At 45.7% G+C, this 185,734-nt stretch carries 158 protein-coding genes and 4 tRNA genes (1 of these 162 running past the window's edge); 68 read left to right on the plus strand and 94 right to left on the minus strand.

Translation table 11 applies throughout. From position 1 onward, the window contains the following. The 4 genes from H8K36_RS02505 to H8K36_RS02520 form a co-directional block, all read right to left on the minus strand. On the minus strand, positions 1-383 hold the start of the coding sequence (locus tag H8K36_RS02505) for an ATP-binding protein (RefSeq protein WP_186915238.1). Its footprint begins 1,909 nt before the window's first position; the window shows 383 of its 2,292 coding nt (coding positions 1-383); its start codon is at positions 381-383; its stop codon lies off the left edge, out of view. Between the two features lie 919 nt (positions 384-1,302). Further along, positions 1,303-3,633, minus strand: a complete 2,331-nt coding sequence (locus H8K36_RS02510) for a methyl-accepting chemotaxis protein (protein ID WP_186915237.1) — start codon at positions 3,631-3,633, stop codon at positions 1,303-1,305. A 117-nt stretch (positions 3,634-3,750) separates the two neighbouring features. Next, positions 3,751-4,104, minus strand: coding sequence for a CZB domain-containing protein (locus H8K36_RS02515; protein WP_186915236.1), 354 nt, complete (start codon positions 4,102-4,104; stop codon positions 3,751-3,753). 72 nt (positions 4,105-4,176) lie between these two features. Further along, the gene (locus H8K36_RS02520) at positions 4,177-5,820 is read right to left on the minus strand and encodes a sensor domain-containing diguanylate cyclase (protein ID WP_186915235.1); all 1,644 of its coding nucleotides are present in this window, start codon (positions 5,818-5,820) and stop codon (positions 4,177-4,179) included. A gap of 405 nt (positions 5,821-6,225) precedes the next feature. Here H8K36_RS02520 and H8K36_RS02525 point away from each other — a divergent pair, with 405 nt between their 5' ends. Continuing rightward, positions 6,226-7,083: a fused MFS/spermidine synthase gene (locus tag H8K36_RS02525; protein WP_186915234.1), complete on the plus strand. Its 858-nt coding sequence runs from the start codon at positions 6,226-6,228 to the stop codon at positions 7,081-7,083. Positions 7,084-7,648: 565 nt separating this feature from the next. Here H8K36_RS02525 and H8K36_RS02530 read toward each other — a convergent pair. After that, entirely contained in the window at positions 7,649-10,015 is a 2,367-nt protein-coding gene (locus tag H8K36_RS02530; RefSeq protein WP_186915233.1) for a cache domain-containing protein, read from the minus strand. A 433-nt stretch (positions 10,016-10,448) separates the two neighbouring features. Between H8K36_RS02530 and hemP the strand changes: the two genes are divergently transcribed. The 4 genes from hemP (at position 10,449) to H8K36_RS02550 (ending at position 12,659) form a co-directional block, all read left to right on the plus strand. Further along, positions 10,449-10,634 carry a hemin uptake protein HemP gene (hemP, locus tag H8K36_RS19565; RefSeq protein ID WP_186915232.1) on the plus strand — a complete coding sequence of 62 codons (186 nt, stop codon included), beginning with the start codon at positions 10,449-10,451 and terminating at the stop codon, positions 10,632-10,634. Between the two features lie 50 nt (positions 10,635-10,684). After that, positions 10,685-10,921 carry a hypothetical protein gene (locus H8K36_RS02540; protein WP_186915231.1) on the plus strand — a complete coding sequence of 79 codons (237 nt, stop codon included), beginning with the start codon at positions 10,685-10,687 and terminating at the stop codon, positions 10,919-10,921. 25 nt (positions 10,922-10,946) lie between these two features. After that, positions 10,947-12,197 (plus strand): DUF2325 domain-containing protein, encoded by a 1,251-nt coding sequence (locus H8K36_RS02545; protein ID WP_186915230.1) that lies wholly within the window; start codon positions 10,947-10,949, stop codon positions 12,195-12,197. A 174-nt stretch (positions 12,198-12,371) separates the two neighbouring features. After that, entirely contained in the window at positions 12,372-12,659 is a 288-nt protein-coding gene (locus tag H8K36_RS02550; protein WP_186915229.1) for a hypothetical protein, read from the plus strand. 276 nt (positions 12,660-12,935) lie between these two features. Here H8K36_RS02550 and H8K36_RS02555 read toward each other — a convergent pair whose 3' ends face one another. Beyond that, entirely contained in the window at positions 12,936-14,045 is a 1,110-nt protein-coding gene (locus H8K36_RS02555; protein WP_230404273.1) for an agmatine deiminase family protein, read from the minus strand. Positions 14,046-14,243: 198 nt separating this feature from the next. Here H8K36_RS02555 and H8K36_RS02560 point away from each other — a divergent pair, with 198 nt between their 5' ends. From H8K36_RS02560 to H8K36_RS02580, 5 genes are all read left to right on the plus strand, one after another. Further along, positions 14,244-15,131, plus strand: coding sequence for a LysR family transcriptional regulator (locus H8K36_RS02560; protein ID WP_186915227.1), 888 nt, complete (start codon positions 14,244-14,246; stop codon positions 15,129-15,131). Positions 15,132-15,245: 114 nt separating this feature from the next. Further along, complete coding sequence (locus tag H8K36_RS02565; protein ID WP_186915226.1) at positions 15,246-15,617, plus strand: hypothetical protein; 372 nt, start codon at positions 15,246-15,248, stop codon at positions 15,615-15,617. A gap of 136 nt (positions 15,618-15,753) precedes the next feature. Continuing rightward, positions 15,754-16,713, plus strand: a complete 960-nt coding sequence (locus H8K36_RS02570) for a DUF932 domain-containing protein (RefSeq protein ID WP_186915225.1) — start codon at positions 15,754-15,756, stop codon at positions 16,711-16,713. A gap of 139 nt (positions 16,714-16,852) precedes the next feature. Continuing rightward, positions 16,853-17,863 carry a YqaJ viral recombinase family nuclease gene (locus tag H8K36_RS02575; protein WP_186915224.1) on the plus strand — a complete coding sequence of 337 codons (1,011 nt, stop codon included), beginning with the start codon at positions 16,853-16,855 and terminating at the stop codon, positions 17,861-17,863. 69 nt (positions 17,864-17,932) lie between these two features. Then, positions 17,933-18,874 carry a recombination directionality factor gene (locus H8K36_RS02580; RefSeq protein WP_186915223.1) on the plus strand — a complete coding sequence of 314 codons (942 nt, stop codon included), beginning with the start codon at positions 17,933-17,935 and terminating at the stop codon, positions 18,872-18,874. Here the strand turns inward: H8K36_RS02580 and H8K36_RS02585 are convergent. Further along, positions 18,871-19,116 carry a helix-turn-helix domain-containing protein gene (locus H8K36_RS02585; RefSeq protein ID WP_186915222.1) on the minus strand — a complete coding sequence of 82 codons (246 nt, stop codon included), beginning with the start codon at positions 19,114-19,116 and terminating at the stop codon, positions 18,871-18,873. The genes H8K36_RS02580 and H8K36_RS02585 overlap by 4 nt on opposite strands. A gap of 155 nt (positions 19,117-19,271) precedes the next feature. Here H8K36_RS02585 and H8K36_RS02590 point away from each other — a divergent pair, with 155 nt between their 5' ends. Beyond that, positions 19,272-19,448 (plus strand): hypothetical protein, encoded by a 177-nt coding sequence (locus H8K36_RS02590; RefSeq protein WP_186915221.1) that lies wholly within the window; start codon positions 19,272-19,274, stop codon positions 19,446-19,448. A gap of 76 nt (positions 19,449-19,524) precedes the next feature. Then, positions 19,525-19,743 (plus strand): hypothetical protein, encoded by a 219-nt coding sequence (locus H8K36_RS02595; RefSeq protein WP_186915220.1) that lies wholly within the window; start codon positions 19,525-19,527, stop codon positions 19,741-19,743. A gap of 775 nt (positions 19,744-20,518) precedes the next feature. Here the strand turns inward: H8K36_RS02595 and H8K36_RS02600 are convergent. After that, positions 20,519-21,631 carry a YagK/YfjJ domain-containing protein gene (locus tag H8K36_RS02600; RefSeq protein WP_186915219.1) on the minus strand — a complete coding sequence of 371 codons (1,113 nt, stop codon included), beginning with the start codon at positions 21,629-21,631 and terminating at the stop codon, positions 20,519-20,521. 436 nt (positions 21,632-22,067) lie between these two features. Next, positions 22,068-22,298, minus strand: a complete 231-nt coding sequence (locus H8K36_RS02605; RefSeq protein ID WP_186915218.1) for a helix-turn-helix transcriptional regulator — start codon at positions 22,296-22,298, stop codon at positions 22,068-22,070. 396 nt (positions 22,299-22,694) lie between these two features. Between H8K36_RS02605 and H8K36_RS02610 the strand changes: the two genes are divergently transcribed. Then, positions 22,695-23,675, plus strand: coding sequence for an Arm DNA-binding domain-containing protein (locus H8K36_RS02610; protein ID WP_186915217.1), 981 nt, complete (start codon positions 22,695-22,697; stop codon positions 23,673-23,675). 195 nt (positions 23,676-23,870) lie between these two features. Here the strand turns inward: H8K36_RS02610 and H8K36_RS02615 are convergent. From H8K36_RS02615 to H8K36_RS02635, 5 genes are all read right to left on the minus strand, one after another. Further along, positions 23,871-23,962, minus strand: a tRNA-Ser gene (locus tag H8K36_RS02615). A 99-nt stretch (positions 23,963-24,061) separates the two neighbouring features. Next, positions 24,062-25,312: an aspartate kinase gene (locus tag H8K36_RS02620; protein ID WP_186915216.1), complete on the minus strand. Its 1,251-nt coding sequence runs from the start codon at positions 25,310-25,312 to the stop codon at positions 24,062-24,064. A gap of 588 nt (positions 25,313-25,900) precedes the next feature. Continuing rightward, positions 25,901-26,452 carry a DUF1415 domain-containing protein gene (locus H8K36_RS02625; protein ID WP_186915215.1) on the minus strand — a complete coding sequence of 184 codons (552 nt, stop codon included), beginning with the start codon at positions 26,450-26,452 and terminating at the stop codon, positions 25,901-25,903. A 48-nt stretch (positions 26,453-26,500) separates the two neighbouring features. Then, on the minus strand, positions 26,501-27,172 hold the full coding sequence (rpiA, locus tag H8K36_RS02630) for a ribose-5-phosphate isomerase RpiA (RefSeq protein ID WP_186915763.1): 672 nt from the start codon (positions 27,170-27,172) through the stop codon (positions 26,501-26,503). Positions 27,173-27,265: 93 nt separating this feature from the next. Beyond that, on the minus strand, positions 27,266-28,300 hold the full coding sequence (locus tag H8K36_RS02635; RefSeq protein WP_186915214.1) for a serine/threonine protein kinase: 1,035 nt from the start codon (positions 28,298-28,300) through the stop codon (positions 27,266-27,268). A 128-nt stretch (positions 28,301-28,428) separates the two neighbouring features. On the opposite strand from H8K36_RS02635, the gene H8K36_RS02640 reads away from it, so the two are divergent. Both H8K36_RS02640 and H8K36_RS02645 read left to right on the plus strand, forming a co-directional pair. After that, complete coding sequence (locus tag H8K36_RS02640; RefSeq protein ID WP_186915213.1) at positions 28,429-29,127, plus strand: UPF0149 family protein; 699 nt, start codon at positions 28,429-28,431, stop codon at positions 29,125-29,127. 196 nt (positions 29,128-29,323) lie between these two features. Next, positions 29,324-29,584 (plus strand): acyl-CoA-binding protein, encoded by a 261-nt coding sequence (locus H8K36_RS02645; protein WP_186915212.1) that lies wholly within the window; start codon positions 29,324-29,326, stop codon positions 29,582-29,584. 68 nt (positions 29,585-29,652) lie between these two features. Here the strand turns inward: H8K36_RS02645 and H8K36_RS02650 are convergent, their stop codons facing one another. Further along, entirely contained in the window at positions 29,653-30,648 is a 996-nt protein-coding gene (locus H8K36_RS02650) for a 2-hydroxyacid dehydrogenase (RefSeq protein WP_186915211.1), read from the minus strand. Between the two features lie 272 nt (positions 30,649-30,920). Between H8K36_RS02650 and fdxA the strand changes: the two genes are divergently transcribed. Together fdxA and H8K36_RS02660 are read left to right on the plus strand one after the other, a co-directional pair. Next, complete coding sequence (fdxA, locus tag H8K36_RS02655; protein WP_186915210.1) at positions 30,921-31,244, plus strand: ferredoxin FdxA; 324 nt, start codon at positions 30,921-30,923, stop codon at positions 31,242-31,244. Positions 31,245-31,367: 123 nt separating this feature from the next. Beyond that, positions 31,368-32,429, plus strand: a complete 1,062-nt coding sequence (locus H8K36_RS02660) for an NAD(P)/FAD-dependent oxidoreductase (RefSeq protein WP_186915209.1) — start codon at positions 31,368-31,370, stop codon at positions 32,427-32,429. Between the two features lie 73 nt (positions 32,430-32,502). Here H8K36_RS02660 and H8K36_RS02665 read toward each other — a convergent pair whose 3' ends face one another. Together H8K36_RS02665 and H8K36_RS02670 are read right to left on the minus strand one after the other, a co-directional pair. Further along, positions 32,503-33,630, minus strand: a complete 1,128-nt coding sequence (locus tag H8K36_RS02665; RefSeq protein ID WP_186915208.1) for a response regulator — start codon at positions 33,628-33,630, stop codon at positions 32,503-32,505. Between the two features lie 64 nt (positions 33,631-33,694). Further along, positions 33,695-37,978 carry a response regulator gene (locus H8K36_RS02670; protein WP_186915207.1) on the minus strand — a complete coding sequence of 1,428 codons (4,284 nt, stop codon included), beginning with the start codon at positions 37,976-37,978 and terminating at the stop codon, positions 33,695-33,697. Positions 37,979-38,320: 342 nt separating this feature from the next. Between H8K36_RS02670 and H8K36_RS02675 the strand changes: the two genes are divergently transcribed. The 3 genes from H8K36_RS02675 to H8K36_RS02685 all read left to right on the plus strand — a co-directional run bounded on the left by H8K36_RS02675 (position 38,321) and on the right by H8K36_RS02685 (position 44,867). Further along, positions 38,321-42,715: an ATP-binding protein gene (locus tag H8K36_RS02675; protein ID WP_186915206.1), complete on the plus strand. Its 4,395-nt coding sequence runs from the start codon at positions 38,321-38,323 to the stop codon at positions 42,713-42,715. A gap of 194 nt (positions 42,716-42,909) precedes the next feature. Next, positions 42,910-44,151 carry a polyhydroxyalkanoate depolymerase gene (locus H8K36_RS02680; protein ID WP_186915205.1) on the plus strand — a complete coding sequence of 414 codons (1,242 nt, stop codon included), beginning with the start codon at positions 42,910-42,912 and terminating at the stop codon, positions 44,149-44,151. Positions 44,152-44,324: 173 nt separating this feature from the next. Next, positions 44,325-44,867, plus strand: a complete 543-nt coding sequence (locus H8K36_RS02685) for a C40 family peptidase (protein ID WP_222611099.1) — start codon at positions 44,325-44,327, stop codon at positions 44,865-44,867. Here H8K36_RS02685 and H8K36_RS02690 read toward each other — a convergent pair whose 3' ends face one another. From H8K36_RS02690 to H8K36_RS02730, 9 genes are all read right to left on the minus strand, one after another. Further along, the gene (locus H8K36_RS02690; RefSeq protein WP_370587125.1) at positions 44,868-45,854 is read right to left on the minus strand and encodes a patatin-like phospholipase family protein; all 987 of its coding nucleotides are present in this window, start codon (positions 45,852-45,854) and stop codon (positions 44,868-44,870) included. It abuts the gene before it with no gap. Positions 45,855-45,918: 64 nt separating this feature from the next. Next, positions 45,919-46,008 (minus strand) — tRNA-Ser (locus H8K36_RS02695). A 92-nt stretch (positions 46,009-46,100) separates the two neighbouring features. Continuing rightward, positions 46,101-48,122 carry a putative bifunctional diguanylate cyclase/phosphodiesterase gene (locus H8K36_RS02700; RefSeq protein WP_186915204.1) on the minus strand — a complete coding sequence of 674 codons (2,022 nt, stop codon included), beginning with the start codon at positions 48,120-48,122 and terminating at the stop codon, positions 46,101-46,103. Further along, positions 48,122-49,303, minus strand: a complete 1,182-nt coding sequence (locus H8K36_RS02705; protein ID WP_186915203.1) for an EAL and HDOD domain-containing protein — start codon at positions 49,301-49,303, stop codon at positions 48,122-48,124. Before H8K36_RS02705 ends, H8K36_RS02700 begins: the two co-directional genes overlap by 1 nt. Positions 49,304-49,539: 236 nt before the next feature. Beyond that, a complete protein-coding gene (gene hemW / locus H8K36_RS02710) occupies positions 49,540-50,808 on the minus strand; it encodes a radical SAM family heme chaperone HemW (protein WP_186915202.1) in 1,269 nt (422 codons plus the stop codon). Continuing rightward, positions 50,805-51,398 (minus strand): RdgB/HAM1 family non-canonical purine NTP pyrophosphatase, encoded by a 594-nt coding sequence (gene rdgB / locus H8K36_RS02715; protein ID WP_186915201.1) that lies wholly within the window; start codon positions 51,396-51,398, stop codon positions 50,805-50,807. Before rdgB ends, hemW begins: the two co-directional genes overlap by 4 nt. Then, positions 51,395-52,129 carry a ribonuclease PH gene (gene rph / locus H8K36_RS02720; RefSeq protein ID WP_186915200.1) on the minus strand — a complete coding sequence of 245 codons (735 nt, stop codon included), beginning with the start codon at positions 52,127-52,129 and terminating at the stop codon, positions 51,395-51,397. The genes rdgB and rph overlap by 4 nt, the downstream gene beginning before the upstream one ends. A gap of 27 nt (positions 52,130-52,156) precedes the next feature. Beyond that, positions 52,157-53,098: a PP2C family protein-serine/threonine phosphatase gene (locus tag H8K36_RS02725; protein WP_186915199.1), complete on the minus strand. Its 942-nt coding sequence runs from the start codon at positions 53,096-53,098 to the stop codon at positions 52,157-52,159. Between the two features lie 63 nt (positions 53,099-53,161). Beyond that, positions 53,162-54,172, minus strand: coding sequence for a serine/threonine protein kinase (locus H8K36_RS02730; RefSeq protein WP_186915198.1), 1,011 nt, complete (start codon positions 54,170-54,172; stop codon positions 53,162-53,164). A 173-nt stretch (positions 54,173-54,345) separates the two neighbouring features. On the opposite strand from H8K36_RS02730, the gene H8K36_RS02735 reads away from it, so the two are divergent. Genes H8K36_RS02735 through H8K36_RS02750 form a run of 4 tightly spaced genes read left to right on the plus strand, consistent with a single transcriptional unit; the run spans position 54,346 to position 58,480 of the window. Then, complete coding sequence (locus H8K36_RS02735; RefSeq protein ID WP_186915760.1) at positions 54,346-55,245, plus strand: YicC/YloC family endoribonuclease; 900 nt, start codon at positions 54,346-54,348, stop codon at positions 55,243-55,245. A 43-nt stretch (positions 55,246-55,288) separates the two neighbouring features. Then, on the plus strand, positions 55,289-55,930 hold the full coding sequence (gene gmk, locus H8K36_RS02740; protein ID WP_186915197.1) for a guanylate kinase: 642 nt from the start codon (positions 55,289-55,291) through the stop codon (positions 55,928-55,930). 16 nt (positions 55,931-55,946) lie between these two features. After that, a complete protein-coding gene (gene rpoZ / locus H8K36_RS02745) occupies positions 55,947-56,150 on the plus strand; it encodes a DNA-directed RNA polymerase subunit omega (protein WP_186915196.1) in 204 nt (67 codons plus the stop codon). A 53-nt stretch (positions 56,151-56,203) separates the two neighbouring features. Continuing rightward, a complete protein-coding gene (locus tag H8K36_RS02750) occupies positions 56,204-58,480 on the plus strand; it encodes a RelA/SpoT family protein (RefSeq protein WP_186915195.1) in 2,277 nt (758 codons plus the stop codon). Positions 58,481-58,500: 20 nt separating this feature from the next. Here the strand turns inward: H8K36_RS02750 and greB are convergent, their stop codons facing one another. Then, a complete protein-coding gene (gene greB, locus H8K36_RS02755; RefSeq protein WP_186915759.1) occupies positions 58,501-59,055 on the minus strand; it encodes a transcription elongation factor GreB in 555 nt (184 codons plus the stop codon). Positions 59,056-59,346: 291 nt separating this feature from the next. Between greB and H8K36_RS02760 the strand changes: the two genes are divergently transcribed. Further along, positions 59,347-59,994, plus strand: a complete 648-nt coding sequence (locus H8K36_RS02760; RefSeq protein ID WP_186915194.1) for a response regulator — start codon at positions 59,347-59,349, stop codon at positions 59,992-59,994. A 59-nt stretch (positions 59,995-60,053) separates the two neighbouring features. After that, entirely contained in the window at positions 60,054-61,721 is a 1,668-nt protein-coding gene (locus H8K36_RS02765) for a GGDEF domain-containing protein (RefSeq protein ID WP_186915193.1), read from the plus strand. A gap of 110 nt (positions 61,722-61,831) precedes the next feature. On the opposite strand, the gene H8K36_RS02770 is transcribed toward H8K36_RS02765, so the two are convergent. The 9 genes from H8K36_RS02770 to H8K36_RS02810 are packed head-to-tail and all read right to left on the minus strand — an operon-like array spanning position 61,832 to position 71,313. Next, the gene (locus H8K36_RS02770; protein ID WP_186915192.1) at positions 61,832-62,641 is read right to left on the minus strand and encodes a phytanoyl-CoA dioxygenase family protein; all 810 of its coding nucleotides are present in this window, start codon (positions 62,639-62,641) and stop codon (positions 61,832-61,834) included. Positions 62,642-62,643: 2 nt separating this feature from the next. After that, positions 62,644-63,489 (minus strand): phytanoyl-CoA dioxygenase family protein, encoded by an 846-nt coding sequence (locus H8K36_RS02775; protein ID WP_186915191.1) that lies wholly within the window; start codon positions 63,487-63,489, stop codon positions 62,644-62,646. Then, entirely contained in the window at positions 63,490-64,458 is a 969-nt protein-coding gene (locus tag H8K36_RS02780) for a glycoside hydrolase family protein (protein WP_186915190.1), read from the minus strand. A 50-nt stretch (positions 64,459-64,508) separates the two neighbouring features. Continuing rightward, complete coding sequence (locus H8K36_RS02785; RefSeq protein WP_186915189.1) at positions 64,509-65,171, minus strand: acetyltransferase; 663 nt, start codon at positions 65,169-65,171, stop codon at positions 64,509-64,511. Positions 65,172-65,196: 25 nt separating this feature from the next. Then, a complete protein-coding gene (locus H8K36_RS02790) occupies positions 65,197-65,832 on the minus strand; it encodes a class I SAM-dependent methyltransferase (protein ID WP_186915188.1) in 636 nt (211 codons plus the stop codon). After that, complete coding sequence (locus tag H8K36_RS02795; RefSeq protein WP_186915187.1) at positions 65,822-66,931, minus strand: class I SAM-dependent methyltransferase; 1,110 nt, start codon at positions 66,929-66,931, stop codon at positions 65,822-65,824. Before H8K36_RS02795 ends, H8K36_RS02790 begins: the two co-directional genes overlap by 11 nt. Beyond that, the gene (locus tag H8K36_RS02800) at positions 66,928-67,653 is read right to left on the minus strand and encodes a WbqC family protein (protein ID WP_186915186.1); all 726 of its coding nucleotides are present in this window, start codon (positions 67,651-67,653) and stop codon (positions 66,928-66,930) included. Before H8K36_RS02800 ends, H8K36_RS02795 begins: the two co-directional genes overlap by 4 nt. Beyond that, on the minus strand, positions 67,650-68,783 hold the full coding sequence (locus H8K36_RS02805) for a DegT/DnrJ/EryC1/StrS family aminotransferase (protein ID WP_186915185.1): 1,134 nt from the start codon (positions 68,781-68,783) through the stop codon (positions 67,650-67,652). Before H8K36_RS02805 ends, H8K36_RS02800 begins: the two co-directional genes overlap by 4 nt. 49 nt (positions 68,784-68,832) lie before the next feature. Continuing rightward, on the minus strand, positions 68,833-71,313 hold the full coding sequence (locus tag H8K36_RS02810; RefSeq protein WP_186915184.1) for a tetratricopeptide repeat protein: 2,481 nt from the start codon (positions 71,311-71,313) through the stop codon (positions 68,833-68,835). Positions 71,314-71,612: 299 nt separating this feature from the next. Here H8K36_RS02810 and H8K36_RS19570 point away from each other — a divergent pair, with 299 nt between their 5' ends. The 8 genes from H8K36_RS19570 (at position 71,613) to H8K36_RS02850 (ending at position 79,218) form a co-directional block, all read left to right on the plus strand. After that, positions 71,613-73,412: a flagellin N-terminal helical domain-containing protein gene (locus H8K36_RS19570; RefSeq protein WP_186915183.1), complete on the plus strand. Its 1,800-nt coding sequence runs from the start codon at positions 71,613-71,615 to the stop codon at positions 73,410-73,412. A gap of 90 nt (positions 73,413-73,502) precedes the next feature. After that, the gene (locus H8K36_RS02820; RefSeq protein WP_186915182.1) at positions 73,503-73,874 is read left to right on the plus strand and encodes a flagellar protein FlaG; all 372 of its coding nucleotides are present in this window, start codon (positions 73,503-73,505) and stop codon (positions 73,872-73,874) included. A gap of 117 nt (positions 73,875-73,991) precedes the next feature. Continuing rightward, positions 73,992-76,004 (plus strand): flagellar filament capping protein FliD, encoded by a 2,013-nt coding sequence (gene fliD / locus H8K36_RS19575; protein WP_186915181.1) that lies wholly within the window; start codon positions 73,992-73,994, stop codon positions 76,002-76,004. A gap of 42 nt (positions 76,005-76,046) precedes the next feature. Further along, positions 76,047-76,520, plus strand: coding sequence for a flagellar export chaperone FliS (fliS, locus tag H8K36_RS02830; RefSeq protein WP_186915180.1), 474 nt, complete (start codon positions 76,047-76,049; stop codon positions 76,518-76,520). Positions 76,521-76,525: 5 nt separating this feature from the next. After that, a complete protein-coding gene (locus H8K36_RS02835; protein ID WP_186915179.1) occupies positions 76,526-76,861 on the plus strand; it encodes a flagellar protein FliT in 336 nt (111 codons plus the stop codon). A gap of 5 nt (positions 76,862-76,866) precedes the next feature. After that, positions 76,867-78,138: a flagellar hook-length control protein FliK gene (fliK, locus tag H8K36_RS02840; protein WP_186915178.1), complete on the plus strand. Its 1,272-nt coding sequence runs from the start codon at positions 76,867-76,869 to the stop codon at positions 78,136-78,138. Then, complete coding sequence (locus H8K36_RS02845) at positions 78,135-78,443, plus strand: EscU/YscU/HrcU family type III secretion system export apparatus switch protein (protein ID WP_186915177.1); 309 nt, start codon at positions 78,135-78,137, stop codon at positions 78,441-78,443. Before fliK ends, H8K36_RS02845 begins: the two co-directional genes overlap by 4 nt. A 16-nt stretch (positions 78,444-78,459) precedes the next feature. Beyond that, a complete protein-coding gene (locus tag H8K36_RS02850; protein ID WP_186915176.1) occupies positions 78,460-79,218 on the plus strand; it encodes a flagellar brake protein in 759 nt (252 codons plus the stop codon). A 57-nt stretch (positions 79,219-79,275) separates the two neighbouring features. Here the strand turns inward: H8K36_RS02850 and fliE are convergent, their stop codons facing one another. Then, positions 79,276-79,617, minus strand: coding sequence for a flagellar hook-basal body complex protein FliE (gene fliE, locus H8K36_RS02855; protein WP_186915175.1), 342 nt, complete (start codon positions 79,615-79,617; stop codon positions 79,276-79,278). 214 nt (positions 79,618-79,831) lie between these two features. On the opposite strand from fliE, the gene fliF reads away from it, so the two are divergent. From fliF to H8K36_RS02925, 14 genes are all read left to right on the plus strand, one after another. Continuing rightward, positions 79,832-81,544 carry a flagellar basal-body MS-ring/collar protein FliF gene (gene fliF, locus H8K36_RS02860; protein WP_186915174.1) on the plus strand — a complete coding sequence of 571 codons (1,713 nt, stop codon included), beginning with the start codon at positions 79,832-79,834 and terminating at the stop codon, positions 81,542-81,544. Beyond that, complete coding sequence (gene fliG / locus H8K36_RS02865; RefSeq protein WP_186915173.1) at positions 81,537-82,532, plus strand: flagellar motor switch protein FliG; 996 nt, start codon at positions 81,537-81,539, stop codon at positions 82,530-82,532. Before fliF ends, fliG begins: the two co-directional genes overlap by 8 nt. Further along, positions 82,525-83,199 (plus strand): flagellar assembly protein FliH, encoded by a 675-nt coding sequence (locus tag H8K36_RS02870; RefSeq protein ID WP_186915172.1) that lies wholly within the window; start codon positions 82,525-82,527, stop codon positions 83,197-83,199. The genes fliG and H8K36_RS02870 overlap by 8 nt, the downstream gene beginning before the upstream one ends. Beyond that, positions 83,196-84,587, plus strand: coding sequence for a flagellar protein export ATPase FliI (gene fliI, locus H8K36_RS02875; protein WP_186915171.1), 1,392 nt, complete (start codon positions 83,196-83,198; stop codon positions 84,585-84,587). Before H8K36_RS02870 ends, fliI begins: the two co-directional genes overlap by 4 nt. 44 nt (positions 84,588-84,631) lie before the next feature. After that, positions 84,632-85,069 (plus strand): flagellar export protein FliJ, encoded by a 438-nt coding sequence (gene fliJ / locus H8K36_RS02880; RefSeq protein ID WP_186915170.1) that lies wholly within the window; start codon positions 84,632-84,634, stop codon positions 85,067-85,069. Between the two features lie 25 nt (positions 85,070-85,094). Next, complete coding sequence (locus tag H8K36_RS02885; protein WP_186915169.1) at positions 85,095-86,648, plus strand: flagellar hook-length control protein FliK; 1,554 nt, start codon at positions 85,095-85,097, stop codon at positions 86,646-86,648. Between the two features lie 303 nt (positions 86,649-86,951). Then, positions 86,952-87,455 carry a flagellar basal body-associated protein FliL gene (gene fliL, locus H8K36_RS02890; RefSeq protein WP_186915168.1) on the plus strand — a complete coding sequence of 168 codons (504 nt, stop codon included), beginning with the start codon at positions 86,952-86,954 and terminating at the stop codon, positions 87,453-87,455. A 4-nt stretch (positions 87,456-87,459) separates the two neighbouring features. After that, a complete protein-coding gene (gene fliM, locus H8K36_RS02895) occupies positions 87,460-88,473 on the plus strand; it encodes a flagellar motor switch protein FliM (RefSeq protein WP_186915167.1) in 1,014 nt (337 codons plus the stop codon). After that, a complete protein-coding gene (gene fliN, locus H8K36_RS02900; RefSeq protein ID WP_186915166.1) occupies positions 88,466-88,894 on the plus strand; it encodes a flagellar motor switch protein FliN in 429 nt (142 codons plus the stop codon). Before fliM ends, fliN begins: the two co-directional genes overlap by 8 nt. Further along, positions 88,894-89,310: a flagellar biosynthetic protein FliO gene (fliO, locus tag H8K36_RS02905; RefSeq protein ID WP_186915165.1), complete on the plus strand. Its 417-nt coding sequence runs from the start codon at positions 88,894-88,896 to the stop codon at positions 89,308-89,310. Before fliN ends, fliO begins: the two co-directional genes overlap by 1 nt. A gap of 9 nt (positions 89,311-89,319) precedes the next feature. Next, positions 89,320-90,090 carry a flagellar type III secretion system pore protein FliP gene (fliP, locus tag H8K36_RS02910; protein ID WP_186915164.1) on the plus strand — a complete coding sequence of 257 codons (771 nt, stop codon included), beginning with the start codon at positions 89,320-89,322 and terminating at the stop codon, positions 90,088-90,090. 9 nt (positions 90,091-90,099) lie between these two features. Beyond that, positions 90,100-90,369 (plus strand): flagellar biosynthesis protein FliQ, encoded by a 270-nt coding sequence (fliQ, locus tag H8K36_RS02915; protein WP_186915163.1) that lies wholly within the window; start codon positions 90,100-90,102, stop codon positions 90,367-90,369. A gap of 5 nt (positions 90,370-90,374) precedes the next feature. Then, the gene (gene fliR / locus H8K36_RS02920) at positions 90,375-91,178 is read left to right on the plus strand and encodes a flagellar biosynthetic protein FliR (RefSeq protein WP_186915162.1); all 804 of its coding nucleotides are present in this window, start codon (positions 90,375-90,377) and stop codon (positions 91,176-91,178) included. A 28-nt stretch (positions 91,179-91,206) separates the two neighbouring features. Beyond that, the gene (locus H8K36_RS02925; protein ID WP_186915161.1) at positions 91,207-92,769 is read left to right on the plus strand and encodes an NAD(P)H-hydrate dehydratase; all 1,563 of its coding nucleotides are present in this window, start codon (positions 91,207-91,209) and stop codon (positions 92,767-92,769) included. A 29-nt stretch (positions 92,770-92,798) separates the two neighbouring features. On the opposite strand, the gene H8K36_RS02930 is transcribed toward H8K36_RS02925, so the two are convergent. Together H8K36_RS02930 and H8K36_RS02935 are read right to left on the minus strand one after the other, a co-directional pair. Continuing rightward, entirely contained in the window at positions 92,799-94,856 is a 2,058-nt protein-coding gene (locus tag H8K36_RS02930) for a sensor histidine kinase (RefSeq protein ID WP_186915160.1), read from the minus strand. Beyond that, entirely contained in the window at positions 94,853-95,605 is a 753-nt protein-coding gene (locus H8K36_RS02935; RefSeq protein ID WP_230404274.1) for a response regulator transcription factor, read from the minus strand. Before H8K36_RS02935 ends, H8K36_RS02930 begins: the two co-directional genes overlap by 4 nt. Before the next feature lie 308 nt (positions 95,606-95,913). Here H8K36_RS02935 and H8K36_RS02940 point away from each other — a divergent pair, with 308 nt between their 5' ends. Together H8K36_RS02940 and H8K36_RS02945 are read left to right on the plus strand one after the other, a co-directional pair. Further along, on the plus strand, positions 95,914-97,275 hold the full coding sequence (locus tag H8K36_RS02940; protein WP_186915159.1) for an SPFH domain-containing protein: 1,362 nt from the start codon (positions 95,914-95,916) through the stop codon (positions 97,273-97,275). A gap of 59 nt (positions 97,276-97,334) precedes the next feature. Beyond that, positions 97,335-98,801 carry a hypothetical protein gene (locus H8K36_RS02945; RefSeq protein ID WP_186915158.1) on the plus strand — a complete coding sequence of 489 codons (1,467 nt, stop codon included), beginning with the start codon at positions 97,335-97,337 and terminating at the stop codon, positions 98,799-98,801. Between the two features lie 100 nt (positions 98,802-98,901). Here H8K36_RS02945 and H8K36_RS02950 read toward each other — a convergent pair whose 3' ends face one another. From H8K36_RS02950 to H8K36_RS03015, 14 genes are all read right to left on the minus strand, one after another. Next, complete coding sequence (locus H8K36_RS02950; protein ID WP_186915157.1) at positions 98,902-99,897, minus strand: CE1 family esterase; 996 nt, start codon at positions 99,895-99,897, stop codon at positions 98,902-98,904. A 49-nt stretch (positions 99,898-99,946) separates the two neighbouring features. Then, positions 99,947-100,366, minus strand: a complete 420-nt coding sequence (locus tag H8K36_RS02955) for a hypothetical protein (RefSeq protein ID WP_186915156.1) — start codon at positions 100,364-100,366, stop codon at positions 99,947-99,949. A gap of 42 nt (positions 100,367-100,408) precedes the next feature. Continuing rightward, complete coding sequence (locus tag H8K36_RS02960; protein ID WP_186915155.1) at positions 100,409-101,428, minus strand: tetratricopeptide repeat protein; 1,020 nt, start codon at positions 101,426-101,428, stop codon at positions 100,409-100,411. A gap of 477 nt (positions 101,429-101,905) precedes the next feature. Next, the gene (locus H8K36_RS02965) at positions 101,906-102,691 is read right to left on the minus strand and encodes a LytR/AlgR family response regulator transcription factor (protein WP_186915154.1); all 786 of its coding nucleotides are present in this window, start codon (positions 102,689-102,691) and stop codon (positions 101,906-101,908) included. 9 nt (positions 102,692-102,700) lie between these two features. After that, the gene (locus tag H8K36_RS02970) at positions 102,701-103,804 is read right to left on the minus strand and encodes a sensor histidine kinase (protein WP_230404275.1); all 1,104 of its coding nucleotides are present in this window, start codon (positions 103,802-103,804) and stop codon (positions 102,701-102,703) included. Between the two features lie 231 nt (positions 103,805-104,035). Then, on the minus strand, positions 104,036-104,395 hold the full coding sequence (locus tag H8K36_RS02975) for a MerR family transcriptional regulator (RefSeq protein WP_230404276.1): 360 nt from the start codon (positions 104,393-104,395) through the stop codon (positions 104,036-104,038). A gap of 23 nt (positions 104,396-104,418) precedes the next feature. Beyond that, complete coding sequence (locus tag H8K36_RS02980; protein ID WP_186915756.1) at positions 104,419-104,841, minus strand: integration host factor subunit alpha; 423 nt, start codon at positions 104,839-104,841, stop codon at positions 104,419-104,421. Between the two features lie 180 nt (positions 104,842-105,021). Further along, positions 105,022-107,448, minus strand: coding sequence for a phenylalanine--tRNA ligase subunit beta (gene pheT, locus H8K36_RS02985; RefSeq protein WP_186915152.1), 2,427 nt, complete (start codon positions 107,446-107,448; stop codon positions 105,022-105,024). 86 nt (positions 107,449-107,534) lie between these two features. Next, on the minus strand, positions 107,535-108,551 hold the full coding sequence (gene pheS / locus H8K36_RS02990; protein ID WP_186915151.1) for a phenylalanine--tRNA ligase subunit alpha: 1,017 nt from the start codon (positions 108,549-108,551) through the stop codon (positions 107,535-107,537). 205 nt (positions 108,552-108,756) lie between these two features. Beyond that, positions 108,757-109,116 carry a 50S ribosomal protein L20 gene (gene rplT, locus H8K36_RS02995; protein ID WP_186915150.1) on the minus strand — a complete coding sequence of 120 codons (360 nt, stop codon included), beginning with the start codon at positions 109,114-109,116 and terminating at the stop codon, positions 108,757-108,759. 28 nt (positions 109,117-109,144) lie between these two features. Then, the gene (rpmI, locus tag H8K36_RS03000; protein ID WP_038493025.1) at positions 109,145-109,342 is read right to left on the minus strand and encodes a 50S ribosomal protein L35; all 198 of its coding nucleotides are present in this window, start codon (positions 109,340-109,342) and stop codon (positions 109,145-109,147) included. Between the two features lie 314 nt (positions 109,343-109,656). After that, the gene (gene infC / locus H8K36_RS03005; RefSeq protein ID WP_186915149.1) at positions 109,657-110,193 is read right to left on the minus strand and encodes a translation initiation factor IF-3; all 537 of its coding nucleotides are present in this window, start codon (positions 110,191-110,193) and stop codon (positions 109,657-109,659) included. Between the two features lie 44 nt (positions 110,194-110,237). After that, positions 110,238-112,145: a threonine--tRNA ligase gene (gene thrS / locus H8K36_RS03010; RefSeq protein ID WP_186915148.1), complete on the minus strand. Its 1,908-nt coding sequence runs from the start codon at positions 112,143-112,145 to the stop codon at positions 110,238-110,240. A 367-nt stretch (positions 112,146-112,512) separates the two neighbouring features. Continuing rightward, positions 112,513-112,589 (minus strand) — tRNA-Val (locus tag H8K36_RS03015). Positions 112,590-112,783: 194 nt separating this feature from the next. Here H8K36_RS03015 and H8K36_RS03020 point away from each other — a divergent pair. Next, positions 112,784-113,746, plus strand: a complete 963-nt coding sequence (locus H8K36_RS03020; protein WP_186915147.1) for a cation diffusion facilitator family transporter — start codon at positions 112,784-112,786, stop codon at positions 113,744-113,746. A gap of 766 nt (positions 113,747-114,512) precedes the next feature. Here the strand turns inward: H8K36_RS03020 and H8K36_RS03025 are convergent. From H8K36_RS03025 to H8K36_RS03035, 3 genes are all read right to left on the minus strand, one after another. After that, positions 114,513-116,750: a RelA/SpoT family protein gene (locus H8K36_RS03025; RefSeq protein ID WP_186915146.1), complete on the minus strand. Its 2,238-nt coding sequence runs from the start codon at positions 116,748-116,750 to the stop codon at positions 114,513-114,515. Positions 116,751-116,797: 47 nt separating this feature from the next. Beyond that, entirely contained in the window at positions 116,798-117,142 is a 345-nt protein-coding gene (locus tag H8K36_RS03030; RefSeq protein ID WP_186915145.1) for a RidA family protein, read from the minus strand. 64 nt (positions 117,143-117,206) lie between these two features. Then, positions 117,207-118,076, minus strand: a complete 870-nt coding sequence (locus H8K36_RS03035; RefSeq protein ID WP_186915144.1) for an alpha/beta fold hydrolase — start codon at positions 118,074-118,076, stop codon at positions 117,207-117,209. Positions 118,077-118,202: 126 nt separating this feature from the next. Here H8K36_RS03035 and H8K36_RS03040 point away from each other — a divergent pair, with 126 nt between their 5' ends. Continuing rightward, on the plus strand, positions 118,203-118,997 hold the full coding sequence (locus H8K36_RS03040) for a 3-hydroxybutyrate dehydrogenase (RefSeq protein WP_186915143.1): 795 nt from the start codon (positions 118,203-118,205) through the stop codon (positions 118,995-118,997). Between the two features lie 74 nt (positions 118,998-119,071). On the opposite strand, the gene H8K36_RS03045 is transcribed toward H8K36_RS03040, so the two are convergent. Next, positions 119,072-119,710, minus strand: a complete 639-nt coding sequence (locus H8K36_RS03045) for a CoA transferase subunit B (protein ID WP_186915142.1) — start codon at positions 119,708-119,710, stop codon at positions 119,072-119,074. 90 nt (positions 119,711-119,800) lie between these two features. Continuing rightward, on the minus strand, positions 119,801-120,499 hold the full coding sequence (locus H8K36_RS03050) for a CoA transferase subunit A (RefSeq protein ID WP_186915141.1): 699 nt from the start codon (positions 120,497-120,499) through the stop codon (positions 119,801-119,803). A gap of 274 nt (positions 120,500-120,773) precedes the next feature. Here H8K36_RS03050 and H8K36_RS03055 point away from each other — a divergent pair, with 274 nt between their 5' ends. Then, on the plus strand, positions 120,774-121,334 hold the full coding sequence (locus H8K36_RS03055; protein ID WP_186915140.1) for a LuxR C-terminal-related transcriptional regulator: 561 nt from the start codon (positions 120,774-120,776) through the stop codon (positions 121,332-121,334). A gap of 574 nt (positions 121,335-121,908) precedes the next feature. Further along, positions 121,909-123,744: a carbohydrate-binding protein gene (locus H8K36_RS03060; RefSeq protein ID WP_186915139.1), complete on the plus strand. Its 1,836-nt coding sequence runs from the start codon at positions 121,909-121,911 to the stop codon at positions 123,742-123,744. A gap of 84 nt (positions 123,745-123,828) precedes the next feature. On the opposite strand, the gene H8K36_RS03065 is transcribed toward H8K36_RS03060, so the two are convergent. Beyond that, on the minus strand, positions 123,829-124,605 hold the full coding sequence (locus H8K36_RS03065; protein WP_186915138.1) for an SDR family oxidoreductase: 777 nt from the start codon (positions 124,603-124,605) through the stop codon (positions 123,829-123,831). Between the two features lie 419 nt (positions 124,606-125,024). Between H8K36_RS03065 and H8K36_RS03070 the strand changes: the two genes are divergently transcribed. Then, entirely contained in the window at positions 125,025-126,647 is a 1,623-nt protein-coding gene (locus H8K36_RS03070; RefSeq protein ID WP_186915755.1) for an electron transfer flavoprotein-ubiquinone oxidoreductase, read from the plus strand. 85 nt (positions 126,648-126,732) lie between these two features. On the opposite strand, the gene H8K36_RS03075 is transcribed toward H8K36_RS03070, so the two are convergent. From H8K36_RS03075 to acs, 26 genes are all read right to left on the minus strand, one after another. Continuing rightward, positions 126,733-127,326 (minus strand): NUDIX domain-containing protein, encoded by a 594-nt coding sequence (locus H8K36_RS03075; protein ID WP_186915137.1) that lies wholly within the window; start codon positions 127,324-127,326, stop codon positions 126,733-126,735. Then, the gene (locus H8K36_RS03080) at positions 127,327-127,626 is read right to left on the minus strand and encodes a DUF2818 family protein (protein ID WP_186915136.1); all 300 of its coding nucleotides are present in this window, start codon (positions 127,624-127,626) and stop codon (positions 127,327-127,329) included. Positions 127,627-127,666: 40 nt separating this feature from the next. After that, on the minus strand, positions 127,667-129,145 hold the full coding sequence (gene nuoN / locus H8K36_RS03085; RefSeq protein WP_222611100.1) for an NADH-quinone oxidoreductase subunit NuoN: 1,479 nt from the start codon (positions 129,143-129,145) through the stop codon (positions 127,667-127,669). A 106-nt stretch (positions 129,146-129,251) separates the two neighbouring features. Beyond that, positions 129,252-130,742: an NADH-quinone oxidoreductase subunit M gene (locus H8K36_RS03090; protein WP_186915135.1), complete on the minus strand. Its 1,491-nt coding sequence runs from the start codon at positions 130,740-130,742 to the stop codon at positions 129,252-129,254. A 106-nt stretch (positions 130,743-130,848) separates the two neighbouring features. Next, positions 130,849-132,867 carry an NADH-quinone oxidoreductase subunit L gene (gene nuoL / locus H8K36_RS03095; protein ID WP_186915134.1) on the minus strand — a complete coding sequence of 673 codons (2,019 nt, stop codon included), beginning with the start codon at positions 132,865-132,867 and terminating at the stop codon, positions 130,849-130,851. A gap of 74 nt (positions 132,868-132,941) precedes the next feature. Beyond that, the gene (gene nuoK, locus H8K36_RS03100) at positions 132,942-133,250 is read right to left on the minus strand and encodes an NADH-quinone oxidoreductase subunit NuoK (protein WP_186915133.1); all 309 of its coding nucleotides are present in this window, start codon (positions 133,248-133,250) and stop codon (positions 132,942-132,944) included. Further along, the gene (locus tag H8K36_RS03105) at positions 133,251-133,889 is read right to left on the minus strand and encodes an NADH-quinone oxidoreductase subunit J (RefSeq protein WP_186915132.1); all 639 of its coding nucleotides are present in this window, start codon (positions 133,887-133,889) and stop codon (positions 133,251-133,253) included. 17 nt (positions 133,890-133,906) lie between these two features. Next, positions 133,907-134,395 (minus strand): NADH-quinone oxidoreductase subunit NuoI, encoded by a 489-nt coding sequence (nuoI, locus tag H8K36_RS03110; RefSeq protein WP_186889854.1) that lies wholly within the window; start codon positions 134,393-134,395, stop codon positions 133,907-133,909. A 42-nt stretch (positions 134,396-134,437) separates the two neighbouring features. Then, positions 134,438-135,523 carry an NADH-quinone oxidoreductase subunit NuoH gene (nuoH, locus tag H8K36_RS03115; RefSeq protein WP_186915131.1) on the minus strand — a complete coding sequence of 362 codons (1,086 nt, stop codon included), beginning with the start codon at positions 135,521-135,523 and terminating at the stop codon, positions 134,438-134,440. Next, the gene (gene nuoG / locus H8K36_RS03120; protein WP_186915130.1) at positions 135,523-137,856 is read right to left on the minus strand and encodes an NADH-quinone oxidoreductase subunit NuoG; all 2,334 of its coding nucleotides are present in this window, start codon (positions 137,854-137,856) and stop codon (positions 135,523-135,525) included. Before nuoG ends, nuoH begins: the two co-directional genes overlap by 1 nt. Before the next feature lie 76 nt (positions 137,857-137,932). Beyond that, the gene (gene nuoF / locus H8K36_RS03125) at positions 137,933-139,228 is read right to left on the minus strand and encodes an NADH-quinone oxidoreductase subunit NuoF (RefSeq protein WP_186915129.1); all 1,296 of its coding nucleotides are present in this window, start codon (positions 139,226-139,228) and stop codon (positions 137,933-137,935) included. Continuing rightward, positions 139,228-139,725 carry an NADH-quinone oxidoreductase subunit NuoE gene (gene nuoE / locus H8K36_RS03130; protein ID WP_186915128.1) on the minus strand — a complete coding sequence of 166 codons (498 nt, stop codon included), beginning with the start codon at positions 139,723-139,725 and terminating at the stop codon, positions 139,228-139,230. The genes nuoF and nuoE overlap by 1 nt, the downstream gene beginning before the upstream one ends. Before the next feature lie 90 nt (positions 139,726-139,815). Beyond that, positions 139,816-141,069, minus strand: coding sequence for an NADH-quinone oxidoreductase subunit D (locus H8K36_RS03135; protein WP_186915127.1), 1,254 nt, complete (start codon positions 141,067-141,069; stop codon positions 139,816-139,818). Positions 141,070-141,079: 10 nt separating this feature from the next. Further along, entirely contained in the window at positions 141,080-141,679 is a 600-nt protein-coding gene (locus H8K36_RS03140) for an NADH-quinone oxidoreductase subunit C (RefSeq protein WP_186915126.1), read from the minus strand. Positions 141,680-141,715: 36 nt separating this feature from the next. Then, positions 141,716-142,192 carry a NuoB/complex I 20 kDa subunit family protein gene (locus H8K36_RS03145; protein ID WP_186915125.1) on the minus strand — a complete coding sequence of 159 codons (477 nt, stop codon included), beginning with the start codon at positions 142,190-142,192 and terminating at the stop codon, positions 141,716-141,718. Positions 142,193-142,211: 19 nt separating this feature from the next. After that, positions 142,212-142,571 (minus strand): NADH-quinone oxidoreductase subunit A, encoded by a 360-nt coding sequence (locus H8K36_RS03150; RefSeq protein ID WP_186915124.1) that lies wholly within the window; start codon positions 142,569-142,571, stop codon positions 142,212-142,214. Between the two features lie 119 nt (positions 142,572-142,690). Then, a tRNA-Leu gene (locus tag H8K36_RS03155) sits at positions 142,691-142,775 on the minus strand. Between the two features lie 85 nt (positions 142,776-142,860). After that, a complete protein-coding gene (gene secG / locus H8K36_RS03160; RefSeq protein WP_186915123.1) occupies positions 142,861-143,232 on the minus strand; it encodes a preprotein translocase subunit SecG in 372 nt (123 codons plus the stop codon). Between the two features lie 67 nt (positions 143,233-143,299). Further along, positions 143,300-144,061: a triose-phosphate isomerase gene (gene tpiA, locus H8K36_RS03165; RefSeq protein ID WP_186915122.1), complete on the minus strand. Its 762-nt coding sequence runs from the start codon at positions 144,059-144,061 to the stop codon at positions 143,300-143,302. A gap of 126 nt (positions 144,062-144,187) precedes the next feature. Beyond that, positions 144,188-145,165 carry an NAD(P)H-quinone oxidoreductase gene (locus tag H8K36_RS03170; RefSeq protein ID WP_186915121.1) on the minus strand — a complete coding sequence of 326 codons (978 nt, stop codon included), beginning with the start codon at positions 145,163-145,165 and terminating at the stop codon, positions 144,188-144,190. A gap of 139 nt (positions 145,166-145,304) precedes the next feature. Further along, a complete protein-coding gene (gene pnp, locus H8K36_RS03175; RefSeq protein ID WP_186915120.1) occupies positions 145,305-147,458 on the minus strand; it encodes a polyribonucleotide nucleotidyltransferase in 2,154 nt (717 codons plus the stop codon). Between the two features lie 262 nt (positions 147,459-147,720). Then, positions 147,721-147,990: a 30S ribosomal protein S15 gene (gene rpsO, locus H8K36_RS03180; protein WP_186915119.1), complete on the minus strand. Its 270-nt coding sequence runs from the start codon at positions 147,988-147,990 to the stop codon at positions 147,721-147,723. A 249-nt stretch (positions 147,991-148,239) separates the two neighbouring features. Beyond that, positions 148,240-149,778 (minus strand): 2-isopropylmalate synthase, encoded by a 1,539-nt coding sequence (locus tag H8K36_RS03185; RefSeq protein ID WP_186915118.1) that lies wholly within the window; start codon positions 149,776-149,778, stop codon positions 148,240-148,242. A gap of 154 nt (positions 149,779-149,932) precedes the next feature. Next, complete coding sequence (locus tag H8K36_RS03190; protein WP_186915117.1) at positions 149,933-150,094, minus strand: hypothetical protein; 162 nt, start codon at positions 150,092-150,094, stop codon at positions 149,933-149,935. 50 nt (positions 150,095-150,144) lie between these two features. Continuing rightward, entirely contained in the window at positions 150,145-151,014 is an 870-nt protein-coding gene (pssA, locus tag H8K36_RS03195) for a CDP-diacylglycerol--serine O-phosphatidyltransferase (RefSeq protein WP_186915116.1), read from the minus strand. Positions 151,015-151,266: 252 nt separating this feature from the next. Further along, the gene (gene acs / locus H8K36_RS03200) at positions 151,267-153,246 is read right to left on the minus strand and encodes an acetate--CoA ligase (protein WP_186915115.1); all 1,980 of its coding nucleotides are present in this window, start codon (positions 153,244-153,246) and stop codon (positions 151,267-151,269) included. Between the two features lie 406 nt (positions 153,247-153,652). On the opposite strand from acs, the gene H8K36_RS03205 reads away from it, so the two are divergent. From H8K36_RS03205 to H8K36_RS03220, 4 genes are read left to right on the plus strand one after another with little or no spacing between them, the layout of a single operon-like run. After that, the gene (locus tag H8K36_RS03205) at positions 153,653-154,261 is read left to right on the plus strand and encodes a TIGR00645 family protein (protein ID WP_186915114.1); all 609 of its coding nucleotides are present in this window, start codon (positions 153,653-153,655) and stop codon (positions 154,259-154,261) included. A 29-nt stretch (positions 154,262-154,290) separates the two neighbouring features. Continuing rightward, positions 154,291-155,808: a fumarate hydratase gene (locus H8K36_RS03210; RefSeq protein WP_186915113.1), complete on the plus strand. Its 1,518-nt coding sequence runs from the start codon at positions 154,291-154,293 to the stop codon at positions 155,806-155,808. 10 nt (positions 155,809-155,818) lie between these two features. Beyond that, a complete protein-coding gene (murI, locus tag H8K36_RS03215; RefSeq protein WP_186915112.1) occupies positions 155,819-156,691 on the plus strand; it encodes a glutamate racemase in 873 nt (290 codons plus the stop codon). 13 nt (positions 156,692-156,704) lie between these two features. Then, complete coding sequence (locus tag H8K36_RS03220) at positions 156,705-158,759, plus strand: tetratricopeptide repeat protein (RefSeq protein WP_186915111.1); 2,055 nt, start codon at positions 156,705-156,707, stop codon at positions 158,757-158,759. Positions 158,760-158,907: 148 nt separating this feature from the next. Here H8K36_RS03220 and H8K36_RS03225 read toward each other — a convergent pair whose 3' ends face one another. Continuing rightward, a complete protein-coding gene (locus tag H8K36_RS03225; protein ID WP_186915110.1) occupies positions 158,908-160,101 on the minus strand; it encodes an amino acid aminotransferase in 1,194 nt (397 codons plus the stop codon). A gap of 563 nt (positions 160,102-160,664) precedes the next feature. On the opposite strand from H8K36_RS03225, the gene H8K36_RS03230 reads away from it, so the two are divergent. The 5 genes from H8K36_RS03230 (at position 160,665) to H8K36_RS03250 (ending at position 165,088) form a co-directional block, all read left to right on the plus strand. Next, positions 160,665-161,018, plus strand: a complete 354-nt coding sequence (locus H8K36_RS03230) for a DUF1428 domain-containing protein (RefSeq protein WP_186915109.1) — start codon at positions 160,665-160,667, stop codon at positions 161,016-161,018. An 11-nt stretch (positions 161,019-161,029) separates the two neighbouring features. Beyond that, positions 161,030-161,503, plus strand: a complete 474-nt coding sequence (locus H8K36_RS03235) for a VOC family protein (RefSeq protein WP_186915108.1) — start codon at positions 161,030-161,032, stop codon at positions 161,501-161,503. A gap of 268 nt (positions 161,504-161,771) precedes the next feature. Next, positions 161,772-163,040, plus strand: a complete 1,269-nt coding sequence (locus H8K36_RS03240) for an alpha/beta fold hydrolase (RefSeq protein WP_186915107.1) — start codon at positions 161,772-161,774, stop codon at positions 163,038-163,040. Positions 163,041-163,088: 48 nt separating this feature from the next. After that, positions 163,089-163,475: a BlaI/MecI/CopY family transcriptional regulator gene (locus H8K36_RS03245; protein ID WP_186915106.1), complete on the plus strand. Its 387-nt coding sequence runs from the start codon at positions 163,089-163,091 to the stop codon at positions 163,473-163,475. Beyond that, on the plus strand, positions 163,475-165,088 hold the full coding sequence (locus tag H8K36_RS03250; RefSeq protein ID WP_186915105.1) for a M56 family metallopeptidase: 1,614 nt from the start codon (positions 163,475-163,477) through the stop codon (positions 165,086-165,088). Before H8K36_RS03245 ends, H8K36_RS03250 begins: the two co-directional genes overlap by 1 nt. Before the next feature lie 87 nt (positions 165,089-165,175). On the opposite strand, the gene H8K36_RS03255 is transcribed toward H8K36_RS03250, so the two are convergent. The 4 genes from H8K36_RS03255 to H8K36_RS03270 form a co-directional block, all read right to left on the minus strand. Then, the gene (locus tag H8K36_RS03255; protein ID WP_186915104.1) at positions 165,176-168,292 is read right to left on the minus strand and encodes an efflux RND transporter permease subunit; all 3,117 of its coding nucleotides are present in this window, start codon (positions 168,290-168,292) and stop codon (positions 165,176-165,178) included. A gap of 9 nt (positions 168,293-168,301) precedes the next feature. Next, the gene (locus H8K36_RS03260; RefSeq protein ID WP_186915103.1) at positions 168,302-169,522 is read right to left on the minus strand and encodes an efflux RND transporter periplasmic adaptor subunit; all 1,221 of its coding nucleotides are present in this window, start codon (positions 169,520-169,522) and stop codon (positions 168,302-168,304) included. 77 nt (positions 169,523-169,599) lie between these two features. Continuing rightward, the gene (locus H8K36_RS03265; RefSeq protein ID WP_186915102.1) at positions 169,600-170,271 is read right to left on the minus strand and encodes a CerR family C-terminal domain-containing protein; all 672 of its coding nucleotides are present in this window, start codon (positions 170,269-170,271) and stop codon (positions 169,600-169,602) included. Positions 170,272-170,373: 102 nt separating this feature from the next. Further along, a complete protein-coding gene (locus H8K36_RS03270) occupies positions 170,374-171,327 on the minus strand; it encodes a sulfite exporter TauE/SafE family protein (RefSeq protein WP_222611102.1) in 954 nt (317 codons plus the stop codon). 263 nt (positions 171,328-171,590) lie between these two features. Here H8K36_RS03270 and H8K36_RS03275 point away from each other — a divergent pair, with 263 nt between their 5' ends. Further along, positions 171,591-174,044, plus strand: a complete 2,454-nt coding sequence (locus H8K36_RS03275; RefSeq protein ID WP_186915101.1) for an ATP-binding protein — start codon at positions 171,591-171,593, stop codon at positions 174,042-174,044. A gap of 1 nt (position 174,045) precedes the next feature. On the opposite strand, the gene H8K36_RS03280 is transcribed toward H8K36_RS03275, so the two are convergent. From H8K36_RS03280 to aceE, 4 genes are all read right to left on the minus strand, one after another. Further along, positions 174,046-174,900: an NAD-binding protein gene (locus tag H8K36_RS03280; protein ID WP_186915100.1), complete on the minus strand. Its 855-nt coding sequence runs from the start codon at positions 174,898-174,900 to the stop codon at positions 174,046-174,048. 282 nt (positions 174,901-175,182) lie between these two features. Further along, positions 175,183-177,297: a dihydrolipoyl dehydrogenase gene (lpdA, locus tag H8K36_RS03285; protein ID WP_186915099.1), complete on the minus strand. Its 2,115-nt coding sequence runs from the start codon at positions 177,295-177,297 to the stop codon at positions 175,183-175,185. Between the two features lie 15 nt (positions 177,298-177,312). Beyond that, the gene (gene aceF, locus H8K36_RS03290) at positions 177,313-178,638 is read right to left on the minus strand and encodes a dihydrolipoyllysine-residue acetyltransferase (RefSeq protein ID WP_186915098.1); all 1,326 of its coding nucleotides are present in this window, start codon (positions 178,636-178,638) and stop codon (positions 177,313-177,315) included. A gap of 130 nt (positions 178,639-178,768) precedes the next feature. Continuing rightward, positions 178,769-181,462, minus strand: coding sequence for a pyruvate dehydrogenase (acetyl-transferring), homodimeric type (gene aceE, locus H8K36_RS03295; RefSeq protein WP_186915097.1), 2,694 nt, complete (start codon positions 181,460-181,462; stop codon positions 178,769-178,771). Positions 181,463-182,073: 611 nt separating this feature from the next. On the opposite strand from aceE, the gene folD reads away from it, so the two are divergent. The 3 genes from folD (at position 182,074) to H8K36_RS03310 (ending at position 185,724) form a co-directional block, all read left to right on the plus strand. Beyond that, complete coding sequence (gene folD / locus H8K36_RS03300; RefSeq protein WP_186915096.1) at positions 182,074-182,919, plus strand: bifunctional methylenetetrahydrofolate dehydrogenase/methenyltetrahydrofolate cyclohydrolase FolD; 846 nt, start codon at positions 182,074-182,076, stop codon at positions 182,917-182,919. 71 nt (positions 182,920-182,990) lie between these two features. Beyond that, positions 182,991-185,048, plus strand: a complete 2,058-nt coding sequence (locus H8K36_RS03305) for a M3 family metallopeptidase (RefSeq protein WP_186915095.1) — start codon at positions 182,991-182,993, stop codon at positions 185,046-185,048. 43 nt (positions 185,049-185,091) lie between these two features. Beyond that, entirely contained in the window at positions 185,092-185,724 is a 633-nt protein-coding gene (locus H8K36_RS03310) for a glutaredoxin family protein (RefSeq protein ID WP_186915094.1), read from the plus strand. The last annotated feature ends 10 nt before the right edge of the window (positions 185,725-185,734 follow it).

Below are 185,734 nucleotides of genomic sequence, written 5' to 3' on the forward strand. Positions count from 1 at the left end.
CTCTCTTCACTAGTCAATCTCTCTCCATCGAAAGACTTTAGTGTTTCAAATACGATTGTTTGATCATGAGAAACTAGTGAAATCGAGTGAATCTCTGGCGAAGCCGCACTGATTCTCTGGGCGTGTAGATAAAGCTCATGTAAGTCCCCCCTTTGAGCAGCTTCGGAGGTGGCAATTGAAGACAAGTAAGCCAAATTTGTTTTTAAGTGTTCCGCTATAACTTTGGCCGTTACTTGCGCGCCGTCTACGAGCTGGCTTTCAGTCTTATTTCGCTCGGATTTTGAAAATTCATCGGTCGCAAATATAGCGAAAATTAAAAACGGCAAGATTGATAAAATAGATAAAGATATCAACCAAAATCGTGTTCGGGTGGAAGTCAACACATTCCTTTCTTAGCAGGACACATCAATTTTACAAAACAACAAATTAAAATGATTAACCAATTCTCATTCAGAAACTGTCCCTCAATCATTCTTGTGTGAATCATGTTGAATGAATTCAGATGCAACACGCCCCAAATAAAACAATAGCGCTCCGATTAAACAACAAGAAATAGTGCCATCGCCATATTTCGTGCTGTCTTTCGATATTTTCTCAAGAAGGGCGGTATTTCGGGCCGATTTAGATTCACCCTGAGTTATTTCATCATCAATTCTTACTTGCGACGAATTCTCCGAATTAGACAATTTCTCATACGCGGGTCGACTTTTTTGCTACCTACAAGAGTTCACTAAACGACTAGAAATACTGCGATGGTGTTTCGAATATCAACGAGTAATGCAATGAATTGCAACGACGAAGTGTAGGTGCTACTGGAATAAAAAACTCCGTTTATTCATAAAACGAGAACGCTATTACTCAAGCACATTTCGATATTTTCAATCGAAGTCAATATCTGGGACGGAAATCTCCAATCTTCTTCCGCACTTCTCTTATTGACCAGCCGGTTTCCTCATGTATTCTAACCAATAATGTCGCTCCTATCGAAAGTTCTTTATGTCGAATTTTGCTCATCGCAGGGGGATTTATCCCTAACATAACGCATAATGCTGAATCGTTTAACAACCCAAAATGAGTCCGTAGTTCATCGAGAAGTGCGTTTGGATCATAGTGAAAACATTCGGAGCTTGGCAAATTCAAAAAATTCATCTCCTTACCTTTCAATAATGGTTTCTTCGTGCAGTTTCAGTTCGATAAATGGCATAGGCCAATTTAGTCAGAATTTAAGACAAATAGAAAAACCGTGTCGCAGTCTCAATTGATACTCAAACTAAACAAATATAGAAGCATCTTCTCGCATAACTAAGTAAAACCAAGTCGTTTCACACTTGAAAGGACGAGGACCACCTCACTCGTCGCCGTTGAAAAGACAGTTCCATGGGCGAGAGCCTCTTCTGCTTCTGAGAATTTTTTACTATTAATCAGTTCACCCACCTGCCCAGCAACACGATGAAATCGAGCATGCTTCTCGACTAGACTCGTGAACGTTTGGCGTCCACGCATACGTTGACCTTCTGAATAGATCCATTTTCCGAGGGCACAGCAGTCATCCCGTGACAGCGTCTGTACATCAACCTTTTCAGATCTTTCGATCATGTCGCGTAATTTTGCTTTCCATTGGCGATGCCCGTCGATAATAGCGTCAATATCGATACCTTCAACGACGACTGCCGTTGTATTACCAGGCAGTCTGAACTCATCAACTTGTGCAGCGAGTTGTACCGCAACTCCACACTGTGAATTTGCAGCAGCTGCAGTCTCTTCCACCAAAGCGGCATTTGCTTGCGTGTTTCGATCCAATTCACTTACCGCTTCACCGATTTGCGCAACACCAGTGCTTTGTTCCCTTGCTCCGTTCGCGACATCATCTAAAAGCGTCTTGATTCGGTCTGCGTTTTCAACGATTTCAACCATGGTAGCCCCAGCATTCTTAACGACAAGAGTACCGGATGTAATCTTCTCAGAACTCGTGGTAATCAGTCCCTTAATCTCTTTCGCGGCTTCTGCACTTCTACCTGCGAGTGCTCTTACCTCCGACGCAACAACCGCAAATCCTCTTCCTTGTTCACCAGCTCGGGCCGCTTCAACCGCGGCATTTAAAGCAAGTATATTTGTTTGAAACGCAATGCCATCGATGACACCAATAATGTCACTAATCTTTTTCGAAGACTCTTGGATTGTCTCCATCGTTTGAACCACATCTTTCATGACATCACCGCCACGTATCGCAGTGTTTGCATTTTCAATCGCAATCACCGAAGCTTGTTTAACAGATTCAGCAGTCATTTGTACAGTTGACGTTGTTTGTTCCAACGCGGCAGACGACTCTTCAAGGGCAGATGCAGCTGACTCAGTTCGAGCGGACAAATCTTGAGTACCTTGAGCGATTTCCAAACTTGATTTAACCACGTGGTCACTCGCGATTTGAACCGCCGAAACAGTGGCCCGCAATGAAACCTGCATGTGAGATATTTCCCTTAAAATCGAAGCCATTTCGTCACTGCCATTTCCATCGATGTCGTTTCTCAAATCCCCCATGGAAATTCTAATTAACTCCTTCCGCATTTTTCGAATACCGCCATCCATTGAGCGATAAAAGCCCAAAAAGAGGTAGAGTGCTAATGTGATTCCAAACGCAGAGATGATTAACGTAGTCCACTTTTCCTCATTCAATTTGGTTTGACGCGACTCAAGCATAATATCGAGAACAACGAGATTTTTCTCAATCTGTGTAAATTGTGAGGACAAAGTCCTGTTGGCGAGCTCAACGTACTCTATGCGATTCCCCTGCACTGCGGTTTGTCCGGCAGGAAAAGTATTTTTGACTACGTTTACAAAATTTGTGGTGGCTTCTACAGCATCAACAGACATTTGCGAAAAATAATTGGGCGAGGCGTTTTTTACTTTCTCAATGTCGAACTTTGCAAGTTGTAATTCATGTTCAATTACAGCGACCCGCTTCAAAATTCCATCAGACAATTCGGCTGTCACTGTCTGCGAGAACAGCGCAGTGCCGCCGAGGCCTCTGAGTTCAGCGGTTCTCTGAATCACTTGGGGCCCCCTCATTAGTACAGCACTCATCAAATAGTAGGAATCTAGATCTGGATCTAATGCAAGCCCAGAGGTATCAGTCACTCGGTCAAGGAGAAGTACAAGCGCGCGAGACAACTGTGTCATCGTTTGATAGATATCATCCGGGCTACCCTGCACATTTTTTGCCGCCTCGTATGCAATGCGTACCGCTGAAATCGATGAGGCAGTAGATAATTTGGCACCCAATTCCGCATCGACTAATTCAAGCTCACGAAATGCAATATCAAAGTTTTGCTTAGATTGCGACACCAGCGCAGCAGAGTCACCAAAGGCGGCACTTCTAGCGTGATAGCGCCACACACCTGCTCGTTCAAGCGCAGGAAAAATCTTGGCGGCGTAACGAACTCCAACTCTCTCTTGTGAGGTAAATTCACTCGATTTACTTGCATTAATCAAAAAATTGGCTATCAGCCATGTAATCGGAATAAAGAAAGCGACCGAAATTACCGTCATTTTCAGTGGAAACCGCAATTTTCTCATTAGTAGTGAGCTTGGGGAGAACAAAGATGTTGCGAGGAAGCGAGAAAAAACTTTTTTCATTATTTCCACCTAAACAATGTTTCCAAAACTAAACATTAACTGATATCACCTCAATTAATGGTTGTCATCAGACAACAAATTGCGGGGCGAGAAGTTTAACGATGACCCGGTATGCGGTCAGCCCACAATTTCTTTCTTTAGTTTCATAATTGATATGCCGACAGCCGACGATGCCGCCGCATATAGCGTTCCAATATCTAACATTCCCGCCGCCCTCTTAAAGTCTCTCGCGTTGATTGTCGATGCGATTTTGCCTGCTTCCACATGAAATTTCGCATGATTTGCGATGCACTCGTGATGCGCTGTCATATGCCCGAAATTTAATTTGCCTTCGCCATACAGCCACTTCCCGAGCTCACAACAATTATCTTTTGCAATGGTGACAGAGTCCATACTTTCTCGCCTTTTGATTACCAAACGGAACTTAGTTTTCCATTCTGCATATTTTTCGATAGCATTTTTAAGGTCCATTCTATTTTCCTTGATTACAATAGAACTGATTAAAAATTAAGCCACAAAAAACAGCAAGCGACAGCTACAAACCTAACCGAGTTGCTTAGCCATTTGTGCAACTCGTACTTGATTTCTCCCCTCATTTTTTGCCTCGTACAATGCAGCATCTGCCCGAGTCACTATCTCCGTTTCATTTCCATCCGAAATATCACAACCTGCTACGCCTAAGCTAATTGTGAGGTGTCCATTATGAGGAAACGAGTATCCTTGAACGATTTCCCGAGGTTTCTCGGCCACGTGGGTCGCGCCAAGAATGTCAGTTCCAGGAAGGCATACAAGAAACTCTTCTCCACCAAACCGAGCAACTGTGTCGACCTCGCGAGCATTCTCCTTCAAGAGTTTGGATAAAGTTTGCAAAGTCAGATCACCAACATCATGACCGTAAGTGTCATTCACTCGCTTAAAGTAGTCGATATCAAGAATGATCACGCAGTACGGGCTGGTCTTTCTTCTAAAAAAATTCCACAGCCGTGTCAGTTCTTCGTTCGCTGCGCGACGATTAGGAATATTCGTGAGTTGATCAACTCTAGCCAATACATGTAGTTCTTCAGCGCGCATTTTGAGCTGTTGATTCGCGGCTTGTAGTTCTGCCGTTCGCTCTTCGACGGTCGCTTCGAGTTTCCCGTTTGCTGCAGCCAAGCTCTCTTGCGCAGAAAAGAGTCGTTCTGTCATCGCTTGAATTGAGCGAGCTAATAGATTGAGTTCTGGAACATTTGATCGGACTTTCCAAGCACTTCTTTTCCCTGTTACTCGAATCTCATCAGCGTGTTTTGAAAGTCGTTCCAGTGGAAGACTAATCTGTTTTGCAATCCAATACGAAATGATAAACAATACCAATAGACTCGAAGCTGCGATCCGTATGACGATGATGTTAAGTTCAAAAACGGCTCCGTCGATTTGGTTGATTGGTTGCCGCGCGATCACTTTCCAACCCAGTTGTGTGTTCGTCGTGGAGTCGATAGGCATCGAAGAGAATTGATATTCAATCCCATCTTTCCAGAATGCTCGGTTGAACATGCTTGGTAACGATGGAACGACAGGAGCTTGAATAGTACCAATCGCCTCAAGTGGAGAAATTACATTATTCGATTTATCAACTATAAGAACGGAAATCTGTTCATCCTTTAGAGACTTTGCGAGAAATTCATCGATGATATGTTGCATCCACTTCCAGTGGACATGCGCGGCGACAACACCCTTAACACTATGGTTTTCACCAAAGACTGGGGCAGCGATGTCGATAAAACGAAGTGGGTTCGAATCATCGCCCTTGCCTAATAATTTAGCTAGGAGCACAGCTTCATGGAGGTCGCCAACATACGGTGCCCGCTTACCATTCGAATACCAAGGTCGACTTGAAACATCTTTTCCGACAAGTAAGTCATCAGCAGCATTTTCAACTACGCCGCCATTGTTTGCATATCCAATCCAAGCGTAAAGTGGATAGCTGTCTTTTAAATTACGGATCTCATTATTGAGTTCTGCATGATTGACGACTTTGGTTGCGAGATGTGATGACTTTGCCACCAGTTGAATTTCTCGTTCAGGCTCCTCTAAATTACTCGCTACTACTTTTGCAACACCATATGAAATATTGTTTAGGCGCTGGCCATAGTTTTTCAAAATATTCTCGGCTACAACACGCTCAATAATGAGCCCACTGACAATGGTCATGACCAGAAACAGAAGTCCGAAAGCAATAGTCAGTCGTATCCGAAAATTCAATCCTTTAACGTGCATGATTAAATACGACTCGCCGATGGTCGAGAACTACTCACTCGATTAGCTTTGTCTTTACTGTTTATGTGCTTAAATAGTATCCCTCGAACACGATTGCGTCTATTGCTTTACCTGTGAATGTTGTAGATTTGTGTATTGAGTTATAGAGACAAAAATGCAATAGGCGTTAGCATCATACTTACATGCCAGTTAACAAATATTTAACCGCTTAGACATCGAATATAGCTAGCAGTGTGAAATAAGACTACTCTCGCCCTGAAAGTTACGCACGACTATATGTTCACTACTTGGAGTTTTCATTTGTTACCTAGATTTGTATCACCTTTCGAGCAAGCCGCTATGTCTAGCAATGGCAAACCATTTGTATTTGAAGATGGCGGCGTTCGCACACTTCACTTTTCAGATCTATCAATCCAAAGTGCTATGTGGGTCGATCGCCCAAACGATTTAATGTTTGGTTACACACAATGTATGCTTGCTTTTTCCGTGGTGAACCCAACCCCCGAAAACATTCTTATTGTGGGTCTTGGTGGGGGATCACTCGTCAAGTATTGCTATCAACGATTTCCTCGCGCGAAAATAGTAGTTTTAGAAGTCGACGCTAACGTGATCGCCTTAAGCCCTGCATTTGACGTACCAGAGTGCTGCGATCGATTAACCATTCTTAATGTCGACGCACGAGAATTTGTTCGCCATGATGAAAAAGCTTTTGATGTAATACTACAAGATGGATTTGATTCTAATGGTATCGTGCCAGAAATGACCTCCGAGAGCTATTTTCGTGATTGTCACCGACTATTAACCCCAGATGGCATTTTCGTCTCGAATAATTGGGGATCGTCTCGATCAATTGGCGAGCAATTCGCTCGGTTACTCGCGGTCTTTGGAAATTCGAGCCTCACTTGGGGAAGGTGCAAAGACAGTCAAAACATCGTAAGCCTAGCATTCAAATCTAGCTACCAACTTTTTCAATCTAAATGCTCGGATACTCCAGTTTCTTTCGATTGCAAGGGCCTGCCTCAACTCAAGTTATTCGTTTCGAACTTGGTGTTTTTTCAGCCGAAAAATAAAAATGATTTTCCACTTCGAGACCGCACTCACTTGTCTGAAAACATCTCAGAATGGAATGCGAAGGAAATTCGAAAAAGCCTACTTATCGATTTTATACGTAAAGCATTTCAACTGGCGCAAAAATAAAGTCGGGACAACGCGTTTCACGATGCAGGAGATCTTGCAAGAAAGAAGGTCTTTAAAATCCAACGCACTTTGCAGAGGGGATTACCGGATCATTCGAACCCACGACTACTGCTGAAAGGAAAACGTATCGAAAACAAAAATCCGATTTTTTTTGAACTCGAATTAATGGATTAGATGCGCCCACCTGATGGCTATTTTCTAAATAGTAGTTTGACGCGCGGCACAAAACAATCAATACTAAAATCGGAATACCATCTATTTAACTGATGGAAATTGAACTCCCATTCGAGTTCTGAGTTCTCTAATAGACCAGTTTGTTTCCTCATGCAACCTTATCAATAATGTTGGTCCGATAGTCAATTTTTTATGACGTATCTTGCTTAAAACGGGAGGTGCCAGATCCAACTTTGCACATAAGGCCGCATCACTCTGGACGCCAAGATGGATGCGGACATCATTCAAAAATGCATTTGGATCGTACTGTGTTAACACGGAACAGTTTTGCTCGTCTTTACTCATTTTGACCTCTTAGTTATTTGTATAATTTAGAAAGCGTCGATATTTTCTAGCGAAGCTTAAAGTAAGCCATTAATTTCTGTAGCTGTTCTGATTGATCATGAAGCTCCTCCGCCGTTGCGGCTAACTGCTCGGAGGCTGACGCATTCTGTTGTGTTGTTTGATTCAGCTGTTCCATTGCGGTACTAATTTCCAAAATGCCTTGAGCTTGTTCAGACGATGCCGCTGTAATTTCCTGAACTAGATCTGCTGTTTTTCCTATGGTTGGAAGCATTTCAATTAAATGCTGTCCAGCTAGATCAGAGATTTTAAGTGTGTTCCCAGCGAGGTCGTCGATTTCCCTTGCTGCTGCCTGACTACGTTCCGCAAGTTTCCGCACCTCACTCGCGACTACCGCAAATCCTTTGCCGTGCTCACCCGCCCGAGCAGCTTCTATAGCAGCATTGAGCGCCAATAAGTTAGTTTGATAAGCGATGTCATCAATGATTGATATTTTCGCCGTGATCGACTTCATTGCATCGATCGATTCGGTCACCGCTTTACCGCTTTTCTTTGCGGTTTCAGTCGCTTGTTTAGCCATCTCTTCCGTGCTTTTTGAATTCTCTGAATTCTGACCAACCGAGGCGCTCATTTCTTCAATAGCAGAACTAGTCTTATCAACGCCTGCAGCCTGCTCTGAGGCAGATTGCGCTAAGCTTTGAGATGTTGCACTTACTTGCTCTGACGCAAGGCCAAGCGCGTCAGCTGCTTCCATGATGTCACTCATAATTTTCGCGAGTCGTGAAGAGGTGAGGTTCACATCGTCACGTAGCTTTCCAAAAGTACCTCCAAATTGATAATCGATTCGATGTGTTAGATCTCCTTGCGAAATTGTTTCGAGAACTCTCGCGACCTCAGAAAGACCTGTTTCGCTCGTCGAAATGAGTCTGTTCATACTTTGAGCTAGTTGCAAATAGAAACCGGCTTTCGATGTTTCTTCAACACGCTTAGAAAAGTCACCTACCGCCGCCGCGTTCACTATTTCACCAATTTCTTCTTCTGCGCGAATTTGATCTGTGACATCGAGCCATTGTCCAATTGTTCCCAGTTTTTCATCGCTTTTGGAAAGAACAACCGAAGTAATGACATCATAAGTTCTTCCGCCAAGTTCCATGCGGGTTCGGACAGTCCCGTTGAGATTGCGCAAACGTTCAAGTGCGGCATTCGGGTCAGCATAGAAGACGCCAATGTTTCCACCTTCAACCTTGGACGCATCAAAATGTGGTATCAACCTTTTGAAAGCAGCCTCATCTCTTTTCAACGTGTTACGGAGTTCATTATTGATATAAATGATCGTTCCATCCAACGCTGCAATTCGAACCGGTACGGCGACAGCATCTAATGCCATGCGGATCCGATGATTTTCCGTGGCGATGTTGGCGGCTTTTTTCAGGTTATCACTCATCGCTTTTAGTGCCCGCAAGAGATCGCTAGTCTCATCCTCTGACAATATACGAATTTCTTGAGAAAAATCGCCTTCACCAACGCGTTGCGCAACATCTACCGCTAGCTTTACAACAGCATCGAGTGAGTTCTTTATCCTCTGCGTGTCTTTCGCGATCTTCTCAGCTTCGACCAAGCTACTATTCATTTCACGTAGCGCCTTTAGCAAATCACCCGTCTCATCATGTGTTTCAATACGAATTTCTTGCGTGAAATCGCCTTTCGCAACGGTTTTTGCGACGTGAACCGCGTAATTCACAGGCTTGGAGATCTCAACACTAATGACTTGGCAGAACCAAAATAAAATAAAAGACATTAATATTGCGCCAAATAATGCCAAACCTGAACGCGTCCAGAACGCAGCATTTACGGTATCGACATAAACGCCAGAGCCAATGAGCCATCCCCAATCTGAGAAACCTTTGACATACGACACTTTTTCAACTGGTTTGTCTTGTCCTGGCTTGGGCCACATATAAAAGACAAATCCTGCCCCATTTGCTTTGACTGTAGTTACAAACTCGACAAACAAGTGTTTTCCATCTGGATCCTTGACGTCTGCTACATCTTTGCCATCGAGCTCGGGTTTAATCGGGTGCATCAACATTTTGACATTCATGTCGTTCACCCAAAAATACTCCTGTCCCGAATATCGTAAGCGACTGACAGCTTTGAGTGCTGCTGTTTTTGCTTCCCCTTCAGTCATAATCCCTTTATCACTTTGGGAGTGATAAAAATCGATAATTCCATGCGCGGTTTCGACAGCTTGCCTTACGCTAGTTTGCCTCTCTTCCATCAATAAACGTTTTTCGGAAATCAAAAAAATCACAGTTAGTACAATCACCCCTAATGCGGCAACATAAGCTAACAGGCGTAATTTTCTCTGAATTGAAAGATTGGTGATGCGGTCAGAAATGATGCTGTTCGACAACATATGTAATCCTAAAAATCGACACAATGTTCAACGGTCGGTGATTCCAATTTAACCCAAAAACTGTCAACAGCATTGCGCGGATTTGCTCCATGGTCAAGTTCGGTTTCTGGCCATGTTGTTTCCTCGCAGCAATCGACAAAAGCAAAAAAGATCTTCCTGCAGCGCCCGTAATTTCGTAGACAACTCTTAAATTCCAATTTGTAGCTTGCTCTAAGGCTCGCACGAGATATTTTTCAATTAACAAAAAGGAAAATTACTTTTACGTTGAGCCTACTCCCCGCAGTGATCAATGATAAAGGTACTGCCCTGCTCTCCTTTTGTTATGAACGGTATTAAATGGGGCAACGGAAAAGTCAATTCTGTCAAAATCAATTGCAAATGATAATGATTCTCATTTACAATTAAATCGAGTCAACTTCAAATTGCATAAATCATGGACATTCAAGATCATCAATCACCAGAACCAATCTTATTGAAAACGAAGCGCAACGACGGGACATCGCTGCGGCATTCGAGTAAAGATATCTTGCAAGGATTCAAAGAAATTGAAATTGAACATCAAGGCTCGATTTATCGCTTGCGATGTACATCACTAGGAAAACTCATCCTGACAAAGTAACAGCATGTACACCTCTCCTCGTTTTATCCAAACCACTGATGAGATTAACCATGAAAAATAAAGCCTGTCACCAAGTAAGCATTGCAAACAGCAAGTTAGGCGAGGTCATAATTTGCCCAGAATGTGGAGTAGTACACCTCAGCCTCCAGTCCATTTCTATACGACTCGATGTCGATGCGTTTGCCGAGCTGGCACAAATGGTGACACAGGCGCAAACCATCATCGAGCATGCGAAACAGGTTTCGCAAGATCAAAGGATTCACGAAACACCACATAACATTCACTAGGTATCGTCAACACAAGGAAGCCATCATGTGCGGAAAACACGCATCACTTTCAAGCTGCCATACTACTTTCACGTCTCATACAACAGGCTCTCGACGTCGACGCTTGTGGGATTTGTCTCGCGATACGCATTGCCCCGTGATTGGTGTTTGCATTCCCTTGACGGTCTTGCGTAAATTGATGAATAAGGGCTTGGGTGGCAATGTACAAGCAGATGACTATGAAATTCATGTCGGAGCAATTGCTGAATGCAACGAACGCAATCGAATCTCAGAAATTTTGCAAGATGACCTAGACCGTCGCTATGCACGGACCATCAAACAATTTCGCACAGCAAAGACGCAAGAGGCCTTAGTCCAAATGTGGATTGAAGCGATTTATCAAGGTGATGTTGCAGGTGCATTTTGGGCTGGGCTAACTCATCCGCTGTGCGATATCAGGATTCAAGAAGGCATGTGCCGAGACATGCATATGCTCCAACATCAAGCTGGGGCCACCATTCGTGCGGACATCGTGCGGTTCAATGCTTTGCTAGAGGAAAACGCAATTTTGAGTCGAGAAATTGGTCGTTTTCAAGAACGTCATACCCGGCAAATCCAGGAAAAAACGCAGGACATCGAAAACCTGCAGAAAACTATCGTTCTGATGCGCGCCGAGTTGATTGGTAAAGACAGTACTATCGACTACCTTAATAAAGACTTGCAAGAGATCAGGCTCACCGTTCCTGAACTCGCAAATCGCCAAAAACTTCAACAAAAACTCAAAGAAGCACATTCCCGTAACGAAGAATTAGACGAGCAAATACGAGAACTCAAGCTACGCCTACAGACGCAACAACGCCGACATACTGCGGAGCCTTGTTCTGAAATACCGCGACAAGAACGAGCACAAGAATCGAGTGAGTCAAGAATTCACCGAACGATTCCGATTGCACTTCACCTACAACAAAAAAATGTGCTTTGTGTAGGCGGCCGCAGCGGAAACGTCGCGAGCTACCGAGATCTAATCGAACGTGTAGGTGGTCATTTTGCGCACCACGATGGTGGCATGGAAGATAGCCCCAGTAAGCTCGATAGCAGCCTCGCTGCAGCTGATTTAGTCATCTGCCAAACTGGATGTATCAGCCACAATGCATACTGGCGCGTCAAAGAGTTTTGCAAGCGGACCGGCAAACAATGTGTGTTCGTCGAGAACCCCAGCGTGTCGTCCTTGGCGCGTGGTCTCGAGCAAGCGACTGAAGAGTTGGCGACTGAAACAGAAACCGCACGTTCCACATAGACAGCTTTGTTCGAGACAACCAAGTTCGAACATGCCAAGCACAACCTTTAACGACGAATGGCGCCGCTTGCGACCACAGTTTCAAAATCAAGTGCGATGAAAGGTGAATTGAAGGAACGCTGATATACAGGCGTATCAGTTGAATACTAATCGGCACTTAAAAAAGGAGTATGTATGAGCACACTAGCAATCTGTATTTTTATCCTAAGCACCATCATTGCAACTAGTTTGGCTTACCTTTGCCTCCAAAATCAGCGTCTGTTGACAAAACCCCTTACCACGATACCTTGGATGAGCTGCGCCGCTTTGGTACATCTAAACGCCTTCTTTACTGCGCATACTTACATCGGTCCTTGGAAAGCCCTCGCAGTGATGGGATTAGCAAATGCAATCATGTTAGTTCTGATTTCATTCTTCGATAGCTTTCTGAGAAAGCGTCGCTCCACAGCGAATTACGGCTAAACGATTCATCTCAAAAAACCATACTATCGCCGCCACACAAGGTCCGTCGAAATTGAATATGGTACAAGCCAGCGCTATGCGGAAACCACTGCACAGTGGTCGCAAGCGCACGAAATTTGACTCGATGAGGGCACCTGCACCTACATACTTCGCGGCTTGGCGCCACCAGTTTCCAGAAGCACATATACCTTAGTGCACGAATCATGCTCGTGTAAATCTATATTTCGAGGAAAGACAAGTCTCGGACGGATACCTTGAACGTAATAAATGTGTTGCCTATTGTTGCTGTGTGGCGCAATGTATACCACCGCCACCCGCAGAGATGGGATCAATATTCAATGCAATGACTCGTCGGTTTGGAAAGGCTTTCTCTAGAGTTGCCTTGGCTAAGGCGTCTGTTTCCATATCACCAAATTGGGGCATGATAACGGCGCCATTGACAACATAGAAATTGATGTAGCCTGCTGCAAATTCCTTACTCTCATAATCGGAACGCACTTTAGATGGTGCATCTAGCACTAGTACATTGAATGGATTCCCTTTAGCATCTGTTGATTTCTTTAGAATGTCTAAATGTAGGCGAGTGATCGCATAATCATAAGATGCTTGATCATGCTCTAAGCCTGCTATCACCACACCGGGGCTCGCAAAACGTGCATAAAAGTCGGTATGCCCATCAGTGATATCCTTACCCGCAATACCTGGCAACCAGATCACTTTTTGTATCCCCAAAAGTTTTTTTAATTCCGCCTCACAGGCAACTTTGCTCACACCGGGGTTGCGATTTGGGTTCAGTACACCACTTTCCGTGATGATCGCTGTCCCTTGCCCGTCGACCTCAATCCCACCGCCTTCTAAGACGAGCTTGGTATTCAACATCGTTCGTCCAGACAACTCGCACACCTTCTTCGAAACACCAGCATCGCGTTGGTAGCTCTGCTTCTTTCCCCATCCATTAAAGTTGAAGTTCACGCCAGCTTGCTCACCTCGATTGTTTTTCACAAATACCGGCCCTGTATCGCGTATCCATAAATCATCGATCTCAGCTATATGCAAGGTCACACGCGGATCAAGTTTTTGTTTAGCCAAGGTATAGTCGTTCGCATTGACCAACATATTTACTGGCTCAAACTGCACAATCGCATTCGCAATGTTGGCTAAGGTATTTTTTACTGGCATAGCCAACTCAGGGCCCCACACATTCGCGTTAGCGACAAAAGCCATCCAGGTTGCCGTATGCGGTTCAGCTTCGTCGGGCATACGCCAGCCTTTCAGGTTGTTTTCCGGAGTTGATGCCGTTGCCCCAGTAGATGAAGAAGGGGATGATGTGCTTTCCGCCCGAGCATCTTCACCACCGCAAGCAGCTAACATAGAAGCCAAGCTCATGCTTGCTCCCAATTGCAAGAATCTTCTACGTGTATTCATTTGATTCATCTTTCATCTATTCAATTAAACGGGTCGACCTATCAGCAGTTTGCCGCAAGAAAAGGCGGGCTGAGATTCAATAAATGAGAGTATAAAACCAAATTAAATTGAGATATATTGATCTTTATTGCCACAATTAATCAATAAATCTCATACCTTATGAAAAATATACCCTCATTACGCCATCTAGTGGGATTTGAAGCAGCAGCACGCTTAGGCAACTTCTCAAGAGCGGCGGAAGAATTGCATCTATCGCAGTCAGCGATAAGTCATCAAGTTCAACAATTGGAAGAGCAACTAGGCCAGCCTATGTTCCATCGCGTTGGGCGCGGCGTTGAATTGACTGTGGCAGGCGAGGTGCTCTTTCAAACCGTACAAAAATCACTCCACACTTTAAATCAAGGATTAAATCGAATAACGACATATCTTGACCCGGGCTTAATCGTAATTGTCGCTCCCGCCCCTTTTATCCAAGGTTGGTTGCAAGGCAAAATCAATGAGGCGCAAGAACAGGACCCATCGCTATTGCCCGTCTTATCAACGGATCAAACGGCAAGATTCATTGATGAAGTTGATGTGGATATTCATATCAGTGAATATCCTTTGAAGCATGCCAATGTGGAGGAGTGTCCACTGTTTCAGGATGAATGGATAGTCGTGGCAAACCCAAAATTGGCGAACAAAATCGATATGAATAATTTGAAAAACTTACGACTATTTTGTTTGGAGAAAAGCCTAGCTGATGACAGCATTAACAATCAATTACAAGAGCAGCTCAGCCCTTGCAAAAAAGCAGGGTTCTACGATGATATCTGTTTACTCGTCAACGTCATTAAGCAGCAACAGGGTATCGCCTGTGTCCCTTATTCCGCCGTCGCACGCGATATTGAATTGGGCGCCCTAACCCGCCTCCCCTTCTTCGCTAGTAGCCCAAGTCGCACATGGTGGATTTCGCGCATGGCCGGAGAAACGCGCTCGACGAAAGTCGTTGAACTATTTAACTATTTGCTTAGAGATAGGGAGAGACTGGGAAATCTAGACAGATAATCCAAATAATTTCACATATATATCCTCTAGGTGAATTGAAGCAATCTCTTTTGCTCAATGACAGCGTTCATCACTGCTGAACGTCTCAATCACATTCACTGAAAGGAATACTTAATGACTAAGCAATGTCCAAGTTGCGGATCAACGCAAGTCAGCAGTGCGAATTACGGCAGAAAAATTGGCGGTACAGTTGGCACCGTTGGTGGCGCGGCAGCTGGGGCTGCTGGTGCCCTTAGCGGCGCTGAGGCGGGTACGAGTATCGGATTTATCTTCGGACCCACTGGCGCTGTATTAGGCGGTCTAGCAGGTGCTCTATTTGGCGCACTAATTGGTGGTTCTACCGGGTGCGTCGCTGGCGTTAAACTAGGTGAAACCTTTGATGACCACATCTTCACGCATCATCAGTGCTCAAGTTGCGGTCATGAATTTAACTTGAGCACAGAAGCCCCTTCTTCACCAAGTTCTAGCAATACCCATTCCACTTAGTTCGCAACACTTCTATCGTTCATTTCTTAGACGATCTGTCTTTCTTTGCAGTCCCGCCCCCATTTACGACATTCAATTGCATTTTGCATTTGGATGCCGCTTTACACCTATTCATTACTTTAAAAAAGGAATCATCATGGCACATCATGTTCACTCTATGGCGTACGTCAACGAAGTACCTTGGCATGGTCTCGGCAATCAACTTACCAAAAAGCAGTCCATCGAAGTATGGGCACAGCAAGCAGGAATGGCATTTGACATCAAGGAGTCACCTGTTCGCTTTATGACCGAGAGCGCTGGAAGCCTCGGCGCGATCATGTCGTTTCCAGAACAAAAAGTTTTATATCGCTCCGATACGAAAGCTGCTTTGTCTGTCGTCTCGAATCGATATCAAGTTGTGCAACCTCGTGAGATCTTAGAGTTCTATCGCGACTTAACAGAAATTTCTGGCTTTGAACTCGAAACCGCAGGCGTTCTAAAAGAAGGTCGCAAGGTTTGGGCACTAGCCAAGACCAATCATTCAACAGAATTGAAAGGCAAAGACACGGTAAATGGCTACCTATTGTTAGCGACCGCATGCGATGGGACACTAGCAACTACAGCGCAATTTACGAGCGTCAGAGTATGTTGCCACAATACGCTCGCTGTTGCGCTAAACGGCAGCAACAACGCGATCAAAGTGCCACATAACACGACTTTTGATGCACAAACAGTTAAGCGTCAATTAGGAATTTCGGTAACGTCTTGGGATGAATTTATGTACAGGATGAAAATGCTTTCAGAGCGAAAACTGAAATCAATTGAAGTCTCTCGATTCCTACTTAACGTCTTCACAGATTCTAATTCAGCGTCAACGGGACTCTCGAATGAACGTGCAATTAAGAAGGTAGAAGAGCTTTTCAATGGACAAGGGAAAGGCTCAGAACTAGCTTCGTCGAAAAACTCAAGTTGGGGGATACTCAATGCGGTGACCCAATACGTTGATCATGAACGTCGTGCAAAGTCGATAGACCATCGCTTAGACTCGGCTTGGTTCGGAAATGGAGCCTCGATAAAGCAAAAAGCGATGGATCAAGCCATATTAACAATTAATTAACACCAACATCAATCCCACAATCATTCAACAACAGATCGTGTCTTTCGGCATTATGGGCACAATAAACTGAAAATGCTAAATCCCTGCCCGGTCGAGTGAATGCTCGCCGGGCTTTTTATTTTGTCGATGGAGAAATCACATGATGCACATAGCTAAGAAAACAGAGCCATCAAAATCAAAACGTCCAGCACTTCGCCTTGTAAAAACTCAAGACTTAAGTCGTGACGAATGGTTAGAAGTCAGAAAACGTGGAATTGGTAGCAGCGATGCTGGCACCGCTGTCGGCCTCAATCCTTATCAATCACCTTTAGAATTATGGATGAACAAAACGGGTCGTGATGGCGATATGTCTAAGAGTGATCCTAATGACGAAACAAGCCCGACGTACTGGGGGAGCTTACTAGAACCCATCGTCGCAGCGCACTACACCAAGCGTACAGGCAATCGTGTTCGCAAGATCAACGCTGTCTTACAGCATCCTAATCCAGACTATGCTTGGATGTTAGCGAACATAGATCGCGAAGTCGTTGGCGCGAATGATGTGCAAATCCTTGAATGCAAGACCGCTGGTGAGTTTGGTGCACGCCTGTGGAGAGATGGTGTACCGGATTACGTCGTTTGTCAGGTTCAGCATCAACTTGCTGTCACTGGTAAATCTGCTGCTGATGTTTGTGTGCTTATTTGTGGTCAAGAAATTCGCATTTACCGCATACAGCGGGACGACGAATTGATTGCACGATTAATCGAGTTGGAACGTCAGTTTTGGCGCTACGTCGAAACCGATACACCACCACCTGCTGATGGTTCTGAATCGGCAGATCGCGCTCTACGCTACCTTTATCCAAAAGACGCTGGCAACACGATCAATTTTTCTGACGATACTGAAATGTCTGCCACGTTCGCTGACTTGGTCAACTTACGTGCAGACATTTCCAATCGTGAAGAGTTGGAATCACTGTTGAAACAAAAGATTCAAGAGAAGATGGGGGACGCGAGCGTCGCGATTTTTGAATCGGGAAAAGTAAGTTTCAAGCGATCAAAAGACAGCCATGGCATCGACATGAACGCATTACTTCAAGACCAGCCCGACCTTGCCGATCGCTATCCATTGGTTAAACCTGGCAGTCGACGATTCTTAGTTTCCACCTAATCTCCACGTAATTTTCTTTTACATCGCCTACGACCACTTGGATGTAGGCATTTTTTTTAAGGATTCATCATGATACGAGGACTCGCGATTACCCCTCCAACTTTAGGACGTATTTCCATTGGTAGCATTGTCGAAAAAAATGGCAAACGCCTGCCTGTCAAAGAAGATTACTTCACCATCACATCCAATGTGCAAAACAAGGACGGTTGGATCAAACATCCATTGAACGACGAATTAATCAAGTCAGCAGGGCAAGACAAGCTCCGTTCGATTCCGGTTCGCTTACTCTTTAGTGATCCAGATCTCAATCTACGTGCGGAGTACAGTATGTTTGATCGACAAACTGGACGACCGCTATGCGTAGGCAATGGCGAGACTTGTCGGCGCTATACAGAGACTGGCATCCAAAGCCTACCTTGTCCCTCACCGGATCTCTGTGAATTAGCCAAGGGTGGACGCTGCAAACCGTTTGGTCGGCTGAACGTTCAAATTGGAGACGACGATACATTGGGCACTTTCATTTTTCGGACGACAGGGTTTAACAGCATTCGCACATTGACCGCTCGTCTCAATTATCTTCGAGCGGTGTCAGGCGGCCTTCTGGCTTGTCTCCCGCTGCAATTGAAACTAAGAGGTAAAAGCACAACGATGAGCCATCGCAGCACGATTTACTTCGTCGATCTCACGACACGTGATGGAATGAGTTTGGAGGCATCTATCGCTGCAGCCAAGGATCTTGACAAGGCACGAAAGGAAGCTGGCTTTGATCAATTAGCATTGGATCGCGCGGCGCTCGATGGTTTTGCGAATGGGGCGTTTGAAGAAGATACTGACGAAGTGATGGCGATTACCGAGGAGTTTTATTCTGAAGAAGAGCATAACACTCCACATCAAGCGATGATCGTCAGTAATGCAAAGTCGACGGCATCGACAAAACCGAGCGTTAAAGAACAGTTGATGACAAAGGCTTCCTTGCTATCCTCAAAAGCGACTCCACTTAGCGCCGCCTAAAGACCACTATCAATAAAAAGATCAGATGGTTGGCACTGCAAAGCTTGGGCAACACGAACGATATTGAGGAACGATACATTACGCTCGCCTCGTTCGATTTTTCCCATGTGTGACCGATCAATTTCCGCGAGATCAGCTAAGGTCTCTTGGGAAATATTCAAAGCCAATCGGCGCGCACGAACGGCCGCACCGAAAAGAACGAGTCGACCATCTTTATCAATTTTTACTGAAACTCTTGTCATGCCTACATAGTCGCGCTATGATGCACTAACGACCACGGTATTTACGACCCATTTATTATTATTTGTAAGCCGTTTCACTCACATGGTGTTCAGGATTCGTGCAATTGCGCGTCGTTGGAGTCCATCTATTCACATTTAATTCTAAGGATCAGTTTATGAGCAAAGAACAGAAATGCCCCGAATGCAAAGGTAAAGGCGTTATCCCTTGTCCAGTCGAATACGGCGGCGAGGAGCATGACGAGGGATGTCCCGTTTGTCGCGGCGACCGATCTACACGCGTCACTTGTCCTGATTGCGAAGGCAAAGGAAAAATGAACCCTGATATGCATTAAGCATTGAACTTATCAAATCGTAGGAATGAATCCCTACTATTGACTTTCACCGTTACCAAATCTGGGAGAAACTTATATGTCTAAATCTGACGACAAGTATTTCAGCATGAGTAAAGCAGTTGAGGAGTTTAAGCACGAATCATTTGGCCCCGGCGAAAACGCGCTGGCTGGTCTCAAATTTATTGGGAAAGGCTTATTCAATACGGTCAAATTTACAGCGGTAGAAATTGTTCCGAGCATTGCATCGCATGCTGAAAAGGTTGCCGAACGAAATGCCAAGAATCAAAAGAAGTAATTGACCAGTGCTCGATTTGACTGGTTCGACTTTCCAATCATATTCCCCTCAGCTGCACTTCAGTTTGGAAAGGCGTTCTTCAAAAAACGCCTTTCTGCAACCTAGATTCGGCGTGGTCTCAAACCACAGATCGAATCTGCAATTCAAACGTAGTCCATCAATCCAACTTTACAAAGGTCATTTCATGAGAAATTCAATCTCTATTGCGTCAATTTTCGCTGCTCTCACTTTAATTGCATCGAACGCTATGGCAGGAAACAACGTCGGACAGTGCGTTTACCCGAAAACAAAACCAGCTGGAAAAGGCAGACTCGTATTTGCGAATCCTGTCTACATTCATTCCAGCCCCAACTCCCCTGACAAAAAGGAACTGAAAGATTTAGACGCATTTACCATTAAGGCTGAATCGAATGGATTCGTCCAACTCGAAACAGTGCCTGGAATGAACGATCAACCGACTAAGATAATTGGCTGGGCGAAACTGAACGATTTCCGCTTTCAAGATCTCCGAAATTGCAATTAATTTCGCATAGGCCATTTCGGCACAACTAACTGATATTACTTCACAAAGAGTCTATCAGTTAGTGGTACTGTTCTTAAAGAATAGGTCAAGAAGTAACAATCGAACAAGCACAGCTACCCTGCTGCTCGAATCAAACACGCTGCGAGAATAATTTTTTTGAATGCACAAATTAATTTCACACAGTATCTCTATATCGCGTGCATTCCTATTCATCGTCAGCGCACCGCAAAGAGTACCCGCACCGACATCCCTCTAACACAATGAATTAGTCTGCGCCAATCGTGGCCTACCTCGCTTCACACCGAATGTTTCAGGAGCACAGCTCTTCCGAATCATTTTTCGTGCTGGTGAATCTTTTAGCCGAATTGTCTGCCTTTCTTTGCACACGTAATGAACGACTAATCCAATAAGGTTATTTATCATAAGCTCGTCTGAAGCACAGATTAAGCCAATTCCACAAATTCCCTTAGCTTTATATTCATCGATTTTTGCATTAACGTTCCAATAATCCCCTTTGCCCTGAGTAATGTGCTGCTTCCAATACTCTCCAATCAATTTAGCGTAGTGCACATGATAAAGTCCATTACGAATTGAGCCATTGAAGAAAAAGACCGAATGAATATGCACACCTCGATCCAAACCGTATTCGACTCTGAAGATTGATCCAAGCAAATCATCAAAAATACTGTTGTGACGCATATTGGCCACGAGACGATCTAAATCATCCAGCGCGTCAGAGCCATCAACCAGGTCTTTTGTCGCGTTGTTGTAATACAAGTCAACTCGCAAAACAATGATACGGCTATGTACGTAAAATAGATCATCGACAAATTTAGTAAACGATTCTCGACGATACTCTTGCAACTTCCAAGCGTTAACCAATTTGCTGCGAAACTTGGGACTGCGACAGATTTCATCAATAGCATTTACAAATTGTACAAAGGTATCAAAGCTTTGTACGTCATCTAAGTCTTTAAATTTACCAAGCACCGCATACCGCTTACCATCAGCTCCCTCCTGGATTAAACTTTGTTTTAAGCATGCACTAATAAAGATTTCAATCGAAATAGAATAGACATATTTTGTCGGTAATAAACAAGATGCTTTAATCATCGAATGAATAGCAAAATAGTACTTAGAGATTTGTGCATTTCCTGTTCTCGTGGTTGAAGATAAATTTAAGGATGCCACCGCTTGTTTCTGACTCCTAACGTAATAAATAAAATCTTCGACATCGCGCATAGGCCTTGCATCGCCTTTTTCTTTTGCTAGAAGTGCATCAATTGTTTTCCCTCGGTGATCGTCATTTTGAAATGCCTTAGTTGCTCGATGACCTAGGAATTTTGAATCTAAAAAGATAGCCATGATTACTATTAATTTGTCACTTTAAATTGAATGGATGTAATGCTGCCGAATGTGTCTTTGCACATTCAATTACATGATTGATTTGATTGGAATAAAGGTTAATAAAATGACTATGGAGCCATAATCTTTGATCAATGATGTTAGGTTTTAAACATCAGTACTGGTTTCTTTACATTAATTCATTCGCAGTGTGGATCACTGCTTATTGATAATGTCGCATTCAAATTACATATCTGATGCTCTTCTTGTCTTTGATTGTGTGAGATTGATCATTCACATAAAGCAATAGATTAAGTAGTTACTTAATAACATATAAGTGCATAATTCAGGTTAATCTTAATCCTCCGCATACGTAACAATTTAAGCAACATTCGCTTGCTGCGACCTAAAAATTCAATCGTCGGTCGTGTACAGAGATATTGTCATCTCATTCAAATTACTGAGCACGGCTCACTTCGATTTTGTGTTCGATCCAAGCAATGACTTCCGATGCAATCCAAGCAACACTTCCTTTTTCGAACGATGATAAAGAGATCGGCTTCGGGAAATTTGGGTCATAGTGTTTTGAATCAGGATTGAGTCGGTTGTAAATACTACTTCTCTTCAAGCCAGTTATTTCTTCGACTTGTGCGCGGCGCAGTAATTTCAGTGGGATAGATTGGCGCATTTATTCACTCCTTCAGTCAGTAGCAAGATTTCAAAATGACAAATGAAAAATTTGTCCACATCATAGGAGTACTGAGTATTTTTTTACGGGCACTCGTAGCTCGTAAAGGTTGGAGGGTGCTTATGCTTGTATTCAATTGCCACAAAGAGCACATCAAGACAAAATAATATTACAAATTAAAGAGAGACATAATCTCCCAATTTAGGTAAATTAGTTAAAATACTTAAAGTTTTTGTCTATGATGAGCCCCAGAGATATGCAACCATCAATGCAGGGTAATTTGACTATTTTCTGCGGGTAATTTTATAAATATCTCACGATCTGTTTTGTGTTTTTCTTGGGTATTTTTTGTGTTTTCATCTCAGAAAATATTATCAATTATCAATACTTAAAATCATGAATAAAGTATCACTCCAAAGCACACACGCCAAAAAAAATCGTCGGCAAACGATCGTGCCGATAAATTCCGAAGACGAATTCAAAGACGCAATTAAGAAAGGAACTGGCAAAATTAATTTGGGAAATTGCCTTTTCATCATCCTAAACTCTAATAGCGCCGGATCTTTTCGGTATCGACTAAGTTTTAACGGAAAAGACACAACGCATATACTTGGAAAGTTTCCTCAGATGAGTTTTACTGAGGCAAGGAAGAAAGCCGATGAAATGAATAACCAAAAGAGGCTTGCTGCTGAACAAACAAAAGCAAAGCGTTTTGAGGAGAACCTAAGGACGAGAAAAAGAATAGGAACGCAACGCAGTATCCCAACATTCAACAACTTGGTCGAAATTGCGATGCTTTACAAGGCGATACGCCATGACTACACATTAGATTATGAGATGCGGATCGTAACCTTTCTGGCCCTAACAACACCAATTTATGCCGACAGAATAAGGGAGTTACGAAAAAAGGATTTTATAGAGCCTGGATGCCTTGTATTTTATCCAGACAATCTCTATTTGAATCCAACAGGCACTTTAGAACTAGATCGCGATCTATGTCACCAAATCCTGTCAATCCAAACCAACCGATCCGAATATCTTTTTGAAAAATCTCAAAGCTTGGGACCTGCAATTTTTATAGAAGAAATTGAAAAAATCATCAATAACGTTTGGCGAGCCAACACAATCAGACTGACGGATCTCAAGAAATTTTTTTATTTTATCTGCGATGAGAAAACAGGATTCAATGAATCATTCATTAAAGAATTCAAGGCAAATTATCGAATGCCGAATTGGGCGAGTAAATATGGTCGGCAAGTACATACCGCAATAAATTGGTTCGCGAATGAATTGTTGCTCGCTGAAGGCGCCTTTAAAGATCCATACATATCAAAAGCAAATGAATCACTACCAACTTCGCATCGAGAGTACTCTTAAAAATTACAAGAGCGTAAGAACAACCAGTGATAACTCCAATAATGCAGCTCGACAAGGAAGCACACTTCTTGTAGCAATTCAACACGTTCCAATTGCTTCCAATTCCAGCCAAGCACAAATGGCATACCAGATGGCATACCGAAGGAAGCAGAAAAAGAAAAAGCCCTTTAAAATCAAGGGCTTAATCAGAATTACTGGCGGAGACGGTGAGATTCGAACTCACGATCCAGGTTACCCCAGATGCTTCCTTAGCAGGGAAGTGCCTTCGGCCACTCGGCCACGTCTCCACACTCTCACAAAACGACACAAACGCATCGTACTGCAAGCGAGAACGAGATCATAGCGGGTAGTTCACATTTGGTCAACTACTCGCTCAGAAAATGTTCTTATGCAGCTTCCAAACCAAAGGCTTTATGCAATGCACGCACCGCCAATTCCATGTATTTCTCATCGATCAATACAGAAATCTTGATTTCTGAAGTAGAGATCATTTGAATATTGATCCCCTCTTCCGACAATGTACGGAACATTTGCGAAGCGATACCGACATGACTACGCATGCCAACGCCGACCACTGACACTTTAGAGACTTTAGCGTCACCGATAATACTACCGGCGCCGATATGTGCCTTAACGCTGGCATTCAATACTTCCATCGCCTTGTTGTAGTCTGCACGGGGCACAGTGAAAGTAAAGTCCGTCTTTCCTTCGACCGATTGATTTTGAATAATCATATCCACTTCGATATTCGCATCAGCAACAGGGCCCAAAATTTGGTACGCAATACCTGGCTTGTCAGGTACTCCAAACACCGTTAATTTTGCTTCGTCGCGATTAAATGCGATGCCAGTAATTGTGGCTTGTTCCATATTTGTATCTTCCTCAAACGAAATCAGAGTGCCGGAGACGATCTCTTCGGCTAAAGGCATTAAAGGGTCGGTCAATGATGACAGCACGCGAGTCGGCATACGGTAATTGCCGGCAAATTCAACTGAGCGAATTTGCAGAACTTTCGAACCTAAAGACGCCATTTCCAGCATTTCTTCGAAAGTTACGGTATTCAAGCGGCGAGCTTCAGACACAACGCGTGGATCGGTCGTATATACGCCGTCAACATCTGTATAAATTAAACACTCTTGCGCTTTCATCGCTGCCGCAATCGCCACAGCGGACGTATCTGAACCACCACGCCCTAATGTTGTAATATTGCCGAGATCATCAACGCCTTGAAAACCGGTAATGATCACAATCTTACCTTCAGCTAAGTCAGCTTTGACCTTTACGTCGTCAATCGAAGAAATTCGTGCTTTGGTGTACGCAGAATCAGTCTTAATTGGGACCTGCCAACCAGCATAAGAAACTGCCTTCTTGCCAATAGCTTGAAGTGCCATGGACAACAAACCGACGGAAACTTGTTCTCCCGTAGAGGCTATCATGTCGAGCTCGCGTGGGTCTGGCTCTGCCATAATTTCCTTGGCAAGACCAATAATTCGATTCGTTTCGCCCGACATCGCGGACGGCACGACGATGATTTGATAACCTGCGTCATGCCATTTGGCGACGCGCTTAGCGACGTTCTTAATGCGTTCCGTGGAACCCATCGACGTACCGCCATATTTGTGGACGATCAAAGCCATAAAAATTTCAAATAGAGTGACGAAAGAATGGTGTTAATTGAAAAACGAACCCATGACTCTACATGCTGCTCTGCAAAATAACAAGAACTTCACGTCCAAATTTTGTATGCTTTTTCCTGATAGCGATATAAGTCTAAATGATCTGCTAGAAAAGCGAGGTGAGTTTGTCATCATTTCTGAAACCTTATGATAGACATCCACGAACTTAGCATCACCACATTCAATTCAAAAAATGACACAAAAAAACTCAATTTTATATTTGAATTCAAACACTTACAGAAGCAGCGCATTCTTTGATTTAACGCTAAAGATATGCTCCGATTTCATTTCATTAAATACATCGAAATAAAAATCACAAATGACAAAAAAGCATAAGCAAATACGGATTCAATCCAAGCACTAGGACAAGCAAAAATATGGAGTTTTGCAATCGCAGCAAATTTTATTCAAGGCTAAATATCAACGAAAGCCCTTTCAAGTCTGCCAATTGGGACCCAATAGATTCGAGGATCAAATACTGCGCCGACCAAAAACAAAATGGGGCCGCAGCCCCATTCAATTTATCGCACCATCACTGCCCTTCAAGTCTCACACAAGAAACAATTTTTTCCAGCCTTCAAGACCCAGTGCACGTAATGTTGCCATGTTTTTTTCATAAATTTGCTCGGCCTCTGGAAAGGCTTCTACCGCTTTATCAATACTTTCTTCACGCAACAAATGTAGCGTTGGATAGGGGGAGCGGTTCGTAAAATTCTCGATATCGTCAAGATCGGTATCTTCAAACTGATACAAAGGGTGAAAACTTGCCACCTGCAAAATGCCGTCAAGATCTCTATCTTCCAAAGTCGCGTCTGCGACCTCAAGAAAGTCATTAAAGTCTAGGAAGTCATTCAAGACGAATGGATGAATCAACAAAGTCGTATCGATTTTTTCTGGGTTGGCCTCCGCCAGCGCTTCTAACTCATCAATCAAATCTTTGAGCAACTCTTCCTCTGTGCGGGCATGACTGACGATGTAGCGGATTTGTTCCTTAATATGCACGCCTTTAGCAAAGGGACATAGGTTCAAGCCTATGACGGCTTTCTCTAGCCACTGTTTAGTACTAGCAAGAATTTCTTGATCGGAGAGTGCATCACTCATATTTTTTCCTGTTCAAAATTGATGAGATATGAAGCTGTCAAAACGCTCTCAAAATGTCAGAGTTTTGACGCCGTCGGGCGTGCCTAACAGGCATACATTCGCCCCTTGCTGAGCGAATAAACCAACGGTTACGACACCAACGATATTATTGATTTTGCGCTCTAATTCTTGCGGGTCTTCGATTTGCAAGCCATGCACATCAACGATAACATTGCCATTATCGGTAATCAGAGCCTGTCCATCTTTCATGCGCAACCTTGCATCGCCAGCGATATCATTCAGTGCGCGAATGACAGACTCTCGCGCCATAGGGATAACTTCAACAGGCAAAGGGAAGCCTCCTAATTTCTCGACCAGTTTCGAACCATCGGCGATACAAATAAATTGTTTTGCGACCGAAGCGACGATCTTTTCACGCGTCAACGCAGCACCACCGCCTTTGATCATAGCACCACTTGCCGTGATTTCATCAGCGCCGTCGATATACACCGGCATACTGGTAACATCATTAAGGTCAAGCACCTCAATACCATGGCCTCTCAAGCGTGCGGCAGTGGCTTCTGAAGAGGCAACCGCAGCTTTAATTTTGTGTTTAATTTTTGCCAATTCGTCGATAAAGAAATTAGCTGTTGAACCTGTACCCACCCCCACTATTTCCCCTTCAACTACATAGGAAATAGCTGCTTGAGCAACCGCCAGTTTGAGTTCGTCTTGCGTCATCATGATGTCAACTTATGGAAAAAAGGGAAGAAAAGCAATGAGGCACGAGAGTACCAACCCGCTATTGTAAACGATGGCACCCATCATTCAAAATCAAACGCGGAGAGGTTCTTCATCTAACAAAGCCAACTGCTCACGCATTTCAAGTACACGGTCTTGCCAGTATCTTTGACTGTTAAACCATGGAAATGCTTGCTTGAATGCAGGATCGGACCAACGTTGCGCTAGCCAAGCCGAATAATGCAAAAGCCGCAAACAACGAAGTGGTTCGATTAAAGCCAACTCCCGTGTATCGAATTCCAAGAAATCTTCATAACCCATCAAGATATCGCAGAGCTGTTCTTGCATTTCTCGCCGCGAGCCTGACAGCAGCATCCACAAATCTTGGATTGCAGGCCCCATGCGACTATCATCGAAATCAACAAAATGCGGCCCTTGCTGAGCCCCCTCGTCGATCCATAAGACATTACCCATGTGACAGTCGCCGTGCAATCGTAATCGCTGAACATCACCAGCCTTTTCGAAAATTAGTGCGACTTTGTCTAACATCTGCTTTGCTGTGCTCACATAAGCATTCGATAGATCGCTCGGAATCCAGTTGTGTTCCACGAGGTAGTTTAGCGACGCAGTACCAAAATTCTGGAGGCCAATCATTGGTCGCAAAGTATAATTCGCTGCACGCCCGACTGCATGGATTCTACCCAAATACCTGCCGAGCCATGTCAATGTATCGGCACGATCCAGCTCAGGGGCCCGTCCACCTTGCCGCGGAAATACAGCAAAACGAAACCCTTGAAACACGGATAAGGTATTTCCATTTGCATCAGCTAAAGCCGGCACCACCGGAATTTCACTCTCCGCCAAAGAAGCGACAAATGCATGCTCTTCTTGAATTTGTGCCTCACTCCATCGCCCTGGCCTGTAAAACTTCGCGATCAGAGGTGCTCCCTCCTCCATGCCCAATTGATAGACCCGATTTTCATAGCTATTCAATGCCAGCAAGCGGCCATCGCAATCAAAACCGCGCGCATGCATCGCGTCGAGCACCACCTCTGGGCTTAATTCTGAATAGCTATCGCCAGGCTCGAAGCTCAAATTTGAACAAACTTTTGCATTTTCATCATTCATAGGTGTAATTGTACGTGCATTCTCACCACCAAACCGATACAAAGCGCTACACTTTCGCTATTTAGCGCTTCAAACAATAAAAAGTAGCGCTTCCCGATCACAACCCATTATTCAAGAAGACTGTCAATATGCATCTCGACGAACCCCTAAGCGACAAAGAATTCAACGAACTCGATAAATTTCTCATGTCCGATAGCGTTGGTGACGATGGCATGACCATGGATGCCTTGCACGGCTATCTGACAGCCATTGCACTTGGCCCTGAGATGATTCCTATGACTGAGTGGCTTCCAACCGTGTGGGGGTTGCCAGACCAAGCGGAGCCAAAATTTAAATCGCCAAAGGAAATGCAACGCATTACCAACCTTATTGCGCGCTTCATGAACGAGATTCAAATAACATTTGAAGTAGCTCCGCAAGAATACGAACCCTTATTTTGCGTCATGGAAAAAAATGGCAAAGAGCTCATCGACGGTGAAACATGGGCTTGGGGATTTTGGGAAGGAATGCAGCTGCGAGCAGAAGCCTGGGAAGCAGCTTGGGAATCGACAATTGCGGATCATTTACGTCCGATTTACTTGCTCGGTGCAGAAGAGATTGAAGAAGATGAACTGAAACTCGTTGATACGCCAGAAAAATGCCATGAGTTAGCTTTGCAACTTGAAGCCTCCATTCCTGAGATTCGTCGTTTTTGGGCGCCACTTCGAAAATCGGGCGTCATCACCGTAAAGCGTGACGCACCAAAAGTTGGCCGAAATGATCCTTGCCCTTGCGGTAGCGGTAAAAAATACAAAGCCTGCTGCGGTGCTGAGCCGACCTTGCATTAATAGCTTCAAGATCTTCCTCATGGTCTTGGTCAGTCCGCAAGACTCAACGAACAAAAAATTTTGAGTTTTTACTCTACGGAAAAATATCGTTTTGCTGTTAAGCTCAATACCACATTGCACTTCCTAGAAAAGGAAGAGCTTAATCAGGCTTAAACAAGGCTGAAACAACCGAACGATATCAACATAGGAGAAATCAATGAGCATCCAAGACCAATTCGCGCAAGCACAAGCTGATTCCAAAAATCTGCCAGAGCGTCCAGACAATATGACTCTACTCAAGATTTACGCCTTGTTCAAACAAGGAAGTAGCGGCGACGCCAATGGTGAGCGTCCTGGCATGACTGATTTCGTTGCACGCGCCAAATTTGATGCTTGGGCAGAATTAAAAGGTACTTCACAAGAAGCCGCTATGCAACAATACATCGACTTAATTGAAGATTTGAAAAACGCTGGATAAGATCTTAGCGACTCACCATTTCGTCTTACGAACAAAAGCGCCAAATCCCCAAACGGCGCTTCTGTTATTTAATTCCACAACTGAAGACGACTAAGCACATCAGTATTAAGCAAATTTGGCGGCACACGACGTTCGAGCGCTGCAACTAAATTTTCTGCTGCTTTATGCGCCATTGCCAAACGAGTTCGATGCGAGGCACTGGCGATATGTGGAGTGAGGACAACGTTATTCAAATCTAAAAATCCTGGATTCAAACGAGGTTCGTTTTCAAAAACATCGAGCCCAGCTGCTGCAATCTTTTTATCTCGTAGGGATTGAATTAAGGCAGCGTCATCAACAATTCCGCCCCTCGCGATATTGACCAAGGTCGCTGTCGGCTTCATCAATGCCAATTCATCAGCACCGATCAAGTGACGAGCCTCAGCCGAATATGGCACTACGACAATAAGATGGTCCGCCGTTCGTAAAAGCACATCTTTTTCGACATAAGTCGCACCACCGGCCTCTAGTTCTAAGTTTTTGTCTAGACGACTGCGGTTATGATAAATAACTTGCATGTCGAAGCCACGAGCTCGCCTCGCAATCGCGCGACCGATTCGCCCCATACCAAGAATACCAAGCGTAGTCCCGTGAATATCTGCACCTAGAAACGCGTTATAACTCCATTTCTCCCACTTTCCTGCGCGAAGCCAATGTTCGGACTCCGTTACTCGCCGCGCCGTTGCCATCATCAGTGCCCAGGCAAAGTCGGCAGTGGTTTCATTCAGGACATCAGGTGCATTGGTCGCCAAAACGCCATATTCGGTACAAGCGTTAAGATCGAAATTGTCATAGCCAACTGCAATGGTTGCTACGACCTTGAGCTCCGGTAGTTGCGACAAAAGCGAACCATCTACTTTTGCACTTGAGGTACAGAGCATGCCAAACTTGCCCCGCAAACGTGAGACAAGCTCTGACTCGGAAAAAATAATATCGGCTTGATTTTCCTCAAGCTCAAAGCAATTTGACAAGCTTTGCAGCACTTCTGGCGCAATTGCCCGTGCAACTAGTAATTTTGGCTTCATTCGATATACCACCAAGTTCAGTTAAAAGTCGTCTAATTTCAAAATATCAGGCCTATTCAATGCCAAAATCACCTAAACCTAAATTTTAGAGGTTATTTTTCATGCAGAATAACAGCCTATGGCTGTATCAGCCAGACACATTTGCTTATGCATATTTTATCTAAGTCACAATTGTGAGATATGTCGATTTGCCTTAAAATACAAGGCTTTGCAGCTGTCGCGAATTTTTCGCGTCGCGCTTCACCCAAATTTTTATCCTAGATAGGCCTGTTATGACCCATGTTGTGACCGAATCCTGCATCCGTTGCCGTTATACCGACTGCGTTGATGTTTGCCCAGTAGACTGCTTCCGTGCAGGTCCAAACTTTTTGGTAATCGACCCTGATGAGTGTATCGACTGCGCAGTGTGCGTGGCAGAATGCCCGGTCAATGCGATCTATGCGGAAGAAGATGTGCCTGCAGACCAACAGCAATTTATCAAGATCAATGCAGATTTGATTCGCAGCTGGCCTTCGATTACTAAGACAACGTCACCACTCGCAGATGCAGACGATTGGAAAGATGTTAAAGACAAGTTGCAATATTTGGAGCGCTAAGAGCGAGCCAGTGCAGCTTTGCTGAAGATCATAAGGCTGCAGAAGATCGATTCACCCTGAACAAATTCACGATTGTGAATTGCGCATTAAGTATGCGCCTCATTATTGGAAACCCACAGTCTCATGGACAACAAACAAAATACACAAGTGATCGAAGCTGATGCCGTCATCGTTGGTGCTGGCCCGGTCGGTCTATTCCAAGTTTTTGAACTCGGCTTACTCGAGATTAAGGCACATGTCATTGACTCTTTGCCCGTTGTTGGCGGTCAGTGCGTCGAACTCTACCCAGACAAACCGATTTACGACATTCCAGCTGTGCCTGTGTGCACCGGTCAAGAATTGACTGACAACTTACTCAAACAAATCGAACCGTTCGAACCAACCTTCCACTTGAATCAAGAAGTGACTGTCGTTCAACGTCGTGCTGACGGTCGCTTTGACTTGGAAACATCCTTGGGCACCAAATTCATCACGAAAACTATCTTCATCGCTGCCGGCGTCGGTTCATTCCAACCTCGCACTTTGAAAGTCGAAGGCATCGAAGAGTTTGAAGGTAAACAAGTGTTCTACCGCGTGAAAGATCCAAGCCGTTTCGAGGGTCGTAATTTAGTTATTTGCGGCGGCGGTGACTCCGCTCTCGATTGGGCTTTGAATTTAGCTGGAAAAGCAGAATCTGTTATCTTGCTACATCGTCGCGATGATTTCCGTGCTGCACCTGCCTCAGTCGCAAAAATGAAAGAAATGTGTGACAACTACGAGATGCAACTGATCATCGGACAAGTGACAGGTATTGAAACTAAGGACGATAAATTGGCAGAAATCAAAGTGACAGGCGCAGATGGCGTCACACGTCGCTTGCCTTTAGACGATCTCTTGGTATTTTTTGGTCTGTCTCCAAAACTAGGTCCAATTGCTGAATGGGGTCTTGAAATCGAACGCAAACAGTTGAAAGTCATGGATACGGAAAAGTTCGAAACAAACGTTCCTGGCATCTTCGCTGTAGGCGATATCAACACTTATCCAGGTAAGAAAAAGCTGATTTTGTCTGGCTTCCATGAAGCGGCTTTAGCAGCTTTCGGCGCTGCACCATATATTTTTCCTGAAAAGAAAATTCATATGCAGTACACGACAACATCACCAAAATTGCACAAAATTTTGGGGGTAGAAACCCCAGTCTTCGATTAATTTCGAAAGATAATCAAGAAAAAAGCGCGATTTACATCGCGCTTTTTTGTTTTCAAACGAGAGAAATGCGAGCTCAATAAATTTCAGAGTCTCCGCTCTCGCTTTCGCGGTATCGCAGTGCGATTTCTCTGAACTCATCAGTAATCTTCAAGAATACATCTAAGATATCAGGATCAAAATGAGAGCCCCTTCCTTTGCGCATAATATCGATCGCCTCTTCATGACTGAAAGCAGGTTTATAGACGCGCTTAGAAATCAATGCATCATAGACGTCAGCCACTGCCATTAAGCGCGCAGAAATCGGAATCGCATCGCCAGACAAATTTTCTGGATAACCCGAGCCATCCCACTTCTCTTGATGCGAATAAGTGATCTCGCGAGCGAAACGCAAAAATTCATTACTTTCACCCAAGTAGCGTTCCACCGACAAGATCGTCTCACGACCATAAGTAGTGTGCATTTTCATTATTTCGAACTCATCTGAATCGAGCTTACCTGGCTTGAGCAGAATATTATCGGGGATACCAACTTTCCCAATGTCATGCAATGGTGCCGATTTGTACAAAAGTTCGATATTCTCTTCCGTAAGCTCAGACGAGAAGCGTGGTAAGTGCTTGAGTTGGCGAGCAAGGGCCGCCACATAGTTCTGTGTACGACGAATGTGATTACCCGTCTCGTTATCGCGTGTTTCAGCCAAAGAAGCCATCGCCATAATGATCGCATCCTGCATTTTGGCCAATTTACGAGTACGGTCTTGTACTAGCTTCTCCAAATGCTTATTTTGATCTTGCAATAGATTTCTTGCTTTCACCAAATTCAATTGCGTTGCCACCCGCGCCAAGACGATTGGCGGGCTAACAGGTTTACTGATGTAATCGACCGCACCGAGCTTGAGCCCCATCTCTTCGTCGGAGACTTGGCTCTTTGCTGTCAAAAAGATGACTGGAATTTCCGCTGTTGCAGGATTGGACTTTAGGCGTTTACAAGTCTCATAACCATCCATCTCTGGCATCATCACGTCCAACAGAATCAAATCAGGACTTGGTAAGGTTGAAGCGATGTGTAAAGCTTTTACGCCATTTGTGGCAATTTTAATCTTGTAGTTATCTTTCAATAAGGCCGAAAGAAGCGTGATGTTATCTGGAGTATCATCAACAATCAGAACAACTTGTTTTGAATCGAAATCATTACCATCATTCATGGCTCACCTTTTGAATAAATTGGATGCTTAATTGATTCAGCGTGCTCACATAGAACATCGCACATCAATCAAGTTCAAGTCCAGCTAACTCTGCATTTCCCTTCATTATGGAAAGAATCACATCAAAGTCATACTGACTTGCCGCTCGCATAATTTGCTTTTGCACATCCGAACCGAAAGCGATACACAACTCATCTGAAGACTCATTCAACGCCTCCAACGCTTCCCCGTCATAGTTCCCTACTAGCTTGTAACATCGCTTTAATTTATTCAGTACTTCTTCACTCGAGATATTGACACCATCGTGAGTGATCCCCTCCAGATCGCTTAATGCATTTTCACGCAATAAGCAATTCTCAATGTTTCCTATGGTTAATGCAAGCTGTGTTTCACAAGCAACTAAAATTGGTGTCATCATTTCCACAGTCTGACCACTCTGAATTAATAATTCGATACGAGCGGCCATGGCATGGACCTCGGCACCTATCAAACTTGCAACACCTTTCAAGGTATGAGCGATCCTCTCTGCTAAACCATTTTCGCCCTTTAAGAGAGCATCACGTAATGCAGCAATTACGTTTTTTTGATCTTGCACGAATAAACGCAGCAACTTGAAATACAACTGCTTGTCACCCATTGTTCGTGACAAGCCTTGCCGCGTATCAACTCCATCAATCTTTAACATCTGCACTTCTTCTTCAACATAAGCTTTAACATTTACTTCTGCAACTTGACTCACTTTACTCAAACACCATTCAGAAATAGTTGCATATAGCTCAGACGGGTTAATCGGCTTCGCAATATGCGCATTCATACCTGACGTAAAACAGCGTTCCCGCTCAATCAGTAAAGCGTGCGCAGTCATTGCGATAATTGGCAACCCCCTAAATCGAGAATCTGCACGAATCAGCCGTGTCGCTTCATGGCCATCCATTTCTGGCATTTGTACATCCATGAAGACGATATCGTAATAATGCGGGTCCTTTAAGAATAACTTATCGACTGCAATCCGACCATTCGATGCAATATCAACGACGATATCTGCAGACTCCAAGAGTTCCATTGCAATCTGCTGATTAATTAAATTATCCTCCACCAAGAGCGCACGCACGCCGACGCATTTCATTTGTGTATGCGCCTGATTAGTCACACTAGAATGGGTATGATACGAAAACAGATTAACCAAACAATCAAATACGTTTGAAGTATTAAATGGTTTATCTAAGTAAGCATCTGAAACCGTAGACTCCTCGCGATAATTTAAACTTTCACGAGCCGTTGCTCCAACCAATGCAATTTTAGGAACCGAACGCAAGTTAGCACTACGAATGCATGAGATAAGTTCAACCCCATCCATAGTGGGCATATGGAGATCGACAAATACCGCATCATATCTACGCTCTTGATCACATGCGATTACCATAGCTAATGCATGATCGCCGGCGTTCGCTGTGTCACACGCGATACCATATACCTTCAATTTCTCTGCAAGTAATCTTGCAGCTAAAGGATGATCATCAACGACCAAAATACGAAGGTGCTCGAACAACTCTCGATTGAATTTAGGTTGTTCACTCTCGGTGAAGTCAAATGGAATCGTACATACAACGGAGGTCCCATGCCCCTCTCTACTTGAGAGTGAAATCTCGCCCCCCATTAGGTCGATCATGCCTTTTGAAATAGATAACCCTAAGCCTGTTCCGCCATACTTGCGTGTAGTCGACTCATCGCCTTGACTAAAGGGCATAAACAATTTTGATGACTGTGCCTCGCTCATCCCCAAACCGGTATCGCGAACTTCAAATCGTAAAACCTTTTGATTTCCTTCTTGACGGATCACCGAGCAATGCAAGCAAACTTCACCTTGATTGGTGAACTTGATTGAGTTATTGACCAGATTAATCAAGACTTGTCCTAAGCGAAGCGGATCCCCCTTCAATCGTCTCGGAACATCAGCACCTATGTCGAACAGGTACTCTAGTCCTTTTTCCTCAGCTTTCTCACTGGTGACCACAGCAACACTATTAAAGACCTCATCAAGATCAAAATCAACGACTTCGATATCAAGCTTTCCTGCTTCAATTTTGGAGAAATCTAAGATGTCGTTGATAATTCCCATCAATGACATTCCAGCTTTATGGATTTTTTCAACGTAATCTTTTTGTTTTACGGTCAATTCCGTCTTCAGCGCTAAATGGGCCATGCCGATAATCGCATTCATTGGCGTTCGAATTTCATGACTCATATTTGCTAGGAACAAAGATTTTGCCTCGGTCGTTTCCTCAGCGTGTCTACGTGCTAGCTCTGAAACTTTTAGCTCATTCTGCATCTGCAATGTTTGCAAACGCATTTGTTCATCCATACTCTCTTTCAGCTGGATCTCAAGTAGCTTTCGTTGAGTGAGGTCTGAAACAAAGGTTAAGGTCGCAGGATGCCCTTCCCACTGAATAAGTACAGAGGAAATCTCAACCCATATCAATTCATTCGTAAAGCGACGATTGAGCCTAATTTGATAGTATTGTTCCACCACTTCGCCACGTAAGCGGCGAGAATGGCGATCGACAACTAGAGGAATGTCCTCTGCATAAATCGAAGAAGTAAAAGGTAAGCCGATTAATTCAGGCTGATCGTAACCCGTTAGAGATTCAATGAGGCGGTTTGCAAACGCAATTTTTCCATTTTGAACAACAATGATTCCTTCGGTCACATTGTCGATCAACAAGCGATAGTTATATTCGGATTTATGAAGATCATCTTCGAGTTGTCTGCGAGCAGAAATATCCATCACCACCCATACAGTGCCATAGGACAGATCATTCTTATTGACTGCTCGACCAGAAAATTGAACCCAAAACAAGCTGCCGTCACTGCGACGCATTTTCAATTCTGAAACATAAGCCTCTCCGCGCAGCACCGCTTGGCTAACGGCAGCTCCACTTTCCAAATATGCTTCACGTGACTCATAAAATGGTTCAAGAGAGACCCCGAGAACATTCTGTCGTTCCACACCAAAAATCTGGCAAAGTGGAGTATTCACCCACTGCACACGACCTTGGCTATTCAAGAAAATCATCCCGACAATCGAATTTTCTAGGATAGTCTCGCGCTCCGTCAGCATTCGCTGCAATTCGTCATCTAGGGTCTTACGTTCGATCACCATTCTTTCGGTCAACTGGCGATCATGTTCCGCCTCGCGGAATTCATGGCGAATTTTCAAGGTTTCAAGCTGTATCTTACTGGCTCTTTCTTGAGCTCGCAAAAACAACTTTTGATGACGCTTTTGCTCTAGGTAGGCCTGTTCCCACTGACCGAGGTCTGCATAAATTTCAGATAGCTCGTTAATTGCCTTTAAAGGCAAATGAATATAACCACTCTCCCCTACCTGATCAATTGCTTTTCGTAAATCGATGATCGCGCTGTCGATAGAGCCAAGCCGTCGATTAATAAAACCACTTACCCACCATACATAGGGTTTTAAATGTGGATCTTCAATCAGGTCAATTAGAACTAACGCGTCCGAATTAAAGCGCGATGCTTGCTCAAAATCACCACGCATCGCCAAAGTATATGCAGCAACGGCTAAATAAAACGAACGGTAAGAATTTGTATGTGAGGAAGCGCCATTTTCCACCTCGACATAATGTGAGATGGCGCCATACGCCTCGTCAAACTTACCTAATGAAATTTTGCACAGTGCCAGCATGGTCGAGCTAAACGGGGTCAGCCATTTTTCTGCGGAAGCCGGCGCCAAATCCCTTGCTTCTTGCAATAACTCTTCTGCAGCCTCGATATTTCCCGTAACGTATAAAACTTCACCTAAGTTAGCAGTGATTTGCGCAATTCGGCTATTCGAGCTTATTTTTTTCGACTCATCGAGCGCGCGGTAAAAGAAACGAATCGATTTTTCGGTCTCACCGCATTCCTGGAGCAAAATTGCGTAGATATTCAAAGCGAGAATTAACAGACGCGGTTGCATACCACCGCAGCGCGGTATCAGTTCATTTTCACAAAGCGCTCTAGCCTTAACAACCTGGCCAAGTTTCCTCAAAACAACGACCAAACCAGTTTTTGCGAAGAACACACCATGCTGGTCTTGCATCTTTACAAAACTATGTATCAGTTTTTCGAATGCGAGAACGGACTCCTCGAGTTTATTTTCAAAGTAAAAAGAGAACGCACTAACAATATCCGCATACGCTAGGATTTGTTGATCTGCGCGTGAATCGCCAAGCTCGCGCATCGAGACTGCGATCTCCATCCCTTTCTCAATTGAGTCACGAAGTGCATCGAGACCATCCAAAGAACGCTCGATCAGTTCATCTTTAACTGTTATGGAAATTCCTGCCATATCTCAAATTTACCCAACCCGAAAAATTTGGTGGTGCAAAACAGACTGAAACTGATGTAACAAAACTCAACAATTCTAACGCGAAGAGGTAGCAAAAGGCGCAAGACTTCGATACCAAATCTAAAAATCTTCGCCCCAATTGGCAAATTTAGATGAATTGACGACACTTTTCGAAGACTTCGCATGAATCAAATGCCTGCAAACCGACAACGTGATAAATTTACAGAACTCAAATATGAAAATGCTTGCTAATTTACATATGCGAAGAACCATCGAATTAATATGGGCTTACTTGTTTTGACCAACCGATTGAGTTTTCATTTCTTGTGAAAGTGATTACCTATGGAACTTTATGCATCTAGCGAAGAGTTGTTTCGTTTAGAAAGCATCTATCCATCGTTAAGGGATCAAGAGAAACTCCACACCTTACTTGCAGTTACTTGGCATTTGCGGCAGCGCGATAGTCAACGTGCCTTATTTCAAGTTGATGAAATAGAACAGATATTAGCGTCAAATGACGAATCCAAAATAGAGCGCATCAGCCAAGAACACGAAATAAGAACACGCCTAAATTTGATTCGCGCTGAGATCTATGCACTGCTGGGGGACATCCCGTACGCTGAACTATTGCTCAAGCAAAGTAAATTTGAACTTTCCTCGCAAAACGATATTCGCGGTCTAGGTGATGCGTCAATAGTTGAGGCCACGATTGCAATCAGTGTTGGCAATACTCACCGAGAAGCGGAAGCCTGCAAACAAGCACTTGATCTTTATACACGCTGTGGCGACATCGAACGCTCTGAATTTGCTGAATCATGGCTCATCTACGCGCAAGCGTTTATAGAACCAGAAGAAGCCAAACTAGAAATCGCTCGTTTTTTAGGCAGCTCTCGATACGCCAACAAACCCGCTATCGCAGCGCATTTGAACGCGGCCGAGGGCGTCATTCATGGTCGTCGGGAACCGGCAAAAGGTGCTCGTTCTTATCTTCGAGCCAGCGGCTTAGCAAAACAAGCAGGACTTACTCGTCTCGCCATCATTTCTTCTGGAAATGCATGTGAAGTATTTCAGAATATTGGTGACCTGGAAAGCGCAACCCAAGCGATTGAGTTTGCTCTGGGCCTCTCAAAACAAGCAGGTTGGCCTGCGCTCATGGGCTTTTGTTACGCTCACCTTGGGCGAGCACAACGCCTCTTAGGCAGAATCGTTCAGAGTCGTCAAACACTACAAGAATCGTTGAATTTTTTTCCTGCGAACTATGCTGGAATCAATAAAGCCATTGCTTTTCGCGAGCTGGGTGAAACACTACTCATTGATAGTGATATCAACGCGGCATTAGCGGCATTCCAAGACTCGATCACCTTATTTCGTGCTGCGGAATCGATGGACGATTTACCACATACGTTAATCCGATATGCGAGAGCACTATCTGCGGCGAATCAAATAGAACCAGCGCTCAATGCAATTGACGAGGCGAGTCGCCTGTGCCACAAGTTCAATTTTGCTGCAATTAGTGTGTCTCTTCATCAAGTGTTAGCAGAAATTTACAGCCGTCACCAACTGCCGCCCCCCGAAAATATTAAAGAGCCGAACGCCGTAATTCATTTTCTGGAAAAGGCGTTAAGTGCAGGCGATGCCATTGAAGGATGGCAGGCGCCACCCGATTTTTTCATCATGCTTAGCGATGCCTGGGCCGACGCACAAAATTTAACAAAAGCATTAACTTATGCCAAGCAGGCGTTAGCCGCAGAGCGCAACGAAAATCGTCTGCGTGTCGCATATAAAACTGCGAACATTCAAGATCATCATCAAACTGAAAAAGCTCAAGCCGAGGCGCAATATCACCACCTAATTGCGGTGGCTGAGTCAAATCGAGCACGCGCCTTACAAGACACCAAAGATACTTTAGTTAAGCTCAGCAAAATCGGACAAGAGATTACCGCCAAGTTAGAGAGCGCGGCCGCCTTCGTGGCTATCCACAAGCATTTACAGAGCCTACTGGATGCCACAAGCTTTTGTACTTATTTAGTCGACCCCGACCAACAGCAATTGGTGCTTGTTTACGGCATTAAGAATCAGCAATATATCAGCACCCACCGCATCCCAATTAATCATCCCGATTGCATGATTGCTTTATGCGCTCGCGAGAGAAGAGAAATTAGAACTAACCATGCGGTAGAGCACCGAGCACCGGATGACAGAAACGACGAACTTGATAATCAGAGCCAGCTGATGGCTCCACTATTTGCAGGCGAACGCTTACTTGGTGTGATGATTATAGGTTCGGCAAAAGAGAATGCGTACTCCGATCGCGAACAACTCATATTTACAACAATCAGCGCATATGCCGCAATTGCACTTGATAACGCAAGCGTATATCAAGAATTACAAGCAACTCAAAGCGAACTTCTACTCGCAATCAAAAAATTGGAAGTGGCGCGTGAAAAAGAACGTTTAGATCGTGAGAAAGCAGAAGAGGCAACGAAACTAAAGTCTGAATTCCTCGCGAATATGAGTCACGAAATTCGTACTCCGATGAATGCTGTGATTGGTATGGCGTATTTAGCTCTGTTAACAGAGCTAAACCCCAAGCAACGAGAGTACATCAAAAAGATACAACTCGCAGCTAGCTCATTGTTGGGGATCATCAATGACATCCTTGATTTTTCAAAGATTGAAGCTGGAAAATTAGAAGTCGAAGTAACACCATTTGCGATTGAAGAAGTCGTTTCCCAACTTCTAGACATTACCGCACAAAAGGCAGCCGATAAAGGACTTGTACTTAATATTGAAATCGAGCAAGGACTACCTTCTCACTACATTGGAGATCCTCTTCGCATCGGACAAGTGCTGATGAACTTGGTCAATAACGCGATCAAATTTACATCAGCAGGAGAAATTAAAGTTCGTTGCGAATCGATATCTGGCATGCCAGACGGCTCTGACCAAATACACATACGATTCTCAGTTCAGGATACTGGGATTGGTATGACTCCAGAACAAAAACGCAGACTTTTTCAGCCATTTACTCAAGGCGACGGATCCACCACCCGCAACTATGGCGGGACTGGCTTAGGTCTCTCGATTTCAAAACAGTTGATCGAGCTAATGGGTGGTTCGATTCAAATGGAAAGTGAATACGGCAAAGGATCGACATTCAGTTTCGACATTCCGCTTCCGCTCTTTGCCTCTAGCCTTGAAAAACAAAAAGTAAATAGCGATCGTCTAAGTGTTTTTCTCGCGACGGAAGACATTGACCTTATCAAGCGCATCAATCAGATCATCGTCGCCTCAAACTTGACGACGGACATCCAACTTCAACAGGTGAAGGATAGTGCTGAGCTCATTGGCTTTCTGAACGAGGAGCTCCAAAAATTTCGAATTCATTATCTTTGCATCGATAGTGCCCTCGAAACAAATCAACAAATCGAAATTTGCGATCATATTTTTGGCGACGGCCCTTCGCTCACATTGGAAAACATCGCTTTTTTCGAAAATACAGACAAAGATGACGCAAGCATAGCTCAATCGATCGCTCAGAAAAACAGGGTTGAATTTTTATCGCGCGCACCAAGCCAAGAAGATTTTTTCCAATTTCTCGATACTGAAAAATTAAAGAAGAAAGTATCCTCGCCTAACACTTTAAGCGGAAATAATAGTCATTCTACGAACCAAAATTTGTCCTTCGCCAAACAGGTGGGAATGGGTAATCAAGCGCGGATCCTATTAGCTGAAGATAACGAATTTAACCAAGAGATTGCTGTCGAGTTACTCAATAAATTTGGTTTTGAAGTTGTTGTTGCACAGAACGGGCAAGATGCGATCAACCTGCTTTCGCGCCACCCTGAGCATCATTTCGATCTTATTCTGATGGATCTCGAAATGCCCATTTTAGATGGTCATGACGCAACAATTCAAATTCGCTCCATGAATCATTTTGACCACCTCCCTATCATCGCTTTAACTGCACACGCCATGAAGGGAACAAAGGATAAGTGCGTCGCAGAGGGCATGCAAGACTACCTGACAAAGCCGTTTAATCCAGATGAGTTATTTAAAACGATTCAGCATTGGTTGCAACGGGCAAGCGCCAAACCAACTGAATCAAATGAACACTCTAAGATTTCAGTCGATCATATGGCACTTCCCTCGTTTGTCACTATCGATACGAAACGAGGGCTTAGCTCGGTTGCCAACAACCAAGCTCTCTACATCAAACTACTTGAAAAGTTCAGACTAGGCCACCAGGAGCCAGCAGCAGGCAAAGGATTCTTATCTGTGGAGGAAATAGGCACCAAGGAATTCCAACGCGAAGTGCATACGCTTAAAGGTCAATGCGCGACGCTCGGGATGAGCGCGCTAGCCAGCACGTGCATGGAACTCGAGAAAATTCTTGGAACTCAGCTCAATGACTTTCAATCGCTGCAGCAGGCTGCAAAAATCTGTGCTGAGATCAACCAAGCACTTCAAGAAACACTAAGAGAATTAGATAAATTTCATTTGTCGACGTCGAGTTCCACTCCAATCGAAAAGCGAACTGTTGAAGCTCAAAAATTCGATGACTTACTCACAAAAATTAAGCTGTTACTGGAGTCAGCCAACATAGACGCAGTCGAATACTTTCAACAATACCAACAACAATTTGAACGTGAGTTAAGCCATACGAACTTTTTGCAATTAAATCACGCACTTGAACACTATGACTTCGATCGTGCTTTGCAAATATTAAATACTTAAACACATCACACTTCACTAAACGGCCTTCGTTCTACCTTTGTTCACACAATTTCATATAAATGCATTGATATTCAAAGCGTTTTATGTCGCAGTGCAATAATTTCGCGCTATACTAAGAGCAAACGCCCATCCATATAAACCACAAGAATGTGTGGATGAAATTGCAATTCCTTTAACCACCTGGAAGATGCGAAATGCTTTATCAAATACACGAATTAAACCGGTCTTTTTTGACACCACTCACCAACTGGGCTGAGGCAACGTCGAAGTTATTCGCAAATCCAGTCTCGCCGCTTGCATACACCCCTTACTCACAGCGAATCGCCGCTGGGTATGAGTTGCTGTATCGATTAGGCAAAGATTACGAAAAGCCTCAATTCGATATTAAATTTGTCAAGGTCAAAGATAAAACTGTCGAAATCGCTGAAGAAGTCTCTCTGGCAAAACCTTTTTGCAATTTGATTCACTTCAAGAAGCTTGGTGTGGAATCAAGCAAAAAAACCAAGTCTGAGTCCGAAAAGAAAATTCTGATCGTTGCTCCTCTATCTGGACACCATGCCACATTGCTGCGGGATACCGTCAAAAGCCTGCTACCAACGCACGACGTGTATATTACAGACTGGCGTGATGCGCGGATGGTGCCTCTATCAGAAGGTCCTTTTCACCTTCATGACTACATTTATTATGTGCAAGATTTCATCCGTCATCTTGCACCAGATCTTCACGTTATCTCCGTTTGCCAACCGACAGTTCCGGTGCTGGCGGCGATATCCTTGATGGCGACAGATAACGATCCTGCTCTACCAAAGAGCATGACAATGATGGGTGGTCCAATCGACCCACGTAAATCACCAACTCAAGTAAACGCGCTTGCCACAGAAAAGAAATTTTCTTGGTTCGAGAATTCAGTTATCTATAACGTACCAGCAAACTACCCGGGTTTCGGTCGCAAAGTTTATCCAGGATTCTTGCAACATGCGGGCTTTGTGGCAATGAACCCCGATCGTCACGCACAGAGTCATTGGGATTTCTACCAACACTTAATTCAAGGTGATGATGAATCAGCTGAGCAGCATAGAAAGTTCTATGATGAATACAATGCGGTATTAGACCTACCCGCTGAGTACTACCTTGAGACTATTAAAACCGTATTCCAAGAGTTCCGACTGCCGAAAGGCACTTGGGAAGTCGAAGGAAAATTAGTGCGTCCACAGGATATCAAGACAGTCGCGTTATTTACTGTTGAAGGTGAGTTAGATGACATATCTGGACCAGGACAAACACAAGCTGCTCATGATCTTTGCTGCAATATTCCTGCAAAGATGAAACAAGACTATGTCGCTCCAGGTGCTGGTCACTATGGCATTTTCTCGGGCCGCCGCTGGCGTGAAATTATCTGTCCAAAAGTGGTCAGCTTCATTGAGGCGAATTCTTGATCACACAGGTGATTGTTAATTCGAAGGGTGGCACTGCCACCCTTTTTCATTTGAAGAAATTAGAGTTGGTATTTAACCAATCTTCTTTTTTCCAAAAATACGCTATACTCGAGAATACTATACGCAATATCCAATGCTGTTTTAACAACAACATACAAAAGACCGTTTAGCGCATGCAGATAAAACTCTCGACCAAATTCAGCAAGATGATAGTGATTGGCGCCCTTCTCGGCACAGTCCAAATGATGTCGTCTCAAGCTATGGCCGCAGATGAATCACCCACCGAAACGTCAAAAGCAATCAACGCCTTAAGAGATCTGCGAGATAAAACCTCTGACCTCACTATGAATGCAATGAGCCTACTTGGGATCAAGTATAAACGGGGTGGAAATACGCCTGAAAATGGTCTTGATTGCAGTGGTTTTGTACGACTCGTTTTTAAGAACACGGGCGAAACTGAACTGCCGAGGACTGCAAAAGAGATTAGTAATCAAGGTACGACCGTTGATGAGAAAGACCTTAAACCAGGTGATTTAGTCTTCTATAACACGCTCAAGAAGAGTTTTTCGCATGTTGGCATTTATCTCGGCGACAATAAATTCATCCATGCGCCTTCAGCAGGTGGGCGCGTCCGTATCGAAAGTATGAACTTAGATTACTGGCGCAAACGTTTCAACGGAGCCCGTCGGATCAATGAAGAGCCTCCCGCGAAATAACTAGCGTTCTTGAAATGCTTTAATCTTTTCTTTCAACTCGGGAATGACTGCGTTAGCAGCACGTTCGCCGGCCAAAATCGCCAGATTACGACCATTAAAGTCGCTCCCCTTCATTCCTGGCAAATCTGGTTTTATGACTACATCTGCGCTTTTCAATTCAAAGTGATTGAGACTCTGCCCCATAATCGTGAAAGTTTGCATGAGGACTTCAAGAGAACTCGAAGCGGCTTGCGAATCTGGGGTCGATGAAATGTTGACAGCAATTACAATATCGGCGCCCATTTCACGAGCAAATCTAACTGGCACTGGCGATACCAAACCGCCATCGACATATTGACGCTCATTGATGCGTACGGGCTGAAAAACACCTGGTACCGAGGAAGAGGCTCGCACTGCCAATCCTGTATTGCCACGTTGAAATAGGATAGGTAACCCAGTGTTCAAATCTGTGGCAACCGCACCAAAAGGTTTTTTAAGTTTTTCAATCGGCGCTTGCGATACCATCTTATTTACGTAGTTTTGAAGTGCCTCACCTTTTAATACGCCACTACTTTTCGAAAACAAAGGAACTGACCAATCAGATATCGTAGACTCATCCATTTCCAGCGCCATCTTCTGCAACGTAAAGCCGTTATTTCCGGCTGCGTACATTGCACCAACAACACTACCCGCACTTGTCCCAACGATAATGTCAGGGTAAATCCCTTGCGCCTCCAACACCTTGATCACACCGATATGTGCAAAACCACGAGCGGCGCCACCACCAAGAGCAAGTCCAATCTTGACAGGTCTAATCGTCTTTACTACCGGTTGCAAGTCAGTCTTCAAGACCGGCTTGGTGTTGTTCGTCACCGGTGCTGTTGTTGCACAGCCAAATAGAAACAGGGCAGAAATAGCACACGACAAAAGTACTGGCAGGTTTCGTGAAACGCAGCGCATAATTAACTCGATATGTAATGGAATAAATATTTGAATCGTTTCCTTCATACAGCTTTACGAGGAAAGACTTTTTGACTTGATGACGCGCTCTAAATGAGCGCATCAATAAATTTGGCGGAAGCGGTGAGATTCGAACTCACGAAGGGCTCTCACCCTCGCTAGTTTTCAAGACTAGTGCCTTCAACCACTCGGCCACACTTCCAAGCCGCAAATTATAGCCTAACACGAAATTTTTAGGAAGAGTTTTTGGAAAAACTTTAGAAAATTCCCGATTCGGAAAAACGCGCGAGAATATTAAGCAGCGAATGGAAGCGTAAATCCACGCTGCTGCGCATCGAAAAACTTCTCAGCATCTAAAGGACGTGCAAACAAATAACCTTGAATTTCATCGCAGCCCATTTTCCGTAAAAACTCGAACTGCTCGCTATTTTCAACGCCTTCAGCGACAACTTTATGCCCCATCTGTTTCGCCATACTGATGATCGCACTCGAAATAGCACAATCGTCAATATCATCTGGAACGCCCTGTATAAATGAGCGGTCAATCTTCACACTATCAATCGGGAATTTTTTCAAATATGAAAGACTTGAGAAACCGGTACCAAAATCATCAAGTGCCAAGCTGAGCCCCATCGACGAGAGTTCATTCATGATAGGAACCACATTGCTTGCATTTCGCATAAGCATGCTCTCTGTGATTTCTAGTTCAATCCACTGTGCAGATATCTGATGCTTTGAGAGTGCCGCCATCACGCGCTCGCACAAGGAAGATGTGAACTCTTTTGCAGCCACGTTGACTGCAATACGAAATGGTTTAATTCCTTGAGCTTGCCAGATTTTCGCCTGCTGACATGCCGCATCGAGAACCCAAGAATCAATTTGAATAATGAGATTACTTTCTTCAGCTACCGGAATGAATTCAATTGGAGAAATAATTCCATGGTTAGGCTTAGCCCAGCGAATTAACGCTTCAGCACCAATCACTGCACCACTAGAAATATCGACTTTAGGTTGAAAAAGTAAGAAGAACTCATTTTGCTCCAGCGCACGTCGCATGCTTGATTCGAGTTCCATTCGCCCAGAAATCGAGTGGTTCATTGCTGCATCATAGAACGCATAGTCTCCACAACTCTTTTCAACGAGACGCTTTGCGCGAAACATCGCAATATCCGCTTTTTGCAAAAGGTCTTCAGCATCTACACCATCTTGTGGAAACAAACTAATGCCAATACTTGCACCAAGCTTTAACTCATGTGAATCGATTTTTATTGTTTGATCTAGACATGCCAAAAGCTTTTGTGCCACTAAGCCCAAGTCGAAATGGCGCTTTACATCGACAATCGCCACGGCGAACTCATCACTTCCTAGTCGAGCGATCACATCATTTTCACGTAGCGCTGCACGAAAACGGTAGGCCACTTGCCTTAACAACTGATCACCTACTGCATGCCCTAATGCTTCATTGATAGGCTTGAATCGATTCAAATCGATAAAAAAAACACCAACCATGCAGTCATTCCGTTGACCACGCTGAATGGAAGCTTCAACAAGCTTTTTAAATAAAACACGGTTCGGAAAATCAGTGAGTACATCGTAGTAAGCGAGGTGATTGATTTTTTCCTCTGCACACTTACGCTGAGTAATATCACTCAAATAACCTATCATTCCAATTGGACTACCAACTTCGTCGGTCAACATAGACAAACTGAGACTAGCCCAAAAAACCTCGCCATTTTTTTTGCGTCGGCGCACTTCCATCTCTCGTCCGCCTTGCTGTAAGAAATGGTCATGGTGAAGAAAGTCTATTGGTTCTTCATCTCCATACAAAAATAAAATGTTTTGTCCTATCGCCTCAGAAGCACTATATCCAAACAGTTTCTCCGCGCCCAAATTCCAACTTATTATGAAACCCGCTAGGTCCATAGTGATGACAGACTCATGAATCTGGTCAAGAATCTGAGATTGCATCAGCTGCGACTTTAGCGCTGCCTTAAATTTTGAATCTAACTTTGTACGAACCGATAGGAGTCGTGCAGTTAGCGCGGTAATTTGATTGAGCTTATCCAATTCCCGTTCATTTATTGTCCTCGTGCTTGAAGATAGAACATAGCAATCCTCTGCCGTTACTTGAGTGATCGCGACGTGCTCTGAATGTGCGGGCAATTCCCGCGTAAAAACGATTTCGAGATCATCAAATAACTGCGCGACAATTTTTGAAATTTCGTTCTTGAAATACGCGGTATCTCGACACAAAATCGTTTCGCAGAGATTAATCCCGACTTGAACGTCAGCTAATGAACTACTAAGCTCGTTCATTACATGTCCTGGCAGACTTGATTTACCCAAGTGTATGAATAAACTTGGTTTTCGTAATAGGTCCCAGCATCAATTCCCTGCGCCTGGAGCGCGTTCGCAAGCAACTGTGATTTCGGACGATCTGCTAATTCAACAATTGCCAACAAACTACCCAGCTCACCGGCACGTTCGGTCAAAGCATCAACAATCTCTTCTGGCAAATTTAGCGGCTTCAGAATTTCCCAGAGTGGTGTCGAGAACAAAAGATCCAGTAATGAAAACATGCCGACCATAAACGCACTATCTTGCTCATCGCGGCTTCCGCCTCGTTGTCGACAATACGCTTCCATTGAACTAGCGCGAAAAGCCGCCCTCAACATCAATGGGTTCAAGCCGCTCCCATGATCGCCCTGCTTCGCATAAAGCAAGAGTTGCAACCAACGTTGGAGTTGACGACGCCCGAGCAAATTAATCGCTTGAACAAAGCTGGAAACTTTTACCGTTTGCGCGAATGCAGCTGAGCTAACAATCTTAAACAACATAAACGAAAGGCTAGCGTCTTGCTTAAATAGGGTTTCCAACTCCTTGACGTCTGCATCCCGGGAAACCAAATTGAGAAGCTTCAACAATCTTGCGCGAGCAGTCGCGTCTCCCGTCTTGTTCGAATTGGTCGGAGAGAACGCAAATTCACCGCTAAAGAGACTAAACCCTGCTTCAGAAGCCGTCTGCTGTTGGGCGAGAGTGTCGAGGTTTTTCGCCAAATGCTGATTGTTCTGCAGACTAAATAACCAAGGCTGAATATGAGAGGGAATTCCTTGCGCGCAATCAACTATGATGCCTTTTGTCTCGGGCCAAATTAATGAAGCCTTCGAATTAAAATCATCCATCAAAATACGCATGCCAAGGCTAGCGAAATGCTCAAGCTTGTCGCCGACCTCTTTATCTATACAGCTCAACTCTGGAATACACAAAGCAATATGTTTGCTGGTGTCTCGCTCGGCGAAATCGAGTGGAAGCTCCCTAGGATGCTTCACCGGCAGCATGATGAACAGCGGTGCAAGTCGCTCCAGGAAATCGACTTGCTGCAGTACATTTAAAAGATAACTGTAGGTATCTTCCGTTTGATCGCCAAAATCTGGACGTAAGGCGACGAGCTTCTGTTGACTATTCACTACAGGCAAGAAGGACACAATAGGAATCATGAGCAGGAAAATCTCCAGATTTTTACTCTGAGCTTACTCTCAGTTAGATGCTTAAAAGCAATTTGTATCCTGATGGTAAGTTGGAAATTACACAATTGCAAGATTAATTGATGAATACGAAGCAATTTTTGAAAGATGTTGCTTTCGCAATACATGCGGCGAAAACAGGACTGAAGATATCCACAAAATCGATCGAATCTCTTTCATTACCAACTAAAGGATCGAAAGAAATTAGTTCAATTATCGAGAAACATTTGCTGAAGATCGTTGAGAAAACGTCGCCCTAAAGGACTTGGCTTAATCGTCAAATGGTCAACTTCGATTAAAGCGCGTTTTTCGGCTGCGCTTAGAGTTTTCTCGATTGAATTTAGCAATAAGCCAGTACGCTCGAAAAATAGTTTCGACTCGAAACCATCATTCAAGCGCAAGGCATTTAGCATAAACTCGAAAGGCAATTCATCCCTTCCAATCTCAAAAGACTCTTGCACTGCATTCCCTTTAAATGCAGATTCAACGAATGCTTTTGGTTGCTTATGACGAAGTTGTCGAATGATTCGATGAGGAAATGAAAGTTTGGAATGAGCACCAGCGCCAATCCCAAGATAATCACCAAAATTCCAGTAATTTAAATTGTGACGCGATTCCTTACCTGGCTTCGCAAATGCTGACACCTCATAGTGGTGGTAACCATACTCCCCCATCTTTGCCTGTATTTGCTCCTGCATCTCAGCGCTTAGATCTTCGTCAGGAACAGTTGGAGGATATTTGGCAAAGTACGTATTTGGTTCCAGTGTGAGGTGATATAAAGACAAATGGGTCGGTTCAAAGCTCAATGCCATTTCTAAATCATGCTTTGACTCCGCTAAAGTTTGATTGGGTAAAGCGAACATCAGATCAAGATTAAAATTATCGAAATTATTTCGGGCTATATCAATTGCTCGCTTCGCCTCATCTCCGTTATGAATACGACCCAAAGCGTGCAAATGTTGGCTATTGAAACTCTGAATACCGATCGACAATCGATTAATTCCGCTTTCACGATAGGAACGAAACTTTTCCGCCTCGAAGGTACCAGGGTTCGCCTCCATCGTAATTTCCGCAGCACTATCCAAGGGCAATAAGGTACGCACATCACTCAATAGCTGATCGAGGCCTGCAGCAGACATCAAACTCGGCGTACCGCCACCAATGAATACCGAGTATATCTTTCGCCCCCAAATCATTGGAAGTGCATGCTCTAAATCCAATCGCAATGCGCGAAGATACTCAGCTTCATCGAAAGATTGCTTTACCTCATGTGAATTAAAGTCGCAGTAAGGACACTTTCTTACACACCATGGGAAATGAATATACAAAGACAATGGTGGCAAGGCGCCCAAATGCAAAGTACCCTCACTTAGATAGTTTCTGGCAACTTCGGATGAAATTTCACTGATGCGATCAGAAGAGGAAGCTTGTTGTTCTTGGTTCGGTGGTGTGAGAGTAATTGGCTTAATCGGAATCATGCTTGTTGCGTCAGTTTTTGTATCAGGTCCTGAAGGGCTTTTGCTCGGTGAGAAATACCATTTTTTTCCAAGGGAGTTAGCTGCGCAGCCGTTTTACCAAACTCAGGGACATAAAAATGTGGATCATATCCAAAGCCGCCATCGCCTGCAGGACTATCAACGAAAACGCCATTCCATCGGCCATCTGCGATGACTGGTTGGGGATCATTCTCTGATCGCACAAAAACAAGAACACAATAATAGTAGGCAGATCGGTCATCCATACCCTGCAACTGCATCACCAATTTTTGATTATTATTCTCATCTGACTTTGGTTCACCAGCGTAACGCGCAGAAAATACACCTGGCGCACCACCCAAGCTTGGCACACAAATACCAGAATCATCCGCTAACGCAGGCAACCCCGTCAATTTAGCAGCATGTCTCGCTTTAGACAGTGCGTTTTCAAGGAACGTAAAATATGGCTCTGGCGAATCGGGGACATTGAATTCAGATTGAGAGTGCACAGAAAAACCAAGCGGCGCCAATAATTGATGAAACTCCTTGAGTTTCCCCTGATTATTGGATGCCAAGACAATCTTTTGACTCATGAAATCAATCCCAAAGCACGTTTCTGGTTCTGAATGATTTCTGCGATTCCGCTCTCAGCGAGGTCAAGCAATTGATTCAGCGTAGCGCGTTCAAAAGCATGCCCTTCCGCCGTGCCTTGAACCTCGATAAAATGTCCTTGATCTTCCATGACGACATTCATATCTGTATCACAATCTGAATCTTCAAGATAATCCAGATCGAGAACAGGCTGACCACGGTAGACCCCCACAGAGACCGCAGCGACAAATTGTTTCACGGGAATTGCATCGATGGTCCCAGCTGCCAACATTTTAGAAAACGCGTCGTAGGCTGCAACCATCGCACCTGAAATCGCTGCCGTACGAGTTCCCCCATCAGCTTGAATCACGTCACAATCAAGATGCAATGTTCGCTCTCCGAACGCTTCCAAATCAAATGCCGCGCGCAAAGAACGCCCTATCAGACGCTGGATTTCTTGGGTACGACCACTTTGCTTTCCCTTCGCGGCTTCGCGATCCATTCGTGTGTGCGTAGAACGTGGCAACATCCCATATTCAGCCGTTAACCAGCCTTGTCCTTTGCCTTTCAGGAAACCAGGAACTTTATCTTCGATACTGGCCGTGCAGATAACTTTAGTCGCCCCAAACTCGACCAAAACGGAGCCCTCAGCATGCTGAGTAAAATGACGAGTAAAGCGCACTTCACGAAGTGAATTGGGGCTGCGTCCACTAGGACGTTGAATAGTAGACATAGGAGATACCATCATTTGAAGAATAAATTATTTATCGTTTTTGTTAGTTAAACGCGTTGAGTTATGAATCGCATTTCGGATCTCGTCAATTGCTTTTTCAATCTCTTCATCATTAAACAGATCGGCTTCGGCATTTTCATCATCAACATCAACAGGGATTTGAATCGTGGTCGCAATCGAGCCAATGGGCAAAGTGTTTGTAGAAATAATGGAGGAATTCTCCAAGATATCATTACCTTCCCACATCATTGCGAGAGCCGTCGCGTTATCGCCCTGACGTCCTGCGATTTCCACAGCGGTTCTTACCAGTTCTGGGATTGCACGAACAATCGTTTGTTCATGAAGACGTTGCGCTAATAAATGGTCCGGCAATACGCCCCATAAACCATCCGAACACAAGAGAATCAAATCGCCTGCTTGCAAGGAAGCGCGACGAGAAAGCTCGACGATGGGTGCGTGCGGCGCGCCGAGGCAATTAAAAAGTTTATTGCGATCTGGATGTGTATTTCGCTCAGAGGGATCAATCTTACCTTGATCAATTAAGGTTTCGAGGCGGGAGTGATCTTTGGTGCGCAGTAAGATTTGACCATCACGCATCCAATACAGCCTAGAGTCACCGCAATGTGCCCAGTAAGCATTACCGTTTTGAATTAGACAGGCAACGATAGTCGTACGCGGTGTTTCTGGAAGATTCTTTAATTGACGAAAACGATGTATTTCGTTGTGTGCAGCCAAGAAACCTTTCTCGAGAAAACGCTCAGGCTTATCAATCATTGGATGAGCTTGCTTCTGAAACAGACTGCCAATCGTTTGCATCGCAATCGTGGCTGCCATTTCACCCATGATATGGCCACCCATACCATCCGCAAGTAGCAACAAAATCGCGTCACGGGTAAAGCTGTAGCCCATACGGTCTTGATTAACCTTGCGGCCGCCAATATGGCTTTCTTGGTAGACTGAAAAACGCATGAATAGAGTTCTTAAAAACGCCTCTCGTCGTTCGCACTTGTGCGACCAACGATAGACTTTGTTTTAGATAGTATCTTCTTGAATTGTCGTGAAATCTTTTTCGTCAGCGTCTTTACCGTTGCGACCAAATAGACTCGCCAACTTGACCTTCGTACGCTCCATGAATGTCAACTCGCGTTGTGGAGGAGATTTCACCGACAGCGCTTTTTGCAATGCAAATACGCTTTGCGGGCGTTCTAATGGATCCAGCTTCAGACACATACGGACCACATCAATCAATTCCGCTGAATAGGTGCCCTCGAGCTTTTTGTAATGCGCTTCCATTTTGTCGTTGGTCTTACGTTGATCTGCTGGTTGTGGAGGAGCTCCCACCATACAGGCGAACATCGATGCGCCTATACTGTAGATATCAGTCCAAGGACCGAGATTACTATTTTTCACATACAACTCTGGGGCGGCAAATCCAGGTGTGTACATTGGATATAGTTTTGGCATATCTGTTTTCAAGGTCTGACGCGCAGCACCAAAGTCTAGCAAGATAGGCGTACCATCCATGCGCAAGTAAATATTTGCAGGCTTTAAATCGAGATGTAACAACTTATTCGTATGTACTTCCCGCAAACCATTCATGACCATGTTGAACATCTTCCGAATGAAACGCTCGGAGACCAAAGGCTTTTCACCTTTATCCCGACGGCGAAGAATGTGTTCTTGCAGTGATCGTCCTGACTCGTAAGCCATCACCATGTATACTGTTTCGTTCGCTCGGAAAAAATTCACAACACTCACCACATTAGGGTGAGCGATTCGAGCCAAAGCACGCCCCTCCTCAAAGAAGCACTTTAAGCCAATGCGATAGACGGGGAAGTTTTCGGCAGAAATGGCAGGAACTAACTCACCGATCTGGCGCAATGCCAAAGAACTTGGCAAATACTCTTTAATCGCGACTGCATTACCATCCTCATCGGTCGCAAGATAAACAATACTGAAGCCACCCGAGGCAATTTTCTTTACAATACGGTATCCGGCGATTTCCAAGCCGTCTGGCAATGGTGCGTTATTTTGTGCTGCCATATTATTTTTGGTCCTACGATGGTAAATTGCGAAAATGCTGAAAAAATTAGTATACGCATTGTACAGTGTCGACTTTAGCTCATTGACTAATGGTGCGCAAATAAATGCTTAACCATTCAACAATTCGCATAATCGCAACATTAAACAAAGGAAAACAATTGAGCATCTTTAGTATGACTGGTTATGCAACCAGTACAAAAGAAACCGAGGCAGGCACAATAACGATAGAAATTAAGAGTGTCAATTCACGATTTCTTGATTTGCAATTTCGTATAAATGACGAATTTCGTTCAATTGAACCGTTATTTCGAGATGCCATTAGCAAACGAATTAGCCGCGGCAAAGTTGAATGCCGCTTTAGCTTCGGCAAAAAGAATACTGAGGGTCAACAGAAGGCACTCAATTCGGGCGTATTGGAACAACTAAATCAATTTCAAGTTGAACTCAAAGGTCGTTTTCCGAGTGCAAAGGAACTGAGTGTTAGTGATTTACTACGTTGGCCTGGTGTTATTGAAGAGTCTGAAATCAATTCAGACCATCTACAAGAAAACATCCAAGCTGGGATCGAATCGACACTTAATGATTTCTTAGCGAGCCGAGAACGAGAAGGCTCAGCACTCGCACAAGTATTACTAAAATGCGTAGATGAAATGGAAACCATCGTTACTCGCATAACTCCACTTTTGCCCACAGTATTGCAACAGTTCCAGCAAAAAGCGATTGCCCGCTTAGAAGAAGCACTTGGCCTCGCACTTAACAAGGCTGATGGCAGTGCTCCGAGCATTTCTCGCGACGAAGTATTGGACCGTATCCGCCAGGAAGTTACGATGTATGGGATTCGCATTGACGTTAATGAAGAGCTAGCACGACTCTCTGGTCATCTAAATGAGACTCGCCAAATCCTGAAAAAAGGTGGGCAAGTGGGCAAACGACTAGACTTTATGATGCAGGAGTTAAATCGCGAAGCAAATACTTTGGGCTCAAAAGCTGCACTAAAAGAACTCGCGGACGCATCAATGGAATTGAAGCTACTCATCGAACAGATGCGTGAACAAGTACAAAACCTAGAATAACCGTAACAAATAACCCATTTTAATCAAGTTTCAAGCACAACAAATGACCGCAAAAACATCGACCTCTGGCAGCCTCTTTATGGTTTCCGCCCCATCAGGCGCGGGCAAATCATCATTGGTGAACGGGCTTCTCAAGCTCGAACCTGGTTTGAAATTATCGATATCTTTTACGACCCGGCCACCACGCCCTGGTGAAGAAAATGGTCGCGAATATCACTTTGTGACCGCCGATGACTTTTTAGCACGCAAAAACCGCGGTGAATTTCTCGAATTTGCTGAAGTTCACGGCAATTATTACGGCACTTCGAAAATCCTAATTCACGAAGCCATGAAGGCGGGAACAGATATTTTGCTAGAGATTGACTGGCAAGGCGCTCAACAGGTCAAAAAGCAATTCCCGAACGTAGCAAGCATCTTTATTTTGCCACCATCGATCGAAGCGTTAGAAGAACGCCTCAATAAACGCGGACAAGACTCCCAAGAGGTGATTTCCCGTCGAATTTTGGCTGCTGGCGGCGAAATGGCGCACGCTCCAGACTTCGAATATGTTATTATCAACCAAGATTTTGAATTAGCTTTATCAGAATTGAGTGCCATTGTGAAAGCTACCCGTTGCCGCACAAGTCAGCAAACGGTTCGCAATGCGGCACTTTTTGCTCAATTGGGCATACAAATCAATCATTAAGTAAGAAGGAACCACCATGGCACGTATCACCGTTGAAGACTCTCTCAAACAAATTCCAAATCGCTTCCAATTGACATTGTGCGCAACTTACCGCGCTCGCCAATTGCTGCAAGGCCATACACCAAAAGTCGAAGCGAAAAACAAGCCTACCGTCGTTGCTTTGCGCGAAATTGCGGACGGCAAAGTTGGTATTGAAATGTTGAAAAAAGTCCCATTCTAATTTCGAATCGCGACATACCGTGAAACGGCTGGGGACACAGGGAAACATTAAGTATGAATTTGCAAGCCGACAAATTGCCCTCCCCCACCGTATCTGAATCTGCAGAAGCAAACGTCTCATCCACAAAAAAACGCCGTAGCCCAGCACCTTCTAGCCCAACTACGGTTGCGCCGCCACCGATAGTAGCTTCGATCACCGATCTCACTAACCGCTTATCAGAGTATCTCTCTCCTACCGACTTAAAATTGGTCAAGGAGGCTTATCGTTTTTCGGATGAAATGCATTTGGGTCAGGTTCGGAAATCGGGCGAGCCATATATTTCCCACCCCATCGCGGTGGCCGAGATTTGTGCGGAATGGAAGCTAGACGTGCAAGCCATCATGGCTGCATTGCTGCACGACGTCATGGAAGACCAAGACGTTAAGAAAGAAGAACTAATCGAGCGATTTGGTGCTCCAGTTGCAGCGTTAGTCGATGGTCTATCCAAATTGGAGAAAATCGAATTTCAAAGTCACATCGAAGCGCAAGCTGAAAACTTCCGTAAGATGTTACTGGCCATGGCGCGCGATGTTCGAGTCATTTTAGTCAAGCTCGCCGACCGCCTACACAATATGCGCACACTCGGCGTGATGTCTCCCGAGAAGCAACGCCGTATTGCGAGCGAGACGATGGAAGTGTATGTGCCTATCGCCCATCGACTCGGCTTAAACAATATTTATCGAGAACTACAGGACCTGTCGTTCGCCCATATCTACCCTATGCGCTATCGTACACTTGCTAAGGCAATCAAAGCGGCGCGTGGGAACCGACGTGAAGTCGTGAATAAGATCATGGCAGCAGTCAAAACGACACTCAACGAAGCCGGTTTAGAAGCACAAGTTGATGGTCGAGAAAAAACACTTTACGGCATTTATTGCAAAATGCGCGATAAGCAACTAAGCTTTTCGCAGGTTCTTGACATCTACGGCTTTCGCATTGTTGTCGATAATTTCAAGAATAGCTACTTTGCACTAGGCACACTGCACGCACTTTACAAGCCTATGCCAGGCAAGTTCAAAGACTACATTGCTATACCCAAGTCAAACGGCTACCAGTCTTTGCATACGACACTGATTGGCCCTTACGGCACTCCTGTTGAATTTCAGATTCGCACAACCGAAATGCATCGTGTCGCCGAATCTGGTGTCGCTGCGCATTGGCTATACAAAAATGAAGCTGGAACACTCACAGACCTACAGCAGCGTACACACGCTTGGTTGCAATCACTTCTAGATATCCAAAAACAAACGGGCGACTCAGCCGAATTTTTGGAACATGTCAAAGTCGATTTGTTCCCCGACTCGGTCTATGTGTTCACACCGAAGTCTAAGATTTTCGCTTTACCTCGCGGGGCGACTGCACTCGATTTTGCCTATAACATTCATACGGACATTGGTGATCAAGCGATTGCGACACGCATCAATAATGAGCCAGTTCCACTGCGTACCGAATTAAAAAATGGCGACATCATTGAGATCATTACCTCCCCCAATTCGCGCCCGACGCCGAATTGGCTAACCTACGTACGCACTGGCAAAGCACGTTCTGCAATTCGCCATTATTTGCGCACGATTAATCTTAATGAGTCGACGGAATTAGGTAAACAATTACTGGCGCAAGCACTCGTTTCTTTGCACCTCAACCCAGAACTGCCTGACAGTTTGGTCGATAAGCTACTGAATGAATCCAGCGCAAATTCACTAGAGGAACTGCATACGGATATTGGAATTGGTAAGCGCATGGCTGCTTTAGTCGCGCGCCACATTCTTGATCTGGTTGAAAATGACTCTCCATCTATCCCATTCCAACATATGGGCGATGAAAAAATTAATAAACCAGATCCTGTGATGATTTACGGTAGCGAAGGGGTCTCCGTCCAGCTTTCTCCGTGCTGTTTACCAATTCCTGGCGATGACATCGTTGGACAATTAAAACGTGACCAAGGCCTAATTGTTCACACTGCCGAATGCAAACATGCGAAACGCATGCAGGTAAAAGAGCCAGACCGCTGGATTGATGTCACCTGGGGAGAGGACATCAATCGCCGCTTTGATTGCCGCATTTCAGTATTAGTTAACAATGAACGCGGTGCGTTAGCAAGAATTGCCGCTGAGATTGGCGAAGCCGATGCCAACATTAGCCATGTCAATATGGAAGATGGTGAATCGAAAGATATGACCAAAATTCACTTTACGATCCAGATTGATGACCGCGTGCATCTCGCCAAGATTATCCGTAACGTTAAACATCTCAATGGCGTAAGTAAGATTCGCCGCGAGTATTCAAACTAGAATTAGTCTACTGAACAACGTCATTTCGGTGACGGGTACTCAACTTCCAAGATCGTCAATTCTTTTGCGCCTTCTGGCGTATTGAGCGTCACAGCATCCCCCACCCTCGCCTTCGTAATAGCTCGAGCGACAGGTGAAATCCAGCTAATTAAACCATTGAGCGGATCGAACTCGTCGACGCCAACGATGCGTACTTTGGTCAATTGTCCATCTTCATCCTCAAACTCGACGGTTGCACCAAAAAATACTTGATCAGATCCGTAATGGACACTGGGATCAACAATTTCGGCCAAGTCTAAACGCTTGGTCAGGAATCGAATACGGCGGTCAATTTCACGAAGGCGCCGTTTTCCGTAAATATAGTCCCCATTCTCCGAGCGGTCCCCATTAGACGCCGCCCAAGAAACGATACGAACCACTTCTGGTCGTTCATTGTCGATCAAGTTCAACAACTCTGTTTTCATGCGATGATGGCCTTCTGGGGTGAGATAGTTCTTCACACCCGCGGGGATCGGTGGCGCGCCAAACTCATCGTCATCGTCATTGTCAGATTCTTTAACAAAGGCTTTACTCATCGATTTACCAAATTCTTTCTGCATAAATTCTTAAACAACCCCATTCTAGCGTATCCAATCTGCAACCCCTATAAACAAAAAACAATATTTCCACAAACACACTTTATTTCCTGAGTGCATCATGCAATAATAAACTGACAGTGTTTTACACGGTACAAAGTGCAACACCTTAAACGTTTATTTAGGGTTGGTTAGAAATCTAACTTGCTTTGTTTGGACTGCAGTTCCAATAATGTATTGCAATCGTAGCTTAAGCCGCGAACTTAATCGGAATCAAAAATAGGAATAGGCATGGCCGAATCTGCAAGCATCAAATTGATCATTGTCGACTCCCACCCAGTAGTCCGGGCAGGCATTCGCTTTCTCACCGCCTCAGATTCTAGTATCCAAGTCGTCGGTGAGGCGAATAACGGCCTCGAGGCGATCAAACTTGCTCGCCAAGTTCAAGCGACACTGATGTTGATTGAAATTGCACTCAACGATAGAAATGGCGTCGATGTGCTCAAGCAAATCAAGCGTGAATTCCCTCACATCGGCATTCTGGTGTTTTCTTCACATCGAGAAGATCAATACGCCATACGCTCGCTCAAGGCGGGGGCGGCAGGCTTTTTGAATAAGGCCAGCTCAGAATTTGAAATCTTGCACGCGATTCACCAGGTTTCGTCTGGACTCAAGTTCATTAGCCCTGAACTAGCACAAGAAATGGCAAACAACCTCAACCAGGAACATGAAGGTGAGCCGCACAAAACCCTCTCGGATCGCGAATATCAAACCATGATCATGATCGCCTCTGGCAAGAGCGTGAGTGACATTGCTAAAGAGCTCTCACTTTCTGTCAAAACAATCAGCGAATACCGCTCTAGAATTTTGATCAAGATGCGATTACGACACAATGCCGAACTTACCCACTATGCGATCAAGAATCAACTGGTAGAATAAACCGCTTGTGTCGCTAGAAGCTGGTTTAACCCGTAAAGACTACACGTTGAAAGATCGCCATGGCCGAGAAACCCAGTTCTGCTCCGCTAAAGAATCCCACCGACATTGCGCGCGAGACATTCAAGCGCCTAGCGATTGAACGCATTGCCCCTACTCCAGACGCGTATCGCAAACTCTACCTCGAAATTTCAGGAATCGAAGAGCAAGCCGAACCTGTCAAAGTTGAAGTACCACAACCCAGATCAATCGACGATATTCTTCCTTCTGAAGCGGAAAGTTTACTGAGTAGTTTCGCTCGAAGCTTACAAAAATCGAGTGGAGAATTAGCGGACTTTGGGCATCGTTTTTTGCGTGCAGTGAAAGCACAAAACTGGGAAGACTATGGCAAGGGACTGAACGAACTTGCAAGTAAAGTAACGACCAAAAGTTCGACCAATTCGATTAGCCTTGTCGACCCACTTCCAGCAACGGTCAATGCACTTCCTCAAAAAATATCTCTGGTCGATGATGATCCCACCGAAGATAAACGACCCAGCATTCTCAAGGATCTACTGTTTCGCACATTAACGATGGCTGTCTCATCGCTTTTAAAGTCGACACCGGCACTTGCCAATGAATCGGAGGCAATCGGTGAAGCCGTCAAGGTAGCGAACAACGAAACCGAGCTCAATGCGATTTCAAGTCGCATTAAACAACTCTGCTTTCAAATTGAATTAAAGAGTGGTGACACAGCTGAACAACAAGAGCTTCTGCTTAGATTGTTTTCGCTCCTACTTGAAAACGTGCGAGAACTTCTTGATGATGACAATTGGTTACGGGGTCAAATCGAGGTAGTTCAAAACTTAATCGCTGGCCCAATTGATCACCGCGCGTTACAAGAGGCCACGCGCAGCCTCAAAGATGTCATCTACAAGCAAGGTGCGCTAAAACATAGTCTGGCCGAATCAAAGACCTCGGTCAAAAACATGATGGCAGCTTTCATCGATCGACTCGATGTAATGACCCACGCAACTGAAAATTATCAGCATAAGATCGACGACTATTCACATCAAATCAGTGCCACTAGAGACAAAGCGGAATTAGAGAAAATTATTCACGCGATCCTTGATGAAACACAAGCTGTACAGTCTGAAACCAGCCGCTCGCAAGCCATCATGCTTGCCGCTCAAAAAGAAGTTAAAGAAGCTGAAATTCGCATCAAGGAACTCGAAGACAAGCTTACACAAATGAGTGAACTCGTACGTGAAGATCAGCTCACTGGTAGCTTGAATCGTCGTGGTTTAGATGACGTGTTTGAACGAGAAGCGGATCGCGCTGATAGACGCGGCACCCCGATGTGCGCAGCCATGCTCGACCTCGACAATTTCAAGAAACTCAACGACACACACGGCCACGCTGCTGGTGATGAGGCTCTGATCCACGTAGTCCGCATCGTCAAGCAAACCCTACGTTCTATCGACGTCATTGCTCGCTATGGCGGTGAAGAATTTTTGATCGTGATGCCAGAAACGTCGCTGGAGGAAGCCGCACGTGCCATGACGAGAGTGCAGCGTGAATTGACTACTCATTTCTTTACGGCGAATGATCAGCGATTGTTCATCACGTTTAGCGCTGGTGTTGCTCTACGAGCACCGCATGAATCTCAGGAGTCCGTTTTGAAACGGGCCGATAAAGCGATGTATGAAGCTAAGAAGTCCGGTAAGAATCGGGTTGTGACAGCGGATTAGCTTATCGAACTAGTTATATCCAACTTTCGGTTTTCATTACCCCTTGAAATAAACGCGTTCTGGGAGTTCAGACAACAACTCTAGAGTTCGATTCCCACATTTTTATCTACTTAACGTGGTCGGGTAATGTGGTCAATTCCGGATTTCAATTCGGTTCGTTCGAATTCATCGGTTGGCGTATAACTACAAAAACCGTAGACAATTTTCTCATCAATGTCTAGACCATTGAACATTTCTTCCGAGATCGCACGAGGATAATCAAAACCCTGTTTAATATACCATCGTACAAATGTTCCAACCAAAGCCCAACGGCTTCGATGGGCGGTATTCTCAAGAGTCGCATGCCAAATACGGCTATCCCAAATCGCGATATCTCCAGGTTCAGCCTCTAGTGCTATCGCCATTGGATTATCACCTTGAGGCGCATAAGCCCCGCTTAAATGAGAGCGTGGAATCAATAGAGTACAACCATTATCGCGTTTCGACTCCTCTAAGAAAAGAACCGTCTGAACTACTGACGTGTAGTCACCAGGATAAGGAATAAACGAATCAATATGATAAGGCATTGCACCAACTGAACTTCGCAAAAGCACGCTACGGAGAATGTAATTGGGTAAATCCTCGGGAATACTCCGATAGTATTTATCGTTCAACAGCGCTCGTAAAATATCACCGCACAAACCACGAATGAAGTGGCGTACGACTTCAGGTTTTTTTGCGGGGATATTATAGATGGTCGCACCATATCCATTTAATCGCTGCTGATTCGCAGTCAAGACTTCCCTCTCTTGCTCCGAGTACTCAAATGAATTCGCAAAATCTAACAGGTCCGCGACAAGCTCCTGTGCAATCGCATCCTTAATGACAACATATCCGTTCTCTCGAACAGCATTCACATAATCATTTAAAGTATTAATCATATTCACTTACCTTCGCTGATTTTGAAAACCCGACGTACCTGATCTGGCACGGGAAAATCTGTTCTTATCGGTGCCCTTGTTACTGACCTGTTGTATGCGGAGGGATAAATTCGATCAACAAAACTTGATTCATCGCCATTGTCAAATCGAGTCGAGAGTGCGACCCTTAACCGATTCTTTTCGCCATCGATAGCGCTACGATGAACTGTAAACAAAGACATAAACACAACGTCACCTGGTTCTGCTTCTAACTTAACGAATTGATCTTCCCGGTAGTGCTTTGGATCCAATTGCCACTGCGCTTTTTCATCTGAAATTGTGGGTATCAAGCCCTGCATATGGCTACCTGGAATTACTTCAAGTGGGAAATTGCTCGAGTCCACTTTCACAAGTGGCAACCACACTACTACTCCATCCAAACTCCCTTGCACCGAAGGAAAATCTTGATGAGCCGATATACCAAAGTAGCCGTCTTGAATGCGTAATTCATGGGACATAATTAAAACTATCTGACCGCCAGGCACGAAAATATCACTCCATACAAATTGATCACGCAAAAACTGGATTATTTTTTCATGATGCATTAACTGATACACATCAAGTTTCCGCCAGAGAGCGGACACAGTCTTCTTGTATTGAGAAAGATTCTTGTGAAATAGTCGCTGCATAAGTTCAAACAACAAACCGTCCGAAAAATCCTCGGATGAATGAGACAATTTAAGCTGTTCAACAAAATTTTTGATCAACGAGTCACGAACACGTAAAACATCAGCTTTGGGCAACAAACCATTCGCTACATAATATCCGTCACGGCAATATTGCTTGACGACTGCACCACGTTTTTTCATTTAAGGACACTCCGAATTTGATAAATGACATAATCGCGCGATACCAATCCCTGTTTGTCCAAAGCCATTACCGTTGTATAGCATATAGGTTTGATCGAGATGAGAAAACACATCGGGGTAGGCCTGCATAAATGAATCCCATCCTTCCTCACTGAGTGCAATTCCCGCCATCTCGTCCATTCTCAGCCATTGAATACCATCTGTTGATTCTGCATATCCAATCCTATAGCTAGCATTTCGATCGGAACTGTAATTAACCAATTTCCGATAGCAGAACCACATTTGGTAGGTATTACCACGTTTTAGAACACTTGCCCGCGCTACTGCTCCCTCTTCATCGTCCTTAAAATCAATCGCAACTTGACCATATCTGCGCCAATGAATCCCATCATCTGACTCTGCATATTTTAGGTGATAGCGAGGTTCTGCCTTCCCATTGACCATCCTCCATTCTGTACACGACAAATACCAATTACGCCAAATACCGTTTTCAATCTGAATACATGCGGTCGCACAGAAAAATGGCTCATCATGGCTTCTATCCATCACGGGTCCATTGAAAAGCCGGCGATAGCTTGCACCATCATCTTCACTAATCGCTAAGCCAATTGAATTGTGGTAAGGAATTGTGTTTCTCACGTTCCAACCGATGTAATACAAATATTTTGTTCCTTGATGTGTCAACACGGCGGTCGGCATCACACCACAATCATCGAAACTTCCTAATGTTCCCAAGCCAAGAACAGGTTGCCCTTGAACAGAAATTATCTTTTGAAGATTGTTTTTATCAACAGAAAAACGCCCTATTTGGCTACGACTATTTTGATCTCTTGCACTGAAAAAAACTTGCAATTCATCCTTGCATGACACATCAATCGTAGGCATTTGGGTATGGCTTTTAGCCCATGGCAAGTGTTCCTCTGCCCGAAAAATAACTCCTTTCTTATCCCAAACAAATGTGCGACTCATTCCTTAATTCCTCGCGACTAGTCAACTACAACATTAAACACAGCACCCAATTAAAAATGGATATCACGACTTGATACCGAGGACTTAACAGCCGGATTGCCTTTATAAACACTCCAAGGCTCAGTATTCTTAAACACAGCCGCCGCCATCGAGATCAAGCTACCCTCCGCAATGACTAAGCCATCTCGAATCGTAGAATTTACGCCAAAAAAACTGAAGGGTTCAACAACACAGTGCCCTGACAAGACAACATGCGAAGTAAACATAACATGGTCTTTAATTTCGCTATGATGCCCAATGTGATTACCACTCCACATCACTACGTTATGACCAATCGTAACGAAAGGTTGAATGGTATTGTCTTCCAGAATAAAGCAATTATCGCCAATCTGATTATTGAAATGCGTGGATTTTGAGCTGACATAGCTAATCATTCGATAGCGCTTGGCTTTAATCTCGTGATAGACATCGTGACGAACACGATTCATCTTAGCCGGTGACATAGGTGCAAAAAAAGCGTAAGCCGTTGGAGGATAAAATGTTTCCACTGTTTCAAACGGCACAACGGGCAAACCGAAAAAGCTTGTCTCTTTTATATACGCCTGATGCACAGAGAAGGCAACAACTTCATGCTCACTATCGTTTGTTAGGTAATAGTGCGCCAATTGGGCGAAATCATTAACACCAAAAATGATCACCTTTTCCTTAAGCATATTGCCTCCAAATAGGGGGGTCTTTTTAACGGTAGATGTAGACCGTATATTCATACAAGCCATAATCATTGCGGATCACAAAATTTCTACTAATATTCTTCACAAGGAAATCGGCCAACATATCCATCGGCAAATGAAATAAATCATCGCGTTCCCAATCAACATGACTCGACATCACATTAAAGGCAATTCCAAAACGTGCTTTTTCAAAGGCTACTTGAATAAGACGACAAAAATAAAATCTCATTTCATCAAAAGTGAGATTACGCTTTTCAGTAAAAACACCATTCAATACGATATAGTCAAACATTGGCAACTCAGTTGAGCTCTCCAATATATCCATACAATAAAAGTCGACCACAGGAAATTTTTGCTTACAAAGTTCAATGAAGTGCTGTGATAAATCAAGTCCTGAATAAATAAGACCGTCATATGAATTTGACTGCATATATTCAAGCAGGTGCGCGGCACCACAACCAAAATCCAGAATACTTATTTCTTGTGCGGGACGCTTAGCTGGTATCAGCCCCAGCATCACACGATATCGAGTTTCAGCATCTTCAAGTTTTGGCCAATCGACACCACGATGTGAATCACCAAATTTTTCAAGGCAAGACTCATAATGCTCCACGATATGTAGATATGATTTGTCACTTTTCATATTGAGACTCAGTCTTAAACTTTACAAATAAGGCCTTACCACAAGAAAAAACAAATTCAATTTTTTCGACATAACGCTCAACCAGCGTATCTCCGACCCTTTTTGGGCCATCACCGTGGACCCAAAAATAATCATCTAAAATTAAACAGCCGCCTGGTTTGATCAGCGGAACCCATAGTTCACAGTCAAGCTTCACTTTTTCAAAGTCATGATTACCATCGATATGAATAACAGAAATCTTGCCTTCGTAATTCGTCACACCAAACTCCGCGGACGTTATTTGTTTCTGTTCACAATAAACATTAAATGCGTCAACCGACTCTGCTTGATAATAATTTAGATAGCCTAAGCCCACTGGCAAAGTGTTGACGCAAAAGTCTTGTGGCAACATTCGATAATCCCATTCGCCAGGAAGGTCAACACCGGCGGTAACTGGCGAGTCTTTTTGAATGGATGCATGAAGCTGCCAAGGGTCTATTGCAAGCACTTTGCCTAATTCAAAACGGCGTGCCAGAAAACACATTACAGCAACAGACCTTCCTACTAAAGAACCAATTTCTATGACATCACCTCTAGGAACGCCAGCAAATATTCCCATCATTGCAGCGATCTTCTGTTCGTTTGTTTCGCCATAAATATGTCGAGCCATACGAAAAATTGCGGCGATTTCCAAATCTTTAAGAGGCGAGACTACGCCTGCACAAGTATCAATAAAATCTCTGTATTGGTCTACCGTTCCCATCAGCTGATCAAAGCGTTTGACTTCACTCTTGATGGGCGAAGCCCCTAACAAGCGAATCGACAGATTGTTTTGCGAGATAAATTGTTCTAACCAAGTAAATACGGCTGCGACGGGTGCATAGATTGACGTGACTCGATAACTTGCAACCAACGATATAAAAGCCTCAGAAAAGTCTGTGTCGACGACATAGGGCAATAAATGCAATTCACCATATTGACTCACAAATTCTGGATCTTTAATCGATGACGCCAAAACAAGTTTATCGCCACGTTGATTAGCAGACTCGATATACGCACATCCTTCAGGATGATTCGCTGGAAAAATCAAAGTGGCGTTGCTCATTTCAACTGCATTCATATGAAGTCTCTTTGAAGTAGCATTTTCTTTATTTCAGAAATAGGGTTATACATCATTACATCAATTATGGAGAGTCCTGGCACAAATTCAGATACCGTTCCCTTCTTTCCTAGATTATGTTTTTGCAGGTAGGAATTCAGCTGAGGTTTTATAAATTCCAATTGAATTTCTTGCGCTGAGAAATTCGTCTTATTGTATAAATCTATTCCACCGGGCAAATTCACATACCGGCCAGCACGCTCCAACTTACAAATATCTAAAATTCGTGGTTCTGCATGCAGATGTTGATTATGAAAATGAGCAGACGAACAAATTAGCTCGGTCTGAATATCCAACAACTGCATCATGACTTGTAGGCTATAAATAATGAACTCGACTAGATGATTTGTCGAATTCAAAAATATGCTCTCAACAACGGGATAAACTTCTTGAAAATAAGGTGCATCTTTGTACGACTGCCCTATCATCTTTAGTATCTTACTTACTCGGACAACATCTCCCACCAGCTCAACTTCATTAATTTGAGCCCGTTGTGGCGCATTCTTAACAGGCAAGGTAAACAAATGTGCCTCACCGTTCAACAAAATTCTATTTCGATGAACCCACCCGCGCTTTATAAATTGCACGTCATCGAACAACACAAAACGATCAACCGCTGCAATTAATTGGAAATAGCCTATATAAGGTAAAAAATATGGCTGCATAACAGCGATGCTCTTCATAACTCTCCAGCATTTTTTATCAAATGAATGACTAACTCTAAGGAATCATCGGTTAATGCAGGAAAGATTGGTAAACACAGAACTTTTGACGCCAATTGACGAGCTACAATTAGATTTCCATGTTCCGCTGATGGCAATCCTCGGTACATAGGAAACTCCGTAATTAACGGATAGAAATACCGCCGAGCAAAAATATTATGCTGTTTTAAACGTGCAAACAAGGTATCTCGATCAATTGGATATGCATCTTCAAGTAACACTGGGAAATAAGCGAAGTTCGGCACTTCGCCGGCAACATCCTCAAGATAACGAAGCCCTTTCAAGTCTTTGAAGGCGGCGCGATATCTATCTGAAATACGCTTGCGCTTCGCTAATGCAACGTCAATTCCCTTAAGTTGCAATAGTCCAAAAGCAGCATTGACCTCACTCATCTTGCCATTGATGCCTAAAGACACGACCGTCGCGTCATCTACAAAACCAAAATTCTTTAAATGATCAATACGACGTTTATCTTTTTCACTATGGCAGACAATTGCGCCACCTTCAAAGGTATTAAATACTTTGGTCGCATGAAAACTTAATACCGACAAGTCTCCATGATTAAGAATACTTCCTTCTGCATTTTGAACACCAAAAGCATGTGCGGCGTCGTAAATCACTTTTAGTCCATAGTTGTCGGCAATTTTTTCAATACGATCAACATCACATGGATGCCCATAACAATGTACAGGCAAGATCGCCGTCGTTTGCGGTGTGATTGCCGCCTCGATTTTTGCAGGGTCCAAGTTCATAGAATTGGGATCTATGTCGACAAATACGGGCTTGATTCCGTTCCATAGTAATGAGTGCGCCGTAGCGACAAACGAATAAGGTGTCGTTATTACTTCGCCGGTAATTCGCAAAGCCTGTAATGCAGTTACTAACGCGATTGTGCCATTAGTAAATAGGGATATATGTTTTACGCCCAAGTAAGCGGCAAGTTCAGCTTCTAGCTGCTGATGAAACGGACCATTATTTGTGAGCTGTTTGTTCTCCCAAATTTCCTGTAGGTATGGAATAAACTCTGCAAGAGGTGGTAACAACGGTTGTGTGACAAACAAGGGATTTTGCGGCACTTTTAACTCAGTCATGTTAAATCCTAGCAAAATTCAATCTGATGTTGGGCCAGCTCTAAGGCAATTAATTTTCTGGGATCTCAAATGCGTCTAATGGCATACCAGAACACCAATTTAACCACATTTGTTTTAAAGCACTTGCCAGATAGTTTGCTATACGATCTGGTTGAAATTTAGGTGACGCTAAGCAGCGACTTCTCAGATTTTTCCTTATATCTGCCAAAGCGTTGCGATTCTTGGACCAAAACACACCTAATTCAATAAAAGTTTTTTCGTCCTTTGCAACCATCTCCTGCAAACCTGCATGCGTCATCAGACAATAACCATTACGCGATACCAGTTGATTACCTTCGATACTCAATGTTGGCACTCCCATCCATAATCCGTGCAAAGTAGTGGTAGCGCCGTTGTATGGGAAAGCATCAATACACAAATCAATTTGCTTATATTGTTCAAGATAAACAGGCATACTTGAACGATAAAACACAATTAGTCGGCCTCGGTCGATTCCACGACGTTCAAATCGCTGGATAAATTCTTCCAGCTGCTCGAATCCCGTTGGAATGGACCCTAAAAACAATTTGGAAGCAGGAACTTCGTGCATCAGCCTACACCAAATGGCAATAGTTTCCTCATTGATTTTGCTGATACGATTGAAAGTACCAAACGTAAACCAATCCTTTTCCAAACTTGGCAAAGGAGAGATTTCCGGCGCTAATTCAAACGGCTCGAACGGTGCAGAACTGGGCAAATTACAAAGCTTTTCTGTAAAATATCGAGATTGTTCTTGAATTGGGGTTAAAGAACTTTCACTGATAAAATAGTCCATTGCACCCAAGCCCGTCGTCCCTGGATAACCAATCCATGACACCGCAATTGGTGCTGGCTTCATTGCGAAAAGCGTAAGTCGATTATTTGAAGTATGCCCGGAGAGGTCGACGAGGATATCAATACTGTCTTTTCTAATCAGTTCATATACATCGTGGTCATTGCGATGTTTGATAACTGCCCATGAAAAAAAGAACTGCTTAAGCTTTTCGGTGACCTTGTCAAAGGTATCTCCGTTGTAATAAGCATGCAATTTAAAACTGGAATTCGCAGACAAATTTTTTAATATGGGTCCAACAAAAGAAGCAACAGCATGGTTATTGAAATCTCCAGAAACAAATCCAACGTTCAAAACGCGTTGCGCATTTTTTGAGCGCCCGTCTGTTTCCCAAGTTTGTTTGAGAGCTGATTCGTGAATTTTGCCAAACGACCGATGTTGCGAGAAAAGTTCTTCCGGACTAATCGCAGCTGATTCGGTCAACATAAAGAGGAGACTTGTATGCGCCTCACTGTCTCTCTGGTTTACTGCCAAAGCCATCCGAAAATATCTCTCTGCACTAGTAAGATCAAAATCTAATGTTTGACTAATCTGTCCAAGGCACCGCAATGCACCCCCAAGTTGCGGATCGAGTTCGATAGCTTTCAGAAAATAGGGTTTCGCCTGATCGTACTTCTTTTCTCTAAAGTAGACGCTTCCAATATTATTGTACGCATCTGCAAACTTCGGATTAAGTTCGATTGCTCGACGCAATTGGGTCAATGACTCTTCATTTTTACCGAGTTTGTGCAAAATTGATCCAAGGGCGTTGCAAACATCTGGGGAACTAGGCGCTGCTTTTAAGGCTTTCTTTGCCTCGACTAACGCTTTTTCGAGCTCGCCCTTTTCCTTAAGAATCCCGACTAAGTTGACCCGCGCTATGTAAAAGTCTTTATCAAAACGGATCATCATCCGCAAATAAGACTCAGCCTCATCCAATTTCCCCTGCTTTCGAAGGCAATTGCCGAGGTTATTATATGCAGCAACCAATTGGGGATTAAGCCTAATTGCTTGGCGAAAGTGTTTTTCAGCTTCTCCTAGAGAGTTTTGCTTACTTAATAGAGAGGCTAAATTGAAATGAGCAATTGCATCTTTCGGTAGGAGTTGTACTGCAATTTCCATCGCATATTGACTTTCTATATACCGCCCTTGATCAAACAATGAAATGCCCAGGAATCTCCATGACACACCGTCTTCAAGCTTGATACTAATTAAATGCGACGCTAGCCTATCTAGATCAAGGTATCGCCCTTCGCGATATAGAAGTTCAAGCGACTCGCTTGCATTAGGGAAGATTAATTCATCATTGAACTGTTGGCGTGCAATTTCGATGGCTTCCCTTGAAGCCGATGAATCATTAAAAGTTTGTATCAGTCGAATATATGAATGCCAGTAAATAATACTTTGTGGAGCCAATTGAATTGCGTTCTCGAGACATGGCAGCGCATCTTGAGTCGCTCCGACTTTAGTCAAGATATCCCCTAACATAAATTTCGCTAGTGGTTGATCTGGTTGTACGTTGAGAACTTGATTAAGGAATGTGATTGCGGCCTCAAATTCATTTTGATCAATCTGCTGCTTCGCTTTGGTAAGTAAAAGAGCAATATCCTGATCATTCAAGACATCTTTTCTTGGCATTGCTGTCGCCACAGGCTTCTCAAACTCCATTTTTGCTCCCATTTTTTACTACGGAACAGCAGAATTAATCACACAATTTAGTCAAATATTAACAAAATCTAATGAATTCAAAACTGAAAATAGGCATAAAAAGACCCTCAAGTATTTTGAAATGCTGCCGTTTAACGGAATCTCAAAAAAAAGTTTATAGCAAAAATAAAAAATTTACTTTAGGCAACTCCTTAAACTTTTCCAAAAGACGTCCGATACCTGATTGCAACGGCGGTCCAATATTCTTGGAAGTACAGACCAAAGTTTAAGGCTCGCAGCCGATTTACATAACTTGGGTAAGGAGAAATAAAATGGCTTCATTTATCAATACAAATATTGCGTCCCTCAATGCACAACGCAATCTCACAACATCACAATCAGCGTTAAACACCTCTTTGCAACGCTTGTCTTCAGGTTTGCGTATTAATAGCGCAAAAGACGATGCAGCGGGTTTAGCGATTTCCGAACGTCTGTCTTCACAAATCGGTGGTTTGAATCAAGCGGTTCGTAATGCCAACGATGGTATCTCACTTGCGCAAACAGCTGAGGGTGATTTAACTCAGATTGGTGCAAACTTGCAACGCATCCGTGACTTGGCTGTGCAAGCAGCCAACGGTTCAAACAGCGCAAGTGACCGCGCTGCGTTAAATAACGAAGCTTCTCAGTTGATCGACGAGATCAATCGTGTTGCAAGCTCCTCTAACTTCAACGGTGTTAAGCTTCTCGACGGTAGCTTTACATCCCAATCTTTCCAAGTGGGTGCAAACTCTACTTCGAACGACCAAATTTCGATCGCTTCAATCGCAAGTGCGAAATCTTCTGCGCTCGGCGTTGGCTCCAGCTCAAGCTACAGCACTTCAATCGCTGGCGGCACGAATGGTATCGGTTCATTGACAAGTGGCGACTTGGTCATCAACGGCTATAACATCGGCGCAAGCTCTTCAGATGGCGTTTCCTACGCTGCGTCAAGTGGCAGCGCGATTGCGAAAGCAGCTGCAATCAATGCCGCGAGCAGCCAAACAGGTGTAACAGCAACAGCACAAGCAACTACAGTAGCTGGTACAACTGTCACTACATCAGGTACTGCAATCGCAGCAGGCGATATCAAGATCAACGGTGTCGATATTGGTGCATTGGCTGCTGCTGGCGGCGTCGCAGAACGCGGAGCCCAAGTTGCTGCTGCTGTTAATGCTAAAACAAGTCAAACTGGCGTAACAGCGACATTTGACTCAACTACTGGCGCGGTTGCACTGACTGCTACTGACGGTCGCAACATTAATATTACCAAATCTGGTAATGCAGGTTCTGCGGACAACGTCACTGGTTTGACAGTTGCTGGCTTCACAGGTGCAGCTGCTGGTCAAGCAACGACAGTAGGTACCATTTCTTTAGCATCCACAAGCTCTGCTGGCATCGTGTTAGCAAACGGCGGCACAGGTACTAAAACTGGTGCAGCGACTACCGACACAAACACTACAATAGCTGCTGGTGACATCAATATTAACGGCGTTGACATCGGTGCTAACACTGCCGGTACCACGGCGGCGACAAATGCTGCGAGCATCATCGCTGCTATTAATGCAAAGACAGCGCAGACTGGCGTAACCGCGAGCGGTGACAACACCGGTATTATCTTGACTGGCGCAAATAATGCGGGTTTCACGGTAAAAACTAAAGGTACAGCTTCCCTTACAGCAACTGGTTTCGCGGTAGGAACCACAACAGTCAGCGGTAAAGGTGCGAATGCAAGTGGTTTAACAGCGGGTTCAACTTCAGCAACGGCAACCGTTGGTGCAGGTGTCTCCTCCGTTGATTTGACTACAGCGACCGGTGCCACATCAGCTTTGACGACTATCGATGCAGCCTTGGCCAACGTCAATGCTTCTCGTGCGTCTCTCGGTGCTTACCAAAACCGTTTCGCATCTGCAGTCAGCAGCTTGAATACGACTTCTGAGAACTTAACAGCTTCTCGTAGCCGTATCCGTGACGCAGACTTCGCGCAAGAAACAGCGACGTTGACACGTGGTCAGGTCTTGCAACAAGCAGGTACAGCGATCTTGGCTCAGGCGAACGCGTTACCACAAGGTGTGCTCGCACTCCTCCGTGGTTAATCGATGAGAATCTAATCAATCTTCATTGATAAATGAGTGGTCCCCTGGTCAATTTATTGATCAGGGGAATTTTGCTTAAAGGAGATTATCATGAGTATCCAAGCTCTCAACTCTAGCTCGTCTGGAGTTCAGTTCTCAGAACGTGCCACAAGTGCCCCCGCACCACAAGTTCAAAATACGGTAGCGACTCAAATTAGCAATCCCGTGAACCAAGCCGAGGCTGGTCAAAAAACCTATACACGCGAACAAGTGAATCAAGCGGTTGAGGCGATCAACAAAACGATTCAGTCCGCTTCGCAAAATCTAGAATTTAGTGTAGATGGTGATACCAGCGGTGTAGTGGTGAAGGTCGTTGATCAACAAACAAAACAAGTATTGCGTCAGATTCCAACGGAAGAAGCACTTGAAATTGCCAAGTCCTTGGACAAACTTCAAGGCCTATTGATTAAGCAAACGGCATAATGTATTTAAATACGTAAAAAGATGAATTCCAGAAACTAACCGGTAAAATCCCTTCTAAAGTCTGATTTGCCTCTGCCGTTAATACAGTAAAGTACTACCAAACTTAAGGGGATTCAGGTGGGAATTCAATCAACAGGCTTAGGATCAAATCTTGATGTCAACACGTTAATAACGAAGTTGATGCAGGTCGAGAGCCAACCATTAACGGCTTTAGCAAAGAAAGAGGCGAGCTTTCAAGCTAAGCTTTCTGCTTATGGCACCCTCAATGGCGCTGTCGGATCATTCCAGAGTTCGCTTTCCTCTCTCAGTAATGCCTCAACTTTTCAAACACTCAACGCAACAACAAGCGACTCCAGCGTTGCCTTTGCCACAGCAAATAGCTCGGCGTCTAACGGCACATATAGCATTGCTGTCACAAAACTGGCACAAGCTCAAACAATTTCCAGTACAGGTCAAGTGAGCTCTAGTGCGGCCATCGGAACAGGGACAGAGACAACCATTTCCTTCCAATTTGGGAAGATTACAGGAACTGCAGTCAACGGCGTTTATCCAGGCGGCTCAAGTTTTGATCAAGATGCATCGCAAACTGTAGGAACCGTCAAGATCAACAGCAGCAACAACACTTTACAAGGGATACGCGATGCCATTAACGCCGCGAGTGTTGGCGTGACAGCATCAATCGTCGGTGATGGTAGTGCAACTCCCTATCATCTCGTTCTGAACTCCAGTAAAACAGGCGCTTCTTCAAGCTTGAAGATCACATCATCTGGCGAAGACGCAGCAGTCACATCACTGTTGAGCTACGACCCTGCCGGTGTGCAAAATTTTACCGAAGTTTCTACCGCGCAAAACGCCAGCCTAACTGTGAATGGCATTAGCATTTCAAGTGCATCAAATACTGTCAATGGCGCGATACAAGGGGTATCCCTGAACGTATCAAAAGTTGGATCTGCATCGATCTCGGTTTCTGCCAACACAACAGCCGTGCAAACTAGCATTACAAATTTTGTCAAAGCGTATAACGATCTCAACACAACGATCAAAAATCTAACGGCATATGACGCGAGCACAAAGAAAGCAGGTCTCTTGCTTGGAGATTCCACCACGCAGAGTGTACAAGATCAAATAAGACGTACATTGAGTACGGCAGTAAATGGACTCGGTGGCGGTGTCACGTCTCTCGCTCAAATCGGCATTACATTTCAAAAAGACGGATCATTGGCGGTCGATTCGGGGAAACTCTCAACCGCGCTGTCTACAAAATTCACTGACGTCGGTGGGCTATTCGCCTCACTGGGATCGAGTAGCGATAGCCTCATTTCGTTATCGGGTTCAAGTTCTTCGACCAAAGCCGGTGCATACGCCTTAAACATCTCACAGATCGCTACCAAATCCAAGCTAACCGGAGATCTCACTCTTCCAACGACCACCACCATCGCAGCGAATACAAAGCTAACCGTAACAGTAGATACAATAACTGCCGATGTCAGCTTAACAGCAGGAGACTATTCCGCCTCTGCATTGGCAACACTTGTTCAATCAGCAATTAATAGTACGAGTGCATTTAGCGCTGCCGGCATTACAGTAAAGACGAATACCACAGGTGGCGTTCTGAGCATTGAATCCGACGCTTACGGCTCAAAATCTAAAGTTACACTTGCAGATTCAAGCGGCACTAGTTTTGCTGCGCTGACAGGTACGGTATCTTCGGGCAGCACTGCTTTAGACGTTGCAGGCACAATTAATGGCGTAGGTGCATCTGGTAGTGGACAGCTTCTTACTGCAACCACGGGAACGGATGCTGATGGATTAAAGCTATTAGTCACAGGTGGTTCTATCGGTGATCGTGGCACAGTCAATTATTCAATTGGCTACGCCACCAAACTAAACACTTTGCTAAGTGGATTTGTTGGATCAAGCGGCACCATTCAAAGCAGCAGTAATGGCATCAGCCAAAACATTAAGAACATTACTAAGCAGCGCGATATTTTGAATAGTCGGCTATTCGACACGGAAGCTAGATATCGGGCGCAATTTACTGCACTAGACAGAATCGTGAGCAATTTAAACAATACCAGTTCGTTTTTGACGCAGCAATTAAGTGCACTCAATAGTAGTAGCAACAAATAATTTTTATAGCTCAGCAATAGCTGTATTTCAAAGGAACAAATTATGTTCGGATCTCCTCAATCACATGGTGCAAATGCTTACGCTAAAGTTGGCATCGAAACTGGTGTTATTGCTGCAAGCCCACATAAACTGATTGTTATGCTGTATGACGGTGCGATTGTCGCACTGAGTAACGCTGCGCAGCACTTAAAAAATGGTGACTTCGCAGCAAAAGGTCACTCTATTTCTAAGGCGATCGCCATCATCGAAAATGGCTTACGCGCCAGCCTCGATAAAAAAGCGGGAGGAGAGATTGCGGTAAGCCTCGATGCTTTGTATGAGTATATGAATAGTCGATTGTTGCAAGCAAATTTAAAGAACGAGGTTGAAGGTCTGCACGAAGTCCAAGGACTCTTGCGGGATCTCAAATCAGCATGGGAAGCCATTAGCCCTGATAGTAAACCTGCAAATGTGGAACGCCCAATTCCACAACAAGATCCATTAGCACCACGTCGTCCAAATTTTTTTGAGGCTTAATCACGATGAATAGCATTGAGTTATTAGAGGTCTACGAGAAGGTCTCGGCAATCACATCGAATATGTTAGAAGCTGCGCGAAGCAGCGACTGGGACCTGCTTGAAAAATTAGAACAAGATTGCAGTCTTGAAGTGAGTACCTTGCGTAATCACGAAAGCAATGGAGATCTTCCCAAAGAACTGCGAGAACGGAAGATCAGCATTATCAAGCAGATCCTCGCTGATGACCGTGCCATCCGTGATTTAACTGAACCATGGATGCAGCAATTATCGAAGCTCATGCAAAGCACCAATACAAGCCGAAAACTATCGCAGAGCTATGGTGCAAACCAAATTGGCTGACAGCTATGTCAGACATTTTTCCAAGACTTAATATTAATCTGAATCAAGCTGCGGGCATCGTCGGACCCGCGGCACTTCGAAGTATCGAGGCCATCAAGCAAGATGTAATTGCCCAGCTCAATCGATTCCCACCTGGAACACCTTTTCCTGCCGAGATCATCGCCAAACTTGGCGACGGCACAGTAGTTGCGAATGTCGGCAACATTCCACTAAGGCTTGCGCTCCAGATGCCCCAAGCTAAAGTCGGCGACAAGTTAAACCTCACACTGTTGCAAACAAATCCAAGGCTAACCTTTTCAATCGATGGAAAGCAAACAACAGCCGTATTTGAAGCGGTACCGAAGGAACAGCACCAGGGGGAGTCGGGACTCGCCAGTAACGATGATAAATCTGGCTTAGAAAAACGTAGTAACGTGCACACTGGTGATAAAGCACTCCCCGCCTCTCTTGAAACGGAACGTACGTTAAATACTCGAGATTCAACGACCTCGCTCATCGCAAGAAACGCTGCGATCGGAAACAATAGCGTTTTTAAAGATGCTCTACGTTCTTATCAGCAGAATGGACTTCCGACAGAAGCCAGTGCACACATTGACCTGAGCCCTACAGGGAAAATTCTGGCTGCGGTGTTGAGCGAATCAAATAAGTCGGATTCAAAACTCACACTTTTGGGGAGTACGCCACTGGCAGACGACATCACTGCACGTGCCAACCCAAATCGTCTTGCAACGAGGATAGAAACTCAGCTCAACAAACAAATCGAACAGAGCGGCCTCTTTTATGAATCTCATGTAAGCCAATGGGCGGATGGGAAGAAAGACCTCTCAGACCTACAACAAGAACCACAATCAACATTGTCATTAGAGATCGAAAACACGATACTCACCGATAGCCATGAGGCGAAGCATGCGGCGCTCACACAACTTGTACATCAACAATTAGATGTGCTTGATCAAGGTCGGTTGATGTGGACAGGTATGCTGACTGAAAGCGTCTCTATGCAGATGCAAATAGAATCCGTTGACGACGAATCTCCACAATCAGACATGAGTCAGCCTGGCAGGGGACAAACATGGCGTACTACACTCAACTTACATTTCCCCACACTTGGTGAAGTACAAATCGCTATATCACTAAAGGATAAAGCTAGTGATATTCAATGCAAGGTAGAAACACCAGAACTAGTTCAAACACTACATCAACATGCAAAGGAACTGATCAAAGCATTCGAAGCAAGCGGAAATCAATTGCACTCAATGAAAGTGAGTAGCAAATGAACGACACTCCCAAGCCAATTCCATCAGCTGTCGCACTCTCCTACCAAGATCAAACAGATACCGCGCCAAGGGTCGTAGCGAAAGGGCATGGTTTAATTGCCGAAGAAATTATTGCGCGCGCCAATGAACACGGTGTTTTCATTCACCAATCCAAAGAATTAGTCTCTCTTTTAATGAAGGTTGACCTCGACGACAGCATTCCCCCCTCACTCTATCGAGTTGTTGCAGAACTACTCGCTTGGCTATACCATATTGAAACAGGAATAACGACAGAACAAACCCCAAAACCTGTTCCACCCAAATAAACTCTTACAAAGCCTTATGCAAGCCAACTATCCCTCTTTAGGAACAGAAAATCAGAGTCCATATCAAGTCGAATCTCGACGTGAAATTTTGGCTTTATTGCGTGGTTTCAAAGAAAAAGGACAGTTGATCAGCATGATCATTAATAACGGTGGTGAAGCTTTTATCACCTCCGTGTTGGCAATTGACGACACCAATAATCAATTAATTGTCGATAGCGCACCTGACAATATGGCGAATCAACGTGTGATTGAGTCGCCAACGGTTTTTTTTGATGGCTTACTAGACAAAATTAGCATTCAATTTTCGTCTTCAAAATTACAAAAAACACAATTTGAAGGCCGCCCTGCACTTCAATTACCTGTACCGAATTCAGTGATCCGCTTGCAGCGGCGTGAAAACTATCGCATCAACACTCCAGTTTCAACACCGATTCGTTGCCTAATACCGGTTGAAACTGACGGTACACTCGAGCGTGCTAAATTTTCTTTGGTGGATATCAGCTGCGGTGGCGTTGCTCTCCTAGATGATCGCCGATTGTTAGACATGACTGTAGGCAAAGTCTATGACGACTGTGAAGTTGATCTACCGACAATTGGAGTCATTGAAACGCAATTAGAGATTCGAAATTCACAAGAATTGACCTTGCTAAATGGTAAGACGACACGCCGAGTCGGTTGTGCTTTTAAAGACTTATCAAACCGCACACTGACCACAGTTCAACGCTACATCATGAAATTAGAGCGTGAGAGAAATGCACGCTTGACAGGCATCTGATAAGCTATTTCAAGGGATTAAATCGTTAGTTGACAGAAGAAGTGCCTTCACAGACTTCTAAATTTGCATGTTCATAATGTCGTGATAAGCAGCAACTAACTTGTTACGAACTTGAACGGATGTCTGAAATGAAATGCTGGCTTTTTGCATCGATATCATGACGTCAGACAAACTTACACTGTCGTCACCAAGCGCGAATTTCTTCCCCAGTTCTTGAGATGCACTTTGTTGCGCATTCACCGCATCAAGTGAATTCTTTAGAGCGTCAGCGAAATCAACTTTGGCTGGCTGTACAGAAGTCGTTGGTGCTGCGCTTCCTGCCTCCATTTTCGCGGCTGCTGCCTTCAACTGCGCAACCATCGCGTCAATTCGACTTTTATCGATTCCACCCACGTTCATACTAGCTCCTCCCTAAATCATGCGCCTCATTCCAGATGTGCATACCTTAACAGTTTGCGCACCGGTCTTAGCCAGAAGAAGAGATACAAAATTGGCTTTTCTCTCTCGATTGAATTCGACAAACCAGTTCAAAATTCGTATCAAGGAAAAAACCAATGTCTGGAGCATGGCATGCAGAATTTATTGAACACTAAACTGAATCGCGAGGCAGATCATGGCAACCGTCAATGATGCAGCTTTAATTGAACCTACGCCAGTACCAATGGTTTTTGGGATACCACAAACGCCCGGCGTGAGAACAATTATGCTCTCAGTGGGCGCCGCCATTGCGATCGCCATCATGGCTGGCATCTGGATGTGGAGTCAAGCACCAGATTATCGCGTACTGTTTTCGAATTTCAATGATCGAGATGGTGGCGCCATTGTCGCTTCGCTTCAGCAACAGAATATTCCCTACAAGTACTCCGATGGTGGCAGCGCCATTCTAGTACCTGCGAACCAAGTACACGATGCTCGCTTGAAACTCGCATCGCAAGGGCTTCCTAAAGGTGGAAATGTCGGCTTCGAATTGATGGAAAATCAAAAGCTAGGTATCTCTCAGTTTTTAGAGCAAGTCAATTTCCAACGTGCATTAGAGGGTGAACTCGCACGTTCGATTCAAGCAGTCTCTGCCGTGCAAACTGCACGTGTCCATTTAGCTATTCCAAAAGCATCTGTGTTCGTTCGCGAACAGCAAAAACCGACTGCATCGGTTTTACTTAATCTATATCCTAGTCGAGTGTTAGATCAACAACAAGTAAGTGCCATTATTCATTTAGTTGCGAGCAGCATTCCAGAGCTTTCGGCGAAAAACGTTACGATTGTTGATCAAAACGGCAACTTACTATCTGACCCGAGCAAGCAAAATGCCAATCCAAATCTCGATCCGACCCAATTAAAGTATGTACAAGAATACCAAATGGGCGTGGTCAAGAAAATTGAATCGATTATTTCTCCAATCGTCGGAGCGCAAAATGTACGCGCCGAAGCGAGTGCAGATATTGATTTCTCACGGACCGAGCAGGCCGCCGAAATTTATCGTCCAAACACACCACCAGAGGCATCCAGCATTCGCAGTCAGCAAACCAGTGAATCATATGGAAAATCGAATACTGCTTCTGGTGTGCCAGGTGCATTAAGCAATCAACCACCTGCTCCAGCTACCGCACCGATCACGACACCTGCTACAGCAGCAAATGGCGCCGCAGCGAGCGCTGCGTCTGCACCCGCACTTACTCAGAAAGATGCCACTATCAATTATGAGGTCGACAAAACCATCAAGTATACGCAGCAAGGAATGGGCGGACTCAAGCGTCTCTCTGTTGCAGTTGTTGTCAACTATAAATCAGAGACCGACAAAAACGGAAAAGTCACCACAAGACCACTCACAGATGTTGAGAAAAACCAAATTACGGATCTCGCCCGAGAGGCCATGGGATTTAGTAAAGAGCGTGGAGATACGCTTAACGTAGTGAATACACCATTCGCAGCGCCTGAGAAAGTTGTTAGCGAAGACATTCCACTTTGGAAGCAAGCTGATGTCATTCAGACAGCAAAAGAATTCGGTAAATATTTAATTGGTATTCTAGCTATGTTCTATATTTTCAAGAACTACTTGAAACCAACATTGAATAAGATCACAGGTAAAGATCAAGAAAAAACTGAGGAAGAAAAAGAGAAAGAAAAAGAACAGAATGCACTTGAAAAATCGCAGAAGGAGGCAGATGATGAAGATGGAGCGATCGTCGAGTTAGAAGGTACTGTCGATGCTCAAGGACGTAAGCAACTATCGTCTTACGAAATCAATATGGATATGGCCAAGCAACTCGCTGCCAGTGATCCAAAAATCGTCGCAAACGTGATTAAAACATGGGTGAGCAATGAGTGAAGACGGCATACAAAAAGCAGCCACTTTAATGTTGGCGCTCGGCGAAGATGCAGCAGCAGAAGTCATGAAGCATCTTGGGCCACGTGAAGTTCAGAAAATCGGTGCAGCGATGGCAACGATCGGCGCGATTCCACATGAAACGATTGCCAAAGTATTAGAAGAGTTCAAGTCGCATGCCGATTTAAGTTCATCGGTGGGCTTAGACTCCGATGAATACATTCGGAATGTGCTCACCAAAGCACTTGGTGACGATAAAGCTTCGTCATTGCTGAATCGTATTTTAGGTGGCAAAGATGCGAGTGGGATCGAGAGTTTGAAGTGGATGGACTCAGCCTCAGTGGCAGAGTTAATCAAAAATGAGCATCCACAAATTATTGCCACCATTTTAGTTCACCTAGAAAGTGATCAAGCGAGCGAGATTTTGAATCATTTTAGTGAGCGCTTGCGAAATGATGCTGTGCTGCGTATTGCTACGCTTGACGGTATCCAGCCGACTGCACTACGTGAGCTCAATGACGTATTGACGAAACTATTGACAGGTAATGAGAGCCTGAAGAAAAAATCGATTGGTGGTGTTCGTGCTGCAGCGGAAATCTTGAACTTCATGAGCGGCGAGAACGAAGCTTCCATCATGGAAAACCTGCGCAAATACGATGGCGACATGGCTGAAAAAATCATGGATGAAATGTTCGTCTTCGATAATATTCTCGAAATTGACGACCGCGGAATTCAATTATTGTTACGCGAAGTGCAGTCTGATTCTCTGATTATTGCCCTCAAAGGTGCGAATGCGGATATGCGCGAAAAGATATTCAAAAACATGTCACAACGTGCTGCGGAAATGATGCGAGAAGACCTCGAGTCAAAAGGACCCGTTCGTTTGTCTGAAGTTGAAGCACAGCAAAAACAGATTCTAATGATTGTTCGTCGTTTAGCGGACGAAGGTCAGATCATGCTTGGTGCTAAAGGTGAGGATGCCTATGTCTAGTGTTCTTCCCAAAGGACAGCAAACGGCGTATCAACGATGGGAACTTACCTCGTTTGGCGACGCTCGTGCTTCACAAGTGGAAAAACAAAATGAAGTTTCTCGAATAGCCCAAGCCGAAATCAATGCCATAAAAGAGCAAGCGCGCAACGAAGCCTACGCTGAAGGCTATAAAGAAGCCTACCAAGCTGGCTTCAACGAAGGACAGCAAGCTGGATACGCGGAGATGCAGGAGCAAGCTCGCACATTAATTTCTCATATCGAAGGCTTAGCTCAGCAATTCCAAGGTCAATTGAATCTAGCCCATGAAGTCGTCGGCGATGAGCTGCTTCAATTAGCAATCAGCTTGGCAAGTAGTATGACGAAAAAACATTTTGAACTAGCTCCAGAATCCATCACGACAATCGTTCAAGAAGCGATCGCCCTATTACCATCGATACAGCAACCTGCTCAAATTTTTCTACATCCTGAAGACCTTGATTTAGTTAAAGAGCTTGCCAGCGCCACATTGGAAAAAGACGGCTGGCGTCTCTTTCCAGATCATCAAATGACTCGAGGTGGGTGCCGAATCGAGACGGGACAAAACGTGATCGACGCAACGTATGAAACACGTTGGAATCGCCTTACGGAAAATCTGATTGGTGTAACTCATACTGCGGAACTTGTATGAACACCCTTACCTCCCCCAACACTTGGAAGACCCAACTTCAGTCGAGCTTGAAAAAAGTTCAACAAGGACAAGTGGAAAACGTTTCTGGCCGTATCGTAAAGGTGACGGGGTTGGTGATGGAAGCGGTTGGCATCAAACTCCCTGTCGGCAGCGCGTGTCTGATCGAACTACAAAGTGGAATCAAGATTGAAGCTGAAGTTGTTGGCTTTGATGGTGACCGTCTATTTTTGATGCCGCAAAGTGATCTAGAAGGTGTGATTCCAGGGGCTCCGGTTTTTCCAGTGAATGCTCCGCAAATTCACGACCCAACACAACCACAACGGCGTAATAGCGATCGCACCAAACACTTACCAGTCGGCGAAGAATTGCTAGGACGTGTACTCGACGCCAATGGCCGAGCATTAGATAGTATTGGCCCTATTCATTGCAGAGCGACAGCACCACTTGGTGCACGTATCTACAACCCCCTCGCACGCGCCCCTATCAAGGAACAGCTTGACGTCGGTGTCCGAGCAATCAATAGCATGCTGACCGTCGGTCGCGGACAGCGCCTCGGCCTATTTGCTGGTTCTGGCGTAGGTAAGAGTGTGCTACTTGGCATGATGGCGCGCTACACCACAGCAGATGTCATCGTTGTCGGCCTGATCGGTGAACGGGGACGTGAGGTCAAAGAATTTATCGAAGAGATTTTAGGGGAAGAGGGACTTGCGAGATCGGTCGTGGTGGCAGCTCCAGCCGATGCGCCTCCACTCATGCGACTACAAGGTGCCGCCTACGCAACAACAATTGCAGAGTATTTCCGAGATCAAGGAAAAAACGTCTTACTTATCATGGACTCATTAACACGTTATGCAATGGCACAACGTGAAATTGCCTTAGCCATCGGTGAGCCACCGGCTACCAAAGGTTACCCACCTTCCGTATTTGCAAAACTTCCTATCTTGGTTGAACGCGCTGGTAATGGAAAACTTGGTGGTGGATCAATCACTGCCTTCTATACCGTACTAACCGAGGGTGATGATCAACAAGACCCCATCGCTGACTCGGCACGCGCTATTCTCGACGGGCATATTGTACTTAATCGGACATTGGCAGAAAGCGGACACTATCCTGCGATTGACATCGAACAATCAATCAGCCGAGCAATGCACGGTATTACGACGCCACAACATCAAGCTGCTGCTCGCAAATTAAAGCAACTTTATTCGCGTTACGAAAGAAGCCGGGACTTGATCAACGTCGGTGCGTATTCCGCAGGTTCCGACCCTCTGTTGGACGAAGCCATTCGGAAGTACGCGCGAATCCAAGCCTTTTTACAACAAGAAATACCGGAAAAGGCCAGCATTTCAGAGAGTTTAGAGGGACTTTCCGCTCTATTCGAGGCTTAGATTATTTTAACCTGCTCTATGATGAAATATAAAATCGGTATCACATGGTCAAATCGCAATTACAAACACTCATCGAGCTTGCTGAAAGTGAACTCGATGTCGCCACAAAAAGTCTAGGTCGGGCGGTTAAGGCGAAAGATGATGCCGATGCACAGCTGACGATGTTGGTTCAGTACCGAAGTGACTATGAAGATAAGCTACAGAACCATGCGCAGCGGGGATTGAATGTGGCTCAGTTTGCCAACTTTCAAGCCTTTATAGGAAAACTAGATCAGGCTATTGAAGGTCAGAAAAAAATTATTGTAGACGCAGAATACAGAGTAAAGAGTGCCACGCTGCATTGGCAAGAATGTGAAAAGAAACGCCTTTCCTATCAAGTATTGATTGATAAGAATCAGCGCCAAGCGCAATTAAAAGAAGCGAAACGAGATCAGAAGCAAACCGATGAACTAGCAACTCGTACCTTGTTTTACAAACGTTAATTTGAATTTCTAACTGGGTGGGACCATGCATACACCGCAAATCATTACGCAATCACTGAGCCCCATTACACCTTCAAAAAACAATAGTGGGATGAATGAAGGAAAGCCGACGACGAGCTTTAATTCCATGTTGAATAAGGAAGTTAGCAATCAGAACAAGCTTGCCGTCAAAAACAGCACAAACGACGCCAATAAAAATAAAGTCAATAAGCCAAGCGAAGCTCCTCCGCCTGCAAAACAAGACGCAAGTGATGTACAAGTTGCGGAGAGCTCAGGCAAAAAAATTAGCGAAGAATCAGAGTCAGCTACTGAAAATACAGATGACATGTCGACGGAGACAAATAACATATTGGCTTTCGTCGACCAACTGAGTCAGTTGGGACTAAAAAATCCGGCAACGAATGAGTCGAATGCTCCTTTGCTGGAGAGTGATAGTGCGAATCTTGAAGCTCAATCCTTGCGGGTGTCGAGCGATTCCATTCTTGGGCGAGACGCTGCAAGTAAAAATTTGATGCAGAAAGTCGGCGATGCAAAGGTAGTTCAAGAAGACACACTCGATACCACATCTCAACAAACCGCCTCTCAGTTTAAAGCGCTGATGAGTGAAAGCGAACAGCTCAACCAAGATCAAAATAAGCTAGCACCATCCCAATTAGCCACAGCGGATTTCGAAAGCAAAAGTATCACATCGAGCGATAGTAAGCGCGCGAGTGATCTCAACGATAACTCGCGCGACTTGAGTCTTGAACAGGTACAGGCAGGTGCAAGTATCTTGGCTCAGCAAATGGCCAAGGCTGAAGCTGGATCGTCTGAAAAATTAAGTGCTTCGAAAAACACTGACACTAGCGACGCTCTTTCAGAAATCAGTATCAAAGATGTAAAAACAAAAGTAGACCGTGATGGCGACCAAGTTGAAAATAAAAAAATGGCAAGAGACACTCAAGCACTTGCTTCGAATCAGGACAAATTTTCCTCCAAACTTGAATTACAGCGAGACAAGTCTTTCGATTCCAAGAATAACCAGACATCTAATTCCCAAGCTGCAGACCAAACAAATGCGATAGGAAGCGTTCAAAATCAAACACCACCGTCAGAAACGACAAAACTCAATGAACTGATCAAAACACAGGCAGGAATGGAACAAATCTCGCCTCGTGTCGGCAGCAAAGCTTGGGACCAAGCAATTGGGCAAAAAGTGGTTTGGATGGTCGCTGGGGGTGAACAAAGTGCAGAACTTACACTTAATCCACCCGATCTTGGGCCACTCCAAGTTGTTCTTAGCATCAGCGATAACCAAGTTGACGCCAGTTTCGTTTCTTCACATTTGGACGTTCGCGAAGCCATTGAAGCCGCAGCACCTCAGCTAAGAGAGATGCTAGATAACGCAGGGATTTCTTTAACAGGCTTCTCAGTAAATGCAGAAACAAAATCGAACGACACACAGTTCGCGCAAGACCGTCCGAATCAGAGACAATCGTCTAGTAGCGCAAGAAACAACAGTGAAACAAAGGTGGGGGAGCTTCCAATCAGTAACCGCGCATCACGGACTCAACTTGGCGCGGTAGATACCTTCGTATAAATCTGTTGCCAAATCACGCCAAAACAAAGGTTTTTTGACAATACATAACAGTGTTAGATTGTGAGATTCAAAACAATACTATAATTGAACAGATGAAATTAATTCCCTAATGAAACATTGGACACCTTGGTTGGCAACCTACGCCAGTCGGGTTTCGAAACTTCATAGACTTCATTTCATCGGTTCGAATGCTGAATCCATAAGTTAAGCCCGAAATCCAGCTCTTTTTCCCAGATGAGACGGTGAGAAAAATGCGGATAATGATCAACAAGCACTGAAGCATTGATGTAGCGAGAGGAAAAAATGTCAAAAGCACCTGCCAAACCAGCAGACGATGGCGCAGCGCCAGCAGGAAAATCAAAGAAGAAATTGATTGTCATTATTCTTGCAGCAGTAGTTTTATTAGGTGGTGTCGGAGGAGGAGCTTTCTTCTTCCTATCTAAGAAAAAAGGCGATAGCAAAGAGAAAGAACACAAAGAAGAAGTCGCCAAAGCGCCTGTTTTCTTACCGTTGGAACCATTCGTCGTGAATTTGCAGTCTGAAGGTGGCGATAAATATTTGCAAGTCCAAATGACATTACAGGTGCCAGATGATGCACAAGTTGCTTTGATCAAAGCCAATGTACCTCAAGTGCGTAGCCGGCTCTTAATGTTATTGTCGAGCAAAGATGCAAATGAAATTCTGACGCAAGAAGGCAAAGACAAACTGATTGAAGAAATAACTGAACAAATCAATTTACCGTTTGTTCCCAAGGGAGACCCGCAGAAAGTTAGCGGTGTATTTTTTACTTCTTTTGTAGTGCAATAAAAACGTGTCTGATAATTTTCTATCACAGGAAGAAGTCGATGCCCTTCTGAAGGGCGTGACTGGCGATCAAGACGATACCGATAATCTTGAAGATACCTCGGGTGTCCGCCCCTATAACTTGGCCACCCAGGAACGTATCGTTCGTGGGCGTATGCCAACCTTGGAAATTATCAATGAACGTTTTGCACGCCTACTCCGCATTGGATTATTCAACTTCCTACGCCGTAGCGCAGAGGTTTCAGTTGGTACAGTAAAGGTATCGAAATATAGCGAATTTATTCGTAATCTTGTGGTACCAACCAATCTCAATCTCACTCACATGAAACCCTTGCGGGGAACATCTCTGATTGTATTGGACCCAGGCCTAGTTTTTCTCTTAGTCGATAATCTGTTTGGTGGCGATGGTCGTTTTCACACCCGTGTTGAAGGTCGTGATTTTACACAAACTGAACAAAGGATTATTCAGCGTATTCTCGAAATCATTTACGAGACTTATGCTAAATCGTGGGAACCTGTTTACCCGGTTCAGTTCGAATATATTCGTTCTGAGATGAACACCCAATTTGCAAATATCGCGACACCAAACGAAGTCGTTGTCTCTACCACATTCACGATTGAACTCGGGCCTGTCAGTGGCGAAATGCATATGTGCATGCCCTACTCCATGATTGAACCAATTCGCGATTTATTAACCAGTAGCTTGCAGGGTGAGACTCTAGAAATTGATAAACGTTGGGTGCGTCTGATGACCCAACAAATTCAAATTGCTGAAGTGGAATTGGTGGCAGATTTGGGACAAACAAGAATCACGCTAGGTGACATCTTGAATATGAAGGTTGGCGATGTAATTCCTTTGCAAGTACCAGAGATAGTCTCGGCAAAGGTCGACGGCACACCAGTCATGGAATGTAAGTATGGCGTTTTCAATGGCCAATATGCCTTACGTGTAGAAAAATTATTAGGCTCGAGCGTCAATGAAATAGCGCACGAAGTAATGCAGGGAGAGAACAATGGATGACAATAACGAAACCCCGATTAGCGAAGATGATTGGGGCGCGGCGATTGCGGAACAGGAAAAAGCCGATGCTGAAGCGGCTGCACGAGCAGCTGCGCCGGCAGTGAGCTCTGGGGCTGGCTTGTTCCAAGAATTTGGTAAGGGCACACAATCGCAAACGCAAAACGACATCGATTTCATTCTCGACATCCCTGTTCAATTAACCGTTGAACTAGGACGCACCAAAATTGCGATTAAGAATTTATTACAATTGGCCCAAGGTTCTGTGGTTGAGTTAGATGGTTTAGCGGGTGAACCAATGGATGTCTTGGTAAATGGCTGCTTGATTGCACAAGGTGAAGTCGTCGTGGTCAATGATAAGTTTGGTATTCGTTTAACTGACATTGTTACCCCAGCCGAGCGTATACGTAAGCTCAACAAATAATGCATAAGATACTTTCGCTGCTTGTTTGCCTAGGCTTGCCTACTTTAAGTTTTGCGCAAGCCAAAACGGTATCTCCTAGTACCGGGCTCTTACAAATATTCTTGGCATTAGCTTTCGTTATTGCGCTGATGTTAGCCTTCGCTTGGTTGTTTAAACGGATCGGGCCAATCGCCAACGGACATCTACTGCAGCTAAAAGTCATCGGCGGTTTGAACATTGGAAATCGTGAAAAGATAATGGTGGTGGAAGTCGCAGATCAATGGTTAGTTCTCGGTGTTACTGCGCAAAACATCAATACCTTGGCGACTCTTCCAAAGCAAGAAATACCCACAAACCAAACGAACACATTAACGCAAAATAATTTTGCGGACTGGCTTAAAAAGAATCTCGACAAGCGCAATCCACCTCAGCCTTAAAGTAAGATCATGAATAGACCACGCGCTTACCTCGGCATCGCAGCTGCATTAGGATGCTTCGCTCTGTGCCTTTTTGCACCAGAGTTAGCATTCGCGAAAGCCAATAGCGCGCTCCCTGTAATTACGAGCACGCCCGCTGGTGGTGGTGGCCAAAATTACTCGCTTAGCATTCAAACTTTATTATTCCTCACTGCCTTAAGTTTCCTCCCCGCAGTGCTTTTGATGATGACGAGCTTCACGCGCATCATCATCGTCTTATCTCTCCTGCGCCAAGCATTGGGAACGCAGGGTGCACCACCCAATCAGGTCTTGGTTGGTCTATCGCTGTTTCTCACGTTGTTTGTCATGGGGCCGACGTTCGATAAGATCTATGAAGACGCCTATGTACCTTTCAGTGAAAACAAAATCACCATGCAAAAGGCCATGGAAAAAGGTGCCGAGCCGTTAAAACAATTCATGTTAAAGCAGACGCGTGAAACCGATATCGCATTGTATGTTCGCCTTTCAAATACGCCGCAATTACAGGGGCCAGAGGATGTGCCTTTGCGCGTACTGATTCCTGCGTTTATTACAAGCGAATTAAAAACTGCGTTCCAAATCAGTTTCGCTATTTTTATACCATTTTTGATCATCGACATGGTCGTCGCGAGCGTCTTGATGGCAATGGGTATGATGATGGTTTCGCCCTCTATTGTGTCCTTACCATTTAAGCTGATGTTATTTGTATTGGTCGATGGATGGCAACTCTTGATTGGCTCTCTGGCCAAGAGTTTTTACTAGGAGTCTCACATGACACCCGACAGCGTTATGACCTTAGGTCGCCATGCAATGGAAATCACGTTAATGGTTTCCGCACCATTACTGTTGGTGGCGCTTTTGATTGGTCTCATTGTCAGTATTTTTCAAGCAGCTACGCAAATTAATGAAACCACTCTTTCATTTATTCCAAAACTCGTTGGCATATTCGTCACTTTAGTTATTGCAGGCCCATGGATGTTGACGGTGATGGGTGATTACATGCGAGAAGTATTCACTGGGATCGCTACGATCGCTGGCTAAACGCCATGATTTCAATCGGCACACAAGAACTCCTCTCTATCATCGCAGCCTTTCTGTGGCCGCTCACGCGCATTCTTGGCTTCATCGTCGTAGCTCCGCCATTCGGCAATAACGGCGTACCTCCTCTGGTTAAAATCGGCTTAGGAGTTATGTTGGCCTTAATTGTGGCACCCACACTTGAGCCTATGTCTAATGTTGATATGGTCTCCATCACGGGCATCATGGTCTTAATTCAACAATTTGTTGTTGGGTTAGCCATGGGCTTTATGGTGCGGATCATCTTCGCTGGTATCGAAATGGCCGGTGAAGTAGCGGGACTCACAATGGGCCTCGGCTTTGCCACATTTTTTGATCCACAAACACGTGGTCGCTCCACTGCGATCAGCCAATTTTTAGTCATTATCACTACTCTTGCGCTGCTTGCGATGAACGTTCATCTCACGATGTTTGAGGCTCTGGTCACCAGTTTCAAAACGATACCTATTTCGACATCTTTAGAAATGGGATTTAGTTCACAGAAGCTTGTGATTTGGGGACAGGAGATTTTTAAGGTTGGCATGCTACTGTCGCTACCAATCGTCGCCGCGCTCCTAATCACCAATATCGCGTTAGGAATTTTGACCAGAGCAGCGCCTCAACTGAATATCTTCGGCATTGGCTTTCCAATTACGATTACTGTCGGTTTTGTGATGTTAGGATTAGTGCTTCCTTACTTGATATTACCTTTGGAAAACATCTTCCGTCATATGATTGACGCCATCAATAGCATGGGTCAAAATCTTCCGAGTAAGATCCCTACTTCGCCCTAGAACAATACAAAATCAACGACACTGACACATGAAACTATCCCCTCCTTGCAACTTGTCAGTGTATTTGAGCAAAGACATTCGAGCCATCGAAACGGCTGTCAAAGCGCACGCTCCAAAACCTAGTCTGATGCAAAGGGCTGGACTAGCTGCCGCCAATCTCGCGAGTCAGCTGATACACATCAACGAACCTATACTGATATTTGCAGGTCCTGGCGACAACGGCGGCGATGCCTTTGAAATGGCAATCCATCTGAGCCAACGAGGCTACCTGGTACAGATTTATAGACTCAATGAGGAAACACAATATTCGCATGATGCTGCGCTGAGCTTAGGTGGAGCCACAAACTCTGCAATTACATGGATCGTAAGCCATGAAGACCTCGAACAAGCACTGCAATCGACCTCACTCATTGTCGATGGTTTGTTTGGTATCGGTCTCAATCGTGCCATCATTGGTCGTGCGGCAGAATTGGTAAATTTAATTAATCAAACGAGTCAACGAAGATCGATCCCGGTACTATCGCTCGATATTCCCAGCGGTCTCAATGCCGACACCGGCAATATCTTTACTCACACTGGCGCTTCAGCAAACTCAATCACAACCACAATACGGGCGACACATACCATCACATTTATTGCGAACAAACCGGGTCTATTCACGGCAAAAGGACGCGACTTTGCTGGCAAAATCATCCTCGAAACGCTGAATATCGACGCGGATTCCTTTCCAAGAACATCACTCTATTTGAACGCAAACGACAACGTAACAGGGCTACTGCACCGTCGAAACCACGATAGCAATAAGGGCAGCTTTGGAGATGTCAGCATTATTGGAGGAGCAGATGGCATGTGTGGGGCCGCTATCCTTAGTGCACGCGGTGCGCTAATGAGCGGTGCTGGAAAAGTACACGTCGGTTTTTGTACCGAACAAACACGTTCATCAATGGAAATTGATCCACAATATCCAGAGATCATGTGTCGTCATGCCAATGATATTGAGTTCGCCAAGAGTGTGATTGCTATCGGCCCCGGACTAGCACACAGCCCAACTGCAAAGAAACTGTTAGCAAGAGCATTGAACGAGTCGCCATGTTTGGTCATCGATGCCGATGCCATCAATCTGATTGCCCAAGACATTCAACTACAACATCAAGTCTTAAAACGCAGAGAGAAAAATTTCAGTACAATTCTAACGCCTCACCCTCTAGAGGCTGCACGATTGTTGAATACCGACACTGCAAATATTCAAAGAGACAGACTAGAAGCAATAAGTGAATTAACCGACAAATTCCAAACCATTGTCATCCTTAAAGGCTCTGGCAGCTTAATCAGCGACGGTCAAACAACATTTATTAATACGAGTGGCAACCCAGCACTCGCTACCGGTGGCACGGGTGACGTATTGACAGGGGTTTGTGCTGCATTGCTAGCACAGGGCCTCGCACCGATTGATGCCGCACGGCTCGCTTGTTTTGTGCATGGCGCGGCTGCCGATGCTCTTGTCGATGCGGGCACAGGCCCAATCGGACTCAATGCGAGCGAACTAATGCCAGCGATTCGGCGCCAACTGAATCAAATCAGTAGGGGCTAGTTTGCGTCGGATCTAAAGCCGGCGAGACTTTAACGCAAGGGACGTGGCAAACTCAGTACGAAGTCGACGCCATCCGATACATTGCGCGCGATAATTGTGCCACCCATTTTTGCCATATAGGTTTGCGCTACGAATAGCCCTTGGCCACGATTACCATTCGCGCCCGATTCCAACTGATCTGAAACCCCATACTCGAATATCTTGTTCAACATATCTTCCTCGATATGTGGGCCTTGATTATGAATAATGACAAACGCATTCGCTTCGTCAATTTCCAAACTGATCCGAATTGACGTTTCTTGTGGTCGATACCGATCCGCATTCTTTAGGACATGAGTGACTACATCCTCGAGTGAATATTCGTCTGCCTTAACGACTATTGCTCCCAATTCCGATTCGAACAGGACCTTGTTGATGCCAGCGTGCGGAGCATTGTTAGAAACGTGACGCAAAAATTCAGTGAGGTCAAGTTCGCCAATTTGTAGCACCGTAGATTGAAATGCCTCACTTGGAGTAGCGCTTCCATATAATACTTTGATCGCCTGTTGCATACGACTAATATAGCGATGACTCTCATCCTCTGTACTTGAATGTAAAACCATCAAACTTTGCAGTGGTGACATGATTTCATGCCCAACCGCATGCCACATTTGTTTTTCCTGTTCAGTGCGGATAGTTTCCCGCTCAACGTCTTCTTTTACCCTCCGCAATAAATCATGCAAACCACTGGCCAACACGCCAAGCTCATCTGGGCTGCGTAAATCACTCACATCCAATTGATCGAGCTCACCGGCACCTTTCATCGTGCGCGACAGCGCTGCGGCTCTGCGGGTCAGCAAAGTAATGCGGCGAATAATGCTAATTTCAATCAAGAGCCAAGCTAACAATAAGGCCAACAACATCGCGCCCACAAACCAAGACACACGGGTTGCCACCACACTCAAGCTCTTGCTGATACTGCGCACATCGCCCTTCATCATCAATTCGTAATTATCGAGAGGCGTACTAATCAGTTCTTTACTTTCAAGGGGGGTAGCGAACTCGTCGACAGGCAAACGTCGAATCAAGCGCGTGAGTAAGTTCCACGACTCTTCTTCTTGCTCCACTTTACCGACTAAGCGTATGACTTCTTTTTTATCTGATGATTTACGCAACACCAAACTTTCACCTGGCAGCAACAATGCATTTAAGTCGTTGAGCGAGAATGGCGTTGCACTCGGAACTGACTTACTGTCTAGAAGCGGAATGTCACTCTCAGGAGCTAAGACTGTCAGCTCGACCTGAATTTGCTCTAAATCCTGCGGCGGCCAAACGGGGCGTTTCTTTTCAAACAGTGCTTCCTGCAAAACGGCGATAGGCAAGCGTAATGAGAAGAAGGTATTACGCTCGCAATTGAGATCTTTGCCATCTTTGTCTGCATCATTACAAACGGCCTTCTGCCAAGCCCAACCACGGAAGTCACGTACTGGTCGCGCACCTGATTTAGCAACTTCAGACTCTAAGAAGCCAACCCAACGTCCACGTATGCCGGTATTAGGGCGACTGCTAACCTCTTCTTCGAACGGGGCAATCCATTGATAGTGCTGTCCGCGCAATGCGACGCTGACACGAATACGGTGCGCATCATCCTTGATTAACTGTCCACGTGGATGCGATACCAGAGCCGCACTATTGAAACTTCCCGCGACATAAATGAAACCACCGGCCCAAGGATTGTTACCAATACCCACGCACAGTGAACCATCATTACCATATTGCACTAGACAGCCAGACATCGCGATGGCCTGCTGTACCTTGCTTTGATCGTCAAAGTCTAAGGCAGAGAATGGCAGCAATAGAGGATGCAAGCTTGCGGTATCTTGATCTAAAGGCGGATTTAACAAAGCCAATTGACCAGCTGGATGACGCAAAGTCGCCGTGATTTGGCTCACGGTTTTGTCAAAGTTGGTTTGATAACTGTTATAACTAAGCTGTTTCTCTTGCTGCAGTAAGGAAAGCGCGAGTCCAAAAGTTGCCAATGCCAATAGCAAAAACACGCTACGAAAAATAATTCGTAGACGATAACTCGCTAAGAGCAAACGCTTCATACGCTCTCAGCCCAGCGAAAACCGCGCATAGGCACGTTTTCTATGCCTTCAAAGTCAGGATCTATTTCGCGAAATGCATCGCGAATAGTACTCACATGTTTACGAATATTGTCGCGATTACGTCCGCTCTTCACCACTTCATACAGATCGTCATACGACACCACTTGGCCCCGCTTTTCCAACATCACGGCAAGAATGCGTTGCGCTGTCAAGGGTAAGTTGATCCGCTGCCCTCGCCACATCGGTGTGCGTTGGCGCAATGGATCCATGCTTAAAGTTTCCCCACCATTCGGCAATTCCTTCGCAACTTCTTTATTCGCTTCAGTCTTCGCTTGTCGCCGTTCTTTCACGGCACGCAGCATATCCAAGAAGGTTTCGATAAAATCAGCTTCCTCAAACGTCGCTTTTTGCAGGTAATCCCATGCGTCTAAGGCTTTCATGATGCTGCGATAAATAGTGGCGGGCATGGCAGACACTACCAACACTGGTGTCGCTTGTCCGTCACGGCTGATATTCTTATTGATGGCATTAATGATGGCGACACCGGCGTGTCGTTCACGACCTAATTCAATATCCAATACCACCAAATCGTATTGCGCGCGCACGATAGCGGCTTCTGCATCATCACGGTTAAACCATTGATCGATTTGTATACCGGGCTTAGCCGCTTCTATCCAAGTTTTGAATTGATTACTCGTAGGTAAATCATCTTCAATCACCGCTACCCTAATTCCTGACATTGCAGACATCAACTTGCACTCCAATCCTTTGTTCTTGTGTCTCTTGGCTTCCGCTAAATCCAGCAGAAAACCGATGTATTTCCGCAGTATCCCTTTTTTTGGGGCAAAAGTCAGTCCTCAGCTGTGAGTTTTTCTTCACAACATCTTCCATCTCCTCCGAACGCGCCATTTTCTTTCCTGCCTTACGATGATTTTCACCCGCCGGCGGCATTGAACGCTCTTGCCCGCTAGGCGCAAGATTCGTCTCAAGGAAAGACAACAAGTTCGATCCCCGGAGTTATAAACAAAGTCATTTTGAAACCAATTAGGAGGCTACTATGAGCAATCGTTTAAAAACCATCGTCAATGCAGTTCGTTCCAGTTTTACTTCTTTGTTCGGCAGCAAAAACCCAGGCTACAGCGCGCCGAGCGGTTTTGACAAAGAGGCGACCACTGCGGAAGACAGTGAATATCAAAGTGAATACCCAGCAGAGTTCCAGGTCAAAGAACGTCGCCCATTGCTCACCAAAAAAACACTGACAAGCCTAAGCGTGATCAGCGCCATTAGTTTGGTTGCGTATGGTTTGTATAACCACCCTCCTCTTAAAACAGTAAGCCGTGGCGAAATCGGTATTCGATCTAATCAATTGACGGGCAATGTCACAGCCTTCCGTGAAGGCAGTGTGATTGTGATTCCAGGCTTATTTCAATTACGCAAATTCTCGCTGCAGGATCAGTTATATCGTCCAACTAAATCAAGCTCGACCAACGATGCACCTTTTCAATCAGTCGAAGGTTTATCGCTTGGCGTTGACTTGGCGGTACGTTACGCGATCGACCCAGCGAAGCTCATCAGCAATACCAAAGGTTTGCCAGAGAATGTCAATGCAGAGATCGTAGAACCGATGGTGCAAGGTGTGATGTACAAAGCGTTCACCCGTTACACGGTGAAAGAGATTTTCTCGACCAAGCGTGGTGAGATTCAACAAGTCATCGAAACGGAATTGAAACCTAAGTTGGCAGCCGAAGGCATTATTTTGCATGCGGTGATGATCGGCAAGATCGACTTGCCAGAAGATTATAAACGCGGCATGGAAAAGCTCTTAGCTGAAGAACTTGAGAGTGAAAAAATGCGTTACACCTTGGAACTGAAAGAAAAGCAAGTGAAGCAGTCTGCCTTGGAATCAGAAGCAGAAAAAGTACGTCGCGAAAAAGCAGCAGAAGCAGCGGGTAATGAACAAGTGATCGCGGCAAAAGCACAAGAGGAAGCCATGAAACACGTTTTACCGTTCAAACAAAAACAAATCGAACAACGCCAATTGGAAGCAGAAGCCGCCAAAATTTCGATGATCAAAACTTCCGAAGGTAATGCCCAATCTCGTTTGATTGAAGCCGCCGGTGAAGCAGATTCTCGTCGTAAGTTAGCCGATGCGGAAGCCTATCGCCAAGAATTGGTAGGTAAAGTGTCGAGCGCCCAATTGGAACGTGACGGTGCACTTTTGAGCAAACACCCATTGTTGATCCAAAAAACCATGGCTGACAAATTGTCTGACAAGATCTCTGTAATTATTGCCCCTCCCCCAGCAGATGGCGGCTTCATTGGTTCTGCTTTGCTCGGTAGCGGCAACAATGCCAAAGCGCAACGCGCCAATAAAGAAACACAAACGGAGAACACTGAAGCCAATACCGAAAGCAATTAATTCGGTCGCAACGACACCTTCACGACACCTAACGATTATTTCATACAACAGGATCTATCATGTTTAGCACCTTAAGTACCATCGCCGCTTCAAGTTTGATCGCCATCGTCACCCAAGACCAGGCCGCACTCAGAGCCTCACCTCGCGAAAGTGCCCAGCAACAAGTCGTCTTATGGCAAGGCGACAGCCTCGAAATTCGCGGCGAGCGCATGGACTATTTGCAGGTATATGACCATAGGCGTGAACGCGCTGGCTTCATCAAAGCGAGTCAAGTTCGATTGGTCAGAACCGAAGCCGATGGTGCTGCTGAAAGTATGTCAGTGATACGTTTTCTGCGCGACACACCTGGCTCCGAAGCTCTCGGCATTAGTTACTCTGCCGCCTATTTGAAAGCCGCACCAGCGAATCAAATCAACGCTGAAATTTTTGATGCTTTAGGTAGCATGGCCGAGCGTTTAGCACGCCGCTCGACGAATTTGCAAGCGCAGACCGGAAGCACAAAGCCAAATAAGCAAATGGAAACCGCGATTGCAGCGCACTTAGAAGTGGCGACCTACTACGGCGTGCAATTCAAAAGCTTTGAACGCGAAGGCCGTATTCAACTCTGCTATGACGGTGAGGCTTTCCGTCGTGTCTTAGCCATGAACGCGAGCGACGAACAAAAGGCCCGTGCCGCACTAGCGCTAACACGTTCGGAATGTATCGATCCGGCGACCAGACCATTAGAAAAATCAGCCATCGACACCTGGCGTGCCGATGTATTAGACCGTGTAGAGACAAGCAAATTACCAGAGCAACTAAAGAATCGCATCAAAATGCGCAAAGCCACGGTGTGGTCTGCAATCGCCTTCCAACGTGCGCGGAAAGCAGAAAACAAAGATGAAATGAACAAGGATGTACAAGCAGCCGGCAATCGCGCCGTCCTTGAATTAGCTTCCATCAACAAAGAAGAATTAAGTGACGAAGACAAATTGAGCTATACCGACACAGGCATTCGTGCCGGCACTTCACGTTGGGCGGCAGAACTTGCAATACAAAACAAAAGTACATTAAAAATCGTCACTAGCGCTGGTGAACCTGGTGAAACTTGCGTCCATCTGATCGACGCTAAACATGACTTGAAGAATCCCTTAGCTAAACGTTGTACATACAGCGTAGTATGGCCACACTCGGCGCGTGCGAATACTCATAGCACCGCACTCACACTCGCCGTACAACCGATGGAAAGTTGGCGTGAATTATGGTTATTCCATCAAACAAGTAACGGCTGGATCATTGACGTTTTGCCACCAGCCAATACCGATCCACAGTTAGGCTATGTCGAATTCGCAGGTTGGGTGCCAGCGACAAATAAAATGCTGGTAGCGCGCGAGGCGAAAGTCGATGGCGTCTTTAAACGTCGATTCGAGGTCATCAATATGGATACTCTGCAGGCAGAAAACGGTGCTGACAATCCTTCCTCATTGAGCACCTTCTACAAATGGCAAGATGCCATATGGAAGAGTCAGACCTTGAGTCTACGCTAACTCGTAATTTACTGAAAAAAAAAAGGGCTCGCATCAAGGGCCCTTTTTTGCACCAACACAAAACCTTCAATTCTACGAATACGGCCACCATCTTTCCGCATCATAGTGCTTGTTGGCGCGAGAAGAAATCCCAAATCATGGCAGGGCCGTTAGGCGACATCGGAGACGGTCCAACGAGTCGCGGACGTTTCCAATACGCTTGCGGCATGCCATGCCCGCCACCATAAATTGTGACCAACTCGACTTCCACTTTGCTCTCATTTTTCCACAGTGTTCGTTCAAACTTCGAGTTATCTTCTCCGCCCTGAGACACAGAGTTCATTGTTGGATTAATCACAGGAGCTGCGTTGATTTGATTCAGATCAGCAAAAAATTGAGCCGTATCCTTGGATGATTTGAGAATGCCGCCTTTGTAAAACAGACCCAACAAACTGGTTTCGCCACCCTCATAATGAACAATAGGATCTTCAGTACCGTTCATCATCATGATCGATGTACTTGATCCAGAAAGCGCACATTTAAAATTATCAGAGACCGGTAGATTCGCCGATACTGCGGCGACCGCACGAAAACGAGAAGGTGCCTCTATCGCTAAACGCAGGGACATAAATCCACCCGACGACACCCCGGTCGCGAAAACACGTTGTGGGTCAAAACCATTTTCTGCAACCAGCTTATCGGTGAGCAGCGTCAAAAACTTCACATGGTCAATCTCTTTCCCATCGACTTTAAAATCACCAACTTTGCTACAGTCGTTCCAGTCAAAAGAACTAGCGCTAGGATAAACCACAGCAAAACCATATTGATCAGCTAGACGATCAAAGCCATAACCGGTTTCCAAACGAATTTGCGATCCATTTTGTCCGGAACCATGCATCACAATCACTAAGGGCGCAGCTTTGGCCAAGCCCTTGGGAATATAGCTGCGATAGGTCATCTGTTTGCCGTCGACTTCCATCGTCGCCTTTGTCAATACACCGGAAAGCTGCGGTACGTCGGGATCTGGCGTATAGATAAAATAAACGAACAAAGCGCCAATGATCGCAACAAAGCCGAGCAAACCAACAAAGACCTTACGTAGGATTTTCTTCATCATTCACCTGCCTTATCTTGATTTGTTTTGATCGCGAAACTTACGACTGTTTTCAATTGACTTTGCGCCACTGATCACCGTATTTTTGAATATAGTGGCGATAGACATAGGACCAAGGAATGACGGCATACACGAGAACCACCGCACCAATCGCAAATACATTCGGCAGTAACTTATCATCCAATGCACCATTTAACCAGAGTGGCAATGGTACCGCAATCAACCAAATCGTCTTCCATATCAATTCCCACATCAGTATCGGCAATAACTGTAATGGATAACGAATGCCTAACAAACATAGCAGCCAGAAGGCGGCCATCATCGAAGTTTCGACGCCCCGGAAAAACTCCCACGCTGAGAAAGCCTTTTTAGAGGCGATAACATCAGGCCATAAGCTAAGTGCTAAACCGACTACCACTAACAAGTACATCGCACGCAGTAGATAAAGACGAGTGAGTGAGACTTCATTCATGATTGTTCCTATCGTTTTCTTAAAAATGGTGTGGAATAGCAATTACTTCAGGAGCTTTATCTGTTCTTCTGCGTCGGCACGCGTCTTTGTGCCCAAGGCTGGAGTAAAAGCTAGTGCTTTTTCAAAGAATGATATGGCTTTCGTTTTATCTCCCAAAGCTTGCCAGGTTTTTCCGAGGCGATAGTAGGCAGCGCCAGTCGCATCAATGCTCAAGGATTTTTCTAAATGGGGCAGCGCATCTTTCGCCTTTCCTTGTTCTTGCAAAGACCTACCAAGTCCAAGATGTGCAGCTGAAGATTCAGGGAAGCGTTGAACAATGTCACGGAACATCTTTTCTGCATCAAGAAATTTCTTATCTTTAACAAGAGTCTGCGCAATCTCGATCGCGATATCGTTCTGCAGCTGCGCAATGACAGGATTGCCGGCACTATTTACCGCAAGAACTCCACTTTTCGCTTTCTCCAGTTTCTCATCTTTGAGATCAAACTTGGCCTGCAACAAACTCGCTACTGCTGCGCTCACCTTTTGCGTTTCTGCAATCACCTCTTTCGCTTTCGAATTACTGCCACCCATGAAGCCAGGCACTTCCAAATAAAAGGTCATCAAGGAGTTAACTGCACTGAAATTCTTCGGATCTAATTCAATGGCTTTCTTAAAAGCGTCGCGTATCTTTCCTAGTGATCCGATACCCGACATGACGCCGCCTTTTTCGGCTTTGATACCGAGCACGTTGCCAAGTGCTTCATGGCATTCAGAATTCTTTGGGTTGTTTGTAATGCACTGCTCTGCCAGCTTAATACCCTCGTCGAGCCGAGCCAATTTAGCTTCAATCAAAATCAAGTCGACTTTAGCAACTAAGGCATCCGCATTATTGGCATCGGATGCGAGCTTTACACCGACGGCGCGTTCCACCTCAGCATATTTTTTTGCTTTAATCAGCGCACTATATTCGTGGGCCTGTGCTGACTGCATTCCTAACAACGAAGTCAGTAATGTCGTGACGAAGAGCGAAGTCTTGAGGCCGCGGGGAACATTAAATTCTTGAAGGGATATGTTTGTCATAGTCATTTCCTTAATTGATGAGTGGGTGTAGCCTGAAAAAAATCAGTTCAAACTACAATCGAAAAGGAAGTATCCGCCGTCGGCCACTCTGCTTCTATGAATAAGCGACCAGTTACGGTCTGATAACCGTGAGTGGCGGTAGACGATTGCTGAGTTACATTCAAAAATTGAATTCAGAGATCGAAGATGTAAGGAAATTTAGACCTGACCTTCCTTCCTGTTTAGCAGCGCACAAACCGAGAAAGAACAGCCTGAGAAGCACATTCGCACAAAGAATGGCAGCTTAAGAATTTGCCTTAAAAAAAGAAACTAATATGCAGCGTTCAACTCGGAAACAAGGATATAACCTAGAGCTAGGGCTCTATCACGCATGAAGTTTTGCGGGTAGGACGCGAATGAGAATTTTCGCGCAGAGATGTAGTAACAACCGAGATAAAAAAACAATCTTGGATTGCGTAATGCCAGTTTAACGTCGGCCTACATCTGCTTGAAGTGATGTAAATAGCTGCGACTTACAGGCAACTTATCCTCACGCCCTTTCATAAAGACAGTGGCAGTCTCATTTTCTCCCCGAATGACATGACTTACCATATTGATGTTGACGACCACTGAGCGATGTATTTGGATAAAGTCCGAGGCATCGAGTTGATCTAACAACTCCTTCAGAGAACTTCGAATTAGAGCCTCGGCAGCTTTGCCATCATCACCGCGCCATGCGATTAAAGTGTACTTTTCGTCCGACCGCAAAAAATCAATACTGGCAACAGGGATCATACGTAAGGATTGCCCTACCATGGCTTTTATCCACCGCAAGGGTTCTGCTGCAGCTTTCTTTTGCATTCGAGCTTCCAGCTTATCCAGCAAGGAATCGATGTCTGGTGCTTCTTGAGATGTACCAATACGTTCGCGTACCCGTGCAACTGTATCAGCAAGGCGAGCAGGATCCACTGGTTTCACCAAATAATCCAAGGCACCTTGGGTAAACGCTTCGACTGCATATTCGCTATAGGCGGTAACGAAAACCAAATGGACACCTCGTCCTATCTGGCGTGCTGCTTCTATGCCAGTCATTCCTGGCATATGTACATCGAGAAAACACACCGTTGGTTTGAATTTTTGGTATTGTTCAACGGCTTCGCGCCCATTTCGTGCCTCGGCAACGATCTCTAATTCTGGCCAAACTTGAGTAAGCATGCGTGTTAATGAACTGCGCAGTAGTGGTTCATCGTCGGCGATCAATGCGCTTGGGCGGGTTGAGCTCATCTTGCTCTCCTAAGACAAGTTAGTCGTTGAATTTTCAAATTGCACAGGCAAGTGAATCTCTGCAAGAAAACCATGTGGCTCTATCGCCGTCAAACGCAGCTGTGCTTGATCAGCAAATACCAAATGTAAGCGTTCGCGCAGATTTGCCAAGCCCGTGCCTAAACCTTTGCTACCTTGATCTCCGTTTAGACCAACACCAGTATCGCGCACTTGGGCCAAGCAATGATCCTTTTGCATTTGTACCGTGACATCAATTCTGCCACCTTCTTCACTTGGGTCAATACCATGGCGCACTGCATTTTCTACCAAAGTGAGTAAGCTCATCGGCGGACATGTCACCCGTAGCGCTGCCTCATCTACATTGAAAGAAAACTGCAAGCGATCAGGCATACGCATATGCATTAACTCAAGATAGGCACGAACCAATTGTAGTTCTTGCCCCAAAGTGCTTGCCGCATTATTCAGATTGGGAACGGCAGCACGCAAATAGGCAATCAAGCTAGCCAATACACTTGACGCCTGAGATGAACCCGAGTCCACCAACTCTTTAACATTCGCCAAGGTATTGAATAAAAAATGAGGCTCCACCTGCGCTTGCAATAAACGCAAGCGTGAATCGAGGGCGTCACGCGCTAACTCGCTACGCTCCAATTCAAACGCTAGTGCCTGTCGCTGGGCCTGCCCATTAATATGGCGATATAGCGCAGACATCGCAATCCATGGTGAAAATAATAGCCCTGCACCGATCATTTGGCCACACCCATCCAGTTTTGTCTGCACGGTGTACCAAGGTACAGGGTCTGCTATCGTTGTCAGGCTATAGGCCAGCGCGGCAGCAAAAGGAACAACGATAGCCACTGCCGCCACTTGAAGGACCCAGCGTGCTAACCAACGCGGCAGGCGTTTCGGCCAACGTTCAACAAGCCCAAACGCCGTCAATTGGATCATACCAATCAAAGCTAAACGAACAAAAATCGTAATCCACCAAGATGCCCAAGTGAACTTCATCATGATACTTAGAATGAAGGCCACAGCTAACACTACTTTGATACGCTGCCAGTTGTACATAGGAGGTGGTGTCGACAATACATTTGAGAATTCTTTGCTATCCATGCTGAAAACCTGTACGAAAGATGAAAATTGGAAGCCTGATTTAGCTTAATTATCTGGATTTAGTGCAAACGAAACATAAGTGAAGTTTAACCTGCGACGATCGCTTCGCCTACTTCACGTCGACGGTTGACGCTTGGCGATAGATGAATGACGCTATTGCGTGACCAGCAACGACACCTGCGACAAAACCGAGTGTAGAAAAAAAAAGCCGGAACTTAGTTCCGGCTCTTCTCATAATTTTAGTAAGCTAAGTAGTGCTTGTAACTCTGATCGAATTTGTCCCAAGCTCAGTGGATCATTATTCGTCTGCTCTACTTTCACTTCTTCATGTGTCGCCTGATTATTGAGTTTATTGCGCGCACCGTTGATCGTAAAACCCTGATCATAAAGAAGTTCACGAATACGGCGAATCAATAACACTTCATGGTGTTGATAATAGCGACGGTTACCGCGGCGTTTAACCGGTTTTAGCTGGGCAAACTCTTGCTCCCAATAGCGCAATACATGCGGTTTTACACCGCATAAATCACTCACCTCACCAATCGTAAAATACCGTTTGGCGGGAATCGGCGGCAGCACGAAATTTTCCATGGCGGCGTCACTCATATCGACAATTAGGCTGCGTTAGCCACGTTAAATTGAGCTGGCGTATGAAGATCTTCAACCATACCCTTGAGCTTTTGACTGGCATGAAAAGTCACAACGCGACGCGCTGTAATCGGAATCTCTTCGCCCGTTTTCGGATTGCGACCTGGTCGTTGTGGCTTGTCGCGCAGCTGGAAATTTCCAAAACCGGACAACTTCACTTCGGCACCACGCTCTAAGGCATCACGAATCTCACCGAAAAAAGTTTCGACCATATCTTTCGCTTCGCGTTTATTCAAACCTACTTGCTCAAACAGAAGTTCAGCGAGCTCGGCTTTAGTCAAGGTCGGCAAATCTTTCTCTGCCTTCGAACGCGCTTGCGCTTCACGCATCGCACGTTTCAAATCTTCGTCCAGCAAAGTTTGAAGATCTGCAGGATTTACTTCATTCATCATTGTGAACCCATCTCTGTATCTATTTTTCTTGTATGTGCTGCACTACAGAAAATCACATCTAATTAGCGCTCAAAAAACACTTTGACGCTCTACCCTGCCTTGTATTCTGGCATTGAGAGCGTCAAGCTTTATACGAATATCTAAATAAAAACCTTAAATAAAAACTTTATTTAATATTTAACGTAGTCTTGCCGAAACAGCAGCAGCTGCAGCGTTGACCAAAGCGGTCATTGCTTGCTCAACTGTTTCATCTTGTAAGGTATTCTGAGTATCTTGCAAGCTAAAGCGGAATGCAAGACTTTTCTCATCATTTTCCAAACCTTTGCCACGATATTCATCAAATAAAACAAGGTCTTGCACGATTTTACAAGAATCTGCTTTCTTTATTTCCGCGTGGAAAACATCTACCAAACTCTGTACGCTTACGGACTGCTTGACCACCAAAGCTAAATCACGGGTCACCGCTTGGAATTTCGAAATTTCGCGGTGACTTGGCAAACTCACGGCTTGCAAAGCATCGGCAGCAACTTCGAACACGATTGGTGCTAAAGGCAAATCGTATTTCTGTTGTAAGCGCGGGTGCAGTTCACCGATCAAACCGATTACATTGCCATCACATTCGACTGTTGCAGCACGTCCTGGATGCAGTGCAGGATGATCAATCTTGTTAAAGCGTAAAACCTTCGGTGCAAACAGATTTTCTAAATCAGCCTTCACGTCGAAGAAGTCGACATTGCGTGTTGGCATACCCCACTGCTCTTCCGCAACAGGACCGTAAGCGAGTGCAGCCAAACGTTTAGGTTGAGCGTAGCCCGAAACGCTCAAAGGGCCATCTTGTACTTTTTCATCACGCAAATAGACCGCAGCCAATTCAAAAATACGAACGCGATTAATTTTACGATTCAGGTTATAACGCGCATTGGCAACCAAGCTTGCGATCAAACTTGTACGCATCACACTCATTTGACTGGCAATTGGGTTTTGCAACTTAATTGGTTGGTCGTTGTTGCAGAAGTCTTTTTCCCAGGCTTCTTCGACGAAGCTATAGTTGACGACCTCTTGGTAATCCATATCCGCGATTTGACGGCGCAAGGTGAATGCCGAACGCGTATTCTCTGGCGCGATCAACATCGCATTTGGTGCAACCGGCGGCAAGGAAGGAATGTTTTCAAAACCAAACACGCGCACAACTTCCTCGATCAAATCTTCTTCGATCTCGATATCGAAGCGATATGAAGGTGGAGTCACAGAAAACAAGCCTGGTTCTTGCGTGAACTGCAAACCAAGACGGGCAAAGATATCCGCGATCTGAGCATCAGTGAAAGGCACACCAATTACTTTATTGGCGCGCTCGGTGCGCATTTTCACCGGTAAGCGTTGTGGCAGATTCACGATATGATCGTCGATCGGGCCAACCTTCACGTGCTCTGGGCCACCACAAATTTCAACGATCAAAGCAGTAATGCGCTCAACATGCTCAACCACAGAGGCGAAATCCACGCCACGCTCGTAGCGATGCGCTGCATCAGTAGAGAAATTATATTTGCGTGCGCGGCCTTGGATCGCCTGTGGCCACCAGAACGCCGATTCCAAATAAATGTTTTCAGTATCGAGTGTGACGGCTGTGGAATCACCGCCCATGATGCCAGCGAGCGATTCGATCTCTTTTTGATCTGCAATCACGCCAACCCATTCATCAACTTCGATGGTGTTGCCGTTTAAGAGTTTTAAGCTTTCGCCTTTTTTACCCCAACGCACATCCAATCCACCGTGAATTTTTTCGAGATCAAATACGTGGCTTGGACGGCCCATTTCCAACATCACATAGTTAGAAATATCAACCAATGCGGAAATCGAACGTTGGCCACTGCGCTCTAGACGTTGTTTCATCCAATCAGGTGTCGGTGCTTTCGCATTCACGCCGCGAATCACACGTCCAACAAAGCGACCACACAGATCAGGCGCACTAATTTTGACTGGCAATTTTTCAGTCAGCGCCACTGGCACCACGTGCGCTTCAGGGAGACTCAATGGTGTACCGGTCAGAGCGGAAACTTCACGCGCCACACCTAACACAGAGAGGCAGTCTGCCTTATTTGGCGTCAGCTTAATCGTGAATTTCAAGTCGTTGAGTTGATAATAATCACGGAAGTTTTGACCAACGGGTGCATCTGCAGGCAAGTCCATCAAACCGCCATGATCTTCAGATAATTTCAACTCACGTGCGGAACACAACATACCTTGTGATTCAACACCACGCAGTTTACCGACTTTAATCAAGAACGGTTTACCGTCTGCACCTGGGGGCAACACAGCGCCTGCCATCGCACATGGTACTTTCATCCCTACTCGTACGTTGGGGGCACCACAAACGATATTCAACAAGGTACCAGTACCCACATCTACTTGGCAGACATTCAAACGATCTGCGTCTGGATGTTTCGCGATCTCGCGGATCTCTGCGACAACCACATTGCTAAATGGAGGAGCAACAGGTTCTACCTCTTCCACCTCAAGCCCTGCCATTGTCAACATATGAGACAACTCGTCCGAAGTCATCTTCGGATCGACCATAGTACGTAACCAGTTTTCAGAAAATTGCATAATTCAACCGTGATGTTGATGGTGTACTTTAAAGTACAAAAAAATTGAGTCTACTTTTGACGAATCAAAGATCGCAGATGGAGCTATTAGTTAAACTGCTTCAGGAATCGCAAATCGCCTTCATAGAACAGGCGCAAATCGCTAATGCCATAACGCAGCATCGTTAAACGCTCTAAACCAGAACCAAACGCAAATCCAATGTATTTCTCTGGGTCTAATCCCATGTTCTTAATTACCGTTGGATGCACTTGACCAGAGCCAGACACTTCTAACCAACGTCCTTTTAATGGACCACTACCGAAGGCAATATCAATCTCGGCAGATGGCTCGGTGAAAGGGAAATATGATGGTCGGAAGCGTACTTGCAAATCGTCTGTTTCGAAAAATGCTTTCACAAAATTCAAATACACACCCTTGAGATCAGCAAAACTAATATTTTCGGCAATCCACAACCCTTCCACTTGATGGAACATTGGCGAATGTGTTGCATCGCTGTCGACACGATAAGTACGACCGGGTGCGATCACCTTAATTGGCGGCTTATTCATGCGCGCAAAACGTACCTGCATTGGGCTGGTATGTGTACGCAACAACAAAGGCTTACCGGACGTGTCATTACCTTCAACATAGAAGGTATCTTGCATCGAACGTGCTGGATGATTTTCTGGCGAGTTGAGTGCTGTGAAATTGGTCCAATCATTTTCGATTTCAGGGCCGTCGGCCACATCAAAACCAATAGAGCGGAAGATTTCTTCGATACGCTGCCAAGTACGCATGACAGGATGAATGCCACCCATGCCACGACCGCGACCGGGCAAGGTCACGTCAATCGCTTCTGCATTTAAACGGGCTTCCATTTGTGCATTGGCGAGCGCATCACGACGTGCTGTCAAAGCATTTTCAATTTGCTCTTTAGCGACGTTAATCACAGCACCTTGCGCTTTGCGTTCTTCAGGAGCCAGCTTACCTAAGCCCTTCATTTGTTCAGTGATCTGGCCAGACTTTCCGAGGTAAAGCGCTTTTGCATTTTCTAAAGCCGCAGCGTCAGGCGCCGCAGAAAAATCAGCAATCGCTTGAGCAACAATTTGATCTAAGGGATTCATGCGATATTTCCCACAAGGTGTGGATGATAAAAGTTAACTTGAAATTGGATTTGGTAAAGACTTACACGAAATAGAGGTTCTATGAGGACAAAGGAACACTCACTTTCGCGTAAATCCTCAAGCAAAAAAAACGGGGCAGTGGAATCAACCTCTGCCCCGCTCATCATGCAGATTCGCGAATGGCGAATTTGCAGACTATGTCTGATTACGCAGCCAAAGTCGCTTTTACTTGATTAACAATCGCAGCAAATGCTGGCTTGTCAGTCACTGCCATATCGGCCAACACTTTACGGTCGAGTTCGATGTTCGCTTTTTTCAAGCCGTTCATGAACACGCTGTAAGTCATACCGTGTTGACGGGATGCAGCATTGATACGAGTAATCCACAATGCGCGGAATACACGTTTTTTGTTACGACGATCACGGTATGCATATTGGCCAGCGCGCATAACTGCTTGCTTAGCAATACGGAATACCTTACTACGACGACCACGATAGCCTTTGGCTAAATCGAGAACTTTCTTATGGCGGGCACGAGCGGTAACCCCACGTTTTACTCTAGGCATAATAACTCCTTAAAATAGTGAGTAGAGGTTAAGCTGTTGGCATCATGCGCATGACTGATGTTACGTCAGACGCGTTGATGTTACGGGTGCCACGCAATTGGCGTTTGTTCTTAGTGGTTTTCTTAGTCAAGATATGGCGCTTGAAAGCGTGACCACTCTTAACTGTTCCACCTGGGCGTACACGAAAGCGCTTCTTTGCAGAGCTCTTTGTTTTCATTTTAGGCATAACATCTCTGTCTTTTACGACAGCTCCTTTTTATATGATGGTAGGTGGTGACAATGACGTCACTCTTGGATGCCTACTTCTCACTTAGCTTGGGCTTGAAATCGAGTTCAATACCCTTTGTCGAAATCGCGATTTTTACAAATTTTGACTTCTACAAATTCTTTTTTGCGTCTCATCATTTCAAGACCGCAAGGTGGGTTCAGAAATCTAATTTTAGGGGTGCAGTACTAGGCGTTTCCCGCAGCATTACCGAGGTAATGCGAGGACAAACAACAACGTAATGCGCCCTACAATTAAATTTATGGGCTCACCGACTATTTTTTCTTCTTAGGCGCCAAGATCATAACCATCTGGCGTCCTTCCATCTTCGGAAACTGCTCGACTTGACCGTACGGATCCAAATCGACCTTCAAGCGTTCCAACATGCGCATACCAATTTCTTGGTGAGCCATCTCACGACCACGGAAACGCAAAGTAATTTTGGTTTTATCTCCGTCTTCCAAGAACTTCACGAGATTACGCAACTTAATGTTGTAATCACCGTCATCAGTACCTGGACGGAATTTTACTTCCTTCACCAAAATAACCTTTTGCTTCAGCTTGGCTTCATGCGCCTTCTTCTGCTCTTGGTATTTGAACTTGCCGTAATCCATCAATCGGCAAACTGGTGGTTGCGCTGTTGGCGCGATTTCCACCAAATCCACTTCGGCCTCTTCGGCTAAGCGAAAGGCTTCACCCAGTTTTACGATGCCCAACGGCTCGTTATCAACGCCTGACAAGCGCACTTCTGGCGCTGTAATTTCACCGTTGATACGATGTGACTTTTCGGTAGCTATTGCAGTTTCCTTCAAAAAATTAAATCAACAAGCGGTGCATTTCTGCGGGCAAAAGCTGGTTAAGCCTTGGTTTCCAAGTCGTTTTTGAGGCGATCCAAGAAGGCTTCCTGAGTCATTACACCCAGATCCAGATTACCGCGCGTACGCACAGCCACTGTGTTTGCATCCCGTTCTTTATCACCGACTACGATGATATAAGGCAACTTTTGCATGGAATGTTCGCGTATTTTATAGGTAATCTTCTCATTACGCAAATCTGTATGCACTCTAAACCCTTGTTTTTTCAGGTTTTCAGCCACAGTTTTTGCATATTCAGCCTGAGATTCAGAGATATTGAGTACGGCGACTTGCACTGGTGCCAACCAAGTTGGCAAAGCGCCAGCATGATTTTCAATCAAGATACCAATAAATCTTTCCATTGAACCAACAATTGCACGGTGCAACATCACCGGCACTTTACGTGAATTATCGTCAGAGACGTATTCCGCACTTAAACGACCCGGCATAGAGAAGTCCACCTGCATCGTTCCTACCTGCCATGGACGACCTAAACTATCTTTCAAATGGTATTCGATCTTAGGACCATAGAACGCACCTTCACCTGGCAACTCTTCCCAAGTCATGCCGCAATTACGTAAAGCAGCACGCAGAGTATCTTCTGCCTTATCCCAAATTTCATCGGAACCGATGCGGTTATCTGGACGCAAAGCGATCTTGATTTGGATATTTTCGAAACCAAAGTCATCGTAAACTTTCATCGCTTGTGGATGGAAAGCCATCACTTCATCTTGAATCTGATCTTCGGTACAGAAAATATGGCCGTCATCTTGTGTAAAGCCGCGGACGCGCATGATGCCGTGCAAAGCACCAGAAGGTTCATTGCGATGACATTGACCGAATTCACCGTAACGCAATGGCAATTCGCGATAGCTGCGCATATTCGAATTAAAAATCTGCACGTGACCTGGGCAGTTCATTGGCTTCAATGCGTAATTACGGTTTTCAGACTCGGTGCTGAACATATTCTCGCGATAGTTCTCCCAATGACCTGTTTTTTCCCACAAGGTACGATCCAAAATTTGTGGCGCTTTTACTTCTTGATAGCCGCAATCTTGATAGACTTTACGCATGTATTGCTCAACTTGTTGCCAAACTGTCCAACCTTTTGGGTGCCAGAAGATCAAGCCAGGAGCTTCGTCTTGGAAGTGGAACAAATCCAAAGATTTACCAAGCTTACGATGGTCGCGCTTCTCCGCTTCTTCCAGCATATGCAAGTATTGCTCTTGATCTTCTTTCTTCGCGAACGCTGTACCATAAACACGTTGCAGCATTTCATTTTTAGAATCACCACGCCAGTACGCGCCGGCCAACTTCATCAACTTAAATACTTTCAATTTTCCTGTTGATGGTACGTGTGGGCCACGGCACAAATCGGTGAAGTTACCTTCTGTGTAAAGGGAAACATCCTGATCCGCAGGAATCGATTCGATGATCTCGGCTTTATAGTTTTCTCCAATAGACTTGAAGTAAGCAACAGCTTCATCGCGCGGCACAACTTTGCGTACGACTTGCTCGTCTTTCTTCGCCAACTCCGTCATTTTCTTTTCGATGGCAGCCAAGTCGTCCGGCGTAAATGGGCGCTTGTATGAGAAATCATAGTAAAAGCCATTTTCGATCACAGGACCAATGGTCACTTGTGCATCAGGGAACAATTCTTTGACGGCATAAGCCAGCAAATGAGCTGTGGAGTGACGAATTACCTCTAAGCCATCCGCATCCTTATCAGTCACAATCGCCAAATCAGCATCTGCTTCAATCAGATGTGAGGTGTCGACCAACTTACCATTGACCTTACCAGCCAAGGCAGCTTTTGCTAGGCCCGTGCCGATACTGGCGGCGACTTGCGCCACTGTGACAGCGGACTCAAATTGTCGTTGCGAACCATCGGGCAAGCGAATTGAAATCATATTCATCTCCATACGGGCCTAAGCCAAAAAAATTACCAGTTTAAAATCTCAAAAACTTCAACAAAATTGATAGACGAAAAAAAAACGCGGGCTAGCCGCGTTTTCTCATCATTACATCTTTTCTTTCAGACGAAAAAGCACCTCGACTAGCGTCGCTCACATTGGAATGTGATCGTAGTTCGCGGTGTCATAACCAAATGCCTTTCTCGCTCTTACTAAAGTATCCCTACAAATCCAATTCTAGGGCGCATCTCTTTGTTGAAAAGCCTCGCAATACAAGAGTATTGCTATGTTTTTCGCCTCAATCTGCATCCCTATAATTGAATTTTTAGGGATACCTAGCCTTCTTTGTAGATTTTTTGAATTCTGGTGGGCGGTGAGGAATTCGAATCCCCGACCCCTTGGATGTCGACCAAGTATTCTAACCAGCTGAACTAACCGCCCGAAGAGCCGAGACTATAGCAAATACAATCTCTTTCGTAAAGTGCTTTTTCTTCTACGATCAAAACCAGCGACTCACCATCACCATATCGGATGCGACTTGCAGATTTCAATGAATCTAGAAATGTGGCTGTCACGCAAATACTTTACAATGAGCACATCACTGATTGCCGTACCCCTAGACATACCAAAAAGACATGCCACACGATACTCATTCGCACGATCCTAAAACCGCCCACCTTCACGCCCATCGTCATGGCGATGCAGAGCATCAGCATTACTTTGCAGATCGTAGTCAATCAGTGTTGGCGTGGGCGCTCGGTCTCACACTATTTTTCGCAGGCGTCGAAGTGGTATTCGGTTTCGTCTCAAACTCACTTGCCCTAATTTCGGATGCTGGCCACATGGTGACCGACTCCGCCGCCTTAGGTTTAGCGCTCTTAGCGCAATTGATTGCGAAGCGCCCACCCACGGCAAAACATACCTTTGGCTTTGGTCGATCAGAAGCCTTAGCTGCCTTCGTCAATGGCTTAGTGATGCTCGGCGTGGTTGCATGGATTAGTTATGAAGCCATTCAGCGCCTCTTTAAGCCAGAACCCGTGCAAGGCGGAATGGTAATGGTAGTAGCCGCAATTGGGCTCGCGATCAACATGATCGTCGCTTGGGTGCTTTCTCACGACAAAGAAAGCATGAATACCAAAGCAGCACTGATTCACGTCATGGGCGATCTTTTGGGTTCAGTGGCAGCAATCATTTCAGGCGCCATCATTGCTTACACAGGCTGGATGCCAATCGATCCTATTCTCTCGATATTCGTTTCACTGTTGATTTTGAAATCGACGTTCGCCGTAATCAAAGACTCTTTCCATTTCTTAATGAAAGGCGTGCCACATCACATCGACTTCGTCAAAATCGGTGAAGACTTGGAGGCCACACCAGGCGTAGCGTCAGTGCACGATCTCCACATCTGGGACATGTCACCAGGCCAACCTGCATTGATAGGTCACCTAGAAATCGACGACCTCCTAGCTTGGCCGAGAATTTTAGAGAGCATTAAGAAAATGCTGTTGGACAAACACGGCATCGATCACATTACGCTGCAAGCGGAAGTACTAAGAGATGAGGAATTCGAGCAGGTTGAGTGCAATCATCAGCATTAAAAATTTATATCGGCACGTCGAACTCGATCTCAAAGAAGAAAATGTGACACAAATTCAATTTCGTCTAATGAGGCGAGCAATAATTTGCAAGAAATGATTTGATTGTATTTTTCACGACCCGGCAAAAAAGTTAAACCAACTTACTCTTACCCCACCTTGAATAAAAACGATTTATTCGCCATGGATAAACGTCATTTTTCTGGTCTTGTTATCTAAAAGAACCGCGCAATGATCACCTAGAACGTTATTTTGTCCCTCAAATCTAACGAACCAAATACCGCCGTTTAAGTTAGCTGTTGTAGAGCGATAATGTGACAGCTTCAATCCTCTCGCTAAAATAACTCGTTTCGCCTCTTCTATCGCTTCAATTTTTGAGTAACATCCACTTTAAGCACATTTCGCTTTGACGTCCCACATCTGAGCATGCGAGTCCTTTACCTCTAAAGCTATTGCAGTGGCGAGCAAGAGGTAAACAACTAATTTTGGAAAAGTCATAATGAATTTAGGCGGCAAATTTATTCAAAATCTTACATCTATCGACACTCAGATCGTAACCTCTTTAAAAATTGATCGTGCAGCTAAATATCAGTAAGGCGAGCATTTGCAACGCTGAAATGCGCCCGAGTTTGGAACACCACAACAAAAGGACTTGCTCAGAAATTCAATTCTCGGGATGCAGATCGCGACGCAAAGCACAGACGTATGTCGATACGGCGAGCATTTGCAACAAAGAGCTGCGCCCGAGAATTGGATTTATGAGCAAGTACTAAGAGCGACGAACCTCTTGAACCCCACTCACCTCACGAATAATATTCAATGACTTCTGCAACTGCGTCGTGCCATTAATCTCCACCGTAAATGACATTTTCGCTTGGCCTTTAGCACTCTGAGTATTGACACCAATCACATTAATTTTTTCACGCGAAAAAATCTCCGAGATATCGCGCAATAAGCCTTGACGATCCTGCGCCATAACAAAAATGTCGACGGGATAAACGGTATCGCGTCCACCGTCTCCCCATGTCGTTTGAATCAAGCGCTCAGGCGCCTTACTTCGCATCTCCGCAAAGTTTTTACATGTCAGACGATGGATAGAAACCCCTTTGCCACGCGTAACGAAACCAACGATATCATCGGGTGGTGCAGGTTTGCAGCAGCGTGCAAGTTGCGTCATCAAGCCGTCGGTTCCGACGACTAACACACCAGATTTCGCGCCTTGAATCACACTTGAAGCGCGGCTCTTATTCGCGATGACAAACTCGGGGGCAACTTCGCTTTCAGGATTGTCACGCAACGCCGTTTCGACTTGACGCAAACTAAACTCTTCCTTGCCAACCGAGAGGAATAATTCATCTACGGTGGCAAAACCGAGCTTACGCGCCAACTCTTCTAAGTTGACCGAAGTCTTACCTTCACGCTGCAACGTTTTCTCGATCATGCCACGCCCCGTGTTGAGCGTTTCTTGCTGATCGATGGCATTAAACCATGCACGAATCTTAGTTCTGGTACGAGTACCAATGGAATATTCAGGATTCAACCAATCACGCGACGGCCCTGCCTGAATCGAACCAATTTTTAGCGTAATAATTTCAACGGTTTGGCCATTTTTAAGGCGAGTATTGAGCGGCACCATCACACCATCGACGCGCGCCCCACGGCAGCGATGTCCAACGTCGGTATGCAGTTGATACGCGAAATCGACTGGCGTCGCGCCGCTTGGCAATTCAATCACCCTTGCTTGCGGCGTCAGCACATAAATACGGTCATCTAAAGTCGCCGCTTTAACCTTCTCTACCCATTCACGCTGCAACTGTTCTTGATCAACAACCACATCCGAGACTTCATTTTTCCAGGCAAGCAGTTGGCGTAGCCATGCGATTTTCTCGTCATATTCTTGCGCTGAAAAATTTGAGCCACCTGTCTCTTTATAACGCCAGTGAGCGGCCACACCAAACTCTGAAAACTGATGCATTTCCTTGGTACGAATTTGCACTTCGAGCGGACGTCCATCATCGACGATGACGACCGTATGCAAAGATTTATATCCGTTGGGCTTGGGGCGAGAAATATAATCGTCAAACTCTTTCGGAATCGGTGTCCAAAGATTATTAAGGATACCTAAGACCGTATAACAATCCTTAATGTCATCGACAATGACGCGGAAAGCACGCACATCGTAGAGCTCATCGAAGTCGACCTTCTTACCCTTCATCTTTTTCCAAATACTGAAGATGTGCTTGGGACGACCACTCACTTCTGCTTTAACGTCGACAGCGGCGAGTTCTTTTTCAAGCCGAGCAATGGCAGAGACCACAAAGCTTTCCCGTTCGACCCGCTTTTCCTCGAGCATCTTGGCAATTTTCTTATATTGCTCTGGCTCTAAAAAGCGGAACGACAAATCCTCCAATTCCCACTTCAACTGCCACACACCAAGACGATTCGCCAACGGCGCATACAAATCCATGGTTTCGCTAGCGTACTGTTGAACTGCACCGTCATCACGTTTGCATTCGGCGAAGTAACGTAAAGAGGTAAGGCGCGACGCAAGGCGCACCAACACGACGCGCATATCATTTGCCATCGCTAACACCATTTTACGCAAGACTTCCATCTGCGAAGCGGTGCGTTCTGCTTCATCTTTCCCTCTACCGACATCGTGTTGGGTGAGCGTCGCTTCGCGTAGGCGCAGCAAACGACGTACACCTGCCACGAGCTCACTAATTTCTTTACCGAATCGGGCTTCGATTTTTTCTGCAGCCAAAGGATTTGCTTCAGTCAATTCAAACAACAAAGCTGCAATTCTGGTATCGACATCCGTCTTTAACATGGCCAGCGTGGAGGCGACGCCAACAGCAAACTGCAATGCATTTTGCTCAGTGATGATTGCGTGATTTTCGTAATACGGAGTCACGAACTCAAGCGCCTGTTTTACACGCTCAGCATCAGCGGCAGACAAACCCTCAACCAGTTGTGCTTCATTAATAGATGCGGACAAAGAAACCATGATTCTTTACAAGTGTTACAAGCCCTAAAGCCTGGACATCGACAATATTATTTTTGTGCAGCAGTCACAACAATTTCAACTAACCAACCTGGATTTGCTAACGCCGCTTGTACAGTAGCACGTGGTGGCGTATTACCTTGCGGAACCCACGCATCCCAGGCTTCATTCATACCTGCCATATTTGCCATATCGGTGATAAAGATTTGGCACATCAAAATGCGCGTCTTGTCGCTACCCGCTTCTTCTAACAGGCGATCGATTTGCGCAAGTACGTTTTGCGTTTGACCAACGATATCTTGACTTGGATCTTCAGGCACTTGCCCAGCGAGATAAACGACTTTATTAAAAATAGCGTACTCAGACAAACGTGGACCGACGTGAAAGCGTTGCATAAAAAAAACCCACCTAAATAAACAAAATAAACAACCTAGAAAACCAACAATTCGAGATAGTGACTCAAGCCTTGCCCATAAAGAAATCTTGAGCGATCGCAATCTGATCAGCATGCACAAACGTTGGGGCATGACCAACCGCAGGTATTTCAATCGATCTTGCTTTCGGGCCCCGCTTTTGCATTTCAAGAACCGCGTCGACTGTCAGCAAATCAGAATCAGACCCCCGTACGACCAGAGTTTCGGCTTGGATCGCGTCATACATCCCCCATAACATCGCCTGCCCCATCGCTGCCACTTCTTGTGTCGTTGCTTTGACGGGGATAGATAACTTCAAATCATAGTGACGCATCCATTTTCCCTCGGCATTTTGCTTTAAGACGTCACGTGCAAGCTTTTCCCATTGCGCGTCGCTGTGCTTACCAAAAGAAGCGGAAATTTCGCGAATAAATTTCACTGCATCGTCAAAATGATCGAAGCGAACGTCTTCACCAATGTATTGGCCGATTCTTTGCAGTGCTTCAAAATTTAAACTAGGGCCAACATCGTTCAACAATAATTTGCGAATCGGGCTCTCTTTCATCGCCGCCAAGCCGATACCAATCAAGCCACCCATGGACGTACCAAACCAATCGACCGTTGTCGCATTCAAGCGTGCCAATAGCGTCACCATATCACTCACGTATTGTGGAATCTGATATGACTGCGGATTAGCCAGCCAATCGGAGCGACCGCGCCCCACTACATCGGGGCAAATCACGCGATACTCATGTTCCATCGCTTGCGCTAGCGCGTCGAAATCGTCACTGACGCGCGTCACGCCATGCACGCAAACCAGAACTTTTTGATTGCTAGGATCGCCCCATTCTTTATAGGCCATTTTATGCAATCCAGCCGGTGATAAACACTGCACGGTCTTGATTTGAACTGGCATAGCGAATTACTTTCAAAATAGTCTGCAATACACACCATTTTAACGAGTGTTTGACATAAAATCGTCAATGATTTGAATTTTCTTCGCACTTATTACCTCAAACTGTTTTCAATTAAGGAAAAAAGCATGTCAGCACGTAATTTAGAGGGGAAAACCGCCCTAGTGACGGGTTCCACTTCAGGGATTGGACTTGGTATTGCCCGCTCATTAGCTGCAGCAGGCGCCAATATTGTATTCAATGGTTTCGGCGATGCGACTGAAATCGCCGCAGTCCGTCAACAAGTCGAAAACGAATTCACAGTAAAGACCAGTTACAGTGGCGCCGACATGAGTAAGGCTGCTGAGATTGAGGCAATGATGCAACAAGCAGCGAGTGAATTTGGGGGAGTGGACATATTAGTGAACAATGCTGGCATTCAGTATGTCTCTAGCATCGAAGACTTTCCGGTAGAAAAATGGGATGCGATTATCGCGATCAACCTGACCTCGGCCTTCCACACCACACGTCTAGCACTACCTTATATGCGTCAACAAAATTGGGGACGCATCATTAATTTAGCTTCAGTGCATGGGTTGGTCGCTTCGGCGCAAAAGTCGGCCTATGTCGCCGCCAAACACGGCTTGGTTGGCTTCACTAAAACGACCGCATTAGAAACCGCAACCACTGGCGTTACCTGCAACGCAATTTGCCCTGGCTTCGTACTGACCCCCCTGGTGCAGAAACAAGTCGATGATAGAGCAGCGCGCGATGGCATCAGCAATGAAGAGGCGAAAGTTTCTCTGCTTTCAGAAAAACAACCTTCTCGCGAATTTGTCACGCCAGATCAACTCGGTGCCCTGGCGGTATTCTTCTGCAGTGAAGCAGCATCGCAGATTCGTGGTGTTGCTTGGAATATGGATGGCGGCTGGGTCGCACAATAAAATCGAGTTTCACCACAAAAAAAAGCCTGAACTGTTTGCACGGTTCAGGCTTTTTTACTGAATAAGCTCAGCGACTAGACCGCAGAGACATCCAATTTCGCTTCTGTCTTCGCCAAAATCTCTTCCTTCGTCACACCCGGAGCCAGCTCAATCAACTTTAATCCGTCAGCCGTAATGTCCATCACGCCTAAATCAGTAATGATGCGATCAACCACGCCTACACCAGTCAAAGGCAAATTGCACTCCTTCAAAATCTTGTGCGCATCACCTTTCGCGACGTGCTCCATCAGCACGACAACGCGACCGACACCAGCCACCAAGTCCATCGCGCCGCCCATGCCTTTAACCATTTTTCCTGGAATCATCCAGTTTGCTAAGTCGCCTTTTTCAGACACTTGCATCGCACCCAAGATCGCCACATTGATTTTGCCGCCACGGATCATCGCGAACGAATCGGCAGAGCTGAAAATCGATGAGCCTGCCAAAGTTGTTACTGTTTGTTTACCTGCATTAATCAAGTCAGCATCAACTTGATCTTCCGTTGGAAACGGACCAATACCGAGCAAACCGTTTTCGGATTGCAACCATACTTCCATATGATCAGGTACGTGGTTTGCCACCAAAGTCGGCAAACCAATACCCAAATTCACGTAAAAACCGTCTTGCAATTCTTGCGCTGCGCGTGCAGCCATTTCGTCACGATTCCATGCCATGATGATGTCCTCTAATTCTGTAAAGTGATTGATCGCTTAATTACACATCGTAAGTTCAAAATATGCTTCAAGATGTGCTGCAAAATATGCTTAAGCTGGTGTCGTTGTACGTTGTTCAATGCGTTTTTCTGGATTCGCATTGACCACGATGCGGTGCACGTAAATACCTGGGGTATGTACTTGATCCGGATCGATTTCACCAATTTCAACCAAATGCTCAACTTCAACCACTGTGATCTTGCCCGCCATTGCAACGTTAGGATTAAAGTTACGTGCGGTTTTGCGATACACCAAATTACCTGCTTTATCTGCCTTATATGCTTTGACCAATGAAACGTCCGCTACTAAAGAGCGTTCCATCACATATTTTTCACCATCGAATTCACGTATTTCTTTGCCCTCAGCAACGATCGTACCGACGCCCGTTTTTGTGAAGAAAGCAGGAATACCTGCGCCGCCAGCGCGCAATTTCTCTGCCAGCGTTCCTTGTGGTGTGAAATCCAATTCCAATTCACCTGCTAAATACTGACGCTCGAATTCTTTATTTTCACCAACGTAAGAAGAAATCATTTTCTTAATTTGGCGCGTGTGCAACAACTGGCCTAGACCAAAACCGTCAACACCGGCATTGTTCGAAATTGCAGTCAATTCTTTCTTACCACTGTCGCGCAGTGCGGCGATCAAGGCTTCAGGAATCCCACACAAACCAAAACCGCCGACGGCGATTGTTTGTCCATCTTGAACGATGTCTGCTAATGCGGATGCGGCATCTGGATAGAGCTTATTCATACGTCTCCCTCTAGTGAATGAATGGAAAATAAGTAGTGCAAAAAAATGGAAAGCAAAACAATTTTATATGTCGAACGGTCTAGCATAGAACTGCTAGAGCATGAACGCAATACCGTAGAACTACTAGTCCACCGAATGCAAAACTAAATCTCACCCATGTCTTCGAAGCAGACTCGCCAAGCGGTCGACTTCAAGGTATGCTTCAGCACTCGTCAGACTGACACAACAAAGCATCCGAATCGTTTACCCCAAGCTCATATTGGCTCCTTGGAACATGAATCCCGAACTCAACGTCGACTTTGAAGCAATTTTCCGCATGGCACCAGTTGGCATGTGCGTGTCTCAGAATCGACGCATTATTGCCTGTAACGACGCCATGGCGGCCATGTTTGGCTTTTCTAAAGAAGACCTGGTCGGTGAATCATTCTTGATGTTATACCCTAGTTCCGACGAATTTGAACGTACGGGAGCGCGCATCGTACCGATTTTGAATACAACCGGTTGGTATTCCGACGAACGCATCATGAAACGAGCAAATCAAGAACTGTTCTGGTGCCATGTTTCTGGACGATCGCTTCACCCCGAAGATCCTCATGCAGCTGGTATCTGGACCTTCGATGATCTCAGCGCCAAACGTTCGGTATCGCCCGAAATGACAGCACGAGAACGCGAAATTGCCGCGCTTATTGTTGATGGTCAAACTAGCAAAATGATCGCACGCCAACTCGCACTCAGTCCAAGAACCGTCGAGATGTATCGTGCTAAGTTGATGAAAAAGCTCAACGCCGCAAGTTCAAGCGAACTCATCAACAAATTATTGCGTATCGCTACTTGAGCCCTGCTCAGCTCGAATGAATTGACCGCATCATGCAGGCCAATCATTTGCGGTGTAAATAAAGCTTTGCAGCGAGCCCAAGCCAGGGAGCAAAATCTTCCGTTCCTAGCAATTCACGGCTTTAGTCAGAATGCTGCTACGCACCAACGAAAAACTCGACAACCGATATGGAAACGATTCCAAATTCACAAAAAGCATGCTAATCTCATATTTGAAATCGTTTTCAGAAAAGAGACATCTCAGTGATCTGAATGGGATTCAGCGCAGTCTGTCGTTTGATTTTGGGTTCGCCCCTACCTCAACAGTAAGAGCGAAATTTGAATCTAACATCGAATGGCGCACGATCTTGAGAAAGTATTGTCTGACTAATGATTTCGCTTGCCGCCTTGCACAGCACAAGACGGCAGGAAAACAAAGTGCTCAAATTTGCTCGATAGAGTTGTGGCAATGTCGTCCGGACCGTCATTGCTGGTTTGCTCTATGATGCGCCCCCCGTGTTTGGTCACCACAAGCTTGTAAGGGTTCACAACAGCTGGTTTGTTAATTTTATTTTCCAATTAAAAAGAGAGACGATATGAACACGCTTAGCCAACTCCCCTCAATACAGAGTTCGCAATCCGACCTAAGACAAGTCGGTACAACTTTGTGCAAACTATTCAAACTCAGTATCTGCAGCCTAGCCCTGATGCAGGGCTTTAACGCTGAAGCAGTACAACCACTGAGCACCAGCGGCAATAAAGTTCTCGCGGGCGGCCAGGTGGCTAGCTTTGCAGGAAATAGCCTCTTTTGGAGCAACAACAATTGGGGCGGTGAAAAATTTTATAACGCTGGCGTTGTCAGCACCTTAAAACGCGACTGGAAATCGAATATTGTCCGCGCCGCAATGGGGGTCAATGATGATGGCGGCTACCTGCAAGACCCAGCAAGCAATAAGGCTCGCGTCAAGGCGGTGGTCGATGCAGCAATCGCTAACGATATGTATGTCATTATCGATTGGCATACCCATCATGCAGAGGACTACCAAGCACAGTCGATCGCCTTCTTCCAAGAAATGGCACGTACCTACAAGAACTATCCCAACGTGATTTACGAGATCTATAACGAGCCTTTACAAATCTCGTGGAGTGGCACGATCAAACCGTATGCTAATGCCGTGATCTCAGCCATTCGCGCTATCGATCCAAACAATCTGATTATCGTGGGTACGCCGCAATGGTCTCAAAAGGTAGATGAAGCATCGCGCGATCCTATCACAGGCTATAAGAATATTGCCTATACCCTGCACTTTTATGCTGGCAGCCATGGACAATATTTGCGTGATTGGGCGACCACGGCCTTGAATAATGGCATCCCGCTTTTCGTTACCGAATGGGGTTCAGTTGGCGCGTCAGGCGATGGTGGCGTAAATGCAGGCGAAACCGCAGCCTGGGTCGACTTCATGAAGCGCAATAACATCAGCAATGCAAACTGGGCGCTCAACGACAAAAACGAAGGTGCCTCTGCCTTAGTGCCAGGCGCTAGTGCGACCGGTAATTGGAGCCCATCACAACTAACTGCCTCTGGCAATCTCGCCAAAAACATTATCTCCACTTGGCCGAGTAGCACACCGAGCACTTGCACTACCTTCGCCGCTCCGGGCACACTTGAAGCAGAAGCATTTTGTAATATGTCTGGTGTGCAAACCGAATCAACCAGCGACGCTGGCGGCGGTCAAAATGTCGGCTATATCGATACCGGCGATTGGATGAGCTACAGCGTTGATGTGCCTGCAGCCGGTAGCTATAAAGTCAGCTATCGCGTTGCTAGCCCCAACAGTACTGGGCTGCTCCAGTTGGAACAAGCTGGCGGTACGCCTAGTTACGGCAGCGTAAATATTCCCTACACCGGTGGATGGCAAACATGGACAACAGTTAGCCACACCGTCAATCTCGCTGCGGGCAAACAAAACTTTGCCATATCCGCGAAAAGTGGCGGATTTAACCTCAATTGGATTAAGTTTGAATCCGCTTCTATACCGCCGTCTGACGGCATCACGATTCAAGGGGAAGACTATCTTGTGATGAGCGGAGTCAAGCTTGAAAACACGAGTGATGCCGGCGGAGGAATGAACGTTGGCTATATCGACGCAGGTGATTGGATGTCTTATCCAGCGGTAAATATTCCAAGCTCTGGCACTTACCAAGTCGAGTACCGGGTGGCGAGTTTAAGCGGTGGTGGAAATTTGGTGCTGGAAGAAGCTGGCGGCACACCGTCTTATGGCGCGATCAATATTCCAGCGACAGGAGGATGGCAAACCTGGACCACCATCAAACACAATGTGAGCCTGAGTGCTGGTTCACATAAGTTTGGTATCAAAGCGAACAACGGAGGTTGGAATTTAAACTGGTTTAGGCTCACGAAAGTGAACTAAAAAATGAGCCTCATGCCCAGTCTTCGGGCGTGAGGCTCTTCTTTTTTTTGGATCTTCGACTTCACCTACGCTACTAGCGTGGAATTAGGTTACGCTTAAACCATCGTCAGCAGCAACAATAGAGCCGTTCAAGAAACGAGATTCTTCAGCAGCTAGCAACAGCAAAAGTCCATCCAAATCCTCTGGTGTACCGACACGCTTGCGCGGCAACATATCGATCAATTTTTTGCCTTGCTCTGTCTGGAAGTGCTCGGAATTAATTTCCGTTTCAATGTAGCCTGGGCAGATCGCATTGACGTTGATACCGAACTTGCCCCATTCAACAGCCATGGCTTTCGTCATTTGCACAACAGCTGCCTTGCTCATGCAGTAAATTCCCAATTGCGGAATCACACGCAGGCCTGCTACCGAAGCGATATTGATGATGCGATGCTGTTTCTTTGGGTCGCCTTTGTAGCGAGTAATCATGCGCTTTGCCGTTTCCTGGGCGACAAAGAATGCACCACGTTGGTTAGTATCCATCACAAAAGCATAATCTTCAGGTGTGACGTCGACCAATTTTTGCTGAGTTGAGACACCTGAATTATTGATCAAGATGTCGATGGGACCAGCTTCAGTTTCCGCGTGAGCGATCGCAGATTTGATGCTGGCATAGTCAGTGACGTCCAAAGCGACTACGTGAGCTGCGCCGCCATCGGCTTCGATCTCCGCACGTAATTCTTTCAAGCGTTCAGTACGACGTGATGCCAACACAACTTGAGCACCCGCCATCGCTAAGACTTTCGCGAAACGCGCACCAAGACCGCTCGAAGCGCCGGTGATCAAGGCCACTTTACCTTCGAAATTTACTTCTATACCCATGCCAATTCTCCATCTAAATTAGACTACCTTAGTTCATCGACGACACTATAGTCCATCATCCGCCATCGCCTGTTGTGCTGCAGCATACCACTTCTGAAGCGACAAAGACCATAGGCTTGTCATCAACAATCACTGTCGCGTTTCTGGTCATTTTGGCGCTGACATGCAATTTTTAGCGCCCTTCCCCCTCTTAATGTGAAGGCAATCTTAGGAAAATCTGGGATAATTCGCTCATATGAAAAACAACAAGCAGCGTGCTTTAGAAATTCACCACTAGTTTCTCGACTTGCACATTTGTCCGACTGCCCCTAAGATCCGATATTCAAATTAGCACGCTCGTTCCTTTATTTTTGGAAAGCAAAATTATTATGACAACATCCTCACAAAAACTGTTAGAAGAATACGGCCCACGTGACGCCATGGAATACGACGTCGTCATCGTTGGCGGTGGCCCAGCTGGCTTATCTGCAGCGATCAAGCTCAAGCAACTGGCAGCAGAAACAGGCAAGGATGTATCAGTTGTCGTCCTCGAAAAAGGCGGCGAGCCAGGTGCCCACATCTTGTCGGGCGCGATCATGGATCCCAAAGCATTGACCGAGTTGTTCCCCAATTGGAAAGAATTAGGTGCGCCGCTCAATACCCCAGTCACTGAAGATGAAATCTTGGTATTGACTGAGACGAGCGCGATACGCACACCAAATTGGTTAGTGCCTAAATGCTTCCACAACGAAGGCAATTACATCATCTCGTTGGGCAATGTCACACGTTGGTTGGCGCAGCAAGCCGAAGCCTTAGGCGTTGAGGTGTTTCCTGGCTTTACTGCAGCTGAAGTTCTTTACAACGACGATGGCTCAGTCAAAGGCGTGGCGACTGGCAATATGGGCGTCAATCGCGAAGGCGAAGCATCTCCTTCCTTCCAAATTGGTATGGAGTTGCACGCGAAATATACTTTGTTCGCTGAAGGCGCGCGCGGCCATTTGGGCAAGCAGATGATTGCCAAGTACGAGCTCGACAAAGGTAAAGATCCACAATCCTACGGTATCGGTATTAAAGAATTGTGGGAGATCGACCCGAAACATCATAAACCAGGCTTGGTGGTGCACACGACAGGCTGGCCAATGATGGATCAATATGCGGGTTCATTTTTATACCACCTCGAAAACAATCAAGTCGCGGTCGGCTATGTCGTTGGCCTAGCTTATGAAAACCCATATATCTCGCCGTTTGAAGAGTTCCAACGCTTCAAAACACATCCAGCGATTCGCACTTATTTCGAAGGTGCCAAACGTATTTCCTATGGTGCTCGCGCGATTACTGCAGGTGGTTTGCAGTCTTTGCCTAAGCTCACCTTCCCTGGCGGCGCCCTGATTGGCTGCGATGCAGGCTTCCTCAACATGAGTCGTATCAAAGGTAGTCACGCTGCAATCAAGACAGGCATGTTAGCGGCAACAGCAGCTTTTGATGCTGTCACAGCAGATCGCCAACATGACGAGTTGATTGCTTATAGCGCAGCGTTTGAGGCCTCTTGGTTGCACGAAGAATTACATATCGCACGGAACGTTAAACCATTGTTGAAACGCGGCGCTTACGGTGCGCCTCTGGTATGGATCGATCAGGTCTTGTTGCGCGGTAAAGCGCCATGGACTCTGCATCATTCAACACCAGATCACGCTTGCTTACGTCCGGCTTCAGAATTCACACCAATTAATTATCCAAAACCAGATGGCAAGTTGACATTTGATCGTCTCTCCTCTGTGTTTATCTCCAATACTAACCATGCTGAAGACCAGCCAATTCATTTGACATTGAAAGATGCGTCGGTTCCGGTGAACGTCAATTTGGCGAAATATGCGGGCCCAGAAAGCCGTTATTGCCCAGCTGGGGTGTACGAATTCGTGAAGACGGAAGAAGGTGCTGACCGCTTACAGATCAATGCGCAGAACTGTGTACATTGCAAAACCTGTGATATCAAAGATCCTACCCAAAACATCGTTTGGGTAACACCAGAAGGTGGCGGCGGTCCAAACTACTCAAGTATGTAGAGTCTTCGACTACTAAAACAAAAAAAACGCTGAATCGTTTCGATTTCAGCGTTTTTTTATGCCTATCAGTGTTAATTATTTAGGTTTAAACCACCCACTCGCCTCGCATTATTTTTTCCAACCAAAATGCACCGATAACGGTTTTAACGTCGGTGATTTGTCCGGCTCTTACCCACTCAAGCACTTGCGAAACTGGTGCTCTAAAGGTCTCTAAAAACTCTTCAGCATCGAGCTGAGCCTCGCCCGCTTGTAAGCCTTTTGCGAGATAGATATCAAGATGTTCGTCGGAGTAGGCAATCGCGTTATGGATAGTGCAGACAAAAGACCAATCGCTTGCGGTATAACCCGTTTCTTCTTTGAGTTCGCGCTTGGCGCATTCGAGATGGTCTTCACCAGCGTCGATTTTCCCTGCGGGGAACTCGAGAAATACGCGATCAAGAGGATAACGAAATTGACGCTCCAAAAGTACCGTGCCATCTTCAAATAGCGGCAGAATCACTACAGCACCGGGGTGCTTAATGTATTCGCGGCTCACTTGCTTACCATCAGGAAGGCGTACTAAATCTTTTTCAACATGTAGAAAACTGCCTTCGAAAGCACGAACAGTTTCCACTTTAACTTCGGCAAGATTGGGGTTCTCAGCGGCACTCAACTGAAGGTTTGGCGTTTCCTTACTCATCTATTTTTTCAGATAGCGATAAGTAAAAGCAGGAAAGGCAAAAACAATAAACATGCAAAAAGTAACGACATAAAACTCTTTGCTTTGTGGGAAAGGATTACCGGTGTTTGCTTCCAAAGCGAAACCGACCAAACCAACTAAGCAATAATAGCTAATCAATTCAATCAGACGCAGCCAAATCGGCTTTTGCGGAAACGCCTCCAACGCGAAAACAGCGAAGAATCGCTCAGACAGGAACGGGAGGGAGGCAAGTACAAGCGCCAGACCAATCACCAACCAACTCAAAAGTGATATGTTCACTGGCGCTTACCTTATATGCTAATTGATACTGTAAAAAATCTTAAGAGGCAAGTGCACTCTTAATCGCTTCAACACAGCTTGTCAGCAATGGACCTGGAACGATACCAAGCAACAATACTGCCAAGCCATTGACGCTGAGAACAATCTTCATATCTGCACTTGCTACGATCGCAGATTGATCTTGCGGCTCATCAAAGTACATCACTTTAACGATACGCAAATAGTAGAATGCACCAATCAATGAGAACAACACAGCTGCAACCGCCAACCAGATTTGACCCGCTGCAACCACTGAGCTCAATACTGACAATTTTGCGTAGAAGCCCATCAATGGCGGGATACCAGCCAAAGAGAACATCAACAACAACATAATGAAGGCGAACCATTTACTACGTTTATTCAAGCCCTTCAGATCAGCGATCTCTTCCGCTTCAAAGCCATTACGAGACAATAACAAGATCACGCCGAAGGTACCCAAAGTCGTCATCACGTAAGTGATCGAATAGAACATCGAAGCGCTATAAGCTTCAACAGCCAAGGCTGGATTGGCATTGGATACGCCTGAAATAAAGCCCAATAACATAAAGCCCATTTGTGAAATCGTCGAATAAGCCAACATACGTTTGAGGTTGGTTTGCGCTATCGCCGTAATATTACCGACCGCCATCGACATCACCGCAAGGACCATCAACATTTGCTGCCACTGGATCACTTGTGGGAATAAGCCTTCTGCCAGAATACGATAACAGATTGCGAAGGCTGCCAATTTAGGTGCGCCACCCAAGAGCAAAGTGACGACTGTTGGGGAACCTTGATAGACGTCGGGTACCCACATGTGGAAAGGTACGACACCTAATTTAAACGCCAAACCGGCTACCACGAACACGATACCAAAGGTCAGGATATTTTTATTCGCCGTCAGCTTCGCTGCTTCGGTTGCAATCACATTCAAATTCAAACTGCCTGTTGCGCCGTAAATCATGGAAATACCGTACAACAAGAAACCAGAAGCTAAAGCACCCAATACGAAGTACTTCATCGCAGCTTCTGTCGATGTCGTATTATCACGACGCAAAGCAACCAGAGCATATAAAGCCAAGGACATCAATTCCAGACCGAGGTAAATCACCAGCATATTATTGCCAGAGATCATAATCATTTGACCGAGCAAAGCGAATAATGCGATTACATAGAATTCGCCACCCAACATACCTTTGGTCATGCCACGGTCGCTTGCATATTGGCGGCCATAAATGAACGTCACGCCAACTGCGATATACGAGAACAACTTCATTAAGTTGGACATCGCATCTGATACGAACATGTTATTACTCAGGTAGACCGATGAACCGCTCGACGCGTTCATCGTCAAGATGCCACACACACCAATACTCAACAAACTCAATGCGTAAGTGACATTGCGTTTTTCCTCACCGAGAAACATATCGATCAACAAGATCGCACAGATCGACAGTAGTAAGAAAACTTCTGGATAAAGTTGTAGTGGTATCAGGTTCATATTAGTTATTTCTACTTACATTTATCTTTGCTTCAAGTTGCATTTCACTTGGAAGCGATTAACTTCTCTGCTTCCACACCCTCGTGAAAGAAGCAGTAATTCTGTATTACATCGGAATTTTCGATGTCGCGACGTGTTTCAACAAATCAGACACTGACACTTGCATCGCATCAGTCACAGGACCTGGGTAGCATCCCATCACAATAACTGCAATTGCCAACACGCCTAACATAAAGAATTCACGTTTATTTAGGTCAGTCAGCTTTGCCACGTGATCATGGGTGATCGCACCAAAAATAACGCGTTTCGCCATCCATAATGAATAGGCTGCTCCGAAAATCAAAGCGGTCGCTGCCAACATACCGATCCAGAAATTGAATTTAACAGCGCCGATAATCACCATGAACTCACCGACGAAACCAGAAGTCGCTGGCAAGCCGCAATTGGCCATAGAGAACAAGATAAACAAAGCAGCAAACTTTGGCATAGTGTTCACGACACCGCCGTAATCTGCGATTTCACGGGAATGTACTCGGTCATACAAAACACCGATACACAAGAACATTGCGGCAGAGATAAAGCCGTGAGAAATCATCTGCACGACTGCGCCCTGCACTGCCATATCATTGAACATAAAGAAACCGAGTGTAACGAAGCCCATGTGTGCAATTGAAGAGTAAGCCACCAACTTCTTCATATCCTTCTGCACCAAAGCGACCAAGCCAATGTAGATCACTGCGATTAGAGACAAGGTAATCATCATGCCAGACAATGCATGACTCGCATCTGGAGCGATAGGCAAAGAGAAACGCAAGAAACCATATGCGCCCAGTTTCAACATAATTGCTGCCAATACGACAGAGCCACCGGTCGGCGCTTCAACGTGAGCATCTGGCAACCATGTATGGACTGGCCACATTGGAACCTTGACCGCAAACGCCATTAAGAACGCAAAGAACAACATGATCTGCACATCCAAAGGCAAAGGCAATTTATGCCATGCCGCGATGTCGAATGAACCGGACTTCATGTAGAGGTAAATGATGGCAACCAGCGTCAACAAAGAACCGAGCAAGGTGTACAAGAAAAACTTGAACGCTGCGTATACGCGATTTGGACCACCCCAAATACCAACAATGATGTACATCGGAATCAAGGTAGCTTCGAAGAACACATAGAACAACAAGCCATCGGTCGCGCAGAATACACCGATCATTAAGCCGGACAAAATCAAAAACGCGCCCATATATTGAGCAACATTCTTTTCAATTACTTCCCACGCAGCGATGACTACGATAACGGTGATAAATGCTGTCAATGGCACCAACCACATCGCCAAGCCGTCAACACCCAAGGCATAGAAAGCATTGAAACGAGAGATCCAATTCATCTTCTCGACAAACTGCATACCATGTGCCGCATTATCAAAGTTCGCGATAACTGGGATCGTCACCAAGAAGCTAATAATGGAACCAACCAAGGACACGAGGCGCACAAAGCCAGGGTTCTTATCGCGGCCCAAGGCTAATACGCAGATGCCAAATACGATAGGTACCCAAATCGACAGGCTTAATAAAGGAGAAGTTGACAGCATCATGATTATCTTTTTTTAGTCACTTGTTTAGTCACTGATTCGTAACTCGGTATTGCACTTAAAGTCGTACTGAATGTTTTACTAAATACTTAATCTAAGCGTTTCAATATTATTTAGAAAATGGGAGCGGCATGAAATAAATCAGGAAACCAAGTACACCCAAGATCATGACGAACGCATAGTGGTAAATAAAACCTGTCTGGAACAAACGAACGATCTTAGAAAACAAACCAACCAATTTCGCACTTCCGTTCACAACCAAACCGTCGATCAAACCTTTGTCACCGATGTTCCACAATCCGCCACCGAGCAAGCGAGCGCCCCCCGCGAACACGATCTCATTGAAGCGGTCCATGTAGTATTTATTATCTAGGATATTGTAAATAACACTTGCCTTCTGTTTGATTGCAGCTGGGATGCTTGGCTTAACCATGTAGAAGAAATAAGCTAAAGCAACGCCGGACAAGGCCAACCAGAATGGTGGCGTTTGCAAGGCGTGTTTACCCATCGCCTGCCAGCTATGGAATTCATGTGCCAACTCTTCCATTGCTGGATGGGCGTGGTGGTTAACGAAGATCACATCTTTGAAGAAGTCTCCAAACAACATTGGTTGAATTGTATACAAGCCAATGAATACAGATGGGATAGCCAATAACACCAATGGCACCCAAACAACCGCCGGAGATTCGTGAGGTTTTTGACCTGGTGCCAAACCATGATGATGATCATCGTGACCATGGTGTGCATGACCAAAATTCTCTTTACCGTGGAACACCAAGAAATACATACGGAAAGAGTAGAAAGCCGTCACGAATACGCCAGCCAATACTGCAAATTGCGCAAAGCCTGATGTTGGCAAATGAGATGCCATCACTGCTTCGATGATTGAGTCTTTTGAGTAGAAGCCAGAGAAAAATGGCGTACCGATCAATGCCAAAGAACCGAGCAACGAGGTGATCCAAGTTTTTGGCATGTACTTCCACAATCCACCCATGTTACGGATATCTTGATCATGATGCATGCCGATGATCACAGAACCCGCAGCTAAGAACAACAAAGCTTTAAAGAAAGCGTGTGTCATCAAATGGAATACAGCTACTGAGTAAGCAGACGCGCCCAAGGCAACCGTCATATAACCCAATTGAGACAAGGTCGAATACGCGACGACACGTTTAATATCGTTTTGAATGATGCCGAGGAAACCCATGAACAAGGCTGTGATGGCACCAATTACCATAATGAAGGACAAAGCTGTATCCGACATCTCAAACAGCGGGGACATACGTGCCACCATAAAAATACCGGCGGTAACCATTGTTGCTGCATGAATCAAAGCAGAAATCGGCGTTGGGCCTTCCATCGAATCTGGCAACCATACATGCAACGGGAATTGTGCAGACTTGCCCATTGCACCGATAAACAAGCAAATACATGCGACAGTGATCAACATCCAATCGGTACCAGGCAACATGATTGGTGCCAATGTGTCTTTCTTCGCAAATACTTCTGCGTAGTTCATCGAACCAGCATAAGCAACCAGCAAACCGATACCAAGAATAAAACCAAAGTCACCAACACGATTCACCAAAAAGGCTTTCATGTTCGCGTAAATAGCGGTTGGTTTTGTGTACCAGAAACCGATCAACAAGTAGGAAACCAGACCCACTGCTTCCCAGCCAAAGAACAACTGCAAGAAGTTGTTACTCATGACCAGCATCAACATGGAGAAAGTAAACAGAGAGATGTATGCAAAGAAGCGGTTGTAACCTTCGTCTTCCGCCATGTAGCCAATCGTGTAGATATGCACCATCAACGACACGAAGGTGACGACGCACATCATCATCGCTGTCAGGCTATCAACTAAGAAACCAACTTCCAGTTTCATGCCACCCACATTCATCCATTGATACAGGGTGCCATTGTATTTTGCGCCGTCGATGACCTCAGAAAGGGTCATGCACGATAATACGAAAGCCACCAAGACGCCGAGGATGGTCGCCGTGTGCGACACCTTACGACCAACTAGGTTACCAAAGAACTTTGTACCTAACAGACCCGCAATTGCGGCACCAGCCAGTGGTGCAAGTGGTACTGCCAGTAATAAATGTGGGTTAAGTTGCCCCGCCATATCGACCCTTTGTTATCTTATTTCTCTAATTCCCAATACATCAAAGTCACTACTCACCAAAAATTTTGGTGATATTAGCCTTTCAATGTACCCAGATCTTCCACATTGATCGTGTCCAAATTACGGAACATCACCACCAGAATCGCCAAACCAATTGCAGATTCTGCTGCTGCCACAGTCAAAATGAAGAAGACAAAAACCTGCCCCGCCGCATCACCTAAATAGTGGGAAAAGGCGATGAAATTCATGTTAACCGCCAACAACATCAATTCTATTGCCATTAACAAGACGATGATGTTTTTGCGGTTCATGAAAATGCCGACGATAGAAATCGCAAACAAAATCGCGCCTAAAACCAAAAAATGTGTCAATGTTAAAGCCATTTATACACCTGTATTCTCTGCAGCTTTTTCGCCGGCGGATGCGCGGTCGGATTCTGCTTTCATATTGACCAAACGTACGCGATCGTTCCGTTTTACTTTCACAGCAGCTGCTGGGTCGAAATATTTACTGTCTTTGCGACGACGCAGTGTCAGAGCAACAGCAGCAACAATCGCTAACAACAAAATTACCGCTGCAACCTCGAAAGCAAACAAATACTTTGTGAAGATTTCGATGCCCAAGAACTTCGTGTCACCGATTATTGCAGCGTTTGCAGGTGCTGCATTATCGGGACGCAAAAAGCCTTTCAACAACACGGCAGACATCTCGAAGGCGATTACCAAACCTACGATGGCGGCCAATGGTAAACGCCCCCAAAATCCCTCGCGAAGCTTGTCCATATTAATATCGAGCATCATCACGACGAACAGGAACAAGACCATGACAGCACCGACATAGACCAACACCAGCACGATGGCCAAAAACTCCGCTTTCAACAACAACCAAATACCAGCAGCGCTGAAAAAGGACAAAACCAAAAACAATGCCGCATGCACAGGGCTACGCGCGGTGATCACTTGCGTCGCGGCCAACACCAAAATGGCAGCGAACACATAAAATAAAGCAGTTGTAAAATCCATAGCTAAGCTCTTCCAGTCTAGCGGTATTTAGCGTCAGCTTGACGGGCTGCCGCAATTTCTGGTTCGTAACGATCACCAACAGCCAGCAGCATCTCTTTGGTGAAATACAAGTCACCGCGTTTTTCGCCGTGATATTCCAAAACATGTGTTTCAACGATCGAATCCACTGGGCATGACTCTTCACAGAAGCCGCAGAAAATACACTTGGTCAAATCGATGTCGTAACGTGTAGTACGACGAGAACCATCTTCACGTTGATCAGACTCAATCGTAATCGCCATTGCTGGGCAAACTGCTTCACATAATTTACAAGCGATGCAGCGCTCTTCCCCGTTTGGATAACGGCGCAACGCGTGCAAACCACGAAAACGTGGAGATTGCGGCGTCTTTTCTTCGGGGAATTGCACCGTTATCTTGCGTGCAAACATATAGCGGCCTGTCAGGGCTAAACCCTTGATCAGCTCGCGCAGCATGAGGCTGCCAAAAAAATCTTTAATCGCTTCCATTATTTGCTTCCATTTATTCTTAGCTAAGCTGAGCTGAGTCGATTATTTCCAAATGTTCCAAGCGCTTTGCATCCATGCAGCGACGATCACTAAGTAGACCAAAGTCAAAGGTATGAAGACCTTCCAGCCCAAGCGCATGATTTGATCATAGCGATAACGTGGGAAAGAAGCGCGAGCCCAAATAAACATCGACACTACGACGAAAGTTTTGATACCCAACCAGATCCACCCTGGGATGTAAGCTAACAAACCTAGAACTGGAACGTCATGACCTATCGGTGAATTCCAACCACCCAAGAACATGATGGAAGCCAAAGCAGAAATCAAAATCATGTTGGCGTATTCAGCCAAGAAGAACATCGCAAATGACATACCGGAGTATTCAACCATGTGACCAGCAACGATCTCAGACTCGCCCTCAACCACGTCAAACGGATGACGATTTGTCTCAGCGATACCGGAAATCACATAGATCACAAACATCGGCAATAAAGGCAACCAGTTCCAAGACAAGAAATTCCAGCCATGATCAGCGAAATAGCCTTTCATTTGACCATTCACTACTTCTGTCAAATTCAAACTACCCGAGACCATCAAAACGATGACCAAAACAAAGCCCATCGCAATTTCATAGGAAACCATTTGTGCGGAAGCACGCATCGCACCAAGGAACGCATACTTAGAGTTCGAAGCCCAACCCGCGATGATGATGCCGTAGACTTCCATGGAAGTGATTGCCATGATCAACAACAAACCGGCGTTAACGTTAGCCAATACAACATCAGGACCAAATGGCACAACAGACCAAGCTGCAAGTGCCGGCATAATTGTCATGATCGGCGCCAACACGAACAACACTTTATTTGCTTTTGCTGGAACGATGATCTCTTTCAACAGCAACTTCAAAGCATCAGCAATTGGTTGCAGCAAACCAGCTGGACCGACACGATTTGGTCCAAGACGCACGTGCATCCAACCAATCATCTTACGTTCCCACAACGTCAAGTAAGCAACTGCACCGAGCAATGGCAATGTGACGCAAACAATCTTGACCAAGGTCCATACCAAAGGCCACAAAGAGCCCAAATACTGTACGCCGTAGGATTGAATCGTTTCTAAGAAATTCATTATGCACGCTCCACACTAATTGGGCCGAACATCGCACCCAGTTGATGCGTCGCCAACACACCAGCGGCAACACGAACTACCGTTGACGGCAATGATTTATCTAAGTTGGCTGGCATCACGATAGAAGCAGCACCTTGCGTCAATTTCACAAAATCACCATTCGCAATACCTAGACGCGCAAACTCGGCTGCACTTAAACTCACAGTAGTCGCCGCCTTTGCATCTGCAGTACGTTGCAAGGATTCGGAGCGACGTACGACGGCATCTGTACTATAGATATTCACATCAGATACGCGTTCCAATCCGGCAGTTGAAGAAGCAGCCGCTATAGAGATCTCTGTAGAATTATTCAACTTACTAGAACAATCGGTGACACCTTGGCCGATCACTGCATCACGCACGGCTTCTGAAGTTTCAAACTCAAATTTTTCCAAGCCTAACAGGTTACCCAATACACGCAATACTTTCCACGCTGGACGTGTATCACCGAGGGGCTTAACGACACCATGGAAACTTTGTGCACGACCTTCGCAATTGACGAAAGTACCTGCTGTCTCAGTAAATGGAGAAACTGGCAACAAAACATCGGCGTATTCGAAACCTTGTTTAAACGGTGACATTACCACCACCATATCAGCTTGAGCTAATACGGCACTTGCTCGGTTGGCGTCTGCAAAATCATGTTGTGCCTCAGCATTGAGCAACAAGAGTGCCTTGCGTGCATTGCTCAATACTGAGCCAGCCACTTCAGCATTGGCTGGTACTGCGCCAGCCAGATAAGCACCAACTGAGTTTGCTGCTTCAGTCAAATAACCAAAGCCAGTTCCTGTTTGCTGCGAAATCCATTGCGCTAATGCGTGAATTTGGCTTGCATTTGGATGTTGTGCTGCCGTGTTACCGAGGAATACGCCACCTTTGTTTTCGTCATTCGACGATAACAAATTATTGGCAATCGCTTGCGCCGTTTCGCTCACCACAACTTCGGCGATACCAGCTGGTTTTGCGACTTGTTTTACATTCGCAACCGCTGTTGCGACTTCAGCCAAGAAAGACAGCCATTGAGATGGCGCCACCACCGCTTTGTTGGCGACTTTCATCAACAATTCGTCGTCAGTTGCATGCAATACGCTTAGCTTCGTACCACTCTTCACTGCTTGGCGCAAACGAGCGGCCAACAACGGATGGTCTTTACGCAAGAAGGAACCAATCACAAACACTTGACGCAATTGCGCGAAGGATGCGATCGACATACCCAACCAAGGTGTTGCTTTACCTGTTAGACCGAAATCAGACTGACGCAAACGTGTTTCGATGTTGTCGGACCCCATACCACGTACAACACCAGCTAATAAACTCAGTTCTTCCAACGTGGAGTTTGCTGTCGCTAACGCACCGATGGCATTCGCACCATGTTCATGACGAACATTTTTCAAACCATGAGCGACGTATTCAAGCGCTGTTTGCCAGTCAGTTTCTTGCCACTGACCGCCTTGTTTCAACATTGGTTTAGTCAGACGATCTTCAGTATTCAAACCTTCATAAGCGAAACGGTCTTTGTCTGAAATCCAGCATTCATTGATCTCATCGTTTTCCAAAGGAACAACGCGCAACACTTTGTTATTTTTGACTTGAACGATCAGATTTGAACCCAATCCATCATGCGCACTAACCGACTTACGGCGAGACAATTCCCATGTACGGGCAGAATAACGGAATGGTTTCGAAGTCAAGGCACCGACTGGGCAAAGGTCGATCATGTTGCCAGACAATTCGGAGTCAACTGTTTTCCCAACGAAAGAAGTGATTTCTGAATGCTCGCCACGATTGAGCATACCCAATTCCATGACACCGGCAATCTCTTGGCCGAAACGGACACAACGTGTGCAGTGAATGCAACGGCTCATTTCTTCCATCGAAATCAATGGGCCTACGTTCTTGTGGAACACAACACGTTTTTCTTCTTGATAGCGTGAGCTGGTTTTACCGTAACCCACGGCCAAATCTTGTAACTGACATTCGCCACCTTGATCGCAAATTGGGCAATCGAGTGGATGGTTGATCAACAAGAACTCCATCACATCTTTTTGTGCTTTGGTTGCCTTGTCGCTGTTTGAGCGAACGATCATGCCTTGAGTCACTGGTGTGGCGCAAGCTGGCAATGGCTTCGGTGCTTTTTCTACCTCGACCAAACACATACGGCAGTTGGCCGCAATGGACAGTTTCTTGTGATAGCAAAAGTGGGGAATGTATGTGCCAAGTTTATTGGCAGCATCCATGACCATGCTTCCCGCAGGGACTTCTACTTTCTTGCCGTCTATTTCAATTTCAACCATGGTGTGCTCTGGGTACGCTAAGCGAATAATTTTTCAAACTTGAACGGCTCTGTTCAAGCAGACACTAAAACTTTAATTACAAATACGTCGGCACTAAGCAATGTTTGTGCTCAATGTGGTACTCAAACTCTTCTCGGAAATTCTTGACGAATGCACGTACTGGCATCGCTGCAGCATCACCCAAGGCACAAATCGTACGACCTTGAATGCCATCAGCAACGGCGTTGAGCATATCCAAATCTTCCGGGCGGCCTTGACCGTTTTCGATACGATGAACGATGCGATACAACCAGCCAGTCCCTTCACGGCACGGCGTACATTGACCGCAAGATTCTTCAAAATAGAAGTACGACAAACGCAGCAAGGATTTCACCATGCAACGGGTTTCATCCATCACGATCACTGCACCAGAACCCAACATCGAACCTGCTTTCGCGATCGAGTCATAGTCCATATCGGTTGCCATCATGACGTCGCCGGTCAACACAGGCATTGATGAACCACCTGGAATAACCGCTTTGATTTTCTTGCCATCACGCATACCACCTGCCAACTCCAACAAAGTCGCAAATGGTGTACCGAGCGGCACTTCGTAATTACCTGGCTTCGCTACGTCACCGGACATAGAGAAAATCTTCGTACCGCCGTTATTTGGTTTACCGAGTGCTGCATAAGCTTCACCGCCCATCGCCAATACGAATGGCACAGCAGCAAAAGTTTCTGTGTTATTGATCGTCGTTGGTTTACCATACAAACCAAAACTCGCTGGGAATGGTGGTTTGAAACGTGGCTGACCTTTTTTCCCCTCTAAGGACTCCAACAAAGCTGTTTCTTCACCGCAGATGTAAGCGCCATAGCCGTGGAATGCATGCAATTGGAATGAAAAATCGGAACCATGAATACGGTCACCGAGCATGCCTGCAGCGCGTGCTTCTTCCAAGGCTTCTTCGAAACGATCGTAGTCGGCGAAAATCTCGCCGTGAATGTAGTTATAACCGACCGTAATACCCATCGCGTAAGCGCCAATAGCCATGCCTTCGATCAAAGCATGCGGGTTATAACGAATAATGTCGCGATCTTTAAATGTACCTGGTTCGCCTTCGTCAGTATTACAAACGAGATATTTTTGCCCAGGGAATTGACGTGGCATGAAGCTCCACTTCAAGCCAGTTGGAAAACCTGCACCACCACGACCGCGCAACGACGAAGCCTTTAATTCAGCGATTACTTGTTCTGGTGGGATTTTCTCATCCAAAATTCGTTTCAAAGACTGGTAGCCACCGCGCGCTACGTAATCTTGCAAGTGCCAGTTCTTTCCATCTAAGCCAGCAAGGATCAATGGCTTGATATGGCGATTATGTAGACTCGTCATTATTTACCCGCCTCCGCTGTTTGACCTAATTCACTGACCAAAGCATCAATCTTATCGTTCGACATGAAACTGCACATGCGCTTGTTATTAACCAACATAACAGGTGCATCACCACACGCGCCCATGCACTCCCCTTCCATCAAAGTGAATTTACCGTCAGCCGAGGTTTCTTTGTAGTCAAGACCTAGCTTTTGTTTCAAATGATGGGCCGCGCGTTCACCACCAGACAATGCACAAGGCAAATTAGTGCACACAGTGATCTTGAACTGACCGACTGGCTTGGTGTTATACATGTTGTAGAACGTTGCCACTTCTTGGACTGCCACTGCTGGCATACCGATGTAATCAGCGATAAACTGCATCACTTCTGGCGACAGCCAATTAGTTTCATCTTGCGCGATCGCCAACGCTGCCATCACAGCTGATTGGCGCTGATCGGCCGGGAATTTCGCGAGTTCGCGATCAATTTTCTTTAGTGCTTGCTCTGATAAGATCATCGCTCTTGCCTCAAATATTGAGCCGCTGAGCGGCATCAATCATCTATCAATTTACTGTTACGGGCAAACTATCCCGTCGCCCAAGACCAACTACCGGTCAATTTCACCAAACACGATATCTTGCGTACCAATGATGGTTACAGCATCAGCAATCATGTGGCCCTTGGCCATTTCATCCAAACCTTGCAAATGAGCGAAACCGGGCGCACGAATCTTCATACGATACGGTTTATTCGCACCATCGGACATCAAATAGATACCAAACTCACCTTTTGGATGCTCAACAGCGGCATATGCCTCACCAGCAGGAACATGGAAACCTTCAGTGAATAATTTAAAATGGTGAATCAGCTCTTCCATATTCGACTTCATATTCACGCGACTTGGTGGCGCTACCTTATGATTCGTCGACATCACTTGACCAGGATTATTACGTAACCATTCGACGCATTGTTTAATGATGCGGTTTGATTGACGCATTTCCTCAACACGAACCAAATAACGATCATAACTATCGCCATTGACACCAACTGGGATGTCGAAATCAAGCAAGTCATAAACTTCGTACGGTTGTTTCTTACGCAAATCCCATTCAACACCCGAACCACGCAACATGGGGCCGGTAAAGCCCATTGCCATCGCACGCTCAGGAGAAACTACACCAATACCGACCAAACGCTGCTTCCAGATACGGTTATCAGTCAACAGAGTTTCATATTCATCGACGTATTTCGGGAAACGGTTCGTAAAATCTTCAATGAAATCGAGCAAGGAACCTTGACGATTTTCATTCAACAAACGCATCGCTTTTTCATTTTTCAAAATGGATGCTTTGTGCTTCGGCATCTCATCTGGCAAATCACGATATACACCACCTGGACGATAGTAAGCCGCGTGCATACGGGCACCGGAAACGGCTTCGTAGCAATCCATCAAATCTTCGCGCTCACGGAAAGCGTAGAGAATGACAGCCATCGCACCAACGTCTAGCGCGTGTGCACCAATCCACAACAGGTGATTCAACAGACGTGTAATTTCATCGAACATCACTCGGATGTACTGCGCACGCAAAGGCACTTCAAGACCCAGCATACGCTCAATCGCCATGACATAGGCGTGTTCATTGGACATCATCGACACATAATCGAGCCTGTCCATGTATGGCACTGATTGCAAGAATGTCTTTTGCTCTGCTAACTTTTCAGTCGCACGATGAAGCAGACCAATGTGTGGATCTGCTCGTTGAATTACTTCGCCATCCAATTCCAATACCAAGCGCAAAACACCATGCGCAGCTGGATGTTGAGGACCAAAGTTTAAGGTGTAATTTTTAATTTCAGCCATCGAGATGCCTTTAACCCTTTATCCCGTAGTTTTCTTCACGAATAATACGTGGCGTATTTTCACGCGGCTCAATCGTCACAGGCTGATAGACCACACGTTTTTGATCTGCGTCATACCGCATTTCAACATATCCAGAGACTGGGAAATCTTTGCGGAATGGATGACCGATGAAACCATAGTCGGTCAAAATACGACGCAAATCATTATGACCTTCAAACAGAATACCAAAGAAATCAAAGGCTTCGCGCTCATACCAATTTGCCGTATTCCACACATCAACCACGGAAGGTAAGACAGGAAATTCATCATCTTCAGCGAATACACGCACACGCAAACGCCAATTATTCTTGATCGACAATAGGTGAGAAACCACTGCAAAACGCTTACCATCCCAAGCGCCATCTCCATAAGTGGAGTAGTCAACACCACACAGATCAATCAACTCTTCAAAATGCGTCTCAGCACGATCACGAAGGTCCAGCATTACCTGCAAATAGTCTTTTGCAGACACCACAACAGTCAACTCACCAAGCGCCAATTGCGACTGCACGAGTCGCTCGCCGATGACCGCCTTTACTGTTGCATCAAGATTTTCTAATTTGGTAGTCATTTTGCTCTATTTTATTAAGGTCGCGACCAAGAACGATCAACGCGCGATCGTGTTATTACGCTTAATCTTGTTTTGCAATTGAATAATGCCGTAAATCAGAGCCTCTGCAGTAGGAGGACAGCCTGGAACGTAAATATCAACCGGCACAATACGATCACACCCACGCACCACCGAGTAAGAATAGTGATAGTAACCACCGCCGTTTGCACAAGAACCCATGGACACAACCCAGCGCGGCTCGGCCATCTGATCATAAACTTTGCGCAAGGCTGGCGCCATCTTATTACACAAGGTACCAGCAACGATCATCACGTCAGATTGACGCGGAGAGGGACGAAACACAATACCAAAGCGATCCAAATCATAACGAGAACAACCGGCATGCATCATTTCAACCGCACAGCAAGCAAGACCAAAAGTCATAGGCCACATAGACCCGGTCTGCGTCCAGTTAATCAGCTTGTCGAGACTTGTAGTTACAAAGCCTTCGCTTAATACGCCTTCAATTGACATACGCTTTTCCTAATCAAAGTCATTCCCAATCAAGGGCGCCTTTTTTCCAGATATACCAAAAACCGACCGCAAATTCCAAGATAAAGCCTAGCATTACCAAGAAACCCGTCCACCCCAATTCCTTCACGGATACCGCCCAAGGAAAAAAGAATGCCGTTTCAAGATCGAACAAAATAAACAAAATTGCAATGAGGTAGTAGCGCACATCGAACTTCATACGTGCATCTTCGAACGCTTCGAAACCACACTCATAAGCTGAAGTTTTTTGACTATCTGGACGATGCGGCGCAATTAAGCGACCCAACACTTGCGGCACAACACCAACCGCAATACCGACCAAAATAAAGAGAAGAACTGGGAAATAATTTTCGAGGTTCACGTTAGGTATCCGTATAAAAACGCAACATTGAAATGTTAATTGCATGATTGAGTGATTGCTCAAACCATTACCGCAACCACTTCCTCGATGAATCAGCAAGAAGAGCTGATTAAAAACTTTGGTGCCGACGACGAGACTCGAACTCGTACAGCTTTCGCCACTACCCCCTCAAGATAGCGTGTCTACCAATTTCACCACGTCGGCATAAGCACAGCATTTTACTCTCTTCAGAGCAATTGTTCAACGCACAATTGCATCAATTCAAGATATTTTTACTGTGATAGATCAATTATTTCGGGATATCCGATGATTGACCCGCAGCACTTGCAGGCGCAGCAGAAGTAACTGGTGCAGAAGCTGGCGCTGTGGTTGTTGTTTTAGGCGCAGCCAAGTTATCCATCACACCGCTGGCTGGCGTCTTGCCCGCACCAAAACCAGTCAAAACCAAAGTCGCAACAAAGAAAATCGCAACAGCAACCGCTGTCGACTTAGAAAGAAAATTGGACGAGCCTGTTGCACCAAAGAGACTACCAGAAGCACCCGAACCAAACGACGCCCCCATGTCAGCACCTTTACCGTGCTGCAACAACACCAAACCTACGATCACCAAAGCAGAAACAACCTGCACTACACTTACCAACAATGACAAAGAAGTATTCATTTCAACATCCAATTAAAAATATCCCGCACTACATAATTCAATTCAAATACCTATCCGATTTACAAAATCAGGCAGCATTCACAATCGCTAAAAAATCTATCGCCTTCAAAGAGGCTCCACCAATTAAGCCGCCGTCAATATCAGGCATTGCCAACAGTTCTTTGGCATTATCTGGTTTCATGCTACCACCATACAGAATACGCACTTTTGTCGCCGCAAACTCACTACGCTCTGCCAATGTGGCGCGCAGCACAGCATGAACATCCTGCGCCATTTCTGGTGTCGCTGTTTTACCAGTACCGATCGCCCATACCGGCTCATATGCAACAACAATACGAGCTAAAGCACCATCATCCAGCACATCCATCACCGCACGCAATTGAGTGACCACAACCTCATTCGTTTTACCCGCCTCACGCTGCTCCAAAGTTTCCCCCACACAGACGATAGGGAAAATACTAGAACGCAAGGCCTGCAATGCTTTTTGCGCGACTAACTCGTTAGACTCATGGTGATAAGCGCGGCGCTCAGAATGACCAACGATAACGTACTGACAGGAAAAATCTGCCAACATTGAAGACGAAATCTCACCTGTATATGCACCAGATTGATGCGCAGATACGTCCTGAGCACCAATTGCAATACGCGAAGACTTTACCGAAGCTTCAGCTTGCGCGAGATAAACGGCTGGTACACAGACCAGAACTTCCGGCGAACCAACTGGATCGAGCGAAGCTAAGGACAAACCCTCAAGTAAATGAGCATTTGCGGCCAAGCCACCATTCATTTTCCAGTTACCGGCAATAAGTGTGCGTCGCTGTTGTGACATAGCATTCAAAATTTGATTAACTGTCTATTGTATCGCGCCAGAGCGATGAGGGTCAATTTTCCACCGATGATTTCAATTGCGACAACGTCGTTTTTACACATTCCCCCGTTAAATTAGTGCCAAAAACTAAACAACAAGCACAATTTTCCCAACATGCTCACCACTTTGCATCAGCGCATGCGCCTCTTTTGCTTGTTCCAACTCGAAAGTCTTGAAAATTACAGGCTTTATTGCATCACATTCAAACAAAGGCCAAACATTCTTTTGTAGGGCGTTAGCAATTTCTGCCTTAAACGCAATCGAACGTGGCCGCAAAGTTGAACCGGTTAGGTGCAATCGACGGCGCAAGACCTGCGATAAATCGAGCTCCGCCTTTGCACCACCAAGCAAGGCAATAACCACTAGGCGACCATCATCAGCCAAAGCACTGATATTGGCCGACAAGTATTTAGCAGCCACCATATCGAGGATGACATCCACCCCTCGCCCACTCGTTTCAGCTTTGATGATCTCTTCAAAGTTTTCTGTCCGATAATTGATTGCGCGATTGGCACCAATTCCGATCGCAGCAGCACATTTCTCATCCGACCCGGCAGTAACGAACACGCGCGCGCCAAATGCTTTGGCTAGCTGAATCGCAGCAACACCGATTCCTGATGTCCCACCGTGAATCAAGATTGAGTCCCCCGACTTCAATCCACCGCGATCAAAGACATTAGACCAAACAGTGAAGTAAGTTTCTGGCAAGGAGGCCGCCTCAACTAAGCTGAGCCCTCTAGGTACCGGCAAACATTGACCCACAGGGGCTACACAATACTCAGCATACCCACCACCCTGCACCAAGGCGCAAACTTCGTCACCAACCGAGAAAGATGCTCCCTCCAAATCCCCATCCACAACATAGCCAGCCACTTCTAGACCCGGTAAATCAGACGCTCCTGGAGGTACAGGATATTGCCCCATACGTTGCAACACATCCGGTCGATTGATACCAGCAGCAACCACCTTGATTAATACCTCGCCTACACCCGGCACTGGCATATCTCGCTCACATAGCTGCAAAACCTCTGGTCCACCAAATTCTCGAATTTCTATTGCTCGCATGCTTTTCTCCGATCTCGCTCAAACACAATCCCATAAAAAAACCGCGCGCAGTTTCCCGAGCACGGTTTTTTACATCCACTGAAACTCACCCGCGATTGCAAGCGAGCACAAGACTCACCAGCAATCGCGAAGGCAGAGATTAGGCCTCAGGCGTTGCTTCCGCCGCCGGCGCAGCTTCAGCTGCTGGCGCAACCGCTTCAGCAGCAGCCTTCATCGACAATTTGAAGCGACCGCGATCGTCTGTTTCCAAGACTTTCACACGCACTTGCTGACCTTCTTTAAGGTAATCAGCAACTGCATTCACACGCTCATTCGCGATTTGGCTGATATGCAACAGACCATCTTTGCCTGGCATGATTTGAACGATGGCACCGAAGTCCAACAACTTCAATACGGTACCTTCGTAAATCTTGCCAACTTCAACTTCTGCAGTCAATTCTTGAATACGACGTTTTGCTTCTTGACCAGCAGCAGCATCAACAGAAGCGATCGTGACCACACCCTCATCACTGATGTCGATTTGCGTACCAGTCTCTTCGGTTAAAGCACGAATTACCGCACCACCTTTACCGATAACATCACGGATTTTCTCAGGATTAATCTTGATCGTGATCAAACGTGGCGCAAAGTCAGACAACTCAACACGACCCGTTGGCACTGCTTCTTGCATCTTACCAAGAATGTGAATGCGACCCTCTTTAGCTTGCGCCAAAGCGACCTGCATAATTTCCTTAGTGATACCTTGAATTTTGATATCCATCTGCAAAGCGGTGATACCTTCAGCTGTACCTGCGACTTTAAAGTCCATATCACCGAGGTGATCTTCATCACCCAGAATATCTGTCAAGACAGCAAATTTATTGCCTTCTTTGATCAAACCCATGGCGATACCTGCCACGTGCGCTTTCATCGGCACACCCGCATCCATCAAAGCTAAGCAACCACCACACACAGATGCCATGGAAGAAGAACCGTTGGATTCTGTAATTTCAGAAACCAAACGAACAGAGTAGCTAAATTCTTCTGGAGAAGGCAACGCTGCTTGCAAAGCACGTTTTGCGAGACGACCGTGACCAATTTCACGACGTTTTGGCGTACCAACACGACCAGTTTCACCAGTCGCGAACGGTGGCATGTTGTAATGCAACATGAAGCGATCAGAGTATTCACCCATCAAGGCATCAATTTTTTGCTCATCACGGGCAGTCCCCAAAGTCGCGATCACCAAAGCCTGCGTTTCACCACGCGTGAACAACGCTGTACCGTGAGTACGTGGCAATACACCAGTACGGATTGAGATAGGACGCACAGTGCGCGTATCACGACCGTCAATACGTGGTTCACCATCCAAGATTTGCGAACGAACAATCTTAGATTCCAAGTCAAACATAATATTGCCGACTTCAGATGAATCTGGAGTATCAGCCCCAGCAGCTGCGGCTTGCTCCGCCAACGCAGCAGAAACCGCTGCACTCGCCGCTTTCAATTGATCCGTACGTGCTTGCTTTTCTTTAATTTGATAGGCTGCACGCAACAATGGCTCAGCCACTGCTGTCACCGCTGCAATCAAAGGCTCATTCTTAGCAGCCGGTGCCCATTGCACTTCTGGTTTACCACCATCACGCACCAAATCATGAATCGCATCGATCACCGTCTTCATTTGCTCGTGACCATACACAACCGCGCCCAACATCACTTCTTCAGACAATTGTTGCGCTTCAGATTCAACCATCAACACTGCTGTCTCTGTACCAGCCACAACCAAATCCATCGCAGAAGATTTCAATTGTGTTGCAGTTGGATTCAATACATATTGACCATCAATATAGCCAACGCGCGCCGCGCCAACTGGACCATTGAATGGAATACCAGACAAGCAAATCGCTGCAGAAGCACCGATCATGGAAGCAATATCTGGATCGATTTCTGGGTTCACTGACAATACATGAACAATAACTTGAACTTCGTTTAAGTAACCTTCTGGGAACAATGGGCGAATCGGGCGATCAATCAAACGAGAAGTCAACGTTTCCTTCTCTGATGGACGACCTTCACGTTTGAAGAAACCACCAGGAATACGACCTGCTGCGTAGCTCTTCTCCATGTAGTCCACGGTCAAAGGAAAGAAATCCTGACCTGGTTTTGCATCTTTTTTTGCAACAACGGTCGCTAAAACGACTGTGTCATCTACAGACACGATGACTGCACCTGATGATTGACGAGCGATCTCGCCTGTCTCCAAAGTCACTGTATGTTGACCGTATTGGAATGTTTTTGTAACTTTATTAAACACAATGTGTCCTTTCACTATTTACTACTAATGCCGACAGATTTCCAGGTGCTGTCGTTCACCTCACCGCAAGCGATGCAAACTGACATCGCCCTACTCTTTACTACATCTTCTACATCAAAATACTGCAACAACGTCAGATCGACACTACTGCATGCCGACTGAATTACATCCGCTTAAAGACAAAAAGCCTGCGGCAGTATAACTGACGCAGGCTTTTTGTTTAATTCTTTGCTAAGCTCAGCAAAATATTCGCAAGAATAAATTACTTACGCAAGCCGAGTTTCTCGATCAATGAACGGTAACGGTTCAAGTCTTTCTTTTTCAAGTAAGACAACAAACTCTTACGACGGTTAACCATCATGATCAAACCACGACGTGAGTGGTGATCTTTAGAGTGAGATTTGAAATGACCGTTCAAGTCATTGATACGTGCAGTCAACAAAGCAACTTGCACTTCTGGAGAACCTGTGTCATTTTGACCACGGGCGTTATCCGCAACGATAGCGGCCTTTGCACTTTTTTCGATAGACATAATCTTCCTTTACATGCGATATCAAGAGTGAGATTAAATAATCAAAACCTTCGATATCGTGAAAAATACATTAATAAACCCCATCAAATTTTGATGAGACCGCGACTATAGCATGGAATTGCGTCAACGCTCAAGCATCAGAGTGATGCTGCACCCAAGAAATCGATGCAAAATCACCCGAAACATCCACAAGTTCAAGATCAAGGCTCCATCTTGTCAATTAAGCAAGCAACACTCAATTTGGGTGCCTCAAACCTGAGGGTTTAATTTTTCCACCTTCGAATGTAGTTTATTTAATGCGGAAAGGTAGGCCTTTGCGGAAGCAACCACGATATCTGGATCAGCTCCCACTCCGTTGACAATACGTCCAGCTTTACCAAGTCGAATGGTTACCTCACCTTGAGATTGCGTACCCGCCGTAATAGCGTTAATCGAGAACAACAATAGTTCAGCCTCACTCTTTACTTCTGATTCAATTGCATTAACAATCGCATCGACTGCACCATTACCTTGAGCAATACAAGATTTTTCTTTATCGCCTATGGTTATGACCACCACCGCAGATGAACGTTCGCCGGTTTCGGAGTGTTGGCTGATCGACACCAAACGATAATGATCTGCATCGTGCGAATGTTCTTCTTCAGCTACTACCGCCATAATGTCTTCGTCGAAGATTTCTGATTTTTTATCAGCCAGATCTTTAAAGCGAGCAAATGCTGCATTCACTTCAGTTTCAGATTCGAGCGCAATACCCAATTCTTGCAGGCGCTGCTTAAAGGCATTGCGACCAGACAATTTACCAAGGACGATTTTATTTGCGCTCCACCCCACATCTTCAGCACGCATAATCTCGTAGGTGTTTCTAGCCTTCAAGATACCATCTTGATGAATACCAGAGGCGTGAGCGAAGGCATTTGCACCCACGATTGCTTTATTTGGCTGGACGGCGAAACCGGTGATTTGTGAGACCATTTTAGAAGTCGCCACGATCTGGGTCGTATCGATTCCCACATCAAGATTGAAATAGTCTTTGCGCGTTTTCACTGCCATAACCACTTCTTCAAGGGCAGTGTTGCCCGCCCTCTCGCCAAGACCATTGATCGTACATTCCACTTGTCGGGCTCCACCAATCATCACACCCGCCAAAGAGTTGGCCACCGCCATCCCTAAGTCATTATGGCAATGTACGGACCAAATCGCTTTATCTGAATTCGGAATCGTTTCACGCAAGCGTTTCAAGGTACTTCCATACAACTCAGGCACACCATAACCAACTGTGTCTGCGAAGTTAATTGTCGTCGCACCTTCTTTGATTACTGCTTCAATCACACGACACAAGAAGTCAAAGTCTGAACGACTGGCGTCTTCCGGGCTAAATTCAATATCATCGGTGAATTGACGGGCGAAGCGCACTGCCTGAATTGCCTGCTCCAATACTTGATCAGGACTCATTCGCAACTTCATTTCCATATGCAAGGGCGAAGTTGCAATGAAAGTATGGATACGTTTGCGCTGGGCTTTTTCCAAGGCTTCCGCGGCGCGTGAGATATCTCTGTCATTTGCACGCGACAAAGAGCAAATAATTGGCTCACGTACCGCTGCCGCAATTGCCTTAATCGACTCGAAGTCTCCAGGTGACGCCGCAGCAAAACCTGCCTCGATCACATCAACTTTTAATCGCTCTAATTGACGTGCAATACGCACCTTTTCATCGCGAGTCATAGAAGCGCCTGGCGATTGTTCGCCGTCGCGCAAAGTTGTATCAAAAATGATGAGTTTATCTGCCATGTTTTACTCCGGGTCTACCTAAGAAAAATCGATTAATCTGAACGAGTGAAATGCGTTACTTACGTTGCCAAACGCTGAACTTGAATAGACTTTTCCCGACCCTTGCAAGACACACATGGGTGAGACACTACTCAAGTTGTGGGGATATAGGGATTTAGCGCGCGAGCGCTAGTAGGTTCGCTAAAGATAGCGTTAGTTGAGACAATAGAGCTGCCAAGGTAGCGGCAACTGGCAATACCAACGACGAAAGCAGGCCTGAGCGGTCTGCTTTTGTAAGTGCATTGTGTGCACCGAATGTCGTGGAAATAGAGTTCATATCGAAGACTATAAGCGGCTTTCTAGAAAAGCGCAATAGCACTTCCTCAATTATTTCTTAAGGTCGCCTCGATCCCCTTCATATGCTTCTTCCTCCGCTGAGATTTGAACAATACTCACAGGGCGACCATTGCGCCAACGCCATAGCAATAAGACATAACCAGACAAGGCATAAATCACAAACAAAGAAAACAAAACTTTCGGCGGATCACTCACGACCGCAACATAACCCAGCACAATTAAGAATGGTGCGACAAATGGCACAGAGCGCTTTAAATTCACATCTTTGAAACTGTAAAAGGGGACATTCGTCACCATCGTTAAGCCCGCAAACAAGGCCACGCTCCACGCATACCAACGAACATCTATTCCCGCGATACCGAGATCGTCCATCAACAAAATAAAGCCTGCAACCAGAGCCGCTGCGGCCGGACTCGGCAACCCTTGAAAATAGCGCTTATCGACGACAGTGATGTTTGCATTAAAACGTGCCAGTCGCAAAGCCGCGCCAGCACAATAAACGAACGCTGCTAACCAACCGAGCTTACCCATGCCTTTGAGTGCCCACTCATAGGCGATCAAAGCTGGGGCGACACCGAAAGACACCATATCCGACAAGCTGTCATATTGCGCCCCAAATTCACTTTGTGTATTGGTCATACGCGCTACACGTCCATCGAGACTATCGAGCACCATAGCGACGAAAATAGCCAAGCCAGATTGCTCGAACTTTTGATTCATGGCCATAACGATGGCATAAAAACCGCAAAATAAAGCTGCTGTAGTGAACGCATTCGGTAGCAGATAAATACCACGGGATGGAGTACGTTTTACAGCAGCCGTCTCTGCATTCGCTTTTCTAGCGCCACGCGGAAATAACTTAAAACTGCCCTTAGGCTTACGATCTTTAACTGGAGTCATGCCGGTTTCAATAAAAATTGCCAAGGAAGGCCACAAACATTCAACTTGGAGAAAAACAAAGACGAAGAAGAAACTTCGGATTGGGCCCAAGTATACCCCTGTTTATATGATGGGAAAACTTTAATGAGACATCACTCTAAGCAAATGAGAAAAAAAAGCGATCGCTCAAGACCCTAAAGAATTGCAAATATATGATGAAAAAGCGCCGCCAAGAGCAGGAACTCTTAACGGCGCCTTATTGCACTCACTTCTTTATTGGGCTTGCTTCAACTGCTCAAGAATCGCTGGATTTTCCAGTGTAGAAATATCTTGCGTGATTTCTTCACCTTTTGCCAAGACTCTCAATAAACGACGCATGATCTTGCCAGAGCGCGTTTTCGGCAAATTATCACCAAAGCGAATCTCTTTCGGTTTCGCAATAGGTCCAATTTCTTTTGCGACCCAATTACGCAACTCGAGAGCAATTTGCTTCGCTTCATCGCCGGTTGGTCGACTACGCTTCAAGACCACAAAAGCACAAATTGCTTCACCGGTCGTATCATCTGGTTTGCCGACCACAGCTGCCTCTGCCACCAAAGGATTTGCCACCAACGCTGATTCGATTTCCATCGTGCCCATACGATGTCCGGAAACATTCAAGACGTCGTCAATACGGCCAGTAATCGTGAAGTAACCCGTATCTTTGTTGCGAATTGCACCATCACCAGCCAAGTAGGTCTTGCCACCTAACTCTTCAGGGAAATAACTCTTCTTGAAGCGCTCATTGTCACCCCAAATCGTACGAATCATCGAAGGCCATGGACGTTTCACGACCAAAATACCGCCCTGTCCGTTAGGCAAATCGGCACCAGTTTCATCGACGATCGCCGCCATAATGCCTGGCAATGGCAAGGTACATGAACCTGGCACCAAAGGTGTGGCGCCAGGCAATGGGGTAATCATGTGACCACCCGTTTCTGTTTGCCAGAATGTGTCTGCAATTGGGCAACGCTCGCCACCAATATTTTTGTAGTACCACATCCAAGCTTCAGGATTAATTGGCTCACCAACAGAGCCCAACAAGCGCAAGGAGCTCAAATCGTATTTATTCGGGTGAATATTGGCATCGCCATCCGCCGCCTTGATCAGTGAGCGAATCGCGGTTGGCGCAGTATAGAAAATGGTTGCTTTGTGTTTTTGGATCATGTCCCAGAAACGGCCGGCGTTCGGGAAAGTTGGAATACCCTCAAACACGATTTCTGTGGTCCCCATCGCTAATGGGCCATAGGTAATGTAGGTATGCCCTGTCACCCAACCAATATCAGCAGTACACCAGAAAACATCACTCGGTTTGATATCAAACGTCCACTTCATCGTCAGCATCGCCCACAGCAAATAACCGCCTGAAGAATGCTGCACACCTTTCGGCTTACCAGTCGAACCAGAGGTGTACAAAATGAAGAGTGGATGATCCGCGTTAACCCATTCTGGCTCGCATTCAGTCGCTTGATTGGCGACCAAATCGTGCATCCACAAATCGCGTTCTGCATTAAATGGCGCGTTGCCACCTGTGCGTTTATACACAATGACTTTTGACACTTTTTCGCAATCACCTAAGCCCAATGCTTCATCCACAATCGCTTTCAATGGCAATTGCTTACCACCGCGAACTTGCTCATCAGCGGTAATGACAATCGTGGCACCTACGTCGACGATACGTTCCTGCAAAGATTTCGCAGAAAAGCCACCGAAAACCACAGAATGCGTCGCACCAATACGCGCACAAGCTTGCATCGCGACCACACCTTCGACGGACATAGGCATATAGATGACGACTCGATCACCTTTTTTCACACCTAAGGAACGCAAACCGTTAGCGAATTGACATACTTTTGCGTGCAATTCTTTGTAACTGACATTGGTAACATCACCACCATCCGCTTCAAAAATGATGGCGGTTTTATCACCCAAACCTTTTTGAATATTGACGTCTAGACAGTTGTAGGAAACATTGAGGAGGCCGTCATCGAACCATTTGTACAATGGCGCTTGAGACTCGTCGAGAACCGTAGTGAACGGCTTATGCCAATGGAGGTTTTCACGAGCCAGCTTGGCCCAAAAGCCTTCATAGTCGGCGGCAGCTTCAGCGCATAGTGCATTGTATGCGTCCATGCCAGAAATAGCAGCGTTTGCCGCAAATGCAGCCGGCGGTGGGAATACACGTGATTCAGTTTTGACTTCTTGATCCGACATAGTTGTCTCCATGCTGTTGTGAATATCAAAAAGCCTCGTCACCACCCAAATGCAGCCAAAGACAGAAAAGCAAGCCTTGACGAATATTTGCCGAATCGACTTCAAAGCTTTTTGATATTCACCGCTTCTTATTTTTTGACATTGATTCTAAGGCGAGACGCTCAAAAAAGCTATTTTTAAATCACTGGTATTACTACGTAGTCAGACCAGTTTTGTTTGATCTATCGCAAGCAATTGTCAAATACCGTTAGGCGCAGACATCTAATGCACATCGGTGTAAAATACTGCTGCAATTTAAGTATCAAAAATCCTATGTAGAGATTGCATTTCTGTCGGAGTTTTTAGATAGGTGCAATGCTGTCTCAACATGGCAATCAATCGAATTCAATCTAGAGGTTAAACACTCATGTCGGAAACAAAAACTCCACGCCCGCTCTCACCGTTATCAACGTTGATTTTCGCCAGTCGCTGGATACAACTTCCCTTATATCTCGGTTTAATTCTCGCGCAATGCGTTTATGTCTATCACTTTTGGGTTGAGCTCGTTGACTTAGTGAGTGCAGCCATGGGTAATCAAGAGGCGCTTCTGCATTTACTGAAAGCTGTCTCCGTCACAGGAGAAGCTGCAAAAGGGGTGACCGCCCTCAATGAGACAACCATTATGTTAGTGGTATTGGGCTTGATTGACGTTGTCATGATTTCGAATCTTTTAGTAATGGTCATTGTCGGTGGTTATGAAACCTTCGTCTCGCGCCTTGGCTTAGAAAACCATCCGGACCAACCAGAATGGCTGTCGCACGTGAATGCTACCGTCCTCAAAGTTAAATTAGCAATGGCTATCATCGGCATCTCTTCCATTCACTTATTGAAGACATTCATCAATGCGAAAAACTACGAAGCCAAAGAACTGATCGCGCAAACCGTCATTCACGTTGTATTCTTATTGTCTGCGCTTGCGATCGCTTACTGCGACCAACTCATGACTAAATCACAGCAAAGTTTGCACAAACATTAATTCCATTTATATTCCAAGAGAGCCTCATCATGACCGTTATTAAGCAAGATGATCTGATTGAATCAGTCGCCGCTGCCCTGCAGTACATCAGCTACTACCACCCTGCGGATTACATTTCTCATTTAGCGCGCGCTTACGAAATCGAACAAAGTCCAGCCGCAAAAGATGCGATCGCACAAATTCTGACGAACTCCCGCATGTGCGCCGAAGGTAAGCGTCCGATTTGCCAAGACACTGGTATCGTCAACGTGTTTTTAAAAATTGGTATGGGTGTGCGTTTCGAAGGTTTTACGGGCTCTATCATCGATGCCGTGAACGAAGGTGTGCGCCGCGGCTATGCATACTCTGAAAACGTCTTGCGTGCCTCTATTGTGGCTGATCCACAATTTGAACGTAAAAACACCAAAGATAATACCCCTGCGGTAGTCCACATGGAACTCGTCCCGGGCAATACCGTTGACGTGCAATTAGCTGCAAAAGGTGGCGGCTCGGAAAACAAAACGAAGTTCGTGATGTTGAACCCATCTGATTCCTTAGTGGATTGGGTGATGAAGACGGTTCCAACGATGGGTGCAGGTTGGTGCCCACCAGGCATGCTCGGTATTGGTATCGGTGGTACAGCGGAAAAAGCAATGTTGATGGCGAAAGAATCCTTGATGGAAGACATCGACATGCACGAGTTGAAATTACGTGGACCTCAAAACAAAACGGAAGAGCTGCGTATTGAATTGTGCGACAAGATCAATGCACTCGGCATTGGCGCACAAGGCCTTGGTGGTTTGACGACAGTGCTCGACGTTAAGATCAACATGTATCCAACACATGCTGCCTCTAAACCAGTGGCGATGATTCCAAACTGTGCAGCGACTCGCCATGGGCACTTTGTACTTGATGGTTCTGGCCCTGCTTACATGGAACCACCATCACTATCCAACTGGCCAGACGTACACTGGGTTGCCGACACTGAAAAATCCAAACGCATCGACTTGAATACCTTGACCAAAGAAGAAGTCGCCTCTTGGAAACCAGGCCAAACTTTACTCTTGAACGGCAAGATGCTCACGGGCCGCGATGCCGCACACAAACGTATTCAAGACATGTTGGCGAAAGGCGAAACTTTACCAGTCGATTTCACCAATCGCGTGATTTACTACGTTGGCCCAGTCGACCCAGTACGCGACGAAGCTGTTGGCCCTGCAGGCCCAACGACGGCAACGCGTATGGATAAATTCACCGACATGATGCTCGAAAAAACCGGTCTCATTTCTATGATTGGTAAAGCGGAACGAGGCCCAGTCGCGATCGAATCCATCAAAAAACACAAATCTGCTTATTTAATGGCAGTCGGTGGTGCGGCTTATTTGGTTTCAAAGGCAATTAAACATGCGAAAGTCGTTGGTTTCGCTGATCTCGGCATGGAAGCGATCTACGAGTTTGACGTTGTCGATATGCCAGTCACAGTCGCTGTCGACGCAAACGGCACGTCTGTCCATAATACGGGTCCGAAAGAATGGCAAGCAAAGATTGGTATCATTCCCGTTGCTTGAGAATCTCTCCATGACTCAGGTTCAACAAGAACCAACTGAATCAGTTCAACACGCCAACAGCCAAGCGCCTGTTGGCGTATTTGATTCAGGTATCGGTGGCCTATCGGTCGTTCAACATCTACGCCAAGAATTACCAAACGAAGAATTCCTTTACCTTGCCGACTCCGCCTATGCACCGTATGGCGAACGTTCCAATGAAGAACTCATCTCTCGCAGTGTCAAGATTACTGAGTTTTTCTTAAGTAGAGGAATCAAAGCTCTGGTCATTGCGTGTAACACGGCAACCGCCGCAGCGGTGGCAGAGTTGCGTCAACGTTACCCGCAATTAATCATCATCGGCATGGAACCAGGTATCAAGCCAGCTGCCGCACGTAGCGAAAGTAAAGTGGTTGGCGTTTTGGCGACGCGCAGTACTTTGCAGAGTGAGAAATTTCAAAAGCTCAGCTCGCAATTAGCCGACGAGACGCAGACCACGTTTATTCCCCAAGCCTGTATTGGTCTGGTCAATCAGATCGAGCAAGGTGATTTAAATTCGCCAGCAATTGTAGAGCTCGTGCGTCAATATGTGACGCCGTTATTAGAGAAGCATGTCGACACTCTCGTCTTAGGATGCACTCACTACCCTTTCGTGGCACCGCAAATTCGTGCGGTGATAGCGGAGCAATTACCAAACACTGAGAGGACTATTTATTTGATCGACACGAGTGAAGCCGTCGCCCGACGTCTACGCTCTTTATTGGATCGTGAAGGCCTGTTGAATCTTAAACCGTCAAAACAAACGCGACATTTAGCGGCTTGGACCACAGGTCAAAGTCTCACCTTGAAACGCGCGCTCGGTTTTATCAACGAATCAGACAGTTTAGCCAGCGAGCTATCCATTTAAACTGAGGACAACGATGCTCAAATGGCTCAAATCGGTGATAACACCAAGCGTCGAGACCAAGCCTCCGCTGGCGAACACCGTTACAGTTTCAGATGAAGAAAAAATTAGCTCTGAACAATGGCGTCAACGTGGCAATCAGTTCCTCGACCAAAATAATCTAGTTGAAGCCCTTAATTGCTACCGTAAGAGTCTGAGCTTGAACAAAGATGATGTCGCCAGCCTCGTTAACTTAGGCTTTATCCTCGCCCAAACAGGTGACAACGAAGAAGCACACAATTCATTTTCTCGCGCCCTCGATTTAGATCCAAGTAACGTCGATGCCCTGTTTAGCCTTGGGAATTTATACAAGCAAAGAAGAGCCTTTCACGAAGCAATTGACTACTATCAAAAGACACTCACGATTCAAGCGGATTTCGATTTTTGTCGAAAAGAACTATGTGAGGCTCTGGTCCTCGCTGGCACTCCTGCACTTGCCATCACTTGCTTCATCGCACGCCCATTCTTTGTCGTGAATAGTTTTGAATTTCACGCCTACAAAGCACACTTACATTTACAGGCCGATCAAGAAGATAGCGCGCTGAAAGAATTTCAAGCTGCTGCAACAATACAAGCATCCAACCCGAATATTCAACTACAACTTGCCTGCCTGTTTTTAAGAAAAAAGAACTTTAGTCAAGCACAACACTTACTCCGGAAAATTCTAGCGACAGATCCAAAACATAGTGAGGCTTTAAGCTTTCTGGCTGCATCCTATCAGCTTCAAGGACAAACTGCGAAGGCAGTCACATCGTATCGACAAGCGATCGAATTAGACCAGAAAAATTTGACTGCGCATCAGAACTTACTCTACGCGCTGAGCTACGATGAACAATGTACGCCTACTGCTTATCTCGAAGAAGCAAAAACTTTCGCTGCAAAACTTCGCGTTGGAGTCACTCCAGCTGCACGATTCCATTCCCAGAAAAATGAATCGTCTCCGCTCAGACTAGGTTTTGTGTCTGGTGACTTACGAGGACATCCAGTCGGTCTTTTTCTTGAGTCAGCGCTCGCTGAAATTTCGAGAACCGATTTTCAATGTATCGCCTATGCCAACTACCCTGTTGAAGATGCAATTAGCCAACGTTTGAAGAAGCTGTTTTGCGAATGGAATGTAGTAAGTAGCCTCAATGATGACGAACTGAGTGAGAAAATCCAGTTGGATCGTGTCGACATCTTGATTGATCTCGCTGGCCATACTGAACGAAATCGTCTAGCTGTATTTTGCAGGAAACCAGCACCAGTTCAAGTCGCATGGCTAGGATACTGGGCAAGTACAGGCTTATCAGAAATCGACTACATCTTGGTCGATGATAAGTCAGTCGAAGATGGGGATGAAGCATACTTCACTGAAAGGCCATATCGCTTGCCTGGGTCGCGCTTGTGTATGAGCATCCCTCAGACAACTAGACCTCTAACACCCAATCAAAGTCCAGCATTACAAAAAGGACATATCACGTTTGGTTCATTTCAGGTGATGAGCAAGATTAATCGCTCAAGTTTACAACTTTGGGCTCAAGTGATGCAGTCCGTCCCAAATTCACGACTGCGTTTGCAAAATGCTGCGTTCGATCACGAGGATGCGCGATTAGAATTTTTAGCACGCTTAACGAAAGAAGGGTTCGACACCCTTCGTATCGACTTGTATGGAAGTATGTCTTACACCGATTACCTCGCGGCACATGCCGAGGTGGATATCATCCTCGACACCTATCCGTTTCCCGGCGGCACCACGACTGCCGAAGCGATCTGGATGGGAGTCCCGACACTTAGCCTTCGCGGTCGCGATTTACTAAGCCGCCAAGGCGAAAGTATGCTAACTTGTGTTGGCATACCAGATTGGGTAGCCAAGGATAAGGAGGATTTCGTCGCGATCGCTGTTGCCAAGGCAAATGATCTCAATGGCCTCAGCCAAACTCGACAATGCTTGCGTCAAGCAGCGCTGTCATCCCCCTTATTTAATGCGCCGCTTTTCTCCAAAAATCTGACAACTGCCTTTAGAGAAATATGGCAAGAAAAAATGAAGGCGTAAAAAAATCGGCTCATCATTTGGAGTTACCCATTGTTGAACCGATCTTCTTGAATCAAGCGATTAATTTGAGCAATTAACTCAAGCATTTAACTTAAGCACTTATTCGAACCGACACTGAGCTACCATTACGGTAGCTCAGAAATTCAAATTAGGCTAATACAGCCGCAATCGCGTTTGCAGTCGCTTCGACGTTACGTGTATTCAAACCTGCCACACACATACGACCAGAACGAACCAAGTACACACCAAACTCTTCTTTCAAACGATCGCATTGTTCTGCTGTCAAACCAGTGTAGGAGAACATGCCGCGCTGTGTCAGGAAATAGCTGAAGTCGCGACCAGGAACTTTGGCAGTCAACACATCATGCAATGAACGACGCATTGCTTGAATACGATCGCGCATTGCGACTACTTCTGCTTCCCACATTGGGCGCAAAGCTGGATCTGTCAAAACCGTAGCAACGATTTGACCGCCGTGCATTGGTGGATTTGAATAGTTGCGGCGAATGCCCGCTTTCAATTGACCCAAGACATTGACTGCTTGCGCTGCATCAGGGCAAACCACGCTTAACGCACCGCAACGCTCGCCGTACAAGCTCATGCTCTTAGAGAAGGAGTTCGCAACAAACGCGCTCAAGCCAGAATCAGCGATCAAGCGAATTGCGTATGCATCTTCTTCAATACCATCACCATAGCCTTGGTAAGCCAAGTCGAGGAAAGGAATCAAATTGCGCTCTTTCAACACTGGCACCAATTGTTGCCATTGTTCTTTCGTCAGATCAACGCCCGTAGGGTTGTGGCAGCATGCGTGCAACAAGACTACACTCTTTTCTTCCGCTTGCTTCAAGCTCGCCAGCATTTCTTCGAAACGCAAGCCACCCGTTGCAGAGTTATAGTATGGATAGGTTTTAACAGCCAGACCAGAACCTTCAAATACTGCGCGATGATTATCCCACGTTGGATCACTGATCAACATCGTTGTATTTGGGAAGTAACGTTTGATGAAATCTGCACCCACTTTCAAGCCACCGCTTGAACCGACTGTTTGCAAAGTCACGACACGACCTGCTTTTACTGCCGCATGTTCTGCGCCAAACAACAGATGTTGAACCGCTGTACGGAAGTTCGCTGCACCTTCCATCGGCAAATAAGGACGTGCACCGGCCGCTTCAACTACTTTCAGTTCTGCTGCACGTACCGATGGCAACATTGGAATCTTGCCATTGTCGTCAAAGTAAATCCCAATCGACAAATTGATCTTGTTTGGGCGGGTATCTTTACCGAACGCTTCATTCAAGGAGAGGATAGGATCGCCTGCGTAGGCTTCGACGTGCTGAAACATGTTAAAACTCCAGAGTGAGAAAAATCATAAACAAGTACAAACCAATCTTAACGCTGCAATTCAAAAATCGTTGACATTTACAACGATCAAAAATCGCAATTTACGAGAAACCATCCTGCTATCTACACATACTGAGAGGAGGCAAAATCGGCCTCAAACTCTGATCAAGCTGCATTTATTACCGACAATTAACAACACATGGCTCTGCCAATTTCATCGAGAAGGAAATGAGTTTTCCTCGCATTTTCCTAGGAGTTTCTATCTGGGATAAAGACAGAAGGCATTGTCGTCAGCGACAATCGACGACAAAAAGACGAAATAAAGCGTTTTGTTGGACAAGTAGAATTTCGTAAAACCGTTATTTTGACACATTTTTCAGGGCAAATCCCGCTGTTTTAGGCATATTTTGCTATGAAATGACCACATAAAACGAGTTTTTATTCGCTAAGTCCATCAAGGATTTAAATTTGACTTGCTTGAATAACATCCTCTCCTTACACTGTAATGGCAACTTTGATACCGTCGAGTAACAGCTCCCCCCATTCATAAGGAAGTCATACATCATGAACTACATTGATGGTTTTATTATTCCCGTCGCCACCAAAGACAAAGAAGTCTATGCGGAGTATTCCCGCAAAACTGCTACCCTTTTCAAAGAATTTGGTGTTCTGAACATCGTCGAGTGCTGGGCAGACGATGTTCAGCCTGGCAAAGTGACATCATTTCCACAAGCTGTCTTACTTAAAGAAGACGAAACCGTTGTCTTCTCATGGATGACCTGGCCCTCCAAAGAAGTACGCGACCTTGCCTGGGAAAAAATGATGGCTGATCCACGTTTTTCACCAGAGAGCATCCCCATGCCCTTCGATGGCAAACGCTTGATTTATGGTGGCTTCCAAAAATTGGTTGAATTTTAAGGAACAAAACAATGAATAAAATTACCCCTTGCTTGTGGTTCAATTTCAACGCAGAAGAAGCTGTCAATCACTACACAAGTATTTTCTCCAATAGCAAAATACTCGATGTTTCTCGTTATGGAGATGCCGTACCCGAACTCAACGGTAAAGTCCTAACCATGCGTTTTGAAATCGAAGGTCAAACCTTCATTGCATTAAACGCTGGCCCACAATTTCCATTTACAGAAGCGATCTCGTTATTTGTCGATTGCGAAACCCAAGAAGAAGTTGATCATTACTGGGATCGTTTAGTTGAAGGTGGCGCGCCAGGCCGATGTGCATGGCTCAAAGATAAATTTGGCGTGTCTTGGCAAATCGTACCGCGCAGTTTAGTGAGCATGCTGCAAGACGATGATGTGGAGCGTTCAGCGCGCGTAATGAAAGCGATGATGGAGATGAGCAAGATCGAAGTCGCCAAGCTTGAAGCTGCTTATCACAACAAGTAGAGGTATTTAGCAGCATTTTCAATATCTCACGTTTGCAATCAACTTAGCGCAAACGTGAGTTTTATCTCAAAGCCTTTCGTCTTTCTTCACCACCCTAAGAATTTTTCGGCAAAAAATCTCGAAGTTCACTCTGCTTGACTTTCCAAAAAGCCGAATGCTACACTTGCAGCATGCTACACAAGTAGCAAATAATTTGAGATAGTTAAATATTGGATTCCCCCAATAGCACTACCGATGTCTAAATGATGAAAAACATCAAAGGAACACCATGAAAAACCTATTCGCCCTCTTTCTGGTTGCTGCACTCAATGTCATCAGCGTTTCACCAACGTTGGCACAAGGCACCGAAAAAATGATCTCTGTTACCAACGGCCAACTTCACACCCTCGAAGCTGGCGATGGTCCTTACACTATCATCTTTGAAGCGGGCTTCATGAGCGATCTTAGTGTGTGGCACAAAGTAGCGCCCGCAGCAACGAAGCACGGAAAAATTATCTTGTACTCGCGTGCAGGCGTGGGCAAATCTCCAGCGCGTGCACAGCCGCTAAACTTAATTCAACATACAGAAGAATTAAGACAACTAATCGACACAATGCAAATCAAAACGCCAATTATTCTGGTCGGGCATTCTTACGGTGGCTGGGTGGTTCGTGAGTTTGCTGCAAAGTATCCTAAACAAATCGCCGGTTTCGTCTTGGTCGACCCAGCCAATGAAACTTTGGAAGTCGAACTTAGAAAAATCAATCCTGAAAAAGTCGCGCAAGATCAAAAACGCCTAGAAAGCATGGCACCTCCCGTTGCGAAGGCAGACCTGGCGTTGGTGCAAAAAATCTTCGACGAAGCCAAGTTACCTACGAACACCGCAATTCCTGATATGCCGATGGCGATTTTGAGCTCCATCCAAGTCGCCAGAAACAATCCCTTCTACCAAGAAACCGCACCTGCGCTCGCGATAAAACGTGAATTGCACGCGCGTTTTTTCGCACAGTTTAGCAATGGAGTTCATGTTGTTACGAATCAAAGTGGACATCACATTCAACTCGACGAACCGCATTTGGTGATTGATGCGATCAATCTTGTTGTTACCAATATCGAAAAAGAAACGCAAAAACGTGAACGTCAAATAGCAAAACAAAAAGCGCGACAGGCGATGATGTTAGAAATTGAGAAAGCCGATGCTTTACTCAACGCGAACAAAGTACAAGAAGCTTCAGCCACACTCAATGAGGCGCTCAAAGTTTCGCAATTGACAGAATCTGAAATCAACCAGCTTGGTTTCGATATGCTTGAAAAAGCAAAGAAACCACTGCTCGCTGAAATCGTACTTGCCTACAATGTGGCGCGATTCCCTCAATCTGACAATGCTTACGACAGTTATGGTGAGGCTCTACTTGCGTTGAATAAATTCGAAGAAGCAAAAACACAATTCGAGCAAGCGCTGCGCTTAGGGAAAGCTAATCCACAACGTAGCCCGAAAGCATTGCTTGGTTACGAAAAAAATTTGAAGAAGGCAGAACAAGGTTTGTCCAAGAAGTGATTTACCCGCTTAAGCGAATCTCCATCAACCAAACTAAAGAGTAGCAACATGGAAAAAGCAAAAATCGAAGATCTGCCTTGGCGCGAACGTCAAATCGTTGAAGTCATTTATCGTTTAGGCGAAGCGACCGCTGCCCAGATTCAAACTGAACTCACTGAAGAAATTAGTAACTCGGCGATACGAGCGATGCTAGCACGCTTAGAAGACAAAGGCGTACTCAAGCATAGAGAAGAAGCACAACGTTACATCTACCAAGCGATCGAGCAAAAACAAGTGGTCGCTGATTCTGCGCTGAAGAAATTAGTCGGAGTTTTTTTTGACAATTCCCCCGCTAGTGCAGCCTCCGCTTTGTTGGGCATGGCTGATAAACTGAGCACGAAGGACATTAACCAATTGCAAGCCTTGATCGACAAAGCAAGAAAAGAAGGCCGTTAATGCCAGCCTACGGAATCGAACACATTAGCCTATTAGATGCCATCAACGCCATCGGGAAAATCAGCTTAGTTCTCGCTATCGTCATTGCATTTCAGGGTGTTGTTCGATTCGGTTCCGCAGACAAGCGTGCTCTAGTTGTACGCATCTCCTCGCTCTATTTATGTCTCGCCCCATTTGCGATTCTGCACAACTGGGATCTTATTCCGCAGCTCAAAGTGCAAGCGCCCTTAGCCTTATCTGCGATCAGTGATAGTGCACTCGAGATCCCTAACTTACCGCAATTGGCTTACCAAGCGAGTGAGCTGAAATCTACTGCATCATCCTTCAGTTCAATCACTATTTTTCTCACACTATATGGGATCATCGCCTCCTTTCTGGTGTTAAAAATCACGCTAAGCATCGTAAAACTCCTTCGTTCACAAGACCCACTGCCGCAGTCGATGGATGCAGAATTTCATCTCGCGCGCCATTATCTTTGGGCAGATAGACTGCAACAACTGCAGAGTCAATTTGGAATTCAGCGACCGATACATTTAGCAGTTTCTGATCGATTCTCCTCGCCTGTTAGCTGGGGCGTATGGCACCACACGATCGTCATTGACACCAATAGCTTTCACCAATATAAGCCAGATGATATTCTCCGACACGAGCTGGCTCATATCGTGCATCATGATTGGCTGTGTGTGATCGTGATGCGATTTATCTGTGCCATTTATTGGTTTCATCCAATGATCTGGCTATTGCAAAAACAATTCCGCTATCAATTGGAATGTGCCGCCGACAATACCGTCTTACGTATGGGTGGAAAAGCGTCTAACTATGCACAGATACTGATTGAGGTCTCGCGTGCGGAGGATAAGCAAAGAAGTGTAGTGATGAATTTAGCGGCTAAAGGCAGCAGTCTTTATCAACGCATCGTCCATATTTTGAGCACAGAACAAGCGCGAACACCGGTCACCAAACGCGATTGGATGGTAGGTATCATTGTTAGCATACTGATGCTCTTCGTCAGTGCCTCATTGAGTCTCGTGGGTGAACAGATTCAATGGCCAAGACAATTATTCGAGAGTAGCTTGACACATTCCGCAGCACCGAGACACGTTGCCGACGAAGTGGCGCAGCAACTTGAGACACTAAACAATGACAACTTTCGTGTTCTGGCACAGGCGATACGTCACCGTAATTTCAACGAGCGACGGAGTGAAGGTTCCGACAGTTTTAAACAACGTAGCGCCATCCCCATACTAATTTTAGCTTTGCATGACGATGATCCTACGGTCCGTCGTTTAGCATTATGGGGCTTGAGTGAGATGCGTTTTTTCGAGACACTTCCGGTGATTTCGATTCTATTGAAAGACCCAGAAGCTCTGGTACGAGCAGAAGCTGTTGGCGCTATCGGTGACTTTGGCGAAAGATCTTGGGCCGAGAAGATTGTTCCCTTACTCTCTGATCCCTCTCCTATTGTGCGCCAACGGACTGCCCATGCCTTGGGTGATTTAGGCGATGCACAAACCCTTCCGATATTAAAACAAGCGCTTAGAAGTGAACGTAATCAAGCGCATCAAGAAGTCTTGAACGAAATTGAATGGGCGATTCGAGAATTCGAGGAATAAATTCGAGCAACAAACAAATGGGGCGCTAAATTTAAACTGAGCGCCCCACTTTTCATGTGTGTCCTTCTAGAACTGTTACATTCCGGTTTAATGGACCTTCCTTGAAAACCGACGTTTCACAAAATGTTCAAAATCATCGACGTAAGTAAACACCGCTGGCACCACCAACAAACTCAACAAAGTTGAAGTAATCAATCCACCAATTACAGCAATCGCCATCGGTGAACGGAAACTTGGATCGGCACCCCATCCTAGGGCCAATGGCATCATGCCAGCCCCCATTGCAATCGTCGTCATAATAATTGGACGACTACGTTTATGACAGGCATCAACCAAAGCAGCAAAGCGCTCCATTCCTTCATTGCGGGCAATGATCGCGTAATCAACCAATAGGATGGAATTCTTGGTGACGATACCCATCAGCATAATGAGACCTATCATCGAAGGCATCGACAATGCTCGTCCGGTGATCAATAAGGCGACAAAAGCACCACCAATACTAAGCGGCAGAGCCGCTAAAATTGTGGCGGGTTGTAAAAAATCTTTGAACAACAAAACCAAGACGCCATAAATACAAAGCACGCCAATCAGCATTGCGATGCCAAAGCTGGCAAACAAAGCTTGCATTTCTTGCGCATCACCTAGTTCAGCAATGCTGACCGATGGCGGCAAATTCTTCATGGTCGGCAAAGCACGCGCCTCTTCATTGACTTCACCTAATTGGCGGCCGCCCAGTTCCACATCCAAAGTCACATTACGGCTACGATTCAAGCGATCAATTTGTGCAGGTCCTGATTCCATGGTGACCGTCGCCACGCTTGCCAACATCACCGGTCCATGCTTACCTGGCACGGTTAAACGTTCAATTGCAGCAAGATCAGCTCGAACATCATTGGGAAGCTTAACGCGTATAGGCAACTGACGTTGCGCGAGATTCATTTTCGATAATGCCATGTCGTAATCACCAGCCGTTGCGACGCGCACGGTTTCACCTATGCTGTCTGCTGTCACACCAAGATCAGCCGCTTTCGCCATATCAGGGCGGACAATAATTTCAGGTCGCACCAAGGACGCACTCGAACTAATATTGCCGACGCCTTTTAATGTACGTAATTCCCTCTCTACTTTTTTTGCAGTATCGAGCAAGGCCACCGGATCCTCACTCTTTAGTACCAACTGTAATTTCACACCAGTATCCAAAGGTCCGACGGAGAAACGTGCACCAGGCAACTCGCTTAATTTTGTTCGAATCAAATTATCAATATCTGACATCGATTCTTTACGCTGATCACGATGCACGGCTGTCACAGTTAACACAGCACGACGGGCCTCCGCTGCTGCACCTGGAGCGAACGCATCACCGCTTGAACCACCACCAATCGAGCTAAAGACTCCAGTAATACCTTTGACCGACATAATCTGGATCCGCGCTTGCTCCGCGATCGCACTCGTTTCTGCCAAGGTACTTCCTGGTGGAAGTTCGACATTGACTTGCGTCTGCGCACGATCAGACGGAGGCACAAAACCAGTTGGCAACAAACCTACCAGAGCAATTGAAGCGACAAAAAATACCGCAGCAGATGCGACTGTGGTGAAACGATGACGTAAGCACCATTGCATGGTTCGCATATACATTTGCATCATGCGACTATCTTTCGGTGCATGATGAGCGCCGTTTTCACCCGGCCCTACTGCTTTCAAAATGTAAGCGGCCATCATTGGTGTCAGCAATCGCGCCACCACTAAAGATGCGAGAATCGCGATCACGGCAGTCCATCCAAACTGTTTAAAGAACAGACCAGGCACCCCCCCCATAAATGCGGTTGGCAAAAATACCGCTACCAAAGCAAACGTCGTCGCAATGACAGCCATTCCGATCTCGTCCGCCGCTTCAGTAGCTGCCTGCATCGGTGTTTTGCCCATCTGCAAATGGCGTGCGATATTCTCGATTTCGACAATGGCGTCATCGACCAAGACACCGACAACCAACGCCAATGACAATAGAGTAACGGTGTTCAAGGTGTAACCAAAATACTTCAAACCGAGAAAAGTTGGTATCACTGATAAAGGCAATGCGGCTGCCGCCACCAAAGTCGAACGCCAGTCGCGCAAGAACCACCACACGACCAATACCGCTAACAGAGCACCTTCGTACAACAACTCCATCGAACCTTTGAAATTCTCTTCTACCGGCTGCGCATTATCGATGGCTTGTTTGAACAAGAACTGAGGATGATTTTTCTGTAGCTCGGCTACGGCCGCACGTGCGCCTTGAGCGACATCGACTTCTGAAGCGCCCTTGGTTCTAAAGATTTCAAAACCAACGACATCACGTCCATTAAAGCTCGCTCTAGAACGAGGCTCGCTCACTGTATCAGTCACAGTCGCGACTTGGTCTAAACGTAAATGTCGACCGTCAGGCAAGGGAATATCGAGCTGCGCCAATTCTTCTGCCGTCTTGACGGTGGCAATGGTGCGCACCGCTTGCTCCGCTCCGCTGATATCACCACGGCCACCAGGTGCTTCTTTTTGCACGATTTTGAGACGACGGGATACATCAACAGCAGAAACATTCAGCGCAGCCATTTTGTCCGCATTTAATTCCACACGGATTTCACGATTGACACCGCCCATGCGTTTGACCGCACCGACACCCGCGACAGAACGCAAGCGTTTAGCCACGGTATTATCAACAAACCAGCTGAGGTCTTGAACGTCCGGAGTCGAATTCTCACCAGGCACATTCTCGCGTCCTTTTTCTGGTGTTGCTGCCTCGACGGTATAGGTCATGATAACGCGCCCCGCTGTCGACATTTTAGTCACTGTCGGATCTCGCATTTCGCTCGGCAAGTCTGCTCGCACTGCAGACACTGCATCACGCACTTCATTGACCGCGTCTGATAATACTTTTTCCAATACGAACTCAACAGTAATCGTCACATTACCGTCGAGGACATTGGTGTAAACATTCTTTACACCTTGTAAAGTCGCCACCGAATCTTCGATCTTGCGCGCGACTTCGGTTTCAAGTTGCGCTGGCGCTGCGCCAGGCAAGCTGGCATTCACCGTCACTAAGGGCAATTCGATGTCAGGAAAATCTTGAACGATCGTGCTACGAAATGCCAATATCCCTGCCAAACTGAGCAAGGCAAATAGCATGATCGCGGGTATTGGGTTCTTAATTGAAAGCGTAGAAAAGTTCATGCTTACCCCTTACTTTTTGGCCGCAGTTGAGTTCACTGCGGGCGCCGAATTTGTGGGTGGCGCAGCACTCACTAATTTCACCAAATCGCCATCATTTAGGAAACCCACGCCAGTCGCTGCAATTTGCGCACCCGAGTTAATGCCCGATAACACTTCGATCTGCTCCATCCCATTAACCACCATACGGCGTCCTGTCTGTACCTTCACTTGCGTCACACGCTGATCCGGATTCAACTTGAACACATAACTGAAACCATCGCGCACTACCACAGCTTGTTGAGGGATGGTGATTGCTTGCGAACTGCCCAATTGGAACTCACCGCGGGCAAACATCCCAGGCTTAAAGGCGTTTGCTGCATTTTTCTCTTTGCTTACGATCACATCGACATACACGAGACCGGTTCGATTATTTACGTCAACAGTAGGTGCCACCATTCTCACTTTACCTGTGGCTTGATCACCATTGGGTGCATAGACTGTTACGGGCATGCCTGCCGACAATTTGCTTAATTCAGCGGAAGTTACCTCCGCGCGCCATTCCAGACGACCTTGACGTATCATTCGAAAAAGCTCTGCACCGGCACCGACCACCGCGCCGACCGTCCCCAAACGCGCTGAAATAGTGCCATGATCTGGTGCCAGTACTTGCGTGTACTTCATACGCAATTGCTGCACGTCGAGTACCGCCTTTGCCGCATTCACGCGTGCTCTAGCTGTTGTCTCTGCGGTTAAGTATTGACCAATTTGTTGCTTACTGATGGCACCACTGGCTTGCAAACCGCGAGCACGATCTGCATTGGTGATCGCCTCACTGGCTGTCGCCTCTGCCTCTGCAAGAGCCGCTTTAGCTTGTGCCAGATCTGCCTGCACCGATTCACTAGCAAAGCTGGCGAGCAGTTGTCCTTTCTTAACGACATCGCCAACATTCACATAAATTTCAGCAATTCGTAGTCCGTTTGATTCCGAACCTATACTCGCTTCCTGCCAAGCAGCGATGCTTCCATTTGCAGTTAAGCGTGTTGCCATTTGTCCGCTACCAACTTGAGTCGCCGTTACGGTTAAGGCTGGCTTGCTCGTCGCCGCCGCTTTATTTGAGGCGCTTGAACCAGCGCTGGCGCTAGCTGAATTCTGTGCCCAGCTCGGCGACATCGCGGTCAAACCGGCCATTGCCAGCACGATCATGATTCGCGAATTATTCAGAAGATACAATGTAGGCTTTAGTTGTTTCATCATCATTTCCTTTTTATTCAATTTCAAAATCTTTATTTCCACAAAAGCCAAAGACCATGCATGGCGTCATGCGATAACTATTTCTTTCTTCTTTTAGCTTCTCGTTCGCACATCGCAAGTGCATACTCGCTCAAGCTTTCAACATAGTCATCAATTGCTTTGCTTTTATTGATCAAACTCGGACGCACGGCCATAATCACGTCGCCATTAACCATCATGGTCAATGCCAAACCAGAGATCGCGAATGCTAATCGATGCATATCGTCATCAGCACGCTTCTGAGAAATATGTCGCGCCAAAAAGCGGACAAAAGATTGGTGGGCCGGTTTGATTTGTGTTTCAATTTCTTCAGTCCATAGACCCGTCGGCTCTAGCATCTCGCGGATATGTAACTTCAAGCAGTTTTGTGCCAGCTCGCCCTGCTTCATGCTGTCACCAAACACTCGCATCATGCCTGCAATTCCGTCCTCTAAACTCAGTTCTTGGTCGTCAAAGTACGCCGGTTCAATATTGGGATTGCAGCGTGAGTCATTGAAAACGCTACGATAAAGTTGAGCCTTATCGCCGAAATAATAACTAATTGCAGAAATGTTGACCTGTGCCGCCTGTGCGAGTTCGCGTGTTGAAGTTTTGGCATAACCTTTTTCAGCAAACAGTCGAAGGGCACATGCGAACAGGCGATCACGTGCCTCTTGCCCATCGGTCCGAGACGCACGATTATTGCCTTTAATAGGTGGAGATGTATTCATGCGCCGCAGTGTAGCACATAAATCAAACGTTTGATTGAACTAGAAAAATCAGATCAATAGGCTGTCACAGCCCAGCAATTCTCCAGTATCCGGAACCAATAATTATTGCTTCCGCTCTTCCATTGCTGATTTCAGAATCGTTACTGCGACAATCAAGACTACTGTGACCACAATCCAACGCAGGTATTCTAAGGGTAATGATTTAACTAAAAATGCCGCCAGCAAAACACCTGGTACCCCGGCGAGTGCCAAGCCTAACGCGGCTGAAGGCAAATAACGTCCGTTCTTGAAAAATCCTAAACTACTGATGGGCATTAAGAACGCACATGAACCCATCATAATGGGAAAAGCCGCTAAGGGACTCATCCCCAATAGACTAACCAAGATCATGCATGGCGCGTATAAGCCTATCCCCAAAGGCATCAATAAGCCTAAAACAAAATTACCCAAGACGCCCGCCCACCATTTCCAGCCACTCAGTGACAAAGCGTCGAGCCCCGCAGGCAGGACACCCAAAAGGGAAAGCAGCATAATACTTGCTGCCAGCAACAATGCTACGCCCATCCCAACGCGAATATGGAATCGTGGCAGTTGCCCCACCACTTTAGTGCCTATCCAAGCACCAATACCGGCTGCGAACATCATCGGCAGTAAGGTCGCTGGCGCGACATCAACTATTTGAATAAAAATAAGGGCTTGCGCAATCGTCGGCAATGTGTGCCCTACATTCAATGTGCCGGGGATCAACTCATCCGGGACCAGCTTCGCTATACGAAACATCGCCGTGCTCGGAGCAAACGCGCCTATTCCTAGTGTATCGAAAAAATCGGTAATCGCACCAATCAATAATTCAATAGGGCGCGGCCATCGCCAACGCACTCCGTTTTGGCTCATTTCTTTCAAGCGAACAAACCAGGAAACAATAAACACCAAAGCCAAACAAGAAAATAGAAACAACAAACCTTGGGTAACGGTAAATGGAAGATTCGGTGAAGTATCACATGCTGTCAGCGAAATGAGGATGAAGCACGACATGAAGCTCTTCAATTTCAACATAGAATCTCCAAATTTGATCGCGTTAAAATATTTTAAATATATTTAAAATTAGAGTATGAGCAGAAACATTATTCGGCACAAGTGAAAAATCCAAGCAGAGGACAAACTACAACAGAACAGCTAAGAATACGAATATGCATTCAATAAATCCATCAAATTCAACGTCAAAACCACGGTCTTCAAGGGTTGTTACTGCTAGACAAAATATTTGCGCGTAGAATGAGTAGATTCCTTTCACCTTCACGCAACACACGTTTGGGGCTATGGTTAATCGATTATTTAATCGGCTGCTGCTAGGCTTAGTGCTCGTCACTTTGTTTGCGCTGTATGCCCATGAAAATTGGATGTGGCAAACTTGGCGCCTCGATCAACTCCCCTCCTCCAGCTTTAGTGCGATTGACGACCGTCCTGAAGGTGGAAAAAGTGTGGCTCAACTCATTCAAAAGGACAATTCGCAAGTCCTCTCCTGTGACATAGTTAATGCTTATCAATGGCCTTTTTGTGAACTCGCCTTAAGTCTTTCACCCAATGATGAAGGCATAGATTTACGTCGTTTTGATACGTTGAAATTAAGAATTGAGAGCAGCGGACCTGAGGACTCACACCAGCTACGTGTCTTTCTGCGCAACTTTAATCCTGTTTATTCAAAGGATCAGGAGAGCACCACACTCAAACCGCATGAAGTCGTTTTTGATCCGAGTCACGAAACAGCCGAAGTTAGCTTTAAACTTAGTCAATTCATGGTGGCCTCATGGTGGGTGCAAGAACATCCGATGCCCGTTGCTCATTTAGGCCCAGAGCTAGACCGTGTCGTTTCTCTCAGTGTAGTCACTGGCGGCAATGTCAGACCTGGCCGTCACGAAATCAAACTGAAGGGCATTGAATTAAGTGGACGTTGGATTTCTTCTGCCAACTTCCGCTTGATTATTATCTTCGTTTGGCTCTTCGCGATTGTCATGTACTTATTAAATTCATGGCTCCAATCGTCGCGAGAATTAGAACAGTCGGATCAACTACGTCATGAACTGCGTATAGCCAATGAAATATTGGAGTCACGCGTAGAAGAGCGAACACGGGCACTCGCCACAAGCAATGCTCGCCTCATCGATACCTTGCAAAATCTAGAAGGTGCACGAAATGAACTGGTGCAAAGTGAAAAAAATGCTGCGCTCGGAACACTAGTATCGGGTATCGCTCACGAACTCAACACGCCGATTGGTAATGCCTTGCTTGTCGGAAGTACGCTCTCCGACATCACGAAGAAACTGCACGCCGCAACAAATACTGGTTTAACTAAGCGCGCACTCAATGAGTTTTTCGAAGATGCACTCAAAGGCACCGAAATATTGATTCAAAATCTCGAACGTTCCGCCACCTTGATTGCGAGCTTTAAACAGCTATCTGCAGATCAACACTCTGGCCAACGTCGTGAGTTCAATTTAAAAGCTGTACTCGAAGAAACCGTGTTGGCCATGGCACCGCGCTTAAAACATACACACCATCAACTAGTCCTTGAAGTCGATGATGATATCGAAATGAATTCTTATCCTGGGCCGCTAAGCCAGGTCATCATGAACTTCATTAACAATTCAATATTGCATGCATTTGAAGGCATCGATGCCGGAACCATGCGTCTTTGCGCCCATCGCACTTCAGAGAGTCAGGTGACAATACGCTTTGAAGATAATGGGCTCGGCATTTCAGCCAGTGTTTTACGTCGTATTTTTGAGCCCTTCTTCACAACAAAGCTAGGGAAAGGCGGCAGCGGCCTCGGTATGCACCTTGCCTACAATGTCGTCACACAAGCTTTCGGTGGCAAGATCGATATTCAGTCAGAACCTCAACGTGGCACCACCATTATTTTGGATCTCCCTCTTGTCGCACCGAATTCTGAGAGTATCAAAGCCAAACTCGCTGTGCCTAAAGACGTGCTTGATGACTACTATCGTTTTCTCAATGGTAGAAAAATTGGCGAAGTAACGTACTTTGGCGGCGAACATAGTCGCCGTGATGTAATTGAGCTCGCACTCTTTTTACGGGCGATACAGGCCAGTTTGCCGAATACCGGCATCGAACTCATCGCCGTCGATAACTATAGCCAAGGCATCGAGAAGTTACGTGAAGGATTGATTACTGCGTTAGCGACCACTGCATGGAAGAACGATTTACAGGCTTTTCTTGGTGAGTTGGTCATCTCGGAGCCCATCATTCGCGATGGCCAAACCATAGTCGGCATTTATACTCGCCCCAACAATAGCGTCGCCCTAGCCTGCAAAGATATCAAAGACTTCCAGACCATGCGCATCGCTAGCAATAGCGACTGGAGCGTCGATTGGCAAACTCTGCAAAATCTCGGCGCTCTTCACTGTGTTGATGTCAAAACATGGCGTCAAATGGTGTACATGGTGAGCGGCGGAGAAGTCGATGTAGTGCTTGCCCCTTTCCCCAACAACGATGACCTCTGCATAGAATATGATGGCTGTCGATTGATACCAATTCCAGGACTTGTTGTTAGCCTGCATGGAAGTCGCCATTTTGGCGTAAGCCGTAATGAGCTTGGCAAGAAAATAGCCGATACGGTATTTCCCGCATTGGTTCAATTGGTCGATAATGGTTCGGTCACCGTAGCCATGCGTGAATGTGGCTTCATCAACGATACGGTCAAAGAATGGACGGTGCTGCAACAAGAAGAACTGATTGCACCGTCTAGCAATTAAGTTAGTCGCTCATCGCGCGCCGAGCTACCGCATTCAACAAGAACTGCGCTTCTTCGCTACCTGAAACTGCTTCGGCTAACAAGAAGCCACCGACGTCACCAATACTCACGACAGAATCCGCACCGGAGGTTTCAAGATAGGTGCGCTGCCCTGGATCGAGCAACTCCGCTACAATTTTTGCTTTAGGATTCTCTTTGCGCACCATCATGCAATTGACGGCTGTCAAAGCATCCGCATATTGGCGTTCCGCGTAATTCGCTAACACCACCACCACTCTCGCCTCAGGTAAGCAAGCACGCTGTATCGCATCGCCACGAATTGGGTACGGTGCTCGCGTAAAAGACACCAAGGGGTCATCGACCGGCTTTTGTTCTATATCAGCCATCACCACAATCTCGTCTTTTTGTAGCGTGGGATTCTTGCGAAAACTGGAAACGATTTGCGTACCCTTCAAATTCCAACCAATGATCACAATGTGATTGCTTAATTTATGCATTTTCAACCCCATTTCTACTTTCAATTTATGATCAATTAAAACCGCCGCTGCCACTGCGCATAACAATGCCGTCAACAATTTCGATAGAATCAAAGCGAAGCTCATGACGACTCGGCCACCGGTAGTCATTGGCGTCACAGCCGAATCACCGGATGTGGTCATCGTCACCAGTAAATAATAAATCGCATCAAGACGATCATGGATGCGCGGATTAATCCCGTTCTCAAAGGCGAAAATCAGCATGGCGCAACCACACCAAACCAGAATAAAAATAAAGGAAAGCTCAGCGATAAAACGGAAACGTGTGACCGACATCAGTCGGAGAAACACGGTCATGATGGCATCGATACGCGGCAGCATAGTCATTCCTGAACAGTGAAACTGCAGGTCAATCGGCTATTCGCACATTGGGATCATGCGAATAAGCACTCGATGAAAAGTGAGTAAACTCGGTTCAAATTCAGTATCGCGCAAACAAAAATTTACTACAAGAAAGTTTTATTCTGCAGCGCACCAAAGACACAATTTACTACATTTTCAGGGCAGGCTTTGCACTCGATAAGGAAACTATATAGTGTAAAACTTATCGACAAAAAAAAATCCCCGAATCGATTCGGGGATTTTTTCTTCCACAATTAAAACTTATTTTTTGCGTTGCGGTGGCAAATCAGTGCAAACACCTTTATAGACCTCGGCTGCCATACCGATAGACTCACCAAGCGTTGGATGCGGATGGATCGTCTTACCGATATCCACTGCATCAGCACCCATTTCAATCGCAACAGCGACTTCACCGATCATGTCGCCCGCATGGGTACCGACGATGCCGCCACCGATAACACGCTTACTTTCGGCATCAAAAATCAACTTCGTGAAGCCTTCAGCACGGCCATTCGCAACAGCGCGACCAGATGCTGCCCATGGGAAGACACCTTTCTCGATCGCCAAGCCTTTGGCTTTCGCTTCGTCTTCGGTCACACCAACCCATGCTACTTCAGGATCCGTGTATGCCACTGATGGAATCACAGTCGCATCAAAGAATGCTTTGTGGCCAGCCGCTGCTTCTGCCGCAACATGCGCCTCATGCACGGCTTTGTGTGCCAACATCGGTTGTCCAACCAAATCACCAATCGCAAAAATATGCGGCACGTTCGTGCGCATTTGTTTGTCGACGTTGATGAAACCACGATCCGTCACGGCCACACCAGCTTTTTCGGCAGCGATTTTCTTACCGTTCGGACTGCGTCCCACTGCCACCAACACCAAATCGTAGAGTTGTGGCGCAGGTGCAGCTGCGCCCGCTTCTGCAGCCTCAAATGTCACTTTGATGCCTTCTGGTAGTGCTTCAACGCCAACTGTTTTGGTCTTGGTCATCACATTATCGAAGCGATGCTGATTATGTTTCTGCCAGACCTTGACCATGTCACGATCGGCACCTTGCATCAAACCATCCATCATTTCGACGACGTCGATACGCGCACCCAAAGTCGAATACACGGTCGCCATCTCTAAGCCAATAATGCCACCACCGATGACCAACATACGTTTTGGAATTTGACGCAATTCCAAAGCACCCGTACTGTCGACGATGCGTGGATCTTCCGGCACGAAAGGTAATTTCACCACAGAAGAACCAGCAGCGATAATCGCTTGCTTGAACTGCACTACTTTCTTGCTACCGTCCGCTGCGGTCACTTCGATGTGATGTGGACTGACGAACTGACCGAGGCCTTGCACCACATTGACCTTACGCGCTTTGGCCATACCATCTAAACCGCCGGTCATTTGTTTAATGACGCCATCTTTATGTGCACGCAAAGCATCGAGATCGATTTGCGGTTTGGCAAAGGTCACTCCATGGCCTGACATGGCGGCGGTTTCATCAATCACTGCCGCCACGTGTAACAAGGCTTTCGATGGAATACAACCGACATTCAAACACACACCACCCAAGGTCGAATAACGCTCAACCAAGACTGTGCTCAAACCTAGATCGGCAGAGCGGAAGGCTGCTGAGTAACCACCAGGACCTGCACCTAAGACCATCATGTCGCATTCGATATCGACGGTGCCAGCATAGTTAGAAGCCGGCGGTGCAACGACCGCAGGTGCACTGGCTGCAGGAGCTGGAGCAGGCGATGCAGCCGCAGTCGCTGCAGGTGCAGAAGCAGTCCCTTCAACAACGATCAACAAACTACCCTCAGCAACTTTATCACCCACTTTAACTTTTAACTCTTTGACGACACCTGCATGGCTAGATGGAATTTCCATACTTGCCTTATCGGATTCCACCGTCACCAAGGACTGATCAACCTTTACCGTGTCGCCCACTTTTACCATGACCTCGATGACTTCAACTTCTTTGAAATCACCGATATCAGGAACTTTAACCTCGATGGGTCCGCTTGATACCGTTGCTGCAACGGTGGCTGCAATGGTAGCTGAAACCGCAGCAACTGGTGCTTCAGCGGCCGGAGCTGGTGTTGCGGATGGCGATGGTGCTGCGGATACAGCAGCACCAGCAGCTTCTACCACCAATACGATACTACCTTCAGCAACTTTGTCACCAACCTTGATCTTGAGCTCTTTTACCACGCCAGCATGACTAGAAGGAATCTCCATACTCGCCTTGTCAGACTCAACGGTAATTAAAGATTGATCAACCTTGATCGTATCGCCAACCTTGACCATTACCTCGATAATTTCTACTTCTTTAAAGTCGCCAATATCAGGGACTTTGACTTCAATTGTGCTCATCGTCATCGCTCCTGATTACAACATGGTCTTACGCAAATCCGCGAGTACATCCGCTAGATATGCAGTGAATTTCGCCGCCATCGCGCCATCAATCACGCGGTGGTCGTAAGACAAGGACAATGGCAACATTAAACGTGGCACGAATTGTTTGCCATCCCACACAGGCTTCATCGAAGACTTAGACAAACCGAGAATTGCGACTTCAGGCGCGTTGATAATCGGTGTAAACGCTGTACCACCAATACCACCCAAAGAAGAAATCGTGAAAGTGGCGCCTTGCATGTCAGCAGGTTTCAACTTGCCGTCACGCGCTTGTGCAGAGAGTTCACCCATTTCGTTCGCGATTTGCGACAAGGTTTTTTGATCGGCATTTTTTACGACTGGAACCACCAAGCCATTTGGTGTATCTGCAGCGAAACCAATGTTGTAGTACTTCTTAAGAATCAGGTTTTCACCGTTCGCATCCAAGGATGAGTTAAATGCTGGGAATTTCTTCAAGGCTGACACACTTGCCTTGATCACGAAAGCCAGCATAGTCAACTTCACGCCAGACTTCGCCAATGCAGTATTGGAAGATTTACGGAACTCTTCAAGATCAGAAATATCAGCTTCATCAAATTGTGTCACATGTGGAATCATGACCCAGTTACGATGCAAATTCGGACCACTGAGTTTCTTGATACGAGACAATGGTTGCGTTTCAGTTGCACCGAACTTACTAAAATCTAATGAAGGCCATGGCAACAGATTTAGACCTGCACCACTGCCATTCGTACTTGCCGCGCTAGCGACCGGAGCATTCGCAGATCCAGCGATCACACCTTTGACAAAATTTTGTACGTCTTGTTGGGTGATACGACCTTTCGGTGCCGTGCCTGGTACTTTGCTTAAATCAACGCCTAATTCACGTGCAAATTTACGGATCGAAGGTGATGCATGGGCTTTACCCGCTGGTGCGGTCGCCACACCCACAACGCTTGCTGCGGCCGGAGTTGGTGCTGGTGCCGCTGCCGGTGCTGGAGCGGCTGCAGGCGCGACTACTGGTGCCGGCGCTGCAGCGGGTGCTGGGGCTGGAGTCGATACCGCGGCTGGAGCCGCTGCGCCATCCGCTTCAACGATCACCACCAAGGAGCCTAGGGCAACTTTATCGCCCACTTTGACTTTGACTTCTTTCACCACGCCCGCATGGCTCGATGGAATCTCCATACTGGCTTTATCCGATTCAACCGTGATCAAGGATTGATCGACTTTGATGGTATCACCCACTTTCACCATCAACTCAATCACTTCAACTTCTTTAAAATCACCGATATCCGGCACTTTGACTTCTACTGTACTCATTCTGTACGCTCCGATTCTTCACGAAAGTGCCTGGTTCAATTGGGCACTGAATTCAATATTGAAAAACTTGTCGAAATTCGCAAAGACCCTTGAACGTATAGAAGAACAAGGGTCTCCAAACTCATTTCAATTAAACAGTGACCGGATTTGGTTTGTTTGGATTAATACCGTATTTCTCAATCGCTTGTGCCACCACGGAGGCTGAGATTGCACCCTCTTCAGCCAAAGATTTCAAAGCAGCGATCGTCACAAAATAACGATTCACTTCGAAGAATTCACGCAATTTCGCGCGGCTATCGGAACGACCGAAACCATCGGTACCCAATACTTTGTATGTGCGATCTTTAGGGATAAATGCACGCACTTGTTCGGCGTAGACGCGCATGTAGTCTGTTGATACGACGATAGGGCCAGCAGTATCTTTCAAGCACTCAGCGATGTACGGCACACGTGGTGTTTCTGTTGGATGCAACATATTCCAACGTTCTGCATCTTGACCATCACGTGCCAACAAAGTGAACGAAGGTGCAGACCAAATATCAGCCGCAATACCCCAATCGTTTTGCAGCAAATCGGCTGCTGCGATGACTTCACGCAAGATCGTGCCGGAGCCCAACAACTGCACGCGATGTTTTGTTTTCGCTTCAGATTTCTTGAAAGAATACAGACCTTTGAGGATTCCTTCCTCTTGACCTGCAACTAAGCCTGGATGGGCGTAGTTTTCATTCATCACCGTCAGGTAGTAGAACACGTCTTCCTGATTGGTCACCATGCGACGCAAACCGTCATGGATAATGACCGCTACTTCATGAGCAAATGTAGGATCGTATGAAACGCAATTTGGAATCGTCGATGCCATCACATGGCTATGACCATCTTCATGCTGCAAACCCTCACCGTTCAAAGTTGTACGGCCAGCAGTACCACCGATCAAGAAACCACGTGCACGCATATCGGCCGCTGCCCACGCCAAGTCGCCGATACGTTGTAGACCGAACATAGAATAGTAGGTGTAGAACGGGATCATCACGCGATTATTCGTGGAGTAGGATGTCGCTGCCGCGATCCAAGAACTCATACCACCGGCTTCATTAATGCCTTCTTGCAAAATCTGACCCGCTTTGTCTTCGCGGTAGTACATCACCTGATCTTTATCGACTGGTTCGTACAGTTGCCCCACTTGACTGAAAATACCGATCTGACGGAACAGACCTTCCATACCAAAAGTACGGGATTCATCCACCATGATAGGCACGACGCGTTGACCGAGGCTGCTATCGCGCAACAAGGAAGTCAGTACCCGAACATACGAAGCTGTCGTTGAGATTTCACGGCCTTCGGCTGTTGGTTCCAACATCGCTTGGAATGCCGACAATGGTGGCACTACCAATTGCTCATCGGCTTGTTGACGACGCTGTGGCAGGTAGCCACCGAGCGCCGCACGACGTTCTTGCAAGTACTTCATTTCTGGCGTGTCATCCGCCGGTTTGAAGAACGGAATTGCTGGCAGATGCTCATCCGCAATCGGCAATTGGAAGCGGTCACGCAAGGCCTTGATTGCTTCGTCATCGAGTTTCTTGGTGTTGTGCGCCGTGTTGCGCGCCTCACCAGATTTACCGAAGCCAAAACCTTTAATACTCTTCGCCAAAATCACGGTTGGTTGATCAACGCTTTCTTGCGCTACTTTAAACGCTGCGTAGATCTTGTGAGGATCATGACCGCCACGTGTTAAACGCCAGATGTCATCGTCTGACATATGCGCGACCATCGCCAAGGTACGTGGGTCTTTGCCAAAGAAATGAGAACGGACGTAAGCACCATCTTTGGCTTTGTAGTTCTGATATTCGCCGTCCACGGTTTCCATCATGATCTTACGCAAAGCACCATCTTTGTCTTTCGCCAGCAACTCATCCCAGCCCGAACCCCAGATGACTTTAACGACGTTCCAGCCTGCACCACGGAAATCGGATTCCAACTCTTGAATGATTTTGCCATTGCCACGTACTGGGCCATCAAGGCGTTGCAAGTTACAGTTGACCACGATCACGAGATTATTCAACTTCTCACGACCAGCCATACCAATCGCACCCATGGATTCAGGTTCATCCATTTCACCATCGCCGCAGAACGCCCAAACTTTACGTTTTTCGGTGTCAGCAATACCGCGTGCATGCAGGTATTTCAAGAAACGCGCTTGATAGATCGCCATCAATGGGCCCAAGCCCATGGAGACCGTAGGGAACTGCCAGAAATCTGGCATCAATTTTGGATGTGGGTAGGAAGACAAGCCTTTACCATCAACTTCACGACGGAAGTGCAAGAGCTGCTCTTCGCTCAAGCGGCCTTCGAGGAAGGCGCGAGCATAAATACCTGGAGAGGAATGACCTTGAATGTACAGCAAATCACCACCGTGATCCGCTGTTGGAGCGTGCCAGAAATGGTTGAAGCCAATACCCAACATATTTGCTAAAGACGCGAAGCTCGACAAATGGCCACCGAGGTCACCATCATGACGATTGGCTTTCACCACCATCGCCATCGCATTCCATCGCATATAAGAACGCAGACGCTCTTCGATTTCCAAATTGCCTGGGCAATGGGCACCTTTATCTGCAGGAATTGTATTCACATAGGCAGTATTGCTGGAGAACGGGATATTCGCACCACGACGGCGCGCCAAATCCATCATACGTTCCATCAAATAGTGAGCGCGATCTGGGCCTTCAGTATCGATCACAGACTCTAGCGCATCCAGCCATTCATTGGTTTCGATCACATCGGGATCATTCACGGCTTGCGCCAAAATTTGGTCTATCTGTGACATACGGTCTCCTCGTTGATAAAGGTCATGTGCTTTGGATACAGCGTCTATGCGAGAAAGACTGTCGCCATTGCACTATTTAGTTTTACGCCAGCTTGTGCGATATGTGAAAAATTCTCAAGCCTTTTTCAGGACGAAAACTGCTCTCGATTTTTTGCATGAGGAGCATTCTAACAGTACTTTTTTGAAATTTCAAATTACGATATTGCATTTCATATTATGATATTTGTGACGCAATGCAACATACAATCTTATGTTCAATTTACTATTTTTTATGATGCGGGCCACCCGAATTCGGTCGTTGAAGTACCGTCGGATGAACTAGATCGATGTGCCCTAGCATTGTGGAGTAGCGCCTATGAGGCATCAAAACTCGTGAAATTCAGAAACAATTTCGAAACCATCCAAAAAACCACAATCAAACATTGATCGAAATGAACTGAAAGCCCTCAAATGAATTTTTAACTTTTTTTCATGATCGAGTTCCAAGAAAGTCAGCAAGTCGTAATGGCGATGCCCTCCATCCTTTATAATCACACCTGAGCCTTTTTTTTGTCCGTAGCCGACCTTGCCCAACTCCAGCAACGGTTCGCCCTTTTTCGAGCACATTTATCATGACAGCACAAATCATTAGCGGCACCCAACTCTCCCAACAAATTCGCGAAGACGTGACAAAACGAGCCGCAGCGTTGACAGCACAAGGAAAACAGCCTGGTTTGGCGGTCATTTTGGTCGGCGATAATCCTGCATCTCAAGTGTATGTACGCAATAAAGTGAAGGCGTGTGAAGATTGCGGTTTCTATTCTTTGTTAGAAAAGTACGATGCCGCACTAAGCGAAGCTGACTTATTAGCGCATATTGATCGTCTCAATAACGATCCAAAAATTAACGGCATTCTGGTGCAATTGCCCTTACCAGCACATATCAATGCCAACAAAGTCATCGAAGCCATTGCAGCAGAAAAAGATGTTGACGGCTTCCATATTAGCAATGCAGGCTTGTTGATGACTGGCCAACCCCTATTCCGCCCGTGCACACCTTATGGCGTCATGAAAATGTTGGAATCAATTGACTACCCTGTGCGCGGTGCGAATGCGGTTGTAGTTGGGGCTTCAAATATTGTAGGCAAGCCACAAGCCATGCTGCTCTTGCAAGCGGGTGCTACCGTCACCATCTGTAACTCTAAGACCAAAGATCTCGGTGCCCATACTCGTAATGCGGACATCTTGGTCGTCGCCACAGGCAAACGCAATATCGTTACAGCTGATATGGTGAAACCGGGTGCGGTTGTATTAGACGTTGGCATGAACCGCGATGAGGAAGGCAAACTCTGCGGTGATGTCGACTATGCAAATGTAAAAGAGGTGGCTGCTTATATTACGCCCGTACCAGGCGGTGTTGGCCCAATGACGATTACGATGCTATTGGTCAATACCATCGAAGCTGCCGAGCGTCTGTAATTTTTGGAAAGAAATGCCCGTAAAAAGTAGCCTTAGTCATTCCATACTTTAAAGAACCTAAAGAATCAATAATGATGCAAGAAAATCCCCTGCTCGATTTTTCCGACCTACCACGCTTTGAAGCAATTGAGGCTGGCCATGTTGCGCCTGCGATTGACGAATTATTAGCGCAAGCGCGAACTACAGTATCTCAACTCGAAGCACCAATCGCTGATATTGATTGGGATAACTTTGTGACGCCTTTAGAGCTGGTCACCGAAAAACTTGGTCGAGCATGGGGAATTGTAAGTCATTTGAATTCTGTCAAAGACACGCCAGAACTTCGTGCCGCATACAATGAAGTGCAACCTAAAGTCACAGAGTTTTGGACAGCCATTGGTCAGAATTTACAGCTTTACCAGAATTACAAAGCGCTCGCAGCGAGCCCCAAGTATGCAGATCTTAGTCCGGCCCGCAAGAAAATCATCAACAATGCTTTACGTGACTTCAAACTCGGCGGCGCAGAACTGAGCGACGACAAGAAAAAGCGTTATGCAGAGGTTCAAGAAAAATTGGCAGCCCTTTCCACACGCTTCTCAGAAAACGTGTTGGACGCAACCAATGACTACAAACTCCTAATCAGCGATGTCACTGAACTCAAAGGCTTGCCGGAAGACGTTCTTCAAGCCGCGCGCCACGCAGCAGAACAAGATGAAAAACAAGGCTATCAATTTAACCTACATTTTCCATCCTACTTCCCCGTCCTACAATACGCAGAGAACCGTGCTTTACGTGAGACCATCTACCGTGCAAACGCCACAAAAGCATCTGAACTTGGAAGCAACCCCGAGTGGGATAACAGCGGTTTGATTGACGACATCTTGCGCCTACGCCAAGAAGAGGCACAGTTGCTCGGCTATCGCGATTTCGCCGAAGTCTCGCTGGTGCCAAAAATGGCAGAGAGCGCTGAGCAGGTTGAAGCATTTCTCTTGGACTTAGCCAATAAGGCAAAACCATTTGCTGAAAAAGATTTGCAAGAATTACGACAATTTGCCAAAGAGCAATTTGGCATCGATGACTTGCAAGCATGGGATACCACATTCGTTTCTGAAAAATTGCGCGAACAGCGTTACGCTTTTTCAGAGCAAGAAGTAAAGCAGTACTTCCCAGAACCTAAAGTGGTGGCTGGTTTGTTCCACGTGATCGAAACTTTGTTTGCTGTGAACATACAAGCCGACCAGGCAGCAACATGGCATCCTGATGTGAAATTCTTCCGCGTCGAAAGAAATGGCCAACTCGTCGGACAATTCTATCTTGATCTCTATGCCCGCGCGGCGAAACAAGGCGGTGCTTGGATGGATGATGCCCGCGCACGCTGCAAGAAAGAAAGCGGTATCCAAACCCCAGTTGTTTATCTGACTTGTAATTTTAATGCACCCGTTGTCGTTGACGGCGTCGCCAAACCTGCAAGCTTCACCCATGACGAAGTCATCACCCTTTTCCACGAATTTGGTCACGGATTACACCAACTCTTGACCAAGGTCGACGATATCTCCGTTTCCGGTATTTCGGGCGTGGAATGGGATGCGGTTGAACTGCCATCACAATTCATGGAAAACTTCTGCTGGGAGTGGGATGTCTTACAAAACATGACTTCGCACATCGAAACTGGCCAGTCTTTACCGCGTGCGCTCTATGACAAGATGATTGCGGCCAAAAACTTCCAAGCAGGATTACAAACATTGCGCCAAGTGGAATTTGCCTTATTTGATATGCGTCTGCATGCAGCATCGAATGGTAACCATACAGTTGCAGCGACTTTGCAAGAGGTGCGCGACCAAGTATCGGTCATCCAACCGCCAGTTTTTAATCGATTTCAACACTCCTTTGGCCACATTTTTGCGGGCGGTTACGCAGCGGGTTATTTCAGTTATAAATGGGCGGAAGTTCTGTCTGCCGATGCCTACAGTGCGTTTGAAGAGGCTGCCAAGCTCGAAGGAAGTAGTTTGTCGCGAACCACCGGCCACCAATTCCAAACTGAAATATTGGAAGTTGGCGGCTCACGGCCAGCACTCGAGTCCTTTGTTGCTTTCCGAGGCAGAAAGCCCGCCATCGAAGCATTATTGCGCCATAATGGCATGAATAATTGAGTGTGCAAAAACACTCAAACAATAGAATCGCGGAGAATTAAACATGCAAAACCTAATGAAAGCCTACCCATCAAAAGCAGTAGCACTCATTCTGAGTTTAAGCGCCCTACTTCTGATCAGTAGTCAGGCCCAAGCACAAATGTATAAATGGGTTGGTCCAAATGGAAAAATCGTCTATAGCGACACGCCTCCGCCTGCGAATGCAAAAAAATTGGCGAGCAAAAATTTTGAGAGCAATAGCAGCGTATCGACGGCGAATTTGCCTCCTGAATTGGCCGCGGTGGTTAGTAAGAATCCAGTTGTCCTCTACACTGCACCAAATTGTGGTGCCTGCAATGAAGGTCGCAACTTGCTGAAACAAGCTGGTATCCCTTTTACAGAAAAAACAGTAAAAACGAACGAAGACGTAGACAAACTTATGCAAGTAAGCGGAGATACCGCACTGCCGTATATGCAAATCAATAAGAGCAAATTTAAAGGTTTGGAAAGCAACGAATGGCGCGCCGCTTTAGCTGCGGCTGGGTATCCTGAGACCAGCAAATTACCGAAAGACTACCGCTACTCAGATCCAGAACCTGCAGCGCCACAAGTTGCTGGTGAGAAGAAAAATGCAGATGCAAAACCTCAAGAGGCACCGAAGCCAAAATCAACATCGTCGAACGGAATTCGATTCTAAATTGATCGAG

Source organism: Affinundibacterium nitidum (assembly GCF_014284155.1).
In the GTDB taxonomy this organism is placed as follows: Bacteria; Pseudomonadota; Gammaproteobacteria; order Burkholderiales; family Burkholderiaceae_D; genus Undibacterium; species Undibacterium nitidum.

What these genes read in the sequence shown, in the direction of transcription:
- H8K36_RS03055 (WP_186915140.1), top strand. Translation starts at nt 120,774, where the DNA reads ATGAATCCCGAACTCAACGTCGACTTTGAAGCAATTTTCCGCATGGCA.
- tpiA (WP_186915122.1), bottom strand. Translation starts at nt 144,061, where the DNA reads ATGTCACAACAGCGACGCACACTTATTGCCGGTAACTGGAAAATGAAT.
- fliR (WP_186915162.1), top strand. Translation starts at nt 90,375, where the DNA reads ATGATTTCAATCGGCACACAAGAACTCCTCTCTATCATCGCAGCCTTT.
- lpdA (WP_186915099.1), bottom strand. Translation starts at nt 177,297, where the DNA reads ATGAGCACAATTGAAGTCAAAGTCCCTGATATTGGCGACTTTAAAGAA.
- H8K36_RS02965 (WP_186915154.1), bottom strand. Translation starts at nt 102,691, where the DNA reads ATGAGCTCAACCCGCCCAAGCGCATTGATCGCCGACGATGAACCACTA.
- rplT (WP_186915150.1), bottom strand. Translation starts at nt 109,116, where the DNA reads ATGCCTAGAGTAAAACGTGGGGTTACCGCTCGTGCCCGCCATAAGAAA.
- rph (WP_186915200.1), bottom strand. Translation starts at nt 52,129, where the DNA reads ATGTCTACTATTCAACGTCCTAGTGGACGCAGCCCCAATTCACTTCGT.
- rpsO (WP_186915119.1), bottom strand. Translation starts at nt 147,990, where the DNA reads ATGTCTATCGAAAAAAGTGCAAAGGCCGCTATCGTTGCGGATAACGCC.
- H8K36_RS02835 (WP_186915179.1), top strand. Translation starts at nt 76,526, where the DNA reads ATGAATAGCATTGAGTTATTAGAGGTCTACGAGAAGGTCTCGGCAATC.
- fliQ (WP_186915163.1), top strand. Translation starts at nt 90,100, where the DNA reads ATGACACCCGACAGCGTTATGACCTTAGGTCGCCATGCAATGGAAATC.
- H8K36_RS02675 (WP_186915206.1), top strand. Translation starts at nt 38,321, where the DNA reads ATGGAACTTTATGCATCTAGCGAAGAGTTGTTTCGTTTAGAAAGCATC.
- H8K36_RS03230 (WP_186915109.1), top strand. Translation starts at nt 160,665, where the DNA reads ATGAACTACATTGATGGTTTTATTATTCCCGTCGCCACCAAAGACAAA.
- H8K36_RS03065 (WP_186915138.1), bottom strand. Translation starts at nt 124,605, where the DNA reads ATGGGTATAGAAGTAAATTTCGAAGGTAAAGTGGCCTTGATCACCGGC.
- rpiA (WP_186915763.1), bottom strand. Translation starts at nt 27,172, where the DNA reads ATGACGCAAGACGAACTCAAACTGGCGGTTGCTCAAGCAGCTATTTCC.
- pheT (WP_186915152.1), bottom strand. Translation starts at nt 107,448, where the DNA reads ATGCAATTTTCTGAAAACTGGTTACGTACTATGGTCGATCCGAAGATG.
- H8K36_RS02690 (WP_370587125.1), bottom strand. Translation starts at nt 45,854, where the DNA reads ATGAAGGAAACGATTCAAATATTTATTCCATTACATATCGAGTTAATT.
- H8K36_RS02930 (WP_186915160.1), bottom strand. Translation starts at nt 94,856, where the DNA reads ATGAAGCGTTTGCTCTTAGCGAGTTATCGTCTACGAATTATTTTTCGT.
- rpoZ (WP_186915196.1), top strand. Translation starts at nt 55,947, where the DNA reads ATGGCACGTATCACCGTTGAAGACTCTCTCAAACAAATTCCAAATCGC.
- H8K36_RS03220 (WP_186915111.1), top strand. Translation starts at nt 156,705, where the DNA reads ATGCTCAAATGGCTCAAATCGGTGATAACACCAAGCGTCGAGACCAAG.
- H8K36_RS02945 (WP_186915158.1), top strand. Translation starts at nt 97,335, where the DNA reads ATGTTTAGCACCTTAAGTACCATCGCCGCTTCAAGTTTGATCGCCATC.
- H8K36_RS02680 (WP_186915205.1), top strand. Translation starts at nt 42,910, where the DNA reads ATGCTTTATCAAATACACGAATTAAACCGGTCTTTTTTGACACCACTC.
- aceE (WP_186915097.1), bottom strand. Translation starts at nt 181,462, where the DNA reads ATGTCACAGATAGACCAAATTTTGGCGCAAGCCGTGAATGATCCCGAT.
- nuoH (WP_186915131.1), bottom strand. Translation starts at nt 135,523, where the DNA reads ATGAATTTCTTAGAAACGATTCAATCCTACGGCGTACAGTATTTGGGC.
- fliJ (WP_186915170.1), top strand. Translation starts at nt 84,632, where the DNA reads ATGGTCAAATCGCAATTACAAACACTCATCGAGCTTGCTGAAAGTGAA.
- H8K36_RS03260 (WP_186915103.1), bottom strand. Translation starts at nt 169,522, where the DNA reads ATGAAACAACTAAAGCCTACATTGTATCTTCTGAATAATTCGCGAATC.
- fliK (WP_186915178.1), top strand. Translation starts at nt 76,867, where the DNA reads ATGTCAGACATTTTTCCAAGACTTAATATTAATCTGAATCAAGCTGCG.
- H8K36_RS02645 (WP_186915212.1), top strand. Translation starts at nt 29,324, where the DNA reads ATGAGCATCCAAGACCAATTCGCGCAAGCACAAGCTGATTCCAAAAAT.
- H8K36_RS02935 (WP_230404274.1), bottom strand. Translation starts at nt 95,605, where the DNA reads ATGTCTGCAATGTCAGGAATTAGGGTAGCGGTGATTGAAGATGATTTA.
- H8K36_RS02765 (WP_186915193.1), top strand. Translation starts at nt 60,054, where the DNA reads ATGGCCGAGAAACCCAGTTCTGCTCCGCTAAAGAATCCCACCGACATT.
- H8K36_RS02750 (WP_186915195.1), top strand. Translation starts at nt 56,204, where the DNA reads ATGAATTTGCAAGCCGACAAATTGCCCTCCCCCACCGTATCTGAATCT.
- H8K36_RS02590 (WP_186915221.1), top strand. Translation starts at nt 19,272, where the DNA reads ATGAGCAAAGAACAGAAATGCCCCGAATGCAAAGGTAAAGGCGTTATC.
- H8K36_RS02600 (WP_186915219.1), bottom strand. Translation starts at nt 21,631, where the DNA reads ATGGCTATCTTTTTAGATTCAAAATTCCTAGGTCATCGAGCAACTAAG.
- fliE (WP_186915175.1), bottom strand. Translation starts at nt 79,617, where the DNA reads ATGAACGTGGGTGGAATCGATAAAAGTCGAATTGACGCGATGGTTGCG.
- H8K36_RS02570 (WP_186915225.1), top strand. Translation starts at nt 15,754, where the DNA reads ATGGCACATCATGTTCACTCTATGGCGTACGTCAACGAAGTACCTTGG.
- H8K36_RS03090 (WP_186915135.1), bottom strand. Translation starts at nt 130,742, where the DNA reads ATGATGCTGTCAACTTCTCCTTTATTAAGCCTGTCGATTTGGGTACCT.
- hemW (WP_186915202.1), bottom strand. Translation starts at nt 50,808, where the DNA reads ATGATTCCGATTAAGCCAATTACTCTCACACCACCGAACCAAGAACAA.
- H8K36_RS02540 (WP_186915231.1), top strand. Translation starts at nt 10,685, where the DNA reads ATGAAAAATAAAGCCTGTCACCAAGTAAGCATTGCAAACAGCAAGTTA.
- H8K36_RS02610 (WP_186915217.1), top strand. Translation starts at nt 22,695, where the DNA reads ATGAATAAAGTATCACTCCAAAGCACACACGCCAAAAAAAATCGTCGG.
- fliO (WP_186915165.1), top strand. Translation starts at nt 88,894, where the DNA reads ATGCATAAGATACTTTCGCTGCTTGTTTGCCTAGGCTTGCCTACTTTA.
- hemP (WP_186915232.1), top strand. Translation starts at nt 10,449, where the DNA reads ATGGACATTCAAGATCATCAATCACCAGAACCAATCTTATTGAAAACG.
- fliG (WP_186915173.1), top strand. Translation starts at nt 81,537, where the DNA reads ATGAGTGAAGACGGCATACAAAAAGCAGCCACTTTAATGTTGGCGCTC.
- H8K36_RS03240 (WP_186915107.1), top strand. Translation starts at nt 161,772, where the DNA reads ATGAAAAACCTATTCGCCCTCTTTCTGGTTGCTGCACTCAATGTCATC.
- folD (WP_186915096.1), top strand. Translation starts at nt 182,074, where the DNA reads ATGACAGCACAAATCATTAGCGGCACCCAACTCTCCCAACAAATTCGC.
- H8K36_RS02545 (WP_186915230.1), top strand. Translation starts at nt 10,947, where the DNA reads ATGTGCGGAAAACACGCATCACTTTCAAGCTGCCATACTACTTTCACG.
- H8K36_RS03135 (WP_186915127.1), bottom strand. Translation starts at nt 141,069, where the DNA reads ATGGCTGAAATTAAAAATTACACCTTAAACTTTGGTCCTCAACATCCA.
- H8K36_RS03145 (WP_186915125.1), bottom strand. Translation starts at nt 142,192, where the DNA reads ATGTCAATTGAAGGCGTATTAAGCGAAGGCTTTGTAACTACAAGTCTC.
- fliL (WP_186915168.1), top strand. Translation starts at nt 86,952, where the DNA reads ATGTCAAAAGCACCTGCCAAACCAGCAGACGATGGCGCAGCGCCAGCA.
- H8K36_RS02555 (WP_230404273.1), bottom strand. Translation starts at nt 14,045, where the DNA reads ATGAGCTTGGCTTCTATGTTAGCTGCTTGCGGTGGTGAAGATGCTCGG.
- fdxA (WP_186915210.1), top strand. Translation starts at nt 30,921, where the DNA reads ATGACCCATGTTGTGACCGAATCCTGCATCCGTTGCCGTTATACCGAC.
- H8K36_RS03210 (WP_186915113.1), top strand. Translation starts at nt 154,291, where the DNA reads ATGACCGTTATTAAGCAAGATGATCTGATTGAATCAGTCGCCGCTGCC.
- H8K36_RS02950 (WP_186915157.1), bottom strand. Translation starts at nt 99,897, where the DNA reads ATGATGAAGAAAATCCTACGTAAGGTCTTTGTTGGTTTGCTCGGCTTT.
- H8K36_RS02565 (WP_186915226.1), top strand. Translation starts at nt 15,246, where the DNA reads ATGACTAAGCAATGTCCAAGTTGCGGATCAACGCAAGTCAGCAGTGCG.
- gmk (WP_186915197.1), top strand. Translation starts at nt 55,289, where the DNA reads ATGACCGCAAAAACATCGACCTCTGGCAGCCTCTTTATGGTTTCCGCC.
- fliP (WP_186915164.1), top strand. Translation starts at nt 89,320, where the DNA reads ATGAATAGACCACGCGCTTACCTCGGCATCGCAGCTGCATTAGGATGC.
- H8K36_RS02660 (WP_186915209.1), top strand. Translation starts at nt 31,368, where the DNA reads ATGGACAACAAACAAAATACACAAGTGATCGAAGCTGATGCCGTCATC.
- H8K36_RS02760 (WP_186915194.1), top strand. Translation starts at nt 59,347, where the DNA reads ATGGCCGAATCTGCAAGCATCAAATTGATCATTGTCGACTCCCACCCA.
- H8K36_RS03040 (WP_186915143.1), top strand. Translation starts at nt 118,203, where the DNA reads ATGTCAGCACGTAATTTAGAGGGGAAAACCGCCCTAGTGACGGGTTCC.
- H8K36_RS02605 (WP_186915218.1), bottom strand. Translation starts at nt 22,298, where the DNA reads ATGCGCCAATCTATCCCACTGAAATTACTGCGCCGCGCACAAGTCGAA.
- H8K36_RS03020 (WP_186915147.1), top strand. Translation starts at nt 112,784, where the DNA reads ATGCCACACGATACTCATTCGCACGATCCTAAAACCGCCCACCTTCAC.
- H8K36_RS03305 (WP_186915095.1), top strand. Translation starts at nt 182,991, where the DNA reads ATGATGCAAGAAAATCCCCTGCTCGATTTTTCCGACCTACCACGCTTT.
- H8K36_RS03185 (WP_186915118.1), bottom strand. Translation starts at nt 149,778, where the DNA reads ATGGCAGATAAACTCATCATTTTTGATACAACTTTGCGCGACGGCGAA.
- H8K36_RS02650 (WP_186915211.1), bottom strand. Translation starts at nt 30,648, where the DNA reads ATGAAGCCAAAATTACTAGTTGCACGGGCAATTGCGCCAGAAGTGCTG.
- H8K36_RS02670 (WP_186915207.1), bottom strand. Translation starts at nt 37,978, where the DNA reads ATGGCAGGAATTTCCATAACAGTTAAAGATGAACTGATCGAGCGTTCT.
- H8K36_RS03270 (WP_222611102.1), bottom strand. Translation starts at nt 171,327, where the DNA reads ATGTTGAAATTGAAGAGCTTCATGTCGTGCTTCATCCTCATTTCGCTG.
- H8K36_RS02525 (WP_186915234.1), top strand. Translation starts at nt 6,226, where the DNA reads ATGTCTAGCAATGGCAAACCATTTGTATTTGAAGATGGCGGCGTTCGC.
- H8K36_RS03310 (WP_186915094.1), top strand. Translation starts at nt 185,092, where the DNA reads ATGCAAAACCTAATGAAAGCCTACCCATCAAAAGCAGTAGCACTCATT.
- H8K36_RS02685 (WP_222611099.1), top strand. Translation starts at nt 44,325, where the DNA reads ATGCAGATAAAACTCTCGACCAAATTCAGCAAGATGATAGTGATTGGC.
- H8K36_RS03235 (WP_186915108.1), top strand. Translation starts at nt 161,030, where the DNA reads ATGAATAAAATTACCCCTTGCTTGTGGTTCAATTTCAACGCAGAAGAA.
- H8K36_RS02850 (WP_186915176.1), top strand. Translation starts at nt 78,460, where the DNA reads ATGCAAGCCAACTATCCCTCTTTAGGAACAGAAAATCAGAGTCCATAT.
- H8K36_RS03255 (WP_186915104.1), bottom strand. Translation starts at nt 168,292, where the DNA reads ATGAACTTTTCTACGCTTTCAATTAAGAACCCAATACCCGCGATCATG.
- H8K36_RS02970 (WP_230404275.1), bottom strand. Translation starts at nt 103,804, where the DNA reads ATGGATAGCAAAGAATTCTCAAATGTATTGTCGACACCACCTCCTATG.
- H8K36_RS03275 (WP_186915101.1), top strand. Translation starts at nt 171,591, where the DNA reads ATGGTTAATCGATTATTTAATCGGCTGCTGCTAGGCTTAGTGCTCGTC.
- H8K36_RS03030 (WP_186915145.1), bottom strand. Translation starts at nt 117,142, where the DNA reads ATGCAACGCTTTCACGTCGGTCCACGTTTGTCTGAGTACGCTATTTTT.
- H8K36_RS02620 (WP_186915216.1), bottom strand. Translation starts at nt 25,312, where the DNA reads ATGGCTTTGATCGTCCACAAATATGGCGGTACGTCGATGGGTTCCACG.
- H8K36_RS03075 (WP_186915137.1), bottom strand. Translation starts at nt 127,326, where the DNA reads ATGAGTAAGGAAACGCCAAACCTTCAGTTGAGTGCCGCTGAGAACCCC.
- H8K36_RS02810 (WP_186915184.1), bottom strand. Translation starts at nt 71,313, where the DNA reads ATGGGAGCAAAAATGGAGTTTGAGAAGCCTGTGGCGACAGCAATGCCA.
- H8K36_RS03025 (WP_186915146.1), bottom strand. Translation starts at nt 116,750, where the DNA reads ATGGTTTCTTTGTCCGCATCTATTAATGAAGCACAACTGGTTGAGGGT.
- H8K36_RS02580 (WP_186915223.1), top strand. Translation starts at nt 17,933, where the DNA reads ATGATACGAGGACTCGCGATTACCCCTCCAACTTTAGGACGTATTTCC.
- H8K36_RS02730 (WP_186915198.1), bottom strand. Translation starts at nt 54,172, where the DNA reads ATGGCAGCACAAAATAACGCACCATTGCCAGACGGCTTGGAAATCGCC.
- H8K36_RS02980 (WP_186915756.1), bottom strand. Translation starts at nt 104,841, where the DNA reads ATGAATGAAGTAAATCCTGCAGATCTTCAAACTTTGCTGGACGAAGAT.
- H8K36_RS02725 (WP_186915199.1), bottom strand. Translation starts at nt 53,098, where the DNA reads ATGCGTTTTTCAGTCTACCAAGAAAGCCATATTGGCGGCCGCAAGGTT.
- H8K36_RS03205 (WP_186915114.1), top strand. Translation starts at nt 153,653, where the DNA reads ATGTCGGAAACAAAAACTCCACGCCCGCTCTCACCGTTATCAACGTTG.
- H8K36_RS03105 (WP_186915132.1), bottom strand. Translation starts at nt 133,889, where the DNA reads ATGGATTTTACAACTGCTTTATTTTATGTGTTCGCTGCCATTTTGGTG.
- H8K36_RS02785 (WP_186915189.1), bottom strand. Translation starts at nt 65,171, where the DNA reads ATGCTTAAGGAAAAGGTGATCATTTTTGGTGTTAATGATTTCGCCCAA.
- thrS (WP_186915148.1), bottom strand. Translation starts at nt 112,145, where the DNA reads ATGATTTCAATTCGCTTGCCCGATGGTTCGCAACGACAATTTGAGTCC.
- H8K36_RS02510 (WP_186915237.1), bottom strand. Translation starts at nt 3,633, where the DNA reads ATGAAAAAAGTTTTTTCTCGCTTCCTCGCAACATCTTTGTTCTCCCCA.
- H8K36_RS02560 (WP_186915227.1), top strand. Translation starts at nt 14,244, where the DNA reads ATGAAAAATATACCCTCATTACGCCATCTAGTGGGATTTGAAGCAGCA.
- H8K36_RS02795 (WP_186915187.1), bottom strand. Translation starts at nt 66,931, where the DNA reads ATGAATGCAGTTGAAATGAGCAACGCCACTTTGATTTTTCCAGCGAAT.
- H8K36_RS02515 (WP_186915236.1), bottom strand. Translation starts at nt 4,104, where the DNA reads ATGGACCTTAAAAATGCTATCGAAAAATATGCAGAATGGAAAACTAAG.
- nuoI (WP_186889854.1), bottom strand. Translation starts at nt 134,395, where the DNA reads ATGGAAGCGATTAAAGATTTTTTTGGCAGCCTCATGCTGCGCGAGCTG.
- secG (WP_186915123.1), bottom strand. Translation starts at nt 143,232, where the DNA reads ATGAATACTTCTTTGTCATTGTTGGTAAGTGTAGTGCAGGTTGTTTCT.
- fliN (WP_186915166.1), top strand. Translation starts at nt 88,466, where the DNA reads ATGGATGACAATAACGAAACCCCGATTAGCGAAGATGATTGGGGCGCG.
- pheS (WP_186915151.1), bottom strand. Translation starts at nt 108,551, where the DNA reads ATGAATCCCTTAGATCAAATTGTTGCTCAAGCGATTGCTGATTTTTCT.
- H8K36_RS02885 (WP_186915169.1), top strand. Translation starts at nt 85,095, where the DNA reads ATGCATACACCGCAAATCATTACGCAATCACTGAGCCCCATTACACCT.
- H8K36_RS02575 (WP_186915224.1), top strand. Translation starts at nt 16,853, where the DNA reads ATGATGCACATAGCTAAGAAAACAGAGCCATCAAAATCAAAACGTCCA.
- fliI (WP_186915171.1), top strand. Translation starts at nt 83,196, where the DNA reads ATGAACACCCTTACCTCCCCCAACACTTGGAAGACCCAACTTCAGTCG.
- H8K36_RS02975 (WP_230404276.1), bottom strand. Translation starts at nt 104,395, where the DNA reads ATGGAAAATTTCGTGCTGCCGCCGATTCCCGCCAAACGGTATTTTACG.
- H8K36_RS02940 (WP_186915159.1), top strand. Translation starts at nt 95,914, where the DNA reads ATGAGCAATCGTTTAAAAACCATCGTCAATGCAGTTCGTTCCAGTTTT.
- H8K36_RS02640 (WP_186915213.1), top strand. Translation starts at nt 28,429, where the DNA reads ATGCATCTCGACGAACCCCTAAGCGACAAAGAATTCAACGAACTCGAT.
- H8K36_RS03225 (WP_186915110.1), bottom strand. Translation starts at nt 160,101, where the DNA reads ATGTTTCAGCACGTCGAAGCCTACGCAGGCGATCCTATCCTCTCCTTG.
- nuoE (WP_186915128.1), bottom strand. Translation starts at nt 139,725, where the DNA reads ATGATCTTATCAGAGCAAGCACTAAAGAAAATTGATCGCGAACTCGCG.
- H8K36_RS02820 (WP_186915182.1), top strand. Translation starts at nt 73,503, where the DNA reads ATGAGTATCCAAGCTCTCAACTCTAGCTCGTCTGGAGTTCAGTTCTCA.
- H8K36_RS03060 (WP_186915139.1), top strand. Translation starts at nt 121,909, where the DNA reads ATGAACACGCTTAGCCAACTCCCCTCAATACAGAGTTCGCAATCCGAC.
- H8K36_RS02530 (WP_186915233.1), bottom strand. Translation starts at nt 10,015, where the DNA reads ATGTTGTCGAACAGCATCATTTCTGACCGCATCACCAATCTTTCAATT.
- H8K36_RS03050 (WP_186915141.1), bottom strand. Translation starts at nt 120,499, where the DNA reads ATGAATAAGCTCTATCCAGATGCCGCATCCGCATTAGCAGACATCGTT.
- H8K36_RS02595 (WP_186915220.1), top strand. Translation starts at nt 19,525, where the DNA reads ATGTCTAAATCTGACGACAAGTATTTCAGCATGAGTAAAGCAGTTGAG.
- fliF (WP_186915174.1), top strand. Translation starts at nt 79,832, where the DNA reads ATGGCAACCGTCAATGATGCAGCTTTAATTGAACCTACGCCAGTACCA.
- acs (WP_186915115.1), bottom strand. Translation starts at nt 153,246, where the DNA reads ATGTCGGATCAAGAAGTCAAAACTGAATCACGTGTATTCCCACCGCCG.
- H8K36_RS19570 (WP_186915183.1), top strand. Translation starts at nt 71,613, where the DNA reads ATGGCTTCATTTATCAATACAAATATTGCGTCCCTCAATGCACAACGC.
- nuoG (WP_186915130.1), bottom strand. Translation starts at nt 137,856, where the DNA reads ATGGTTGAAATTGAAATAGACGGCAAGAAAGTAGAAGTCCCTGCGGGA.
- rdgB (WP_186915201.1), bottom strand. Translation starts at nt 51,398, where the DNA reads ATGAGTCAAAAGATTGTCTTGGCATCCAATAATCAGGGGAAACTCAAG.
- H8K36_RS02635 (WP_186915214.1), bottom strand. Translation starts at nt 28,300, where the DNA reads ATGAATGATGAAAATGCAAAAGTTTGTTCAAATTTGAGCTTCGAGCCT.
- H8K36_RS03245 (WP_186915106.1), top strand. Translation starts at nt 163,089, where the DNA reads ATGGAAAAAGCAAAAATCGAAGATCTGCCTTGGCGCGAACGTCAAATC.
- H8K36_RS02550 (WP_186915229.1), top strand. Translation starts at nt 12,372, where the DNA reads ATGAGCACACTAGCAATCTGTATTTTTATCCTAAGCACCATCATTGCA.
- H8K36_RS02700 (WP_186915204.1), bottom strand. Translation starts at nt 48,122, where the DNA reads ATGAACGAGCTTAGTAGTTCATTAGCTGACGTTCAAGTCGGGATTAAT.
- H8K36_RS03250 (WP_186915105.1), top strand. Translation starts at nt 163,475, where the DNA reads ATGCCAGCCTACGGAATCGAACACATTAGCCTATTAGATGCCATCAAC.
- H8K36_RS03045 (WP_186915142.1), bottom strand. Translation starts at nt 119,710, where the DNA reads ATGGCATGGAATCGTGACGAAATGGCTGCACGCGCAGCGCAAGAATTG.
- nuoL (WP_186915134.1), bottom strand. Translation starts at nt 132,867, where the DNA reads ATGGCGGGGCAACTTAACCCACATTTATTACTGGCAGTACCACTTGCA.
- H8K36_RS02845 (WP_186915177.1), top strand. Translation starts at nt 78,135, where the DNA reads ATGAACGACACTCCCAAGCCAATTCCATCAGCTGTCGCACTCTCCTAC.
- H8K36_RS02955 (WP_186915156.1), bottom strand. Translation starts at nt 100,366, where the DNA reads ATGAATGAAGTCTCACTCACTCGTCTTTATCTACTGCGTGCGATGTAC.
- H8K36_RS03170 (WP_186915121.1), bottom strand. Translation starts at nt 145,165, where the DNA reads ATGCGAGCAATAGAAATTCGAGAATTTGGTGGACCAGAGGTTTTGCAG.
- H8K36_RS02625 (WP_186915215.1), bottom strand. Translation starts at nt 26,452, where the DNA reads ATGAGTGATGCACTCTCCGATCAAGAAATTCTTGCTAGTACTAAACAG.
- H8K36_RS02780 (WP_186915190.1), bottom strand. Translation starts at nt 64,458, where the DNA reads ATGAGTCGCACATTTGTTTGGGATAAGAAAGGAGTTATTTTTCGGGCA.
- H8K36_RS03140 (WP_186915126.1), bottom strand. Translation starts at nt 141,679, where the DNA reads ATGACTACCAAATTAGAAAATCTTGATGCAACAGTAAAGGCGGTCATC.
- H8K36_RS02960 (WP_186915155.1), bottom strand. Translation starts at nt 101,428, where the DNA reads ATGACAAACATATCCCTTCAAGAATTTAATGTTCCCCGCGGCCTCAAG.
- H8K36_RS02800 (WP_186915186.1), bottom strand. Translation starts at nt 67,653, where the DNA reads ATGAAGAGCATCGCTGTTATGCAGCCATATTTTTTACCTTATATAGGC.
- H8K36_RS02870 (WP_186915172.1), top strand. Translation starts at nt 82,525, where the DNA reads ATGTCTAGTGTTCTTCCCAAAGGACAGCAAACGGCGTATCAACGATGG.
- H8K36_RS03265 (WP_186915102.1), bottom strand. Translation starts at nt 170,271, where the DNA reads ATGAATACATCTCCACCTATTAAAGGCAATAATCGTGCGTCTCGGACC.
- rpmI (WP_038493025.1), bottom strand. Translation starts at nt 109,342, where the DNA reads ATGCCTAAAATGAAAACAAAGAGCTCTGCAAAGAAGCGCTTTCGTGTA.
- H8K36_RS02520 (WP_186915235.1), bottom strand. Translation starts at nt 5,820, where the DNA reads ATGACCATTGTCAGTGGGCTCATTATTGAGCGTGTTGTAGCCGAGAAT.
- H8K36_RS02735 (WP_186915760.1), top strand. Translation starts at nt 54,346, where the DNA reads ATGACTGGTTATGCAACCAGTACAAAAGAAACCGAGGCAGGCACAATA.
- H8K36_RS02775 (WP_186915191.1), bottom strand. Translation starts at nt 63,489, where the DNA reads ATGAAAAAACGTGGTGCAGTCGTCAAGCAATATTGCCGTGACGGATAT.
- H8K36_RS02705 (WP_186915203.1), bottom strand. Translation starts at nt 49,303, where the DNA reads ATGATTCCTATTGTGTCCTTCTTGCCTGTAGTGAATAGTCAACAGAAG.
- greB (WP_186915759.1), bottom strand. Translation starts at nt 59,055, where the DNA reads ATGAGTAAAGCCTTTGTTAAAGAATCTGACAATGACGATGACGATGAG.
- nuoF (WP_186915129.1), bottom strand. Translation starts at nt 139,228, where the DNA reads ATGACGAGTCTACATAATCGCCATATCAAGCCATTGATCCTTGCTGGC.
- aceF (WP_186915098.1), bottom strand. Translation starts at nt 178,638, where the DNA reads ATGAGTACAGTAGAAGTCAAAGTGCCGGATATCGGTGATTTTAAAGAA.
- H8K36_RS02585 (WP_186915222.1), bottom strand. Translation starts at nt 19,116, where the DNA reads ATGACAAGAGTTTCAGTAAAAATTGATAAAGATGGTCGACTCGTTCTT.
- H8K36_RS02805 (WP_186915185.1), bottom strand. Translation starts at nt 68,783, where the DNA reads ATGACTGAGTTAAAAGTGCCGCAAAATCCCTTGTTTGTCACACAACCG.
- H8K36_RS03280 (WP_186915100.1), bottom strand. Translation starts at nt 174,900, where the DNA reads ATGCTGCCGCGTATCGATGCCATCATGACCGTGTTTCTCCGACTGATG.
- H8K36_RS03035 (WP_186915144.1), bottom strand. Translation starts at nt 118,076, where the DNA reads ATGCCAGTTCAAATCAAGACCGTGCAGTGTTTATCACCGGCTGGATTG.
- H8K36_RS02665 (WP_186915208.1), bottom strand. Translation starts at nt 33,630, where the DNA reads ATGAATGATGGTAATGATTTCGATTCAAAACAAGTTGTTCTGATTGTT.
- H8K36_RS02925 (WP_186915161.1), top strand. Translation starts at nt 91,207, where the DNA reads ATGAAACTATCCCCTCCTTGCAACTTGTCAGTGTATTTGAGCAAAGAC.
- H8K36_RS02790 (WP_186915188.1), bottom strand. Translation starts at nt 65,832, where the DNA reads ATGAAAAGTGACAAATCATATCTACATATCGTGGAGCATTATGAGTCT.
- murI (WP_186915112.1), top strand. Translation starts at nt 155,819, where the DNA reads ATGACTCAGGTTCAACAAGAACCAACTGAATCAGTTCAACACGCCAAC.
- nuoK (WP_186915133.1), bottom strand. Translation starts at nt 133,250, where the DNA reads ATGGCTTTAACATTGACACATTTTTTGGTTTTAGGCGCGATTTTGTTT.
- H8K36_RS03070 (WP_186915755.1), top strand. Translation starts at nt 125,025, where the DNA reads ATGGAATACGACGTCGTCATCGTTGGCGGTGGCCCAGCTGGCTTATCT.
- H8K36_RS02770 (WP_186915192.1), bottom strand. Translation starts at nt 62,641, where the DNA reads ATGATTAATACTTTAAATGATTATGTGAATGCTGTTCGAGAGAACGGA.
- fliS (WP_186915180.1), top strand. Translation starts at nt 76,047, where the DNA reads ATGTTCGGATCTCCTCAATCACATGGTGCAAATGCTTACGCTAAAGTT.
- H8K36_RS03190 (WP_186915117.1), bottom strand. Translation starts at nt 150,094, where the DNA reads ATGAACTCTATTTCCACGACATTCGGTGCACACAATGCACTTACAAAA.
- nuoN (WP_222611100.1), bottom strand. Translation starts at nt 129,145, where the DNA reads ATGAACCTGATACCACTACAACTTTATCCAGAAGTTTTCTTACTACTG.
- pssA (WP_186915116.1), bottom strand. Translation starts at nt 151,014, where the DNA reads ATGACTCCAGTTAAAGATCGTAAGCCTAAGGGCAGTTTTAAGTTATTT.